At 43.6% G+C, this 230,686-nt stretch carries 172 protein-coding genes and 3 tRNA genes (2 of these 175 only partly in view); 64 read left to right on the top strand and 111 right to left on the bottom strand.

Annotated features, from left to right (window positions below; genetic code table 11):
* A protein-coding gene (locus GRFL_RS11425) for a porin (protein WP_083644743.1) crosses the window boundary here: on the top strand, positions 1-75 show its final stretch. Its footprint begins 1,020 nt before the window's first position; only the last 75 of its 1,095 coding nucleotides appear in the window; its start codon lies off the left edge, out of view; it ends in the stop codon at positions 73-75.
* An 8-nt stretch (positions 76-83) separates the two neighbouring features.
* On the opposite strand, the gene GRFL_RS11420 is transcribed toward GRFL_RS11425, so the two are convergent.
* Positions 84-701 (bottom strand): DUF1684 domain-containing protein, encoded by a 618-nt coding sequence (locus tag GRFL_RS11420; protein ID WP_083644742.1) that lies wholly within the window; start codon positions 699-701, stop codon positions 84-86.
* Between the two features lie 71 nt (positions 702-772).
* On the opposite strand from GRFL_RS11420, the gene GRFL_RS11415 reads away from it, so the two are divergent.
* The gene (locus GRFL_RS11415; RefSeq protein WP_083644741.1) at positions 773-1,987 is read left to right on the top strand and encodes an MFS transporter; all 1,215 of its coding nucleotides are present in this window, start codon (positions 773-775) and stop codon (positions 1,985-1,987) included.
* Here GRFL_RS11415 and GRFL_RS11410 read toward each other — a convergent pair.
* The 3 genes from GRFL_RS11410 to GRFL_RS11400 all read right to left on the bottom strand — a co-directional run bounded on the left by GRFL_RS11410 (position 1,974) and on the right by GRFL_RS11400 (position 4,378).
* A complete protein-coding gene (locus tag GRFL_RS11410) occupies positions 1,974-3,416 on the bottom strand; it encodes a hypothetical protein (RefSeq protein WP_083644740.1) in 1,443 nt (480 codons plus the stop codon). The genes GRFL_RS11415 and GRFL_RS11410 overlap by 14 nt on opposite strands.
* Positions 3,417-3,538: 122 nt before the next feature.
* Positions 3,539-3,739, bottom strand: a complete 201-nt coding sequence (locus tag GRFL_RS11405) for a DUF1328 domain-containing protein (RefSeq protein ID WP_083644739.1) — start codon at positions 3,737-3,739, stop codon at positions 3,539-3,541.
* Between the two features lie 195 nt (positions 3,740-3,934).
* The gene (locus tag GRFL_RS11400; RefSeq protein WP_083644738.1) at positions 3,935-4,378 is read right to left on the bottom strand and encodes an Lrp/AsnC family transcriptional regulator; all 444 of its coding nucleotides are present in this window, start codon (positions 4,376-4,378) and stop codon (positions 3,935-3,937) included.
* A 117-nt stretch (positions 4,379-4,495) separates the two neighbouring features.
* On the opposite strand from GRFL_RS11400, the gene GRFL_RS11395 reads away from it, so the two are divergent.
* The gene (locus GRFL_RS11395) at positions 4,496-4,894 is read left to right on the top strand and encodes a hypothetical protein (RefSeq protein ID WP_083644737.1); all 399 of its coding nucleotides are present in this window, start codon (positions 4,496-4,498) and stop codon (positions 4,892-4,894) included.
* A gap of 62 nt (positions 4,895-4,956) precedes the next feature.
* Here GRFL_RS11395 and GRFL_RS11390 read toward each other — a convergent pair whose 3' ends face one another.
* Entirely contained in the window at positions 4,957-8,412 is a 3,456-nt protein-coding gene (locus tag GRFL_RS11390) for a methylmalonyl-CoA mutase family protein (protein WP_083644736.1), read from the bottom strand.
* A gap of 202 nt (positions 8,413-8,614) precedes the next feature.
* On the opposite strand from GRFL_RS11390, the gene GRFL_RS11385 reads away from it, so the two are divergent.
* Positions 8,615-9,310, top strand: coding sequence for a DUF4197 domain-containing protein (locus tag GRFL_RS11385; RefSeq protein WP_083644735.1), 696 nt, complete (start codon positions 8,615-8,617; stop codon positions 9,308-9,310).
* Between the two features lie 143 nt (positions 9,311-9,453).
* The gene (locus tag GRFL_RS11380; protein ID WP_083644734.1) at positions 9,454-9,636 is read left to right on the top strand and encodes a Lacal_2735 family protein; all 183 of its coding nucleotides are present in this window, start codon (positions 9,454-9,456) and stop codon (positions 9,634-9,636) included.
* Here the strand turns inward: GRFL_RS11380 and GRFL_RS11375 are convergent.
* The 7 genes from GRFL_RS11375 to GRFL_RS11345 form a co-directional block, all read right to left on the bottom strand.
* The gene (locus GRFL_RS11375; RefSeq protein WP_083644733.1) at positions 9,633-10,406 is read right to left on the bottom strand and encodes an ABC transporter substrate-binding protein; all 774 of its coding nucleotides are present in this window, start codon (positions 10,404-10,406) and stop codon (positions 9,633-9,635) included. The two genes, GRFL_RS11380 and GRFL_RS11375, sit on opposite strands and share 4 nt — an antisense overlap.
* The gene (gene pyrF, locus GRFL_RS11370) at positions 10,406-11,230 is read right to left on the bottom strand and encodes an orotidine-5'-phosphate decarboxylase (protein WP_083644732.1); all 825 of its coding nucleotides are present in this window, start codon (positions 11,228-11,230) and stop codon (positions 10,406-10,408) included. Before pyrF ends, GRFL_RS11375 begins: the two co-directional genes overlap by 1 nt.
* A 12-nt stretch (positions 11,231-11,242) precedes the next feature.
* Positions 11,243-12,319, bottom strand: coding sequence for a peptide chain release factor 1 (gene prfA, locus GRFL_RS11365; RefSeq protein ID WP_083644731.1), 1,077 nt, complete (start codon positions 12,317-12,319; stop codon positions 11,243-11,245).
* 64 nt (positions 12,320-12,383) lie between these two features.
* A complete protein-coding gene (locus GRFL_RS11360) occupies positions 12,384-13,082 on the bottom strand; it encodes a hypothetical protein (RefSeq protein WP_139839236.1) in 699 nt (232 codons plus the stop codon).
* A gap of 225 nt (positions 13,083-13,307) precedes the next feature.
* The gene (locus GRFL_RS11355; protein WP_083644729.1) at positions 13,308-13,982 is read right to left on the bottom strand and encodes a hypothetical protein; all 675 of its coding nucleotides are present in this window, start codon (positions 13,980-13,982) and stop codon (positions 13,308-13,310) included.
* Between the two features lie 60 nt (positions 13,983-14,042).
* A complete protein-coding gene (locus tag GRFL_RS11350; protein WP_083644728.1) occupies positions 14,043-15,221 on the bottom strand; it encodes an AIR synthase related protein in 1,179 nt (392 codons plus the stop codon).
* 116 nt (positions 15,222-15,337) lie between these two features.
* Positions 15,338-17,524: a glutamine synthetase III family protein gene (locus tag GRFL_RS11345; RefSeq protein ID WP_083644727.1), complete on the bottom strand. Its 2,187-nt coding sequence runs from the start codon at positions 17,522-17,524 to the stop codon at positions 15,338-15,340.
* A 221-nt stretch (positions 17,525-17,745) separates the two neighbouring features.
* Here GRFL_RS11345 and GRFL_RS11340 point away from each other — a divergent pair, with 221 nt between their 5' ends.
* Complete coding sequence (locus GRFL_RS11340; RefSeq protein ID WP_083644726.1) at positions 17,746-18,771, top strand: glutamine synthetase beta-grasp domain-containing protein; 1,026 nt, start codon at positions 17,746-17,748, stop codon at positions 18,769-18,771.
* A 110-nt stretch (positions 18,772-18,881) separates the two neighbouring features.
* Positions 18,882-20,096, top strand: coding sequence for an MFS transporter (locus tag GRFL_RS11335; protein WP_083644725.1), 1,215 nt, complete (start codon positions 18,882-18,884; stop codon positions 20,094-20,096).
* Positions 20,097-20,098: 2 nt separating this feature from the next.
* Here the strand turns inward: GRFL_RS11335 and GRFL_RS11330 are convergent, their stop codons facing one another.
* Complete coding sequence (locus GRFL_RS11330; protein WP_083644724.1) at positions 20,099-21,046, bottom strand: calcium/sodium antiporter; 948 nt, start codon at positions 21,044-21,046, stop codon at positions 20,099-20,101.
* 92 nt (positions 21,047-21,138) lie between these two features.
* Between GRFL_RS11330 and GRFL_RS11325 the strand changes: the two genes are divergently transcribed.
* From GRFL_RS11325 to GRFL_RS11310, 4 genes are all read left to right on the top strand, one after another.
* Complete coding sequence (locus GRFL_RS11325; protein ID WP_083644723.1) at positions 21,139-22,134, top strand: carboxypeptidase-like regulatory domain-containing protein; 996 nt, start codon at positions 21,139-21,141, stop codon at positions 22,132-22,134.
* A gap of 72 nt (positions 22,135-22,206) precedes the next feature.
* Positions 22,207-22,569, top strand: coding sequence for a BlaI/MecI/CopY family transcriptional regulator (locus GRFL_RS11320; protein WP_083644722.1), 363 nt, complete (start codon positions 22,207-22,209; stop codon positions 22,567-22,569).
* Positions 22,569-24,890, top strand: a complete 2,322-nt coding sequence (locus tag GRFL_RS11315) for a M56 family metallopeptidase (RefSeq protein ID WP_083644721.1) — start codon at positions 22,569-22,571, stop codon at positions 24,888-24,890. The genes GRFL_RS11320 and GRFL_RS11315 overlap by 1 nt, the downstream gene beginning before the upstream one ends.
* A 105-nt stretch (positions 24,891-24,995) precedes the next feature.
* Positions 24,996-25,151 (top strand): SsrA-binding protein, encoded by a 156-nt coding sequence (locus GRFL_RS11310; protein ID WP_083644720.1) that lies wholly within the window; start codon positions 24,996-24,998, stop codon positions 25,149-25,151.
* Here GRFL_RS11310 and GRFL_RS11305 read toward each other — a convergent pair.
* Both GRFL_RS11305 and GRFL_RS11300 read right to left on the bottom strand, forming a co-directional pair.
* Entirely contained in the window at positions 25,145-25,657 is a 513-nt protein-coding gene (locus GRFL_RS11305) for an adenine phosphoribosyltransferase (protein WP_083644719.1), read from the bottom strand. The genes GRFL_RS11310 and GRFL_RS11305 overlap by 7 nt on opposite strands.
* Position 25,658: 1 nt before the next feature.
* The gene (locus GRFL_RS11300) at positions 25,659-26,312 is read right to left on the bottom strand and encodes a DUF2461 domain-containing protein (protein ID WP_083644718.1); all 654 of its coding nucleotides are present in this window, start codon (positions 26,310-26,312) and stop codon (positions 25,659-25,661) included.
* A gap of 174 nt (positions 26,313-26,486) precedes the next feature.
* Here GRFL_RS11300 and GRFL_RS11295 point away from each other — a divergent pair, with 174 nt between their 5' ends.
* On the top strand, positions 26,487-26,819 hold the full coding sequence (locus tag GRFL_RS11295) for a hypothetical protein (protein ID WP_083644717.1): 333 nt from the start codon (positions 26,487-26,489) through the stop codon (positions 26,817-26,819).
* 89 nt (positions 26,820-26,908) lie between these two features.
* Here GRFL_RS11295 and GRFL_RS11290 read toward each other — a convergent pair whose 3' ends face one another.
* Both GRFL_RS11290 and GRFL_RS18360 read right to left on the bottom strand, forming a co-directional pair.
* The gene (locus GRFL_RS11290) at positions 26,909-27,211 is read right to left on the bottom strand and encodes an STAS domain-containing protein (RefSeq protein WP_083644716.1); all 303 of its coding nucleotides are present in this window, start codon (positions 27,209-27,211) and stop codon (positions 26,909-26,911) included.
* A gap of 184 nt (positions 27,212-27,395) precedes the next feature.
* On the bottom strand, positions 27,396-27,620 hold the full coding sequence (locus GRFL_RS18360) for a LytR/AlgR family response regulator transcription factor (RefSeq protein ID WP_341475773.1): 225 nt from the start codon (positions 27,618-27,620) through the stop codon (positions 27,396-27,398).
* Between GRFL_RS18360 and GRFL_RS18355 the strand changes: the two genes are divergently transcribed.
* Positions 27,525-27,770: a hypothetical protein gene (locus tag GRFL_RS18355; protein WP_341475749.1), complete on the top strand. Its 246-nt coding sequence runs from the start codon at positions 27,525-27,527 to the stop codon at positions 27,768-27,770. The genes GRFL_RS18360 and GRFL_RS18355 overlap by 96 nt on opposite strands.
* A 24-nt stretch (positions 27,771-27,794) precedes the next feature.
* Here GRFL_RS18355 and GRFL_RS18350 read toward each other — a convergent pair whose 3' ends face one another.
* The 6 genes from GRFL_RS18350 to GRFL_RS11260 form a co-directional block, all read right to left on the bottom strand.
* Positions 27,795-28,118, bottom strand: coding sequence for a LytR/AlgR family response regulator transcription factor (locus tag GRFL_RS18350; RefSeq protein WP_341475748.1), 324 nt, complete (start codon positions 28,116-28,118; stop codon positions 27,795-27,797).
* Positions 28,119-28,276: 158 nt separating this feature from the next.
* A complete protein-coding gene (locus GRFL_RS11280; RefSeq protein ID WP_083644715.1) occupies positions 28,277-29,701 on the bottom strand; it encodes a glycosyltransferase family 2 protein in 1,425 nt (474 codons plus the stop codon).
* A gap of 34 nt (positions 29,702-29,735) precedes the next feature.
* On the bottom strand, positions 29,736-30,749 hold the full coding sequence (locus GRFL_RS11275) for a HEAT repeat domain-containing protein (protein ID WP_083644714.1): 1,014 nt from the start codon (positions 30,747-30,749) through the stop codon (positions 29,736-29,738).
* Positions 30,750-30,779: 30 nt separating this feature from the next.
* Positions 30,780-31,145 (bottom strand): response regulator transcription factor, encoded by a 366-nt coding sequence (locus GRFL_RS11270; protein ID WP_083644713.1) that lies wholly within the window; start codon positions 31,143-31,145, stop codon positions 30,780-30,782.
* Positions 31,146-31,151: 6 nt separating this feature from the next.
* Complete coding sequence (locus tag GRFL_RS11265) at positions 31,152-31,847, bottom strand: hypothetical protein (RefSeq protein ID WP_083644712.1); 696 nt, start codon at positions 31,845-31,847, stop codon at positions 31,152-31,154.
* A gap of 159 nt (positions 31,848-32,006) precedes the next feature.
* Positions 32,007-35,522 carry a PAS domain S-box protein gene (locus GRFL_RS11260; protein ID WP_083644711.1) on the bottom strand — a complete coding sequence of 1,172 codons (3,516 nt, stop codon included), beginning with the start codon at positions 35,520-35,522 and terminating at the stop codon, positions 32,007-32,009.
* A 194-nt stretch (positions 35,523-35,716) separates the two neighbouring features.
* Here GRFL_RS11260 and galB point away from each other — a divergent pair, with 194 nt between their 5' ends.
* Positions 35,717-38,461, top strand: coding sequence for a beta-galactosidase GalB (gene galB / locus GRFL_RS11255; RefSeq protein WP_083644710.1), 2,745 nt, complete (start codon positions 35,717-35,719; stop codon positions 38,459-38,461).
* A gap of 11 nt (positions 38,462-38,472) precedes the next feature.
* Positions 38,473-39,453 (top strand): aldo/keto reductase, encoded by a 981-nt coding sequence (locus tag GRFL_RS11250; RefSeq protein WP_083644709.1) that lies wholly within the window; start codon positions 38,473-38,475, stop codon positions 39,451-39,453.
* Between the two features lie 61 nt (positions 39,454-39,514).
* On the opposite strand, the gene GRFL_RS11245 is transcribed toward GRFL_RS11250, so the two are convergent.
* The 4 genes from GRFL_RS11245 to GRFL_RS11230 all read right to left on the bottom strand — a co-directional run bounded on the left by GRFL_RS11245 (position 39,515) and on the right by GRFL_RS11230 (position 44,783).
* Positions 39,515-41,959, bottom strand: coding sequence for a DUF4114 domain-containing protein (locus tag GRFL_RS11245; protein WP_083644708.1), 2,445 nt, complete (start codon positions 41,957-41,959; stop codon positions 39,515-39,517).
* 46 nt (positions 41,960-42,005) lie between these two features.
* Positions 42,006-43,085, bottom strand: a complete 1,080-nt coding sequence (locus GRFL_RS11240) for a mannose-1-phosphate guanylyltransferase (protein WP_083644707.1) — start codon at positions 43,083-43,085, stop codon at positions 42,006-42,008.
* Between the two features lie 126 nt (positions 43,086-43,211).
* The gene (locus tag GRFL_RS11235) at positions 43,212-43,547 is read right to left on the bottom strand and encodes an Hpt domain-containing protein (RefSeq protein WP_139839237.1); all 336 of its coding nucleotides are present in this window, start codon (positions 43,545-43,547) and stop codon (positions 43,212-43,214) included.
* Positions 43,548-43,559: 12 nt separating this feature from the next.
* Positions 43,560-44,783, bottom strand: a complete 1,224-nt coding sequence (locus GRFL_RS11230) for a response regulator (RefSeq protein WP_083646104.1) — start codon at positions 44,781-44,783, stop codon at positions 43,560-43,562.
* Between the two features lie 174 nt (positions 44,784-44,957).
* Between GRFL_RS11230 and GRFL_RS11225 the strand changes: the two genes are divergently transcribed.
* Genes GRFL_RS11225 through GRFL_RS11215 form a run of 3 tightly spaced genes read left to right on the top strand, consistent with a single transcriptional unit; the run spans position 44,958 to position 50,762 of the window.
* Positions 44,958-48,035: a hypothetical protein gene (locus GRFL_RS11225; RefSeq protein ID WP_083644705.1), complete on the top strand. Its 3,078-nt coding sequence runs from the start codon at positions 44,958-44,960 to the stop codon at positions 48,033-48,035.
* Positions 48,032-49,225, top strand: a complete 1,194-nt coding sequence (locus GRFL_RS11220) for an Ig-like domain-containing protein (protein ID WP_083644704.1) — start codon at positions 48,032-48,034, stop codon at positions 49,223-49,225. The genes GRFL_RS11225 and GRFL_RS11220 overlap by 4 nt, the downstream gene beginning before the upstream one ends.
* The gene (locus GRFL_RS11215; RefSeq protein ID WP_083644703.1) at positions 49,209-50,762 is read left to right on the top strand and encodes a glycoside hydrolase family 2 TIM barrel-domain containing protein; all 1,554 of its coding nucleotides are present in this window, start codon (positions 49,209-49,211) and stop codon (positions 50,760-50,762) included. The genes GRFL_RS11220 and GRFL_RS11215 overlap by 17 nt, the downstream gene beginning before the upstream one ends.
* Positions 50,763-50,796: 34 nt before the next feature.
* Here the strand turns inward: GRFL_RS11215 and GRFL_RS11210 are convergent, their stop codons facing one another.
* Positions 50,797-51,987, bottom strand: a complete 1,191-nt coding sequence (locus GRFL_RS11210) for a glycosyltransferase (RefSeq protein ID WP_083644702.1) — start codon at positions 51,985-51,987, stop codon at positions 50,797-50,799.
* Between the two features lie 89 nt (positions 51,988-52,076).
* Positions 52,077-53,309: an oligosaccharide flippase family protein gene (locus GRFL_RS11205; RefSeq protein WP_083644701.1), complete on the bottom strand. Its 1,233-nt coding sequence runs from the start codon at positions 53,307-53,309 to the stop codon at positions 52,077-52,079.
* Between the two features lie 168 nt (positions 53,310-53,477).
* On the opposite strand from GRFL_RS11205, the gene GRFL_RS11200 reads away from it, so the two are divergent.
* Positions 53,478-55,526, top strand: coding sequence for a tetratricopeptide repeat protein (locus GRFL_RS11200; RefSeq protein WP_139839238.1), 2,049 nt, complete (start codon positions 53,478-53,480; stop codon positions 55,524-55,526).
* A 13-nt stretch (positions 55,527-55,539) separates the two neighbouring features.
* On the opposite strand, the gene GRFL_RS18170 is transcribed toward GRFL_RS11200, so the two are convergent.
* From GRFL_RS18170 to GRFL_RS11115, 17 genes are all read right to left on the bottom strand, one after another.
* Entirely contained in the window at positions 55,540-57,411 is a 1,872-nt protein-coding gene (locus GRFL_RS18170; protein ID WP_083644699.1) for an NPCBM/NEW2 domain-containing protein, read from the bottom strand.
* Positions 57,412-57,426: 15 nt separating this feature from the next.
* The gene (gene fsa, locus GRFL_RS11190; protein WP_083644698.1) at positions 57,427-58,083 is read right to left on the bottom strand and encodes a fructose-6-phosphate aldolase; all 657 of its coding nucleotides are present in this window, start codon (positions 58,081-58,083) and stop codon (positions 57,427-57,429) included.
* Between the two features lies 1 nt (position 58,084).
* Entirely contained in the window at positions 58,085-59,704 is a 1,620-nt protein-coding gene (locus tag GRFL_RS11185; protein ID WP_083644697.1) for a sodium:solute symporter, read from the bottom strand.
* Position 59,705: 1 nt separating this feature from the next.
* Positions 59,706-60,908, bottom strand: a complete 1,203-nt coding sequence (locus GRFL_RS11180) for an aldose epimerase family protein (RefSeq protein WP_083644696.1) — start codon at positions 60,906-60,908, stop codon at positions 59,706-59,708.
* Positions 60,909-60,925: 17 nt separating this feature from the next.
* A complete protein-coding gene (gene araA, locus GRFL_RS11175) occupies positions 60,926-62,434 on the bottom strand; it encodes an L-arabinose isomerase (RefSeq protein WP_083644695.1) in 1,509 nt (502 codons plus the stop codon).
* A gap of 17 nt (positions 62,435-62,451) precedes the next feature.
* Positions 62,452-63,153, bottom strand: coding sequence for an L-ribulose-5-phosphate 4-epimerase (locus tag GRFL_RS11170; protein WP_083644694.1), 702 nt, complete (start codon positions 63,151-63,153; stop codon positions 62,452-62,454).
* Complete coding sequence (locus GRFL_RS11165; RefSeq protein WP_083646102.1) at positions 63,140-64,831, bottom strand: ribulokinase; 1,692 nt, start codon at positions 64,829-64,831, stop codon at positions 63,140-63,142. The genes GRFL_RS11170 and GRFL_RS11165 overlap by 14 nt, the downstream gene beginning before the upstream one ends.
* A 66-nt stretch (positions 64,832-64,897) precedes the next feature.
* The gene (locus GRFL_RS11160; protein WP_083644693.1) at positions 64,898-66,874 is read right to left on the bottom strand and encodes an alpha-L-arabinofuranosidase C-terminal domain-containing protein; all 1,977 of its coding nucleotides are present in this window, start codon (positions 66,872-66,874) and stop codon (positions 64,898-64,900) included.
* Complete coding sequence (locus tag GRFL_RS11155; RefSeq protein WP_083644692.1) at positions 66,871-68,859, bottom strand: glycoside hydrolase family 127 protein; 1,989 nt, start codon at positions 68,857-68,859, stop codon at positions 66,871-66,873. Before GRFL_RS11155 ends, GRFL_RS11160 begins: the two co-directional genes overlap by 4 nt.
* Before the next feature lie 8 nt (positions 68,860-68,867).
* Complete coding sequence (locus tag GRFL_RS11150; RefSeq protein WP_236995792.1) at positions 68,868-69,818, bottom strand: arabinan endo-1,5-alpha-L-arabinosidase; 951 nt, start codon at positions 69,816-69,818, stop codon at positions 68,868-68,870.
* Positions 69,819-69,862: 44 nt separating this feature from the next.
* Positions 69,863-70,816, bottom strand: a complete 954-nt coding sequence (locus GRFL_RS11145) for a glycoside hydrolase family 43 protein (protein ID WP_083644690.1) — start codon at positions 70,814-70,816, stop codon at positions 69,863-69,865.
* A gap of 2 nt (positions 70,817-70,818) precedes the next feature.
* Positions 70,819-73,200, bottom strand: coding sequence for a glycoside hydrolase family 127 protein (locus GRFL_RS11140; protein ID WP_083646100.1), 2,382 nt, complete (start codon positions 73,198-73,200; stop codon positions 70,819-70,821).
* Between the two features lie 51 nt (positions 73,201-73,251).
* Entirely contained in the window at positions 73,252-74,802 is a 1,551-nt protein-coding gene (locus tag GRFL_RS11135) for an alpha-N-arabinofuranosidase (protein WP_083644689.1), read from the bottom strand.
* A 65-nt stretch (positions 74,803-74,867) separates the two neighbouring features.
* Positions 74,868-75,233, bottom strand: a complete 366-nt coding sequence (locus tag GRFL_RS11130) for a RagB/SusD family nutrient uptake outer membrane protein (protein WP_083644688.1) — start codon at positions 75,231-75,233, stop codon at positions 74,868-74,870.
* A 20-nt stretch (positions 75,234-75,253) separates the two neighbouring features.
* The gene (locus tag GRFL_RS11125) at positions 75,254-78,655 is read right to left on the bottom strand and encodes a VCBS repeat-containing protein (RefSeq protein WP_083644687.1); all 3,402 of its coding nucleotides are present in this window, start codon (positions 78,653-78,655) and stop codon (positions 75,254-75,256) included.
* A gap of 115 nt (positions 78,656-78,770) precedes the next feature.
* Positions 78,771-80,417 carry a RagB/SusD family nutrient uptake outer membrane protein gene (locus GRFL_RS11120; protein ID WP_083644686.1) on the bottom strand — a complete coding sequence of 549 codons (1,647 nt, stop codon included), beginning with the start codon at positions 80,415-80,417 and terminating at the stop codon, positions 78,771-78,773.
* Between the two features lie 11 nt (positions 80,418-80,428).
* Positions 80,429-83,485: a SusC/RagA family TonB-linked outer membrane protein gene (locus GRFL_RS11115; protein WP_083644685.1), complete on the bottom strand. Its 3,057-nt coding sequence runs from the start codon at positions 83,483-83,485 to the stop codon at positions 80,429-80,431.
* A gap of 305 nt (positions 83,486-83,790) precedes the next feature.
* Here GRFL_RS11115 and GRFL_RS11110 point away from each other — a divergent pair, with 305 nt between their 5' ends.
* The 7 genes from GRFL_RS11110 (at position 83,791) to GRFL_RS11080 (ending at position 95,091) form a co-directional block, all read left to right on the top strand.
* Positions 83,791-85,308 (top strand): glycoside hydrolase, encoded by a 1,518-nt coding sequence (locus GRFL_RS11110; RefSeq protein ID WP_083644684.1) that lies wholly within the window; start codon positions 83,791-83,793, stop codon positions 85,306-85,308.
* A 121-nt stretch (positions 85,309-85,429) separates the two neighbouring features.
* Positions 85,430-88,534, top strand: coding sequence for a beta-galactosidase, LacZ type (lacZ, locus tag GRFL_RS11105; protein ID WP_083644683.1), 3,105 nt, complete (start codon positions 85,430-85,432; stop codon positions 88,532-88,534).
* Between the two features lie 4 nt (positions 88,535-88,538).
* Positions 88,539-89,531 (top strand): glycoside hydrolase family 43 protein, encoded by a 993-nt coding sequence (locus GRFL_RS11100; RefSeq protein ID WP_083644682.1) that lies wholly within the window; start codon positions 88,539-88,541, stop codon positions 89,529-89,531.
* Between the two features lie 23 nt (positions 89,532-89,554).
* Positions 89,555-90,844 (top strand): BNR repeat-containing protein, encoded by a 1,290-nt coding sequence (locus GRFL_RS11095; protein WP_083644681.1) that lies wholly within the window; start codon positions 89,555-89,557, stop codon positions 90,842-90,844.
* Positions 90,845-90,849: 5 nt separating this feature from the next.
* Entirely contained in the window at positions 90,850-92,688 is a 1,839-nt protein-coding gene (locus GRFL_RS11090) for a glycoside hydrolase family 2 protein (protein WP_169833974.1), read from the top strand.
* Complete coding sequence (locus GRFL_RS11085) at positions 92,681-93,907, top strand: DUF2264 domain-containing protein (RefSeq protein ID WP_083646099.1); 1,227 nt, start codon at positions 92,681-92,683, stop codon at positions 93,905-93,907. Before GRFL_RS11090 ends, GRFL_RS11085 begins: the two co-directional genes overlap by 8 nt.
* 5 nt (positions 93,908-93,912) lie before the next feature.
* Positions 93,913-95,091, top strand: a complete 1,179-nt coding sequence (locus GRFL_RS11080; protein WP_083644679.1) for a glycoside hydrolase family 88/105 protein — start codon at positions 93,913-93,915, stop codon at positions 95,089-95,091.
* Positions 95,092-95,101: 10 nt separating this feature from the next.
* On the opposite strand, the gene GRFL_RS11075 is transcribed toward GRFL_RS11080, so the two are convergent.
* From GRFL_RS11075 to GRFL_RS11045, 7 genes are all read right to left on the bottom strand, one after another.
* Complete coding sequence (locus GRFL_RS11075; protein WP_083644678.1) at positions 95,102-97,237, bottom strand: glycoside hydrolase family 43 protein; 2,136 nt, start codon at positions 97,235-97,237, stop codon at positions 95,102-95,104.
* A 119-nt stretch (positions 97,238-97,356) separates the two neighbouring features.
* A tRNA-Arg gene (locus GRFL_RS11070) sits at positions 97,357-97,430 on the bottom strand.
* Between the two features lie 89 nt (positions 97,431-97,519).
* Positions 97,520-97,795 (bottom strand): ATP-dependent Clp protease adaptor ClpS, encoded by a 276-nt coding sequence (locus GRFL_RS11065; protein WP_083644677.1) that lies wholly within the window; start codon positions 97,793-97,795, stop codon positions 97,520-97,522.
* 55 nt (positions 97,796-97,850) lie between these two features.
* A complete protein-coding gene (gene prmA, locus GRFL_RS11060) occupies positions 97,851-98,687 on the bottom strand; it encodes a 50S ribosomal protein L11 methyltransferase (RefSeq protein ID WP_083644676.1) in 837 nt (278 codons plus the stop codon).
* Complete coding sequence (gene tpiA, locus GRFL_RS11055) at positions 98,687-99,439, bottom strand: triose-phosphate isomerase (RefSeq protein WP_083644675.1); 753 nt, start codon at positions 99,437-99,439, stop codon at positions 98,687-98,689. The genes prmA and tpiA overlap by 1 nt, the downstream gene beginning before the upstream one ends.
* A 104-nt stretch (positions 99,440-99,543) precedes the next feature.
* On the bottom strand, positions 99,544-100,629 hold the full coding sequence (locus GRFL_RS11050; RefSeq protein ID WP_083644674.1) for a BT_3928 family protein: 1,086 nt from the start codon (positions 100,627-100,629) through the stop codon (positions 99,544-99,546).
* A 9-nt stretch (positions 100,630-100,638) separates the two neighbouring features.
* Positions 100,639-101,196: a DUF1599 domain-containing protein gene (locus tag GRFL_RS11045; protein ID WP_083644673.1), complete on the bottom strand. Its 558-nt coding sequence runs from the start codon at positions 101,194-101,196 to the stop codon at positions 100,639-100,641.
* 71 nt (positions 101,197-101,267) lie between these two features.
* Between GRFL_RS11045 and folP the strand changes: the two genes are divergently transcribed.
* Complete coding sequence (gene folP, locus GRFL_RS11040; RefSeq protein WP_083644672.1) at positions 101,268-102,092, top strand: dihydropteroate synthase; 825 nt, start codon at positions 101,268-101,270, stop codon at positions 102,090-102,092.
* 37 nt (positions 102,093-102,129) lie between these two features.
* Entirely contained in the window at positions 102,130-102,906 is a 777-nt protein-coding gene (cdaA, locus tag GRFL_RS11035; RefSeq protein ID WP_083644671.1) for a diadenylate cyclase CdaA, read from the top strand.
* A gap of 1 nt (position 102,907) precedes the next feature.
* Here the strand turns inward: cdaA and GRFL_RS11030 are convergent, their stop codons facing one another.
* Positions 102,908-104,674, bottom strand: coding sequence for an ABC transporter ATP-binding protein (locus GRFL_RS11030; RefSeq protein ID WP_083644670.1), 1,767 nt, complete (start codon positions 104,672-104,674; stop codon positions 102,908-102,910).
* Positions 104,675-105,421 carry a tRNA pseudouridine(38-40) synthase TruA gene (gene truA, locus GRFL_RS11025; protein WP_083644669.1) on the bottom strand — a complete coding sequence of 249 codons (747 nt, stop codon included), beginning with the start codon at positions 105,419-105,421 and terminating at the stop codon, positions 104,675-104,677.
* 106 nt (positions 105,422-105,527) lie between these two features.
* Between truA and GRFL_RS11020 the strand changes: the two genes are divergently transcribed.
* Positions 105,528-106,016, top strand: a complete 489-nt coding sequence (locus tag GRFL_RS11020) for a metallophosphoesterase family protein (RefSeq protein WP_083644668.1) — start codon at positions 105,528-105,530, stop codon at positions 106,014-106,016.
* Positions 106,017-106,075: 59 nt separating this feature from the next.
* Here GRFL_RS11020 and GRFL_RS11015 read toward each other — a convergent pair whose 3' ends face one another.
* Complete coding sequence (locus tag GRFL_RS11015) at positions 106,076-106,486, bottom strand: DUF4293 domain-containing protein (protein ID WP_083644667.1); 411 nt, start codon at positions 106,484-106,486, stop codon at positions 106,076-106,078.
* Between the two features lie 189 nt (positions 106,487-106,675).
* Between GRFL_RS11015 and rho the strand changes: the two genes are divergently transcribed.
* Positions 106,676-108,343: a transcription termination factor Rho gene (gene rho, locus GRFL_RS11010; RefSeq protein ID WP_083644666.1), complete on the top strand. Its 1,668-nt coding sequence runs from the start codon at positions 106,676-106,678 to the stop codon at positions 108,341-108,343.
* A 109-nt stretch (positions 108,344-108,452) separates the two neighbouring features.
* Here the strand turns inward: rho and GRFL_RS11005 are convergent.
* A tRNA-Gly gene (locus GRFL_RS11005) sits at positions 108,453-108,525 on the bottom strand.
* Between the two features lie 178 nt (positions 108,526-108,703).
* On the opposite strand from GRFL_RS11005, the gene GRFL_RS11000 reads away from it, so the two are divergent.
* Genes GRFL_RS11000 through GRFL_RS10990 form a run of 3 tightly spaced genes read left to right on the top strand, consistent with a single transcriptional unit; the run spans position 108,704 to position 111,200 of the window.
* Positions 108,704-109,264: a ClpP family protease gene (locus tag GRFL_RS11000; RefSeq protein ID WP_423738273.1), complete on the top strand. Its 561-nt coding sequence runs from the start codon at positions 108,704-108,706 to the stop codon at positions 109,262-109,264.
* Positions 109,265-109,266: 2 nt separating this feature from the next.
* Positions 109,267-109,548 (top strand): GNAT family N-acetyltransferase, encoded by a 282-nt coding sequence (locus GRFL_RS10995; protein WP_083644665.1) that lies wholly within the window; start codon positions 109,267-109,269, stop codon positions 109,546-109,548.
* 20 nt (positions 109,549-109,568) lie between these two features.
* The gene (locus tag GRFL_RS10990; protein ID WP_083644664.1) at positions 109,569-111,200 is read left to right on the top strand and encodes a L,D-transpeptidase family protein; all 1,632 of its coding nucleotides are present in this window, start codon (positions 109,569-109,571) and stop codon (positions 111,198-111,200) included.
* Here GRFL_RS10990 and GRFL_RS10985 read toward each other — a convergent pair.
* On the bottom strand, positions 111,175-111,909 hold the full coding sequence (locus GRFL_RS10985) for a murein L,D-transpeptidase catalytic domain family protein (protein WP_083644663.1): 735 nt from the start codon (positions 111,907-111,909) through the stop codon (positions 111,175-111,177). The two genes, GRFL_RS10990 and GRFL_RS10985, sit on opposite strands and share 26 nt — an antisense overlap.
* 442 nt (positions 111,910-112,351) lie before the next feature.
* On the opposite strand from GRFL_RS10985, the gene gpmI reads away from it, so the two are divergent.
* The 7 genes from gpmI to GRFL_RS10950 all read left to right on the top strand — a co-directional run bounded on the left by gpmI (position 112,352) and on the right by GRFL_RS10950 (position 117,594).
* Positions 112,352-113,866, top strand: a complete 1,515-nt coding sequence (gene gpmI / locus GRFL_RS10980) for a 2,3-bisphosphoglycerate-independent phosphoglycerate mutase (RefSeq protein WP_083644662.1) — start codon at positions 112,352-112,354, stop codon at positions 113,864-113,866.
* A gap of 6 nt (positions 113,867-113,872) precedes the next feature.
* Positions 113,873-114,421, top strand: a complete 549-nt coding sequence (locus tag GRFL_RS10975; protein ID WP_083644661.1) for a TlpA family protein disulfide reductase — start codon at positions 113,873-113,875, stop codon at positions 114,419-114,421.
* A 53-nt stretch (positions 114,422-114,474) separates the two neighbouring features.
* Complete coding sequence (locus GRFL_RS10970; RefSeq protein WP_083644660.1) at positions 114,475-114,879, top strand: BT0820 family HAD-type phosphatase; 405 nt, start codon at positions 114,475-114,477, stop codon at positions 114,877-114,879.
* Positions 114,880-114,884: 5 nt separating this feature from the next.
* Positions 114,885-115,700: a type I methionyl aminopeptidase gene (gene map / locus GRFL_RS10965; RefSeq protein WP_083644659.1), complete on the top strand. Its 816-nt coding sequence runs from the start codon at positions 114,885-114,887 to the stop codon at positions 115,698-115,700.
* On the top strand, positions 115,693-116,256 hold the full coding sequence (locus GRFL_RS10960; protein WP_083644658.1) for an HNH endonuclease signature motif containing protein: 564 nt from the start codon (positions 115,693-115,695) through the stop codon (positions 116,254-116,256). The genes map and GRFL_RS10960 overlap by 8 nt, the downstream gene beginning before the upstream one ends.
* A 9-nt stretch (positions 116,257-116,265) precedes the next feature.
* Positions 116,266-117,030, top strand: coding sequence for a class I SAM-dependent methyltransferase (locus GRFL_RS10955; RefSeq protein WP_083644657.1), 765 nt, complete (start codon positions 116,266-116,268; stop codon positions 117,028-117,030).
* A 63-nt stretch (positions 117,031-117,093) separates the two neighbouring features.
* On the top strand, positions 117,094-117,594 hold the full coding sequence (locus tag GRFL_RS10950) for a hypothetical protein (protein WP_083644656.1): 501 nt from the start codon (positions 117,094-117,096) through the stop codon (positions 117,592-117,594).
* A 12-nt stretch (positions 117,595-117,606) separates the two neighbouring features.
* Here GRFL_RS10950 and GRFL_RS10945 read toward each other — a convergent pair whose 3' ends face one another.
* The 8 genes from GRFL_RS10945 to GRFL_RS10910 are packed head-to-tail and all read right to left on the bottom strand — an operon-like array spanning position 117,607 to position 125,034.
* Positions 117,607-118,617, bottom strand: a complete 1,011-nt coding sequence (locus GRFL_RS10945; protein WP_086047700.1) for an FAD:protein FMN transferase — start codon at positions 118,615-118,617, stop codon at positions 117,607-117,609.
* Between the two features lie 2 nt (positions 118,618-118,619).
* Positions 118,620-118,976: a Na(+)-translocating NADH-quinone reductase subunit F gene (locus GRFL_RS10940; RefSeq protein ID WP_083644654.1), complete on the bottom strand. Its 357-nt coding sequence runs from the start codon at positions 118,974-118,976 to the stop codon at positions 118,620-118,622.
* A gap of 48 nt (positions 118,977-119,024) precedes the next feature.
* Entirely contained in the window at positions 119,025-120,311 is a 1,287-nt protein-coding gene (nqrF, locus tag GRFL_RS10935; RefSeq protein ID WP_083644653.1) for an NADH:ubiquinone reductase (Na(+)-transporting) subunit F, read from the bottom strand.
* A 16-nt stretch (positions 120,312-120,327) separates the two neighbouring features.
* The gene (nqrE, locus tag GRFL_RS10930; RefSeq protein ID WP_083644652.1) at positions 120,328-120,942 is read right to left on the bottom strand and encodes an NADH:ubiquinone reductase (Na(+)-transporting) subunit E; all 615 of its coding nucleotides are present in this window, start codon (positions 120,940-120,942) and stop codon (positions 120,328-120,330) included.
* Between the two features lie 27 nt (positions 120,943-120,969).
* Positions 120,970-121,716: an NADH:ubiquinone reductase (Na(+)-transporting) subunit D gene (locus tag GRFL_RS10925; protein ID WP_083644651.1), complete on the bottom strand. Its 747-nt coding sequence runs from the start codon at positions 121,714-121,716 to the stop codon at positions 120,970-120,972.
* Between the two features lie 2 nt (positions 121,717-121,718).
* Positions 121,719-122,492, bottom strand: a complete 774-nt coding sequence (locus tag GRFL_RS10920) for a Na(+)-translocating NADH-quinone reductase subunit C (protein WP_083644650.1) — start codon at positions 122,490-122,492, stop codon at positions 121,719-121,721.
* Positions 122,493-122,494: 2 nt separating this feature from the next.
* Positions 122,495-123,676, bottom strand: a complete 1,182-nt coding sequence (locus GRFL_RS10915; protein WP_083644649.1) for an NADH:ubiquinone reductase (Na(+)-transporting) subunit B — start codon at positions 123,674-123,676, stop codon at positions 122,495-122,497.
* A 14-nt stretch (positions 123,677-123,690) separates the two neighbouring features.
* Positions 123,691-125,034 (bottom strand): Na(+)-translocating NADH-quinone reductase subunit A, encoded by a 1,344-nt coding sequence (locus tag GRFL_RS10910; RefSeq protein ID WP_083644648.1) that lies wholly within the window; start codon positions 125,032-125,034, stop codon positions 123,691-123,693.
* A 161-nt stretch (positions 125,035-125,195) separates the two neighbouring features.
* Between GRFL_RS10910 and GRFL_RS10905 the strand changes: the two genes are divergently transcribed.
* Genes GRFL_RS10905 through apaG form a run of 3 tightly spaced genes read left to right on the top strand, consistent with a single transcriptional unit; the run spans position 125,196 to position 127,936 of the window.
* Entirely contained in the window at positions 125,196-126,449 is a 1,254-nt protein-coding gene (locus GRFL_RS10905) for a type IX secretion system plug protein (protein WP_083644647.1), read from the top strand.
* Between the two features lies 1 nt (position 126,450).
* A complete protein-coding gene (locus tag GRFL_RS10900; RefSeq protein ID WP_083644646.1) occupies positions 126,451-127,548 on the top strand; it encodes a DUF3667 domain-containing protein in 1,098 nt (365 codons plus the stop codon).
* Between the two features lies 1 nt (position 127,549).
* Positions 127,550-127,936, top strand: a complete 387-nt coding sequence (apaG, locus tag GRFL_RS10895; protein ID WP_083644645.1) for a Co2+/Mg2+ efflux protein ApaG — start codon at positions 127,550-127,552, stop codon at positions 127,934-127,936.
* Here apaG and GRFL_RS10890 read toward each other — a convergent pair.
* Complete coding sequence (locus tag GRFL_RS10890) at positions 127,921-128,643, bottom strand: NRDE family protein (RefSeq protein WP_083646097.1); 723 nt, start codon at positions 128,641-128,643, stop codon at positions 127,921-127,923. The two genes, apaG and GRFL_RS10890, sit on opposite strands and share 16 nt — an antisense overlap.
* A gap of 136 nt (positions 128,644-128,779) precedes the next feature.
* Between GRFL_RS10890 and pruA the strand changes: the two genes are divergently transcribed.
* The 3 genes from pruA to GRFL_RS10875 all read left to right on the top strand — a co-directional run bounded on the left by pruA (position 128,780) and on the right by GRFL_RS10875 (position 147,551).
* Positions 128,780-130,408, top strand: coding sequence for an L-glutamate gamma-semialdehyde dehydrogenase (gene pruA / locus GRFL_RS10885; RefSeq protein WP_083644644.1), 1,629 nt, complete (start codon positions 128,780-128,782; stop codon positions 130,406-130,408).
* A 272-nt stretch (positions 130,409-130,680) separates the two neighbouring features.
* Positions 130,681-140,610 (top strand): Ig-like domain-containing protein, encoded by a 9,930-nt coding sequence (locus GRFL_RS10880; protein WP_139839239.1) that lies wholly within the window; start codon positions 130,681-130,683, stop codon positions 140,608-140,610.
* Between the two features lie 137 nt (positions 140,611-140,747).
* The gene (locus tag GRFL_RS10875; protein WP_083644642.1) at positions 140,748-147,551 is read left to right on the top strand and encodes a LamG-like jellyroll fold domain-containing protein; all 6,804 of its coding nucleotides are present in this window, start codon (positions 140,748-140,750) and stop codon (positions 147,549-147,551) included.
* A 1-nt stretch (position 147,552) separates the two neighbouring features.
* Here GRFL_RS10875 and rsmG read toward each other — a convergent pair whose 3' ends face one another.
* Entirely contained in the window at positions 147,553-148,185 is a 633-nt protein-coding gene (rsmG, locus tag GRFL_RS10870; protein WP_083646095.1) for a 16S rRNA (guanine(527)-N(7))-methyltransferase RsmG, read from the bottom strand.
* 142 nt (positions 148,186-148,327) lie between these two features.
* Here rsmG and GRFL_RS10865 point away from each other — a divergent pair, with 142 nt between their 5' ends.
* Positions 148,328-149,515 carry a pyridoxal phosphate-dependent aminotransferase gene (locus GRFL_RS10865; protein WP_083646094.1) on the top strand — a complete coding sequence of 396 codons (1,188 nt, stop codon included), beginning with the start codon at positions 148,328-148,330 and terminating at the stop codon, positions 149,513-149,515.
* A gap of 47 nt (positions 149,516-149,562) precedes the next feature.
* Here GRFL_RS10865 and GRFL_RS18295 read toward each other — a convergent pair whose 3' ends face one another.
* Positions 149,563-149,685 carry a hypothetical protein gene (locus tag GRFL_RS18295; protein WP_257787355.1) on the bottom strand — a complete coding sequence of 41 codons (123 nt, stop codon included), beginning with the start codon at positions 149,683-149,685 and terminating at the stop codon, positions 149,563-149,565.
* 172 nt (positions 149,686-149,857) lie between these two features.
* On the opposite strand from GRFL_RS18295, the gene GRFL_RS10860 reads away from it, so the two are divergent.
* A complete protein-coding gene (locus GRFL_RS10860) occupies positions 149,858-150,250 on the top strand; it encodes a DUF1801 domain-containing protein (protein ID WP_083644641.1) in 393 nt (130 codons plus the stop codon).
* 464 nt (positions 150,251-150,714) lie between these two features.
* Here the strand turns inward: GRFL_RS10860 and GRFL_RS10850 are convergent, their stop codons facing one another.
* Positions 150,715-152,211 carry a TrkH family potassium uptake protein gene (locus tag GRFL_RS10850; RefSeq protein WP_083644639.1) on the bottom strand — a complete coding sequence of 499 codons (1,497 nt, stop codon included), beginning with the start codon at positions 152,209-152,211 and terminating at the stop codon, positions 150,715-150,717.
* The gene (trkA, locus tag GRFL_RS10845) at positions 152,211-153,560 is read right to left on the bottom strand and encodes a Trk system potassium transporter TrkA (protein ID WP_083644638.1); all 1,350 of its coding nucleotides are present in this window, start codon (positions 153,558-153,560) and stop codon (positions 152,211-152,213) included. Before trkA ends, GRFL_RS10850 begins: the two co-directional genes overlap by 1 nt.
* A gap of 135 nt (positions 153,561-153,695) precedes the next feature.
* On the opposite strand from trkA, the gene ubiE reads away from it, so the two are divergent.
* Positions 153,696-154,427: a bifunctional demethylmenaquinone methyltransferase/2-methoxy-6-polyprenyl-1,4-benzoquinol methylase UbiE gene (ubiE, locus tag GRFL_RS10840; protein ID WP_083644637.1), complete on the top strand. Its 732-nt coding sequence runs from the start codon at positions 153,696-153,698 to the stop codon at positions 154,425-154,427.
* A gap of 4 nt (positions 154,428-154,431) precedes the next feature.
* On the top strand, positions 154,432-155,139 hold the full coding sequence (gene porT, locus GRFL_RS10835; protein ID WP_083646092.1) for a type IX secretion/gliding motility protein PorT/SprT: 708 nt from the start codon (positions 154,432-154,434) through the stop codon (positions 155,137-155,139).
* Here the strand turns inward: porT and GRFL_RS10830 are convergent.
* Positions 155,120-155,857: a TrmH family RNA methyltransferase gene (locus tag GRFL_RS10830; protein ID WP_083644636.1), complete on the bottom strand. Its 738-nt coding sequence runs from the start codon at positions 155,855-155,857 to the stop codon at positions 155,120-155,122. The two genes, porT and GRFL_RS10830, sit on opposite strands and share 20 nt — an antisense overlap.
* Before the next feature lie 30 nt (positions 155,858-155,887).
* Between GRFL_RS10830 and tamL the strand changes: the two genes are divergently transcribed.
* The 9 genes from tamL to GRFL_RS10785 all read left to right on the top strand — a co-directional run bounded on the left by tamL (position 155,888) and on the right by GRFL_RS10785 (position 166,722).
* Positions 155,888-158,449, top strand: a complete 2,562-nt coding sequence (gene tamL, locus GRFL_RS10825) for a translocation and assembly module lipoprotein TamL (RefSeq protein WP_479873608.1) — start codon at positions 155,888-155,890, stop codon at positions 158,447-158,449.
* Positions 158,450-158,494: 45 nt separating this feature from the next.
* Positions 158,495-159,562 carry a class II fructose-bisphosphate aldolase gene (gene fbaA / locus GRFL_RS10820; RefSeq protein ID WP_083644634.1) on the top strand — a complete coding sequence of 356 codons (1,068 nt, stop codon included), beginning with the start codon at positions 158,495-158,497 and terminating at the stop codon, positions 159,560-159,562.
* A gap of 68 nt (positions 159,563-159,630) precedes the next feature.
* Entirely contained in the window at positions 159,631-160,488 is an 858-nt protein-coding gene (accD, locus tag GRFL_RS10815; protein WP_083646090.1) for an acetyl-CoA carboxylase, carboxyltransferase subunit beta, read from the top strand.
* A gap of 110 nt (positions 160,489-160,598) precedes the next feature.
* The gene (rpsO, locus tag GRFL_RS10810) at positions 160,599-160,868 is read left to right on the top strand and encodes a 30S ribosomal protein S15 (RefSeq protein ID WP_083644633.1); all 270 of its coding nucleotides are present in this window, start codon (positions 160,599-160,601) and stop codon (positions 160,866-160,868) included.
* Positions 160,869-161,072: 204 nt separating this feature from the next.
* Complete coding sequence (locus GRFL_RS10805; protein WP_083644632.1) at positions 161,073-163,322, top strand: polyribonucleotide nucleotidyltransferase; 2,250 nt, start codon at positions 161,073-161,075, stop codon at positions 163,320-163,322.
* Between the two features lie 223 nt (positions 163,323-163,545).
* Complete coding sequence (locus tag GRFL_RS10800; protein WP_072552879.1) at positions 163,546-164,409, top strand: sigma-70 family RNA polymerase sigma factor; 864 nt, start codon at positions 163,546-163,548, stop codon at positions 164,407-164,409.
* A gap of 193 nt (positions 164,410-164,602) precedes the next feature.
* On the top strand, positions 164,603-165,004 hold the full coding sequence (locus GRFL_RS10795) for a BLUF domain-containing protein (protein WP_083644631.1): 402 nt from the start codon (positions 164,603-164,605) through the stop codon (positions 165,002-165,004).
* 61 nt (positions 165,005-165,065) lie between these two features.
* Positions 165,066-165,728, top strand: a complete 663-nt coding sequence (gene rpe / locus GRFL_RS10790) for a ribulose-phosphate 3-epimerase (RefSeq protein ID WP_083644630.1) — start codon at positions 165,066-165,068, stop codon at positions 165,726-165,728.
* Positions 165,729-165,738: 10 nt separating this feature from the next.
* Positions 165,739-166,722 carry a YpdA family putative bacillithiol disulfide reductase gene (locus tag GRFL_RS10785; RefSeq protein WP_236995791.1) on the top strand — a complete coding sequence of 328 codons (984 nt, stop codon included), beginning with the start codon at positions 165,739-165,741 and terminating at the stop codon, positions 166,720-166,722.
* 20 nt (positions 166,723-166,742) lie between these two features.
* On the opposite strand, the gene GRFL_RS10780 is transcribed toward GRFL_RS10785, so the two are convergent.
* The 4 genes from GRFL_RS10780 to GRFL_RS10765 all read right to left on the bottom strand — a co-directional run bounded on the left by GRFL_RS10780 (position 166,743) and on the right by GRFL_RS10765 (position 173,983).
* Positions 166,743-168,206, bottom strand: coding sequence for an aldehyde dehydrogenase family protein (locus GRFL_RS10780; protein WP_083644628.1), 1,464 nt, complete (start codon positions 168,204-168,206; stop codon positions 166,743-166,745).
* 72 nt (positions 168,207-168,278) lie between these two features.
* A complete protein-coding gene (locus tag GRFL_RS10775; RefSeq protein ID WP_083644627.1) occupies positions 168,279-168,911 on the bottom strand; it encodes a porin family protein in 633 nt (210 codons plus the stop codon).
* Positions 168,912-169,079: 168 nt separating this feature from the next.
* Positions 169,080-169,442, bottom strand: coding sequence for a hypothetical protein (locus tag GRFL_RS10770; RefSeq protein WP_083644626.1), 363 nt, complete (start codon positions 169,440-169,442; stop codon positions 169,080-169,082).
* A 188-nt stretch (positions 169,443-169,630) separates the two neighbouring features.
* The gene (locus GRFL_RS10765; protein ID WP_083644625.1) at positions 169,631-173,983 is read right to left on the bottom strand and encodes an MBG domain-containing protein; all 4,353 of its coding nucleotides are present in this window, start codon (positions 173,981-173,983) and stop codon (positions 169,631-169,633) included.
* A gap of 309 nt (positions 173,984-174,292) precedes the next feature.
* Between GRFL_RS10765 and GRFL_RS10760 the strand changes: the two genes are divergently transcribed.
* Both GRFL_RS10760 and GRFL_RS10755 read left to right on the top strand, forming a co-directional pair.
* Positions 174,293-175,615: a sugar porter family MFS transporter gene (locus tag GRFL_RS10760; protein ID WP_083644624.1), complete on the top strand. Its 1,323-nt coding sequence runs from the start codon at positions 174,293-174,295 to the stop codon at positions 175,613-175,615.
* A gap of 2 nt (positions 175,616-175,617) precedes the next feature.
* Entirely contained in the window at positions 175,618-177,213 is a 1,596-nt protein-coding gene (locus tag GRFL_RS10755) for a glycoside hydrolase family 32 protein (protein ID WP_083644623.1), read from the top strand.
* Between the two features lie 354 nt (positions 177,214-177,567).
* Here GRFL_RS10755 and pelA read toward each other — a convergent pair whose 3' ends face one another.
* The 9 genes from pelA to GRFL_RS10710 are packed head-to-tail and all read right to left on the bottom strand — an operon-like array spanning position 177,568 to position 190,306.
* Positions 177,568-178,650, bottom strand: a complete 1,083-nt coding sequence (pelA, locus tag GRFL_RS10750) for a pectate lyase (protein WP_083644622.1) — start codon at positions 178,648-178,650, stop codon at positions 177,568-177,570.
* Between the two features lie 13 nt (positions 178,651-178,663).
* Complete coding sequence (locus GRFL_RS10745) at positions 178,664-179,464, bottom strand: rhamnogalacturonan acetylesterase (protein WP_236995790.1); 801 nt, start codon at positions 179,462-179,464, stop codon at positions 178,664-178,666.
* A complete protein-coding gene (locus GRFL_RS10740; RefSeq protein ID WP_083644621.1) occupies positions 179,457-181,373 on the bottom strand; it encodes a pectinesterase family protein in 1,917 nt (638 codons plus the stop codon). Before GRFL_RS10740 ends, GRFL_RS10745 begins: the two co-directional genes overlap by 8 nt.
* Before the next feature lie 2 nt (positions 181,374-181,375).
* Positions 181,376-182,176 (bottom strand): rhamnogalacturonan acetylesterase, encoded by an 801-nt coding sequence (locus GRFL_RS10735; protein ID WP_083644620.1) that lies wholly within the window; start codon positions 182,174-182,176, stop codon positions 181,376-181,378.
* Positions 182,177-184,975, bottom strand: a complete 2,799-nt coding sequence (locus GRFL_RS10730) for a glycosyl hydrolase family 28 protein (RefSeq protein ID WP_083644619.1) — start codon at positions 184,973-184,975, stop codon at positions 182,177-182,179.
* Positions 184,976-184,977: 2 nt separating this feature from the next.
* Complete coding sequence (locus tag GRFL_RS10725) at positions 184,978-186,609, bottom strand: glycoside hydrolase family 43 protein (RefSeq protein WP_083644618.1); 1,632 nt, start codon at positions 186,607-186,609, stop codon at positions 184,978-184,980.
* Positions 186,610-186,621: 12 nt separating this feature from the next.
* The gene (locus GRFL_RS10720) at positions 186,622-187,869 is read right to left on the bottom strand and encodes a glycoside hydrolase family 88/105 protein (RefSeq protein ID WP_083644617.1); all 1,248 of its coding nucleotides are present in this window, start codon (positions 187,867-187,869) and stop codon (positions 186,622-186,624) included.
* 1 nt (position 187,870) lies between these two features.
* Positions 187,871-188,878, bottom strand: a complete 1,008-nt coding sequence (locus GRFL_RS10715; RefSeq protein WP_083644616.1) for a DUF4861 family protein — start codon at positions 188,876-188,878, stop codon at positions 187,871-187,873.
* A 24-nt stretch (positions 188,879-188,902) separates the two neighbouring features.
* The gene (locus GRFL_RS10710) at positions 188,903-190,306 is read right to left on the bottom strand and encodes a glycoside hydrolase family 28 protein (RefSeq protein WP_083646085.1); all 1,404 of its coding nucleotides are present in this window, start codon (positions 190,304-190,306) and stop codon (positions 188,903-188,905) included.
* 329 nt (positions 190,307-190,635) lie between these two features.
* Here GRFL_RS10710 and GRFL_RS10705 point away from each other — a divergent pair, with 329 nt between their 5' ends.
* The gene (locus GRFL_RS10705) at positions 190,636-191,688 is read left to right on the top strand and encodes a LacI family DNA-binding transcriptional regulator (RefSeq protein ID WP_083644615.1); all 1,053 of its coding nucleotides are present in this window, start codon (positions 190,636-190,638) and stop codon (positions 191,686-191,688) included.
* Between the two features lies 1 nt (position 191,689).
* Here the strand turns inward: GRFL_RS10705 and GRFL_RS10700 are convergent, their stop codons facing one another.
* The 18 genes from GRFL_RS10700 to GRFL_RS10615 all read right to left on the bottom strand — a co-directional run bounded on the left by GRFL_RS10700 (position 191,690) and on the right by GRFL_RS10615 (position 219,639).
* Positions 191,690-192,868 carry a Gfo/Idh/MocA family protein gene (locus GRFL_RS10700; RefSeq protein ID WP_083644614.1) on the bottom strand — a complete coding sequence of 393 codons (1,179 nt, stop codon included), beginning with the start codon at positions 192,866-192,868 and terminating at the stop codon, positions 191,690-191,692.
* An 8-nt stretch (positions 192,869-192,876) separates the two neighbouring features.
* Positions 192,877-194,490: a UxaA family hydrolase gene (locus GRFL_RS10695; RefSeq protein ID WP_083644613.1), complete on the bottom strand. Its 1,614-nt coding sequence runs from the start codon at positions 194,488-194,490 to the stop codon at positions 192,877-192,879.
* A 12-nt stretch (positions 194,491-194,502) separates the two neighbouring features.
* Positions 194,503-195,966, bottom strand: coding sequence for a tagaturonate reductase (locus GRFL_RS10690; RefSeq protein WP_083644612.1), 1,464 nt, complete (start codon positions 195,964-195,966; stop codon positions 194,503-194,505).
* A 16-nt stretch (positions 195,967-195,982) separates the two neighbouring features.
* Positions 195,983-197,272, bottom strand: coding sequence for a TRAP transporter large permease (locus tag GRFL_RS10685; protein WP_083644611.1), 1,290 nt, complete (start codon positions 197,270-197,272; stop codon positions 195,983-195,985).
* Positions 197,269-197,736, bottom strand: a complete 468-nt coding sequence (locus tag GRFL_RS10680) for a TRAP transporter small permease (protein ID WP_083644610.1) — start codon at positions 197,734-197,736, stop codon at positions 197,269-197,271. The genes GRFL_RS10685 and GRFL_RS10680 overlap by 4 nt, the downstream gene beginning before the upstream one ends.
* A 4-nt stretch (positions 197,737-197,740) precedes the next feature.
* Positions 197,741-198,679 carry a TRAP transporter substrate-binding protein gene (locus GRFL_RS10675; RefSeq protein ID WP_083644609.1) on the bottom strand — a complete coding sequence of 313 codons (939 nt, stop codon included), beginning with the start codon at positions 198,677-198,679 and terminating at the stop codon, positions 197,741-197,743.
* Between the two features lie 37 nt (positions 198,680-198,716).
* Positions 198,717-199,391, bottom strand: a complete 675-nt coding sequence (locus tag GRFL_RS10670) for a bifunctional 4-hydroxy-2-oxoglutarate aldolase/2-dehydro-3-deoxy-phosphogluconate aldolase (RefSeq protein WP_083646083.1) — start codon at positions 199,389-199,391, stop codon at positions 198,717-198,719.
* 10 nt (positions 199,392-199,401) lie between these two features.
* On the bottom strand, positions 199,402-200,421 hold the full coding sequence (locus GRFL_RS10665; protein WP_083644608.1) for a sugar kinase: 1,020 nt from the start codon (positions 200,419-200,421) through the stop codon (positions 199,402-199,404).
* Entirely contained in the window at positions 200,421-201,824 is a 1,404-nt protein-coding gene (gene uxaC, locus GRFL_RS10660; RefSeq protein WP_083644607.1) for a glucuronate isomerase, read from the bottom strand. Before uxaC ends, GRFL_RS10665 begins: the two co-directional genes overlap by 1 nt.
* 20 nt (positions 201,825-201,844) lie before the next feature.
* The gene (locus GRFL_RS10655) at positions 201,845-202,612 is read right to left on the bottom strand and encodes an SDR family NAD(P)-dependent oxidoreductase (RefSeq protein WP_083644606.1); all 768 of its coding nucleotides are present in this window, start codon (positions 202,610-202,612) and stop codon (positions 201,845-201,847) included.
* Between the two features lies 1 nt (position 202,613).
* A complete protein-coding gene (gene kduI, locus GRFL_RS10650) occupies positions 202,614-203,447 on the bottom strand; it encodes a 5-dehydro-4-deoxy-D-glucuronate isomerase (RefSeq protein WP_083644605.1) in 834 nt (277 codons plus the stop codon).
* Between the two features lie 100 nt (positions 203,448-203,547).
* Positions 203,548-204,552, bottom strand: a complete 1,005-nt coding sequence (gene fbp, locus GRFL_RS10645; protein ID WP_083644604.1) for a class 1 fructose-bisphosphatase — start codon at positions 204,550-204,552, stop codon at positions 203,548-203,550.
* A gap of 11 nt (positions 204,553-204,563) precedes the next feature.
* Positions 204,564-205,370 carry an SDR family oxidoreductase gene (locus GRFL_RS10640; RefSeq protein ID WP_083644603.1) on the bottom strand — a complete coding sequence of 269 codons (807 nt, stop codon included), beginning with the start codon at positions 205,368-205,370 and terminating at the stop codon, positions 204,564-204,566.
* Between the two features lie 119 nt (positions 205,371-205,489).
* The gene (locus GRFL_RS10635; protein WP_083644602.1) at positions 205,490-207,340 is read right to left on the bottom strand and encodes a right-handed parallel beta-helix repeat-containing protein; all 1,851 of its coding nucleotides are present in this window, start codon (positions 207,338-207,340) and stop codon (positions 205,490-205,492) included.
* Complete coding sequence (locus GRFL_RS10630; RefSeq protein ID WP_083644601.1) at positions 207,337-212,802, bottom strand: pectinesterase family protein; 5,466 nt, start codon at positions 212,800-212,802, stop codon at positions 207,337-207,339. Before GRFL_RS10630 ends, GRFL_RS10635 begins: the two co-directional genes overlap by 4 nt.
* 215 nt (positions 212,803-213,017) lie before the next feature.
* Positions 213,018-214,574 (bottom strand): DUF4957 domain-containing protein, encoded by a 1,557-nt coding sequence (locus tag GRFL_RS10625; protein ID WP_083644600.1) that lies wholly within the window; start codon positions 214,572-214,574, stop codon positions 213,018-213,020.
* Between the two features lie 28 nt (positions 214,575-214,602).
* Complete coding sequence (locus GRFL_RS10620) at positions 214,603-216,399, bottom strand: RagB/SusD family nutrient uptake outer membrane protein (protein WP_083644599.1); 1,797 nt, start codon at positions 216,397-216,399, stop codon at positions 214,603-214,605.
* 12 nt (positions 216,400-216,411) lie between these two features.
* On the bottom strand, positions 216,412-219,639 hold the full coding sequence (locus GRFL_RS10615; protein ID WP_083644598.1) for a SusC/RagA family TonB-linked outer membrane protein: 3,228 nt from the start codon (positions 219,637-219,639) through the stop codon (positions 216,412-216,414).
* A gap of 607 nt (positions 219,640-220,246) precedes the next feature.
* Between GRFL_RS10615 and GRFL_RS10610 the strand changes: the two genes are divergently transcribed.
* A complete protein-coding gene (locus GRFL_RS10610; RefSeq protein WP_158091617.1) occupies positions 220,247-221,095 on the top strand; it encodes a universal stress protein in 849 nt (282 codons plus the stop codon).
* Positions 221,096-221,191: 96 nt separating this feature from the next.
* Here GRFL_RS10610 and GRFL_RS10605 read toward each other — a convergent pair.
* Positions 221,192-221,265: transfer RNA gene (locus tag GRFL_RS10605), tRNA-Arg, on the bottom strand.
* A gap of 6 nt (positions 221,266-221,271) precedes the next feature.
* Complete coding sequence (locus GRFL_RS10600) at positions 221,272-221,724, bottom strand: GatB/YqeY domain-containing protein (RefSeq protein WP_083644596.1); 453 nt, start codon at positions 221,722-221,724, stop codon at positions 221,272-221,274.
* A 99-nt stretch (positions 221,725-221,823) separates the two neighbouring features.
* Here GRFL_RS10600 and GRFL_RS10595 point away from each other — a divergent pair, with 99 nt between their 5' ends.
* Positions 221,824-222,726: an alpha/beta hydrolase gene (locus GRFL_RS10595; protein ID WP_083644595.1), complete on the top strand. Its 903-nt coding sequence runs from the start codon at positions 221,824-221,826 to the stop codon at positions 222,724-222,726.
* Between the two features lie 84 nt (positions 222,727-222,810).
* Here the strand turns inward: GRFL_RS10595 and GRFL_RS10590 are convergent, their stop codons facing one another.
* The 6 genes in view from GRFL_RS10590 to GRFL_RS10570 are tightly spaced (at most 40 nt apart) and all read right to left on the bottom strand, a layout consistent with a single transcriptional unit that may run on beyond the window.
* Positions 222,811-224,802 (bottom strand): DUF4886 domain-containing protein, encoded by a 1,992-nt coding sequence (locus GRFL_RS10590; RefSeq protein WP_206601056.1) that lies wholly within the window; start codon positions 224,800-224,802, stop codon positions 222,811-222,813.
* 40 nt (positions 224,803-224,842) lie between these two features.
* Positions 224,843-227,107: a beta-glucosidase BglX gene (gene bglX, locus GRFL_RS10585; RefSeq protein WP_083646079.1), complete on the bottom strand. Its 2,265-nt coding sequence runs from the start codon at positions 227,105-227,107 to the stop codon at positions 224,843-224,845.
* Between the two features lie 22 nt (positions 227,108-227,129).
* Complete coding sequence (locus GRFL_RS10580) at positions 227,130-228,929, bottom strand: family 43 glycosylhydrolase (protein WP_236995789.1); 1,800 nt, start codon at positions 228,927-228,929, stop codon at positions 227,130-227,132.
* A 22-nt stretch (positions 228,930-228,951) separates the two neighbouring features.
* Complete coding sequence (locus GRFL_RS18345) at positions 228,952-229,110, bottom strand: hypothetical protein (RefSeq protein WP_341475745.1); 159 nt, start codon at positions 229,108-229,110, stop codon at positions 228,952-228,954.
* Positions 229,111-229,143: 33 nt separating this feature from the next.
* Positions 229,144-229,770 (bottom strand): carboxylesterase family protein, encoded by a 627-nt coding sequence (locus tag GRFL_RS10575; protein WP_341475744.1) that lies wholly within the window; start codon positions 229,768-229,770, stop codon positions 229,144-229,146.
* Positions 229,757-230,686 carry the 3' portion of a glucoamylase family protein gene (locus GRFL_RS10570; protein ID WP_083644593.1) on the bottom strand. 459 nt of this gene lie beyond the right edge of the window, so 930 of the gene's 1,389 nt are visible here — the last part of the coding sequence; its start codon lies off the right edge, out of view — the gene reads right to left on this strand; its stop codon occupies positions 229,757-229,759. Before GRFL_RS10570 ends, GRFL_RS10575 begins: the two co-directional genes overlap by 14 nt.

The raw sequence follows: 230,686 nt of genomic DNA, 5'->3' as shown, positions 1-230,686 counted from the left end.
GTTTTCCTTACAGATAACCTGGATATGACCGATAATCTGGCATCATTTGTTCTGGCCGCGGTCTATGCTTTCTAAAGTTTAGTTTAGTGTTTATCATATGCTTGTACGCCAGCAAGTATTTCTGTATCCAGATCATTCTCCGCCGGAGGAATTGGGCAGGAATACTTGCTGCTATAAGCACAATAAGGGTTGTAGGCCTTGTTGAAATCCAGCTCGATCGAATCAGATTCCGGAATTCTTAAATCCAGATATCGCCCATTTCCATAAGTGGTTCTCCCATTGGTCAGATCAGTAAAAGGCAAAAACAGGTAATCGTAATAATCAGGATCTTTTTGCAATTCCAGGCCCTGGTAAACATTCAACTGATATTCTTTCCCTTTCAGCGTAAAATAAACTTCTCCATATTTCACATAAACCGGTTCCCTATCAGTACTGGTTTTCATGGTAAACGGTGATTCCATCGGGGTTCGAACAAAAGATGCCTGCACCACATAATCAGGATCTATTTCGTAAAATTCCAATTCTTTAAAATCCTTCAGGTCTTCCTTGTCCAGCGGAGAAGTCTCCGGATTAGCATATCCTTCATTCAGCTCTTTCTGAAATTCTTCGGAAGAAATTGGTTTGCCTTCATTTTGAGCCTGAACGGCAAAAATGGAGACAAAACTGAAAACGATTGTTACGAAATGAAACCTTTTGAACATACACTGAATTGATTAAGAATTGCTATTTGTCGACCTGAAATTTAATGTAATTTTAGGGCTGAAACTAACCAATGCAAAAATTTTTCAGATCATACCTGGATTCATTCGGCGGTTTACGAAAGGAAGTCTGGCTACTAAGCCTCATCACCCTGATCAACCGTGCCGGTACGATGGTGATCCCGTTCCTTTCGCTATACCTAACCAAAAGTCAGGGTTTCAGCCTGGACCAGGTAGGATGGATCCTCACATTTTTTGGACTTGGCTCCGTGACCGGCTCCTGGCTGGGCGGGAAATTAACCGATAAGTTTGGCCATTATCGCACGATGGCCGGCAGTCTTATCGTTTCTTCGCTTCTGTTCGTATTATTACAGTTTCCGGTAACATTCTGGGGATTTGCGATTGGCATCTACCTGGTCATGGCAGTAGCCGACGTTTTCAGGCCGGCGGTTTTCGTGGCGATCAGTGCCTATAGCAAACCGGAAAACCGAACCCGCTCCGTTACCCTCATCAGGCTGGCGATCAATCTTGGTTTTTCAGCTGGTCCGGCAATTGGAGGGCTGATCATTGCAACTACCGGGTATTCCGGGTTGTTCTGGGTAGATGGCCTCACCTGCCTGATGGCAGGTATTCTGCTGCTTATCCTCCTGCATCCTAAACGAGCCCTGGAAGAAGCACAGGATTTGGTTATTTCCGCAGCAAGCGCCTTCAAAGACAAATTATACCTGGTTTTTATTGCCGCCATGATCATGTTCGGGTTCATTTTCCTGCAATACTTTTCAACAATGCCCTTATTTTACGCCAATTACCATCAGCTAAATGAATTTGAAATTGGCTTGTTACTGGGATTAAACGGACTCACCATTTTCCTCTTGGAGATGCCGCTCATCAAGTACATGGAATCCCGAAAACATTCGGTTATCTCCTATATAAACCTAGGAATGTTGCTAACGGGTTTCAGTTTCCTGGTGATCAATTTAACCGATTGGGTTGGGGTTCTCATCGTAGGAATGTTACTGGTAACCATTGGGGAAATGATCGCATTTCCGTTTTCTAACCGGTTTGCCCTGGACCGTTCAGACGGAAAAAAACGCGGTTCCTACATGGCCCTTTATAGCATTGCATTTTCCGTGAGTCATATTTTCAGTCACAACTCCGGAATGCACCTGGTGGGAAGCATTGGTTTTCAATGGACGTGGTATATCATGCTGGCGCTGGCCATCCTGGGAGTACTACTATTGATCATTCTGAAAAAATTACTTCAACAGGAAGGATCTAGTGCTCTATAGAAATCTCTTTTTCTTCCGAAGCATCTTCGTTGAAGTACCGCGCAGTACCAAGATATTTTTTGATCAACTGGTTATAATCCCGAGTTAATTTCAAGTCCAAAGTCCCCGGAATTTCATATAAAGCATCCATATCAGAATACCCCGTTTTCAGCAGATCTTCCAGGTATAAAAGGGCGGTGTCGTAATTGTAATCACTTCCCGCCAGACTAATAATATTTAGGTAAGCCTCCGGCTCTTCTTTTTGAATAGCGGTTCGAAGTACATTAATGAACACCTTCAAATCTATTTCCGCAGAAGAATTCATCACGGCCTTTTGCTCCCGCTTCGTTATAAAATCAATGTAACTGTGTAGCCTGTAAGCCATATTCGAGCGGGCCTCGTTATCGCTATCTTTCAGCTTGTTCAGTTCATCGACCTGATATGCCCACCAACCGATATTTTTAAAATTTTTGCTTATGATATCTACCCGCAGCAGGTATTCAAACTCATCCTGCTTCTGTCTTTCATAAATTACTGCGCGGTTAAAATTGCGTTTTTGGGTCTTATATCCTTCCGCGGTTTTGATCTCCTTCATTTTACTTTCAATCGCCTCTTCTTTACCGAAATCTTCATAGGTTTTTTCCATTTGCTCAAGCTTCTGATAAGCATATAAAAATTCCCGTTTTCGGCGAAGGCTTTCTACATAGTCCATCTCCTTCTGAAAAATACTGTCTACCAAACCTTCGGAATTCTCACGATTCCCATCCCTGATAGATTGCAGGGTAAAACTGCCCACTGCGTTATAGATTATACTCGATGGCGGCCACTGCCCTTCTTTTCCGTCGTAATAGTCCGCTTCCGTAGGAAAATCATTTTTATCGAAATATTTCAGGTAATTTTCCATCACGTAGATCATGTAATCCCGGCGGCCCGCCATTCCAATAAAAAGGTAAGGATTATCTTTATCGAGTCCCTTCGGAATAACAAATGAATTACCAATGGAAAGCACTCCGGCCATTTGCGGGTAGAAAATGGATATTGCTGAAGCGATCTGCCCGCCTTCATCAATCCCGGCGGAAAACACCTGTTTTTGATCGATCGGGAATGAGTTGAAGAGCGTGCGCATCATCAGTAAAGCTTTACTGGAAAGACTGTCTATTGGCTCAGATTTCAAGCTGAAATTAGCAGAAGCCACAATGTATCCGCGATCTTCAGCAGCATAACGGAATAAATTAGCAGCGGCAGCTCCCCTGCCCTGCGGATCAAAAACAAAGATCAGTGGCCATTTTTCTTCTGGTGAATAATTGGACGGAAGATAGATCGCAAAGCTCTCCTCAATGTCTCCCGGGAATTGTAAAGAATCTGTCACCGCTCCTTTCTTAATTCGGAATTCCTGTGAAAAGCTAAAAAAAGGGGCCACTAGCAGGCAGAGTACCAGTATTTTTTTCATAATGATTCGCGTCAATGATGTATAAAAATACATCATTAATTATTCCATAAAAAAACCCGCGTTAAAAAACGCGGGCCTATCCAAACATTCAATTAGTGAGTAATCTTTCTTTTCAGTATATTTTAGTCTCTTTCAACCGGCTGATAGGCAACTTTTGGTTTCTCAGGAAAAAATAGTTTCGCAAAGAGAGAAACTATCAGTAAGTCGGCGAAAATCAAAAACATCACTCTAATCACTTCGATCCCGGAAAAAGATAATCCCGTGAATCCCACCAATCCTGTAATCACTGCAAGAGCTAAAAATAGTAATGACTTCCTTTTCATAATTTAATTTTTCTGTTTGATACAAATTTACGGCAGGAAGACTACTGATTTTGCTAAGAAAAATACAATTAGAGTGTATTTAACCAAAACAAAACCAACTGATAATCAAACGTTAATAGAAACCGTTTTCGGAAGAAGATTTTAACAAAATCTTGCAGACTGTTGATTGACAGTTATTAGCATTATTTGGGAATCCTAATAGACTATTCGTTTTTTGACCGGTGAATTCTTAATAACTTCAGAAAGAACAATATGCGTACGTGTTTCGCCATAAGTAATTAAGCGGTCGATCAATTTTTCGAGATGTTCCTGGTCATGAAGTACGACTTCCATGATAATATTTTCGTTCCCGGTAATACGATAACAATTTTTGATCTCTTCAAAAGTTTTTACCGTTTCCAGAAACGCCTTCAGTCTCCCTGTAAATGCTCGAAGCGTAATAATGGCCTTTAAATGATAACCGGTTTTTTGATGATTGATGCTGGTGTAATAGCCATTGATAATCCCTGTATCTTCCATCTTTTTCACCCGTTCGGCTACGGCAGGAGAAGTGAGGCCTACTTTTCGACCAATTTCAGCAAATGGAATACGCGCATTCTTCTGTAATTCCTGTAAAATACCCCAATTGATCTGGTCCATAATTTTAAAGTTTTAAAAGCAATTAAATTTAAAATTTAAAGCAAATATACTCAAAAGCCTTAAATCCTAAATTCGTTTAGTATTTTTCTGAAGTAACTTAGAGGTAAAATTACTGCTGTGAGTTATCTCTATGGATATGGTGCCGGGCGCTCTTCCAAAATCTACCGGAAGGCTGAAGAAATACGGAAAATTTCCCGTCGAATTTCAGATTATTTAATGCCTGAAATGGCTTCGCTGAACGAAAGCGGACTGGAAGATAAATATATTTATCAAACCGGTGACATCATTAGGTATTCTAATTCTCTAGTTGCTCATATTTCCAAAGCAGAAACGGAAGCCTTACAGGATTCCCGCATGCGCTACGCCGCTTTGGTATCGAGGATCACCGATAGAATCTACCTTTATTCAGAATCTTTGGAAAAGGTCAACAGCAACGGAAAAGACTTTTTAAAAATGTTACAGAAGGAATTACGAAAATTTCAACGACTTCAGGCCAGCTGGAGACTTGGATTATAATTTATACTGAACAAAAAAAGCCCGGCTAAAACCGGGCTTTTTTTGTTATTAGCAACATCAAATTACATATTTCTTCGATACTGACCACCAACTTCGAATAAAGCGGTGGTGATCTGTCCTAAGGAACAGACTTTCGTAGCGTTCATCAAAACTTCAAATAAATTCTCATTATACACAGCTGCCGATTTGATCTCGTTCAAGGCTGCATCTGCTTTTGATTCCTTCGCTTTATGCAAAGTCTCCAAAGTTTTGATCTGGTGCTCCTTCTCATCTTTGGTCGCACGAATAACTTCTCCTGGAGTTACCGTTGGTGAACCTTCCGAAGAAAGGAACGTGTTTACCCCAATGATCGGATAATCACCATTATGCTTCAAAGTTTCATAATACAGGCTTTCCTCCTGGATCTTTCCACGCTGGTACATCGTTTCCATGGCACCAAGAACTCCACCTCTTTCAGTGATTCTATCAAATTCGGTAAGTACTGCTTCCTCCACAAGATCGGTCAGCTCTTCGATAATAAATGAACCCTGGATAGGATTTTCATTTTTCGCCAGACCTAGCTCTTTGTTGATGATCAACTGAATTGCCATGGCTCTTCTCACAGAAGCTTCGGTAGGCGTTGTGATCGCCTCGTCATAAGCGTTTGTATGAAGAGAATTACAGTTATCATAAATCGCATACAGTGCCTGAAGTGTCGTTCTGATATCATTGAAGTCAATCTCCTGGGCGTGCAACGAACGACCGGACGTCTGAATATGATATTTCAGCATTTGAGCCCTGGGATTCGCACCATATTTATGTTTTAAAGCCTTGGACCAGATCCTTCTCGCTACACGGCCAATCACCGCATACTCCGGGTCGACTCCATTTGAGAAGAAGAAAGAAAGGTTTGGACCGAACTTATTGATATCCATTCCACGGCTCAGGTAATATTCCACGTAAGTAAAACCATTGGCAAGCGTGAATGCCAACTGAGTAATTGGATTTGCTCCAGCTTCAGCAATATGATATCCGGATATTGAAACCGAATAAAAGTTTCTGACCTTTTCCTCGATGAAATATTCCTGCACATCACCCATGAGTCTTAAGGCAAATTCAGTAGAAAAAATACAGGTATTTTGTGCCTGGTCTTCCTTCAGAATATCAGCCTGCACAGTACCGCGAACCACGCTGATGGTTTCCGCTTTGATTCTTTCATAAACATCATTTGGCAAGATCTGATCACCGGTAACTCCAAGCAGCATGAGGCCAAGACCATCATTTCCTTCCGGAAGCTCCCCGTTATATTTAGGTCTGTCTATATCCTGATCATCATATAGTTCTTTCAGTTTGGCTTCCACCTCATCTTCCAGACCGTTTTCCTTGATATATTTCTCGCAATTCTGATCGATCGCCGCGTTCATAAAGAAACCAAGCAACATTGGTGCAGGACCGTTGATGGTCATACTAACCGAAGTCATGGCATTCGCAAGATCAAAACCTGAATACAATTTTTTCGCATCATCCAGACAGCAAATGGAAACTCCGGAATTACCAATTTTCCCATAGATATCAGGACGATAATCTGGATCATGACCATAAAGTGTCACCGAATCGAATGCTGTGGAAAGTCTCTTCGCCGGCAAGCCTTTACTTACGTAATGAAAACGACGATTCGTCCTTTCCGGTCCACCTTCACCCGCAAACATCCTCGTTGGATCTTCTCCGGTTCTTTTGAATGGATACAACCCGGCAGTATATGGGAATTCTCCCGGCACATTTTCCTGTAAGCACCAGGCAAGAATATCTCCCCAGGCCTTATATTTTGGTAAAGCAACCTTCGGAATTTGTGTGTGAGAAAGTGACTCGGTATGCGTTTCAATTTTGATTTCCTTATCACGCACTTTGAAACTATAGATCGGCTCGGAATACTTATTCACTTTTTCTTCCCAGCTCATGATCATTTCCCAGTTATATGGGTCGAGATCCATCTTCGCACGGTCAAATTCTGCAAAAAGCAATTTTAAAAAATCATGCTGATCGGCACTTGAATATTCTTTTATTTCATCCTGAAGCAGCCCATTCTTATCTAAATACTTTGTCTGATCTTTACCGAAAGTAGTTTTGATCCCGGCAACCGATTCGATCGTTTTATAGATTCCATATAATTTCTGAGCAACTTCTGTCTGAGTCTTTGCTTTTTCATCATATCCCCTGTTATTCTCCGAAATTTCTGAAAGATAACGGGTACGTTTCGGCGGAATTACAAAGATCTTTTCGCTCATTTCCGCAGAAATCTCGAAAGTAGAATCAAGGGAACTTTCCGTTTTTTCCTTTACCTTATCCATGATCTGGCGATAAAGTGTGTTCATTCCCGGATCATTGAATTGAGATGCAATGGTTCCAAAAACTGGAAGTTTTTCAGCATCTTCATGCCATAACTGGTGATTACGCTGGTATTGCTTTTTCACATCACGGAGCGCGTCCTGCGCCCCTCTTTTATCAAATTTATTAATGGCTACGATATCGGCAAAATCAAGCATATCGATCTTTTCCAACTGTGTTGCCGCACCGAACTCCGGTGTCATCACGTATAGCGAAACATCTGAATGATCCATAATTTCTGTATCGCTCTGACCAATTCCAGAAGTTTCCAGAATGATCAGGTCATATTCCGCAGCTTTTAAAACATCAACCGCTTCAGCAACATATTTGGAAAGCGCCAGGTTGGCCTGACGTGTCGCTAAGGAGCGCATATAAACACGCGGGTGATTGATGCTATTCATCCTGATCCTGTCACCAAGCAGCGCTCCACCGGTTTTCTTTTTTGATGGATCTACGGAAACGATACCGATATGTTTTTCGGGAAAATCGGCTAAAAACCGACGTACCAGTTCGTCAACCAAACTGGATTTTCCAGAGCCGCCGGTACCGGTAATTCCCAGAACCGGAGTTTTCTTGGTATCAAAATCCTTTTGAAGGAAGATCTTCTTGAACTCATCATGCTTATTTTCAGCTAAAGAAATAAGACGCGAGATGGTGTTGACATTTTTCGATTTGAGGTTATCATCTACCTTAGATGTATCTTCCATGGACGGAATTTCATGATCAACCTGCTCGATCATGTCATTGATCATTCCCTGCAGTCCCATTTCACGACCGTCATCCGGAGCGTAGATTCTGGTGATCCCATAATCCATCAATTCCTTGATCTCTTCCGGAAGGATCACTCCGCCTCCTCCACCAAAGATTTTGATATTTCTTGCTCCTTTTTCCTGAAGCAGATCATACATATATTTAAAATATTCAATATGTCCACCCTGGTAAGAGGTCATCGCAATAGCATGCGCATCTTCCTGAATGGCGCAATTAACCACTTCTTCCACGCTACGGTCATGACCAAGATGGATCACTTCCACTCCGGTAGCCTGGATGATCCGGCGCATGATGTTGATCGCCGCATCGTGACCATCAAAAAGAGAAGCCGCGGTTACAATTCTTATTTTATTTTTAGGTTTATAGGGACTTTGTTGTTCCATTTATAATGATATCTGAAAATTGGAGCTGCAATTTACGAAAATCGCAATGAAAAAGATATTTTTATGAGCTGTCTTTCAACCATTGAAAAAATCACTGAAAGATTGAGATATTCTTCAAAATTGAAAGATTCCAACTGGAATTTCCAGCATTCCAAATTTTAGTATCTTTCAGAATAAAAATTCAAAAATTTAATCCCTGCTTATGAAAAAGATCATTGTCCTTGCCAGTTTATTGATATTTAGTTCCTGTGCTGAGTTGCAGCAAATCGCCGAACAAAGCGGTTATGGTGTCACCAATGCTGAAATTAGCTCAGGTCTCAAACAGGCTCTCGAATTTGGGATCGATAAAGAAGTGACCAAACTCGCGGAAGAAAATGGCTTTTTCAGAAATGAGCTCGTGAGAATAGGCTTACCCCCAGAATTGCAAAAAGTAGATAAAACGCTTCGGGATGTAGGCCTGGACGCCCTGGCAGATGAAGGCTTAAAAGTCTTGAATCGCGCTGCAGAAGATGCTGTTTCCGAGGCTATTCCCGTATTTACCTCGGCCGTAACACAAATGACCATTACCGATGCCAGGAATATTCTTTTGGGAGCCGATGATGCTGCCACACAATATTTACAAACTAAAACCACTGCCGAATTATATACGAGATTTAATCCCATTATTGCCAACTCCCTTGAAAAAGTCGGCGCCACGAAAGTCTGGGCAAATATCATTCAACGCTATAATGCGATCCCGCTAACTTCTAAAGTTAACCCAGATCTGCCAGATTATGTAACTAATGAAGCTCTTGACGGTGTTTTTATCATGATCGCTCAGGAGGAAAAAGACATCAGGAATACGGTTGCAGCCCGTACCACCAGCCTTCTGAAACGCGTTTTTGCGCTTCAGGACTGATCTGAATTCTCCTACAAGCATTAAAATTTTAACAGTTCTCCGTATTCTGACAGCCGTTTTACGAGAATCTTAACGCTATCTTATTAAAAACTAATATTTTAGGTTAGTAGTTTTGTAGGGTGATGAAAAGATAACCGTGGAGTATGTTTAGAATTTTTGAAAGCAAAACGAAAGAAGAACGCCTATGCGATAAATACTCGCAATTAATGCAGCGGTCTTATAAATTGGCATTAATCGATAAAGAACGAAGTGACCAATTAAATGATCGTGCGCGAAAAATCCTGGCTGAACTTCGCAGAATGAACTGTGAATTTATTGATAATTAGAGCTTCAACTCTTTAAAATAATCGAGACTTTTTAATAATCTTGATCCATACCAACTGAAAGCTTCCCCATCTACCACCACGACCTTTCCCGAAAATCTTTCAAATTCCTCCATGTCTTTTTCAGTAAAAGGATAAGGTTCTGAAGAAAGTAACATCAGTTCTGGATCCATTTGCTCTATTTCAGCTAAACTTAATTCCGGGTAGCGATTTTGCCCCACCACATTTTCCAGGTGATTCAGCTGGAGCATTTTATTGATAAACGTATCATTCCCAGCCACCATGTAGGGCTCTTTCCAAATGAAATAAAGTACCTGCTTGTATGGTCGATCTGCTACAAAATTTTCAAATTCCTGTAATTCCCTGGATAATTTCCGGATCAGGTTCTGAGCCTCAGAAACCACATTAAAGATTTTCCCATAATCGCGAATAAGCTGCAAAGTTTCTGGAATACCGGAAATATCACTCACATGAACCGGGGCAATCTGCTCCAATTCCGCGACCATTTCAGGCGTATTTTCCTCCTTATTACAAAGTATAATATCTGGCTGGAGTTCTTTCACCTTCTTTAGACTTATTCTTTTGGTTCCACCCACGCGCTGCTTTCCCTTCCGAAGATGTGCGGGATGCACACAAAAGCGAGTGATTCCCACGAGAGAAGATTCAAGCCCGAGGTCGCAGAGAAGCTCGGTCTGGCTGGGCACCAAGGAAATGATTCGTTGGGGTATATGTTCAAGCTGAAATTCCCGGCCAATATGATCCCGGAAAAGCATCAGGATGACAGTTTTGTGAGCTCATCTGCCATTTGTACCTGCAAGGATTCGGCACGAGCGGCAGCAATTTCAGCAAAATTTGAAGAATCTGATGCGTAAATGATTTTTCTGGAAGAGTTTACAAGTAGCCCTACATTTTTTGTTATTCCGTATTGACAAACCTCCTCCAGGCTTCCGCCCTGTGCTCCCACGCCAGGTACCAGTAAAAAGCTCTCCGGAACGATCTTCCGAATCTCCTGAAGAAATTCGGCCTTGGTTGCTCCAACCACATACATCAGGTTTTCTGCATTCTTGTAAGTGAGTGAAGTCTTGATCACTTCTTTATAAAGCTCTTCGTTTTCGAGGTTTTTCGTTTGGAAATCAAAAGCCCCTTGATTGGAAGTCAGTGCCAGAAGAATCGTATGTTTATTGGTAAACTCCAGGAAAGGCTCTACTGAATCCCTGCCCATATAAGGGGCTACGGTAATAGAATCGAATCCAAGGTCTTCCAGGTACGCCTTGGCATACATCCGGGAAGTGTTGCCTATATCACCGCGCTTGGCATCTGCGATGGTATAAATTTCAGGATACTCAGAATGCAGGTATTCGATGGTCTTTTTCAAAGCTTTGAAACCGTCTACCCCTATCGCCTCGTAAAAAGCCAAATTAGGTTTGTACGCCACACAATACTGGTGCGTCGCATCTATGATCGCCTTATTAAAGCTGAAGACAGGATCTTTTTCGGAAAGCAAATACGTTGGGATCTTTTCCAGATCGGTATCCAATCCCACACATAAAAAAGACTTTTTCTTAAAGATCTGTTCGGTCAGCTCGGCTGCTGTCATAAATTAAATGGTTTATAGAATATCTGAATTTTCTTTCAGTTTTTCCGTATTTTCCGCTAATTGCAATTCGTCGATAATCTTCTGAACATCACCATTGATGATGTTGGAAAGGTCGTAAAGCGTCAGGTTGATACGGTGATCGGTCACACGCCCCTGCGGGTAGTTGTAGGTTCGGATCTTCGCACTACGGTCCCCGCTGGAAACCATGGAATTTCTCTTGGCCGCATCGGCTTCCTGTTTCTTCGCCAGTTCCATTTCATATAAACGGCTACGAAGTACCCGGAAGGCCTTTTCTTTGTTCTTGTGCTGTGATTTCTGGTCCTGGCACTGCGCAACCAGTCCGGTTGGCTCGTGTGTTAGTCGAACTGCGGAATACGTGGTGTTTACCGACTGTCCTCCTGGTCCCGAAGAACAGAAATAATCAATTCGCACATCTTTCGGGTCGATCTCCACATCAAATTCTTCGGCTTCTGGAAGTACCATTACCGTTGCTGCGGAAGTATGCACTCGTCCCTGGGTTTCAGTTTGAGGAACACGCTGCACACGGTGTACACCGGCTTCAAATTTCATGGTTCCGTAGACTTCTTCACCAGAAACTTCAAAAATCATTTCTTTAAACCCGCCACTGGTACCTTCGCTAAAATCCACAATATTATGCTTCCAGCCTTTGCTTTCCACATATTTCGTATACATTCGGTACAGGTCTCCCGCGAAAATACTGGCTTCATCCCCACCGGTACCGGCACGAATTTCCATCACCACGTTCTTGGCGTCTTCCGGATCTTTCGGGATCAGCATCATCCTGATCTTCTCTTCCAGTTCGGGAAGTTGCTCTTTCGCCTCTTCGAGTTGCATTTTGGCCATTTCGGTCATTTCAGCATCGCTCCCGTCTTGAATGATCTCTTCTGCTTCGGAAATGTTCTGGGTAAGTGCTACGTATTTTTCGCGCTCGTCCATGAGCGCCTTCAGGTCTTTGTATTCTTTATTTAATTCGATATATCGCTTCTGATCGGCAATTACATCCGGCTGTATGATCAAATCGTTCACCTCATCAAACCGCTGCTTTACGATATTCAGTTTCTCTAACATAGATTGTTCCTCAAATTTCGATAGCAAATTTACGATAATTCTTCAGAAATTAGAGAAAGCTTTTTCAGAGACTCTCCAATTGCGGAACCGCTTTATGGCTGCGGCTGAAGGAAGCAAAACGCACCAGACCGGCGATACCGAGCAGGTAGAAAATGCGATCTGGAACATAGAAAGCATCAAATTCTAGGTAATAACCAATAAAAGAGCTCACATCGGCAAAAACCAGGCATAACAGCGCCCCGGTATAATAGAAAGAGATTTTATTGGCGTAACGATTACTGTAACTCACCGCAGCGATGACCATCCCGATCATCACTGACCCGTACGCGTAAAAAAGGTAATCGAGTCCCGTATACAGGAATTTATCAGGCACCATATCCATTAAGACCACCAGCATGCTTCCATTGAGCACGAGCACAAAAACAAAGACGAGCTTCTGAAAAAGATTGGTGCGCAAATTCCGTAATTCCGGGACTACAGCAAGAATCAGCAGGCTGTATGCCACAGTTCTGGAAAGAAAGGTTAGCATGTTTACCAGCGGATATTCATAGTAAAACAATAAGATGTCTGACAGTACTAACAGTAAAAATGCCGAAACCATTTTCTTGCTATATGAATTCTGCCAAAGCAATAGGAAAAAAATTACAGAAGTTGAGGCGAGCCTGGCTCCCCTGCTGTACTCCTGATCCATTTTGAGGATCACGAAGCAATTAAAGATCAATAATAAGGCTACCACTACAGATAGCGTAATTTTTTGTAACATCCTGATTGAAGGTTGGTTGTTATTACTTACGATAAATTTCAGTAGGGGTTACTGATTTTTGAGCTTACGGAGCAAGGGGGTTCTCCGGTGAAGTACATATTTCAGGCGACATATTTCAAAAATCCTCCCAAAAATAGGAATCAAAATTTGATTTTGCAAGAAAAAACTTTCCTTTCAGAATGCTATCTGCTTAATTTTTAATTATTTATAGATATCTGTAATAAGTTATTCGAGTTGAATTTCTTTCCGGGCACCGGCAAATGCTACTAAAAATGAAATAGCGAGAATATTTGCCACCCGATCCAGGTAATAGAAGACATCAAAACCAAGATAAAAAGCGATGTAAAAAAACACATCTGATAGGATGAGGCCAAAACTAGAGACCACCAGGTAAAATGAAGCGGGCGTGCCATAGCGATTATGATAGGAAATAGCGACCGCAACCAAGGCCAGCAAGGAAATCCCAAAAGCATAAAATATCGGATAAAAATAGTCTGCACGGGCATTTTCAGGAGTAGATTTTCCCATGAGGCTAATAAGATAAATGTTCAGAAGCAGAGCAAAGCCAGCGACTGCTCCGGTAAATAAATTGACCTTTAGCTTCCGCAAAGAGGGCCAGATCAATAAGATAATGAGCACATACGCGAATAAGCGGGTGACGAAAGTGAGCAGTTTATAACTGTCGTTTTCGTAATTGATCAGCATATAATCGCAGACCAGGAAAAGAAAAAAAATCGCGAAGAGGTGTGGATTAGAAAAATAGCGGAAGACATAAATTAGGAAAAACAGCAGCATGCTTCCAAAGCGGAACCACCTGCCAGCAGGTTCCCCGAACATATAGATCGCAAGGAGATTGACCAGGAGGACAACCGGCACTAAAACTTTGAACCAGCGTTCCATACAGAGATGATTAGGCTTTTAAAGTTACGCTAATTCGAATTGGAAAATTGTAAGATTATGCTAATATTCAAACTTTCCGTGGGAGCTTTGAATAGTCAGTTTTTTGGTTTTATTGGCTTCCACTCTCCCAATAATCTTGGCATCTACGTTAAAAGATCTGGAAATTTCGATGATCTCTTCTGCAACTGAAGGATCTACATACAGTTCCATTCGGTGCCCCATATTGAAGACCTGATACATCTCTTTCCAGTCGGTTTTACTTTCCGACTGAATTAGACGAAACAAGGGTGGGGTTTCGAAAAGATCATCTTTGATAATATGATGCTGCTCGATAAAATGGAGAATTTTGGTTTGTGCACCTCCGCTACAATGCACCATCCCATTAATCTGATCCTTTCCAATTTCAGAAAGAACCTTCTTGATGATCGGGGCGTATGTTCTTGTTGGAGAAAGCACCAGTTTACCTGCATTAATAGGACTACCTTCAACCGAATCTGTAAGCTTTTTAGTTCCGGAATAAATCAATTCTTCAGGAATGGAACTGTCGAAACTTTCCGGATATTTTTCAGCTAAAATCTTTGAAAAAACATCGTGACGTGCGGAAGTAAGTCCGTTACTGCCCATTCCGCCGTTATATTCCTTTTCATAAGAAGCCTGCCCGAACGACGCAAGGCCTACGATCACATTTCCAGGCTTGATATTAGCATTATCGATCACCTCATCCCTGCGCATACGCGCTGTCACCGTAGAATCCACAATGATCGTGCGCACAAGGTCTCCTACATCTGCCGTTTCTCCGCCTGTAGAATGGATCTCGACCCCAAACTCTTTTAGATCGGCCAGCAGTTCTTCGGTTCCATTAATAATAGCCGAAATCACTTCGCCAGGAATCAGATTCTTATTTCTTCCGATTGTTGACGAAAGCAGAATATTATTGGTGGCCCCAACACAAAGTAGGTCATCTATGTTCATAATCAGCGCATCCTGAGCAATACCTTTCCAGACTGAAAGATCGCCGGTTTCTTTCCAGTACATATAAGCCAGTGAACTTTTAGTCCCTGCACCATCAGCATGCATTATGAGGCAATGCTCCTCGCTTCCTGTTAACTGGTCTGGAATGATCTTACAGAAGGCCTTCGGAAAAAGCCCTTTATCTACATTCTTGATAGCGTTGTGAACGTCTTCTTTTCCGGCAGAAACTCCGCGGCCGGCATATCGTTTACTAACTTCTTTGCTCATGGAAGGAAAATTTCAGGTTCAAAGATAACCAGTTTAAAATGTTTAAAGAATTGAATTTTGGGAAAAATAAAAGCCGCGCTGTAAACAGCGCGGCTTCATTCAGTTCAGAAGAATTATTATTTCGTAAATAGTAATTCTCTGTATTTGGTCAATGGCCAAAGCTCATCGTCTACCAACAGCTCTAATTTATCGCAGTGGTAGCGTATTTCATCAAAATACGATTTCACATCATTGCAGTATGCGAATGCTTTTTCCTCGGCATCTTCCATTTTATTTGCAACCTTTCTGGCTTCAATCATCGCATTCACCTGGGAATTGATCGTGGCGATATGTGCTGAAATACTCTCGATGATCTCCAGCTGCTCTTTCGCGTGTCTCGCGAAGTCCTCCCCGTAGATCTCTTTTAAACCGCGCACGTTCTTGATCAGGATATTCTGATACTTGATCGCGGTAGGAATTACATGATTTCTGGCAATGTCTCCAAGTACTCGTCCTTCAATCTGGATTCTCATGGTATATTCTTCGAGTTCGATCTCGTGACGAGCTTCGACCTCTGTCTTGTTCATTACCTCAAGTTCTTTGAAAAGATCAATGGTTTTTTTGCTAACCTGAGCTTTCAGGGCTTCCGGAGTGGTTTTATTATTGCTCAAACCGCGTTTTACGGCTTCTTTTTCCCAGGCTTCTCCATAACCATCACCTTCAAAACGGATTTTTTTCGACTTCTTGATATACTCACGAAGTACATTGAAGATCGCATCGTCTTTCTTCATTTTCTTATCCTTTACAAGCTTATCGACTTCTTTTTTGAATTCGCGAAGCTGCTTGGCCACGATACTGTTCAATACGGTCATCGCACCGGCACAGTTGGCAAAAGATCCTACCGCTCTAAATTCAAACTTATTACCGGTAAAGGCAAATGGAGAAGTACGGTTACGATCTGTATTATCCAAAAGAATTTCAGGAATCTTTCCTACCACGTTTAGTTTAAGATCGGTCTTTTCCTGTGGAGATAATTTTCCGTCGGTCACTTTTTCCAGTTCATCCAGAACCTGGGTAAGCTGTGAACCAATGAATACCGAAATGATCGCCGGCGGTGCTTCGTTCGCCCCTAAACGGTGGTCGTTGGATGCGCTGGCAATAGAAGCTCTCAACAATTCTTCATAATCATACACCGCTTTGATGGTATTGATGAAAAAAGTCAAAAACTGAAGGTTCTTCATTGGTGTGGAACCCGGAGATAAAAGATTTACTCCAGTATCAGTTGCTAGAGACCAGTTATTATGTTTTCCGGAACCGTTGATCCCTGCGAAAGGTTTCTCATGCATCAGCACAGCAAGATGGTGCCGTTCTCCAACCTTTTTCATCACATCCATGATCAGGGAGTTATGATCTACGGCGAGGTTGGCTTCTTCAAATATCGGAGCCAGCTCGAACTGGTTCGGTGCTACCTCGTTATGTCTTGTCTTTACCGGGATTCCCAGCTTCATACATTCTATTTCCAGGTCACGCATGAAAGCGATCGCACGGGAAGGAATGGAACCAAAATAGTGGTCATCCAATTGCTGCCCTTTAGCCGGTGAGTGTCCCAAAAGGGTTCTTCCGGTTAAGGTAATATCAGGACGTGAAGCAACAAGGGCTGAGTCGATCAGGAAATATTCCTGTTCCCATCCCAAAGTAGCATTCACTTTCTTCACATTCTTGTCAAAATATTTACAAACCGAGGTTGCAGCCTGGTCAACTGCCTGCAAAGCTCGAAGTAACGGAGTTTTATTATCGAGCGCTTCACCGGTATAAGAAACAAAAATAGTAGGGATACAAAGCGTGGTTCCCCAGATGAAAGCTGGAGATGTTGGATCCCAAGCGGTATACCCGCGAGCTTCAAACGTATTTCTGATCCCTCCGTTCGGGAAACTGGATGCATCCGGTTCCTGCTGGACTAAAGATCCACCACCAAATTTTTCCACAGCCATTCCTTCACCAAGAGGTTCAAAGAATGAATCATGCTTTTCGGCAGTTGCGCCGGTTAGAGGCTGAAACCAATGCGTATAATGGGTAACTCCTTTAGAAATAGCCCATTCTTTCATCCCGGTGGAAATATGATCGGCTACGTTACGATCTATTTTTTTTCCGGTACGTATGGCTTCAATTACATTTTCATAAGCTTCTTTCGTTAGAAACTGGCGCATCACTCCTTCGTTGAACACATTAGAAGAAAATATTTCCGATCTTCTTCCGGGTTCTTCAATGATTACCGGCTTGCGATTCAGGGTTTCTCCTATTGCTTTAAATCTCAATGTTGGCATTATAAGTTTTTTGGTTAATAAAATAAGACACTCAAATTTATCGATTTAATATTACACAGGTCTTAAATATTCGCAAATATTGATACCTCGTAATTATCAGGGGTCAAATTTATTAAAATAATAATTCTTACCCAATTACCCCTGAAATTTTAGGGGTGTACACCTAAAAAACTTATTTTTGTTCAGTATTCAGAAGTTCAATTATTTAAATTTTATTAATCATGAGCAAATCTAAACTGGAGTATATCTGGCTGGATGGAAGTAAGCCAACTCAAAAACTTCGTAGTAAAACGAAAATCGTTAGTAATTTTTCAGGAAAGACAGAAGACTGCGAAATCTGGTCTTTTGATGGGTCTTCTACAGGCCAGGCCGAAGGAAATTCTTCAGACTGCTTGCTAAAACCCGTTTTTGTCTGTCCCGATCCTCAAAGACGTAACGGTTACCTGGTAATGTGCGAAGTCTTGAATGCTGATAGCACTCCTCACGTCACCAACGGCCGCGCGACTATCGATGATGAAGATGATGATTTCTGGTTTGGATTTGAACAGGAATACTTCTTAATTGACCTGGATACCAACAAACCTTTAGGATTTCCGGTAAATGGTTATCCAAGACCGCAGGGTCCTTATTACTGTTCTGTTGGTGCTGCCAATGCCTACGGAAGAGATATCGTGGAAGAGCACCTTGACGCCTGTCTTGACGCAGGACTGAACGTTGAAGGGATCAATGGCGAAGTAGCTGCAGGCCAATGGGAATACCAGATTTTCGCCAAAGGAGCCGCAGCTGCGGGAGACCAAATCTGGATCGCAAGATACTTGCTGGAAAGAATTGGTGAAAAATATGGAGTTGGCGTAGACCTTCATCCAAAACCACTTGGAGATCTTGACTGGAATGGTAGCGGTATGCACGCGAACTTCTCCAATTCCCTGTTGAGAGAATGTGGCGACAGAAAAATATATGAAGAAGTGTGTGAAAGCTTCCGTCCTGTTGTAAAAGAGCATATTGATGTATATGGAGCTGACAACCATTTGAGATTGACCGGTAAGCATGAAACTGCATCGATCAACGATTTCAGCTACGGAATCTCAGATCGTGGTGCATCCATCAGGATCCCGATCGCCACTGTGGAAAGAGGCTGGAAAGGATGGCTGGAAGATCGTAGACCCGCTTCTAACGGAGATCCATACAAGATCGCAAGCCGAATCATCAAAACTGTTAAGCACGCTGAAAAGAAGGTTGAAGCTTAATCATAACACCTTTTTAATACATGAAAAGGAGCGGTTGTTTGAGCCGCTCCTTTTTTATTTCTTTCTTTGTACTTCACTGAAATCGATCACCTGATTAAAAGCTATTCAGTTTGAAAGATTACTTCATTTTTTTTAAGAACAATTCACCTGAAATTAGGTTCGGCTGGACACTTACATTTTTATCCAGTTTTGGGCAGACCTTCCTCATTTCACTATACGTTCCCACTTTACTGGAACAATTCCATATTTCCGAAGGATTCTTCGGCGGGATCTATGCCATCTCAACGGTTATTGCTTCCATTTTACTCATCAGTATCGGGCATACCGTAGATCACAAACCCATTAGAAAGGTGAGTTTTTACACCATTTTAGCATTAGCCGCTTCCACGGTTCTACTAGGACTCTCACGCTATCACATTGCTATTCTTTTCGTGGCTCTTATCGGTTTGCGCCTGAATGGCCAGGCATTATTAAGCCACATCAGTCAAACAATCCTGTCCAAGCGTTTTCAAGTGGACCGCGGAAAAGCCCTGAGTATCGCCTCCTCCGGTTTTCCAATGGGAGAAGCGGTCTTCCCGGTCATTCTCACAAGTTTACTTATTTGGAAGGGCATTCTCGTTACCACGCTATCCAGTGCCGCATTTTTATTGTTATACCTCGGAAGACTATTGATCTTTGAAGTGAAAAGTTTTGACGAAGATCTGGACCCTTCCCGAAACACTTCCGGAAAACTGATAGTTGGAGAATTCCAGGAACTGCTGAAGGAAAAAAAATTCTGGATTATCGCTCCTGCCAGTATGTCGCTGAGCTTTGTAACAACCGCATATTTTTTCTATCAATATGTTTTTGCAGAAGACCTCAACTGGTCGGTTACGCTGTACGCCAGTTTCTTTACCGTCTACGCAGTTTGCAGGTTCGTAATGGCATTTGTGGGAGGGCTGCTGGTAGATCGCTATTCCGCACGAAAGGTGTTCCGATTTTACCTACTGCCGATAACGATTGGGATGATTCCACTTATTTTCACGCAACACATTTTTGCGGCTTTGTTTTTCCTGGCTATGGCCGGGATTTCACAGGGAACGGCCGGAACAGTGAAAACTGCCGTTGTTGCTGAAACTTTCGGAACGGCAAAACTCGGCGCCATCAGAAGTTTTTTCAATATGTTCATGATTTTCAGCACCGCTTTGGGACCGCTGGTGATCGGGATGATGATGGACCAGGATTTTCCGTTTTATTCTTTGATCCTCAGCCTGGCGCTACTATTATTCCTGGCGCTGCTAAATTCCCAGCGCCTTTCGGCTAAAAAATTTCCGAAGATCGCCTGAGATCATTCCAGAAAAGCCAGGGCTACAAAAATGCAATAGCCGGCAAATAAAATGAAACCTTTATATTTTCCCATTCTGAAGCGCTTCGGAAGAAACGCCAGCGGAGTGAGAATGAAACCAATCCCGATCATCCAGAACATATCACTGGTCAGGATTTTGCTTGATTGCACCACGATGGGCTGAATAAGTGCCGTAATCCCTAAAACTGAAGCGATATTAAAGATATTCGAGCCGATCAAATTCCCCAGTGAAATGGCTTTTTCCTGCTTGAATGCCGCGATAAGTGAAGCTGCAAGTTCAGGAACACTCGTTCCCACGGCGATCATCGTAACCGAGATCACCCGTTCGCTCACCCCTAATTGCGTGGCGAGGTCAACTGCACCTTTTACCAATAGTTCTGATCCTCCCCACAAAGCTAAAATCCCGATAAGCAACCAGATCACAATCTTAAAACTGCTAACGGTTTTCAGTTTTTCGTCTACTTCTTCAGCCACCACATTGTCTTTTTTTCGGGATCGTCGTATCAGGAAAAACAAGTAAACAGCCAGTCCTGCCAGCAGGGCGATTCCTTCTACTCGAGACAGCATTTTATTGCTGGAAAGGAAAAAATACAACACGATCGAAAACGCCATCATAACCGGCCAGTTGATTCGGTAGAAATCCCGGTCTATGGTTAACGGACTGATCATCGCGGTTATTCCCAGCACCAGCCCGATGTTCGCTATATTGGAACCAATGATGTTTCCCAGGGAAATATCAGAAAAACCGGTAAGTGCGGCCTGTAAACTTACCAGCAACTCCGGAGCTGAGGTCGCAAATGATACCACGGTCAAACCAATCACCATTCTGGAAATATTCATTCGGAAAGAGAGTGCCACCGATGAACGGACTAAAAATTCGCCTCCAATTACCAGGAGAACAAAGCCAATAAGGAGGAAAACAATGCTCATAGACAATTTTTGAGCAAGATACCATTATTGTATGAGCTTTAAAATTGGTTTATACATTCCGAATAACTATAATTGTAGTTATAAATCCGGATATGAGGTCAAATTGGTATTTTTCGGTAGTCTGCCTCCTGCTATTCTTCAGTGGAATTCAGGCACAAACTTCCATAACGGGAAGAATATTTTCAGCCAAAGATTCCAGTTTTGTACAGGGAGCCTCGATCTATTTTGACGGAACCAGTATTGGAACTTCCTCTGGTCCTAATGGCCATTTCGCGTTAAACCTGAAAGATCACATCACTTCCGATATCATCATCAGTTCCGTGGGTTACAAAAGTATCGCACTTCAGGTAGACAGCCAGCATAAAGCAGTTCGTTTCAGCGTGTATCTGAAGGAAAGTGAAGAAAGTTTGCCAACCGTTTTCCTGGAAGATGATCCCTGGTCCAGGAAAAAAAAGCTGGCTTATTTCAAACAGGAATTCCTGGGTGCTGGTAGCGCTGCCAAATCCTGCAAGATCTTAAACGAAGACCAGCTGGAGCTTACGTACAGTCCCAGTTCTAAAAAACTACGGGTCTACAGCAATGAACCCCTGATTGTTCAAAACGATTACCTTGCCTATAAATTACAGTACGATTTATTGGAATTTGAAGCAGTATACAGCGCGTCTGAAATAGCTGTGGAAGTCTATTACGCCGGTACCAGTTTTTTCCAGGACCAGGAAAAGCTTCGGAAAAAACATCTAAAAGCACGGGAAATGAGTTACGCCGGCTCCAGCCTGCATTTTATGAGAAGCCTGAAAAATGAGGAACTTTTACATAACCAATTTCAGCTGTATAGCGATGACCGCGAACTATTCATAAAGGATGTTTTTGAGTTAAAAGAGTTTCCAAATTACACACAGGTGCTGCCGCTGGTGAACAATATCCGTATTCGTTTTCGACAGCATTACTGGAGTTTCCTGAAACTGGAAAGTTCTTTTATCATAGATGATTACGGAAATTTTGCACCTCCCCGCGCACTCACGTTTGGTGGTGATATGAGCGCCAGAAGGGTTTCCACGATGTTGCCGCTGGATTATCCCTCGAATTAAAAACTACATTTATAGTTTACAAACTATTTTTTTCGTTATATTTGAAAACATCATTAATCCCTACAGTCCAAAATGGAAAAATTAACCAATAAAGAAGAAGAGATCCTAAGGGTGCTCTGGAAAATCGAAAAAGGTTTTGTGAAAGAGGTCCTGGCTGAGATCAAAGATCAAAAGCTGCATTATAACACCGTTTCTACCATCATCAGGAACCTCGAGGAGAAAAAATACGTGGGTCATAAAGCCTTCGGAAAAACCCACCAGTATTATCCGCTGGTTTCCAAGGAGCAATATCGCAAGCAGTTCATGAATATGGCCACCAAGCGATTTTTCGACAATAGTTTTAAAAGCGTGGTTTCCTATTTCGCAAAGGAAGAAAAAATAAGTGCCGAAGAACTCCGCGAAATTCTTGATATTATTGAAAAAGAGAGAAAATAATGGAAAACCTGCTCATTTATCTGCTGAAAAGCGCGGGAATTCTCGCCATTTTCTACCTATTGTATCAACTATTACTGCGGAAGGAAACCAGTTTTGAAACAAACAGATTTTTCCTGTTAGGCGGGATGATCGCAGCAGCTATCCTTCCCGGCATCTATTTCACCAAGACGGTCTTTATCCAAGCCTCGAAGCCCGTATTTACTAATTTTACTGAATTCCCCGTGGAAAATGTTCCACTGGAAGCCAGTTTTGACTGGTGGCAATTTGCCGGACAACTCTATTTAGGTATCACGGCAATCTTTTTAGTCCGCTTTTTGATCCAGCTGGCTTCAGTCTTAAAACTGATCTACGGTCAGCGTATTGAAAAACACGGTGATTACAGCTACATCCAGGTTTCCAAAAACAAGTTGCCGTTTTCCTTTTTTCGATACATTGTCTTTGACCCAAGCAATCACCCGGTTAGGGACCTTCAGCTAATTTTAGCCCATGAAGAGGCTCACGCCCGGCAATACCATTCCGCAGACATTCTAATCGCCAATATCCTGAAATGTGTCTTATGGTTCAATCCCTTCAGCTGGCTTTACCAAAAAGCGATCGAACAAAACCTGGAATACCTCGCAGATCGTGAAGCGGTAGCTTCCGAAGAGAACATCAAAGCCTACCAGCATGCGCTGGTAAAAGTCTCGGTTGCCAACTTGCAGCCGGCACTTACCAATCATTTTTATCAATCATTTATCAAAAAACGAATACTTATGCTCAACAAAAAATCATCAGATTCCAATCAGGGCTGGAAGATCAGCTTGGTAGCTCCCCTCCTGCTCGCTTTCATGCTTATTTTCAATGTGAAAACGGAAGCGAAGATCCTCAACCATGCAGAAAAAGCACCCGTTATTTCGGCAACTAGTACAGAAGTCACTATCACCAGCGCTACCACCAGGGATGAGCTCAAGGAAATTGAGCAAACCCTGAAAGAATATGATGTGGTAGTGCATTTTCAGGATCTTAATTTTGCTGACGGAAAACTTACTTCCCTGAGCGTAGAGTATAAAAACCTTAAAAACGGAGCCTCTGGCAATATGAAGTCTTTCGACAAGAATGGTATCAATCCGTTTGTGCTGTATATCTCGGAAAATGGCGAAATTGGGACGCGCCAGCTGAAAAGCCCCGCTCGAGTTCAGAAAATTGCAGTTCAGGAACCTAAAACAGAGACAAAACTTGGAGAAGATCCGCTTTATGTGGTTAATGGTAAAACTTTTACCGCCAAAAAGCTCAAAGGTAAATACATCGCTTTGCAATCAGCCTTTCAAATTCTAGATCCAGAAAAGGCTGTTTCCAGATATGGCAGGAAAGCGGCGAATGGTGCCGTAGTAGTTCGAAATGGTTCCATCATCAGGGACATGAATAAGGAAATGAAGAAGCTGCAGAATGAGGAAAGCTATAGTAGGAACTATATTTCTATTGATGATCAAGGCAAACCAAACCTGATGAACCTGGATAAAAATCATTCTGAGAATAGCCTGGCCATTTTTAATACCGACGAGAATACACCTGTTAACATCCAGGGAAAGGCAGGGAATGTACTCTTTGTGAGCAGTCAGTCTCAGGATGATCCACTTAAACCCATTACTGTCCAGGGGAAAGCGACTCCAGGAGATTCGGTTTATCTGAAAAGCAGTAAGACCGTTTATTGGAATAGTGATTCCGGTAAAAAAGGAACAAGGTACATCGTTCGAAATTCCAACGACACTGTAGCGCCGGTTTACCTCAGGATTTCACAAAACAATCAGAATGTTGTTGCCTACCAGACGGGAAACAGCACTTCCCAAGCTGTATCGGGAAATGTTCAAATTGGCCAGCATACCAATAACAAACCCTTGTATATCATAGACGGTGTGATCGTAAAAGATTCGGAGATCAACGAAATGGAACCTTCTGAAATTGCAGCGATCAATGTGCTGAAAGGCGAAAAAGCAACCACCAAATATGGCAAAAAAGCCGAAGATGGGGCTATTGAGATCCATACAAAAGGTTCCGGTTATCAGGTTAAAACCGGTGCCTCGAACGCGGTCGTATTCGGTTTGCAAAAAACTGATACCGATTCAAAACTCGAAGAACTGAAGATTTCCATCAATGAATCAACCGGCCTGGAAGTCTCTTTCAGCAACATTCAAAGAAATGCTGATGGTGAGATCACTGGTATTTCGGTTAGTGCCAAGAAGGATGATCAGAAGGCCAGCGCTTCTTATAGCAATAGTAACGGGATTCCGGATATTATGATTGGTTTTTCAGATAAAAAGGGGATCTTCATTCGCAATCGCTGATCAGATACAATTTGAAAAATTTAAAAAGCCGCTCCTTAGCGGCTTTTGTATTTCTCTAACAGCCTACAGCTGAATATTTTGATATATTTGAAGAAATGCGCTTCCATGAAGAAAAAGATCTTTCAGACACTTTCCAGGTTCAATAAAAAAGTTCTGCCCAGTTATTCCAAACAGCGACTGGATTTGCAGAAAGCTTCCAAGCTGCAGATGGCCATTATCGGCTGGAAACTCTGGGTCACCAAAAACGCGATCGATCAATAATGCATCAAAGAGTGAACCGTGCAGGCTTTCAATTGCTCCTGCCCTCTTAAGAAATCAAGTTCGATCAGGAAATTACAAAGCACGATCTCCCCACCACATTTTTCAATAAGTTTACAGGTTGCCGCCGCCGTTCCGCCAGTGGCCAGCACATCATCATGCAACAGCACCTTATCGCCGGGCTGGATCGCATCCTTATGAATTTCAAGGGTATCGCTCCCGTATTCCAGTTCATACTCCTGTGCATGGGTGGAAGCCGGCAGTTTCCCCGGTTTTCTTACAGGTATAAAGCCTGCATCCAGTCTTTGTGCAAGAAGAGTGGCGAAAAAGAAACCCCGGGATTCAATTCCCACGACCTTATCAATTGGCTGCTGCCCTATGTTTTCCAAAAACTGCTCCAGGGCCTGGTTCACCGCTTTTGGAGCCAGTAACAACGGGGTAATATCTTTATAGATTACTCCCTTCTTCGGAAAATCAGGAATATCCCTTACAAATTCTTTTAATTCCATTTTAAACGCTTACTGCATGATTTAAATACTGGCGAAAAGGTAAAATCTCCAGGTAATATTTCACAAGTTTTTGCTGAAAATCGGCCGAAAATATCTCTTTTTCGGTAAGATCCCTGGAAATCACAAAACTCCTTCGTCTTAGATAACGAATAAAGCGATGATCTGAAGCATATGCTTTTGGGCTTGTTTTCAACGGATCGATCTCCAGCATTTCCCCGAAAGTCTTTTGAAATGATGGTTTTTGCAAGATCTTTTCCAGTTCTTCCCCGTCATAATCTATCGCAGCCCGGATGCTATCCAAATATTCTTTCTTCGGTTTATAAAAGCCTCCGGCGATAAAGCTTTCATTGATACCCAGGTGAATGTAGAAGTCAGAAGCTCCCGGTTTTTTATCCAGTCCTGCGCCAAAATGATCTTTATAGATGGGCTTATTGGGATGAAAAAGCAGGTTATTATTGATTCGGTTCAGGGCTTTTTTAGCCCCCGTCGTGGTATAATCAGGATCAACCTGAGCGAATTTGATTTCCAGCTGTTCCAGCCAGTGCAGGTAATCGTCCCGCAAGGACTGGTATTCCTTACGGTGCTCGTCCATCCATTCTTTATTATTATGATTGTTTAGCCGGTGAAGAAAATCGAATAATTTCCTGAAATCCATGTTTTTGATTTCAAGGTACTAAAAATACTGTTTATGAGATTTTCAGAAAAACTCCTCAAAAACTATTAAATAATCTGAATTTCAAGCTTTTGCATCAGTAATATTTGAAAAACGTCAATATTACCAGAAAAAGAAAGCTATATTAGCCATTGCCTAATCATTAAATCACCAGTCATGAATTACATACAACTGGGCGATTTTATACATATTCCGGAAACGGAAACCGCGCCTCTTAAGGGAAAAACGGGTATAAAATTCAACTATTACCTATCCAGTCGTATCAACGGCCAACACGTTGATCTGGACATCACCACGAAATTATTCGATGGTGAACAGATGTATATTCGCAAGGCTTGTTATCGCGTGAAGCTGGGTGAGATTGAGAAATGCGTGAAATACAACCTAATCGATCATATGAGATATCTTGGGTTGGAGGAAAAAAGTTTACCAGCTTCATTGAATTCTACCAGTATCTCTAGTGGCGCATTACAAATTTCAGATTCCTGAGCTTATTAGTGATTGGGAAATTTTCTTTTTTGGTTTAACCCCGCTTGGCAGCGGGGTTATTTATAGAAAATCACCTTGCGCGGCTTGCTTCAAACTAATTTTAAGCTACCAAACAGAAAAGATAACTGGCTGCCTGCCGCGTGCTTCTTGATCATGTCATTCGTGGCCCACTCAATCTCCACTTTTTTACCGTGGAGCAGCGCCCGTTGCTGTACCACATACAGCATAAAGAACCCGCAGGTATCTATGCTGGAAATGTCATTAAGATCCAAACTTACCCCTTCGTAAGTATCTAAAAGATCATCAATTTGTTTTTCAACTTCAGAAACGTTCTCTGAGTTAATTTGACCATTCAATTTTACTTGATGCCCTTGAGTAAAAATCTCTATCATAATTCACATACTTGTCAGCTAAAAAAGTACGACAAGCTTGCGGTGTAGGGCGCCCCAACTTCAGAAGTATATTCTGAGTGTCGTACTTATCCCAAATTTAACTCGCAATTCAAGGTTTTTTTATGAAAATTATATGAGCGGTGGCGTTTAGATGATAAGCGGTAAAACCGGTAAGATAAACAGTCTAAAGACGGTTGAGTCGTTCCATTAGCTGTGGCTTGAACCGCCTGCTGATGGGAACAATTTCCTTTCCAATCAGGACACTGTTATCCTCGATATCCACGATCTTTTTGAAATTGATAAGATACGAACGATGTACCCTCATGAAGCTTTCCTGCGGAAGTTTGGATTCGATCTTTTTCAGGCTGGAGTAGGTAATGTGATTACCGTTCGTGGTTTTGATCAAAATGAAGTTGCCCTTGGCTTCGATGATTTTAATATCCTCAATATCAATTTTAATGAGCCTTTTCTCACTCTGAACGTAAAGCTGCTCATTTTCAGCGTTTTCAGCGCTTTCTTTCTGGTAAACTTCCCGGAGTTTTTTTTCCTTCCGCGCTAACTTTAAAGCCTTTTGAACAGCAATTTAAAATCGTTCTTTCTGGACTGGTTTAAGCAAATAATCCACCACGTTTTCATATTCAAAAGCCGTAATGGCATGTTCTTTATCTGCAGTTACCAGTATGACCGCGGGCATAGTTTTCAGGGTCTGAATAAAATCAAAGCCACTGAATCCCGGCATATTCACATCCAGAAAAATAAGCTGCACGTCCTCATTTTGATTCAGAAAACGAATAGCCTGAAGCGGACTGTTAAAAGTCCCTTCTAACTGAAGATCTGGTATGTTCTCTATAAGCTGACGCAGCACTACGCGTGGCAGTTCCTCATCATCTATCACGATACATTTCATTATATGCAACCGTAGTTTACATATCTGAAAGACAGGCAGATTAATCCCAATGATGCCCTACTCTCATTATATGGATTAATATTCTTACAATAATTCATCCCAAGTTATGAAAAATTGTAGGATATCTTTAAAAATTAACGCTTAAACCTGATAATTTTTTAAGTGGATTGTTCCTGCCGGTTGAGACCGGTTCGTTGCATGGTTCCCCACTTCTTTTTACCACGGAGAAGGTCAATATTTCCTTTTACGGCTGCAAACATCACAAAGGGATGGAAAAAAAGTGGTTCTACAATAATCGTCGCCAGCAGCTTGAGAATGTATTTCGGTTTTTTGTACTGCTGAAAGGAATATTCCTCAAAGAATAAGGCTGTAATGGAAAATAAGACGGCAAATGAATAGACCGTTATGAAAAATATGAGGTATACTACCGGATCGATCCCACTGAAAAACAAAAGAAAAAACACGTAAAAAATCCCGAGGAATTCAATGAGTGGTGCCATCCATTCAAAAAATAACCAGTAAGGCACACTTAGCATTCCGAGTACCTTGTATTTCGGATTAAAAAGCATCTTGCGGTGAATGTAAAGGGTTTCCGCAGTACCACGGGTCCATCGGTTACGCTGGCGGTGCAGGATCTTCCAGCTTTGCGGCACTTCTGTCCAGCATAAAGGATCTGGTACAAAACCAACGCGATATTTCTGCTTTTGTTCACGCATCATCCGTCGCATGCGAACCAGCAATTCCATATCCTCGCCAACCGTACTGGCATCATAACCACCTGCTTCGATCACCGTTTCCTTATCAAACATCCCGAAAGCGCCGGAAATGAGCAATAATCCGTCTAAATGGGACCATGCCATTCTCCCCATCAGGAAAGCACGGAAATATTCAATGATCTGCGCCCTCGCCAGGAAGGTGTCCGGAAGTTTGATATCTACCAGCCGGCCATCCTCAATAATGCAATTATTCGCCACACGAATTATTCCACCCGAAGCGATCACTTTTTCTTCACTATCCAGGAAGGGTTTGATCAGCTTCAGCAAAGCATCCTGCTGTAACACGCAATCTACATCTATACAGCAAATGATCTCATGGTCAGCACAATTGATCCCGGCGTTCAGGGCGTCTGCCTTTCCGCCGTTTTCCTTATCAATAACCTTGAGATTCTTAAAAGATTTGTTTTTTGAGCGATACACGCCCCTGACCTCTTTAGTGGGAACGAACTGGTGGTAATAAAATTTATCGGGTTCCAAATCGTATTTTTTGATCAGTTTTTCGAGGGTGCGGTCCTTGCTCCCATCATTGATGATGACGATCTCAAAATTAGGATAATTCAAATTGAGCAGCGAACGCACATTTTCGGTCACGTTCGTTTCTTCGTTAAAGGCGGGTGCTAAAATAGAAACTGAAGGCAGGTCTGAACTTTGCAACAACGGGGTTTCCGTTTGGAAACGAATTCTTCTTTTATAATCGCGAATTTCCAGGAAGGAGAAAATGGCCGCAAGTGTATACCCCAGACAAATGACGATTCCAAAAATTAAAAATAGCCAGTTGGCTATTTCTACTATTTGATATAATTCCAATACAGCAATGTTTGTGCCCCCGTTCGTTCAAAAACTAAATATATAATTTTTTAGATTCTTTCCGCAGGCTATTGGCCAAATTGAAGTGTAAAACCCGGTTTTTATAGTCGGTTTCCGGAATTAACCCCACCAGATTCTGAAAATCTCCCAAACTGTATTTTCTTTTCAGGTTTCTGAGAATGTGGCTTCGAACCGAGGCTTTTTCCAAAGGCAGTTTTTGTTCAATACGTTCACTCAGTTCCGGGTATTCCAGTTTTGAAAGGCTTTCAATAGCAGCGATGCGCAGTTCTTCACGCTCGCTCTCCAAAAAAGGAAGAATTTCCCCAATGCTTTCGAACTGGTTATACTCCGCAATCATTTTTAAAGCAAAAATCTGTACACTTTCCAGTGGATGCTCGAGGTATTCCCCAAATTCCGGGATGACGCCCGTATACTGAGTATCCATACAGTCTTTGATATAGATCTGCTCAAATACGCTCAATGGCTTATCTACCTGATGAAGAAAGGATAATGGGTTTTCCTGCGCCATATTAATGAGGTAAAAGATCGCCTGCTGCCTGATATCTTTCCTGGTTGAATTGGTGTGTTTCACTACGTGCTCGCGCATTTCCTCCAGTTTCAATTCGGAAGAAATGTAGATCGATTGTGCCACATCGTACCACAATTTACTTTGCAATTTATGCTGAACGTATTTCTGAAGTCGCCAGGCGTAAAAGAGTTTTCTCAGTAATTCCAGGCTTTCACCCTTGAAATTATCCACGAACTCCATGATCACCTGCACGGCGGTTCGCAGCTGCAGGTTGTTTTGTGGCTGGTGAGCTTCTATTGCCTGTTCATCATTAGGATTTTCAAAAAGATACCGCATCATAAAATCTGACAGGATCTCCCGCCGCTTCTGAATTTTACGGTTTTCTCTCAGCTTCTGATACCGCATGTAAAGGATCGTTCCCACCAGCAATAATGCTACAAGGGAAAAGAACACTGAGAAAAATAAATTCACGTGCAGGATCAGTTCGCCGTTGGAAACGGTGTTAATATAGTCATTCAAAAGCAGGTTATTTTTAGTTTGGGGCTAACCTTAATCTGCGTTTCTTAAAGATCTTTTTACTCTCAAAGAAAGTTCATTTGGGTTAAAGGGCTTCGTTATAAAATCTTCCACTCCCAGATTAAAGGCATCCATGATAATATTCTCCTGTTTCGAAGTGGATAGCACGATAATGGGAAGGTCAGGGTCTTTTTGCTTTGCCTGTTCGATCAGCTGTAAGCCATTTACGAACGGCAACATCAAATCTGTAAGCAACAAATCTATCTCGTTATTCTCCATCAATTCCACTCCCTGGCGGCCATCCTGTGCTACCAGCACTTCATAGCCTTCCTGCCGAAGCTTGAATTCAAGAGATTTCACGATCATCGGGTTGTCTTCTACCACCAATATTCTTTTCATAGTTTTTCATAAATGACTCCCTAATTGGGAGGTGATGGTTTCATAGATCCTCCTGAGTTCTGAAAGTTGAAAAGGGATATTTTCCTGCTGTCGATGGTAAGTCAACGCATCACAGATCGCCGGAGCTTCCTGATTTTCCAGCATTTCGTAGGAAGGTTTTATCGCATGCGCGATTCCACCTACTTTTTCAAAATCTCCACTTTCAAACGCCTTTTCTGCCTCGTCGAGGTTCTTTTTCACCGAGTCTACAAAGATCTGTAAAGACTGCAATATAAACTCCTGGTTATTATCTGAAACCTTTTTAAGATAATTTAAAGAATAATCTTTTGGTTGGCTGGTTTGCTGTAATTGTTTGAGCAGCTCCTGAAAATCGGTATTTTGAAGATCATCGTCGAGCAGGGTAAAACTTCCCTGTTGCTCTGGCAACCGATCTTCGTCCCCCGTAAACCGATACAGATACAAAGGCACACCAAGGCTTAATTCCTGGTGGATAAAAGAAACGGTATCCTCTGTACTTACAGGTGCCACCGGATGTTCGATAAGAATAGCGGAAACCTCGTTCATTTGCAGGAACTGGATTGCTTCTACACTATTGGAAAGCTGTAAATACTGCACGTTATCTTTTTGCAGTTTATCGACTAATTCATTGTTTTCGTCAGCCGAGCTTATATACAGCAATGAAACTGGTAATTCGTTATTCATAGATCATTAAACAAACAGTATGAACCATAAAAATAAGCAATTTCCTCACCGAACCGGAAATTCTTCCAGGTTTTTCCGTGTGGAAATCAGCTACAAATAAATAAAATCCAAATAGAAATCAGCTGAAAAACCCTGATTTTCAATAGGAATTATTGCTTCTTACGGCTTTTCCTTAATTAAAAATTTAAATATTACCTCTTTAACATCCTCAAGAACGACGGGCTTTGTAAGGTAATCGTCCATCCCGCGGGCTAGATATTTCTCGCGCTCATTCTTCAGGGCGCGTGCGGTAAGAGCAATGATCGGAGTGTGAGAATTTTCTTTCTCAATTTTACGAATTTCTTCCGTAGCCTCCAGTCCACTCAGAACGGGCATCTGTATATCCATAAAGATCAGGTCCAGTTTATTTTCCCGAAATTTCTCGATGGCCTCCTCCCCGTCTTCCGCAGAAATGATCAACGCGTTCGGCACTACTTTTTGAATGATGGTATTGGCCAGGAAACGGTTTACCGGGTTATCTTCCACGATCATGATCCTGAATTCTTCAGCGGTATTCTTAAATTCCTCTTCCGGAATCACCGCTTTGACATTTAAAGGCTCTTCAATATTTTCAATCAGTTCATATAACTGCGCGATCTGGATAGGTTTGGTCACATTAAAAGCCACATCCAGCTCCTTGCAGGATTTCTGGATCATCTCATCTTCCGTAGAACTATGTAAGAGGATCACGGGAAGCTTATCGGCATCCAGCTGATAGTTGTTCCTGATTTGTTCAATCAGGCCAATTCCGGTGAGATACGGCATATTGAAATCGATGATGGCCAGATCAAAATCCTCGTGATCCTTCAGTTTGTTCAGCGCATCAATTCCATTTGGGCTCAAAACGGTCTCAATCTTATTCACTGCGAGCATTTGCTTCAGAATTTCCCTATTATTATCATTGTCATCCACAATCAATACTTTGCGAATGTCTTTAATAGGTCGGGTCTCAAAGTTGATCTCCTGTTCGGTCCTGAGTTTCACATGGAAATAAAAAGTACTGCCCTGGCCCAGGACGCTGGACACATTCAGTTTGCTGTCCATCAAATTCAGGAGTCGGTTACTAATGGTCAGGCCAAGGCCACTTCCACCATATTTCCTGGTTGTTGAAGCATCTTCCTGGTCAAAGGCGTTGAAGATCTTGTCCAGGTTTTTCCGGGCAATTCCAATTCCCGTGTCCCGAATTTCAAATTTAAAGACCACTTCATCCTCATCATGATCGAGATTGGTAGACAGTACACTTAGCGAAACTTCTCCCTCGTGGGTAAATTTCACCGCATTTCCGAGCAAATTGATCAGGATCTGCCGCAAGCGAACGGCGTCTACATACACATATCGCCTGATGTTTGGCGAAATCTGCAACAACACCTCCAGGCCTTTCTGGTGCGCCTGGTGCTTGATCATATCTACGGTTTGCCCGCAAAGCTGGATCAGATCGGTTCGTTCCTCGCTCAGCTCCAGTTTTCCGGCTTCGATCTTGGAGAAATCCAGGACATCATTGATCAAATCCATCAAGGTATTTGCGGAATTATTGATCGTTTGCATGTATTTTTCCTGGGAAGTGTCCAGGCTGGTTTGCATGAGAAGGTCTGTAAAACCAACGATCCCATTGAGCGGCGTCCGGATTTCGTGACTCATATTCGCCAGGAATTCAGATTTTGCCTGGTTCGCGGCTTCCGCTTTTTTGCGCGCTTCTCGCAGGGAATATTCCATTTCCTTTAAATTGGAAATATCAATGGCCACTCCTAAGAATCCGGTGATGGTATCTTTATGATTTTTGATGGGCGTAATGGCCAGTTTTACCGGGAAAGTGGAGCCATCCTTCCTCTTATAGGTCCACTCTGCATCGTAAAATTTTTCCCGATGCTCATCGCGTTCCTTGATCTCTTCATCGGTATGAATGGCGAGAACATTCATTTTTCCTACGACCTCTTCCGCAGTGTAACCTAAAAGATTTTCTGCCCCCTTGTTGAACTTCTGAATCACGCCGTCCAGATCGGTTTCCATGATCGACACTTTGGTGGTGGCATCCATCAACCCCTGGAATTCATCCAGACTCTTCTGAAGCGCCCTTTCCGAAAGGATCCTTTTGGTAAGATCGGCAATTTGACCGATAAGGTACAAAGGTTTACCCTCGTCATCCACGATCACCGAAACATACAGCATGCCGTAGATGATCCTTCCCGACTGATGAATAAAACGCTTTTCTACACTGTAAGTCTCAATCTCAAGATTGATCAACGCCTGCAACTGCTCGGAATCTTTTTTCAGGTCTTTAGGATGCGTTAGTTCGCTGGAACGTTTATTCACGAACTCTTCCTTCGTGTAGCCAAACATGTTGGCCAGGTTCTGGTTCACCATCAGCCATTCGCCCTCCATGCTTACCACGCCCATCCCGTTTGGCGAGTATTCAAAAGCGCTCATGAAGCGTTTGGCATTTTCATTGGCCTTCATCTGCAACTGCATGCGCTCGGTAATATCTTCTACCTGGCTAATGATCAGGTCTTCCATCCCGGCTTCTCCTCTTACGATGGAGGTCGTTAGCCTGCACCAGATCTCCTCACCGGTTATTTTGAAGAATCTGGCTTCCATCTGGTAATTTTCGATCTCCCCATTCACCAGTTTTTGGCGATATCTCACCGCTTCCTTAAGGTAATTAGGATGGATCAGGTCTTTAAAGGTGAGGTTCAAAGCATCATTCAGCTCTGCTTCTTTGAAACCGAATATTTTCAAACTCGCCGGATTTGCCAGGATCAAATGACCTTCTATATGCACCAGGATAATTCCCAGTGAGGAATTCTGAAAGATCTTTTCAAACCGTTCCCGGGTGGTCTTATACTGAAGTTCAGCTATTTTCTGGCGATTGATATCCTGGAAAGCACCATACAAACGCACGCATTTTCCTTCCTGAAATTCGGGTTTTCCCATGGCACGCACCCAGATCTCCTTCCCTTTAGCCGTTACCAGAAGCAATTCAGCATCCCAGGATTTCCCGTTTTCAATAGCTTCCTGTACCAGCCCGGAAATCTTGTCCCGGCTCCAGCCCTCTTTGTAGAAATAGATGCCCTTTTCCAGATCGGGCACAAAATCGGCCGGAACCTCGTGGATCTCCTTGGTCATCCGGGTCCAGGATAGCTTCCCGCTCACCAGGTCCAGTTCCCAGCCCCCCACTCGGGCCAGCTCATTGGTTTCATTGAAAATCTTGATCAGGTCCTGAAAAGATTCTTGTTTATCACCCGGGTTCAGTTTTGCTTCGTATCGCTGAAAACGGTATAAAATGCCGGTTCCCTGGTGAAATGCCACTTTTTGGACCATGACCCGCACCAATAATCCGTTTCCGTCACCCGATGGAAAACGTTTCTTGAACTGGAATTCTTCTTTGTGAATATTTGCCCTCACATCTTCTAAAACTGAAAGCGCTTCAGCTTCCAGACTTTCTCTTCGGCTATGTTCGTCTTTATTTCCGTAGCCCATGAAATTCCAGAAGGAATCACTGATCCACAGGGAATTTTCCTGAAGCTCAGGTTGCAACCAGATGCCACAAACAGGCATGGAGGTAAGCTTGTTCAGCAGCGACGGATTTTCAGAAATAATCTTTTCGCCCTGCGAAAGAGGTAGTAGCTGAAGTAGTGGCATTCTTTCAAGTTATGTTTACCGAAAATAAGGTTTTTCGTATAGCGTTCCCAAAATTTTTATTTAAGAATGCCTGTTTACAGGATGAGCGGAAACTTTTCGGCTGGTCATTAAATCCCCGAATCGTATGCAATCGATTGTTTAAAACGTTTGGATTTTTGTAATTTGATCTCCAAATCTTCGAATTACGATCGCTCATGAGTTCCAAATTTCCTTTCGATACATTCCGCCTTTCTGGTCTCGTTATACTTTGCATTTTCAGCTTTTTGATTGCTGAAAAAGGAACTGCGCAGAATAAACAGGCCGATGCAGTACGGCAGCGAATTTCGCTCAATAAAGACTGGAAATTCTTTAAATATGAAACGAACGAGCAGACTGATAAGCTTATTTATGAGGCAAGACCGGCAGTTGAGGATGTTCGGGATGATAAACCGGCCGATTCCAAACCTACGGAGGCTGTTACAACCCAGGCTTCTGAACATCAGCTGAAGGCCTGGATTCTTCCCAGCGGAAACGATTTTCTGAAAGATTCCGAAGGAAAGTTCAAACGCCCCGAAGGAAATCCGGGTGTCGATTTCCCGTTCGTGCAGCCTGGATTCCAGGATGAAAACTGGGAAAAAGTGAATGTACCTCATGACTGGGCGATCCAAGGCCCCTTCATGGAAGGCTGGGATGCTGAAGTGGGCGGCGGTATGGGAAGATTGCCCAGTCCCGGTGTGGCCTGGTACCGAAAAAAGATCAACTTGACCCAAACCGATTTGAAAGGCTCCATTTTCCTGGACATTGACGGTGCCATGTCATACGCCATGGTCTGGCTGAACGGCAAACTGGTTGGCGGCTGGCCCTACGGCTATTCCTCCTGGCGCCTCGATCTTAGCCCCTACGCCCGGGAAGGTGAAAACCAGATTGCGATCAGGCTGGACAACCCGAATTACTCCTCGCGCTGGTATCCTGGTGGCGGAATTTACCGAAACGTCTGGCTGGTCAAAACCAATAAAATTCATGTAGCGCATTGGGGAAGTTTTGTTCGAACGGAAGAAGTCACCAGTAATTCCGCGAAACTGAAGCTGGATATCCAGATAGAAAATGATTCCGAACACGCCGAAAATATCCAGGTAAGCACCCAGATTTTTGAATGGAATGACGGGGTAGCCGAAGCAGATCCGGTAGCTGAAATACCTGTTGTTTCCAGAAAGATCGAAGCGCATTCCACACAAGAATTTTCAGAAACCATCACTATTACCAAGCCCAAATTATGGGGTCCACTTCCGCAGCAGCGCCCAAACCGCTACCTCGCCCGCACGATCGTTAGAAAGAATTCTGAAAAAGTAGACGTATATGAAACAAATTTCGGCATCCGTTCCGTAGAATTTGATGCCACAAATGGTTTGCTGGTGAACGGCGAAAAGATCTACATTCAGGGAGTGAATCAGCATCACGATCTTGGTGCCCTTGGCGCGGCTTTCAATAAAAGTGCAGCCCGCAGGCAATTGCTGAAATTACGGGAAATGGGGGTGAATGCCATTCGTATGGCGCACAACCCGCCAGCTCCGGAATTGCTCCAACTTACTGATGAAATGGGATTTCTCGTGGTAGATGAAATTTTCGATGGCTGGCAACGGAAGAAAAATCCGCATGATTTTCATCTCATTTTCAACGACTGGTACCGGCAGGATATTCGCTCATGGATTCGGCGCGACCGCAATCATCCTTCGATCATCCTCTGGAGCATTGGGAATGAAGTTGGGGAACAGTATACAGGCGAGGAAGGCGCCCAGCTGGCTCACAAATTGAGAGCGCTGGCATATGAGGAAGATCCCACTCGGCCTACCAGTGCCTCGATGAACTATGCTAAACCTGATATGCCATTTTCTGCGGAAATGGAGGTCCTGAACCTGAATTACCAGGGAGAAGGCATCAGGAATGCGCCGGCTTATGCACATTTTGATGGAATCAAAACCCCACCGCTTTACCCCGATTTTCAGCAGAAGTTTCCGAAAAAAGCCATTATCAGCAGTGAAAATGCCGCAGCCCTTAGCAGCAGAGGCACATATATCTTTCCTGTTTCTGAAGGAATCAGTGCTCCGGTAAGCGATACTACGGGTGGTGACCCCATTCACCGCTATGTGAGTTCTTATGAATTATACACCGCGCCTTTCGGCTCTTCGGCTGATAAGGTTTTCAAATCGCTGGACCAGCATCCTTTCGTTGCAGGTGGTTTTGTATGGAGCGGTTGGGACTACCTTGGCGAACCCACTCCCTATTACCTTTCCCGCAGTTCTTATTACGGCATCATAGACCTGGCAGGTTTTAAAAAAGATCGCTTTTACCTTTACCAGGCCCGGTGGCGTCCTGATTTTCCAATGGCACACATTCTTCCGCACTGGAACTTTCCGGAGAGAAAAGGAGAGTTGACACCGGTGCACATTTTCACGTCGGGTGATGAAGCGGAACTGTTCTTAAACGGAAAATCATTAGGCAAGAAGAAAAAAGCGGAATACGAATATCGTCTGCGCTGGGACTCGGTGCGTTATGAGCCCGGTGAACTGACGGTCATCGCTTACAAAAATGGGCGGAAATGGGCGGAAGATACCGTGCGTACCGCAGGAAAAGCTGTAAAATTGATCATCAAACCGGAAAAGGAGTCTGTTCAGTTTGAGGAAGAAGAACTGGGATTTTTGGCGGTCAAGGTACTCGATGCGAAGGGAAATCCTGTTCCTACAGCTGCAAATCTTATCACTTTCAGCGTGGAAGGCCCGGCAGAGATCGTCGCTACTGATAATGGTGATCCTACTGATATGACGGCGTTCCCTTCAAAAAGCCGGAAGGCATTCAGCGGAAAAGCGCTGGTGATCATCAGGCCTACAGGAAAAGGAAAGATCAGCATTTCGGCAACTTCCGAAGGCCTGGAAACAACAACGACACAAATTCTATCTCAATAAATTTTAAATCTATGAACTATCGAAAATTAGGAAATAGCGGTTTCAAAGTGAGCGAAATTGGTCTTGGCTGCTGGCAGCTGGGAGCCGACTGGGGCCAGCAGGTTGCTGAGGAACAAGCCCAGGAAATCCTGAAAACCGCAGGCACAAACGAGATCAGCTTTTATGACACGGCAGATGTCTACGGAAATGGCCGCAGTGAAAAAATCCTGGGGACATTTTTCGGCGGCAGTGACCAGGTCAAGATCGCCACCAAATTTGGCCGTGGCGGCGATGTGTTCCCGGATTCTTATTCCGAAGCGGCTTTGCGAAAAGCGGTGGCTGCTTCCTGCGAACGGCTTCAGGTAGACCAACTCGATCTGCTTCAGCTACACTGTATTCCTGAAGAAGAATTGCGAAAAGGCTCGATTTTCGACTGGCTTCGAAGCCTGAAAGAAGAAGGTAAAATCGCCAATTTTGGTGCGAGTGTGGAAAGCGAGCAAGAAGGACTTTTATGCCTGGAGCAGGAAGGCATCACTTCGCTGCAGATCATTTTCAATATTTTCAGGCAAAAAATGGAAGAAAAACTGCTGCCTGCCGCGGCGGAGAAAGGAGTAGGAATTATTGTAAGGCTCCCACTTGCCAGCGGGTTGCTGACCGGTAAATTTGATCAATCTACCAAATTTGCTTCCGATGACCACCGCAACTTTAACCGGAACGGCGAGCAGTTCAACGTAGGAGAAACCTTTGCAGGTCTGCCTTTTGAAAAAGGTGTGGAACTCGCTGAAAAACTTAAAGCCCTCTGCCCACCGGAAATCAGTCTTACCGAACTTTCCCTACGATGGATCCTCGATCACCCGGAAGTGAGCAGCATTATCCCAGGAGCCAGCTCTGCAAGGCACATTGCGGCCAACGCCGAAGCTTCTGAAATCGAACCACTTTCGCAGGAGCTGAAAGACCAGATTTCCAGATTCTACCAGGAAGAGGTTCACGAGCATATTCGCGGAAAATATTAATAATCAAATCCCGCCCGGCCAAAGTGTGCCGGGCGGGATTTTCATCATGAAAACACAAACTCTATAATTTTCGCAGCAGGCTCAGGCCATAGCGATGCTGCTCGTCCAGGATCAAAATTGCCTTATAATGTCCAGGTTTCAGCATTGAAAGATCTATTGGGAACTCAATACTAGTCTTTGTGTCTACCAAGTACTGCTTTTTATACAATAACCTTCCCGAGAGGTCATAGACCTGCATAGCTACTTTTTCAGCTTCGTATGGCAGGACCAAAGTGGTGGTTCCTGAGAACGGATTCGGGTAGTTGTAAGCTTTTCGATCTTTCAGGATCAAACCACCTCCCTGCGATTCCAATTCCGGTGCTTCGCGGAAACTGGTAAAAACGAGTTGCTGTACCTGCAGGCTGAATTCTTCAAAATTCTGATAATTTCCCTGTATGGAAAAAACGATCGATTTCAGTCTTTCTCCCTGGTAATATTGATTCCCGTTGTTAAAATCTGTTAGTTTCAGATTGCTCTCCTCGAAATCTTCAGTGGGTTCCAACTGGTATCGATATCGCTGATCCCAGTTCTCCAGACCTTCCGTCACCAAAATCACTTCTACCGCGGAAGAACTCTTTAACTGGAAACCGAGCGCTTCATAATCTTTGATACTGAAATACTGATCGCCTGGCAGGATGCTTCGGAAAAGGTTCATGGTACCGTAAACTTCCCCGGAAATGCTCACATTTCGTTCCAGGCGATAATCTCCATTTTCAGCACCGGCATGGGCTTCCACAAGGAAATCAGCGATTCTGGTTTCGGTGTCTATATAATCGATTCCCCAAGGGCCATCGGCTAAATAGAGTACATCGGCTTTCGGAGAAGTATCGGCTTTTAATTGCAGTCCCACATCAAATAATTTTCCTGTAGAAACTTCCAGTTCCTGTTCGTAAGCTTCGGTCAATCCCAGTTTTTGCTGAAAATGCTGTTCTGTATCCATTTCCGTAGTGCGAAGATTTCCGCTTACAGCGATTTCCGAAGCCTTTGTTTTGTTTTTCACGATAAGATGTAGCCGGCCATCTTCATAAAAACCATGTTTTACGAAAACGGTAGGGTACGTGCCGGCTATCTTATCGCTTGTTAGCGAAGCAAAAGCTTCAAATTTTTCTAAAATATGTCCTGCAATGCTGCTCACCTGCCCCATATTGCTGCCCCAAACCTGGAAATTCATATAGTTCCCGGCGGGATAATCGCCAATATTCCAGAGCGAATACAACTGGTACGGTGCTTCCGAAGTGATCGAGAAGCTCACGGCATACTCTATTTCCCCGGACGCGCGAATCATTTTGATCATCAAAAGTTCATGTCCCTTTAGGTTAAAACTCCTGATATCTTCCAGGCTGGAAGAATTCAACCGGTCGCAAATCACCTTGGAATGATCGTAGATCCCACCGCTGGTTTGCGTGACCAGCGCAGCGGCGACGCGTTTGTTTCCTTGGTAATAATCTGCTGAAAACACCTGGTTGGCATTGGTAATTCCCATCAAATCCTCAGGGCTGGAAATCGTTGCCTGTTCGTTGCCAAACATCCCGGTATCAGGCAAAATCGAAACCAGGTCGATCCCTGCTGCACTCTTGACCAGGCTTGTACTGGAACTGAACTTCTGTTGCTCAGAGCGAAGGTGTTTGGAGTAATTGGTTTTTAATCGGTTGAAATTTCTTTCGGAAATGAGGTGAGCTAATTTTCCGTTGCTTTCGAGTCCGCCTTTGTTTGCAGATGTCACATCGGTCGCGCTCTCGATATCAGCCAGGTTTTCTGTGCGTATTGCTCCATCAGGATCGGTGGTCACATAGAAAACCGCGTCGTTAAAGTCGTTATCGCAGGAAAGATTATCGCGGCGAATATCTTCTACTCCCAGGTAGATGCGATCTTGGGCCTGGTCTTTCAGCAGGACCATATGATGGCGCAATTCGGGAAGCGGTTCTGGGTTAAAATCGGGGTTGGAAAATACCTGCCAGAGCCCATCGGTAACTTTTGTTCCATCCCAGGCATTAGCCAGCAGTACCCAGCCAATTCCAGTACCGGCCGGGAAATCACCAATTTTGACCTTGTTTCCCATATTCAGGCCCCCGCCAGAATTATCTGCCGAGACATTGGGAAAAACAATGGTTATATCCTGTGGTTGAGGACGGGTTAACGGAGGATTGGCAAGATCATAGGTGTAAAAGCCAAGTACATTCCGGTAACCCGCACCCTCCTTCACAAAAGTCACATATACGCTAGCATCGAGATCCAGGATCACATCCGTATCGTAACCGGCGGTAATATAATGCGGGTTGAATTCGGGGACCGGGAAACCTTCCGGTAGCGCGCTATCGATCATATCCAGACTTTCCGCAGTGATCACATCATCCACCGGTTCCAGGTAATAAGGATCACCCTGCCAGTCGTAACCGCCCAGGTATTGATACTGTGCAGCCATTGGAAAGCTGATAAGCAAAAAGAACAAGAAGTAAAAATGTTTCATATTCGGGCGTTTTATACTGATTTTTTATTTTTCTAACAATTTGATCTCAGCCGAGCTGCGTACCGTATTGCTGCATGACCTGTTGCCGGATGAGCTTGATCTCCTGTTCTTTTTTCTTCGGAACAATCAGTAACACTCCTTCATCTTCCAGAACCATATAATCTTTCAGACCTTCCATGAACACGATCTTTTCCGCAGTGGTTCTTACAATATTTCCTTCAGAATTCCGGGCGATGAACCGCGAGTTCACCACGGTGTTGCCAGCGGTATCCTGGGGCAGTTCTCCCTGGATACTTCCCCAGGTGCCCAGATCGTTCCAGCTGAAACTCGCCGGGATCACATAGACTTCCGCAGCTTTTTCAATAATCCCGTAATCGATGGAAATATTCTCTGCTTTTTCAAATTCTGAATTCACGAAATCCTGTTCCTTTTCGGTATTATAAAATTCCTCTCCCTGGCTGAAAAGCAGGTACATCACGGGGAGGTATACCCGGAATTGTTGTAAAATGACCGAAGCTTTCCAGACGAAAATCCCGGAATTCCAGAGATAGTTACCCGTAAGCAAAAAGGCCACGGCAGTTTGAAAATCTGGTTTTTCAATAAAACGGTCTACCTTATAAATTTCTTCTTCGGAAGATGGCTGGTACTGTATATATCCAAAACCGGTACTGGGCATGCTGGGTTTGATCCCGAATGTGACCAGTTTGTCACTTTCTCCAGCCATTTGAAAAGCCAGTTCCATATCGGCCTGAAATTCTTCCATATTCTGTATCCAGTGGTCGCTGGGAGCTACCAGCATTCGTGCTTCCGAGTCTATTTTAAAAATTTTCATCGCCGCCAGTAAGATACAGGGCGCGGTGTTGCGCATGGCCGGTTCCAGGACCAGCTGCTGTTCATCGATTTCTGGCAACTGCTTCAAAACGGTCTCTTTATAGGCAGCATTGGTTAGAATGTAGATCTGATTAAAGGGGACGATCCTTTTCAATCGCCGGAACGTACTTTGAATCAAAGTTTCACCGCAGCCCAGGATATCCTGAAATTGTTTTGGGTTTTGCTGGGTGCTTACCGGCCAGAAGCGGCTTCCCACTCCCCCGGCCATAATAACGGCAAAATTGTGATTTTTCATGTTCGTTTGTTTCATTAGGTGGTAAATTATGGGTTCAATTTAGATCGACTTTAATCTGAAAATCAGATTATTCGATGGGTATTTCCCTTGAAAAGTTGAATACCAAAAAACTGTAGACGAATGGTTTTAGCTTCCACAATAATAGCCTGCTACAAACATTTGCAGAATATTGATAAGCCTTCGAAATTCATCTTCATGCCTATTGATTCCCACCCGCAATTCTTCCTCGTAGGCTTCAGCGAAATAATAATATTCGGCTACACCCAGGAGCATGACCTTATGCTTTATTTTATGGACATCCATCGCGGCTTTTTCAAAGTTTTTAGTCTGGATCTCGCGGTTAAAAGCGGTTACTTCCTGGGGTAATTCTTTCCGAACCACTTCAAATAGCTGTTTTTCCAGGTCCCTGTCACCACCTGAAAGCTGGTGCACATAAGACATATTTGGCTGGTCTGTTTTCATAATCGTCATTTTTTAGTTGAGGGGTACTTCATCCCGGACTTCCATCACGCGAGCCCAGGAAAAGCTTTTACTGAAGCTAGTTTGCGTAAAAAAGGGTTTGAGGCGGTAATTCCAATAGATCTTGATTAGCTGGAAGCCGATCTTAAGCGAATCGCTGTACGACAATTTGGAACCATCTTCATGAACCCATCGCTTCAGCGGTTGTTCACAGATAATTTTTTGGGCTTCCTCTTTTCCGAAGTGCTGGCGCATCCGCATAAAAATTTCGACATCAAACAACCATTTGGTCAGGAATTTCTGCTGGAAAGCGATCGGCACCAGTTCTTTTCTCATGATCTTGGCACCGCACTGGGTATCCCGAAAAGACATCCCCAAAATGCTACTGATAAGGAAATTGATGACCTTACTTATGAGCTTCCTCGCGCTTTCTTTACTGATATTGGCACCCATCCTGCTGATGCGAGAACCGTTAACGATCTGAAAACCGGAAGTCTCAATGGTCTTGACCAGGTCGTCAAAGTCTGCAAAATCAGTAGAAAGATCGGCATCGAGAAAGCCCACGTAGTCCAGGTCTTCGAAGGAAGCCATGTAGGTTAGCCCCTGCCGAACAGCTTCCGCTTTCCCGCCATTCTGCTCACAATTATAGATACTGATGTAATTCTCGCGTCCCTTCCGAAGATTTTGCAGCACTTCCAAAGTACCATCGGTGCTTCCATCATTCACAAAACACACGTGATAACCCGTATTTTGATGCAGAAATTTCAAAAATTCTGCTGATTTAAGTCTTTTTTCCTCATTATAACACGGAATCACCACACCTACGCAGCGATGTTGCAGGATAACTTCCCGTTCTTCCACTAATTTTTGGGGCTGCTCGGGAAGGCCAATCAAACTTTTCACTCTCGCAGATACCTCGTCCAGGCTCAATGGTTTTTTCATAAAATCCCGTACTCCGAGTTCAAAGGCTTGGACGATCAGGTTTTTATCGGTATTCCCCGAAAGCACCATAATAGGCTTGGGCTCATTGTAATTACTTTTGATTTGTTTGATGACCTCGATACCAGAAGTTTTCGGCATATTGATATCCACGATCAGTAGATCTGGCTTAAAGGTGGCGTATAGCAATAAGGCTTCCTCCGGATTGCTGGAGGTAAACACATTGTAGCCAATATCTTTCAAGCGTTTTGCAAGTGGCATCAATACTAATTGCTGATCGTCAATAGCTAATATTTTCATATTCTCAGAGAGCTTGTTTCCTTCAAAAGTATTGGCAGAAAGCTTTCTTTTATAGGCATTTAGATCGGAATGCAGCTTTTTGTCGGTGAATGGCAAGTTGGTGTCGGTCAATGAATTTGTGGTACCTGCTGTCTGTTCTATTTTTACTTCAGTACGAAACAGAACTATGAGAACATGAGGGAAACCTCCAATAAATACCTGATTGCTGCCCTGCTGATAGGAGTGATTTTCCATTCGGCTACGATCATCTTTACCCTGGAACAAACCTACGATGCACTCATCCACCTGTTCTTTGCCGAACATTATGCCAGTAACTGGTTCGAGCCATGGAATTATAAATGGTATACCGGCTTCACGGTCATGGGATATCCTCCACTGGTGCACCAGTGCATTGCCCTGCTGTCTTATATAGGCGGACTCAAATTCGGATTATTCACGGTGGCTGTCCTGGCAGTGATACTTTTTATTTCCGGAGTCTATCGCTTTTCCCTGCTATTCAGCGGAAACCGAAAAGTTGCCGGTTACGCCTCCCTGTTGGCGGTATTCTCATCTTCTTTTATTGAAACCCTACATATTTTTGGTCAGTTACCAAGTATTGTGGGAATTTCGTTGCTCCTGCATGCGCTTCCGGAGATATACCTTTATATTAAAAATGGCCGAAAAATAGTGCTCTTTCGGGCCATCTCACTGATCGCTGTTACCGTAACTTCCCATCACGTAACGCCCATCTTCGGGATGATCTTTTTCATTTTCCCTTTAATAGGAATGGTCATTATGGACCGGGCAAAAGAAGTAACCGGAACTTACAAATTCATTAGCCTAAGATTATTTCTGAACGTCTTCCGAAAGCTATTCGCACGTATTGTACTCTTCGGAATGAGCGCGCTTGGAACCATTATTTTCTGTATTCTTCCTTACTGGATCAACACCCGAAACAACCCGATCACACAGGTTCCTATTCCTCATGGGAGCAGGGACAACTTTCTGGAAGTCACCTCATCTGGCCTGGTTTTCTTTTTAATCCCGTGGGGATTACTGTTATTGTTCATCCCCTATTTCTTTTACCGGTTTTATTCGAGGCGTTACCTTTTCTTCGGATTATCATTTACAATGCTCTTGGTGCTTGGAACCGGGGGAACCACGCCCCTGCCCAGGATCCTGCTGGGAGAAAATGCATTTAATATCCTAACCTTAGATCGCTTTACACTTTGGGCATCGATCATGGCTTTGCCTTTGTTCGGGGAATTCGCCTACAGATTCAGCGAGGCTGACCTTAAAACCTTCATACAACAGCGATTTGGCAGCGTTTACCACCGTGTGTTGGGAGCATTGCTGGTAGGAAGTTTTTTGAGCATTAGTGTGTTCAGTATCAGTCTGGGGCATTTCAGGCCTATGCAGCCGCAGGCAATCAAAATGTTGCCCATCATCAATTTCCTGAACCAGGATCAGCATGATCACTGGCGTTTCTTAACCCTGGGGTTTGGAGACCAGATGGCCTGGCTTTCGGCACAGACCACCGCCGTTTCAGTAGACGGAAATTACCATTCGGCCAGAAGGCTTCCGGAGCTTACCTCGCGGGCAGTAGAACGGCTCGAAAATTCCAAATATCGTGGAGTAGAAGGTCTTGGCTCACTTCAGCAATTCGTCACAGTTCCTGAAAAATACCATTTGAAGTATATATTTTCCAATGACAAATTTTACGACCCGCTACTCTATTTCAGCGGATGGCAACGACTGCAGCAACTGGAAAATGGCATTATGGTCTGGGAACGAATGAATGTCCCGCCCATGCCTAAAATTTTGACTCGCGAAGATCTTCCCGTGATCCTGAAGCTTATGTGGGGAATCACCCCGGTCTTTACCATCCTGCTCGCCTTTTTCCTAAACCTGCAATTATTATGGTATCACAGCCTGAAAACAGGAAATCCACGACGTCCAGATTTCCTGAACTTCGGAAGGATTTACCCGAAATTCAACGGGAAATTATTTCGAATGGTCCAGCTATGGTGGGGCCTAATGTTATTTCTGGTCCTGTTAATGGGTTATTTTGTTTACGTTCACAACACTGCCCAACTTTCCGCAGAAAATGTGACCAAAGCTTATTATGATGCCATTGATTTCAAGGAATTTGAAAGGGCTCACTCGTATATTAATCCGGAAGATCATAAATCACTAGCGCAGTTCATGCTGGAGGTTTCAGTGACCGACGGATTGCTGAGTTCTTACGCCAAACTGGACAGCCTGGCGGTTCGCATTCGTCCTGTTTCTGAAAATGAAGCGGTGGCCAGCGTCTATAGTTCCTGGATCACTCCCCTGAAGAAGATCGAAAAACACCGTGAGCATCATTTGGTGAAAATTGGTCGAAGCTGGTTTATTTCAGCAGATGAACTCGATCCTGATCTTCCGCCAGACCAGTTATTTTCACAAAATCAAACAGCTTATTATAACCACGGGCGAAGAAAGATCAGCACCCAGCAAACCTATCACGAAGATGTACTGAAACAGCCTTTGCTCCAGGTACTTTCAGCCAGATTAGTGAAAAAAGGCACTCATTTTTCCATCGTTGGAGAAATCCAGAATATCGACCAGGTCCCTGCCGATGTGACCATTCAGGCCAGCCTTTATGACGAGCAACACCTGGAACTCGCGAGTTACAATGCCGGGAAAGTCATGAAACATAAACTGATGCCCAAAGAAGTGACCAGTTTCAGAGTCGATTTTGAACGCATTGCATGGGTAAGAAAAGACGAAAATCTTCCCGAAACTTTTAATCCTGATGAGTTTGCAGAAATAACATTTAACAGGAACCCGGTCTCTTTTCAATTGCGCTGTTCCGGAAATGTAGCCACCAAAGATTTGTATAAAAGTGTAGTCCTGCAGAAACTGGAACAGGATCGCCAAACGCTCAGTGGCGAACTTTTTAATTATGGAATTCAGGAAGTGACCATCCCGCAGCTACTGCTTTCCTATTACGATGCGCAACAAAATTTGCTTTGGGTCGAGGAAAAATTCGTGGATGATGGCGTCCGGGTACAGCGAAAACAAGGCTTTCAGCTGGAACTTCCAAAATTGCAGGAAATAAAACTGGTCACCAATTCTATGCAGCAGGTGTATGTGAACGGGCTACCGAATACCGAAATCGCCAAACGCTACTCCCATTTTCAAAACCTGGCTCAGCTTCCGCTTCAGGAGCTGGAAAACGGGATTTTTTTAAAGATTGAACTGAATAATTATATAGGAAATACGCCATGAGAAAAAGACATTTCAGCCTCCTGTTAATCAGCCTTTGCTTCCTCTCGTTCCTGCAGCAACCACCAGCTGCCCGGAGCACAAAGGAACACATCCCTTCAAGCTCGGTCGCAGGCCAGGCTTTACAATTGCATTTCAGCGGAATTTCCGTAGAATCCAGGTTGCTTCTTCAGAATTCCTATGGCAGTACCATCCTGAAACCGCAAATAACAGCAGGGACATATCATTTCCAGGTGCCGGAATTCATGAGTAGAAAAATGGGCATTTTAAGCTGGAAATTACGGAACGCGCACTCTGAAAGATCCGGAAACATCCTTATTCAAGCAGCGGAAAATACTCGGCTGATCGAAAGTTACTTTGGTCCGCGAAGCCTGGAAGCAGGAACCGGTGATCACGCCATGCTCGTCGCCCTGCCTACTGATGATTTTGATAATATCCAGGTGCAGGTGCCGCTTTCTTCCGAAGAATTTTTTAAAGACCAATCGGAAGAAAACAGTCTAAAACAGCAAAACCAATTACAATGGAAACTGGTGACCGCCCGAAAAAAAACCGGGAAGGTTTACCTGGCGGCAAAAAACGAATCAGTTCAGACCGGGGAACTGGTTGCTGAAATTTACCCGGCCAGACCGGTGGATTTTTCTGTTGAAATCCTTCCACCTCATCCATACGCTGATGGCAATTCGGTAAGCCGTCTCAGAACTTCCATTTTAAAAGACGCCTTCGGAAATAAGGTCAGCGACGGGACGGCTGTAACTTTCATCATGCGCGAACCTACTGGTGCAATGCTGAAAACCACAGGAAATTCTGTTGACGGTTACGCTACCGCTGAAATTTTGCATCCCGAGATTCCCGGAAAATATCAGATCCAGGCGTTTGTGGAAGAAATGGCCAAAAGCGGAGTGATAGATTTTGAATTTCGTCCTGTCTTAAAAGGTTTTAGTGTTCAAAAACTGGAAAAAAGACAATTTCAGGCTGGACCATTGCGCAGTTTCCTGGGGCAATTGGTCAGTGACGGGGTGACCGTGGAGGTTCGAGATAGCCATAGCCAGTTCATTTTAAAGGCCCAAACTAAAGATGGTTTTGCTACATTCGAGTTACCGCCGGCGCATGCCAGCCAATCGAAAACGATCAAAATTTCAGTTTTGGGAAAAACCCAGATTCAGCAGAATCCATATTATGAAAAAACCAAGTAAAAATATGTACAGAGGAATTTTGATCTTCAGTTTTCTGGCGGTCAACGCCATGATCATTTTCGGGCTCAGTTCGGTGCTGGGTTTCCTGAATAGCGGTGCCGATAAAAGCAGCATCTTCCACTCCGGCAAGCGGAATGAGACATCTTACCGGCCTAAAATAGCCTGGGATACGAGCAATTATGAAGGCCGAAAAATGGAATCGCCCAACCTTCAGAAGATCGAAAGGGATTACCTGCATTCCTGGCAGGTGCGAAACTTCGCCCTGAATCACCTATCGCAGGATGGCATCGCTGATTATTTTACGGACAGTGCACGCGTGAACCTGCTGAAAAATGTGGAATTCAACAAAAAGACCGGGGTGGTGATCAAATCTACCAGCCTCTACCATCAACCCAAACTGAATTTTTATAGCACAGACGGGCAGTTGGTGAGTTTTACCGATGAAAATGTGGTCACTTACCAGGAAAGTTTTCTCAATGAGGAACTGATCGCTACCAGCATGGATACTTCCCGTTACGAGGTGTTGATGTTACTGGAAGACGGCTACTGGCGCGTGAGACATATGGTCAGGGAAGAAGCCCAGCAAACCCCAGCCCCGAGAAAACCGGCTATCAGTACCTGGAAAATTCGCGATGGCAAGCTTTACTGGTGGAAGGAAGAATTTAAGCTGAAAGGCGTTAATTACTACCCGAAAGACGGCGCCTGGGATACTTTCGGGCTACATTTCAGCCAAGAGGAGATCGATCAGGACCTTCAGATTATTTCGCAACTGGGTTTGAACACGATTCGGATTTTTCTTCAATATGAAGACTTCGGAAAAGAACATGTACTGCCCGAAAAACTGGAAAAACTGGCAACTCTGTTAGACCTGGCAGATAAACACTCCCTGAAAGTGATCGTGACCCTTTTCGATTTTTACGGAGATTACTCGGTAACAGACTGGAATTTCACCTATGCCCACGCGAGGCAAATTACCCGGCATTTTAAAGATCATACCGCGATACTCGCCTGGGACCTGAAAAATGAACCGGACCTGGATTTTGATTCCCGCGGAAAGATCCGCATCTTAAACTGGCTGAAGCATCTGAGTCGCGAGGTGAAGCAGGCCGATCCCAATCACCTGGTTACCATTGGCTGGGGAAAGCCTCAAAATGCCAGCCTGCTTCAGGAAAATATGGACCTTTTGAGTTTTCATTATTATGGGAAACCTGAAGCACTTTCCGGAGAACTCAAGAATCTTCGGAAGAAAGTGCAAAAACCTCTCATACTGGAGGAGTTTGGTTTGTCGAGTTATAAAGGATTCTGGGATCCCTTCGGCAACACCGAAGAAGATCAGCAGGAGTATTATGCAGCCATGAACGAAGTCTTAGAAGAAGAGCAACTTTACAGCCTGTTCTGGACACTGTATGATTTTAAAGAAATCCCTAATTCAGTAGTTGGAAAGCAAGTATGGCGAAAAGCCAAGCAAAAACATTTTGGCGTTATCGATGCGCAGGGAACCCCTAAAGCGAGCTTCTGCGTAATTCATAAGCAATAAAAAAGTCCGCATTCGAGCGGACTTTTTGGTTTCCTTAAACATATTTTATCTTGAGTTTCTGTTTCCGTAATGATTTAAATTCTTCGAGATACATTTGGGCGATCGTTTCCATCGGTAAACTACAGGCGGCCGCATAATTCTTTTCTCCCAGGCTTCTGCGATATTCTTCATTTTTCAGGATATTTTCCAGCGACCTGGCTAAAGAAGCAACATTTCCAGGTTCGAAAAATTCTCCTGCATAGCCCTCTTCTTCCACCAGCAGCGCGAGATCGCCCAAATTAGGCATTACCACTGCTTTCCCATAGCTTCCTGCCTGGTGCAAAACCCCGGAACTGCCGGTTGTTGCCGTATAGGGAAAAACAACCACAGCACTTTCAGTAAAAACTTTCGGCACCTCTTCTTCTGCTACATATCCGGTAAACTCGATATTTTGGACCATCGCGTACTTTTCTTTCATCTCCTGAAGATAACCCGGCGTATTGGGGCTATCAGTTCCGGCAATGACAATCTCCAGATCCAGGTTCGTTCGCTGCCGCAATTCTTCCACGGCTTCAATCATCAGTTCCACTCTCTTATACGTGCCGAATTTGCCAAAACACATTACCTTTTTGGGGCCTTCAGGAATATCAAAATCTGGAGCTGGCGGGGTTTCAAAAGAGCCGTGAGACATTAGAATCACATTTTTTGCCTGATATTTTGCGGAAATGATTTCTACATACTTCCCGATGGTCAGCGCCACTCTATCCGACTGCAAAATAAGGCGCGTCAGGAAAGTCCCAATCTGGTTAAAAAGGAATTTCAGAATTCGGTTTTCCGTAAAACCAGCTTGTCCAAGATCCACCTGCTCCAGAATATTATGCAGCAAAGTAATGCTCGGAATACCCTGGAACCTGCACATCATGGGAAGCATCAGTCCCAGCGCAGCGGGAACCTTTTTATCCCCAAATTTCATGAATTGCAGGTTGAACAGCACCGCATCAGCACCCGACTTGCGGATGGCTTTTGAAACTGAAAAAAGGGTGTTATAACTGTTGAACTTCCAGGCTTCGATGAGCGTTACCTTGCCAGTATCAAAATCAAAATGCCTTGGTTCCCGGACCTTATCGGTGATGAGGATCAGTTCTTCGATTTCCTCCTTTTGAGCGAAATGTTTGGCGAGGTGGAAACCATATTCATTCAGCGTGACCTTACTGGGTGGTAAAGCCGTAACAATAGCGAGTTTCATACAATTGAATTTTGTTCAGTAAATATCTATTTATCAAGGTATTCCGAATAAAAACTTCGACCGAAGGCAGGAAAGCTTCGGTTAGGAACTTACTTATTTCGGTAGAAGAAAAACCACACCTGCAGCAATAACAGTACACCCATCAGCAGTAGTTGAATATGCACTACCGCAGCCAGGCTGCCATGCCAGTAACTGATGGCCAGTAACTGCACTAATCCCATGATCCCCGATAACAGAACGGGAACGTAACGGTCCAGGGATAAAAAGTAATACACAAAAATATTGGCGAGCGCGAAAAGCAAACTGGCCAGCGCATATTTCCAGAGAATGTCTGCGGCTTCCAGATAGGCATCCCCAAACAGCATCGAAATGACGAGTTCCGGAAAAATATAGGTAACCAACACAATAGCGGCACCCAGTAAACTGATGTTAAAAAGGTGTTTGAACAGAACGTCATTGGTATTCTTTCCCTGTCTTTGTAATCGCACAACTTCCGGCAGGAGCAGCATCACAAACATCCAGGCCACGAAATAAACGCCACGACCAATAAGTGCGACAGAGGCATAAAGGCCGGCAGTTTCCGCTTCAAAAAAATGTTTTACGAGTAACAGGTCCCCATTATTGATGAGGATCTGGGTGAGTTCATAAAAAGCGGTTACCAGCAGGAATTTCTTCAGGTGCGCCACTTCTGAAATATTCATCTTGGGAAGCGCTGAGAGTTTTAATTTTTTATAAGGCAATAAACCCGGAATAAACGAGCAGAAAATTCCCAAGGCGACCAGTTCTGAGCTTCCAAAAGGTAAAACCGCCAGAAACAGCAAACTCAGTAGCAGCCTGCTGAACATTTCTGCCTGATAGGTAAAAGAGAGTTTCAGGAATTCCTGCTCACCCTGAAAATTACCGCGGTTCACGCTCATCAGGAAATAAATGGGAATTCCGAGCGCGAAAATCCGGAACATCCACGCAGAGCCTGTCTGGAACCAACCGGCCAGCGACTCGGCCAGTACAAAAACCAGCACGCCGATCACAAACCCGGTCCATAATGACCATTTTCGGGCAAGCGACAAAAAAGTATCTTTTCTGCCATCTTCAAAACTACCGGTAAATTTTGCTACCGTTAATTGCAACGTCATGGCCACAAAGGATAAGACCAGTAAGAAAGTTACCAGAATAGCGGCGTCAGCAAACCTGGCCGGGCCCAGTATTCGGCTAAGCAGTAAGTTATAAAGGTAATTCCCGGCGTTCACCAGCATGGCGCTGACCATAAAAACTCGTGCAGGAACAAATAAAGATCTGATTCTCAATCTATTTAAAGCGATCATGGTATTGGTTTTTTAATTTCCCGAGCACTTTACCACTCGAATCTGGCAGCAATATCTTCCGAATTCCAATGAAATATCAAAACCTTTCGACGGGTGACCATTTTCTGTAGATGAAATATCAGCCTTCCGGTTTTAACTTGCCAATAGTCAAAACCAACAACAGCAACCATGTGTATACGACGCTTATTATACCTCACTTTACTGGTACTTTTGCCGCAGTTTATTTGGGCCCAGGAAATGACCGAGGGTTTTGAAAAAATGGAGGCGGGAGATTTCGCGGGCGCGAAGAGCTTTTTTGCAGAAATCCTTCGGAAAAACCCTGAAAATAAGACCGCCACGATCTGCTACGGAAGATCGGTGGGATTAGATTCCAGTCCTTCCGAAGCGAAAGAGATCTTCCTTAAATTGCTTCAAAACCATCCTGAAGATCGGGAAGTACAGTTGAATTATGCCGAATCGCTGATCTGGAACAAAGATTATGAAGCCGCTGAGCATTATTATGCCGAAATGATCCAGGAAAATGAACCAGATTTTAAGCTAATGCTGGGCTATGCGAACAGCCTTAGCAATCTTAAAAAATACGGCCCGGCCCAGGAATGGATCCAAAAGGCGCTCCAGCTACAAACTGATGATCCGGGCGCACTCAACAGCCTGAAATATATCAGGCTGGGAAAAGCCTATTCCCTGAGTCAGGAAAAACTGTATATCAATGCACTGAAAATTTTACAGGAGAACCTTGCGCAATTTCCAGGCGACCAGGAGAGTTTACTGAGCCAGGCCAATATTTACCTGTTGCAGAAGGAAACTTCTTCAGCGATCCATTCATTCAAGGAAATGGCCGTGACGCGCAAAGACAGCATCCTGGCGCACCTGGGTATCGCACTCTGTTATCATGAAGAAAAGAAGGAAAATAAAGCGCTCGATCATGCCGAAAATGCCTTTCTGAAATCCAAAACTGAAAAAGATGGCACTTTGGTATGGCGGGCGCAGGAGCGTCTTGTCCAGGCGCTATTGTGGAATGCGCGCTATCAAAAAGCGCAAAAAATGATTGGCCAGCTTCAGGAAAACTACGGAAATACCAATCAGGTTCTGGCGCTGCATGCCGCATACGGGATGTACACCGGGGATTTCCGCAGCAGCATTGCTGATTACCGGGAAATTTTAAGAACCGAGACTTCCTCTTTTGATGCGAACCTGGGGCTGGCCAATGCCTATTTTGCCAATGGCAATATTGCCGCGGCCAAAAATGCCGGTATTGCGACCCTGAAATTATTTCCCGGCCAGAGCGACGCCCAAAAACTAATGGAAAAGATCGAGGAGCTTTATCAACCCGAAATTTCAGAAACCAGCCGTTACAGTTTTGACAATGGCCACAATGAGTCGGTTAGTTTGAATACAACTGTAAAGTGGCCTTTAAATTCCAGATTTTCCATCGGCGGAAATTATACTTATCGGAATACCCAAAATAATGCTCTTCCAAATTCAGCTGAATCGAACCAGCTGAGCATAGCTGCTGAATATCGACTGCCTATTCCTGTTTCCTTTCAGCTGAAAGGCGGCTTGATGCAGGCACAAACCGAAGATCCTTACACCGCCATGATCGGGGAAATCTCCACCCAAATTGCTTATTTCCGAAGGAATCATTTGAGCCTGGGTTACCGGCGCGACGTGCAGGATTTCAATGCCGACCTGCTACAGCAAAGATTGGTTGGTAACCACTTTTTTATCAGCGATCATTACCGAAGTCTTTTGGGATTAGGCTGGTATTTCCAGTTCCAGACCAGTTCTTTGAGCGATGAGAACCAGCGCAACCTCCTCTATTCCTCACTTTATTACCAGTTATTGAAAAAACTTAAATTGGGAATCAATTATCAGTACATCAGCTTTCAGGAGCAGCGACCCAAGCTGTATTTCAGTCCCGGTCAATACCAGTCGGCAGAAATTTTCCTGAATCTGGTTCAGTCAGATAACGAGCAGCGTTTCCAGTACGACCTGACCGCCGCTTTGGGATATCAGTTCATCGAGGAACAGGCCCGGCAGGGAACCTATCGTTTCCAGGCTAATTTTTTGTATGATTTCAGCAAAAGCTGGCGCGGCGGACTTTTCGGAAATCACAGCAGCATGGCCTCAGCCACCGCACTCGGTTTTTCTTTTACCGAATTTGGCCTTTCCCTGAGATACAGGTTGCAGCGAAACCAGCAGTTTCCGTATAAATAAAGTTTCGGAAGTTTTACTCTTCGGAAGCGGAAACAGGTGAAATTCGGTATAAACCGGCACCATGATAATTAACCTCCGGAGCGAATTCTTCAGCTGAAAATTTTCCCAGATCCTTATGATTCCATAGATCGCGGATTTCGCAAGCGCCTTCAAATCCAAGCTCACGAAGGTTCACCGGGATTTTAGCAGACTGCTCCTGCCCAGGTGTAGGATCTTCCGCAGCAATCATAAATTCTACTGTAGAGCCATCCTTGACAGAAGTTCCGCCAATATCCAGACCGGCAAAAGTCCTGAATCGTGTGGCTCCTTCCGGTAATGCATACTGAATGATCGATTGGGAATGCGTCCCGATCCCATTACTGAAAACGGTGCCTTTCACATTCAGTTCTCCACCGGAAATACTTTTATTTACCGAGACCTCACCCCAGCCAGCAGTGGCTTTTTCCCATTCCATATCGGTCAACCTGATGGAATCCCCATTTTGGAAATAGATTGTGGGATTGATCCAGTTGGCATGATCATAATTGTAATTATCACCGCCATCGCTCACAATCAGGTAAAGATCCCTGCTATTTTCGGGAAGTTTGATATCGATCTCTTTTCCGAAGCCATCGGTCAATGTGGAAATCGTTCCACTTCGATAAAGAAGTTTTTCAGTACCTACAAAACCATCACCGGCGCTGTTGAAAACCGCTACAAATTTATCATCGCTTTCGGGATCATCAGCAGTCCAGGCTATCAGTTCATTTTTATTGAACCATTCTTTATTGTTGATCGATTTTGCGTGTACTTCCAGCACTTCCCGATTGGTGATCAGGGAATCTGTAAAAGGCTTATTATCCGGAAGGTTCCCACCGAACATCAACGGCGATTTGAACATTGTCCAGAGGGTCATCAAGGTATATTGTTCCTCCCTTGTAAACTTTGTATACCTGTTTGTGGCCCTTTCTCCACGGATGAATTTACCGAGCGGTAACATATCGGCATCAGGCCAGGCTCCTTGCCGAATATATGGTGCCCATTCCGCACATTTCTCAAAAGAATAGCTGAGCTGGGCCCAGTTATCCCAAAAATCATCTATTGTTCGCCACATATTGGCATGATTGGCCGCGTGCTCGTGCATGTCTACAGGTGTAGCTCCCGGGGACATACTCAGCACGATCTTTCTTCCTGTTTGATCAATAGCCTTGCGAATCATTTCAATTTCATCGGCATGATAGGGCCTGGAAAGATCATCTACTTTCACGAAGTCCACGCCCCAGGAAGCATACAGATCGAAAATGGAATTATAGTATTCCTGTGCGCCCGGCTTTCCCTTTACGATGGTGTAATTATCCTGAAGCCAGGTACATTCTGATTCGGTTGAGTAAATATCAGCCGCGGTTCGATCACTTCCTTTAATGGGTAATTTATTGAAAACTGCTTCCTTCGGAACGCCACGCATGATGTGAATTCCGAATTTCAGCCCCCGGTCATGCATATAATCTGCCAGGGATTTAAAGCCTTTTCCGTTTGCCGCGGAAGGAAAACGCCTGGGAGAAGGCTGGTACCTTCCGTATTCATCCAAAATAAAATCTGATTTCTTGTAGGCGTTGTAATGCCCGGTGGTTTGATTATCTACATACCAGCGAATATCCACCACCACGTACTCCCACCCAAAATCCCTGAGGTTTTCAGCCATATAATTGGCGTTTGCCTTGACCTCCTCTTCCACTACCGAAGGACCGAAACAATCCCAGCTGTTCCAGCCCATTGGCGGAGTGGCCGCCCAGGAACGAAATTCCGGCTGTTCTTCCTGGGCAAAAATATCGTTACATTGGAACAATATAAAGCCCAATAACAGCCAGACAAGCGGTAATTTCGATCTTCGGAAGTGTTTACTCAAAACGTTTATTTTGAATTACAGGTTAAAAGATTTCGCATCGCTGAGGAATTTTTCCAGGCCGGAATCGGTCAACGGATGCTTCAGCAGCCCATCTATGGAAGACAGTGGACCGGTCATGACATCAGCTCCCAGTTTGGCACAATTTACCACATGCATGGTGTGCCTGATCGAGGCGGCAAGGATCTCGGTTCCGAAATCATAATTGTCATAAATCAGCCTGATATCGGCGATTAGCTGTAAGCCATCTGTTGAAATGTCGTCGAGTCTGCCCAAAAACGGGGAAACGTAGGCCGCACCGGCTTTAGCCGCAAGCAGTGCCTGTCCAGCCGAAAAAACCAGAGTGCAATTGGTGCGAATCCCGTTATCAGAAAAATATTTGATCGCCTTAACCCCATCTTTGATCATAGGGATTTTCACCACGATCTGGTCGTGAAGTTTCGCGAGCTCTTCCCCTTCTTCGACCATTTTGTCAAATTCAGTAGCGACCACTTCCGCAGAAACATCCCCGTCCACGATCTCGCAAATCTTTTTGTAATGTTCTAAAATATTGGCTTTCCCGGTGATACCTTCCTTCGCCATTAGCGACGGGTTGGTGGTCACGCCATCTAAAACTCCTAAATCCTGAGCCTCCTGGATCTGGTCTAGGTTGGCTGTATCAATAAAAAACTTCATATTATGCTCCGTTAAAAAATATCATTACTCCGGCTACAATTACGACGATCACCACAGAAACTGCGATATCCACCCAACTGTAACTCACTTTATTATTTCTTTTTTCCTCTTCAGAAATAGTCTGATAGGTCAAATTCTCGATCTTTTCGCTGGATGGCGCAGGTGATAATAAGCTCACTGCCACGATCAAAAGCACGCAGAACAGGAAGAACCAGGAAGCGAAACTCAGGAAGTTCAGGTTCCCGATAAAGAACAGGATGCCGTCTGGATCCAGCGATGATTTGACCAGTTCAAGGATGATCCTGATTGCCGCTACGATCAACCCAGTGATAAGCGTTACGAATGCTCCTTTGGCGTTGATCCTTTTGGAAAATATCCCTAACAAGAATACCGCGGTGATCGGCGGTGCGATATACGACTGTACACTCTGCAGGTATTCATACAGAACGCCTGAAATGTTAGCCATGATTGGGATCCACACAATACCGATGATCACGATGATCACTGTCGCGATCTGGCCGGTTCTAACCAGCTTCTTTTCGGGGGTATGTGGACGCAATTTTTTATAAATATCGACTGTAAACAAAGTGGAACAGGAATTGAAAACTGAAGCCAGCGAGCTCATCAATGCAGCCAGTAAACCGGCAGCTACAAGTCCGCGTAATCCTGATGGCAACAGGTTGCTCATCAATACAGGAAAGGCTTCATCTGGGCTGTCCCATTCCAGCTCTCCGCGCATCTTGAGCGTCAACGCAATAATCCCCGGAACCAGGAATAAGAAAACCGGAAGCAGTTTTAAAAGTGCCCCGAAAATGGTTCCACGGCGACCTTCTTTAATATTTCGGGCTGTCAGCGCTCGTTGCACAATGTACTGATCGGTACACCAGTACCAGATACCCGTGATGGTACTCGCGATCAACAACGGCAGCCATGGAAAGTTAGGATCACTCATCGGCCTCCACATATTCAGGTATTCCGGGCCAATAGTATCGGTCATACTTTCCCAGCCTCCAACTCGATCCAGACCAATGATCGTAAGAGCCGCGGCTCCAATGACCAAAATGATCGCCTGTAAAGTTTCAGTATACACCACGGCACGCATTCCGCCAAGAACTGTATAGAGGCCGGTCAGCACAACTGTTCCGAGAGCTCCGGTCCAGAAATCAATTCCTAATAAGGCTGCTACCACAATTCCTCCGGCATAAATGGTTACCGAAATTTTAGTAAGTACATACGCGATGATCGAAAAGATGGAAAGCACCCATCTGGAGCGAGCATCGAAGCGTTTCTCCAGGAATTCCGGCATGGTAAACACCCCGCTTCTTGCATAGAATGGCAGGAATACCCAGCCAAGAATGAGCACCACCCAGGCCTGAATTTCATAGATGAGCATGGGAAGTTTGTCGCCTGCTCCTGCTCCGGCCAGACCAACAACATGCTCGGAACCAATATTGGAGGCAAAGATGGAGGCTCCTACTACGAACCAGCCCACGTTCCTACCTGCCAAAAAGTAATCTTCGGTATTCGTGTTCTTCTTTTTGATCACCCAGATGGCGATTCCTACCAGTATGGCGAAATAGATCGAAATGGTGATCCAGTCAAAAGTATCGAGTGTTTGCATCTTATTTTACTGAAAATTTATAAGCAGTTTCTGAAGTATAAGTATCTCCAGGTTCCAGCACTACGGAAGGGAATTGCTCCTGGTTTGGAGAATCTGGATAATGCTGGGTTTCCATGCAGAAACCGGTACGTTTTTCATAATTCCCACCACCTTTGGCCGGCAGACTGCCATCTAGAAAATTCCCGATATAGAACTGTAAAGCCGGTTCGGTAGTGTAAACTTCCATCAATCTTCCGCTTGTTGGCTCATAAGCCGAAGCCGCCAGACGCATCCCGTTGTCCTGATCATTCAATACCCAGCAGTGATCAAACCCTGGACCTCGTTTTAGTTGTTCATTAGATTCTTCCTGCTTCATTCCCTCTGAAATAGGAGTTGGCTCCCTAAAATCGAATGGAGTTCCTTCTACCGGCTCCAGTTTCCCGGTTGGGATCAGGGTTTTATCAACCGGTAAATATTCATCTGCATCAATCTGTACCACATGGTCCAGAATGGTCTTGCTGAAATCTCCGGAAAGGTTAAAATAGGAATGCTGGGTGAGGTTTACCACGGTCTTTTGATCTGTTGTCGCCTCATACTTAATATCCAGCTCGTTATTAGAATTGATAGTGTAGGTTACTGTAGTTTCCAGATTTCCTGGATAACCTCCTTCTCCATCTTTACTGGTATAAGTGAGCTTCAGAGAAGCTTCATCTTCGCCGGCGCTGGGTTCCACATTCCAGATCACCTTGTCAAAACCTTTATTTCCGCCGTGCAAACTATTCGGACCATCATTGGCTTCCAGCTGATATTTTTTTCCGTCCAATTCAAAAGAGGCATTCGCGATGCGATTTCCGAAGCGACCGATGATCGCCCCAAAGTAGGTTCCGGCAGTTTCATATTGCGAAACCGAATCCAGCCCCAGTACCACATCCTGGTATTCCCCATTTTTATTCGGAACTTTTAAGGAAGTAATGATCCCGCCATAGTTGATCACGCTCATTTCCAGGCCTGCGGAATTCGTGATCGTATATTTTGTTACCGCCTCCCCTTCGGAAGTTTTACCAAACTCAGATTCACTGATCTGCATTCCACGGTCATCGCGGGTGCCTTCGGCCTGCTCATTTTCAGCAGCGGAGCCTTCATTTTTATCAGTATTCTTACACTGAATGAAAAGCAGCGAGCTCAACAGAAAAATGGCCGGCAAGGTTTTGAATATTTTTTTCATAATGCTTGTTTTAGTGGTTACATTCCGTGCTGGAACAAATGGTAATAGGCTTCGTTGGCATTGATCTTGTCTTTGAAATCGCGCACTTTGGTCTGCTCGTCGATCACCAGCAGTTCGATCCCGGCGATATCGGCGAAATCTTCCAGAAATTCCGTAGAAAGTGCCTGGGTATACACGGTATGGTGCGCACCACCGGCAAGTATCCAGGAGGTTACAGCCACATCCATATTTGGTTTGGGTTCCCAGAGCACACGGGCTACGGGAAGATTCGGAAGATCGGCTTCCGGTGCCACTGCCTCCACTTCGTTCACGATCAAACGGAAACGGTTGCCCATATCGACCAGCGAGGCATTCAAAGCGGCTCCCTTAGGGGAATTAAAAACCAGTCTTACCGGGTCTTCTTTTCCGCCAATTCCCAGCGGATGCACTTCACAGGAGGGTTTTCCTTCAGCAATCGAAGGGCAGATCTCCAGCATGTGAGAGCCCAGGACATAATCGGTATTTTCCGTAAAATGATTCGTGTAATCTTCCATAAAGGAAGTCCCGCCTTCCAGTCCCTGTGCCATTACTTTCATGGCTCTTAACAAGGCCGCAGTTTTCCAGTCACCTTCAGCTCCAAAACCATAGCCATCGGCCATCAGCCTTTGTACGGCAAGACCCGGAAGTTGTTTCAATTCTCCTAAATTCTCAAAAGTATCTGTAAAAGCCTTGAAGCCTCCTTTATCCAAAAAGGCACGTAAGCCGAGTTCAATTTTTGCCGCCTCCACAAGGGAATCCCGCTGATCTCCACCTTCCTTTAATGCTTCGGAAAGCTCGTAATCGTTTTCGTAAGTTTTCAGCAAATCCTGCACCTGCTCGCTGGTTACCTGGCGTATTTCGGCCACAACATCTGAAGAGTCATAGGCATTCACTTCCATCCCAAATTTCATCTGCGCGGCTACCTTGTCACCTTCGGTTACCGCAACCTGGCGCATATTATCGCCTATTCTGGCCACCTTCAAATGCTGTAATTCATCCCAACCAAGTGCCACACGTTGCCAGTTGCCCAGTTTGCGCTGGGTGCTATCGGTTTTCCAGTGACCAACGATCACCTTGCGTTTTTTACGCATTCTGGTCATCATAAAACCGAATTCACGATCTCCGTGAGCCGACTGGTTCAAATTCATGAAATCCATATCGATCTTGTTCCACGGAATCTCCGCATTGAACTGGGTATGCAGATGGCAGATCGGTTTTTTCAGCAGTCCCAGGCCTTTGATCCACATTTTGGCGGGTGAAAAAGTATGCATCCAGGTCACCACCCCAATACATTCCCGGCGGTTATTGGCCTCCAGCATCACCTTAGTGATCTCATCTGGCGTAGTCACAGTATCTTTGTGTACCAGTTTTACGGGTACCAGTTTGGAATCATTAAATCCCTGAACAATTTCTTTGGAATTGGCGGCGACCTGTTTGAGAGTTTCTTCGCCGTATAAATGCTGACTTCCGGTGATAAACCAGACTTCTTTTTGGGTAAAATCTGTCATTTCCTTTTTATATAATATTAATTCTGACCGTAATAGGCATCTTTTCCATGCTTACGCTCGTAGTGTTTTTTAATCAATGAATCTTTTAATCGCGGTGCCTTCGGATTGATCTGAAGGGTGAGATAGGCCATTTCCGCGACGGCTTCCAGCACTTTGCTGTGGTACACCGCTTTAGCCGCGGTCTTGCCCCAGGTAAAAGGTCCATGATTTCCTAAAAGGACCATGGGTACTTCTTCATAGGAAATGTTCTTTTCCTTAAAACATTCCAAAATCTGGATGCCGGTATTGTGCTCGTAATTGCCTTCGATCAAATCGTCCCGCATAGGCGCTGCACAGGGAATATCTTCCGTAAGATGATCGGCATGCGTCGTGCCGAAAATAGGAATATCCAGCTGACTTTGCGCCCAGGCAACCGAATAAGTCGCGTGGGTATGGGCGATCCCACCGATATTCTTCCAGTTCTTGTACAAATAGGCGTGGGTCTTGGTATCAGAAGAAGGTCGCATCTTTCCTTCAACCACATTATTGTCGAAATCGAGGATCACGATATCTTCCGGTTTCAGGTCTTCATAAGGTACGCCGCTCGGCTTGATGGCAAAAACACCATTTTCCCGGTCTACAGCGCTAACATTTCCGAAGGTATAGATCACCAGACCCAGCTCATTCAGCTGCATATTGGCCTCGTAACATTCCTGTTTTAAGTCTTTATACAAGCTCATTTTGTTTGATTTTATTACTGATCGTTTGTTCGACGAACCCGGCCAGGATTTTATATTCGGTCATAAAACTCTTGATTTCTTCCACTTTTTCAGGCTGCGGAAGGTATTCTGCTTCAAATGCACTTCCCAGTTTTTTACTGGCCTCGAGCACATTTGGGTACAAACCTGCTGCTACCGCGGCATAGATGGCCGCGCCCAATGCCGGAGCCTCATCAGAAGAAGCTACTTTAATTGGCATATTCAGCGTATTGGCAAGGGTTTGCATAATATATGGCGATTTCCTGGCCACGCCGCCAATCCCGATCACCGTATCGATCTTCACACCTTCTTCCACAAACCGGTCTACGATCATCTTGGAACCAAAACAGATCGAATTGATCAAAGCCTTAAAAATATGCGGCGCTTTGGTACCGAGAGAAAGGTTCGTAAAGGCACTTTTAAGTTCCTGGTTCGCATCGGGCGTTCTCCGGCCATTGATCCAATCTAAAGCTATTGGAATACTTTCGGAAAGTTCCAGGGCTTCCGCCTGTTTTGACAATTCCGGTATGAATTTTTTAGAAATTTCTTCTTTCAGGGCGGTTTTTTGCTCTTCGGAAAGAATTTCAGAAGTATAAACCAGGTTTTCCAGTGGCCATTCCAGCACGCTCCTGAACCAGGCCAGCACATCGCCAAAAGCCGATTGTCCCGCTTCCAGGCCGATCATCCCCGGAATCACCGAGCCGTCTACCTGTCCGCAAATTCCCCTGACCGTCGTATCACCAATTTCAGCATTTTCAGAAACGATGATGTCACAGGTCGAGGTTCCCATTACCCTGACGAGCGCATTTTTATCGATCTGGGCGCCCACCGCTCCCGAATGGGCATCAAAGGTTCCAACAGCCACCACACAATCGGTGCTCAAGCCTAATTTATCAGCCCACTGCTGGTTCAAATTCCCCGCAATTTCATCTGAAGTATAGGTTTCAGCATACAAACGTCCGCGCAAAGCGGCAAGGTAAGGATGCAACTGACCCAAAAATTCTTCGGAAGGAAGACCATCCCACGACTCGTGCCACATGGCCTTATGTCCCGCCGCACAGCGACTGCGTTTGAAGTTTTCCAGATCAGAATCAATGAGCATAAAGGTCATCAAATCACAATGTTCCATCCAGGAGTAGGCAGCATTCCGCACTTTTTCGTCTTCCCTGGCAATATGTAATATTTTGGCCCAGAACCATTCTGAAGAATAGATACCTCCTTCAAACCTGGTATAATCCGGGCCACCCCAATTTCTTGCTAAATCGTTGATTTCATTAGCCTCTTCTATGGCGGTATGATCTTTCCACAAAACCATCATGGCGTTGGGATTATCCTGAAATTCGGTTTCCAGGGCCAGCGCTTTTCCTTCTGAGGTCACAGGGACCGGAGAAGAACCGGTGGTGTCTATACAGATTCCTTTCACCGCCTTGCCATCGATACCGGTTTCCTGCAGAACCGATTTGATCGTGTTTTCCAGCCCCTCGATATGATCCAGCGGGTACTGGCGAAATCGATTGACTTCCGGTTTACAGAAAGCTCCTTTTTTCCAACGCTCGTAAAAGTGCGTCGAAGATGCCTCTTCTTTCCCGGTTTCCGCATTCACCAAAACCGCTCGAACCGAATCTGTCCCGTAGTCCAGGCCTATAACATACTTATTCATCCTCAAATCATTTATTTCAAATATATCATTTTTCATTTAATAAGCGTAAATAAAACACTTATTAATTTAACTCATCTTTAACTTCAGGACATTGAGCGAATAAGGCTTTAAAGAAACTTCCAGTTGCTGCGATCCAGTTTTGATAGTTTCCTCTACCGGCTGAATGTTCGTGGGGTTCTCAAAAGAATTTTCAGCAGATAAATCCTGTTTCTGCAGAACCATCATTTTCCCGGAGGAACCTAGCCTTGTGCCTTTTACATCCAATTTAACTGATTTTTCTTCGGAAGAAGTATTTACCAGCTTGATGATCAATTCCCCTGAATTTGAATCGGTAACCGCCGAAGCGTAGAGTTCCTCCTGCCCAATCAGTTCTTTCCCATCTTCCGTAATCTTCAACAGGTTTGTCCCGCTATTGGTTCCAAATAGTTTCTGAACATAATAATTTGGTGTTCCGTATGATTGCAGGTTGTCGAACCAGATCATATCAGGAGTCCATTGCCAACCTTCTTTATGAGCCATCAGGGGTGCGTAAGAAGTGAGCGTCACTACATCAGCATTTCTTTCCAGGCCGGTCATAAATGCTGCTTCAGATAAGGCAGTTTCCCAGTTATTCTTATTTTCGGGACTGGCAATGGCTACACTTTGAGCAGCATATTCACCGGCAAAAACCTTTGGTCCACTTCGGTCATAATGGTCATACCTGTTGGCATTCTCGCGAAACCACTCCGGACTTCTGTAATAATGTTCATCTACGATCGCCGCTCCCATCTCTTTTAACTGTTCCCAACCATATTCAAAATATTCTCCATCGGGAAAAGGACCGCTTCCCGAAACAATGATGATTTTAGGATATTTAGCCCGAATGGCCTTTTCGAATTCCTTATATCTTTTAATGTATTCCGGTCCCCATTGCTCATTTCCAATTCCGATATATTTCATTTGGAACGGCTCCGGGTGTCCCATTTCCGCTCTCACTTTTCCCCAGTTGGTTTCGGGACCCCCGTTTGCAAATTCAATCAAGTCAAGCGCATCCTGAATGTACGGATCAAGATCCTGCATGGGCACCAGCTCACCAGTATTGAACTGGCAGGCAATTCCGCAGCTTAAGATGGGTAAGGGCTCTGCACCCAGATCTTCTGAAAGCTGGAAGTATTCATAAAAACCAAGCCCGAAACTTTGAAAATAATCAGGTGTTAACCGATGGGAAAATTCTTCATTCCAGCGATTGACCAGGGTTTCCCGCTCTTCAACAGGGCCAACGGTCTTTTTCCACTGATATCTTTGCGCCAGTGTTCTCCCTTCCACAATACAGCCACCCGGGAACCTTAAAAAGCCGGGGTTCATAGCTGCCAGTAATTGTACCAGGTCTTTACGAAGTCCGTTCTTTCTTCCTTTCCAGGTATTCTTCGGGAAAATCGAGATCATATCCATCCAGATATCCCCGGTTCCTTCAAAAGTCATTCTAAGTTTGGCTTTTTCCACGGTTTCCGAAGGAATTATTTCGGTTTCATAAGATTTCCAATTTATAGAATTAACCGGGACTGTAGTGGAACTCACCAAATTATCTTCCTCATCTAACAATTCAAATTTTACCGCCGAAATTGCCCCTTTATTCGCTGCATCAAAAGAAACGCGGTACTGCTCACCTTTTTTAATTCCCATTCCCCGGTAACCTTGATTTATCAACTCATATCCCTCTGGATCATTCACCGTTACCAGCACATAATTGTGGTTATTTGTGCTATCGCTATATTTTACGAGTTGGGCCTTTCCACTATTTTGATTGAAAGAGTGCCGGTCGCTGTTTGGTTCTTCCCAACCCATCAAGCCTAATTCAAATTCAAAGCTTCGGTTCTTTACCAGTTCCGGGTACAATCCGCCATCTGCGGCAAAATTGATGTCTTCGAAAAAGATCCCATACATGGTGGGCTGAATTTCTGCAAAAGATTTGCTGGCATCCACGCTTAGGTTGTGATCCTGGGCTTTCAGTTTCGTACTTCCAACGATGATCAATACGATCAATATGCTGTATAATTTTCTCATGTTCTATCCTTCGAATTATTTTTTAACCATACTTTCATTTTACCAATCCCCCGATTCGACCAGGAATAGTAAGGGATTGCCTTAAAATCATCAAATTTCAAGGTGTTGACGCCCTGTAGCAGATCTTTCTCGAATTGTACGCTGAAATTCGTTTGAGGAGTGATTTGCAACTGTTCAAAATTGTCTTTATTATCAACTTCTTCCACGGCATAAACAATTGGCCCGTATTCTAGGGATACTTTCCCTCGATCATCCTCCACTTTATCATCTGCCAGTACTTCCCGAACCTGCATTGGAAAATCCAGTACAATCGTAGTGGATTCCTCCCATTTTCGATCCATTACCAGATAACCATCAACAATTTCAGCGGTCATTTTTTTACCATTTACCATCACTTCTGGCATTTCTTCCATTTTGCTGGAATACTGATACAGGTTGCCTGGCAACACTTCATTCCGAGCCCATCCAGGCACTCTCAATTTTAATTCAAATTCAGCAGGTTTTTGAGGTTCTACAGCTATTTCTACCATTCCGTTCCAGGGGTAAGCAGTTTTTTGTGAGATTTGTATTACCTGATCCTGAAATTCGATATCTGCGGTATTGGAAGCATACAGATCAACATAAATCGCGCTTTCAGATTTTGAATAAATTAAGCCCGGGATGGATGGAATAAATCGAATGACATTCGTTGGGCAACAGGAGCAATCAAACCAGTCTTTCCTCGTACAGGCGCCCTGGTTGAATTCATAGGTCCCATCTGATTCGAGCGCATTGGGATAGAAAAATTTCTGTCCATCCAGTGACAGCCCGGAAATAAGCCCATTATAGAGCGTGCGCTCGATCACATCAAAATACTTTACCTCACCGGTAATATTATGTAACCGATGATTCCAGTAAACGTCGCCAATGGCCGCACAGGTTTCATTATAAGCCGTAAGATTCGGCAACTCATAATTTTCCCCGAATGCCTCTCCTTCATGCTTCGCCCCTATTCCGCCGGTGATATACATCTTCTTATTGACCATGTTCTCCCAGAGACTGGTGACGGCTTTATAATAAGCTGAATCCTGCTGAAGCGCAGCAATATCAGTCATTCCTGCATACATATACACGGCGCGTACAGCATGACCAACCACCTCATCCTGTTGGGTAACCGGCTCATGATCCTGGGAATATTCCCCAAACAGTTCATGATGATCTGGATTCCCGCGGTTATCCAGAAAGTACCTGGCAAGTTTAAGATAGTCCTTGTTTTCAGTGATACTGTATAATTTGATCAAACCTGTTTCAATAATCTGATGCCCTGGCACTGCATGAATTTGCCCTTCCTGGTCCCCAAAGGTTTTGACCATAAGGTCTGCATTTTTTAGAGCAATATTCAAAAAATTCTCTTTTCCGGTTGCCCTGTAATGAGCGGCAGCAGCCTCATATAAATGACCGGCATTGTAGAGTTCATGGCTCATTGCCAGGTATTCCCAACGTTTCCCTTCATTAACCTTTACCCAGGAAGCCGGTGGTTTAGCTGGATCAATCGTTCTCCAGGTCGTAAGATATCCATCTTTTTCCTGCCCGGTCTGAATAATGCTGATAAGGGAATCCAGGGCTGTTGATAAGGTGTCATTTGGAGCACTGATCAAAGAATACGATGCACCTTCAATGATCTTATAAACATCTGTATCATCAAAAGGCATGGCCCCTTTCACATCTCCTTCCATCTGCCCTCCGGCGATCAAAAAATTATCGAGACGCCCTTCTTCTTCCACTTTGTTCAAAGCGTAATCTATCGTCTTCTGCTGAACTCTTTCAATGATGGGAAGCCAAAAAGAATCGGTTAATTTCACATGCCTGATATCCACCGGCTCTAAATGATACGCCAGAACATCAGTATCGTTTTCTTTGATCTCTTTCCGTTCTTCTTTACAGGAAAACAGCAAGAAAACAGCTATTACTAATCCCGCTAAGGAAACCATCTTTTTTTTCATCATCTTGATTCTTATTTAAAGTCTTTTAAAGTCGGCCACCCGTCGATCCAATCGATCTTCCGGATGCCCAATTTTGGTGCGCCATTATCATTTGCGTCATACGCATGGAAGAACATCAAATCTTCCCCTTCAAAATGGTAGACGCTATTATGACCACGGCCGTACCAGTCTTCATTTCCTTCTAAAACAATACTTCCGCCACCCTGATTCAGGGGGATCCCATTCTTATCGAAAAACGGACCTGTTGCTTTTTCAGATCTGCCAACTACTACTTTATAAGTACTCTCTTTTCCCCGGCAACACAGGTCCCAGGATAAAAACAGGTAATACCAGTCTCCTTTTTTAAAAATAAACGGTGCTTCTAAAGCTGCGTCTCCAGGATCCTTATTATCCAGCTTAAAGGAACGTTGTCTCCTGGCAATGGTTCGCCAGGCTTCCGGTTGGGCTATTTTTGTAAGATCCTCATTCAGTTTGACCATTTTTAAACCGTTCCAGAACGATCCAAAAGCCATCCAGGCATTTTCATTTTCATCAAAAATGATGTTGGGATCGATCGCATTCCACATATCCCTATCGGGAATGGATCGTACCACTATTCCATGATCAATCCACTGAAAATTTGCATCTGAAGGATCCAGGGTTTTATTGGTTGCTACCCCTATCGCTGAAGTGTTTTTGGCGAAAGCTGATACAGAATAGAATAAATACCAGGTATCCCCTTTTTTAATAATATCTGGCGCCCAGATATGGTTTTCAAAATCTGGAACTACGGAATCTGTCCACGCAGGTTTTTCAGGAAACACCGGCGGCATTTTTTCCCAGTTCTCAAGATCTGTTGAGGCATACACTCCGATGCCCTTGCCAGTATTAAAAAGATAATACTTTCCATTTTCTTTGGCCACCACAGGATCATGCACGCGTATATTAGCCGTTTTCTGAGCGCTACTGACTGTAAAAGTCAAAAGAAGAACTAGGATTATAAACTGGCTGATTCTCATCTCATTTTTTATTTCTGAATTCCTTCCGAAGTCATCTGAATTCTTTTCAGTGTTCCATCAGCATTATAAAAAAGCTGGTCTATGCAAACCGATCTTCGGAAACTACCTCCCTTTGTGGGGATGCTTCCGTTGTGATAAATGAAGTAATCGATCCCCTTAAATTCAATAATTGCCTGATGATTGGTATTGCTATTTCCCGCGACTTCATTCAGAATACCTTTATATTCCCAGGGTCCTTCCATAGACCGGCTCATCGCATAAGCTGTTTTTTCAGGAAAATCATAGGCGTACGATAAATAGTACCAGTCTCCTTTTTTATGAATGTAAGGCGCTTCTGTATAATGTGGCAGGCTGGTAATGGCGTGGATTTCTCCATCCAGTTCGATCATGTTGTCTTTTAATTTTGCCCAGTAACAAACGGTATTTCCCCAGTATAAATAAGCCTGCCCATTATCGTCTATGAACACAGTAGGATCAATATCATCCCAACTGATATCGGTAAATTCCGTAGTCATATCATTAGTGATCAAGGCTTTGCCTATGGCATCTTTAAAAGGCCCTATCGGACTATCAGCCGCGGCTACACCAATGGCCTTTCCCGGGTGCGTATCATCGTGATGGACCGTTACGTACCAGTAAAATTTGCCATTTTTCTCAATCACTTCGGCAGCCCAGGCATCTTCCTTCGCCCATTTAAAATCAGAAGCTTTAAGCGGAACGGGATGCTCTTTCCAATGAATCATATCTTCAGAAGAATAAACCAGCCACTCGTTGAGATCGTAAAAATTATAATCATCAGCCGGTTCATCGTGACCTGCATAGAGATACACTTTCCCATCGTGAACTATCGCAGCGGGATCTGCCGTGTATTTATCGGTCACTATGGGATTATTAAAATGTTCCTGCTGCGCCATAGCCAGAAAAGTAGTGCCGAGCAGCATACAAAAAACCAGGTTCCTCATAATTATTTCATTAGTCTAACTTCGTAGATCCCAGCAGTCCTGGAACCTTCTAATGCTTCAAATTTTATTTTTAGATCGGTTTGGTCTTTTTCGGTTAATTCCTTCGGAAGCTCGTACGTTTCTGTAAAGAACCTGTAGCCTTTATCGCCGTTCAGGTGCTCTTCAGCCACCAGCTGGTCATTGATCAAGATTTTGAAATGACGATCACGGTCCAATCCAAAATAGGTGATCTGAACCTGCCTGGCCTGTTTTTTATCATCCTTCAGAACATAGCTAAAATAACCTGAAGCATCGCGCCAATGCCTGTCCTGGTTCACACCAATATTGGAGTCTTCAGTTTCGATGAAGTGATCTGATTCTGGTTGCTGTTCTCCTGGGGAGACCTTATCGATCGTGAGGGCTTCCAGTTCTCTTTCCTGAATTTCCTGTTGCTTTCTTTTTTCCTCGATCGCAGCCAGCCCTTCCGGAGTTTCTACCGGGAGGTAAATCACATATCGCGAATCATGGATATTATAGAAAGGAATGAATTCCAAATCCTTAAATTTTTGCGGATACAGTAGTTCTTTCATCGAAAAACTCAGATCAGAATTGCTGTTTTTTTCTACTGCTTCTGAAATATTTTCCGGAGTTTCTGATACTAAAACCGGAGTTTCTGATAAGGGGATTTTTCTGCCCGCCGGAATATGGCCGCCTCTACTGGCATCGGCATACAGGCCCTTCAAATCTTCCTCACCAGTCTTTGCTCCGAGAACGATTGGTCCATATTCAAAAGCCTGGTAATTCGATCCATCAGGCAAAGCTTCCGTAGAAATGTGCATGGGTAATTCCACGCTCACCTCATCGCCATCTTTCCACTTCCTGTTCACTGAAATATAATTGCCTGAAACCTGGTCTATATTCCAGTTATTACCATTCACCTTTATTTGAAATCCTTCCTTATCGGTCCATTCAGGAAACCTTATCAACAGGTTCAATTTTTGGGATTTCCTGGTATGAATGGTAAAGGAAGTAGCGTCTTCCTGAGGAAATTGGGTTTTCTGAGTGAGCTTTAGACCTTTTTCTTTCCAATTTAAAACTGAAGGAATGAAAAGGTTTACATACAGGTCATTTGCTGTATGGGCGTAAATAAATTCGTTGTACTTTCCGTGGTTTTCAATTCCTGAACCCACGCAACACCAAAAACTGGTTTCCGGTTGGGAATAAACGCGGTAGTGCTCCGGCCGCATTGGCGTGAAATAAACAAAGCCACCGGTATCAGGATGTTGTGAAGACAGGATATGATTATACAGGGCCTTTTCATAATAGGCTGCATACTTCTCCTCTGGCTTACTTTGGAATAACTTTTCAGTTAATTTAAGCATATTGTAGGTGTTGCAGGTCTCTGGTCCCTGAACGTCATTGATCATTGATGTAAAATCATCAGCCGGATTGAAATGCTCCCGCACGCTATTCCCTCCTAGGGCCACGGTTCGTTCGTTCACCACATTCTCCCAAAAATATTCCGCAGCAGTGTGGTAATCTTCATTGGCATCCAGGTGATAAATCGTTTCATAGCCTATAACTTTTGGAATCTGCGTATTTGCATGCATCCCGTTCAGGATATCCTCCTGTTTTTCCAAAGGCTTCAGCACTGCTTCCTGTGTAAATTTATAAGCCAGATCCAGATACTTCTGGTCGCCGGTTATTTCCGCAACGTCGGCAAAAACTTCATTTAATCCGCCGTGTTCCGATCGCAACATATCCTGAATCTGGTCTTTGGAAAGCTCCCTTGTGGTATTCCACATCCAGTCAGTAAATTGTATCAGCATTTCTTTTGCGGATTCCTGACCGGCAATCAGATATGCATCCCTTAAACCGGAATAGGTTTTATGGATGTTGTATAGAGGCACCCAGCGGTCGTTCAGGCTGAAACTCCCGGCTTTTATTTCTCCACTAGCAATTTCGTCCCAAAGTTTTTTACTGCCTGGAACCCCACCAATATACCCATTCCCATTGGCCTTTTGAACGCGCTCCAATTCCTGAAGCATATACTCCAAGCGTTCCAGCGCAGCCTCATCACCCGCAGAAGCATACATTTGGGAAAGCGCTGTGAGATAATGGCCCGCAATATGGCCATCCAGCCCTGTGTTTTCCCAGTTCGGGTAATTCTCAGCCTTCGGTTCCAAACCTGCTTCTTTCAGAAATGGAGCCAGCAACCTGTCTGCATCCAGTTCCATGATATAATCCAGGTCTGTCATCATTGCATCGCGAAAAGGCCCGGATGTTAATTGAACATCCTGAAGTTTAAACAGCTGTATCTTTTCCTGCTGGCTATGAGCTACTCCCAAACTTAAGCCCATGGTCATCAATAATACACTGAGATTTCTATATATTTTCTTCTTCATAGTCTGCATTTTAAATCCTCGCCTTCTAAGGCGAAATTTCACTGAGAGTTCTTATTTTTCTCCAAATACGATCACGGAAAAGGGTGGTACTTCCACATCCAGTTTTCCCTTTTTCATTTTAAAATCTTTGAATGGCACTGGCTTGATACTTTCCGGATCTTCAAAGGAGTTATAATCCTGTACATTTTTTGAAGTCAGTATCCTGGCTGATAAATCAGATAAAGTCATTTCCGAAAGGTCTATACTAACTTCATGTGCATTTTCAGAGTCGATATTGACCAGGGAAATATGCACTTTCCCATCTTTTGCTTTGGATGCTGATGCTGAAATAGCAGGCAATTCTTCTCCATCCATTACATAGTTTTCACCCTCCAGATTTAGTGGAATCAAAGTGGCATCCTGGTGCACTTTATACATTTGCATTACCCAGTAGGTTGGAGTGAGAAGCATCTTTTCCCCATCAGTAAGAATTACAGCCTGTAATACGTTTACTGCCTGCGCCAGGTTGGCCATTTTGACCCTACGGGCGTGATTGTTAAAAATATTCAGCGTAGTTCCTGCAATCATGGCATCTCTCATGGTATTCTGCTGATAAAGAAAACCTGGATTAGTGCCTTCTTCTACATCATACCATCCTCCCCATTCATCTACAATCAATGCTACTTTATTTTCTGGATCATATTTATCCATGATCGCTGAATGCCTGGTAACAAGTTCTTCCATATGCAATGCCCGTTGCATGGTCTGGAAATACTGTTTTTTGGTAAATCCGGTTGCGGAGCCTTTGTTGCTCCAGTCAATAACCGAATAGGAATGTAGGGCAACGCCTTCCAAAAGGTTTGTTGGGATGTCTCTCATCAAGACTTCAGTCCAGTGATAATCACCAGCATTTGCTCCGGAGGCAATTCTGTATAAACCTGTACCATTATTCCAATCGGTCATAAAAGTTGCGTATTTTTTATACACATTGGCATAGTATTCTGCCGTCATATGACCGCCACAACCCCAAGCTTCATTACCTACACCCCAATAGGTTACTTTCCAGGGTTCTTTTCTGCCGTTTTCCTGCCGTAATTTTGACATTGGGCTTACCCCGGCATGGTTCACATATTGCACCCAATCTGCCAGTTCTTTCACCGTTCCACTACCTACATTTGCTGCCAGGTAAGGCTCTGTTTCCAATTCTTCGCACAGATCGAGGAAATTATGCGTTCCAAAACTATTATCTTCGGTAACACCGCCCCACCACTGGTTTACAATTGTAGGCCTATCTTCTTTAGGGCCAATTCCATCTTTCCAATGATAGGTATCAGCGAAACAGCCTCCAGGCCAACGAAGAACCGGGATATCCAGGTCTTTCAAAGCCTTGATAATATCATTACGAACACCTTTGGTGTTGGGAATGGAACTGTCTTCTCCCACATACAATCCATCATAGATCAGTCTTCCCAAATGCTCGGCGAAATGACCATATATATTCTTATTGATAATGGGAGCACTATCTGTGGGTTTCAAAGTAATTGTGGAAACTTCCTGGGCCATTAACCCGTTTCCCGCAATACATGCAGTGGCAACTAAAAAATTGAGTAAAATCTTCTTCATCCTTATTTTTATTAAATCCTGATGGCCTTTCGGCCATCAGGATAATCAGCTAAAACAATTATATATTAATAACCCGGGTTCTGCGTAAGATTAGGGTTGTTGTTCAATGCCTGTTGTGGGATTGGATACAAGGCCCTGAAATCACCATCCGGAGAATGGGAAAACCAGGATTTTTCAGTAAAGATCCCAAAACGGATCATGTCCTGGCGCCTATGCCCTTCCTGATTAAATTCCCAGGCTAATTCATCTAAAAACCTACCGTACATGATGTCATCTCCTCCTTCTTCTGTAGTAGCATCTTCATTGCGAAGACCATAGTCATAAACGCTACCAGACTCCAGTTCACTCCCTGTCACTGTTGCTTTTTCGGGGTTCGATTTAAAAGCTCTATCACGTACTTCTGTAACAATAGTAGAATTAAAAGGACACATTAATATATTTCTTATAGTTATTAAAATTCATTAATTCTTAATAACTGGAGATTATCGTTATTTTTCGATACTACTATAATTTTTTGATCACCCACAGTCACTATTTCAGCATCTCTAATATCTCCTTCTATGAATACTCCTAATTCCGCGTGATCCAGTACGGTATATCCTCCATGACTATCTCCTAAGAGAATAGTACCTTTTCCGGAATCACTGGGCCCATATTCCACTTTCATAGGATAAAAATTACCCGTTAGTAATACATCTGAAATTCCATCTTGATTAAAATCATATTGATTGATACCCTGTATAGCCGAAAATTGAGCCGCCTCCGGAAGATTTTTAATAACGTATTTGCCACCAATATTGTCCAAATACGCACTATTTAAATTGGTAACCTTTAAATGTTTTGCTTTGTTTAATTTTTCCACATCGAAAACTTCTTCCAATGTAGCTTTGGCATATTGGTCATATTTCAAAAATTTCTTTTTGATATAAGGGAATGCATCATGTAATTCATCCAAAGTCGCAATAGGGTATCTTTTCCCCTGAATATAGCTGCTCAATACGGGGGATTCTACTCCATCTCCTCTGAAATCCCCTATGAATGCCTCAAGTGGTTCATCTTTATTAACCTGAAACGGAAAATTATTTCCCACATTTCCGACCATTAGGTCCAAATCGCCATCATTATCGCGATCATAAGCGATAATCTTTTGCCACAAACCAAAACTTTCTGATAAACCATATTCGGCTGTCCTTTCTACCAATTTGGTATTTACATTGATGAAAATTCTAATTGGCATCCATTCTCCACAAAGCACCAGATCAAGCTGGTTATCTTTATTAATATCTATCCATAAAGCATCGGTAACCAGTCCCGGATTTCGCAATTCATCGTTAACTTCTTTTGTGACAATTTTAAACCTTGCTTGTCCGTTTATACTCTCATTTTGCAATATCCCTCCCAGTTCTGATCCAGGATATGTTGCAGCGTTACTACCTCCACCTACGAAAAGATCCTGGTCTCCATCTCCATCATAGTCCCCGGCGATTACTAAACTACCATTCGCATAAGCTTCCGGTAAAGCTTCTTGGGTAACATCTGAAAAATTTCCATGTCCATCATTTATATAGATTCGATCTCTTAGGAGAGAAATGTCTTCCTGAGCCTGACTCCCTCCACTAACCACATATAAGTCCATATCCCCATCTCCATCTGCATCAAAAAAAGTTGATCCTGTTGATTCATATTTTTTTGTTTTTTCCCAAAAACTCCTATTTACTTCTTCAAACCTTCCTTCTTTTGTACCTAGAAATAAAGCATCCGCCTGGCCAAAAGCGCCACCTATAAAAACGTCATCCAAACCATCATTATTGGCATCGCCAACCGAAATCTTTGGCCCAGATTTAGAGGTTTCTTTAAGTGCCAAACGGTTTACCTTAAAATCAATATATCTATTTTCCTCATGTTTATATGGAAAATATCCCTTATCAATTTCAGTTAAAAGCTTTTTATCACCACTTTCACTTTTTTCAGGTTCATTATTCTTTGCCTCCTGCACGTTCAACTCTAATAATTGATTTGGTTTAATCCCCTTTAAAATAGTTAGCTTGTTGTTTGGCCATACAACTTTCACATTTATATTATTAGCGGAATGTCCCAGGCCAAAAAATAAAATCGGATCTACAGAAGATTGATATCCTCGAACATTATAATTTTCTTGATACTGCTCTAATGAATCTGTTGTAACCCAAACTTTCGCTCCAATAGCCTGGGTATTCTTATGACTACCTTTTAATCTGATTTTAAGATAATCAGTTTCTTTCCCGCTGTTATTCCGATAAATACCAGCTAATTCATTCGTATTAGACACCACTAAATCTAAATCTCCATCACCATCCAGATCAGCATAGGCTGCACCTGTAGATACAGTTGGATTATCAAGTCCCCAATCTTCACTCACATTTTCGAACTTAAGACCATTTGTATTTCTGTACATATAATTCGAGATTTTTGTAGATGGCATTTTTCTTACGAGGTCATAAATCACGTCTGCATACTTTTCCTTTCCCTTTTTTCCAAATAACTCACCTCCTTTTTTCCTAACTTTTGCTATGGCTTCATTTACCTCAAATTTCATAAAGTCTTTATTCGTATAATCTCTTAAGTATCCATTTGTGATATAGACATCTTTTAGACCATCTCCGTCAAAATCCGCAATTAAGGGTGCCCAACTCCAATCTGTATTAGATATGCCAGCAAGCTGCCCCACTTCACTAAACTTTGGGATCGAGTTTTTGTCCATACCCATGTTTAATTGAAACATATTTCGCATCTGCTGCTTATGATACCCACTGTCTATTGCCAGATGATAGCGATCATACTCATCAGATCCTTTTAAAATTTTTTGCCGATAATTATCTTCTGGCAACATATCCAAAGTGAGGATATCTATATGCCCATCATTATTAATATCTGCGGCATTATTTCCCATTGAAAATTGCGAAATATGACCGAACGAACTTTTCGAGACCTCATTAAAAGTTTTATCTCCATTATTCAAATAGAAAAAATCCTGTTCTACATAGTCATTCGATACATAAATATCTGGTAACCCATCTTCATTTATATCACTAATGATGACCCCTAACCCAAAGTTAAGACCACTGCCATGAATTCCCGCCTTGACACTCACATCCTGAAATTTACCATCCTTATTTTCGTAAAGCCTATTTCCGTATAAAGGATGTCTTGAATTCCTTAGCTTGGTACTATTATAAAAAGGGGAATAATAATCTTTCGAGTGATTAAGTAAAAACATATCTAAATCCCCATCTAAATCATAATCAAGAAAGACCGATTGTGTACTGTAGCTTCCCTCGGCCTCCAGTCCAAATTCTTTTGCTTTATTCTTAAAAGTTGGAATACCATCCGCACCATTTCCTTGATTGATATAGAGTTCATTGGAACGTTCTATATTATTACCTAAACCGGAATAGCAAACATAAATATCCAAAAGACCATCACCATTTACATCTGCGACAGCCACTCCTGTTTTCCAGCCGTGCTTGCCTGCGGTATGTGATACCGATGTAATGTCCTGAAAATGAAAATTGCCTTTATTGAGATATAGTTTGTTATCCTTAATATTAGCAGAGAAATAAATATCTTGAAGTCCGTCGCCATTGAAATCTCCAATGCCAACCCCCCCCCCATTATACATATATTCATACTGCATCACATTTAGCTCCTTTGTCTCCTCTATTTCATTCATAAAATTGACCCCAGTTTCACTTGCATCTAGCAATTCAAATAATTTGGGTTCATGCATTTTATCGGCTTCATGTTTTTTATTACATGCAACCAAACTGAATAGCGAAATCACGATGATCAAAACTCTTTTAAAGAAGAAATCCATTGCCTAAAAAGTAAAGTAGTTTCCGTTGTATGGGAAAAAGTTTATTAAAAAAGGGTTGTGGCATTTTTGCAAATCCTACAACCCTTTTAATTTCAAACTAATATAGAAATTAGAATTACCATCCTAAAATCTGTGTTGCAGCAGGATTTTTATCAATTTCATCCTGAGGTATTGGTAACACATACATTTTCTCTGGGAAAGGCCTCTCTTCAACTTCAATACGATTATACTCAAAAGTCCCATCTCCATTAGGAGTCAGTTGGATACCATATACAGGTCCATTTAGAACATTTGGAGCAATCTCCCATCTTCTAATATCGAAGAACCTGTGCTCTTCAAATGCCAACTCAATTCTTCTTTCATTTCTAATCTTTTCTCTCATCTGGTCTTGTGAAAGTCCAGACTGAAGTTCTGGCATACCTGCCCTACCACGAATTTGATTAATTGCGCTATACACAGTGGCATCTGGTCCCACTGCTTCATTTTGAGCTTCCGCATAATTAAGAAGCACTTCAGCATACCTCATAAAAATCCAATCCTGATCACTGGATTGCGAATAGATTACAAGGTCTTCATTATGAAATTTTCTCAGGAAATATCCTGTATTAATAAATTGAATATCCCTGCCTCCTACAAATAGTTCAACCTCACGACCTCTGAACATTGCACCATTATGAACAACTGTTGCCTCGAAACGAGGATCTAGATTATCCCAAGGTTTTTCTGAGTCATACAGAGGAGATTCATCCTGTGGCAACCCGTCTACCATGTCATATGAGTCCACAAAATTTTGAGTTGGAAGATTTCCTCCCCAGCCGCCGTCACTTACACCTCTATACGATGGAGGCGTATTATAAACATCCCAACCAGCATTCTGGGTTCCTCCTGCGTTAGTTTGATGATGTTTGTCTGGGTATAAAAATTTCTTGGCAAAGATTATCTCTTCGTTGTTCTTTGTTAGAAACAAGGTTTTGTAATCTGGAAATAGTGAATAATTAGCATTAGTGATAATCTGATTAGAAGCACTAGCAGATTCCGCCCACTTTTCCGCGTACATCAAAACTCTGCCTTTAAAGGCTATTGCGGCACCAGAAGTTGCCCTGCCTTCTTCTATTCCTCCTTTAGCGGGTAATAAACTTGCTGCGGTATCCAAATCACTTATAATCTGGCTTACCACCTCGGAATAGGTCGCTCGAGGAATAGCCAAATCATCATCCAGGCTTAAACTTGTAGTTACCAACGGAACTCCAGTTGCTTCACCTCCAGATGAACGATAACCAAACAACCTTAAAAGCTTGTGGTACATAAAACCTCTTAAAAAGTAAACTTCTCCTTTCAGTCTTGTTCTTAGCTCTTCATCCTCAAGCCTATCCAAATTCTCTAAAGCGACATTCGCCTTTCGTATCAAATTATAATAGTTACTCCACATATTTCCCCATGGAACATAGGTTGGCAAAAATTCTGCGTTTTGAAGTAAGGTTGAATGCGTCCATCCCATTGATACATCACCATCATCTGATGCTCCATCAAACAAATACAGGCCTTTGGCCCAGCCATCATACCATCGATCGAAACCAGATGGCATTTCACCATAAATTGCATTCACAAATTGAGTTGCACCTTGTGGATCGGACCAAACGGTTTCTTCCGTTAGGGAATCTTTGGGAACCTGATCCAGAAAATCTTTCTGACAACTCAGCAAAGTAAGCACGCAAAACACTGTGCCAAATATTTTCCTAAGACTAGAAATTCTATTATTCATATTTCAGTATTTTAAAAAGTTAAATTTACTCCAACATTCCAAAGCCTCAATTGAGGGTACCCCCAGCCTCGGCCATCACCGTTTTCTGGGTCATAACCTTCAATTCCTGTCCAGGTATAAATGTTGTTACCATTAACATATATTCTTGCCGACTGTAAAAAATTATCTCCAATTTTATCAACCGGCAGATTATAAGCTAACTCTAAATTTTTAAGTCGAACATAGGAAGCGTCCTGAAGCCAAAAATCTGAACCAGCCTGATTGCTATTGGAATCTATAAGTACACGAGGTTCACTGGCATCAGGATTGTCTGGCGTCCACCTGTCTAGATTATGTTCAAATGCCGGGCTTGTTCCTAAGAAGAATGGCCAATAAGCCTCTCCCCCGTAATATTGATTCACGTTAGTCGCACCTTGAAAAAGATACGAAAGTTGAAAGTTTTTATAAGTAAAATTCCCGTTGAGACCAAAAATAATTTCTGGAGTGTTAGAAGTCCCAATAAAAGTTCTATCTAGATCGTCAATAACACCATCATTGTTCAAATCGGCATATCGTATATCTCCGGGCGCTATATTGCCGGTTTGTGTAGCAGCATTATCAATTTCTTCCTGAGTTTGGAAAAGCCCTAAAGACACATATCCATATTGACCATATAAAGGACGGCCGGTTTGTCTAATTCTTGGATTCGACGTTTCAGGTTCATCAATAAATACAATCTCATTTCTAGCGTAGGTGAAATTGGCGTTCACCGTATATTTAAAGTCGTCATTAATTCTGTTTTGATGTCCAAGGACTGCTTCAAATCCTTTATTATCAATTCTGGAAAGATTTTCAACCGGAAGACCTACTCCTAACAAACTTGGAACAGTTAAATTCCTGCTTCCTAAAATATCAGTACGTTTGTCATAGAAGTAATCAAGACTTACCGATAGCATTCTATTCCAGAAATTTGCATCTACTCCAACATTAAACTTTTTCACAGTTTCCCAGGTGACATTTGGATTCGCCAAATTCCCTTCTACTATGGCTGGTTGAACATCCCCATTTCCGAAGACAGCATTACCAGACTGATTGAATGATTGAAGGTATAGGAACCTGGCCCCTCCAATACGGTCATTTCCTAAAACACCATAAGATGCTCTTAATTTTAGGAAATCAATCACTTCTGAATCCTCCAAAAAGGATTCTTTTGAGATAACATACCCTGCAGATCCCGAAGGGAAAAAGCCCCAACGCTGACCCGGTGCAAATTGCTCAGAAGCATCTGCGCGAAAACTTCCTTCCAAGATATATTTGTCATCAAAGGTATAGTTTAATCTTCCTACAACACCTCTTCTGGCACTCCTGCCAGAATAACCACTGTTAGTTCTGTTTGCAGCACCTCCAAAATTCAATTCATCAATGGCAAGGGTAAATTGATCTCTGTAAGCCGACATAAATTTCCATTTCTCTTCGGTTTGAGTGTAAAGCACAAGTGCTGAGATATCTGATTTACCAAATTCTTTATCGAAATTCAAGTGCGTTTCCAATGTAATTGACTGATAATCATTATGATCCTGATATAATTCTGTTTTTCCTATTGGTCCTTCGGTAAAAGTTCCATCGCTATTTCGACTATAGTTCGGAATTTGCGGGAATAGGAAATTCTTTTGATCCTGAAATGTTTTGTCATATGAGGCGATAGCCTTCAGCGTTAAACCATCTACAGGAAGCTGTTGAAGAAGTTGCATTCTACTTTTAAATGCCATGATTGCCCTATTTCTATAACCATTCTCTGGTAATGCTAGATATGCCGGACCACCGGAATAGGTGCCATTTGACCATATAGCGGGAATCTTATTGGGTCTTTCACTGGACAACCAACGAAAAAGTTCTGGAGCTGCTACGTTATTGGTTCTGTCGTCTCGACCAGAAAGATCAAAAGAGAGTTTTGTGGTCTTCGTTACGTTGGCATCAATATTAGATCTGAAATTGTACCGCTTAAAATTATTGGAAGGAACAATACCATCTTGATTTAAGAAACTTAGGGAAGTGGCATACTGAACTTTTTCTGAACCTCCATTGGCAGAAATACTATATTCCTGCATAGCTGCAGTACTTTTCAAAAAGTCGAACCAATTTACATCAGGGTGCGTATCAGGACTTGATCCAGACAGATATTTATCTAAATCTTCCTGTGTATAAAAGGGTTCATCTCCCTGGTTTACTAAAGCTTCATTGTATAATTTTGCATATTCATAAGATCCCAAATATTTAGGTTCATTGGTTCTTTCCTGAATTCCCAAATTAGTTGTAAAGCTAATTTGCATTCTTCCTTCCTTACCCCGTTTAGTTGTTACCAGTATCACGCCGTTTCCTCCACGAACTCCAAATACTGCTGCACTAGCTGCGTCTTTCAACACTGAAACTGATTCTACTTCGTTCGCATTAAGTTGCTCAAAATCACGATATCCTCTAATTATACCGTCTATCACAAATATTGGAGAGGCATTTCCAGTGGTTCCGATACCTCTAATATAAATATTAGAGTAGTCGTCACCTGGTGAACCAGACCTTTGAGTTGCAATAATTCCTGAAGTTTGACCAACCAATGCACTGGTCATGTTTGGAGCCGGGTTTTTCTCCATTTCTGTAGCTTCAATCTGCGATACAGCCCCAGGAATATTACTTCGTTTTTGTTCACCATACCCCACCACGACAACTTCATCGAGCTGGCCCATATCTTCTTCCATTGTGGCGTTTACAGAATTTTGCCCATCAATGGCAATTTCCTGTGACTTAAATCCAACAAATGAAAAAACTAAAATAGCATCGTTCTCAGAGACGGTAAGTTCATAATTTCCATCAAAATCGGTAACTGTACCATTCTGAGTACCTTTTACCATTACGGTTACTCCAGGAAGTGGCATTTGATCATTTTCGGAAACCACAGTTCCAGTAATGGTCTGCTGAATATCCTTCAATGAAGAATTTGGCTTGGCGGAAATGGGAAACCATGAAAGTGCGATAATTAAAAAAGGTAGAATGGTTTTCCTCTTTTTTAATTTAGTAAGAATAAATCCCCCCATAAATTTGGTTTTAGTTAGTAGTTAGTTTTTAAAAATTTAAAAATATTTAACACTTGATCGCTTATCTCATGATTAAACTCTCCACTATTTTAAACTTGAAAATAGAGTGAACAGGAATCAATTTTGATAATTATTATAAGTGTTAATCAAACAATTAAAAATCGAATATATAAAAAATTCTTAATTCTAACAGATTATTTTGGGCTTTTACAGGTTTTTTTATTTAAAATTTTCAAAATGACAATTCAATTACTAAATTAAAAACAATTATTTAAATGTATAATTCACATTAATAATTACCTCAAATGAGAAAACTTTACAGCTATTGGAAATACCTTCTAACTTTAAATGTTATAATATTCTTAAATCTAAAATTGCGAGCTCAAAGCAATCTTATCTCGGAAATAGAAATTAACGATTCCGTGATTTACCAAACTATTGATAATTTTGGTGCTTCAGATGCATGGTCTATTCAGTATGTTGGACTATGGCCTAATGCCAAAAAACAACAAATTGCAAAATTGCTTTTTAGCAAAGATTTTGATGATACTGGCAAAGCGCTTGGGATAGGTTTATCTCTATGGCGCATAAATTTAGGGGGAGGAAGTTTTGAACAAGGTGACAATAGTCATATCCAAGATGAATGGCATCGTGGTAGATCCTTTTTAAAATTAGATGGCACTCACGACTGGAGTGCTCTGAGAGGGCAGATCTGGATGGCCAGTGCTGCTAAAAGTTTCCACGTGAAAGATTTACTTCTTTTCACAAATTCCCCTCATGTAAATTTTACCCGGAATGGTATTGCACACGCTTCAAAACCGAATAGGTCGAATCTGTCAGAAACCCACTATCAAAATTTTGCACAATATCTGGCCGATGCTATTCAAGGTTTCAAATCACTTGGCTTGCAAATAACTTATCTTAGTCCATTCAATGAACCTCAATGGGACTGGATTGATTCCAAACAGGAAGGAACATCCTACAAAAACCAGGAAATTGCAAAGATTACGAGAAAAATTAATGACGAATTTGAAGATCGTAATATATCAACGCTTATTGACATTCCGGAAGCGGCTCAGCTAAATTTTCTCTACCAGAGCTCACAAAAAAAACCAGCTAATCAAATTTTTAGTTTTTTTAATGAGAACTCTGACTACTATTTAGGCGATCTTGAAAATATCAGCCACAAGGTTTCTGGTCATAGTTATTTTACAACTTCTCCTGCTATCAAACTTTTGGGAACGCGCCAAAATTTAAAGGATACTCTTGATAACTATCCCGATTTAAAGTTTTGGATGTCTGAGTATTGTATTTTGGGAGATAATTATGGTGAAATAATTGGTAACGGCCGAGATCTGGGCATCGAACCAGCGCTATATATGGCAAAGGTTATTCATAACGACCTTACCGTTGCGAATGCTTCAGCATGGCATTGGTGGCTCGCTGTATCGCCTTATGATTATAAAGATGGTCTTATTTATATTGATAAAAATAAAACAGACGGTAAATTTTACGAGAGTAAATTACTATGGACACTGGGAAATTTTAGTAGGTTTATACGACCGGGATATTATAGAATTCAGGTAAAAAGCAATGATGAAAACTTATTAGTATCAGGTTATTCTAACGGCGCAGAAAAGGTTATCGTAGTAATAAATTCAGAAAGCCAAACCCAAAAATTACGATTTTTAAATATGTCGCCCAATTTTCAACCTAAGACATATATTACTTCTACTTCTAGCAACCTTAGCTTGCATGATATACAAGAAAAAGACTATTTCATTCTACCTGAAAGATCAATCACCACATTCTTAATTCAATAAGACTACAGTAGTTTTAAAACTAATTTTCATATATCTGTATTTAAATGTATTTTACACACCTATTAAATTCAAATATCCTAATTTTTATGTCTTTCGGATATGATTTTATAAATATCACAAAATGAAAAAAACACTTTTAGTAGTCCTCAGCTTTTTAGGATCCCTAGCCCTTAAAGCGCAGCAATCGCCAAACGAATGGGAAGATCCATCGGTGGTGGATAGAAATAAAGAAGCGGCCCATGCCCAGTTCGTACTTTATCAAAATGCGGAAACTGCTAAAAACGGAAACAAAAAGTCCTCTTCCTATTATAAAGATTTGAATGGAACCTGGAAATTCAATATTGTAAAAAAACCTTCAGAAAGACCGGAAGATTTTTACAAAACCGATCTGGATGACAGTAATTGGAGCGACATTAAGGTGCCTTCAAACTGGGAAACAGAAGGTTTCGACATACCAATTTATACGAATGTCACCTACCCTTTTGAAAAAAATCCTCCTTTTATCCAGGAAGGTTACAACCCGGTTGGGAGCTATCGCAGAACTTTTAGTGTTCCTGAAAACTGGGACGACAAAGAAATTATCCTTCACTTTGGTTCGATTTCCGGATACGCGAGAATCTTTGTAAACGGAAAGGAAGCAGGTATGACAAAAGCTTCCAAAACTCAGGCAGAATTTGACATTACTTCCCTACTCCAAAAGGGTGAAAATCTGCTGGCAGTCCAGGTTTTTAGATGGCATGATGGAAGTTATTTAGAAGATCAAGATTTCTGGAGATTAAGCGGGATTGAGCGCGATGTGTACCTCCAGGCGATGCCAAAAACAACAATTTGGGATTATTTCATCAAAAGCGGACTGACCAATAATTATCAGGATGGTGACCTGAACTTATCAGTAGATCTTAGAAAGTTTGAAGATTCAAAGATCAAGAAACCTTCAGTAAAAGTAGAATTGTTCTCACCTAGTGGTGAAAGCATTTATTCCGAAGAAAAAGAAAAAATTGATCCTTCGCAGTCAATCAAATTTCAGAAGCAGCTGGCAGGGATCAAAAGATGGAGCTCAGAAGATCCGAATCTCTATTCTTATACCATAACTATTTCTGATAAGAAAGGAAACGAACTTGCCGCGCTTTCTGGCAAAACAGGCTTTAGAGATGTACTTATCGAAAATTCACAGTTAAAGGTGAATGGTAAGCCTGTAACGGTACACGGGGTAAACCTACACGAACACCACGGCACCAAAGGGCATGTACCAGATCGTGAGACGATGATCAAGGATATCCAGATCATGAAACAGAATAATATCAATGCGATAAGAATGAGTCATTATCCACACGGAATCGAGCTTTACGAGCTTGCCGATAAATATGGAATGTATGTGGTGGATGAAGCGAATATCGAAACGCACGCTATGGGCGCGGAATTACAAGGTAATTTTGACAAATCCAAACATCCTGCTTACCTGAAAGAATGGGCCCCTGCTCATCGAGATCGCATAAAAAGAATGCTGGAAAGGGACAAAAACCATACTTCAATCATTCTTTGGTCAATGGGTAATGAGTGCGGAAATGGACCCGTTTTTCACGAGATGTACGACTGGATCAAAGAACGTGATACCACTCGCTACGTTAGCTTTGAACAGGCGGGACAGGATATCGATACGGATATTGTAGCGCCAATGTATCCTCCTATCTCTTATATGAAGGAATACGCAAATGATGATTCTCAAAAACGCCCTTTTATAATGTGTGAATATTCACATGCCATGGGGAACAGTAGTGGTAATTTCCAGGAATACTGGGATATCATTCACAACAGCGACCACATGCAGGGTGGATTCATTTGGGACTGGGTAGACCAGGGATTAAAAGCGGAAACCAAAGACGGTAAAATGTTTTGGGCTTATGGAGGAGATCTTGGAGGAGAAAATCTTCAAAATGACCAGAATTTCAACGCGAACGGACTTGTTGATGCGGCCAGAAAACCTCATCCAGCTCTTTACGAAGTGAAAAAAGTATATCAGAATATCGATTTTAAACTTAAGGATTCGAAATTGACAATTAAGAATCGTTTTAATTTCACCGATCTGGACAAATATCAATTCAAATGGTTGTTGTTTGCTGACGGAAAAAAAGTAGATGAGCAAGATTTTAAAGTTTCAGTAGCGCCTAAAGAAGAAAAATCCATTCAGCTAGAATTACCAGAAATGCAAAATGCCGAATACTTTCTGAATGTTTACGCACTTACAAAAACTGCTTCTGATCTAGTTCCTGCCAATCATGAGATCGCGAGAGAACAGTTTCATATTGGAGACCTGGACTTTTTTGCAATTTCGGAAGATGTGGAAGGCCAACTTCAGTTTAAAAATACCAAAGACAGTATTACTTTCTCAGCTGCCAATGTGGAAGGTGTCTTTAACCTGAAAACGGGAACCCTTACCTCCTATCACTTAAAAGGAAAAGAAAACGTGGTTGCTCATTATCCGGAACCCTACTTCTGGAGAGCTCCCACAGATAATGATTTTGGTAACCACATGCCTCGGGATCTGGCATTCTGGAAAGATGCTACTAAGAATAAAAGGGCAGAAAAAGTAACAGTTGGTAAAGAAACTGCGGAAGGTCTTCCGATAACTGTTTCTTACAAATTATCTGATACTATAGCAGTGCCTTATGAAGTTGAATACCTTATCCAGCCAAACGGAAAGATCAAAATTTCTGCAAACATTGACATGACCGGAAAAGATCTCCCGGAATTGCCAAGATTTGGAATGCGCATGCAACTTCCAGAAGAGTTTGAAAACCTAAAATATTATGGCCGCGGACCATGGGAAAATTTTTCCGATAGAAAAAGTGCTTCTTTTATTGGAATTTATGAGGACAAGGTGGACAACCAATATACCTGGACGTACATTCGCCCCCAGGAATCCGGCTATAGAACTGATGTTCGCTGGTTCGAGCTTTCAAATGGCAATGAAACGATCCAGATAAAAGGTTCACAACCAATCGGTTTTAGCGCGATGAACATTTCCACGGAACAACTTGATCCTGGAATGAATAAAGCCCAAAGACACCCTACAGATTTGGAACCTCAGGATACCGTTTTTCTTCACATCGATCTAAAACAACGCGGTTTGGGTGGTGATAACAGCTGGGGAATGCTCCCACACGATCAGTATCGCCTGCTGGACGATCAGTATGAATATAATTATACGCTGTCATTAAAAGACTAATATCATGAAAACTGTAAAATGCTTTTTTATATTTCTGGTAATAGGTCCCACCCTTGCTTTTGCCCAAAAACAAGAAGTTCGGGATAGCATTTTACTGGATTCCATCAGGCTTAGCGATCCCTTTATCCTTGCAGACAAACCCTCCAAAACCTATTATATGACTGGGACCGGGGGAAAACTCTGGAAAAGTAAAGATCTGGCTTACTGGACCGGTCCTTTTAATATTGTGGAACATGACACCGCTTCCTGGATGGGAAAAGATCCTATGATCTGGGCTGCTGAAATACATCAGTATAAGGATCAATATTATTATTTTGCGACTTTCACGAATCAGGAAGTCTTTATTGATACTGTAAAAGGAAGACCCATCAATAGAAGAGCAAGCCATGTTCTGGTAAGTGACAAGCCAGATGGCCCCTATAAACCTATGGCCGACACGACTTATCTTCCTCCTGAAAAACCAACGCTGGACGGAACATTATGGGTGAGCAATGATCATACACCATATATGATCTACTGCCATGAATGGCTTCAGAATCTTGATGGTACAATGGAGAAAATCGAGCTGAAACCCGACCTCAGCGGATCGATTGGAGAAGGAGAGATTCTCTTCAGGGCAAGTGATTCACCGTGGAGCCGTGATAAGCGTGATGGCAAGATCATGCCCAATATGGTAACAGATGGTCCTTTCGTATTTCGAACTCAAACGGGAAAACTGGGGATGCTATGGACTAGCTGGATATACGGAGATTATACGCAGGGAATTGCCTATTCTGAAAGCGGTACGATCGACGGACCGTGGATTCAAGAAAAAGAACCGATCACACCTCCAAATTACGGCCACGGAATGTTATTTAAAACATTTGACGGACAGCTGCTAATGTCTCTGCACAGTCATCGCGTAGGAGCTAATGGAAATTATATTCGGCATCCAAAATTATTTAGAGTAGACGATTCAGGGGATAAGATTATTGTAGGTAAGCCTTTCAATCCATAAGTTGAATCACACAATCCTTTAAATTGAAAAAACAATTATTACTAATATTTTGCATCCTTATCTGTTCCTGCTCAGGGATTAAGATCAGGACTTCTGAGGTAGGACCAGGATGGGCAAAGAATTCCATCAATACGGTCATATTCCGGCAGAGTGCGATCACTTCCGATCAGCAATACCAGTTTACGGCTTATTACGATAATGATTCCTATCTCGTACTTGCCAGAAGAGAAGTTGGCAGTTCCAAATGGAAGATTCAGAAAACACAATATCAGGGAAATACCAAAGATGCGCATAATGCGATTAGTATTGCGCTTGATGGTGACGGCTTTTTACATGTTAGCTGGGATCATCACGATTCGAACTTAAAATATGCCGTAAGCAAACAACCCCTTAGTTTGAAATTGGGTGAAATGCAAAGCATGACCGGCAAACAGGAAAGCAAAGTTTCCTATCCGCAGTTTTATAATTTTTCAGATGGTGATCTGCTTTTCATGTACCGCTCAGGGCAGTCGGGAAAAGGAAGCCTGGTGCTCAATTATTTCAATAATGAAACGCGTAAATGGAAGCAAATTCAGAACAATTTGATAGATGGCGAAGGAGAGCGAAATGCTTACTGGCAGGCATCAGTTGATAAGAAAAATAGGATCCATCTTTCCTGGACCTGGCGTGAAACATGGGATGTTTCAACCAATCATGATATTGCCTACGCAGTATCTTCAGATAAAGGAAAAACCTGGAAAAAATCATCTGGTGAAACCTATACTCTTCCTATCAACCAGTCTTCCGCAGAAATAGCGTGGGAAATCCCGCAAAAACAAAACCTGATCAACCAAACCTCGATGACCGTGAATGATAAAGGTTTACCATTTATTAGCAGTTACTGGGAGGAAGGTGACCAGACCCAATTTCAGATCGTCTATTTTCAGGACGGAAAATGGAAAAAAGAAATAACTGATTTCAGGAATAGCACCTTTGACCTGGGAGGTGGCGGCACCAAAAGCATTCCCATTTCCAGGCCTGAAATACTGGTTACCGGTGGTATCATTTACCTGGTGTATCGCGATGCCGAAAGAAACAACAGGATCTCATTGGCTTATAAAAAATACGGAATGACGACCGATTGGAAGGTGAAAGACCTTACCTCCTATTCGGTTGGCCAATGGGAACCAAATTATGACCGCAGGGTATTTAAATCGAATAAGGAATTACACCTTTTCGTTCAGAATGTAAAACAGGAAGATGCCGAAGGACTTTCAGATACCGAACCCACCATGATCAAGATCGTTGAATTAACCAAACTGCCTAAAAAATAATGTATATGAGAATATTGCAATTATTCCTCTTCCTAGTTTTCCCTTTCAGCTTACTGGCACAGGATAACCTCATCATCAATACGGCTAACCGCCAAACTCAATCGCTCAACGGGAAATGGCATTACATTATCGATCCTTACGAAACAGGCTTTTATAATTACCGATTTAAAGAAAAAAACGCTGACGATCCGGAGGCCTACTGGAATAACCCGGTTATAAAAAATGCATCAGACCGAAAGGAGCACGGGTACAGCGATAACTATACGTTGAATGTACCCGGAGACTGGAATTCTCAGGCCGAAGTTTTTAAATATTACGAAGGCACTGTTTGGTACCAGCGGGAATTCGATGTTTCTAGTGTGGCTGCAAATAACAGGTATTTCCTGTATTTCGGAGCGGTCAATTATGAAGCACAGGTTTATCTCAACGGCGAAAAACTGGGAATGCACAAAGGTGGTTTTACACCCTTCAATTTTGAAATACCGAAGCAACTGCTCAAAGAAAAAGAAAATTTCCTCGTGGTGAAAGTAGACAATAAAAGACATCCTGATGAAATCCCCACAGTGAATACCGACTGGTGGAATTATGGTGGCATTACTCGGGATGTAAAATTAATTTCCACGCCTGAAACGTTTGTTCAACAATATGCTATTCAGCTGAAACAGGAACAGGACATTGAACAAGCTAAAAAGAAAAAAAGCTTTGAGATCTCGGGAAACCTGAAATTCAATCATTCTACCAGCGGTTCAGTAAATATCCAGATCCCGGAATTGAAAATCAATAAAAAACTAGCCATTGATGGCCGGGAAGTAAGCTTCAATCTTACTGCCAGAAAACTGCAATTATGGTCTCCTGAAAAGCCCAAACTATATGATGTACAAATCGTTTTTGAAGGAAATACACTTTCCGATAAGATCGGCTTCAGAAAGATCGAAGTTTCCGGAAAAGATATTTTACTGAATGGCGAAAAGCTGTTTTTAAGAGGAATCTGCCTTCATGAAGAAATTCCGCAAGAAGCCCGAAGAGCAAAAAATGAAACAGACGCAGCCCAATTATTTGGATGGGTGAAAGACCTGAATGCCAATATGGTTCGCCTGGCGCACTACCCGCATAACGAATACATGACCCGAATGGCCGATTCGCTAGGCGTTCTGGTATGGTCTGAAATTCCGGTTTACTGGACTATCAATTTTAAGAATGATTCCGTTTATCAAAAAGCCGAAAAACAGCTGGAAGAAATGATCATTAGGGACCGGAATAAGGCTTCGGTGATCATCTGGTCTGTGGGAAATGAAACCCCGGTGAGTGAAGCGCGGACCAATTTCATGCATAATCTTATAAAAAAGACCAAGGTGATGGATCAAACAAGACTCGTTTCGGCCGCTTTGGAGGTACACTACAATCGTGAAGAAAACTTTATTGACGATCCCCTTGGAGCATATACAGATGTGGTTTCCGTAAATGAATATTTAGGCTGGTATGGGGATCTGCCTGGAGCCAAAGCTCAGGCCAAATGGGGTGTAGCCTATGACAAGCCGCTTTTAATCAGTGAAACCGGCGCCGGGGCAAAAGGCGGATATCACGGAGAAAAGGAACAACGCTGGACGGAAGAATTCCAGGAATGGTATTATGAAGAAACCATCAAAATGATGCAGCAGATGCCGGAAAATTTTTCTGGTATGATGCCGTGGATCCTTGCAGATTTTCGATCTCCCAAAAGGAACAATCCGCAATTTCAGGATGGCTGGAACCGTAAAGGCCTAATCGACGATAAGGGGAACAAGAAAAAGGCCTTTTTCACTTTGAAAGAATATTATGAAAACATGGAAACTCAGTATGAGTAATAAACTGCTGATTTTACTATTCTTTGGAATGCCTTTCCTGGTTTGTGGCCAGAATCCCGAAAATCAAGAATTCCCTTCCCATTCCCGCGAATTTTATGTGGCTTCGCTGGTGAGGATCGCCGATCCTTTACTTTCTGCCATCAGCAAAGATCAACTAAAGTTGCAGATGCCGGTGGAACGTTCGCCCAGTGCCTGGGACGATCGAACTCATGTCACGTACCTGGAAGGCTTTGGACGCTTACTTTCCGGGATGGCTCCCTGGCTGGAATTGGGGCCTGATGATTCTTCAGAAGGAAAACTTCGGAAAAAATATCTTGAAATGGCCAGAAAAGGCATTACCAATGCCACCAATCCTGAAGCGGCCGATTATATGAACTTCACGGAAGATCGCCAGCCCCTGGTAGATGCCGCTTTTCTGGCGCAGGCATTATTACGCGCCCCAACCCAATTATGGGACCCGCTTCCTGCTGAAACCAAGCAGCAGGTGACCAAATCCCTGAAAGCTACGAGGAGTATTGAACCGTATTATAGCAACTGGTTATTGTTCAGTTCCATGATTGAAGCCGCATTATTAAAATTTGATGATTCGGCAGATGATTTCAGGTTGCAGCAACCCATTCGAAAGCATATGGAATGGTATTTAGGCGATGGAATGTATGGCGATGGTCCTGATTTTCACTGGGACTATTACAACAGTTTTGTCATTCAGCCGATGCTTCTGGACATTCTCAAAACAATGAATGAGGCAGGCCTGAAACACGAAGAGGAATATGAAGCTGTACTGAACCGGGCAAAACGCTATGCTGAGATCCAGGAAAGACTGATCTCTCCGGAAGGAACCTATCCGCCTATTGGCCGCTCACTGGCGTACAGGTTTGGTGCATTCCAGTTGCTTTCTCAAATTGCCCTTTGGGAAGAACTTCCAGAAGAACTGGAACCGTCACAGGTTCGGGGAGCACTTCAGAAAGTCATTTTTAATCAGCTGAATACTCCAGGGACTTTTGATGAAAATGGCTGGCTTCAAATTGGCTTTTTTGGCCACCAGCCTAGTATTGGAGAAGGTTATATCTCCACCGGTTCGCTGTACCTGTGTTCCGAAGCATTCTTAGTCCTCGGATTGCCCGAAAATAATCGATTCTGGACCGATGAAGCCAAACCATGGACTCAGAAAAAGATCTGGAACGGACAAAATATACCAATCGATAAAGCCGAAAAATAGAAAATATGTATCACCTTATTATCCGAAATAGCCTGCCGCTTGTAACTTTACTGCTTCTTTCCTGCAACTTCAGTAATAAGAAAATGAGTGAAACGCCAAACGATGAAAAACATTTTCCGCCAAAAGCCGACAGTGTTCTGAACATCATCAACCTGGTGAACGATCACTGGCAAAATTCGCATCCAGAACCAGACCGGGCTTTCTGGCATCCGGCTGCTTATCATACGGGAAATATCGAAGCTTATAAGGTTACCGGAAACGAACGATTTTTGGAATACTCAAAAAAATGGGCTGAGCATAATAACTGGAAAGGAGCCACTTCAGATGATCGTTCAAACTGGAAATATCATTATGGCGAAACTCCGGAACATGTGCTTTTTGGGGACTGGCAGATCGCTTTTCAGACTTATGCGGATATCTATACTTTAGAAGGTTCAGAAGATTCCACGAAGATCGCGCGTGCCCGTGAAGTAATGGAATACCAGATGAGCACTCCACAAGAAGATTATTGGTGGTGGGCAGACGGGCTGTATATGGTCATGCCGGTAATGACGAAACTTTATAAAATTACGGGTAATGAACATTACCTGGATAAACTTTACGAATACTTCCAATACGCTAATTCCATCATGTACGATGAGCAGGCAGGTCTCTATTATCGTGATGCCAAATACGTGTTCCCGCAGCATAAGAGCCTGAATGGCAAAAAGGATTTCTGGGCACGTGGTGACGGATGGGTTTTCGCGGGTCTGGCCAAGGTTTTGCAGGACCTTCCGGAGGATTATGAACACCGTGCCTTTTTTGAAGAAAGGTTTAAAGATATGGCTGAAGCCTTAAAGAATGCGCAACAAAATGCAGGTTACTGGACCCGGAGTATTCTCGACCCGGAGCACGCCCCCGGTCCTGAAACCAGCGGAACAGCCTTCTTCACCTATGGATTTCTTTGGGGAATGAACAACGGGGTTCTCAGTAAAGAAACCTACCAGCCTGTTGTTGAAAAATCCTGGCAGTATTTGAACAAGGTGGCCTTGCAGGAAAATGGTGAAATTGGTTATGTACAGCCAATTGGGGAAAAAGCGATTCCCGGGCAGATCGTAGACAAAAATTCTACGGCCGATTTTGGTGTTGGAGCCTACTTATTAGCAGCTTCGGAAATGTATCGGTTTGCTCAAAAACAGCAATAAATGGTAATTGCTACTGAATTCCTTCCAAAGTAGGGATTGTTTCCAGAATTTTACCAGAATCATCGAAATGCAGTTCGTCCATGCAGACTTCCCGATTGAAGCCTGCAGCATCTCCCATTTCAATTCCTTTTGGCCTGGTAAAACGGTGATATACGATGTACCACTCGTCTGTTCCGGTTTTATTAATTACTGAATTATGCCCGGTTCCATAGATCTGTTGCTGGTCATTCCTTTTAATCACAAGGTTATTCTCCGGGATTTCCAAAGGTCCCAGCGGAGAATTAGCAGTGGCATAACGCACCCGGTAATTTGGACTTCGGGTGTCATCTTCAGACCACAGGAAATAATATTTCCCATTTCGAAAAAACACTTCAGTTCCTTCTCTAAAAGTCTCATCTGGCGTGAGTACCTTGATGGTTTCCGGTTTGATATGTTGCATATCTGAAGTCAGTTCCGCAGCCGCCATATAACCATTACCCCAGTAGAGGTAGCTCTTACCTGAATTTGGATCGGTAAACACATCCGGGTCGATCTCCTGTCCGCCTTTCACCCCGGCAGGCTTAAAGTCGATCAATGGTTCACCACTATCTTTAAAAGGTCCCGTAGGATCGCTCGCCACAGCTACTCCAATTTTCTGGGCAGCTGTGAAATAGTAGAAATACTGGTATTCTCCATCGATTTTCTTTTCAGCCATTGCAGGAGCCCAGGCATTGCGATCGGCCCAGCTAACGTTGGTCTTCAGGTTCAGGATCGTATCTTCTTTTTTCCAGTTGATGAGATCTTCCGAAGAAAAGGTTCGGAAGTATGTTCCACTCCAACCGGTGAAACCGTCACTGGTAGGATACAGATAGTATTTACTGGTTTTATTAGAGTATAGAATTTCGGGATCGGCATAGTACCCATCTACGATCGGGTTGTTATTGACCGCCACATGAACTTCATAGGTTTTATCTGAATTAATAGTATATTTTACGGGGCCATTCGTAAAATCCTGAGGTCCGCCTGGTTCGATGCTTTTCGTTTGAGCCAGCCTAAAAGAAGGTTCAAAACTGGAAATATCGGTACCTGGCTTTACCGGAATGAAAACCGTCTTATTTTCTTCATCCACCACCATGTTGGGACAACGTACATTTTCGCCTTGTACGCCGATAATACCCGGAATATTTTTGGATGGAAAATTCTGAAGAAGGCGGCTGGTTTCTTCCTCAGTAATAGGAATGACGGTTCCGTGCCTTGGATGAAAATTCATGGAAATCTGTTCATCTACCACTTTAAAATTCTGAAGATCGTTACTCTCGGCAAATTGATATTCGCCATCGCGATACACGTCATACATGAGAATGTATTGATCAGAGCCAATGAGTTTAAAAACTCCCGATCCTTCAACGGCTTTATCAGTCTGGTCCACATTCCCAGGAAGCGCTTGATAACCAGAGGTAAGACTATTTGAAATGGCTACTTTAATCCCTTTATCATCGGTCCCTTCCGTCTTATAAAAAAGGTGATATTTCCCGTCTTTTAAAATGATATCTCCATCGATCGTCGCTTTCTCATTAGGACTGAAAAACAGCTGTTTCGGGGCTGTTTCCAGTGCCGTGAAATCCTGATTGGTATAAGCATAATAGATCTTATCGTAGCCGCCTGGCTGAAGCATGGAAAAATACACCATGAACTTACCTGAGTGCTCATCGTAAATCGTTTGTGGTGCCCAAACGCGGTTTACATCTGAAAATTCCTGAGGAAAACTGCGGGTAATGTCTATCACACTGGATTTCCAGTTTATTAGGTCATTAGACTTCAAAAGAATCATAGCCGTGTTATTCCATCCCATTTCCGAAGTTTTCAAATCGGTCAACACCATATAAAACTGATCATCTGGACCTCGCAGGATATGTGGATCGCGCACGCCTCCAGTACTGCTGATCGATCGATTATCCAGAATGGCTTTATCATCGTTCAATGCGTAGTAATTGTAACCATCTGAACTAATCGCATAATGCACGGCCTCTTCCCCATCGCCATTCCCGGTAAAATAGGCGAACAGATAATTGGAGAATTCAGGAGTTTCATTTTTGGTTCCCGCACATGACTGGAATAAAAAGGTAGTGAACACTAGCAAAAAGCCAATTCTAAACAAAGATTTCATATTTATGGAATTTGTAGGAAGATAAGACTTTTTATTAAACGTACTAAATACATTTAATAAAAATCACTGAGAGGTCAGCATAAAAAAACCCTAACAACTTTAGTTATTAGGGTTTTTTGTGACCTCGCCAGGATTCAAACCTGGAACCTTCTGAGCCGTAATCAGATGCGCTATTCAGTTGCGCCACGAGGCCAGTTTTTCAGTTGCTCTGTGTCTTACAAAGCGGGTGCAAATATATTGTTTATTTTAAAAACTGAAAAGTTTCCGGAAAAAAAATCTGAATTAAATTATTTCAGCGCTAAGTCCCGCGTCCAACAGCTTGGAACACCTCGGCTTCAAATCATCATAAGGCCCGGTTTTTACCGTACATTTTCCTTTATAATGAACTAATATGGAACATTGTTCTGCCTGTTCCGGAGTATGATCACAGGCATAGATCAGCGTCTCGATAACATGGTCAAAAGTATTGTAATCGTCATTATAGAGAACGATCTCATTCTCTCTTTCCTTTTGGGTCTTGAGATCAACTTCTTCAAGTAATTCTTCTTTCGTGCTCATCTTCAATTATTTTCTCATGTAATTCGCGGCAAAGATACAACTATTCATAAAAACCTCAGCGTGAAAACTTTGCAGCCACCCAGTTGCTACGTTCCAGATGTTCCACGAATTTCAGATCCAATTTTTCACAGGTTTTCTGGATCACCGGAAGGTCTTCAGAATAAAATCCGCTGAGGAAAATACTTCCGTTCTCATTCAGGCATTGAATGTATTCAGGAAGGTCCCTTAATAAAATATTCCTATTGATATTGGCCAGAATCATGTCGTAACTTCTACTCTCATTGAGTAATTCCGCACCACCTTCTTCCACCTGGATATGGTCACACTCATTTTTCGCCACATTCTCGAGGGTATTGAGATAACACCAGTTATCGATATCGATGGCGTCAATGCGCTTAGCGCCTTTCATAGCAGCTAATATTGCGAGCACACCGGTGCCACAACCCATATCTAAAACACGCTTTCCTTCCCAGTCATTTTTCAGAATATGCTGGATCACCATGTGCGTTGTCGCGTGGTGCCCGGTACCGAAAGACATTTTCGGCTCGATCACTATATCAAATTCCACTTCCGGCTTCGGATGGAATGGTGCACGCACGCTGCAAATATCATCAACCAGAATAGGAGTGAAATTCTTTTCCCACTCCTCGTTCCAGTTAATTCTTTCAATTTCCTTCTGTTCGTAGGTGATCTTGACTTCTTCAGATTGCAGAATGTGTACATTCGTGAGCAGGTCGTCTTCATATTCCTCTACCGGAATATAGGCCGTCACTCCGTCTTCGTTTTCTACAAAACTCTCAAAGCCCAGGTAACCCAATTCCGCGATCAGGATCTCGGAAGCTGGTTGCAAAGGCTCAATCTGAAAGTCAAATTCCAGGTAATTCCCCGACATTAAAATGCGTTTACAATTTCCACAAAATCTACCGCCTTGAGGCTGGCACCACCAATAAGACCACCATCTACATCTTCCTTGGCAAAGATCTCCTGTGCATTGCCAGGCTTCACACTTCCGCCGTAAAGAATCGATGTTTTATCTGCCGTTTCCTTGCCCACGTTTTTCTCGATCAGCGTACGGATGTGCTTGTGCATTTCCTGCGCCTGCTCCGGGCTTGCTGTTTCACCAGTCCCAATTGCCCAAACCGGTTCATAGGCAAGAATGAGCTTTTCCCAGGCACTTTTTGGCAAGTTGAACAAGCTTTCTTTTAACTGCGTTTCCACCAGCTCAAAATGTTTTTCACTTTTACGATCTTCCAGTTCTTCACCGAAACAGAAAATGACGGTCATGTCCTGCTCGATGGCTGATTTTACCTTCTTTTCCAGCAATTCGTTCGTTTCCGCGTAGTAAGCTCGTCGCTCACTGTGCCCAAGAATTACCGTTTTTACCCCAACGCTCTTCAGCATTTTAGCCGAAATTTCGCCGGTATAGGCCCCGCTTTCATGCTCGCTCATGTTCTGGGCAGCCACAACCACGGGAGTGTCTTTCAATGCTTTAAATACAGGATATAAATTCGTAAACGGAGGCGCTACCATCACGGTCGCTTCCGGTTCCTTCACCATCTGAAGCTTCAGTTTGGTAACCAGTTCTTCGGCTTCCGCAAGATCCATGTTCATTTTCCAGTTTCCTGCTACAATTTTTTCTCTCATAATTTTTGGTTTCAGTAGTTGATTTTATTCCTGTGCTACAAATATAAAAAATGGCCCGCAGCTATTTCCTAAAGCCGAGCCAAAGAATAGCGATTTATCTGATTTTACAATTCTATTTCCGAAGAATCTGACCAGTGTTTTTTCTGGCTGATCGTCCCATTGTTCAGTATCAAAATACCGGGATTTGCCCGAACTATGGTCTTAAGCGCTGTTTCGTCTACCTGGTAAAAATCGAGGTCTACACCTGTTTCCTTTTTCAAAGTTTGCTGAAGTCGTTCCCCGGAAGCCGTAAGCCCCACGATCATATAATCTTTGGTCTTTGCCTCACTAATCAGGTTTTTGATGCCTGCGTAGCCTTCCAGTTCGGTGGATCGGATGTTATAAGCCACGATCAGCAGCACTTTTTCAGCGTTCAGCACCTCCTCAGTAATATCTCCATCAGGACCTTCGATCACAAAATCGTGGATAGGCGCAATCATCTCTGCTCCTTCCTGGGAGGTTTCGACGCCTATGAATTCCCCATCAACCTGCGGATAGGCACCGGTATTTTCGATAACCTGCTCTTCCCCATCAATCTTGAATTTCCAGCGATAGGTCACTTCCGCAGTTTCCGGTAATTGCATTTGCTCCGGAATGTTATTCCCAATCTTATACGCCCGAAAATCGATAAGTGGCAAGTGCATTAAAACATAATAACAAAACGCAAAACACGCGAAAAAAGAAGCAAATATGATCCAGCGATGGGAAGCCGGTGCGAATAACGGACTAATATATTTCCTATTAAAAAAGAGGATCAGGATCAACACCAGCAGAATCACATCTTTATAAAAAGACTGCCAGGGAGTTAGCGGGATGGCATCCCCAAAACAACCACAATCTGTCACCTTATTGAAATAAGCTGAATAAAAGGTGAGAAACGTGAAGAACACGATCATGATGAGCAAACTCCAGGTTGTGAATTTGGGAGAATAACCAATGAGAAGCATAATTCCCAGCACCAGTTCATAGATCACAATCACAATCGCAATTATGAGCGCGAACGGAATTAAAACCGGAATGTCCAGCACCTGTTCGCTGAAGTATTCCTGAAGTTTATACGAAAAACCCAGCGGATCATTCAGTTTTACAAATCCTGAAAAAATAAAAAGTATTCCAACCAGCACCCTGGCTATTCCGGTAATTGCCTTCATCTTAATTTTTTAAACGGTTTTGGCTTCTTCAGCTTCCTGGATATGGATCATCGCGAAAACCGAATAATTGATCATGTCCTGGTAATTGGCATCGATCCCCTCACTTACCAGGGTTTTGCCTTTATTGTCTTCTATTTGCTTCACCCGCAATAATTTCTGAATAATCAGATCGGTAAGGGAACTTACGCGCATATCCCGCCAGGCCTCGCCATAATCATGGTTTTTATCCATCATTAATTGCTTGGTTTCCGCAATTTTATCGTTGTACAGTTGCGTAGCTTCATCTGCGGAAAGGTCTGGCTGCTCGGCTATTCCCTTCTCCAACTGGATCAGCGCCATGATCGAATAATTAATGATGCCGATAAATTCTGATTTTTCGTCCTCATCAACTTTTCGCACCTCATTTTCCTGAAGCCTTCTTATTCTCTGGGCTTTGATGAAAATCTGGTCAGTAAGCGACGGCAGGCGTAAAATTCGCCAAGCACAGCCGTAATCCTTCATTTTATTGGTAAAAAGCGAGCGGCACACTTCAATGACCGCATCGTATTGTTTGGAAGTATCCTGCATGAATAGCACTAATTTCCGTAAATTTCGGGCAAATATTTCAGATAGTCAAAGTTATTTAAAGCCGCTATTTCATGTACATCAATTGCAAGGGCGAGTTAATCGATCTTTCCACTCCCAGGGTTATGGGAATCATCAATATCACCCCCGATTCTTTTTTCAGCGGAAGCCGGGCTCAGACCAATTCCGATATTTTGAAAAAAGCCGAACGAATGCTGAAGGAGGGTGCGACCTTCCTGGATCTCGGCGCCTACAGCAGCCGTCCCGGGGCCACTGATATTTCCGAAGAAGAGGAAATCAACCGACTCCTTCCCGCAATTGAAGTTATTCTGAAAGAATTTCCGGAAGCTTTACTTTCCCTGGACACTTTTCGATCAAAAGTGGCAAGAAAGGGAATTGAAGCCGGCGGCGCGATCATTAATGACATTTCCGGCGGAAAACTGGATGTTCATATGCTCCAAACGGTAGCAGAACTGCAGGTGCCGTATATTTTGATGCACATGAAAGGAACGCCACAGAACATGAAAGACCAAAACCAGTATGACGATCTCCTGAAAGACATCTTATTTTATTTTTCTGAACGAGTAAACGCTGCGAGACAACTGGGAATTAATGATATTATTGTGGATCCGGGCTTCGGATTTGCGAAAAACATTCGGCAGAATTTTGAATTGCTTTCCAAAGCCGAACTCTTGCAAATGCTGGAATTGCCAATATTGATCGGTCTTTCCCGTAAAAGCATGATCTGGAAAACGCTGGAGATCGAAGCTGCTCAAGCCTTGAACGGGACCAGCGTTTTAAACACCGTCGCGCTTCAGAAAGGAGTTCATATTTTGCGCGTTCACGATGTCAAAGAAGCGATGGAATGCATCAAATTAACTTCTGAAATTATAAACTAATCATAGTTTTTCTATTTTTACATAAAACCCCAGCAATTTGGACATCATAGATATTCGAATTCTCGATATCCTCGATATAGTTTTTGTCGCGCTTCTCCTCTATTACGTGTATAAACTGGTAAGAGGCACCGCCGCAGTCAATATCTTTATCGGGATCGTGGTGATCTACCTGGTGTGGCTGCTCACGCGTTTGCTCCAGATGGAATTGCTGAGCAGTGTGCTTGGAGAGTTCATTGGAGTGGGAGTTTTCGCGTTGATCGTGGTTTTTCAGCAGGAGATCAGGAAATTTCTGTTAATGATCGGTTCGACGAATTTTACGCATAATGGCCGCTTCTTCCGAAATCTTCGCTTTAGCAGGGATGAAACCGAATCCAGAACCAATATCGATGCTATTGTCAACGCCTGCCAGTCGATGGGCGAATCGCTAACTGGCGCGCTCATGGTGATCCAGCGAAATAACAAGCTCGATTTTGTTAAAACCACCGGGGATAAGATGAAAATAGAACTTAACCAACCCATTATCGAGTCGGTTTTTTTTAAAAACAGTACACTGCACGATGGCGCGATGATCATCGAAGAGAACAAGATCACGGCAACCCGGGTCATTTTACCCGTATCGAACGATCGTTCCATCCCGCTGCGCTTCGGTTTAAGACACCGCGCGGCTGTTGGGATCACTGAAAAGACTGATGCGTTAGCGTTAGTTGTTTCCGAAGAAACCGGCCAGACTTCTTTTATCAAAGACGGGCAGTTCGTGATGTTCGAAACGATGGAGGAACTTCGTGAAAAACTGAAGGAAGACCTGAGCAGGTAATTTAAACCGTTTCTTCTTCCTTGAACTGCACCTCGTACAGTTTGCGATAGTAACCGTCTTCCTTTTTAAGCAATTCCTGATGGCTACCGGTTTCAACGATCTCTCCCTGGTCCATCACAATGATCTTATCAGCCTGTTTGATCGTCGCCAGCCTGTGCGCAATCACAATAGACGTTCTGCCTTTGGTAATACGTTCGGTAGCTTCCTGGATGAGCTGTTCGCTGTAACTGTCTACGGAAGAGGTCGCTTCATCCAGCACCAGGATTCCCGGATCGCTCACAAAAGCCCGAAGAAACGAGATCAACTGGCGTTGTCCCGAAGAAAGCATCGCTCCACGTTCTTTTACGTTATAATGGTAAGCATTCGGCAAGGCATTGATAAATTCGTGGATCCCGATCTCTTTGGCCGCATTGATCACATCTTCTTCTGAAATCCCTTCTTTGTCCAGATGAATGTTGTTCATGATCGTATCCGCAAACAGGAAAACGTTCTGCAGCACAACGGCGATCTGAGAGCGCAGGCTCTTCAGGCTAATATCGCGCACGTTGGTCCCGTCTACCAGGATTTCCCCACTGTCGATCTCGTAAAATCGGCCGAGCAGGTTGATAATGGTTGATTTCCCGGCGCCGGTTGCCCCAACGATCGCCACGGTTTCACCCGGGTTCACTTTAAAGGAAATCCCTTTCAACACTTCTTCGTCTTCCACGTAGCTGAAACGTACATTGCGAAATTCAATTTCTCCCTTGATAGCTGAAATATCCAGTTTTCCGTTGTCTTCAATATGCGCTTCGGTATCGATGATATCAAACACGCGGTTGGCCGCAACCATTCCCATTTGCAGGGTATTGAACTTATCAGCAATCTGTCTTAACGGCCTGAAAAGCATTTGGGACAGTTCTATAAAAAGAACGATAATACCCAGAGACATATCGTCGCCGGCAAAGACCCGCAAACCTCCGAACCACACGATCAAACCTATGGTAATGGATGTAGACATTTCCGCGATTGGGAAGAAAATAGAATTATACCATACGGTTTTCACCCAGGCATTCCGGTGTTTGTCATTGATATCTTTAAATCGTTCATATTCGGTCTTTTCACGGGTAAAAAGCTGAACGATCTTCATACCGGTAATTCGCTCCTGCACGAAGGTATTCAAATTGGCCACCTGGGTTCGCACCTCTTCAAAAGCCAGTTTCATCTTTTTCTGAAAAACACGAGTAGCATAAACGATGAACGGCAGCACCGTCAAAACCAGCAAGCTGAGTTCCCAGCTTTTATAGAACATCACACCAATGACGATCAGCATTTTCAGCAGGTCACTGATGATCATGAACAAGCCCTGGGAAAAGATACTGGCGATGGTCTCAATATCACTCACTGCCCGGGTAACCAGTCTTCCTACCGCCGATTTGTCGTAATATTTCATTCGGAAACCCAGCATATGCTTGAAGAGTTTCACCCTGATATCCCGTACAACCTCCTGCCCCAGCCAGTTCGCGTAATAGATAAAACAGAACTGGAAGACCACCTCCAGAATGAGAATTCCAACCATGATGCTCACGAAGAGGACCAGGTTTTCATAATCTGAAGTCATCAGCGCATTATCGATCGTATATTGCAGGATCATTGGGCGCACCACCCCGAACAGCGAAGTGAGTATCGCGGCAACGGCTACGAAATAGAAGATTCGTTTATAAGGATTGGTGTATTTAAGCAAGCGCTTAAACAAATCCATATCGAAAGCATTACCTGTCTTTGAAGCCATTTAATTAATTCTGATTGTTTCGGGATACTCGATCTTTGTCAAATATAAGCCATGAGCAGGAACTGAAGCACCCGCCTTCGCCCGATCTTTACTTTTTATGATTTCATGCATCGCTGCGACCGGCAGTTTTCGCTGCCCGATTTCCACCAGCGTTCCCACGATGGCGCGAACCATGTTTCGAAGAAATCTGTCGGCAGAAATATGAAAAACCAACTTATTTTTTTCCTTTTTCCACTCGGCATGGAAAATTTGGCAAATATACGTACGCACATCGGTCCTGCTTCGTGAAAAACATTGAAAATCTGAATACTCTTTTAGAATTGCAGCTGCAGAATTCATTTTTTCCAGATCCAGTTCCGGTTTAAAAAACCACGCCAGCTCGCGATTGAACACGTCTTTTTCCTGAATAATATGATATTCATAGCTCCGGGAAGTCGCGTCAAAACGAGCATGTGCTTCCTCCGTTACCGGAAAAATTTCGGCGATCGCGATATCATCTGGCAGCATACAGTTCAGCTTATAAGCCATTTCAGCAACATCAATTTCTTCCGTCAGGTCAAAATGAGCGAACAGTTGCTTCGCATGCACACCCGCATCAGTGCGGCCTGCGCCCACCACTTCAGAAAAACCAGGCAGGATTTTCCGCATCTGGTTTTGCAGTACTTCCTGAACGCTAACAGATTGTGGTTGAATCTGCCAGCCGTGATAGTGTTTTCCGTAATATGAAAGTTCAATAAAATACCGCAAGCGCGCCGTAATTTTTATATTAGCGAAACGCAAAGATAAGGCAAATCGCAGAAGGAGAAATACTATTGAATGGGCATTTCTGCGGAAGCTTTTAAAAGGAACTGCTGTGAAAAAAATATTGCTTTTAAGTGACACCCACGGGTATATGGACGATAGAATACTGCATTATGCCGAGCAGGCCGACGAGGTTTGGCATGCCGGTGATATTGGCGATCTTCATGTAACTGATCAACTGGCGGCCGTTAAACCTGTTAAAGCGGTCTACGGAAATATCGACAATGCCACTATCCGGAAGGAATTCCCGCTGAACAACCGGTTTATGTGCGAAGATGTAGATGTTTGGATCACCCACATAGGCGGATACCCGGGAAAATACGCTCCGGCAATCAGGGAGGAAATCAGAAAAAATCCGCCAAAATTGTTTATTTGCGGGCATTCCCATATCCTGAAGGTCATGAATGACAAGAATTTGAAATTGCTGCACATGAATCCTGGTGCGGCAGGCAAGCAGGGGTTTCATAAGAAACGGACGATGCTGCGGTTTAAAATTGACCAAAAAGAGATCTCAGACCTGGAAGTTATCGAACTCGCATAAAAAAACCCGGAATGACAATTCCGGGTTTTTCACGCACTAATACTACTAAGATGATAGGCTTATCGCAATCGGTCAACAGATTTTACGAGATCTTCGTCCCTTTTGATGGCCTTGTTGGCCAACACAAGAAAAACGATAGAAACAATGGGAAGGAACATCCCAATACCCTTCTCTGAAATATCCATTTCTCCAGGTAAACTTAGAGACCAATAAACAAACACTCCTAGTAAAAAAAAGTTCAATATGATGTTCAGTCGCCCAAGGACGAACTGTAGTTTACGATTTTTGAACATGAATATGCTAATTAACGACAATGCTCCGGAAATCAAAAACATTCCGAAAGAAATTAATTGTTCCTGTGCAAAAACAGGCTCTCCGGCCGCGTTTTCCCAAACTGGAAAAACAAAGATGAGCACGGCGCTCACCACGAAGGCAATTAGCAGGTAAACAGTTTGTATTCGTTGAATCATTTTCGGCTGTTTCGCGCACAAAAATAACAGATTCTTTTCAGAATTACTGCGTAAATATTTAAAATAAAGTTGTATAATTGCAAGTACATTTCGTAACCCATTCAATATTGGTTACTTAAGTCTCCAAACTTTTTTCTCTTCGAGAATTTTTAAAACAATCCAAAGAAATAAATTTATTTAAACGAATTCATGTTTGAAATTTCAGAACTAAAAGCTAAAAAGCTTCCTGAACTTAAGGAGATTGCTGAAGCCCTGAATGTTCCCAAGTACAAGACGATGAAAAAACTGGATTTGGTCTACCAAATCCTGGACTATCAGGCATCCAATCCTAAAAAAGTAAAAGACGCGCTTACCGATGACCAGGAAGACACTTCTGCTTCCGCTCCTCAAGAATCTACAAAGCCGAATCCACCCAGAAAAGGCAAAATTGGTAGCGACAGGAAACCTCGAAATTCGAAATCCAATCCAAAAGAATCAGCCCCAAAAGATCAGGAAACTGCAAAAGGGGACGATCAGAAATCTGGAAAATCGAACAAGCCTCATTCCAACAACCGGAAGGACCATCAAAGAGGCAAAAACGATAATCGTAACGATAACCGCACTCATAGCGACAACCGCAACGATAATCGCAATGATAACCGCAACGATAACCGCAGCGACAAGAAAAACAATCCTCATAATAACCGCGACACCAATGGCAACCGCGACAACCGCAACCGCTACCGCGAGCCAGATTATGAGTTCGATGCCATTATAGAGAGTGAAGGCGTGCTGGACATCATGCAGGATAACTACGGTTTCCTCAGATCTTCAGATTACAATTACCTCACTTCTCCTGATGATATTTATGTTTCCCAGTCACAAATCAGGCTTTTTGGTTTAAAAACCGGGGACACCGTACAAGGTCAAATTAGGCCGCCAAAAGAAGGTGAGAAATATTTCCCACTAATCAAGATCAATAAAATCAACGGGTTGGATCCACAGGTAGTGAGAGACCGTGTTTCTTTTGAACACCTTACTCCCCTATTCCCTAAAGAAAAATTCAATATCGCTGAAAAGCAAAGTACGATTTCCACCAGGGTAATGGATCTTTTTGCACCTATCGGAAAAGGACAGCGTGGTATGATCGTATCACAGCCGAAGACCGGTAAAACCATGTTGCTGAAGGATATCGCCAACGCGATTGCCGCGAACCATCCTGAAGTATACCAGATCATCCTTTTGATCGATGAACGCCCTGAAGAAGTTACAGATATGCAGCGTAACGTGAAAGGTGAAGTAGTTGCTTCAACTTTTGATAAAGAAGCGCACGAGCACGTAAGAGTTGCGAATATCGTATTAGATAAAGCAAAACGTCTGGTGGAATGCGGGCACGATGTAGTGATCCTTTTAGATTCTATTACCCGTTTGGCGAGAGCATACAACACCGTACAACCGGCCAGTGGTAAAGTACTTTCTGGTGGTGTCGATGCAAATGCATTACATAAACCGAAAAGATTCTTTGGTGCCGCCCGTAATATTGAAAATGGCGGATCGCTTTCGATCATTGCAACAGCTTTAACTGAAACCGGCTCAAAAATGGACGAAGTGATCTTTGAAGAATTCAAAGGTACCGGTAACATGGAACTTCAGTTAGACAGAAGAATTTCCAACAGAAGAATTTTCCCTGCTATCGATCTTGTATCTTCCAGCACCAGACGCGACGACCTGTTGCTTGATGAAGGTACCATCCAGAGAATGTGGGTACTCCGCAAGTATCTGGCCGATATGAATCCTGTGGAAGCCATGGAATTCATTAATGATAAGATTAAGGGAACCAGAAATAATGAAGAGTTTTTAATCTCCATGAACGGTTAAACACTGTTAAATAACCCTACTTGAAAAAGCCGGAACTTATTCCGGCTTTTTTAATTCTGAAAATGACTAAAATAAAAAAGTCCTATCGAATCGATAGGGCTTTTTAGTGAGCGGGAGACCGGGTTCGAACCGGCGACATTCAGCTTGGAAGGCTGACGCTCTACCAACTGAGCTACTCCCGCCTGCGGCTGCAAATATAATTTTAAATATTTCCAACTTCCAAAACTTTCCAGAACTTTTTTCATCTGCCGGGAATCCGATTCCTGCTTTCTATCAAAATCTTGTTAAATGCTCAAAGCGCCATTCTTTATTCTGATAAAATAGTTCTATTTTTAGGACTACTTCAAAAAAAATAAAACAATGTCATTAATAAAAAATAAAACTGATAAGATCCAGGATCTCATAGACAACAAACTTCTTGAAAAAAGAAAAATCTATATGTGGGGTGAGGTGAACGACGCCAGCGCCAAATATGTGATCGATCGCCTGGAGTATCTGGATCTGGAAGGTGACGGAGAAATTCAGTTATTCATCAATAGCCCCGGAGGATATGTGACCGATGGTTTTGCGATCTACGATACCATTATGTCATTGGATAGTCCCGTTTCTACCATCTGCACGGGTCTGGCCGCTTCCATGGGATCGATCCTTCTTTCCGCAGGAAAAAAAGGAAGAAGATTCATCCAGCCGCACGCCAAAGTAATGATTCACCAGCCCAGCGGAGGCGCACGCGGGCAGGCGTCCAATATCGAAATCGCTGCTGCGGAAATTCTCAAGACTAAACACCTGAGTGCAGAAATACTTGCTGAGAACTGCGGTCAAACGGTGGAAAAGGTACTGAAGGATTTTAATCGCGATTACTGGATGGACGCCAATGAATCCCTGGAATACGGAATTGTAGACGGAATATTTAAAAAATAAGCATGGAGATCAAGCACAAAGAAAATGACCAGCGCGGGCTTTTCTATATTGAAGATGACAAAGGAGTGATTGGTGAGTTGACCTACCGCCGAGACGGAGAAAATGTGCTGACAATCGATCATACCGAAGTGAAAAAGGAAATGGAAAACCAGGGAATTGGTACCTGGCTGGTGAAAGAAAGCGTGGAATATGCCCGTGAAAACGACCTGAAAATTGAACCGCTTTGCCCTTTTGCTGAAGTTCAGTTTGAGCTGCACAAAAGCTACGCAGATGTACGCGCCTGAATTTTCAAAATTTTCACCCCATGAAAATACGCCTGCTCCAGATCGCCGTATTTCTCCTAATCTTCAGCTCCTGTAAGAACGACCAAAAACCAGGAATTGAAGAGAAGAACGAGTTACCCGAGATCACGCGATTAACAAATCCTGACAATCTTCAGCAAAATTTGGATCAGTCTGGCCTCCCGTTGGAGGCCAGGGATTCTTTGCTGGCATTTTACCACCAAAACAATTTTCAACCGGTTTGGAATGAGCGGGAATTGCGGGAAGATTTGTACCGAGCTATTGAAAACAGCCAGTTTCAGGGTTTGTTTCGGGAAGATTATCATTTCGAACTTCTTCAGGAAAATTTATCAAAGCTCGACGAACTTTCTGAAACAGAGCTGGCACAACTGGAAATTCTACTTACCGATACTTTTTTAAGCTACGCCCAGGATCTTGGAAGCGGGAAACTGGATCCATATGATCTTTATGAAATTTGGGGCATACCAAGAAATCAAATTCCTTCCATACAACTTCTGAAAAAAGCTGTTTCTAACCAAAATATTTCAGAAACGCTACAGGAAATCGCTCCTCAGAACCCTGTTTACGAAGGTTTGCAGAAAGAACTGGCTGAAATTTTAAAAGATTCCACCACTTTTTCCGAAGAATCCCTTCCGAAGATCAGCACCGGAAAATTAATACACCCCAAAGAGTCTGACGATCGAATTCCACTGGTTTACGAAAGACTACAGGAACTCGGCTATTTTCCAGATTCCTTTGATTCTATTACGACAATTTACGATTCCAATTTACAGGAACCGCTTAAGAAATTTCAGGATGACCACGGACTTGAGAATGATGGGATCCTTGGAAATTCCACGATCCGGGAGCTCAATATGAGCAGGAAGGATCGCTACCATCAAATACTGGTGAACATGGAACGCTGGAGATGGTTTCCAAAGGATCTTGGCGAAAATTTTATCCTGATCAATATTGCCAATTATCACCTCGATGTGGTGGAAGACGGTGATACGCTGCGTTCTCACAAAACAATGGTAGGGACACTCGCCCGCAAAACGCCTGTATTTTCTGATCGGGTAAGGTATGTGGTTTTTAATCCTACCTGGACCATCCCTCCTACCATCAAAAAACACGATGTGATCCCGGGAGCCGCTAAAAGCCTCGATTATTTGTACAGCCGAAATTTAAAAGTCTATAATAGCAGCGGCAATGCGGTTGACCCTACCACGATCAACTGGAAAAATGGAGAGGCCAATCATTACGTTTTCAGGCAAAATCCCGGACCAGGCAATCCGCTGGGCCGCGTGAAGATCATTTACCCGAATCAATACATGATCTACCTGCACGACACTCCATCCCAATCACTGTTTCAAAAGAATAGTCGCGCCAGAAGTTCTGGCTGCGTTCGCGTGGAGGATGCACTGGCACTTGCCGAATTTTTACTGAATGACCAGAAGCAATACGATCATGAAAAGATCGAAGAGATCCTGGAATCTGGTAAAACAACAGAAGTTCCCGTTACCAGGAACTTCAAAGTGCATCATTTATACTGGACGGCGTATCCTGTTGGCAACACCGTTCGGTTTATAAACGACGTGTACAATTATGATCAGGACCTTTGGGAACGGCTTAAGCCTCGTAATTCAGAAAAGTAGAATTCTGAAGGTAGTTTGGATTCGATTTATGAATATATACTACTGATTGTCCCTTGATAGTATTAATCAGGTTTTTGGCAATTTTATTTGGAACAGCAGGACAGCCATAACTTCTGCCGAGTCTCCCCACACGCTGAATGAAAGAAGGTTCAGCATAATCAGCCCCATGAATGACGATATACCTTTTTCTGGCGTTGGAATTGAATTGTTTTTCCATTCCGTCCATGTATAGAGAAAGGCCATTTCCACCATAATACGTCGCGCCTGTCATGTAGAAACCTAATGAGCTTTGGTGGGAATTTTCGATGTTTGAAAAATTCTTGGCGAACTCCCCGCCAGTTCCCTGGCCATGTGCTACATACGTATTAAAGAGCACTGTGTGAGAATCCATATCCAGGATCCACATTCTCTTTTTGGTAGAGGAAAGATCAAAATCTACAATAGTGAGTAAATTGTTCTGCACTTTCCCTTCTTCCTTGAGTTTTGAATAACCTTTGAAGGCTCGCTCGAAAGCCAGCATATTGGGCATGGATGAGTTTTTCAGGGAAAAGCTGTCATAAAGGTCAGCCACACGGGCTTCAAATGTAGGCTCTGTTTCAGTAGCGACCGGGGCGGGCTTTATACTGGTTTTGGAATTAATGGCATCCGCGTTATGGAATGCAAAAGAAAAAACTAACACGCCTAAAACAGTCAGGACTCGGTACTTCATAAATCTTCTTTTTCTAATTTTTTGTTAATAAAAACCAAAAGCCTTGCCAACATACAAAATTTATTCAAAAATATGCTAAAGAGTTATTTTTTAACATTTTAAGCTGCTAAATCCACCAATTTTGAGGCTTAAGACCGATTCAAAAACGAGTCATTTTGAAGAATAGTATTGCGGATAAATTTTGAAGGTGTTAAAATTTAAGTTTTTGTTATACAGCAATTTTGTTAAGGAATTGTAACATTACCCATAACAACAAAAATTAGAAACGATAGAAAGGAATGCCCTAAATATTCCGGGGCATAAAAGCTAGTTGATACACAACAAGAAGACCCTACCCCCGTTAGAAAATAGTGTTGGAGACTTTTAATAAAACATTATAGAAACTTGCTCAGGTTGGGCAGTCAATTGTTTTTATCTTTAACGCCCAAATTAGAAAATCCCAATGAGTAAAAAGGTACTTTTAATGATATTGGATGGCTGGGGAATTACCCAGGATCCCAAGGTTTCTGCCGTAGCACAGGCAAACACTCCATTTATTGACTCTCTTCCCGAGAAATTTGCACATGCCACTCTTCGAACAGACGGCATGAATGTTGGCCTTCCGGAAGGGCAAATGGGAAATAGCGAGGTTGGGCACATGAATCTGGGTGCTGGCCGTGTGGTTTATCAGGATCTGGTAAAAATCAATATGGCGGTGGAAAAAGGCACATTGGTAGAAGAGCCGGTTTTGGAAGAGGCCTTCAACTATGCCAAGAAAAACAACAAGGCGGTTCATTTCATGGGCCTTGTTAGCGACGGTGGCGTGCATTCACATATCAACCATTTAAAAGGTCTTCTTACCGCTGCGGAAGAGCTGGGAATTGAGAACAAATATGTCCATGCTTTTACAGATGGTCGTGATGTTGACCCACATTCCGGGAAAGGATTTATCGAGGAACTGGAACAGCACCTGGACAAAACAAACGGAAAACTGGCATCTGTAATTGGCCGTTATTATTCCATGGATCGTGATAATCGCTGGGAACGGGTAAAAGAAGCCTACGATCTTATCGTAAAAGGAATAGGAAAGGAAACCACCAGCGCAACTGATGCCATTCAGGAAAGTTATGACGAAGGGGTAAGCGATGAATTCATTAAACCAATTGTCCTGACTGAAAACGGGGAGCCGGTTGCCAAACTTCAGGAGAAAGACGTGGTAATTTTCTTCAATTTTAGAACAGATCGTGGCCGCCAGCTTACACAGGCACTATCTCAAAGAGATTTTCCGGAGTATGACATGAAAAAACTTCCGCTCTACTACGTCACCATGACCAAGTATGATGATAATTTCACCAATGTTCACGTCATCTACAAAAAAGATAACATCAAGGCCACCCTGGGAGAAGTGCTGGAATACCAGGGCAAAAAACAGATCCGTATCGCGGAAACCGAAAAATATCCTCATGTGACCTTTTTCTTTTCCGGCGGAAGGGAGAAGCCTTTCAAAGGTGAAAACAGGATCATGCTAAATTCCCCAAAAGTGGCAACGTATGATCTTCAGCCGGAAATGAGCGCTGAAAAGATCAAGGACAAGATTGTACCGGAGATCAAAAAACATTCAGCAGACTTTATTTGTCTGAATTTTGCAAATCCCGATATGGTTGGCCACACAGGAGATTTTGATGCAGCGGTAAAGGCCTGTGAAACCGTCGACACCTGCGCCAAGGAAGTTGCCGAAACGGCTTTTGAAAATGATTATTCAGTAATTATCATCGCCGACCACGGAAACAGCGAAACGATGATCAATCCTGATGGCAGCCCGAACACCGCCCACACCACGAATCCAGTACCTTTAATCCTGATGGATAAGGATATTAAAAATATTAAAGACGGGAAATTAGGTAATATCGCTCCTACTATTTTGAAGCTGATGGGAATTGAAAAACCCGACCTGATGACCGAAGATGCCTTAATTTAAAATTTTATGATCAGAACAATTTTTCTATTTGCCGCGATCGCACTAAGCTGCGTGAACACTCAAAAAAGTAATCTTTCAAGTGAAAAGCCGAAGGAAGAAAGCTCGGTACAGAGTGATATCCTCATTGGTCCTTTTCATAAAGAAGATCTTCAGGCTAAGCCATACGCCGGCTGGTTCAATCCACGGTACGAGAAGTTCACTCCGGAAAACGAGGCATTGGAGACTATTAAAGAAAATATCAACGATTACCAGATCAAGCTATTTATGGGAACCTGGTGTGGCGACAGCAAAAGAGAAACTCCTAAAATGCTGAAGTTGCTCGATGAAGCCGGTTATAACTATAACAACCTCGAAATGTTCGCGGTAGATTATGACAAAACCACGCCCGATCAATTAGAGGAAAAATATGATATTCACCACGTTCCAACCATCATTTTCTATAAAGATGGGAAAGAAGTGAACCGCTTTGTGGAATATGCCCAGGGAGCGAGCCTGGAAGAAGATATTGCAAAAATCGTAAGCGGCGAGGAATATCACGATTCATACAGCGATTAGGAAATTAGCCGAATAAAGCTCGGTTTAAAAAATTATCAGTAATTTCGCAGTGTATGTCTAATTCTCTAACCATAGCAGTTGATTTTGACGGGACTATAGTGGAGAATCGCTATCCCGAAATTGGCAAACCTATTTTGTTTGCATTTGAATCTTTGAAAAAGCTGCAACAGGAAGGCCACCGGTTAATTCTCTGGACGTATCGTCACGGGGTCAAACTGGAAGAGGCGGTTGAATTTTGCCGGAAAAACGGAATAGAATTTTACTGCATCAACAAGAGCTATCCTGAAGAAGAATTCGATAACACCATAAGTCGGAAAATCCTGGCAGATATTTTTATTGACGACCGTAATATGGGCGGTTTAAAAGGCTGGGGAGAAATGTATCAGAAATTATCACTGGAGCAACCCGGCCAACTGAAAAAGAAAAAGAAGAAATCCCGTTTATTCGGAAGATTTTAGAATTTATGATCATACCTAAATCCAAGGAAGAAATTGAATTAGTAAGAGAAAGCGCTTTGATTGTGTCAAAAACGCTTGGCATGCTGGCTTCGGAAATTAAACCGGGGGTAACAACTCTGTATTTGGATAAACTGGCTGAAGATTTCATACGAGATCATGGAGCCGAACCCGGCTTCTTAGGGCTGTATGATTTTCCAAATACGCTATGCATGAGCCCGAATGCTCAGGTCGTGCACGGCGTTCCAAATGATACACCGCTTAAGGAAGGTGACATCATTTCCATAGATTGTGGAGCAAAGAAAAATGGTTTCTATGGAGACCATGCTTATACATTTGAAGTCGGTGAAGTAAGTCCCGAAGTCAAAAAGCTGCTTGAAGTGACCAAGGAGTCCCTATACCTTGGCATTGCAGAGTTCAAGAGCGGAAACCGCGTAGGAGACGTGGGTTACGCCATTCAGAAATACACCGAAAATCATGGTTATGGCGTGGTTCGGGAACTTGTTGGTCATGGTCTTGGTCGAACCATGCATGAAGATCCTGAAATGCCGAATTATGGAAAAAGGGGCCGCGGAAAGAAATTCGTGGAAGGAATGGTCGTTGCCATCGAACCTATGATCAACCTGGGAACCAAGCGCATTAAGCAGTTACCAGACGGTTGGACTATTCTTACTGCCGATGGAAAACCAAGTGCTCATTTTGAGCACAATGTAGCCCTGGTTGATGGAAAACCAGAGCTGCTATCAACATTTAAGTACATTTACGATTCGTTAAACATTAAAACCAAAGAAGAAGACCAATTTAGAGCTAAAGTTTATGATTAAAAGTTACAGACAGGAAATCTGGAAAACCCTACACAAAGATTCCTGGCAAGACCGCTTTGTCTATAAAGTCTCTAACTTCGGAAGAATGATCAGTTATCTGAAAAATCCGGAGGGAGAACTTATGAATGGCGGAAGAGTAGGTGGCTATTTAAATTTTGCAGTAAGACTGAAGAATGGTAAGCATAAGACTTACTACATTCATCGCATTGTTGCAGAATTATTTTTAGAAAAGAAAGAAGGCGATCAGTACGTGATTCACAAGAACTTCGTGAAGAACGACAATCGCGTGGAAAACCTTGCATGGGCTACAAAAGAAGAATGGGTCCAGCACCAGTATCACAGTCCGAAAGTGCAGGAAAACAAACGAAAACGAAAGTTGCGTAAGGTAACTTCCTATTCCAAGTTGACCTATGCGCAGGCTGTAATTCTCAAGAAAAAGTTGTTAGATCCCGAAAGAAAAACAAGGATCAAAGTACTCGCCAAACAATTTGGTGTGTCTGAAATGCAGCTGTATCGAATCAAATCTGGAGAAAACTGGGGAGATATCGAAGTTTAGAGGAATTCAATGGGTAAACTTTTTAAACTGGCCTTAAACAGTATTCCAAGGCCGTTTCTTATCAGAATCAGTTATTTGGTAAGGCCATTTTTAAAGGTTTACCTTAAAGGTTCCCGCTATACCGACCCGATTGACGGCAATAGTTTTCGTAAATTCCTTCCTTATGGATATGAGAACCAGAGAGAAAATGTGCTCTCTCCTTCTACCCTGTCCTTAGAAAGGCACAGGCTGCTATGGCTTTACCTCAAACAGGAAACTGACTTCTTTCAGAAGAAGTTGGAAGTATTGCATTTTGCACCGGAGCAGGCTTTCTACAAACGTTTCCGTAAGCTGAAAAATTTAAAATATACCACGACCGATCTCAATTCGCCTCTTGCAGATGTAAAGGCAGATATCTGTAATTTGCCTTTTAAGGAAAATTCATTCGACTTTATTCTCTGCAATCACGTGCTGGAGCATATTCCTGATGATACGAAAGCAATGCAGGAGCTTTATCGAATTCTAAGACCCGGCGGGACCGCCATTTTGCAAATTCCGCAGGAACTGGATCGGGAACAGACCTTCCAGGATGACAGTATTACCAATCCTTCTGAAAGAGCCCGCATTTTCGGGCAATATGACCATGTAAGAGTCTACGGAAGAGACTATTTTGACAAACTGCGAAGCATCGGTTTCCAGGTTCAGGAAGAGGATTACACCAAAAAACTGACTCCGGAAGAAATTGACCGTTTCCGGCTGGCAGAAGGCGAAATCATTCCCGTTTGTTATAAGTAAGCGTTATCCACAATTTAAGTTCACGCAACCTTTTCAAAGCTCATGCATCTACTACTAAAGAGTATGAGCAAAATATATTTATTCGTTCCCTTCATTTTCCTATTTTCAGCCTGTAGCCTGAAAGGCGATGCTTGTAACCCGGAGCAACTTAGCACCAGGTTCCAGGAAAACCAGAAAATCACGCTGACCGAAGACACCGAAGATGGCACATTTTCATTTACTATTTCTGAAGGAGACAAACAGGTCTTTAAATATGAATATGTAGGCGCGGAATGTCCTGAAGTAATCGATGATGAAACCGGCGAAAATTTTTATTTTGAAATAGGCTCAGACCTGGAATCTTTTGAATATACCGATGAAGAACTTGCTTCCATCCAGGCGATCTACCAGCCTAACGGCGCATGGATAGCACACCTGCCAAGTCGTATCACAGAAGGCAGCGTGAGCGGAGAAAGGATTTCCTCTTCCAAATGGGAGATTTCAGTAGATGTGGTGGTAGGTCCGTTTTTCGAGGGCGGCCAAACCAGGAATCTCACTTTTAAACAAATCTTTACGAAGATATGATCCTGTTGTGAATTATTCCAGCACTGTTTCCTGAAAACCAGGCGTAGCAAAAACCTGCAAATTTCCTGATTCGTCGGAATACATCAGGTAAGCCTCTACACCTTCTAATTTCTTTAATAGCTCCTGAGACCGTTCCAGCCCCATGGCCATGAAAGTAGTAGCATATCCATCGGCATACATGCAGGTTTTCGCCAATACCGAAGCGCTTAAGAGATTGCTTTTTTCAGCTTTTCCTGTTTTGGTGTTTATGGTATGCACATATTTCTGACCGGTTATGGAATCCTCACGATGTTTCCGGTAATTACCGGAAGTTGCCATTGCCCGGTCCTTTAATTCGATTGCCGCCTGGAGAACACGCTCGCCTTCCTGCTGAAATGGATCATCAATTCCTACCGCCCAGGATTTCTGCCTGTCAATATTTTCTCCTTTCGCGCGGAGCTCGCCCCCCAATTCCACCAGGTAGTTAGAAACCGATTTAGATTCGAGATATTCTGCAATCAGGTCAATAGTATAACCTTTCGCGATCGCATTGAAATCTAAATAAATATCCTGGTTCTCTTTCCTGATAGTATTATCGGCAGTAAGTCTTACTTTACTGAAACCAACTAATCGCTTCACAGAATCTAAATGAACACTGTCTAACTGCTTTAATTGTTTTCCGGGACCAAAGCCGTAGGCGTTAACCAAAGAGCCCACAGTGGGATCGAAAAAGCCATTACTTTTTTGGTAAATATCCTCGGAAGCTTTAAAAACATTTCTGAAATTCTGATCGACCACTACAGTAGAATCTCCTTGGTTGATTTTTGAAATATCAGAATTTGGCCGATAAGTGCTCATGGAAGCATTGACATCCTCAAAAATACTATCCAGCGCCTTTTCCACATCAAATTCATTTTCAGCATAAAACTGAATGGAATAAGTTGTTCCTAAGGCTTCGCCAACCGTATCATATTTTTGAATTGAATTGTTTTTCTCGCAGGAAAGCAGGCTCATAAAAAGAAAGCTAAAAAGTAAATTTTTCATAATCAGAATTCCTTCCATCCCTGATAATTGACCACGTAATCATCATCGCTGGAAATTGGTTTATCATAATCGGTTGAATTGGCCAGCCCTACACCGGCATAGAAAGTCTTCGCATTGAATTTCTCTGCGTGCTCTTTGATATCTTTCATAAAAGCAGGATCGAATGCTGCAGGATCATCTGGATACAGAATGGCTCGAACGATCACAAAATGGAGTTTTTTGTCCTTTAAAGCCACGAATTGCGGATTCCTTTTCAGCTTGGAATTAACTCCTAGAAATTCGTATCCGTTATCCTCCAGATCTTTTCCCACAATATTCATGGCAAGATTATGCAGTTCCTGTTCACTAAGTTTAGGCATATTCAAAGATAAAAAAACCGGTGCGTTTGCACCGGCTTGTTTTTATGATTATCCTCCGAAATCATCGAAGCGGATATTCTCTGGCGGGATTCCGAAATCCTCTCCCATTTTCTGAACAGCTTTGTTCATCAATGGTGGCCCACAGAAGTATAGTTCAATTTCTTCCGGTTCGTCGTGTAAACTTAAATAGTTATCGATCACAACCTGGTGGATGAAGCCTACGAATCCGTCTCCTTCTCCATCTACACCATCCTTTACTTTCCAGTTATCTTCTTCCATTGGTTCAGAAAGCGCCAGGAAGAAACGGAAATTAGGGAAATCTCTCTCTAATGCTCGGAAATGTTCTGTGTAGAACAACTCACGTTTAGAACGACCACCATACCAGTAAGTAACTTTTCTACCGGTTTGTAATGTTCTGAACAAGTGGTAAAGGTGTGAACGCATTGGTGCCATTCCAGCTCCCCCACCAACGTACAGCATTTCAGCGTCTGATTCGTTTATGAAGAATTCACCATAAGGTCCTGAAATGGTACACTTGTCACCTTTTTTCAGATTGAAAATATAAGAAGAGGCCACACCAGGATTAACATCCATCCAGCCATTCTTAGCACGATCCCATGGCGGAGTCGCAATACGAACATTCAGCATGATCTCACGACCTTCCGCTGGATAAGAAGCCATGGAATAAGCTCTTTCCACAGTCTCTGGATTTTTCATCACCAAAGGCCAAAGATTGAATTTATCCCATTCCTGCTGAAACTTATCAGGAGTTTCATGTTCTTCAGGATGCGCAGTGATATCGATATCTTCAAATTTCACCTCACACTTAGGAACTTCAATCTGGATATAACCTCCAGCTTTGTAATCCATATCTTCAGGAATTTCCACAACGAATTCCTTAATGAACGATGCTACGTTATAATTTCTAACAACGGTAGCCTCCCATTTCTTAATTCCGAATACTTCTTCCGGAATCTGAATTTTCATATCCTGCTTCACCTTTACCTGGCAACCAAGACGCCAACCATCGGCGATCTCTTTCCTGGTAAAATGCGGCTCTTCAGTAGGCAGAATAGCTCCACCACCTTCGCTAACGATACATTTACACTGGATACATGTACCACCACCACCGCAGGCAGAAGGAAGAAATAGTTTATTATCTCCTAAAGTAGAAAGGAGTGTGCCCCCAGATCCTACTTCGATATCTTTCTCATTATTCACGTTAATGGTTACCGGCCCTGAAGGAACAAGCTTCGCTTTCGCTCCCAAAAGCACGGAGACCAATAACAGGATAAGAATTAAGAATACTACAATACTTGCTACAATAACTGTCATTATCTTCCCTTTTCGATTATAATTCGATTCCCATAAAACTCATGAACCCTAGAGCCATAAGTCCCGTTATAATAAATGTGATTCCAAGTCCCTTTAATGGAGCAGGAACATTTGAATAAGCGATCTTTTCGCGAATGGCCGCAATGGCCAGGATCGCAAGGAACCATCCAATTCCACTACCAAGACCGTAAGTGATCGCTTCAGAAACTCCTCCAAAATCTTTTTGCTGCATGAACAGTGAACCACCAAGGATTGCACAGTTTACTGCAATAAGTGGAAGGAAGATACCCAGCGCACCATACAAGGCCGGCGCAAATTTTTCTACCAACATCTCTACCAGCTGCACCATAGAAGCAATTACCGCGATGAACATGATGAAACTTAAGAAACTCAAGTCTACATCTGCAAGATCAGGGCTTAACCAGCTAAGTGCTCCCGGACGTAATAAGTATGTATCTAAAAGAAAGTTGATAGGAACGGTGATAGCGAGAACGAAGATTACCGCAGCACCTAAACCAACAGCTGTCTTTACAGTTTTTGATACCGCCAGGTAGGAACACATCCCAAGGAAGTAGGCGAATATCATATTTTCGATAAAAATACTTCTAACGAATAAATTAACTAATTCCATTTTTTAAGTTTTTAAGCTGTTGCGCTTTTAGTTTTCTTCAATCAGTTCTCTGTTTCTGGAACGTTGTACCCAGATGATGATTCCCACCACGATCAACGCCATTGGTGAAAGAAGCATCAAACCGTTATCCTGATATCCTAAAGCATATACTCCAGTTGAGTCTGCCATGGTAGCAGCTTTATGACCAAGAACCTCGAATCCGAATAATTTACCGGAACCAAGAAGTTCACGGAAGAATGCAACGATTACAAGTATCAATCCGTAACCCGCAGCGTTTCCGATACCATCAAGAAAAGATTTATAAACACCGTTCCCTAATGCGAACGCCTCAAGACGCCCCATTACGATACAGTTTGTAATAATCAGTCCAACAAATACCGAAAGCTGTTTACTCACGTCGTAAGCATAAGCTTTCAACACCTCGTTTACAAGAATTACCAAAGCCGCTACGATCACCAATTGAACGATGATCCTGATTCGGCTAGGAATCAGGTTTCGCAACATCGAAATAATCATGTTACTGAACGCCATTACAGCCATTACCGCCAATGCCATCACGATAGCCGGCTCTAATTGTACAGTAATTGCCAATGCTGAACAGATACCCAGAACCTGAACGGTTATCGGGTTATTATCATTCAGAGGATCCTTCAGAAGCTTCACATTCTGTTTTGAAAGAAAAGATTCTTTCTCTTCAGAATCTGACATAAAAAGGATCATCTCCTGCTTTTTCTCTTCCTCTTTTGCAGAGTTGAATTTTTTATCTTTAGCCATAATTACTTACTTGCTACTTTAATATCTCCTTGTTGCTTGAAGTAAGGCAGATAGTGCTTTAATCTTTCAGAAATCATATCTGAAACACCACGACCTGTAATAGTAGCTCCTGAAATTGCATCCACACGGTTATCGTCTTTATTGCCGTTTCCTAAACTACCTTTTGCTACTGAAACTCCAATTAAGTTCCCATTACCGTCAAATACCTTCTCATCCTGGAATCTTTGCTGAAACCAGTCTTTAGTGATCTCGGCTCCAAGACCCGGAGTCTCTCCCTTATGATCGAAAACCGCACCTTTCACGGTGTTGATATCGTCTTTCAGAGAAATATATCCCCAGATCGCGTCCCAAAGACCTTTTCCTCTTAAAGGCACGATATAATATTTGCTTCCCTCAATATCAGCAATATATAAAGGATAGATCTGGTCTGATACTGGTTTTTTCAGTTCTTTCGCCAGGTCCACTTCAAATGCATCTACTGAATCGTCTACAGAACCGTCTTCTTTCAAAGCAACTGATTCCGTAATGTATTTGTCGAAAAATTCATCGGCAAGATCACGTGTCAAAGGTACTTTTTGACCATCAACCTCTACTGAATCCACTCCAACGGTTGCCAGAATGTTTTGCTTCTTCTCCTGGCGAACATTCTTCTGCTGAATTGGCTGAAGAGAGGTCGCAGCAAAAGCCAGCAAAGCAGCCACTACCACCACGAGGATGATCGCGAACATAAAGGTATAACCGTTACTGTTTGTTTTGTTTACTGATTTTTCTTCCATAACTAAACTGCTGTTTCTACCTGAGTAGTAGCGTTTTTAAGTCGTTTATTTCTTCTTTTCACATTCGATTGAATCACGAAATGGTCGATAGTTGGAGCAAATACGTTCATCAAAAGAATTCCTAACATCACACCTTCCGGATAAGCCGGGTTAAAAACCCTGATCATGATCGAGAAGAATCCAACCAAGAATCCGTAGATCCATTTTCCTTTCATGGTTTGCGCCGCAGAAACCGGATCGGTAGCCATAAATACAATTCCGAAAGCAAGACCTCCAACCATCAGGTGAAGATACCAAGGGAAATTTGTAAGATCATTACCTGTTACTCCTAAAGAAGGAAGTGCGTTAAAGATCAATCCCATTACCGCGGCTCCAATGAATCCGCTCAAAATGATTCTCCAGCTTCCCACTTTTGTCAAAACCAACAGCAATGCACCTGCAAGAATGCAGATCACAGAGGTTTCTGAAATAGATCCAGGGATCATTCCCGAGAACATATCCATAGAAGAATAAGGCACGTCTACTCCGGAGGCCAGTTTACCAAGAATCGTTTCCCCAGAGATCGCATCTACATTCGACGCCTCGCTCACCCAAACGGTGTTACCAGACATGAACGTTGGATAGGCGAAGAATGCGAAAGCTCTCGCCGTAAGCGCCGGGTTCAGGATATTCATTCCTGTTCCCCCAAAAGCTTCTTTCCCGATCAATACTGCAAATACCACTGAAATTGCCACCATCCAAAGTGGAATATCAATTGGCATGATCATCGGGATCAATAACCCTGTTACCAGGTAACCTTCGTTTACCTCGTGACCTCTAAAGATCGCAAAGGCGAATTCGATACCAAGACCCACTGCATAAGAAACAACGATCATCGGTACGATTTTACTAGCCCCGTGCAAAATTGCATCAAGAAAAGTAAAAGATTCTCCTAATTGAGAATAGTGCTGGTATCCTCCGTTCCACATCCCGAAGATCAGGGCGGGGATCAAAGCGATAACCACGGTGATCATGGTACGCTTCAAATCTACGGCATCACGAATGTGAGCCCCTTTTTTCGTTACGTGATTAGGAGTATAAAGAAAAGTATCCAGGGCATTGATCGCCGGAGCATACTTTTCAAATTTCTCGCCCTTTTCAAAAGGCGCTCTGATTTTATCTAATCTTTGTCTAATCCATTCCATAATTCTTCAGCTTTTTAACCTACTTCGGTTATCATTAAATCCAGACCCAGACGGATCACCTCCTGAATTTCAATTTTGGAAGTATTCACATATTCTACCGCTGCAAAATCTTCCGGAGCCACCTCGTAGATCCCTAGATTTTCCATTTTTTCGATATCTCCCGCCATACAGGCTTTGATCAGCTGCATTGGGTAGATATCCATCGGCAACACCTCTTCCATTTCACCAGTTACTACCAAAGCACGCTCTTCCCCATTCAAATTGGTAGTAGGCGTATATTTTTTATTCGGAAATAACCACGAAAGTGACGTATGAGAATGTGAATGAATATTATTATAGGTAAATGGCAGCCAACCGAACAAACGATAGTTCTTACCTTCCGGAATCAGGCTCACTTCATTTTCAAAGAAACCAACGTACTGATTGTTGCTCAGCTGCGTTCCGGTTAGCACATCGCCGGAAATGATTCGAACCTCATCAGAAACCTGCCCGATAAGATCTGAAACATTGGCTCCGATCTTTGTTTTATAATATTTGCGATTGGTTGCTTCGCTCCCGGCAACCGCAATGGTTCTTTCCGCGTGATACTCTCCGGTAAGGAACAGCGTCCCAATGGTCGCTACATCCTCCACTCCAATCGTCCACACTCGTTCCCCACGGTTAATCGGGTCTATATTATGGATCTGCACACCAACGTTTCCGGCAGGGTGCGGCCCTTTTACATGATGTAGCTCCACTCCCTGAATGCTCTTCAGGTATTGAGCGGAATGATCATCTACGGAAACGTGAACGGCTCCAGGCGTTAATTTCTTCAGGGCGTTGACACCTTCCTGAAAGGCCGCGATCTTATCCTTGATGATAAAACCTTTATCACCCGCAAGAGGTGCCGTCGTCACTGCTGAAATAAAGATCGCTTTCGGCGTGTCTTTAGGATCAGCTACGATATCGTAAGGCCTCTGGTAGATAAATGCCCCGCAACCACTTTCCAAAATACGCTCTTTCACGTCTTTGGCTTCAGCTTTGGAAGCATCCATTTTTCCGAAGTCGCGGTAAACATCTTGAGGATCAGCTTCAATAATCACTTCAAGAACCTTTCTTTTAGCGCCGCGTTTAATTTCTTTTAGAACCCCGCTAACAGGTGAGGTAAAGCGAATTTCGTCTGTGTATTTCGAGTAGAAAATCTCATCACCGGCAAGAAGTTTAGCCCCTTCTTTAACAACCATTTTTGGTACAACCGAATGAAAATCTGGCGGCTTTATTGCGTAAGTCTTAGATCTTGGAGCCTCGACCAGCTCCTTTTCCGCCTCTCCTTCTAATTTCAGAGTCAATCCTCTTTTAATTCGAATGTCTTTTGACATAGGATGGAGTGTATGTTAAAATTTTTATTTTAAAGTCGTGCAAATTTATGAATTTTCAGACCACTTATCCCAACAAATGTCAGAATTTTACCGTTGTACCAATGTTAAAATAATGAGTGGCAGAATCGTATTTTCTTATAAATTTGTTCATTATTCGAATTATGAGGTTTTTTCTAACATTTCTAATAAGTCTTTCAGGTTTTTGCCAGTTTTACGGCCAGGCAGTTCAGGAAACGGCTTCGCCTAACTATATCCGCACCATCAGTTTTACCGGTGAAAACACGGAAAATCCCGGCAATCCTATCATCCTCCTCGGCGGTACCCTGCAATTGAGCTTTGATGATATTATTGGTGATGAAGCCGATTATTATTACACCGTGGAACATTATAATTTCGACTGGACGCCATCCCAACTTTCGAAAAATGAGTACATGGACGGTTTTGATGACCTTCGCATTACAAATTACACCAATGCCTACAATACGTTGCAGCCTTACACCCATTATGAGCTCAGCATTCCGAATAACCGAACAAAAGCATTAAAAGTCTCCGGAAATTACCTGCTGAAGATTTTCAATGCCAATCGCGAACTTGTCTTCTCCAGGAAATTTATGGTCTACGAAAATTTCGCACAGGTTTCGGCACAGGTGAAACGATCGCGTGACCTGGAATTCATCAACGAAAAACAGGTAGTGAATTTCAGCATCAATTCGCCAGATTTTATCCTGAAGAACCCTGAAAACAACGTAAGGGTATTGCTAATGCAGAATTACAATCTGAAATCTGCCATTCTTGACCTGAAACCGCAATATACCATTGCCAGCGAGTTGATCTATAAGTATGATGCCGAATCAGCTTTTTGGGGAGGCAACGAATTCCTTCAATTCGACGATAAGGATCTTCGCGCTACCACGGCAGATATCGCTTCCGTGGAACTGGACGAACTCTACCATCATTATCTGTATACCGATCGTACCCGGAATGGAAATCCCTATACCTATAATCCCGACCTCAACGGCGGATTTGTAGTTCGAAGCTATCCTGCTGAAAATTCTGATATCGAAGCCGAATATGTCTGGGTACATTTTCAGCTGAAGAATTATGACCCTATCGGTAAAAGCCAACTGCACCTATACGGAGGCTTCAATAATTTTCAGCTGGATGAAAGTACCCAACTGAGATATAATGAGGAGACCGGTTATTACGAATGCGCCAGGCTTTTCAAACAGGGTTATTACAATTACAAATACGTGCTGCTGGATGAAAACGGGCAGCTGGATGAAGGCTTCATCAGCGGTAATTTTGACGAGACTGAAAATACCTATACCATTTTAGCTTATTATCATGCTCCAGGAGCGCGTTACGATCGCCTTATCGGAGTAGGCTCTGCCAATTCCAAAAACATCACAAATTAATTTGAAAAGATCACTCCCAGGCCGGCAATCGGTTTTAAAATATCGTGGCGAAAAATGCCAGAATTGCCATATACCCCTGGAAAAAAGTGACCAGTTCTGCCCGAATTGCGGCCAGATCAACAGCACCAAAAAATTAACTTTTGATGATTTTTTCAATGAATTCTTTTCAGGCTTGCTGGCCTACGATTCCCGTTTCCAGCGAACGCTGCGCGTCATGCTTTTCAAACCCGGAAAGATTTCCAGGGATTACATAGACGGAAAACGGATGCGGTATGCCAATCCTTTCAGGTTCTACCTGAGTGCATCCATCATATTTTTCCTGCTCTTCAATTACTCGATCCATTCAGAAAACGATATGATTGGCCCCCGGGATCGCGACATGGTGGAACTTGCCGGGAAAACACCACCAATTCCGCCGGAGGCACTAGATTCAGTTAATGCGGCCCTGGCTAAAGAAAATCTTTCGCTGGACAAGCTCAAACTGGATACCGTTCAGAAAACCTATAAAGACTACTATATTTCCCAGAAAACAGTTGATACGATGAGCAATCTCTCGGCGCTGTTCAAAAAATTCAACCTGTATTACGAATTTCAGGATGAGACAGGGATCGCTACACCAGATCGCGCCCTGGATTCACTAAAACACGACCAGACCAATTACAATCACTGGCTCTACAAGAAGGCGGTAGACGCTAACGTTTTTAAGAACAATCCCGGCCTTTTTATAGATTATTTCATCAGTAAACTGCCATTCATCATCTTTTTCTACCTGCCGGTCTTTGCTCTTTTTATCTGGTTACTATATATGAGACGAAATTTTAATTATATGGAGCATCTTATCTTCGCCTTCCATGTGCAAACCACGCTGTTCGTCTTTTATATCGTAGGGCTCACTTTCGATCTCATCGCTTCTTTAAATGTGGGGATTACCATGGCCAATATCGTTTTTGCCGTTTACCTCTATAAATCCATGCGCAATTTTTACCGCCAGCGCCGTGTTAAAACGATTCTAAAGTTCATCATTTTAAACCTGATTTTCTTTACTTTAGCGACTATAGCAGTGTTTATTTCACTGCTTGCATCATTTTCAATCTACTGATATGGTTCAACAAATTACTCAGGGAATAAAAATTTCGGTTGAAACGCATTTTGAAGGGATGTTCTACAAAAACTACAAATTGCGTTATGCATTTGGCTACCGGGTTCACATCGAAAACCAGAGCAATGATACGGTGCAGCTCCAAACGCGCTTCTGGGAAATAAAAGATGCGCTGAACGATACCGAATTTGTTCAGGGCGAAGGGGTGATTGGAAAAAAACCCGTTTTACAGCCCGGCGAGCACCATACTTATCAAAGCGGCTGCTTACTAACCGGTCCATTCGGCGCCATGAAAGGTCATTATAATATGGTCAATCTGAATACTACCAAAAAATTCCAGGTTTCAATACCCTCCTTCAAACTGGCTGCAACTTACGCTTTAAACTGAAGCCGTTCCTCCTGCTCTTTTCCAGATTGTAAATCGCGGAACCAAAACCTGATTCCCTGATCCGAACTGATGATCTGGCTTACACTCTGCGTTTTCAGGAAACCACGATCGATAATTAAACCGAATTCCATATTGTCTTTTTCAGTATTCAAGTGGAAATCTCGAAGCATGTCTGCATGAAGCTCATGAGTCTCCCGGAATTGCTGAAACCATTGCCGCCTACTTTTTTTCATATTCTGGTCGTATAAAGGAGATGATGACCAGATATGTGGTTTTAAAGACAGTTTCTGAAGATGTTTTTTATTTTCATCCCACACGAGTTCGATAAACTGGAGTCCGTTACTCCAGTCGACCGCCACCAGCGTAAAAGCTTCAATTCCCTTCAGGTCATAATGCTCCAGAACTTCAGAAAGCTTCCCGGTTTCAGCCAGTATATCTTTGACCACAATGCCGCGGCTCTTCCGGTAGCCAGCCTTCCGAATATGAGGTTCAAAAGCGCCGTTCATCAAGCAAAGGCAACGCTGCAGGTCGCTCACTCCAATCCAGGTACCTCCTGCCTGGGCATCCTTCGGAAAATATAAATTTCTGGAATGATATTTTTCATATTCTGGCAGCAATGCATGCCTGGAGATCGCTTCATCGCGATTGGAAGTAAGTACAAAACCGTTGGGAGAATCCGGCTGAGGGGCCAGAGTGACCGTACACATGAAATTGGTAATTTTTAAGAAAAGTACGAAAAAAGTTAAGCTTTCGTGAAGGAGCAAGTGCCCTTCTTGTAAACCACTTAATTTTTTTACCTTTAACGGCAGTAAAAACAAATAGAAAAAAGCAAAAATTATATTTATGGGAAAAGGATTTTTTCACGTTCCTGTAGCCGTTAACGAACCAGTTAAGAGTTACGCTCCGGGAACCCCCGAAAGAGAAGAAGTACTACTCACTTACAAAGACCTTTACAATTCGAAAATGGAGGTGCCTTTATATATTGGCAGTGAGGAGATCAAAACCGGGGATACCGAAACCATGCATCCCCCGCACGACCACCAGCACAACCTGGGTGTATATCATAAAGCCAGCAAAAAAAACGTTGAAAAAGCGATCGAGACGGCTTTGGAAGCTCGTGATCAATGGGCCAACCTGGAATGGGAACAGCGTGCAGCGATTTTTCTTAAAGCTGCTGATCTGATCGCCGGGAAGTATCGTGCACGCATCAACGCGGCTACGATGATTGGCCAGTCTAAAAATATCTATCAGGCAGAAATTGATTCAGCTTGCGAATTATGTGATTTCTTACGTTTCAACGTGGAATATATGTCACAGATATACGATGAGCAGCCGGAATCATCTGAAGGAAACTGGAACCGTGTGGAATACCGCCCTTTAGAAGGTTTTGTGTATGCCATCACTCCTTTCAATTTTACCGCTATCGCCGGGAACCTTCCATCGAGTGCGGCTTTGATGGGGAATGTAGCGATCTGGAAACCTAGTGACAGCCAGGTATTTTCCGCACAAATCATCATGGAAGTATTCAAAGAAGCGGGAGTGCCAAACGGGGTGATCAATATGGTAATGGGCGATCCGGCCATGATCACAGATACACTGCTTGCCAGCCCTGATTTCGCCGGAATCCATTTCACCGGAAGCACCACCGTATTTAAAGACATCTGGCAGAAAATTGGAAATAACATCCATAACTACAAGACTTATCCTAGAATCGTTGGAGAAACGGGAGGTAAAGATTTTATTGTTGCTCACCCTTCTTCCAATGCGAAAAAAGTAGCAACCGCCATTTCCAGGGGAGCTTTTGAATTCCAGGGACAAAAATGTAGCGCCGCTTCTAGAGTATATCTTCCGAAGAGTTTATGGCCAGAGATTAAGGATTATGTGGTGGAAGATGTTCAATCCTTCAAAATGGGTTCACCAGAAGATATGAGCAATTTTATCACTGCAGTGATCCATGAAGGTTCCTTCGACAAACTGGCCAAATATATCGACCAGGCTAAGAAAAGTAAGAAAGCTGAAATCGTTGTGGGCGGAAATTACGACAAATCCAAAGGTTATTTCATAGAGCCTACCGTGATTGTGACCACCGATCCTCAATATGAAACCATGCATACCGAATTATTTGGTCCCGTGGTGACCATTTATGTTTATGAGGACAGCGAATGGGAAAAAACCCTGAAACTGGTTGATGAAACCAGCCCATACGGACTTACCGGGGCAGTTTTCTCTGGTGATCGATATGAGCTGGCAAAGGCCACGAAAGCACTTCAGAATGCAGCAGGAAACTTTTACCTCAATGACAAACCTACCGGAGCAGTTGTAGGTCAGCAGCCATTTGGTGGTGCACGTGCCAGTGGGACCAATGATAAGGCTGGTTCCAAATTGAATTTATTAAGATGGGTTTCACCAAGACTTATTAAAGAAACCTTTGATGCTCCTGAGGATTACCGTTATCCGTTTATGGGAGAATAATTGAATAAGATTAAATTTCATGAAGCCCGGTTTTAAAACCGGGCTTTTTCATTTATTAACATTTGCTAATCAGATATTTAGAAGTATTTTCTGACAATTTCATCGATTTTTATAACCGTTGAGCGAAATTTTAGTGTTTATTATTAAAATTGACTTAAATTTATTTGCTAATTCCCTACTCCCCAAATATTTAAAGGTTAGCCCGCCCCAGCAGCAGCCCCACATTTTTTTGACCCCTACCAGTATTGTTTATGCATTTAAACCATTTGACTATGGGGAAAAAACTACGATATTCCTTCTTACTAACTCTCCTGTTCCTCCCACTTTTCAGCTGGGGGCAATGTCCTACTGCAGTTAGCATATCGTCGAGCGAAGGCAATAACATTTGCCAGGGAACCGAGGTTACTTTTACCGCGAATGTCACAAACGGGACTTCGCCTTTCACATATCAGTGGCAGATTGACGGCTCTAATGTGGGAAGTGCCACAAACAGCAACACCTATACTTCCAGCAGTCTGTCAAACAACCAGAAAATTTCTGTTATTGTTACTGATGCAAATGGTTCAGCCTGTTCAGTTACCAGCAGCGCTTATACCATGACCGTGAATACCAACCGAACTCCAGGAGTAAGCCTAACTTCGAGTACCAATAGTGTATGTCCTGGTCAAAATGTGACGTTTACCGCCACTTCCAGCTACGGAGGGCCTAATCCGCAATATGACTGGTATATCAATTCCAGTTCCAGCCCGGCTCAATCTGGTAGTAGCAATACCTTTACAACAGCGGCCTTCAATTCCGGATCCAACACCGTGAAGGTTGTTTTAACCAGCAACTATTCCTGCGTTACCAACACTACCGCGGAAGCAACAAGTCCAACGATTACCGTAAGACCAGGAACGCCTTCACAACCAGGCAGTATCAGTGGTACGGTGGAAATTTGCCCAGGAACCACGCAGACCTACTCCATAGCTGCAGTCCCTGATGCCAGCAGTTACGTTTGGACCTTACCTTCAGGATGGAGTGGAAACAGCACCAATAACAGCATTAATATCACCGTGGGCTCCAGTTCCGGAACCATCAGTGTTGCAGCGAAAAATGACTGCGGAACAAGCACCACCAGAGATCTGGCAATTACCGTAAAACCAGGAACTCCCGCTCAACCAGGAACTATTACCGGTGAGGCATCGGTTTGCCCAGGGATTTCTCAAACTTACAGTATCAGTTCCGTAGTTAATGCCGCAGCATATAATTGGACAGTTCCATCTGGATGGACCATTACCGGATCTGATTCAGGAAATTCTATTGATGTAACCACGGGAACTTCCGGAGGAAGCATTTCCGTCAGCGCCTATAATGATTGCGGGACCAGTAATACCAAAACGCTTAATGTGAGCGTACAGCCCGGACCCCCCGCAACGCCGGGATCGATTTCCGGGGAAACCGAAGTATGTCCAGGAACTACGAACACCTATAGTATTTCTCCGGTGAATGGTGCTACAACTTATAACTGGACGCTGCCATCTGGTTGGAGCGGAAGCAGCACAACAAACAGCATCCAGCTTACCGCGGGTTCCAGTGGAGGGACTATTGAAGTGGAAGCCATCAATAACTGCGGAACCAGCAGTGCTCAAACCCTGAATATTACGGTTAAACCCGGTACTCCCGCTGTTCCCTCAACAATAAATGGAAATACAGCTGTGTGTCCCGGTACCACAGAAACCTATACTATTGCCGAGGTGCCAGACGCCACCAGCTACACCTGGACCATTCCAAATGGCTGGAGTGGCACCAGCACATCAAATTCCATAACACTTACAACCGGAAGCTCTGGGAACGGAACAATCAGTGTAAAAGCTGAAAATGACTGCGGAATCAGTACTGCTCAGACATTAGCAGTTTCGGTCAAAGCCCCGGCCCCGGTGGCCCCGGGTAGTATTACGGGTGATACGGAAGTTTGTTCATCGGCTACTGGCCTAACATATTCGGTCGCCAGTGTTACCGATGCCAGCTGGTATGAATGGATTCTTCCCGCAGGATGGAATATCACCTCTTCCAATCCTACTTCCAATACGATTACCGTATCAGCTTCGGCCAATTCCGGAAATATCCGTGTTTCAGCCCATAATGACTGCGGAGGCAGCAGCGAAGTAACACTGGCAGTAACTTCTGTTAATGGCGTTCCGAATAATCCCGGAACTATTACTACAAATTTACCCAATGACGGTATTTGCCCTCCGGCAACAGGTATAACTTTTACCGTAGCCAACGATGTAAATGCAAATGGATATGACTGGGTTCTTCCTAGCGGATGGGAAATCACGAATGGCCAAAATACCAGTTCTATAACTGTAAGAGTCAATGCTTCCAGTCCGGAAACCAATAATGCCTCAGTAAGTGTAAGCGCTAAAAACATCTGTGGATCAAGTACTGCTTCTACATATAGCGGTATCACCATTAAGAAACACGTTCAGGCATATATTGGTGAAGATATGACCTTATGCCAGTCTACAAATCCAATTACCATCAATGGTTCAATAGGTTTTAATGGAAAATTAAAGATAAGTCAGGTGACAACAACGGGAGGTGGTACTATTTCTAATGTTCCAAATGGAAAAGTTAATAATTTTAGCTTCATCTATACACCTAACTCAAGTGATTTCAACAGTTCACCGGTAAAAATCACTTTAATCACGGAAGCTCCGGGAGGTGGAGCATGCGGACCAGGTAGTGATGAGATGCTGATTTACTTTATACCCACTTCAACTATTACTTCGCCCGCTAATAAAGATCAACAGGTTTGTATCAATACCGCCTTGACAAATATGGCGTTTACTATTGGAGGCGGTGCGACAGGTGCGACTATCACCGGACTTCCATCGGATCTTAGTGGTAATTATAATGCGGGTACCTTTACGATCAGTGGAACACCTACACAAACCGGAAGTTTTACTTACACCATATCTACTACGGGTAATTGTTCCGGCCAGCAAACCAGTACCACCGGAACCATCACGGTAACTGATGATGACCTGATTACCGATGCGAACAATAAAGACCAGGAAATATGCATTAATACTGCCATTTCGCCAATGGTGTTTGGCACTAATAATCCTATTACTGCAATCAACACCAGTGGGTTACCTGCCGGGCTTTCAGGAAGCCTGAGCAATAACCAGTACACTATTTCCGGTACACCAACCGAAGCGGGCACCTTCTATTATACGCTTACCAGCGTGGGAAGCTGTAATAGCACTACTACTTCAGGTACTTTGGTGGTCAATCCGGATGTAACCATCACGTCTACTTCTGAAACTGATCAGGAAATCTGTATCAATACCGCTCTGGAAACTATCGAATTCTCTATCACTGAACCTGGTACGAATGCTATTATTAGCGGACTTCCAGATGGAATTACCACCTCTTTCAGCAATGGTGTTTTCAGTATTTCCGGGAATCCAACTGAGGCAGGAACATTTCCCTATACAGTTACCACGCAAGGAGATTGCCAACAGGCTACGGCAACAGGGACCATCACCGTAAAACCAGATCCTACTGCTGAACTATCTTATACCGGAGATTTCTGCGAATCTCAGTCGGGTACGGTTATGCCTGGTCTTACAGGCTCCGGAGAATATGAGAATGGAACGTACAGCTCCTCCCCTTCCGGTTTATCAATCAACACTTCTACCGGAGAAATCACACCTGGCGACAGCGATCCGGGCACATATACAGTTACCTACACAACTCCGGAAATCTGTGCGGTTGTGACTGCTGAAACTACTGTAGTCATTAATGCCACTCCTTACGCCGAGATCTCCTACACAGATCCATTATGTAATAACGATATTGCTGCCTACTTGCCTGTATTCGCAAATACTGAAGGAAATTACGAAGGCGGAAGTTTTTCTGCCCAACCTGCCGGTCTTAATATCAATGCATCCACCGGTGAAATTGCACCTAAAACCAGCGACCCAAATACCTATACGATTTCTTATACCATTCCGGCTTCCGGGGGATGTCAGGAAGTTATTCTGACCACTACTATTGAAATCACCCAAAATCCGCAGGTTAGCATTGAATATCCTGAAGCTGTCTGTACTTCAGAAACCGATCATATTCCTGTTACATTTACCAGCACGGCCGGCGAATATACCGGTGGAGCCTTTAGTGGTACTAGCGGACTCGATATTGACGCCAATGGAAACATCAATGCCGCTAATTCCACTCCTGGAGTCCATACAATCACTTATACCGTAACTGCTGCTGCCGGTTGTGACGAAGTTATTGCCACAACCGATGTTCAGATCAATGAAAAAGTCACCATTTTAACCGAGCCTCAAAATGTGGGAATTTGCTCCAGTGAACCGGCCCAATTTGAAGTGAGCGCTTCGGGTGATGGACTAAGCTATCAGTGGTACAGAATAGTGGAAGGAACTCCGCAGCTTTTAGCCGGTGAAGATGATGCCGTTTTCAGTCTTTCCAATGCGACCTCTATAGATGCCGGCGAATACTATGTAGTGGTATCAGGCGCTGATTCTTGCAGCGAAGCGACTTCAGAAACGGTTACTCTGAACGTGGATGAAAATATCATTATCGTCAAACCAACTGAAGATCTTACCATATGCGAAGAAGATTATACCGAAATTACTTTTGAATTCATCGCTCATGCCAACGGGGCTCCGCTGACCTTTCAGTGGATCAAGGATGGCAATCCTATAAACGATGACGGAGTAAATTACGATATGGAAGTTTCGGCCCCTCAAGGCACTAATGGTGAATACACCGGGACTTTGACCATTCTGGATATTGCCGAAGAAGATTCGGGAGTATATGCCGTGGAAATTGACGGGCCAGAGTACTTTACCTGTCCGCAGGCTACTTCGAAGAACTTTACTTTCCGGGTCAATCCTATTCCTGATAATCCTGAAACTACTGATCTGACTTTTTGTTTGAACGACACGGCCTCCAACCTTAGCGTTGACAATCCAGATAGCGATTACGAATACAGCTGGTATTCCTACGATTCCAGCGCCGATGAATTTACATATATAGGAGATAACTATACTCCTTCAACTTCATCCCCGGGAACTACCACTTATTATGTCACGCAAAAATTGGTGGAAACAGGTTGTGAAAGCGGAATGGAGCCTTTAGTGGTCACCGTGCTGGATAAACCTGAGCCGGTTGCTACGGAAACCATTCAATTGGATTACTGTTTTGAAGAAGTGGTAGAAACAGCTATTTCATTGACCCCTGCGGAAAATGCCAGCATTCACTGGTATGCTGCTGATGGAGAAACAGAGATCAGTGCGCCCACTCCAAATACGTCCAGCGCCGAATTGACCATTTATTATGTGAGCCAGATATTTGATACCGGTTGCGAAAGCGACCTCACGAAAGTGGAAGTCAATGTAAAATCACTTCCCGATTTAAGTGCCGGGATTGCTGAAGGTTCCAGTTCACCAACCTGCCTGGGAAGCACGATCAATCTTACCGCAAGCGGTGCCGAAACCTATGTCTGGACCCTCAATGGTGACGTGGTGGGAAATGAGGCCAACCTGCCGATCACTACAGATGAAACCGGTGATTTCACCTATATCGTAGAAGGAACTGCCAATGGTTGTTCCACCACTTACGAAGTACCGATTTCCGTAGATGCCGTAACCGTACCAGGAAGTATTTCGGGACCTGAAAGCGTTTGTATCAATAATGCCTCAGGAACACTGGAATTGACCGGTTATACTGGAAATATAACAGAATGGCAATGGAAAGCTTCATCTTCCGCAGCTGATGCCTGGACGAAAATTGATGATGCTGTCTTGGACACCAGAAATTTCAGCAATTTGACCGAAAGTACCGATTTCAGGGCAGTTGTGAAAAATGGAGCCTGTGAAGAAGCTTACGCTACATTTAATGTAAGGGTAGACCAGCTTCCGCAGGGCGGAAATCTGACTTGGCCCAATGGGGAGCGAATTTTCCTGACCTGTGAAGTGCAGTCGAACGATCTTCACGAAAAATTAACTCTCAATGATTTTGTAGGGCAGATCGTAGAATGGGAATATCGTACAGCCAGCAACATGACCTGGTCAACTTACGATAGTCAGGATCCTAGTCTTACAAATTCCGATTTTCAAAATATTCTTGGAAGCACGGTAGAAAGTACCGTTTTCAGGGTGAAAATAGCCAATGGGGCCTGTTCTGATGGAACGTATTCCCAAACGGCCATTTTGAGTGTGATCCCTTCTGACATTAAACCTTCTCCGGTACAGGTAACTCCGCAAGTACTGTGTTATGGAGCAGATATCAGTCTGAGTTCTGAAACCGGTTACGGTGCAGAATATGGTCAGTTTGATGGGGGTGCCTTTGATAATGCCGGAATTAAAAACCATGGATGGAATTTTACCAATCCTAGTGGAGGATCCAATGATTTTGATTCAGGTGCCAATAATGGGCGCGCCGATCACTGGCTGCGAATGAACCCTCATGGTAGCGATCCCGCGAATGAAAAAGTATACACGGCGAATCTTTATCCTATTTCAAGTCAAAGCCCCAGCAACGGTTCGATGGTCAATTTCAGGACTTTTTCATCAAATGCAGGAAATAAAGGTTTTGCTCTGGTGACCGGGAACAACGATTCCAACATGGAAACGCCGGTGTTCTCATTGGGAAGTCTTGATGAAGCGATCCTTACCTTCGATCAGGCATACAATCTAACGGAAGGAGCGAAAATCTACGTAGAAATTTCCACTAATGGCGGAAGTACTTATAATACGGTTTTATTCGAAATGACCGGTACGGCAACCAGTGGCAATTATAACAATTTCGGTGATGGAACACCACAATCCAGGCCTTTGAACAAAATGGTGATCGATCTTGGTGATTACCTGGGTCAGTCAAATTTACGCATCCGCTTTAGGTTTGACGGAACTATTGACGGGGATGTTTGGGCTGTTGACAATATTAAGGTACCGGAAGGTCCTCAGGACGTGTTATTACAATGGTTCTATGATGAAGACGCATCAGATCCTGATAACGCTTTGGAACAGATCGGGCAGGATAACCAGAACGTTGTGTCCTTTACTCCGCGGAAGATAGGCTGGAATGATTTTGAAGTAAAAACAGCCCTGTTATTAGATAGTAATGGTGATCCTTGTGAAACCATTAATAATTCAGAAACGGTGCGTGTTTTTGTTTTCGATCAATACACCACTACTGTGGTGGCCGAAACCGGGGAATGCGGAAATACAATCGTGCAGCTTTCCGCTACGATCACGGGTGATTTCCAGGGAGATGTCACTTCAGAATTTGCTACGGATGATCTTAAAACCTTGGATGGGTATACCGGCGCCTGGGTAATTACCGGCCCTAATACCGATTACACCCTTACCAATGCCGATCAAACCTCGACTTTAGAGCCGGTAAATAACCCTAATGCAATCTTCGAAGGCTCACAAATTGGAGATTACAGTTTCAGCTGGCAATTAACACCCACCGCGGTCGATGAGAACGATGTATTGATCGAAAATACTGGTTGTCCACCAGTTATCACTCCTGCTGAAGTGAGTCTTCCGGAATGTACTACGCTGGATTTTGATGGGGTAAATGATTTTGTATCTATTCAGGATGGTTTTGCTGATGCCAAAACAATTGAAATGTGGATCTATCCCGAAGATAGTGATGGAGTTATTCTTTCCGGCCCGGGTGTCGAAATTAGAATGAGCGATCTGCCTACAGGTGTTACTCCTAATTCCCGCTGGTATCATATCGCGCTCATTGGCACAAAATTATACGTAGATGGAATTGATAGCGGAACCAGTATCAATGGTACCGGCACTGCAGGGAAAACGATCATTGGTGCAAAATGGAATGCTTCCACTAAGGCAGCTGAAGATTTTTACTCCGGATGGATCGACGAGGTACGAATCTGGAAAGTCAATCTTTCCAAGAAGCAGCTGCATTTCATGATGAATCAGCGACTTGACCTGGCCTCAAAAGGATCTGGTCAAATCGTGGAGGGAGAAGCGGTCCCTAATCTTTATATCGATGCACCGAGCAGTTACCATTCTGATGGCACTCACAATCTGGATAAAGATGATGTACCTTTCTATAATGTATCATGGGATGACCTGATCGCCTATTACCGATTGATTTCCGAATTTCCTGATCCAGATCTGAATATCATTCCGAATACTTATAAACCGGTAGGCGGTTATACGCCAGATCTGGCTCTCACTGCCGTTGACGGAAGACTGCACAATATGACCACCCACCAGCAAAACACCTCTCCTACTCCATATTTTTCGGGAACTGATGGCGCTTGGGGTGATCGTACTACGTGGGCGCGTCCAACTGTTTGGGATGCTCCAGACAGTAACGGATTTGATGGAACGGAAATAGAATGGAACATCGCCAGGTTGAATCATAAGATCAATTCAGGCAACAGGAACATTATTATGCTCGGAGTCCTGTCAGAAAGCAATTTGCTAACCATCAACGCCGATAATGCACTTTCTATCAGCCATTATTTATTACTTAATGGAAATATTGATCTCGTAGGTGAGTCACAATTACTTCAGGATCACGGTAGTATTTTGGATGATTCCAGCGGTGGCTGGCTGCAAAGAGACCAGCAGGGCCGTATGAGTAGTTTCAATTATAATTATTGGACAAGCCCCGTAACCGATCAGGGCACGACAAATAATTCCGGGTTTACCCTGAACAAGGTGATGCTAGATGGTACCGACGAAGATAAACCTCAGGGAATAACCTGGAAAGGACAGTATTTCGCGGCTGATGGATCCCGTACCTCACCCATTACCATCAGTGACTACTGGATTTGGGATTTTAAAGGAGGGGAAGCCGATGTTTATGGTGACTGGCACCATTTAGGTAGCAGCTCAAAAGAAATCGCCGGGGCAGGATTTAGCATGAAGGGGACCGATGGTACCGTGGCTCCAAATACTCAAAAACAGAATTATACTTTCCAGGGAAAACCTCATAATGGTGATATTACGCTGAATATAGGTCAGAATCAGAATTATTTATTAGGAAATCCTTATGCATCGGCACTGGATGTCTATGAATTTTTGCTGGACAACCTGCCTTCCACGATCACTGCACCTGATGGAAGAAAAGGTCGAAATACCGGGCAACCTTTCAACGGCACATTGTATTACTGGAGTCACTTCGCCGGCTCCACCCACATTCTGGAGGAATATATAGGTGGTTATGCCTACTATTCATTTGCAGGCTCCACTCCGGCTTATTCCAGCGACTGGAGGATTGACAACTCCAACCCAAACGCTTCTGATTCTAAGATCGCCCAGCGATACATTCCGGTGGCACAGGGATTCTTTGTGAATAGTTCCGGCGGGAATTTTTCCGGAAATATTTATTTCAATAACAACCAGCGTCGATTCGCTAAGGAGAGCAGCGATCCTTCTATATTCTTACAACAGGAGGAGCGGGAAAAAGGACAACTAAGTTCCATTGAAGCCGATAAACGCGCAAAATTACGATTGAAATTCAAAAGTCCGGCAGGTTATCATCGCCAAATTCTCGTGACACGCGATGAAAATTCCAGTAGTGATTTTGATCTTGGTTATGACGCGCCCTTAATTGAAAACAACAAAGAAGACATGTACTGGATCGTAAATGACAGTCCGTATGTGATCCAGGCAGTACCAGATTTTGAACAGGAACGCGTCTTACCAATAGGTTTTAAAACCAAAGAAGGCGGAGAATTCAAAATTCAGATAGACAGTACCGAAAACTGGCCTTCAGAAATACCGATCTATTTAAAAGATAAGGTCGTGGATTCTATTCAGGAAATCAGCAAACAGCCATATACCGCCACTGCAGAAGCAGGTGAGATCAAAGATCGTTTTGAGATCGTCTTCTTCAAACCGGTTGCGGAAGATCCTGTGATTGATCCAGAAATTCCAGAGGTTCCCGTGGTCGATGGTTTGGTAGGCATTAGTTACAGTCATTTTAGCAGGCAGGTTAAGATCACTAATTTCGATCATCTGGATGTAGAAAAAGTCATGGTTTTTGACCTCGGCGGAAAGCTCATTGAAACCTACGACGAAATGCCGACTGATGAGGAGATTCTACTGAAATTACCACCGGTACAATCAGGAATTTACATTGTGAAGGTCTTCTGCAGTGATGCGATGTGCAATAAGAAGATCATCGTAAAATAGAAAATTGAAAATAATTTCTTACAATTTGAGCTACAAAACTGGCTAAAAGCAAGTTAAGCCATGTTTTTAGTGGAAATTTATGCACTTTATCGATTTTATATGTACTTTTACCGAAGTTACAATACTAATCGGTGCCTATGCATAAAATTACCTTTGGAAAAGTAAGGTTTGGTTTCGCCCTTTTTCTTGCTTTACAATTTAATTTATTCGCTACAAATACTTTCGCTCAACTATCGGTTTCCGGTACGGTGAGTGAGGCAAGCTGTAGTGATGCCTCAGATGCCGCGATCGATATCACGCCATCAGGAGGAACAGCCCCCTATTCCTATTCCTGGACTGGCCCTGGTTCTTACACCTCATCTAATGAAGATCTTACCGGGCTTTCCACCGGAAGTTATACCATTCAAATCACTGATTCGAACTCCAATACCACTTCCAGGACATTCAATGTAGGCTTTGATGACACACAAGACCCACAGGCCCGTGGACAGAATTTTGAGCTACTGTTAGACAGTAACGGAAATGCTACTTTAAGTACCAGTGATGTGGATAATGGCTCTACCGATAACTGCGGAATTGACAGTTTTAGCCTCAGCCAGACTGCATTTGATTGTTCTGATGTGGGCAACAATTCAGTACGTTTTACGGTTACTGATGTCAACGGGAATTCTGATTTTGTAGATGTTACCATTACCGTAAAAGATCAAACGGCACCAACAGTTTTAACTTCAGATTATACCCTTACACTGGATGCCAACGGTCAGGGCAGTATTGCTGTCAGTGACATCGACAATGGTTCCAGCGATAGTTGCGGGATTGCTTCCAGGACGTTGAGCAAAACCGATTTTGATTGTGCCGATATCGGAACCAGAACGGTAACTCTTACTGTTACTGATAATAACGGAAATGCCGCCTCGAAAAACGCTACCGTAACTGTAAACGACAATACGGCGCCACAAGTCATCACTCAAACCATAACCGTTCAGTTGGATGCCAGCGGAAACGCCACGATTGCCAATGATGCCGTAAACAATGGATCGACTGATGCCTGCGGAATTGCCAGCTATTCAACTGATATTACTTCATTTAGCTGTGCAAATGTGGGAAATAACAGCGTCACACTTACTGTGACCGATGTAAATGGTAATGCCGCGAGCGCATCGGCCACTGTGGTGGTAGAAGATAATATTGCTCCAACGGTACAAACTCAGAATATCACGATTTACCTGGATGCCAATGGCCAGGCTTCTATTACCGCATCAGATATCGATAATTCCTCATCTGATAACTGCGGAATTGCCTCTTACAGCCTGAGCCAGGAAAACTTTGACTGTTCAGATGTAGGCGCTAATACCATCAGTCTTACCGTAACCGATGAAAATGGCAACGCTGATACTGCAAATGCTACAGTAACTGTAGTAGATGATGAAATTCCGGTTATTAACGCCGTTTCAGATATTACAGAAAACAATGACCCCGGAGCCTGTAGCCGGGTATTGACGATTTCCAATCCGGGTGCAACCGATAATTGTTCCGTAAACAATCCAACAGGAACAAGAAGCGATGGTCTCTCCCTTACGCAGGCGTTTCCGCTAGGAACCACAACCATTACCTGGGAAACGACCGATGCCAATGGTAATGATGCAGCTCCCGTGATCCAGACCATTACTATTAATGATACCGAAAATCCTGTTGCTCCTACCCTGGACGATATAAGCTGGGGGTGCGAATATACCCTTGCCACTCCGGAAGCAACCGATAACTGCGATGTAACGATCGAAGGAGTTCCAGACAGGTCCACTACTTTTACTGAAACCGGAACGATCACCTGGACTTTTACCGATGCAGCCGGGAACACTACCACGGCCAGTCAGACCATCACCATCATTCCTCTGGAAGCTGAGGTAACGGTTAGCGACGCGCTGTGTAATGGCTTTTCCAACGGTATGGCAGAAGTAATTCCTTCCGGCGGTATACCTCCTTATGCTTACGATTGGGGCAGCTACGGAAATGAACCAGATGTCGAAGGCCTGGCTGCCGGAACGTATCCGGTAACAGTTTCTGATGTCAATGGCTGTTCTATTACTGTCAACGCCGTGATAGATGAGCCAGCCGAATTAAATATCGGAACCAGTACCGTAACTGATGCTACCTGTAATTCTGGTAATGACGGGCAGATCATTGCCGGTACAGTCACCGGTGGAACTCCAGATTCCAGTGGGAACTATCAGTATTCGATAGACAACACTGATTTTAACGACACTGGCGTATTCGAAAACCTCAGCGCAGGAAATTATACCATTTTCGTAAAGGATGAAAATGAGTGTTCCCTTCAAACATCAGTAACTGTTGGTGAACCGGCGATTCTTAGCGCCACACTTTCTAAAACTGATGTAAAGTGTTTTGGGGAAAGCACCGGCGTGATCAGTCTTACTAAACCAACCGGTGGTCACGGAAAATATGAATACAGTATCGACGGCACCAACTGGCAGTCTACCGCATCTTTCAATAATTTAGCAAGCGGAAATTACAGCGTTCAGATGAGAGATAAAGACTATCCATCCTGTGTGATCACCCTTAATGACACCTATACGATTAGTCAGCCAGCTGCTCCTTTGTCCGCTACAGTTACTTCCACCAGAACTACCACTTATGATACGGCTTCTGGAAGTGCTACGGCTAATGCCAGTGGTGGTACCCCGGGCTATACATATGCCTGGATGAGAGCCGGAACTGCCGCAGTAATTCAAAGCACCAAGACTGCAACCAACCTGCCTGCAGGTGATTATGATGTGACTGTCACTGATAAAAATGGCTGTACTTTTACTGAGACTGTGACTGTTTCAGAAACTATTTTTGCTGAGATCATTCCCACCTCCATTTGTGAGGAAAGCGATAGTGTGATCAGGACCTCCTATTTTGAAGTAGAGAACCTGACCGCCGTTGGAGGTGTAGGTCCTTATACCTACGAATGGGATTTTGACAATGGTGGGGACGTGAGTACAGCGACCGGGGCAGGGCCGCATCGCGTTCAGTACAATGCGGTTGGAGAAAAAACCATAACGCTGGTGGTAACAGATGCCGTTGGAGAATCCAAAACATTTACTTTCATTCAATATGTAGGTGAATGTTTCAGGGATAATTGTGGATCGAACGACCTTGCTTACGAATCATACTATATTGGTGATGCGAATGGAAACAGAATTACCTTTCTGAACTACGCCACAACTTCCGAAAGGTATCTTTACATTGTATTGCCAGATGGTCCGGAGCGTTATTCCTTTTACGTGGAGATCAATTATTCCATTACCAATCCAAGGACTGGAGAGACTACTTATTACAGGCCAGATCCTTCCTGTTTCTACCCGAAAGAACCGATCCCACGTACCGCAAGAACTTTTGAAATTGCAGAATGGGATTTTGGAGAATTCATTACGGTAGAAAGTATCTATTTCACCTTTTCGAACAACATCAAATGGGGCTGCGGTCAGGGTCCTAAACCTAAATGTTTTTCCACCAATGGTGGTGAAGTAGTAAACTCGCCCTTATATGCTGAGGCAGTTCCGAACGAATTGCTTTGTTATGATTCAAATCTCGGAAGAATAGACATTACTGCCAGCGGTGGGACGGCTCCTTATGATTATAGCATTACCAGTTCTACGGACGGGTACCAGATCGACGAAACATTCAAAAATTTGACTGCAGGCACCTACAGCGCATGGGTACGAGATTCCAATGGAGAAATATTCGAGATCGAAAATATTGAAATTAGCGGTCCTTCTTCTCCTATAACTTTAGAAACAACAGGAACCGATCCTGTATGTTTTGGAGAATATGGAACAGCTAGTGTCTCCGCTACCGGGGGAACTCCGTTTACTGATGGCTCCGGAAATTCCTATTACGAGTATTTATGGAATGATATTTCTGAACAGACCACTGCCACTGCGACCGACCTGGAAGCAGGCGAATACACTGTCACCGTAATTGATGCGAACGGATGCCAACAAATTGGCACCGTAACCATCACTGAACCAGACCAGCTAACCATAGCCGAAACCGGGGACGACCAGGTCCTGGGCTGCGGTTTCAGCAGTACCACATTAGACGGAAATACTCCGGAAATTGGTACCGGAACCTGGACAATAGAATCTGGTATTGGCGGAAGTCTTACTGATCCTACTGATCCGAACACTACTTTTACCGGGGAAGATGACACCTATACTTTACGCTGGACCATCGCAAACACCGATGGAACCTGTGCAACATATAGTGAAATGCAGGTAACTTTTTCGGCTGATTGTTCCACGCTGGATTTTGATGGTGTAGATGATCATATTTTACTTGCTGATAATTACCAGTTAACCAGCGGCGCCTTCTCCCTGGAGGTTTGGGTAAAACCGGAATCGGTTACCGGTATCAGGACGGTACTTTCCAGAAGGGATTACACGAATTTCAACAGCGGTGGTTATGACCTAATCATTAATAATGGCGCTCCTACCTTCAGGTGGGGCAGTAACTCGGTTTCCACTTCCAGTAAAGTAACTACGAACCGTTGGTACCACCTGGCCGTGATATTCAATGGCAGCAATGTTAAATTATACGTTGACGGTATTGAGGTAGGTAATAAGAGTATGAGCAATCCGGCTTCAGTTACCGCTCAAACAATGATCGGGGCCATGTACGACTCTGCCACTCCAAGCAATCCGAAGAATTATTTCGATGGCTGGATCGAAGAATTGAGGATCTGGAATACCACTCTTACCGTTGAACAACTTCATTACATGATGAACCAACGATTGAGCAATAACGGCGGACTTACAAAAGGAGAGGTGCTTCCGGCAGATGTTCCTGGCAACCTGAGCTGGTCTAAACTTCAGGGTTATTACAGGCTAATTGCTGATGATATTTCCAACGGGGAAACTCCAGATCGTTCTGCGACTCCTTCCGTAGGATTATTGAAAAACATTCAAACCAGCCAGTACAACACCGCGCCGCTACCCTATGTTTCCGAAGCTGCCAACGGCGAATGGAAAAGCAGGGGCACCTGGGACACCAATGTGGGAGGTGGCGCAGATCTGGACAATTACTGGACCTGGCCCAGCGATAAAGGTATCAATGGCGAAACGATTACCTGGAATATTGCGCGTACTAAACACGACATTGTTTCTACCGGCGAAAATATCTATATGTTGGGAATGATTTCTGAAACCGGCGAGGTCAAACTGAATGGTACGGTAGATATGAATACCGGGAAAGGATCTGGAAATGGCTTTTTTGTGACGCACTATCTGAAACTCGACGGAACCATGAATTTTGATGGGGAATCTCAGCTGGTACAAAGCGAAGGCAGCGTCCTGGATCCTGCCAGCAGCGGGTATATCGAGATCGATCAGCAGGGTACGGCGAACAGTTTTAACTATAATTATTGGACTTCTCCTGTAAGTCTTTCAGGTTCTGCAATCAATTCCGGATTCAAGATCGCCTCTGTTTTACACGATGGCAGTAATCCGGCAAACTTAAAAGACTTTAATTTCAATTACCAGTATCACTGGGCCGATTATTACGATTTCTCTTCCAATAAACGCATCAGCACCTATTGGTTACATACTTTTGGGGATGCTGCGGAAGATTTTAACGGAACAGCCGACGATTATTTTGAATGGCATCATATTTCAGAAAATGACCTGTTGCCTCCGGGAATTGGGTATTCTATGAAAGGTACTTCTGGTTCCGTTCCGCTGAGTAAAAGACAAAATTATACTTTTGAAGGTTTGCCAAATAACGGCGATGTGAGCCTGTATGTAAGCAGCGGGCAAAATAAACTGATAGGAAATCCGTATCCTTCGGCCATCGACGGGCAAAAGTTCATCAATGACAACCTAGGGAAGTTCAATGGTAGCATTTATTTATGGGATCACTTCGGAAAAGAGGATTCTCATTACCTGGAAGAATACGTGGGTGGATACGCGACCTTCAATCTTTCAGGAGGAGTTTCTTCAGCAACTTCCAGCGATGCACGAATAAACGATAATGGCGACCGGGGCTCCAAGGTTCCGGGAAGGTATATTCCGGTTGGACAGGCCTTCTTTATTAGCACTTCCACTGGAAGCGGTTCATCCTCCGGAGGGACTCTGAAATTCACCAATTCCATGCGAGCCTTTGTTCCGGAAAGTTCCGGAGATTCACAATTCCTGAAACCGATCTACCCTACCAAGGAAAAATCGCTTGAACTGGATTACGCAAAAGACAGCAGGTATAAGATCAGGCTTGGTTTTGATTCACCAAAAGGCTATCATCGCCAGATCCTGGTAACCGCAGATGCGCATACTTCAAACGACTTTGACCTGGGCTACGACGCTCCGCTCATCGAAAATAATGTGGAAGATATGTACTGGATGATCAACGATTCCGAATATGTGATTCAGGGGGTGCCAGATTTTAACCTGGACCGTGTGCTTCCAATAGGAATGCGTATTGGCCAGGAGGGTGAATTAACGATCAAGATCGATGAACTGGAAAACCTTCCGAAGGATTTTGATATATACCTCTACGATAAAGAAACTGCTTCTTACCACGACCTGATGGAAAGCGATTATAAAATTTCCATGGAGCCCGGTGACATCAATGATCGTTTTGAAGTGGTCTTCTTCAAACCTGAAGATGAGATCGAAGATCCTGAGGTCATCGAGGGAATAGACAACCTGGTAGTGGATTATGCCAGAGATCTTCGCGAGATCAGGCTGGTCAATCCAGACAGGATGACTATTGACCACGTAGAGCTTTTCAGTCTAAATGGTCAACGAATTGAAAGTTTTGATGAAATGGGTGATCTTCAAACCATTGATCTGCCAATCAATTCTCCGCTAAGCACTGCGGTATATATCGTGAGAGTATTTTCAGACGGGAAACAGTATTCCCGAAAGATCATTATTAAAGAATAGACTAAAGAGGTTTGTATTTCATAGGTAGATAGACGAGCTTTTTGGTTTCGAAGAAAGATTCTTCAAAATAATCAGAAAGCTCGTAAACCTCAGCGGTTCGATAAGCCTGCAATTCTTCCTCCAGGTCTCCCCCTTTCAGGTAAATAATGCCGTTTCTGCGCTCGTGTTTGTTCTCCTTAGCGATCTTTCCTTTGGTCCAGTGCACAAATGTTGGCATCGCGGCAACTGCCCTGCTCACGATAAAATCAAATTGCTCCTGGATTTCTTCCACGCGCTGGTTAAAAGTTCTCACATTCGTTAGCCCGAGGCCCTCACTCACCTCATTGACTACCTTGATCTTTTTTCCTATCGAATCTACCAACGTAAACTGCACTTCCGGAAAAAGAATCGCAAGCGGAATCCCGGGAAATCCACCGCCGGTGCCAACGTCCATGATCCTGGAACCGTCCTTAAATTGCTGAAGGCGGGCAATTCCAAGAGAATGCAACACATGCCTGATGTATAGCTCATCAATATCCTTTCTGGAAACTACGTTGATCTTCAGGTTCCAGTCTTTATATAAATCTTCAAGTTTTCCGAATTTTTCCAGCTGATCTGGTGTAAGATTTGGAAAATATTTTCTGATTAGTTCCAATTTCTGCTTTTTATGCAAAAGTAAAGATTTTCAACACTTTTTTTACCGAATTGCCCTGCCTAAAATCTTTAAAATTATAACTTTGAAGCTGCCTCTTCAGAAGGCAACGCGCAAAAAACAGATAAAAAGTAAAAATTACATTATGCAGGAATTTCTATCCAACCGAGTAACAAGTATGGCCACCTCACAAACCCTCGCCATGGCGGCCAAAGCGCGTGAATTAAAAGCCGAGGGAATTGATATTATTGGCCTGAGCCTGGGAGAACCCGATTTTAATACGCCAGATTTCATTAAAGAAGCGGCGATCCAGGCTATTAATGACAACTACAATTCATACACCCCGGTAGACGGGTATGTAGAATTGAAAGATGCTATTATCAATAAATTTAAAAGAGACAATAACCTTACTTATAACCGCTCGCAGATCGTAGTTTCAACCGGTGCCAAGCAATCTCTGGCAAATGTGGCTATGGTCATGCTTAACGATGGTGATGAAGTGATCCTTCCATGCCCTTATTGGGTTAGTTATGCTGAAATCGTAAAACTGGGCGGCGGCGTTCCTGTGGAGGTGCCTACCAGTGTGGAAACCGATTTTAAAATGACTCCGGAACAGCTGGAAGCAGCGATCACCCCGAAAACTAAGATGCTGTGGTACAGTTCTCCCTGCAACCCGAGTGGAATGGTATACAGCAAGGAAGAATTACGTGGCCTGGCCGATGTTCTGAAAAAACATCCTCAAATTGTGGTTGTAAGTGATGAGATCTACGAACACATCAATTTTGTAGGTGGTCATTTTTCGATGGCTGAATTTGAAGATATGTACGATCGCGTGGTGACCGTGAACGGGGTGTCTAAAGCATTCGCCATGACTGGCTGGAGAATTGGCTATATAGGCGCTCCTGAATATATTGCGCGTGCCTGTAACAAAATGCAGGGCCAGATCACCAGTGGCGCGAACTGTATCGCCCAAAGAGCAGTGATCACGGCTCTGGAAGCACCGGTTTCAGAGATCAGTTATATGGTAGATACTTTCAAAAGTCGAAGAAAACTGATCATTGAATTACTCAGCGAGATCGGCGGTTTTGTGACTACCGAACCGGAAGGTGCGTTTTATGTATTCCCGAACGTTTCGGCTTTCTTCGGAAAGAATATCAAAGGGCATCATATTGAAAATGCTACAGATTTCAGTTTGTTCCTGCTGGAAGAAGCGCATGTGGCTACCGTGACCGGCGATGCTTTCGGAAACCCGGAATGTATCAGGATTTCCTACGCAGCCAGCGAAGACCAGATCAAAGAAGCAATGAAACGAATCAAAAATGCTTTAAGCTAGATTTTTAATACTATATAGAAACCGGCTTTTAGCCGGTTTTTTTATTTCTAATCCTGAAAAGGTGCTCTTCGGAACAATATTTCCAGGATGGTCTTAACCGGAATCTCTTCAGAATTTGCTATCAGATCTTTAACAGTACAGCCAACATCCAGCTGTATTTTGCTATTCATTTTTAAAAAAACCTGCTTATTGATTTGGTTTTCAGTAAGCTTATTGATTAAAAATTAAATCAGCTGAACCATATTTTCGCTATATTCCTGTAAAAATGAAGGCATTAAGAACAGCAAGCTTGCTGTGATCAGCAAATCAACCAACGCCTTTTAGGCCAACATAGAGAATACCATGAACGAAGAGATACAATCTTATAATGAAAAGCTGGAATGGCCATTTCAAGAGATCGCAGATTCACTGGCTTCTATCATTGATAAACAATTGACCGATGCTGAAAATAAAATCTGGCATGCGCAGCCGGTATGGTTTTTAGATGGTAATCCCATCGTGGGCTACAGCAAACAAAAGAACGGACTAAAACTGATGTTTTGGAGTGGTGCCGATTTCAATGAAGAAAACCTGAACATCCTAGGTGGAAAATTTAAAGATGCTTCGATCATTTATAACGCCGTTGATGAAATTAACGAAGACCAATTGGTGAAATGGCTCAACAAATCGAGGGAAATACAATGGGATTATAAGAATATCGTGAAAAGAAAAGGAAAGTTAGAAAGGCTACACTAAAATCATTCTACTGCTGGCAAACTTTTATTCTCTTATCTCTTTCCAAAATTGAATGATTTCAGCAAAGTTTACCGGTATTGCAATTCCCAAAAAATGACAGGCAATTGATGAATAAGGCTTATTTTCTAAGCCCCCTCACAGCCAAAAACTTTCAGTGGAAAATGGACGATTTTCATTCATTTTCAGAAAAAACCGATTTTAAATTTTCGATAAACCGGGAATTAGACGTGCCAAGTTCTGTTCAATCACTAACAAAAAAACAGATGATAGCAAACGATAAATTCAGCAGCTTTTCCATATTAATTCTAACCATTGGATGTGTCTGACAAATAGGTGAAGGTCTTCCGAATAGAAAGGTTCATAATCTGAAATTCAGCTTTCTATTTTTCAGAAGAATAATAAAAACCTGATTTCAACATTCTGAAAAGTTTCAGCGCAATTTGAATCAGCCATTAAAAGCTTCCTTAGCGGTTCCGCCAGAAGAATGGTGTTAAAATGATCAATACGGTAAACAGTTCCAGTCTTCCTATAAGCATCAAAAAGGAACACCACCATTTTCCGAAAGGCGGCAACATATCGAAATTATTAACCGGGCTCAATCCCCCAAAGGCCGGCCCAATATTTCCCAGGGACGAAGCCGCTCCTCCAATAGCTGTTTCAAAATCCAGCCCGAGCGCTGCAAGTCCGATAGACCCAATGATAAAAGACAGCATATAGAGGATAAAGAAGCCCAGAATATTGAAAACGATCTCTTTTCGAATGGATTTTTTATTGAAACGCACCGGCAAAATTGCATTTGGGTGCAAGGTTCTTTTGAATTCTATGATCCCATTCCTGATCATGATAATATGACGCATGACTTTCACTCCTCCGGCCGTGGAACCGGCTGAACCACCCAGAAAAAACATTCCGAAATAGAAAATGGTTAAAAAAGGCGTCCACAGTGTAAAATCTGCTGAAACGAAACCGGTTGTAGTGATGACCGTCAAGACCTGGAACAGCGAATGGCGAAAAGCACCTTCGGCCTTCCCACTAACCAATGGATGATCGATAGAAGAAAGTCCGAAATCAGCATTATAATAAACCACCACGGCCGAAATTATCGTGAAAACGGCCACGAACATAAAGTACCATTTGAATTCGTCGTCTTCCAGCACCCGGCGAACTTTGCCTTTAAAAGCAAAGTAACTCAAGACGAAATTGCTTCCCGCCAAAAACATGAAAAGAATGACGATATACTGGATCATAGGGTTATCGTTCCAGAAGGCCATGCTCGCGTTCTTGGTCGAAAAACCACCGGTTGAGAGGGTACTGAAAGAGTGGTTGATCGCATCGAAAAAACTCATCCCTGCGGCCCAGAGAAGGATGGTCTCTGCCAGGGTATACGAAACATAGATGAGCCATAAACGCTTTGCCGTATCCCGAATTCGCGGTTTGAGCTTATCGGCACTAGGGCCGGGAGATTCTGCGCTGAACAGCTGCATCCCGCCAATTCCCAGTAACGGCAGGATAGCGATGGCGAGCACGATGATTCCCATTCCGCCTATCCAGTGTGTTAAACTTCTCCAGAAAAGAATTCCTTCCGGGATCACTTCAATATCATTCAGAATAGATGCACCGGTTGTGGTGTAGCCAGACATAGTCTCAAAAAAAGCATTCGTAAACCCGGGAATCGACTGACTGATCACGTAGGGCAAGGTTCCGCTAAGCGCCATAAAAATCCATCCGAAGGTTACAATAATATATCCTTCCCGAATTTTCACCTCCTTGCTATGTCCTCTGGTGGTAAACATGAAAAGGGTTCCGCAAAACAGGGTGATCAGCGCTGCCATGGAAATTTCAAGAGTGACGCCATCATTGTAAATCAAGCTCACTAGCGAAGATAGCAGCATGAAACCACCGTTACAAAGGAGCAAAAGCCCCATGACATGCAGTATGATCTTATAGTTCAGCCTTGGCATTAAAGGAAGAGTTTTTCTACTTTATTAATAGAACGTGGCAGGCAGCATACCACCACGCGATCGCCGGCCTGCACCAGGAAATCCCCCAATGCGATCAGGCCTTTGCCGTTGCGAACAATTCCGCCGATGATCGCTGATCTTGGAAAGTCCAGGTCTTTTATTCGTTTATTGGCCACCTGTGATTCTGGTTTTACGATAAACTCCAGCAATTCGGCATTCATATTATTGAGTTTGGTCATCGCGACCACCTCCCCTTTCCGTACATAACGGAAAATATTATTGGCTGCAAGTAGTTTTTTATTGATGAGCGTATCGATCCCTATGGAATGACTTAACTGAAAATAATCCATATTCTCGACCAGGGCAATGGTCTTTTTTACACCTTTGGATTTAGCCACCAGGCAGGACATGATATTGGTTTCTGAATTTCCCGTCACAGCAATAAAAGCATCCATATCATGGATATTTTCTTCTTCCAGCAGCTCCACGTTGCGGCCATCACCATTAATCACCAAGGTTCGCAGTAGTTCATCTGCCAGATCATAGGCCTTTTCCCGGTCTTTTTCCACCAGTTTTACACGAAAATTATTTTCGCAAAGCATCTGAGCGGTTTTTCGGCCAATCTTACTTCCGCCGAGAACCATTACATTTTTGATCTCCTGTTTAACCTTTCCAGTGAGTTTATACAATTCCTCCACCCCGTTCTTCAGCGTGGTAAAATAGACCTGGTCGCCCTCTTTGAACTGCGTATCTCCGCGAGGAATCAGGGTGTACTGAGTTCCAAATCGCTGAATGGCTATGGGAACAAAATTCAGTTCCGGGAAAATCTGCGCCGCTTCTTTCACGCTTTTGCCCACGAAGGTTGCTGTTCTGGAGAGACTTACACCTATCATCGTCAACGCTCCTTCTTCAAATTCATAAGAATCATTGAATGCCGACTGGTTCAAGAGTAACTCGATCTCTCGGCTGGCGAGGGCTTCCGGAGAAATAAGTTCATCTATTCCGAAGCGGGTAAACCCAACTTCACTTTGATTTTCGAGATATTCGGTATTGGAGATCCTTGCGATCGTTCTTTTAGCCCCAAGTTGCTTGGCCAGTACACAAACCGTGATATTCACGGCCTCACTTGAGGTGACACTAATCACCATATCACAGTATTTCACCTGCGCATCTTTCAGAATTTTGATCGAGGAGGCATCGCCTTTGATGGTTCTGATGTCGAGGTGAGTATCGGCGTAACTAAGATTGTCTTTATTGGGATCAATCAATGTAATATCCTGCGATTCAAAAGAGAGCAGTTTTGCCAAATGAAATCCTACTTCACCAGCACCGGCGATAATTATCTTCATAAACTTGGAACAGGTTTCTGTGAAACAAAGTTACGTTATTTCAAAATAAGTAAAAATTAAGGCGTTACTCCCAAAAAATGGGAGAAAAATGAGCAAATTCGGCTTTATCGGTTATCTTTGAAGCAAATTTTTTATATGGGTAAAAAGGTAACCCCTTATAAGGATTCTGAGCTTACCAAGAAGAAGCAGGTAGAACAGATGTTCGATAATATTTCGGGAAATTACGATGGTTTGAACCGTGTTATTTCCCTGGGAACAGATGTTTCATGGAGAAAGAAGGTGGTGCAGGCAGTGGCAGCTACCAAACCCGAAACCATTCTGGATATCGCGACAGGTACTGGTGACCTTGCCATTCAAATGGCTGAAGAGACCAATGCACCAAAGATCATTGGTCTGGATCTTTCCGAAGGGATGCTTCGGGAAGGAAGGAAAAAGATTGACCGAAAAGACCTCGATAGTCGTATAGAAATGGTTCAGGGAGATTCGGAAGCTTTGCCATTCGAAAATGATTCTTTTGATGCCATCACTGTGGCTTTTGGCGTTAGAAATTTTGAAGATCTTGAAAAAGGTCTTTCTGAGATTCAGCGCGTTCTGAAGCCAGGTGGAATTTTCGTGGTTCTGGAGACCTCCGTTCCTACTAAATTTCCGTTCAAACAGGGTTACCAGGTCTATTCCGGGGCGATCCTGCCATTAATCGGAAAACTATTTTCAAAAGATAAAGATGCCTATTCGTATCTTAGTGAAAGTGCCGCAAATTTTCCCTACGGTGAGGCCTTCAACAATATTTTACAGAAAACCGGGTTTATAGATATAAAAGATTTGCCCCAAACATTTGGCGTATCAACCATATATATTGCTTCAAAGTAATACTATGAAAAAAATCTTAACCATCTTCCTGCTTCTGGCGGGACTCAACGCCATGCATGCCCAGCTATTTTCTGGGGAAAGCATTATGAACCAGCAAAACTTCGATCAGCAACGCTGGTCATGGGGGTATTTCCTGGGGTTGAACACCTACGATTTCAATTTTGATTACAAAGAGTATAACTCGGATTATGTGACCGGTCAGGATTTCCGGGTAGAAAAACGAATCGGTTTTAATGTGGGTCTGGTAGGAAATCTGAAGCTCAGTCATAATTTTGACCTGAGACTCGAGCCGGGAGTGAGCTTCAACACCCGCGGCTACCAGGCTGTCAAAGCTGATGCCAATACCTACCGGGAGATCAATTCAACTTATGTGCACATTCCCCTACTGGTAAAATTCAACGCGAACAGGCTGAATAATTTCAGGCCATTCCTGGTTGGTGGTGTTTCTACATCCATCAACCTCAGCAGTAACGAGAATAACCCCGACGATAATAGCGCAGGCCAGTTTCGCATGACCACCAATTCCTATTACTATGAGATCGGCTTCGGAATTGACCTTTACCTGTATTACTTCAAATTAAGCCCTTCCCTTCGCGGCGTTTTCGCGATCAACGATGAACTCATCAGGGATGCTGACCCTAATAGTATCTATACAGGTAACGTAGACAAAATGATGTCTCGAGGCGTTTTTCTTAATTTTGTTTTCCAGTAAACCGTCCTCTTCGGAATTCGCTTAATAGAATAGCAGTCGCCGTAGCTACATTGAGACTTTCGGTTTCCTGATCTACACCGAATTGCGGAATATGAATTTTTTTATCCATGATTTCTGCAATTTCAGGACTAATCCCCTTTCCTTCATTTCCCATTACCAGAACTGCTTTTTCTGAAAGGCCTGTTTGATACACATTTTCTCCCTCCAGCAAGGCTCCATAAGAAACCGCCTGTTGTTCTTGCAGAAAATATTTAAGATCGGTATACACCACCTCAACCCTCGCCAGCGACCCCATACTGGATTGAACCACTTTCGGGTTGAAACAATCGGCAGTATCTCGAGAGCAAACCAGAAATTCAATACCGAACCAGTCACACAACCGGATGATCGTACCCAGGTTACCGGGATCCTGAATTCCATCCAGCACCAACGTAAGCTCTTTTTGTTCAAATGCTAATGTTTCAGGGATTTCAAATACCGCCAGACTTCCGGAAGGGTTTTTCAGAAAAGAGATTTTCCGCAGTTCCCGTTCATCGGTTACAATATGTTCCGGCCAGGCCTCGTTGTGATGAGTAGCGAATAACAGCCGGGGCTTAAAACCCGCTTTTAGAAATTCGCTGATGCTTTTGGTCCCTTCCACCACGAACAATTTATTCTGGTCGCGGTTTTTTTTACGAGAAAGGCTTTTTATTAACTTGATCTGGTTTTTGGTAACCATGCAAAAAATGTATTTTTGAGGCTTTAATATTTGTGTTTGAAACGGCTACCCGCAAAAATATTACTTTTTTCCCTTCTTTTTCTGCTCTTTGGATGCAACGCCGTCAAACGTTTGGAGCCAAACCAGAATCTTTTAACTGAAAACGAGCTGATCACCAACGGGGAGCGCATTCGCGAAGAACGTATTCTGAACCAGATTTACCAGGAACCAAACACGAGATTTCTTGGAATTCCCTTGAGATTGCATTTTTACAACCTGGCCCGGCCAAAAATAGATAGTATTCTTTATCAAAAATATATTGTAGACAGTACCAAACAGCGGTTCATGATTGGGCTGCTTTCCAAGAAACAGTACGAGCGCTTCCTGCATTCTAAATTGGAGTTCAACCAATGGATCAAAAGAACCGGCGAGGAACCCGTGATCGTAAGCCGCGAAGACACCGAAAAATCTCTGGAACGACTGAAGTCCTGGTATTGGAATAATGGCTGGTTCAACGTGGAAGGTGATTATAAGATCATTCCTGCCGAAAAACCCAAAAGAGCCCTCGTGGAATACACGATCACCACGCACAAACCTTACGTGATAGACAGCTTGGAAACACTCATTTCTTCACCCGCACTTGATTCATTGTACCAGTTACACGAAGCGGAAAGCCTGATCAAAGAAGGCGTGCAATACAACACGCTGGATTTTAATGATGAAAGAGACCGGTTGACGGAGATTTTCCGAAACAATGGAGTTTATGATTTCGATCAGGAATTCATTTCCTTCGATGCCGACACTATAAACACTAATCATCGCATTGGCACCACTCTCATCATCAAGAACCGGAGAAACGGTGTGAACGACAGCGTCACTGAGCCCTTCAAGATTCACAAAATAAGCAAGGTCAACATTTTTACAGATTACACGTATGCCAACCGGGACAAACCCATCGCCGATTCGGTAAATGTGAACGGATATTCCATCTATTCTTTCGATGCCATGGAATACAAACCTGAGGCAGTCACAGATGCCGTTTTCATTAAACCCGGCTCGGTGTACAGCGATCTCGACAGAACCCGAACCTATAACCGTATCAATTCCCTGAGGAATTTTAAATATCCTAATATCCAGTTCATTCCAGACCCGGCCGATTCCAGCGGGACCGACCTGGTGAGTAACATTTTCCTGTCTCCGCAGCCCAAATATTCCCTCGGTTTTGACCTGGATGTCTATCAAAGTAATATTCAGAAATTCGGAATTGGTTTCGGGGGCTCATTTCTGATTCGGAATCTATTCGGAAGGGCTGAAAACTTTGAAATTTCCGGAACCGGAAGTATTGGTTCTTCCGCAGATGCGGCAAAAAGCGCTAATCAAAACCAGTTTTTCGATATAACTGAAGTTGGAGCCGATGCAAAATTGTCTTTCCCGAGGATCTTTCTCCCATTCAATACGGAAAAATTTATTCCGAAGCACTTCAACCCCTTTACCAACATGAGTCTGGGAATCAGTTCCCAGCGGAATATCGGGTTGGACAAACAAACATTTTCAGGAATTCTGAATTATGAGTGGACGCCAAACAAGAAACTCACTAACAGCCTGGACCTGCTGAATATACAGTACGTACGAAACCTGAATATTGGCAATTATTTCAACGTTTACCGAAATTCCTTTGATGAACTGAACAATCTGGCCAGGAACAGCAGTTTTCAGTTTAATGATACTTCCGCAGAACCGGTTTTGGAAATCCCTGATGAAGCCGATGAGTTCATTCAGGTAGTCCAGAATGGCCAACCTGGCGTTTTAGGTCTTTCCGAAGAAGAATATTTCAATGTGGTGGACATTGCACAGCGAAAATTCCGCCTTACGCAAAACAACCTGATCTTTGCCACGAATTACACGTACTTATGGAACACCAAGGAAAGTTTGTACGACCAGGAATTCACGCGCTTCCGCTTTAAGATTGAAACGGCCGGGAATATTCTTTCTGCCGTGTCTGACCTGGCAAATTTTCAGAAGAACGAACAGGGACAGTCAGAAGTTATGGGTGTGGCTTTTTCGCAGTATGTCAAGACTGAGATCGACCTGATCAAACACTGGGACCTGGGGCACGAAAATGTGATCGCCGTTAGAGGTTTTGGCGGAATTGCCATTCCGTATGGAAATTCTAACAGTATCCCGATCTCGAAGACTTTTTTCGCCGGAGGACCCAATGACAACCGTGCCTGGCAGGCCTATGATTTGGGCCCGGGAAGTAGCGGCAGCAGGCTGGAGTTCAATGAAGCCAATATGAAACTGGCCTTCAACGGGGAATATCGGTTTGGATTATACGAAGCTTTTAAGGGAGCACTATTTGTTGATGTAGGAAATATCTGGAATGTGCTTGACAATACTCGATACAGCGATTATACTTTTGACGGGATTAAAGACCTCACCGAACTCGCCGTAGGTTCTGGTTTCGGGATACGCTACGACTTTGATTTCTTCGTATTGCGCTTTGATGTGGGCTTCAAAACCTACAATCCGGCCCTGCCAGCCGGAGATCGCTGGTTCAGAGATTACAACTTCAACAACGCGGTATATAATGTAGGGATCAATTATCCTTTTTAAGCCAGTTTATTTTCCTATTTTTGTAAACCTAATTCAACTTAAACTATGAGTCACAACATTAAACCTGGTGTAGCCACGGGAAAAGAAGTACAGGAAATATTCAATTATGCCAAAGAAAAGGGTTTTGCGATTCCGGCAGTTAACGTAATTGGTTCAAGTAGCATCAACGCGGTTCTGGAAACAGCCGCAGAACTTAATTCGCCGGTTATCATCCAGTTTTCTAATGGTGGCGCTCAGTTCAACGCTGGGAAAGGGCTTTCTAATGAAAATGAAAAAGCAGCTATTTTGGGTGCTGTTGCCGGAGCGAAACACGTGCATGAAATGGCAAAAGCTTATGGTGCAACAGTGATCATGCATACCGATCACTGCGCAAAAAAATTGCTTCCATGGATCGATGGTTTACTGGATGCCAGTGAAAAACATTTTGAACTCCACGGGAAACCACTTTACAGCTCTCACATGATCGATCTTTCTGAAGAATCTATCGAAGAGAATATGGAGATTTGCAAAAAATACCTGGAAAGAATGTCTAAAATGGGCATGACTCTGGAAATCGAATTAGGAATTACCGGAGGTGAAGAAGATGGTGTGGACAATACAGATGTAGATTCTTCCAAACTCTATACACAACCTGAAGAAGTGGCGTATGCCTACGAAGAATTGAGTAAAGTAAGCGACCAGTTCACCATTGCCGCGGCATTCGGGAACGTGCATGGTGTATACAAACCTGGAAACGTAAAGCTCACTCCAAAAATCCTGAAAAATTCTCAGGAATATATTACTGAAAAATATAAGGTTGAAGAAAACCATATCGATTTCGTTTTCCACGGCGGAAGTGGTTCTACCGTTGAAGAAATTCGCGAGGCGATTGGATACGGTGTGATTAAAATGAATATCGACACCGATCTTCAATATGCATATCTTGAAGGAATCAGGGACTACATGGGTAGCAAAAAAGATTATTTGGCGGCTCAGATTGGAAACCCTGATGGAGAAGATGTACCGAATAAAAAATATTATGACCCACGTAAATGGGTACGTGAAGGAGAACTGACTTTCAAAGCTCGTTTAAAAAAGGCTTTTGAAGATCTCAACAACGTAAATACTTTATAAAATCATTGTAAAAACAGTCTTTCTTACCAAATAGAAAGACTGTTTTTTATTGAAAACAAATGAAGGAAATGGCTTGGTTTAAAAGAACACAAAAAGGGATTCAAACCCCAACTGAAGAAAAAAAGGATGTACCAAAAGGTTTATGGTATAAATCGCCAACCGGGAAGATTGTAGATGCCGAACAGTTGGAAAGTAACTTTTATGTAAGTCCGGAAGATGGTTACCACGTGCGCATTGGCAGCAACGAATACTTCCAGATCTTATTTGATGACAACAAGTTCAAGGAACTGGACAAAGGCATGACCGCCAAAGATCCGTTAAAGTTCGAGGACACCAAAAAATACACCGATCGTTTGAAGGCTGCGCAGGAAAAAACCGGTCTTAAAGACGCGGTTCGTTGTGCCGTTGGAAAATCCAAAGGAAAGGATGTTGTGATCGCCTGTATGGATTTCAAATTCGTTGGAGGAAGTATGGGATCTGTCGTTGGTGAGAAAATTGCCCGCGCTGCAGATTATGCCATTAAACACAAACTACCATTGATCATCATTTCCAAATCTGGTGGCGCAAGGATGCAGGAAGCCGCACTATCTTTGATGCAGCTGGCAAAAACTTCTGTAAAACTGGCACAGCTGGCAGAAGCGAAACTACCTTATATCTCGCTTTGTACAGATCCTACAACCGGTGGAACCACAGCCTCTTTCGCCATGCTGGGAGACATCAATATTTCTGAACCTGGAGCTTTGATCGGGTTTGCAGGGCCTCGTGTAGTGAAGGACACCACAGGAAAAGATCTTCCGAAGGATTTCCAGACTTCAGAATTCCTACTGGAAAAAGGCTTCCTGGATTTCATCGTTAAACGATCAGAATTGAAAAATAAAGTCAATCTTTACATAGACCTTATTCAGAATCAACCGGTTAGAGCTTAGGCATTTCCGAATAATTCTTTCCAAAAGATAGGTTATTCTGAAATTAGTAGTATCTTTGCCGACTGAAAGAAAAACTTTCAATACATAAAAATCATTTAAATAATATTGGCATGTATCTAGCTAAAGAAAAAAAAGAAGAGATCTTCGCAAAACACGGAAAAAGTAAAACCGATACCGGTTCTGCAGAAGGTCAGATTGCATTGTTCACTTACAGAATTGCACACCTGTCTGAGCATTTAAAGAGCAACAGAAAAGATTTTAACTCCGAGCGTTCACTGGTAAGACTTGTTGGTAAAAGAAGAAGTCTTTTGGATTACCTGATGAAAAAAGACATCATGAGGTATCGAGCCATCGTAAAAGAGCTTGGACTAAGAAAATAAATTTCAGGGGGCTTTGTGCCCCCTTTTTTTATATATTGTTTCAACCTATTTTAGGTTTCAAAAATTGTCGCCCAAAGGGTAGTTTTTCATTGGTCTGGCACAACTACACACAACACAACAACCCGGCCGTCCGGTTAAGACGGAGACCTTTGTATAACAAAAATGATCTGGTGAAGTTATTCAGATCGAACATTCAAAATTATTATGATTCCAAAAACTTTTAGTGAGGTTATCGATTTAGGAGATGGTAGAACCATTTCTCTCGAAACCGGAAAATTAGCAAAACAGGCCCATGGGTCGGTTGTTGTTAGAATGGGAGACGCCATGCTGCTTTGTACAGTAGTATCGTCATACACCCCAACCACGATGGATTTCTTTCCGTTAACACTCGATTATCGTGAAAAATTTGCCGCAGCAGGAAGATTCCCGGGCGGTTACTTCAAAAGAGAAGCCAGACCGAGCAGCGAGGAGATCCTTGTAATGCGTTTGGTAGACCGTGTATTAAGACCATTATTCCCTAAAGATTACAAATTTGAGACACAGGTGATGATCCAACTGATGTCTCATGATGATAATGTGATGCCTGATGCGCTTGCCGGACTTGCTGCTTCAGCCGCTATCCAGCTTTCAGACATTCCTTTCGAAACTCCGATTTCAGAAGTTCGCGTAGCTCGAATCAATGGGGAATTTGTCATCAACCCAAGCGCGGAGCAACTGGAAGAATCAGACATCGATATGATGGTTGGTGCTTCGGCTGACTCGGTAATGATGGTAGAAGGAGAAATGGACGAGGTTTCAGAAGAGGAAATGGCTGAAGCGATCAAATTCGCCCATGAAGCCATTAAAGTTCAGTGTGCCGCTCAGGTAAAACTGGCTGAAGCTTTCGGTAAAAAAGAAACCAGAGAATATGAAGTAGCTGATACTGATGAGGATATCGAAAAGAAAGTTTTTGATGCCACTTACCAGAAAGCTTATGATATCGCCAAAGGAGGAACCAGCAAAAAAGAAAGAAGCGAAGCCTTTTCTCAGTTAAAAGAAGAAGTTCTTGCTATGTTCACTGAAGAGGAGCTGGAAGAAAAAGGTAAAATGATCTCCGGATATTTTGCCGCAGCGCATAAAAAAGCGGTTCGTGACCTTACGTTGAATGAAGGCATCCGTCTGGATGGCCGTAAAACTACAGACATCAGAGATATCTGGTGTGAAGTAGGTTACCTACCTTCTCCACATGGTTCATCAGTTTTTACCAGAGGAGAAACTCAGGCGCTTGCTACCGTAACTCTTGGTACTTCAAGAGAAGCGAACCAAATCGATCTTCCAACGCAACAGGGAGAAGAAAAATTCTATTTACACTATAACTTCCCTCCATTCTCAACCGGTGAGGCTTACCCAATTAGAGGTACTTCCAGACGTGAGATTGGTCACGGAAACCTGGCTCAGCGAGCATTAAAAGGAATGATCCCGGCAGATTGCCCATACACTGTACGTGTTGTTTCTGAAGTTTTAGAATCTAACGGTTCTTCTTCTATGGCAACTGTTTGTGCCGGTACGATGGCATTGATGGATTCTGGAGTACAGCTGAAAAAGCCAGTTTCTGGTATCGCAATGGGATTGATTTCTGAAGGAGATAACTACGCGGTACTTTCAGATATTCTGGGGGATGAGGATCACCTGGGAGATATGGACTTTAAAGTTACCGGTACGGAAGAAGGTATTACCGCCTGCCAAATGGACATCAAGATCAAGGGACTTTCTTACGAAATTCTTGTAAACGCTCTTAAACAGGCTCGTGACGGTAGATTGCACATTTTAGGCAAACTAACTGAAACGATCGCTGAACCAAGAGAAAACGTGAAAGCTCATGCTCCAAAGATCATTACCAGAAGAATTCCTGGAGATTACATTGGTGCACTTATTGGTCCTGGAGGAAAAGTAATTCAGGAACTACAGAAAGAGACCAAAACGGAGATCGTGATCAACGAAGATCCTGAAACGGAAGAAGGAATTGTTGAAATTCTTGGAACCAGCCAGGAAGGAATTGATAAAGTTTTGGCCAAGATCGATGCCATTACCTTCAAACCTGAAAAAGGTAGCGTTTATGAAGTAAAAGTGATCAAAGTCCTAGACTTCGGTGCCGTTGTGGAATATGTTGAAGCTCCTGGAAACGAGGTATTGCTTCACATTTCTGAACTGGCCTGGGAACGTACCAACGATGTGACCGATGTGGTAAATATTGGTGATGTGCTGGATGTAAAGTACTTCGGAATTGATCCTAAGACCAGAAAAGATAAGGTTTCAAGAAAAGCGCTTCTTCCACGCCCTGAGCGTAAAGAAGGTGATCGCGACAGGAACCGCGATAACAATCGCGGGGATCGTGACAACCGTGGTGATCGCAGAGATAACCGAGGTGGTCGTGACAATCGTGGTGATAGAAAACCTCGAAGAGATAATGAATAATTCTTTTCGCAACTTTATAAAAAGCCCGGATAAACCGGGCTTTTTTTATTTCAGTTTGTATGGTTTTCAAATATGCCCGACTAATTAGCAGCGGAAACCGATATATGTGTCTGATTTTCAGAATAAAGTAAATTTTATCAACTTTTTTGTAACATTTTTCGGAATCCCTACGTATAAATAAGTGTAAGAGCTATTCACCATTAAAAATCCAAGGAGAAGATAGATGAGACAACTGAAAATTACGAAGCAGGTAACTAATCGTGAAACTGCTTCGCTGGACAAGTATTTGCAAGAAATTGGAAAAGTAGATTTAATTACTGCTGATGAGGAAGTAGAATTAGCACAAAGAATTAAAGCCGGTGATAACCGCGCTTTGGAAAAGCTTACAAAAGCAAACCTTCGTTTCGTGGTATCTGTAGCGAAACAATATCAAAATCAAGGGCTTACCCTTCCCGATCTTATTAACGAGGGTAACTTAGGACTTATTAAGGCTGCCAAACGTTTCGATGAAACTCGTGGTTTCAAATTCATTTCATACGCTGTTTGGTGGATCCGTCAGTCAATCCTTCAGGCGCTTGCCGAACAGTCGCGTATCGTTCGTCTACCGCTGAACAAGATTGGTTCGATCAACAAAATCAACAAAACATTTGCATTTTTAGAGCAATCTCACGAGCGCCCACCAAGTGCGGAAGAGATCGCAAAAGAGTTAGATATGACCATCAATGACGTGAAGGAATCTATGAAGAACTCCGGCCGTCACGTATCGATGGATGCTCCTTTAGTGGAAGGTGAGGATTCTAACCTTTATGACGTATTGCGTTCTGGTGAATCTCCGAACCCTGATAAAGAGTTACTACACGAATCATTGAGAACAGAGATCGAGAGAGCTTTAGAAACTTTAACACCTCGTGAAGCAGACGTTATTCGCCTGTATTTCGGTCTTGGAGATCAACACCCAATGACTTTAGAAGAAATTGGCGAGACTTTTGATCTAACAAGGGAAAGAGTTAGACAAATTAAAGAAAAAGCCATTAGAAGATTAAAACATACTTCCCGAAGTAAAATTTTAAAAACGTATCTTGGCTAAAAATATTGAAGATGACAACAGTTTAGTGACGGAGTGATGACCCGTCATGAAAATAACTGTTCGTTTTTTGATTGATGAATGACCCCGGCCTGATGAACCGGGGTTTTTTCTTTTTTAAAATAATCTTATGATTTGGAAACCTTAACAGTTGTTCAGTTTTCATAAATTTATCCCGCCGAAAACCACATAGTTCATGCGATACGCTATCTCCTATGTAAGTACAGCCAGTAGAGAAATGTCTAAAGAAGACCTTGAAGGCTTATTACAGGAAACAAAAAAGAATAATAACGAACGAAACATTACCGGAATATTATTGTATTCCGATGGTAATTTCTTTCAGATACTGGAGGGAGAACAGGAGAAAATCGGCGATCTGTACGCCACTATTAAAAATGATCCGCGTCATTATGGTATTATTAAAATTTTTGAAAAACCCATAAAGTCTGCAGCTTACGAAACGTACAAGACCGAATTTATTTCCGAAACCGTGATTTACAACAGTGATCAATTTGATGAATACACCAAATTCCTCGAAATTCTGGATGAACAGTCTCAGCAAAGTGCCCGTAATATTCTGAAAGCCTTTATGAACTAAGCGCTGAAAGAATTTCAGAAACAGCGAATTCTGCGTACTTTTGTTGGAAAGATTTTCCATCATGTCACAAACCCTCATTGCTCCTTCCCTACTTGCTGCCGATTTCGGCAACCTTCAACGAGATATTGAAATGGTAAATAACAGTGATGCCGACTGGTTTCACATTGATATCATGGACGGAGTTTTTGTTCCGAATATTTCCTACGGGATGCCTGTTTTAAAGGCAATTTCAGCCCATACCAATAAACCTTTGGATGTGCATTTGATGATCGTTGATCCAGACCGCTACATTAAAGAGTTTGCTTCGCTGGGCGCCAACATTCTCACTGTGCATTACGAAGCCTGCACGCATTTACACCGTACGATTCAGGCCATTAAAGCCGAAGGCATGAAAGCCGGAGTGGCACTAAACCCGCATACATCCGTAGATTTACTGAAAGATATCCTGCCTGATCTCGACCTAGTACTTGTAATGAGTGTAAACCCTGGTTTTGGCGGACAAAGTTTTATTGAAAACACCTACAACAAGATCAAAAGCCTGAAGGAAATGGCCAGTGAGCTGAATCCTGAGCTGATCATCGAAGTAGACGGGGGTGTGACCAGTGAAAATGCCGCACAACTTTCGGCAGCCGGTGCTAATGCCCTGGTCGCGGGAAGCTTTGTGTTTAAATCAAACGACCAGCCCAAAACCATTAAAAACCTGAAAGAAGTTGCAAATTCCTGAAAAGAACCACTTGGACCTGATCATTGTTGGAGGAGGCCCCATTGGGATCGCCTGCGCCCTGGAAGCCGAAAAGAATGATCTTAATTACCTCATTCTTGAGAAAGGTTGTCTTGTAAATTCGCTTTACCACTACCCTACCAACATGCAGTTCTTTTCAACTTCGGAAAAACTGGAACTGGATAATATCCCGTTTATCAGTGATAAACCGAAGCCTCAAAAGCGGGAAGCTCTGGAATACTATCGTAGAATCGCGACCTCTAAAAACATCAACATTCACCTTTTTGAGGAGGTTTCAACTATTGTAACTGCTGAAAATGGCAAACATCGAATCACTTCTTCCAAAACCAACTACGAGGCCGATAATGTGATTATCGCCACAGGTTTCTATGATATCCCGAATTATATTCATATTCCAGGGGAAGAACTTCCGAAAGTTTCTCATTATTATAATGACCCTCATTTTTACGCCACACAGAAAACGATCGTGGTAGGCGCGAGTAACTCCGCTGTTGATGCCGCACTCGAAATCTTTCGAAAAGGCGGTGAGGTCACTATGGTCGTTCGCAGCCCAGAAATTGGGGAGCGTGTGAAATATTGGGTTCGGCCAGATATTGTGAATCGTATTAAAGAAGGCAGTATCAAAGCATATTTTAATTCCAGGCTGAAGGAAATCAAAGAGGATACGGTCACTCTTGAAACTCCGGAAGGAGAAGAAGTCCTGGAAAACGATTTTGTGTTGTTACTTACCGGTTACCGGCCAAATTTTGAATTCCTGAAAAATATTGGCATCCAGCTTTCTGAAGATGGCCGTAAAATTCCGCAATACGACGAAAAAACCATGGAAACCAACATTCCGGGTATTTACCTCGCTGGTGTGATCTGCGGAGGTGTGGAAACTCATAAGTGGTTTATAGAAAACTCGCGAGTACACGCAAAAATGATCTTAGATCATATTTCAGAAAAAGAAAAAGCCCTGCCAGGCAGGACTTCTTAAAATTCGGAGTTATATCTTCATCAGGAGAACGGAGCATAATCTCTAGGTTCATGCTGAACGGTGACCCATTGTAACCTGGTAAACTCTTCCAGGATAAAATCCCCATTGAATCTCCCAATACCCGAGCCTTTTTCCCCTCCAAAAGGAGCATTTGGTTCATCATTAACGGTCTGGTCGTTGATATGGATCATTCCTGTTTCAACCTTTCGGGCAAAAGCAACCGCTTTTTCAATATTTTCAGAAAATACTGCTCCGCTCAATCCATAATCCCTGGAATTGGCAATTTTGAGCGCCTCTTCCTCGCTAGAAAAACGGATTACCGGCGCCACAGGTCCAAAAATTTCATTTTTGGCTATTGGCATATCATCTTTTACATGGTCCAGAATTGTAGGGGCGAGTACATTCCCATCGTGATTTCCTCCACACACTTTTTTCGCACCGGCTTCCAGGCTCTTATTCAAATCTTCCAGAATACCTTCCAATTGATCGTGATTGATCAGCGGCCCGATGGTGACACCTTCTTCTGAAGGATCTCCATATTTCAAAGCTTCAGTCTTTTCAGTGAATTTCTTCACGAACTCATCGGCAATTGATTCGTGTACCACAAACCTGTTGGTAGACATGCAAATTTGACCCTGGTGCATGAACTTTCCGAACATGGCGGCGTTCACTGCCTTCTCTACATCAGCATCTTTCATCACCACGAAAACATTATTCCCACCGAGTTCGAGCGATGTCTTTTTCACAGCTTCCCCGGCCAGTTTCCCTATATTTCTTCCCACCGGTGTAGAGCCGGTAAACGAGATAAGCTTAGAAACCGGATGTTTCACAAAATAGTCCCCAATCTCAGATCCTTTTCCAATGACCACATTGAACACGCCTTTGGGAAGACCGGCTTCTTCAAATATTTTAGCGGCGATCGTGGCTCCCGTTACTGGTGTTTGAGAAGCTGGTTTGAGCACGATGGCATTTCCCAGCGCAATAGCTGGGGCGATGGAGCGCATGCTTAGGTTTAAAGGAAAATTCCACGGACTAATGATGCCGATAACCCCCAAAGGTTTGCGATAAGCGCAATTTTCTTTTCCCGGTGTTAGTGAATCAAAAATATAGCCGTGGGAGCGGGTTGGAAAAGAAGCTGATTCTTTCATGATTCCCATAGTGATCTGCACCTCTACTTCCGCTTTTACTCGAGTGCTTCCGGCTTCCTTGATCAGCCATTCTATGACTTCTTCCTTTCTACTTTCCAGTATTTGTACTGCCTTCTGAATAATTTCGGCTCGTTTTTGGGGCAATTCTTTTCCCCATGATTCTGCTGCTTTGGACGCGGCCTCATGAGCAGCATCTACATCTTCTTCCGAAGAAGCCTGAATTTCGTGAATGAGTGATTCATCGAAAGGATTCAGATTCTTAATTACAGAATCGCTGTTACCCTTTCCCCAAGTACCATCAATGAACTGAAGATTTAAATTTTCATAGCTTTTCATAGTGTTTTTATTTTCAAGTTACTTAAATGTAACGGGAACACTCGTTAAGCTAATGGTAAAACTGGGAACCGGTTAACGGCGGCGGAAACCTTTCATAGGATCCATAGTAAAAACAACCCCAATATTGAAGGCATTACGGGAATTGCGTACATCGTAAGGCAGGTTTTCAACAATATTCCAAATGCTTCCGAAGCCCTGGTAATCTAAGAAAAGTTGGGTTTTACGATCAATATAAAATTTATAGCCAATACCAAGAGTAACCCCAAGATCATATTCCTGAAATTTGGCACCGGTATCATCTGTGAGAACAATGATGTCTCCCTGGTCATTTTCAGCTCTACCATCCAGCAGCAAAGAAACTGCCGGCCCAAAGTTGAGATAGAAATTATTGCGATTCCCAAAATGCCAGTTGGCGTTGATAGGAACTGTTACATAGTCCAGTTTTTGAGTATATCCAAGGTTATCACGCACCCCCATCTGGTCATAAATAAAACCGCTACGCAGGCTCCAGACCCGGGTAAAATAATATTCGATAATGATTCCTCCAGTGCTGGCAATCCTGGGATCGAAACCAGATTTTGAAGTGAAATAAGTGGAAAGGCTTACACCTGCCTGGGGAGAGATGGTAACATCACCTGGAAATGACTGAGCATTAGTCTTGTAAGCGAAAATCAATAAGAAAATGAGTAACAGGACTCTTTTCATGGTCAGGAAGGAGTTTAGCTTTGTCAAAAATAGCTATTCCGGTTACTTATCCAAGGCCTAATCGGTTAAATCTAGGGAAAAGTTGGTAAAGTTGACTCTCAAAAGTCTCCAAACAAAAAAAGCCAGCACTTTGACAGCACCAGCTCTTTTCCGGGGTATATTGTTTTACTATTGCATCACTACTACGGAAGAAGACTGAATTCCCTTCTGCTTATTTAAAAGCTTGCCGTAAAATTCCAAATCTTCAGCATTTTGGCGAAAAGAATTACTGATCCTGATCTGCGCATCTGTAAGAGGAATTGTATATACTTCCAGTTCCGGGTATTCTGAACTATCTTCAGATACATCAATACCTACTTCGATGCTGTTATTATCGGGATTGTAAACTGCATATTCGGCAAGGAAATTATGCCTGATCAAATCTATACAATCCTGTGATAGTTCCTGACATTCTTCGCATTCATCGATATACTGCTTAATAAGGTTAGTCATTGCAGTTTTTAGCTCGTCGGTATTAAAATAGGCTGCCATAGTTTTTGAAATATTTTAGTTACGTCAACGAAAATATAGTTTAAGGCAGGTGGTAAAAATTAATTGTGTAAGATTTAACGCTATAGTTTAAAAAAAACAAAATTTTAAAGACGGAAGCGGTCTGTTATGTTGTGTTTTTTAAGAATTAAAAAAGCCCGTTCTAAACGGGCTTTTGTTTGCTGAAAATGTTATTTAATCACGATCTGTTTTTCCATGGTCTGCCCGTTTTCCGAATAGACTTTTAAGATATACATGCCGCTCATCAGGTTTCTTTTTTCAAAATTAATAATCTGCTCCATTCCCGCAGCGATCTTTCCGCTATAAATATCCCTTACCATTCTTCCGCTCAGGTCAAAAAGCTTGATCTTAACGAAAGCATCCTGTAGCATGGAAACCTTTATTTCAGCAAGATCATAAACCGGGTTCGGCGCTATTCCCAAATTATTGATCATACTTATTTCAATAGGCGTTTTAGTGACAGCAATTGGTTTGGACAGGCTTTCGCTTTCCTTATTACCTTTGGGCTTATGGATCACAATTGATCCGCCGCCAAGGAGACTGGCGTCGTCAGCAGCTTCGGAAGCCCCGCGCCTGTTATCGTAAACTACATTTGAAGGAACTCCTTTTTCCCAAATTTTAATCCGGAATTTATCAGCAGTGTTTCCAAGCAAGTCACCATCTATCGCAATCAAGCGGAATTCATAATTTCCAAGACCGTTAATTGTTCCTTCACCGGTATAGGTTGCCTTAGCACCCGAAATCACCAGAGACATTGCAGTATGACTGGAACTGGAGAAATTGAGATCACCGGCTTTGAACTGGAAATTCGTATTCCCATCAACTTCCGTAGTATTATTTTTTCCTGATTTATATTTTGCGTTCAATCCAAAATTGGCCTTTCCGGTAACCCCTGATTCCATGGCATTTGCTGGAGAATCGATCCAGCCACCGCCGGTAACAAAACCGCCGTTAGGATCGTAGACCGGCAAGTAAGCTTCTGACTGATCACAACCTGAACCAGCCACCGCTTTCACAATATAAACATCGGCAGGCAATCCCGCTACAGATAAGGCTGCCATCCCCTGTTCATTGGTTAAGGCTTCGCCCTTCCAATTCTCATTCAGGTAAAAGCTAACTCTCACTCCAGGTACAGCGGGCATCACATTGGCCTGTAAAACGGCATTGCTACCTAACTGAACCGGAGTACTACTGGAGCTGGCGTCAATAGAAATTGAATTTATCGTAAGCTCTCCATTTACATAATTGAAATCATAATTGTTATCTGATCCACCTGATACGGTGATAGGATATGACGAACCGGTGCTTCCCCAAGTAGCAGTTGTAGAAATAACAGGTTTTGAATCTAATACTGCTTCGCTTTCCTGGTTAACAAAACCTGAATATTCCATTATAAGCTTAGGGTTATCCTGCCCGCAATATTTGGAAAGATTCGTTGCCGATACAGTTAACGTAGCTTTATTAATTTTTAAGGTTCCAGAAATAAAATGAAGGTCGTAATTGACACTGGTTAATCCCTGAGGAATAATTTCATAAACTCCGAAGTCAACGGAACCATGGCTACTGCCTCCGAAAGAGAGTAGACCGTCAAGGACAAGTTCTGTTTCATTATTCACGAAACCAGCATAATTTACGCCATTCCCTCCTGCAAACGGAACTCCATCATAGGTTTTATCTTTATCTATTGCAGTGATCGTTAAAGGAGCTTTCTGAATGGCAATTTCAACTGAACCGGACGCGTCGTTGTAGTTTCCGGTAACATCCGAAAATGTCCAGTTAGCAATTCCGCCGGGTACGTTGATGAAAGATGCTCCCAAATCCAGCCCGGCAAGATCGTTACCTGAAAGATCCTTGGCTGATCCGCTGGCTCCGTGAGCCTGGGCATCATAAATTCCGGAGTAACCCACCACGGAAATTTCAGCATCGGCTTTCTGAATCGCAATTTCAACTGAACCAGAAGCATCGTTGTAGTTTCCGGTAACATCCGAAAATGTCCAGTGAGCAATTCCACCGGGTACGTTGGTGAAGGATATTCCCAAATCCAACCCGGCAAGGTCATTCCCTGAAAGATCCTTGGCTGATCCGCTGGCTCCATGAGCCTGGGCGTCATAAATTCCAGAGTAACCCACCACGGAAATCGTAGCATCGGCTTTTTCAATGGCAATTTCAACTGAACCGGAAGCGTCGTTGTAGTTTCCGGTAACATCCGAAAATGTCCAGTTAGCAATTCCGCCGGGTACGTTGGTGAAGGATATTCCCAAATCCAACCCGGCAAGGTCATTCCCTGAAAGATCCTTGGCTGATCCGCTGGCTCCATGAGCTTGGGCGTCATAAATTCCAGAGTAACCCACCACGGAAATCGTAGCATCTGCCTTTTCAATGGCAATTTCAACTGAACCGGACGCGTCGTTGTAGTTTCCGGTAACATCCGAAAATGTCCAGTTAGCAATTCCGCCGGGTACGTTGGTGAAGGATGCTCCCAAATCCAGCCCGGCAAGATCATTACCTGAAAGATCCTTGGCTGATCCGCTGGCTCCGTGAGCCTGGGCATCATAAATTCCGGAGTAACCCACCACGGAAATTACAGCATCGGCTTTCTGAATAGCAATTTCAACTGAACCGGACGCGTCGTTGTAGTTTCCGGTAACATCCGAAAATGTCCAGTTAGCAATTCCGCCGGGTACGTTGGTGAAGGATATTCCCAAATCCAGCCCAGCAAGGTCATTCCCTGAAAGATCTTTGGCTGATCCGCTGGCTCCATGAGCCTGGGCATCATAGATTCCGGTGTAACCCACTACAGAAATTACAGCATCGGCTTTCTGAATGGCAATTTCTACTGAACCGGAAGCGTCTTTGTAGTTTCCGGTGACATCCTTAAACGTCCAGTTAGCAGTTCCACCGGGTACGTTGGTGAAAGATGCTCCTAAATCCAGCCCGGCAAGGTCATTACCTGAAAGATCTTTGGCTGATCCGCTGGCTCCATGAGCTTGGGCGTCATAAATTCCGGAGTAACCCACTACGGAAATTACAGCATCGGCTTTACCAATATTAAAAGTTTTCGAATCACTACTCGGGAAGTGATTGTCATCACCATCGTAACTATAACTGGCTGTAGCAGTTCCCGCTGTGATGTTATCAGAATAGGTGGCTGTCGGACTCAAATTTAATCCTACTCCGGTAACAGTCACGGTTGCTGGTTCTATAGGTGCATTACTATAAGTAAAAGGTCCACCATTAATGGTAACTGTAGTAGTAGAAATTGCCTTGAAAATAGTGGCAGTTGCAGTACTTACCGATAGCAATTTATAATTTGCCGCGTGAGCTCCTGAAAGTTGCGCACCGGTCAGAAATACAGCTTTGTTTGTTTCAGCATTCGGATCAGAGAAATTGGCAGTGCCTCCCGAAATACTGACCTGGTCTTCAGGCAACACTCCTGTTAGAGAAATGCTGGTAATGCTAGCCAAAGTATTTGTATCATAGGTTTTATCAGAAACAGTGAAAATCCCAGTAATATCCTTTGCTTTTACTTGGAGACCAGCCGCAGCAGAATACACCGTCCCGCAGGAATTGCTAACAACCACGCGATACTGAGATTCGGTAAAAGAAACGGAAGGCTTAGTAATTTGCAAAGTGGCAGTGGAAGTGTTCGAGTAAAAAAGATTATCACTAAGGTTTTGAAACCCCGAACCAGTATCTACCTGCCACTGGTAAGCCAGCGCGTCTCCTGAAGCCACTACCGAAAATGAAACATTTTCACCGTAGGTTTTAGATTGCCATGAAGGCTCGGAAGAGATATTGGGAGAAGTACATTGTGATCCTATTACTTGCAAATTTTTTGAAAATTCCGATCCGGCGTAGGGATTTTTATTTGGATCTCCTTTGAACTCAGCCTTTATACCATTTACCCCATTATAATTACCAATCGGTAACTCGACTGTATAACTTATAGTAGCAGAACCTTCGGAATTAGTTTTAGCTTCACCTATATAAGTTCCATAAATGTAAAAAATGATATCTCTGCCAGATATCCCTTTGTTTTGACCAACACAGCCCTCGCAGCTCTGATTGCCTTTTTGAGTGAGCTGTGCAGAGATTGTTATGTTCGAAAACTTCTCAGCTATTTCAGGCGCAGAAATTTTAATATCGCTATTAGCATCTGTAAAATAGGCATTCGCGATTAATTTAGAATCACTTCCTAATGCTGTAAGTACGAAAGCAACACCAACATGATTCTCCTTAATCAGAAATTCATCGTAATAAATATCACCGGCACCGCTTGCATATGTAAAAAAATTGTGAGAATTGATACAGGTCTCGGGTTTCGGGTCCTCCTCAAAAGTAAAAACCACCTTTTCACCGGGTGTCCAGCCTGTGCCCGTTATGATCACATATTCTCCCGGCGCATAATCATCTTTATCTGTCGCCACGGTTTGAGCATAGCCAAAACCTGAAAAAATCAGAGTAAGTAAAAATGTGCAAAAGAACATTTTTACTGCTTCTGAAGAAAGTAGTATTTTCTTCATCGTAAAAAATAATAAGGTTGAACTAAATTGGCGAGACCGCCGAATCACTCACTCTGAAATTTAAACCAGGCAGGGCTAACTTTCTATTTTTCAGAATATTCAGTAAATAAAATTCATTTTTTATTTCTAAAATGTTTTCTAAATAACTTTTCGAAGAAATCAATAATTCTATCGCCAAAAAACGCAAACTGTCATTTTAGATGGAAGATTTCCATGTCATTTTCAGCAATCTATCATAAATTTTCACAAATATTTATATATTCATAAATCCTACGAATCATCACTGTTTCCTAATGAAGCATCACTCTTATGAATAAAATTTTACTCTGGTCTATCTGTGCAGCGCTTGCCGGATTTCTTTTTGGCTTTGATACCGTTGTTATTTCGGGAGCCGATCAACAATTGCAGGAGCTTTGGGGAACTTCAGATTTTGTGCATGGCACCATTGTCATGGCCATGGCACTTTGGGGAACGGTTGTGGGAGCCATTTTCGGGGGTATTCCTACCAATAAGCTCGGCAGAAAGAAAACGCTGATCATTATTGGGGTACTCTATTTCATCTCAGCACTGGGATCGGCACTGGTAGACGGCCCGTACATTTTTGCTTTTTTCAGGTTTATTGGCGGTTTGGGCGTTGGCGCTTCTACCATTGCCGCCCCGGCCTATGTTTCAGAAATTGCCCCGGGAAAAGATCGTGGCCGGCTGGTCGCGCTCTATCAGTTCAATATCGTACTTGGAATTCTTATTGCATTTCTTTCCAATTACCTGTTAAGAGATACCGGCGAAGAGCCGTGGAGATGGATGCTGGGTGTGGAAGCAATTCCGGCCTTCATCTATATCCTGTTTACTTTTACGATTCCGAAAAGTCCGCGTTGGCTGATTTCAGTAGGCCGAATCCGGGAGGCCGAAAAAACCTTGAAGATCATCGATCCCGATTTCGACGTAAATAAGAAAATTCAGGAAATCGAAAGTCAGATAGACGAACCCCAGAAAAAAGAAAACATTCTTGCAAGGAAATACCGATATCCATTGATTTTGGCCATCCTGATCGCCTTCTTCAACCAGTTTTCAGGGATCAATGCCTTTTTATACTACGCGCCAAGGATTTTCCAGGAAGCGGGACTGGGAGAGGAAACAGCATTTTTAAGCAGTATCGGGATTGGCGTGGTCAACCTGATATTTACTCTTTTTGGCGTATTCCTGATTGACCGCCTGGGAAGGAAAAAACTGATGTATATTGGCTCTATAGGTTATATCATTTCCCTATCCCTGGTTTCAGCCGCCTTTTTCCTGAACTGGTCCGGATTCTATGTACCATTATTCCTATTCCTATTTATCGCCTCTCACGCCATTGGCCAGGGCGCGGTGATCTGGGTATTTATTGCTGAAATTTTTCCGAACAGCGTTCGGGCTGCCGGCCAGTCATTCGGGGTTTCCACACACTGGCTGCTGGCCGCGATCATTCCTTCGCTCATGCCGTCCATGATCAGCGCAATAGGTGCCGGGAGTGTTTTTGCCGTCTTTGCGTTCATGATGGTACTACAGCTGCTGTTTGTGATATTTATGATGCCGGAAACCAAAGGAAAATCGCTCGAGGAGCTTTCCGAAGAATTATCCCTAAAAAAAGTTTAGCTATGAAGAAGTTTGCATTAGTATCGATAAGTCTGATGGCTTTTCTAACGTTTTCCTGTAAAAATGATCAAAAAAATTCATCGGAAAATGACCATTTACAGGCCACCAGTGATCCCGCTGAAATGTTCCGCCCCTCTTTCCATTTTACCCCGGAAGAGCACTGGATGAACGACCCAAACGGCATGTTCTACCTCGACGGAACTTATCATTTATACTATCAGTATTACCCGGAAGGCAACGTCTGGGGGCCTATGCATTGGGGCCATGCCACAACAAAAGACCTCATCAACTGGGAGCATCAGGATATTGCGCTGAAACCCGATGAAAAAGGATATATCTTCTCCGGAAGTGCGGTTGTGGACCTGGAAAATACTTCTGGTTTTGGCAATGATAGCATTCCGCCGGTAATCGCCATGTTTACATACCACGATCCGGAAGGTGAAAAGGCCGGGGACATCGATTACCAGTCCCAGGCGATCGCTTATAGCAACGACAGCGGTTACACCTGGACAAAATACCAGGACAATCCCGTAATTCCCAATCCCGGACTTAAAGATTTCAGGGATCCTAAAATGCTTCGGGATACGATAAACGACCAATGGCTGATGGTTCTTTCCGCAAACGATCGCAGCTTTTTCTATGCTTCGGAAAATCTTAAAGACTGGAAGAAAATTTCAGAATTTGGTCTGAATACAGGTGCGCATAACGGTGTTTGGGAATGTCCCGATTTCTTTCCAATGAAAGTGGAAGGAAGCGATGAGATCAAATGGGTTCTGATCCAAAGTTTGAATCCTGGCGGTTATAATGGCGGTTCGGGGACCCAGTATTTCGTGGGTGATTTTGACGGAAAACAATTCACCCCGGAAAAAAATATGCAGAATTTAGAGGAAAAACATCCTTTCTGGATCGACTTCGGAAGAGATAATTATGCCGGGGTTACCTGGTCCAATCTTCCGGGCAACCGGGTTTTATTTATGGGCTGGATGTCTAACTGGTTGTACGCACAGGAAGTTCCTACTGAAAAATGGCGCAGCAGCATGACCATTCCGCGGGATCTCATCCTGAAAAAAGAAGACAGCGTTTACCAGATCTATTCCGAACCTTTCAGAGAATTTAAGAATTACCGGAAACAGATCAGCGTTAAGAATTCGGGAGAAAGCAATTTTGTGGTCTCGACAGATACAGGTGATTTTCTTCAAAATCAGTTTACGTTCGAGCTTCCTCTGAAAGATAGGAAAAAAGTCAACTTTGCCCTGACCAGCAAGTCGGGTGATACCCTGCAGTTTGGATTGGACATTCCCAGCAAGCAATTTTTTGTGGATCGCAGCAAGTCTGGAATGGTAAATTTTAAAGACAATTTTTCGGGAGAAAGATCCACAGCCCCGCGACTGATAGATTCTGAAACGCTCAAAGTTAATTTTATTACTGATCGTACTTCGATAGAGATCTTTTACGATAATGGGAGAACGGTGATGACTGAAATTTTCTTTCCCGAAAAACCTTACGACAGTTTTGCAATCCTGGAGGAAGGCCTGAAACCCCAGAACCTGAAAGTGTATGATGTCAGGATGAAACTATCAAAAAAAGAGCCGCAATAAGCGGCTTTAAATTGCCAGAATAAACGCCAGGCGCGCTAATGTCGTAGTCATAGGCTATCAGATAAAGCGGCCCAACAGAATTCTGGTGTGTTTTTCAATATTCTCCCTGCCGCGAACCGGCATCTCAGGATTCAGCCTTTTTCAGAAACAGGTCTAATAGGATTTTGGCATCTTTTGCCGCCAGCTTTTTCGTAATTCCGAAGCTTAATTTCAACTCTGTAAGAAGTTTAGTAGGTTTGCAATTCCTAGGCGCTTAATCATTTGGATACGACCAGAAATAAGCAACAGGCAGCAATTGATGGATTTTCAGCATTAAGAAAAGTCTCTTTAGAAATACTGAAGTTTATCCAGGCATTAATACTTTGCTTCCCACTTGGGATATTCCACTTCCAGCAAATACTGAGCATAACTATCGATGTAATTGTAGCCAACTCGACGTTCCTGTTCGATCTCGTCCAAATGACTTTTAATAATTCCATCACGACCTACAAACATCGGCTTTCCGGTTTCTATATCATTAAACCGACCCCAGAGAGGTCCACCATTCGGATCTTTAACGATAATCCGGTCTTTACCTTCGGAATATGAAGGATCATCTATCCAAACCACTTTTTCTCCCATGATCTTATTCTCTTCATACCACTTTACAGCGCTTCTGATGGCACGCTGAACCTTGTCTCCGGGATTTTCAATATCCATCAAAAATTCAATCACACCAACGCTTTCCTGGCCGCTCAGCGAAATGAGCTCATAGGCCCTTGCCTTTGCAGGCAGTAGGGTTTCTTCATCGTGCTGGGCGCACCAGATCGTTAATTCGCCGTTTACCGGCACCTGCATCTTCAGCAATACGTCGACTCCTTTTTCTACTGCCCGGCGTGCTTTCCCCATTCGCTTCTTGTCTACAAAATCAACAGGTTCTTCAGCATTTGCAATAGATCGAAGCAATTTCATTACGCCTATCATCGCACCATCATTCAGTGTGATATGCTCATAATAACCATCGCGTAGCGGGTAAAATTGCGGCCATCCGCCATTCTCATACTGGGCTTCAAGTAAATAATCTATTCCTTTTAAAAATGCACTTTTATATCTTTTTTCGCCGGTAGCTTCAAAGACTTTAGCCAGAAACCACATTTGGGTATGAGTGGCTCCATTATCGATCGTGCTGGCCAGCAAATGGGAGCCTTCGATCTTGAGTTTGGCCATTCTTTCCAGGTCGGGTTCTTTGGCCATATCAAAATTTTTAGGCCAGCCACCATCTTCATTTTGATAGAACAGGATATGATCTGCAATCTCTCTGGCTTCCTTTTCGCCAAACCAGGCCTCCTTTTTCATATTTACCTTTCCCAGGATCTTATCATAAGATTGCGCGCTTAACTGAATGCTGAATAAACTCACGCAAAGCAACAGGCTTAGCCTGAAAATTATCGTTTTCATGTTGAATCGTTCTTTAATTTTTAAGTATTTCTGTTGAAATCACTTCCGGAAGAATATATTTTTCCAGAGCAGATTCCTGTTTGCCCAGTTCCTGGAGTGCCAGGCTCGCCACAAGCCTTGCCCCGAGTTCTGAAAGATGCGTATCATCATGCCTGCCTTCAGGTTCATAGGGATCGTCTCCCGGTTCGAGGTGCAAATGCAATAGTTTGGACCTTTCCGGGCCGTACTGAATTTCGAGTTTTTCAGTGATCCACTGCAGATCTATGAATGTCACATCCATTTTATCAGCCACCAGGCGGGTTACGAGCGGGTATTCCCCATGCGTATCTACGAGTACGCCCTCTTCATTAAAATTTCGACGCACAATCGAACTCGACAAAATAGGGGTAGCTCCTTTTTCACGGGTTTCCCGAACGTATTTCTCCAGGTTGTGCCAGTATTGCGTAAAAGGGTTGGTAAACCTTGTGGAATCCTTGATCTTTTCATCATTATGCCCAAACTGGATCCATACGATATCACCAGGCAGCAGCTTTCTTTTAACTGCTTCCCATTTCCCTTCTGAGATAAAACTTTTCGAACTTCGGCCGTTCACCGCATGATTGTCAATCTTAATACCAGCAGTCATCAATTCCGGAAGCATTTGCCCCCAGCCGTGCTCAGGGTTTTTATCAGGATCTTTTTTATCTGCCATCGTCGAATCTCCTATGAGAAACAAGGTGGGTGAATGATCCTGTGCCGATAAATTCATCACACATAAGATCAAAAGGCAAAACGTCCAATTCTTCGGAAACAACTGCAGCATATTCTCATTCATTATTTATTCTTTCAATTTCATTCTTCGGAAACCAGGAATCACCTGTCCTGAAAATATTCTCCAAACTGTATTCCTGAAGAGCATCATCGGTCAACTGATGGGACCATGAGACTCTTTGTTCAGGCGCGGCGCCCTTTCCGAAGCTGTGATATTCGGCGTAATAGGCGGTATCTTCTTTATTCGGAAACATTTCATCTCCTTCCCAGGCATTCCAACCTTCCGGAAGGATATGCGCGCCAAGTTCGGTATTGAGAAAGACGGTTTTGGCGTAAGGCCTCCAGGGTCGCCCGAGGTACACCTCCTCTACTTCATCAGACGCCGTTAATTGGCAATTCAGAAAAACATAACCAAAATCCTGATTTTTTGGCGTTGCGGCTGCCGTTACGTAGGAATTTTTTAAACTGTGAATCTCACAATTTTCAAAGACCGCAGTGGCTTCGCCGAAAATGAAATCGGTAGTTCCCTCGATATAACAATTGAAATAATATTGCCGGCTTCCTTCCGAAGCGGTATACAATGTGTCCTGGCAGCCAAGAATCGTACAATTTTCAGCAATAAACCGGTCGCTCTCCACGTGAAGTGCCACGGCCTGACCTTCGCCACAGGAAGTGTTTTGAATGCTCAGATTCTTAAAATGAATATCATTTCCTTTTATCGTAACGCTAGCCGATGTGAATGTGGACAATTTTCTACCGGTGAGCGAATCCAGCTTTCCGGAAAAATCGTTGTATGAAATCAGTGTTTTCTCCCGGTCTTCTCCTACCAGCGTTAACTGATGCTTCCAGGATGGAATTTCCAGTTTTTCGTGATATTCGCCATTTTTAAGGTGTATCACAACTTCCGAAGGACCAAGATCGCGAGTGGAATTCACCGCTTCCTGTATACTTTTAAAATCTGCGGAACCGTCCTGCGCCACCCAAATCTCCCGGTAGGGCTTATTTTCAGCAAATTTCAGGGTCTTATTAAGGAAATTCACGGTCGCTTTCAGCGTTTCCTCGAACCAGGGTTGCAATAGCCAAAAAGCATGCGGACTCCCACTGACGGTATGTACTTTCGAATAAATATCATTCTGCTGAAGGATCGCGATCATTTCCTCTCGGCCGGCGTGAAACCTTGGCTGTAAACTATTAATAAACAGTGTTGGAGGTGTATTTTGATCAACATATTCCAACGGAGAGGCTTCTTTCCATTTTTCGTAAGCGTCCTGTTGAGAGCCACCAAGCCAGGTGGCAGCCATCCAGCTTTCCTGGGCTTCAGGATGAATAAATGACAGAATTCCGTCAATATTTACGATGGCCTGTACTTCATCTGAAACCTCCTTTTTTCCGGTTTGATAACGATCATCATTCGCAGTCACGCCAACCAGAGAGGCCAACTGCCCCCCGGCAGAAGCTCCCAGGATCGCGATCTTATTTTCCGCAATATGATAGTGTTCCGCATTTTCCCGCATCCATTTTACTGCATCTTTAAGGTCCAGGACAGCTGCCGGATAGGCTGCTTCAGTGCCCAGACGGTAGGAGGCCGTGATCGCCACAAAACCGTTTTTAGCCAGGTGCTGTGCCATTATTTGAAGATTTTCCCGGGTGCCGGTGAGCCACCCGCCACCATGTGCGAGCAACACTGCCGGAAATTTTTCGTTTTTCTGAATTGTGGGAATAAAAATATCGGCTTTCAGAGAGACGCCGTTTACCTGCTTATAAACCACATCCTCTTCCGAAGTAAAGACTTTTTCTTCCAGCGGCTGAATGGGTTTTACAAACGGATAATCTTTTTTCAGTTTTTCATAAGTGGTCTGGATCGTATACGGTTTGATTTCTTTTTTCTGCGCATACGAACCACCTGCCATAATGATCAACAGGAACAAAACCATAAATTTATAAGGCGAATATTTTAAATAAATTAGTTTCATTATTAATTTACTTCCAGATTTTTCATGGCATTAAAGACCAGCTGAGCCACTGCTTTAGCTCCTTCCGGCTGAAAATGTGTATTGTCACTCAAGCCTTCCGGGTAGGCCGTATACTTTTCTGCGGGCAGATTCATAAAATAATTTGCGGTTACATAATCCCGGCCTTTTTCTGAAAAATAATCCATCGATAAACGATTTAGATCGATCATCAACACCTGCATTTCGGCAGCGACATCCCTGGCAGCCTGGTAATATTCCCCGTGTACATTTTCCAGGCGCGCATTTTCCCAGGGATAATTTCGAGCGACTGGGGTGAGGATCACGGGAATGGCATTTTTATCCCGAGTTTGCTGAACATATAGTCTCAAAAATTCTTTATAACCTTCAATATCCACATAGCGCTCGGGTTTATTTTCAGCGGCGTCATTATGACCGAACTGCATCAGGACTAGGTCTCCGGGTTTCAGATTTTCGTACACAGATCGCCACCGGCCTTCCTGGAAGAAAGTACGGGTACTCCGGCCACCTCGAGCCCGATTATCCACGAATATACTGTCAGTTTTTACCAGTTTCTCCAGCTGGGGCAAGCTATCACTTACCATAAATTGCTGGAATACCTGCCCCCAGCCGGTCAAGGGGTAACGCGTTTCCATATAATCTTTGCCTGGATCGTAATCGCCGGTATAATCGGCCATTGTAGAATCTCCGATCAGGTAAAGCCTCACAGGTTTTTCCTGTGACGAAAACGCAACACAACAGATGGTCACCAAAATGATTGCGGTTAAGTTTTTCCAGTTTCTCATTTAATTTTCTATAGGTTTTAAAGCTCCTAAATAAGTACAGCAACCGGAGGCTGAATTATCGAGAGGTTTTCCGGCAGTTGCTGCTTTGCTGCTTTGCTTAGGCCTGAAAAAGGAAATTTCAGGCAGGCTTCCATCTTTTTGTCGAGGGGCCGCAAGTTCCGCACTTTCCATCGAATCGAAGTCATTTTCTGAAATTGGGAAATCCAGTTGCCAGCTGTTATTTTCGACCTTTTCAATCTCTGCATTATATTTTCCAAATTCTCCTAAAACCAGGCTGTTCAGAATGGTAATTTTCCGGAGGCTATTCTTTTCCGCAAAAGCGAAATTTCGACCATTTCCGGTAGCCGAGCAGTTCAGAATGGAGATTTCTCCGCGATTGCTATTGTGATCAAATCCGTCGCTGGCATTATTCACCGCGATACACTGAAAGAACGTAGCATTATGGCTACGCTTTTTGAGATCACTCCCGCCGGTTTTGAAACCGTTTCCATCGCCCCTACTTTTTTTTCCATTCTTTAAAAAACCATTATTGAACGCCCAGCAATTCTCATAAGTGGTTTGAATATTATCGGCTTCCCGCAAATAGCCATCCCAGCCATCATCGAGGTTGTTCCAGGAGCGGCAGCCAATAAAACGGTTACCTGAACCCACATCCATCTTCACGGCAAAACCATCGGCATTTTCCAGTTTGGAATCGGCATTGAAATACGAATCGCAATTAAGAATGGTATTATTGGAAGCGCCGTCGTCCAGCTGCAAGCCGGTATCGGCACATTCTGAAAAACTGCAGAATTCAATCACATTATTATTCCCACGAACCTGCATTCCATTGTCACCCGCTTTGAAAACACGAAGACCCCTGATATGCCAGTTATCGGCTTTGAGCACGATTCCCTGGTGCGAGGAATCTTCGTTGAGGGCTGAAAAATCCAGCAATGGTCTTTCAGAAACGGAATCGGCAACCAGGTAGATCTTTCGGTCCTTATCGCCGGAGTCGTTGATGTACAAACGCTGTTCGATTTGGTAACTCCCAGGTCTTAGCACAATGGAATCTCCAGGTTTCGGTTCATCCAGTGCAGCTATCAATTCTTCGGAATTGGTCACTTCGATCAGTTTCGATCTCGATTTTTCGGTTCTACTGATTTTTTTTCCATACCGAATCTGCTCCTCGGAAACACCGCTTTTGGAAAGATCGATATTGTTGGTTTTTCCCAAAACCTGAATAGCTTCCGAAGCATTTGTCTCGTTGGTTTCCAGTTTTTCTACGGAAATATCACTGCTGTTATAAATCACCAGCGAGGGACCATTTTCCGGAAGTATTTTTACATTTTTCAAGCGCACTTGCTGCGCGTCGATGAGCGTAAAACCTTCTTCTGCTTCAAAAACAGCGTTTTCCAGCTCGGCATTTTCCAGCTTCATTTCGGGCAGTCCAACCATTATCCCTGCTTTTTTGGAGCCGGTAGAGGTAATATTTTTCAAGAAAATGTTTCTGAAAATGGGTGTTTTTTCGCTCACTTCCACCAGCTTCTCGTCCCGCTCTTCATTTTTCGCATCTTCGTCTGGATCCAGGACCGGCGAATTTCCGTTGTAAAACATATTGAAACGCACCGCCTCTGAACCAATATCAATCATATCGATGTTGGATATGAAGATATTCTCTACCAGTCCGCCGCGTCCTCGGGTACTTTTGAATCTCACACCAGAATCAGTACCGATAAACGTACAATTAGAAACATGAATATTGTTCACGCCGCCAGACATCTCGCTTCCCACCACGAAGCCACCGTGCGCGTGATAAACCGTATTGTTGGAGATCACTACGTTTTCCGTAGGCATTCCACGTTCCCGGCCTGCCTCGTTTTTACCAGATTTCAGGCAAATCGCGTCATCCCCCACATCAAAACTATTATTGTAAATCAATACATTTCGGCAGGATTCCAGGTCCAGGCCGTCTCCATTTTGCGAATACCAGGGATTGCGCACCGTGAGGTTCCTGATGACGATATTTTCGCTCATCAGCGGGTGCAGGTTCCAGGCCGGTGAATTTTGAAAAGTTGGACCGTCTAGCAACACGTTTTTACAATTCCTGATGCTCACCATCACGGGACGTAAAAAGTCTTTTACCGATTGCAGTTCTTCGGAATCGATAAGGTCTGGGACATTAAAATTGGAACTGCTCGTATAGCCTTTGAGGGAACTTTCTGATGGAAACCACATTTCCCCATCTTCGGAAAGCACTCCGCCAGATTTTACCAGTTTTTTCCAGTTGGCCGGAGCCATTTTGCCCTTTTTGACGGGTCGCCAGGCATTGCCGCTTCCATCGATGACGCCTTTACCGGTGATCGCGATATTCTCGGCATTCAAAGCACTGATCGGTGATTGATTCCGAAGCGTATTAAGGCCTTCAAAACTGGTTTCTACCAGTTCGTAATCCTCAAAATTCGCACTGAAAATGACCAGCGCACCTTCCTGAAGATGCAGGTTCACATTGCTTTTGAGTTCGATTGGCCCGGTAAACCAGATGCCACGAGGCACTTCAACTTTTCCGCCGCCGGCTTCCGTCACCTTATTGATAGCTTTTGAAAAAGCCTCGGAGTTATCAAAAATCCCATCGGCCTTTCCTCCTACATCCGGTAAATTCACTGTGAAATCAGGAAACTGTGGGACTTCAACCTTTGGCATATCGAATTCGAGGTTTTGGTACAATGCGGCATCAACAGGTGCAAGTTTCTGGGCGATGCCGTGCTGACTGAAACCAGCCAACAAACTCGCAAGAAGTATGTACAATATTTTTTTCATGCTTATTTTTTGCTAATTCGAAACCAGTCAACATCGGCATAACCTCCACGTTTGACTTCCGGGGAACTGATGCTGAAAAGGCCTATTTTGGCTCCGACCCATTTTCCTGGTTTTGCCGTAAAAGGCTTCCCGATTTTCTTAAAATTCTGCCCGTCTTCACTGTAGCTGAATTGGCAGGTCGCTTCTGGAGCGCTTACCTCAACCCGGAAAATAGCAGTTTTGGAGGATAGCCTTTGCGTTTCCAGCACTTCCTCTTTTCCGCCTTCATTCGCCTTTAATGCCCGAGTTTGTTGAATAAAATAACCGTTCCTGTCATGAGAAATATTTAAGGTAGCGTAATCCATTCCCATCACAATGAGGCCGGCGGTCTTCCCACTTTCAGCTTCTTCGGGGAACAGTTGTATTTTGGTGGTCACCCTGAAATCTGGGCCTGGAAATTTCTGCAAAAGCAAATTAGGAACAAGCCATAAGTTTTCGGCTTCCTTCGGAGTTTTGATGGAAAATAATCGAAGGTGATCGGTTCCAGGGAGCCGTGCGTGCCATACCACTTCGGGGTTTGCATTCCATTGCCATTGGAGGCCAAGGCTGTCCTGGTCAAATTCAGTTGATTCTGGAGGTGTCAGGATATCATAATCCTTATCGGTCTTCGGTTTTCTGTAGGTTTGAACAGGTTCGCCTACACCGTTCCCGTCAAAATCTTTACCCATCAGCGGCCAGTCATTTTCCCACTTTACGGGCTGGAGATGCACCACCCTTCCGTAGGCTTCCAGGTCCTGAAAATGAAAAAACCAGTCTTCGCCCTGCGGTGTCTGCAACCAGGCGCCCTGATGGGGACCATTTATTTTGGTGCTTCCCTGTTCGAGGACTTTTTTTTCTTCGTATGGCCCGTAAATATTCTTGGAACGCAGGGCCAGCTGCCACCCCGTAGGGACACCACCGGCGGGAGCAAAAATGTAATAATAAGCATTTCTTTTGTAGAATTTAGGGCCTTCAATGGTTGGGTTTTGGTCGTGACCATCAAAAACATGCCTGCCGGCGTCCAGTACCCTGGTTCCATCTTCATTCATTTTATTCACAGAAATAAGACTTTTCACTCCCGCCCGGCTTCCGGCATAAGCGTGAACGAGATAGGCTTTTCCGTCATCATCCCACAGCGGGGAGGGATCGATCAGTCCCTTGCCTTCCATCACCAGAACTGGTTTTTCCCATTTTCCGAAGGGGTCACTGGTCTTGGTCATGAAAATTCCCTGATCGGGATCACCCCAGTAAATGTAAAGCTGGTCATTATGGGACCGGATACTGGGCGCCCAAACGCCATTTCCATGCTGAGGAACCTGGAATAATTCTTCAGGAAACTGCTTCGGAAGGGCATAATTCACCAGTTCCCAGTTCACCAGATCTTTGGAATGTAAAATTGGCAATCCCGGAGCGGCATTAAAACTGGAGGCTGTCATAAAATAATCGTCTCCGAACCGGGTCACATCAGGATCGGAATAATCGGCGTACAAAATGGGGTTCTGGTAGGTTCCATCTCCCATATCGGCCACCCAAACCTCAGATAGTTCTTTGTTCTCCTGCGGAAAACTAAGCATAGCCAGTAATCCAAAGAACAGCACTGAGGTAAATTTTTTCATGATTTCCAGTAATTATCGATCCAGCTGAAGACTGGCCAGTATAAAGGGCCCGGTTCCTTTTGGGTCGTTGCTCCTTATTTCTTCATTCACATAGTACTCGAACGAGGCATCGCGGTAGGGTTCGCCACCGAGACCGGCGACCGCGCAGACCTCATTCAGATTTACTATTCCGTTTTCTTCCACACTTATCAGGTTGTCCAGAATTCCCTGGTATCCCTTTTCAGCAATTGTTTGATAATCTTGGGAAATGTATCCTTTGCTGACCGCTTTGGCGAATGTATACACGAACATCGACGAACCGGAAGCCTCCAGATAATTGCCTTCCCGATCACCCTGGTCCAGTACCTGGTACCAGAGTCCGCTTTTTTCATCCTGAACCGCGACTACCGCTTCTGAAAACTGTTTCAGGTAATTGATCAGTTTTTCGCGGCCGGGGTGATCTTCTGGAAGATAATCGAGCACATCCACAAGTGCCATCCCGTACCAGCCCATCGCACGAGACCAGAAATGTGGGGAAGTTCCTGTTTCCTTATTGGTCCATTTTTGCTCCCTGCTTTCATCCCAACCGTGGTATAGCAAGCCAGTTTCCTGATCCAGCGAATGTTCCTGGATAAGGTCGAACTGGTGTACAATATCATCATAAGCTTTTTTCGCTGTCTCGCCGTCACTGAACATCTGGGTGTAGTGGGCGTAAAAAGGTTCAGCCATATACAGGCCATCCAGCCACATCTGGTGCGTGTAGCGCTTTTTATGCCAGAAACCACCGTCTGAAGTTCGTGGCTGTGTATCAATCTGACTTCTCAAGGTCTTAAGGGCTTCCAGAAATCGTTCTTCTTTCGTTTTGGGGTAGAGATATAAGAGCACATTTCCGGAATTGAGCATATCCAGGTTCTGGTCGCTCAATTTATAAGTCCTGATCGCTCCCTGATCGGTGATCATCGTATCGGCGTAGGCGTAGAGGTAGTCGTAATACTGTTGTTTTCCGGTCTTTTCGTAAACTTCCTTGGCGGCTTTCAAAACCAGGCCATTGGTATAGCTCCATTTCGGCTTATCCCGAAAATCCAGTTTGGAGGCTTCCGGAAAACGTTCCATTTCTGAAAGCATCATTCTTTCTGACCATTTCAGGCTATCGGAAACCACTTTTGTTTCTGTTTCAGCCATAGCCTGATCTTTTTCAGTTTCCGAATTCTTACAACTTACAGAAACCGAAATAAAAAATATTCCGAATAAAACAGGTATCAAACGATTCAAATAGGTCATTTTAAGGATTTAGTTTTCCATCATTCAGTTTAGTCACCAGCTCGTTCAGTGAAGACACGAAATCTTCCCTGCTGGTAATTCCTTCTTTTTCACCATCCCAGGCACCCAGCAAATAGTAGGTTTTAGGTTCGGCCGTATTTTGGAAGATGACGAGGTGATCGTATGGACCATCCTGTATTTTTTCAACTTCTGATTTTTTATAAAGAATCGCCATTCCCAGCTTATCAGTATCGTTCACCAGGGTTTGCGTACCGTAAGAAGCGATGTACGCCCAGTCACCGGAAATGCTGTCGTTTTGAATCAAGGCTACGTCTTCGAATTTCACAATTCCGGTAGTAAGCCCTTCAACTGCTTCAGATGGAGATAAGGTCACTTTGGTATAGCGATCTTCCGGGTAAATGGCCAGTTCCGCATCCAGATCGATGGTTTTATCCCCTGTTTTCCAGCCTGAATAGACAATATTTACTGTTGAACCTTCCTCTTCATTAGCCACTTCGGCAAAAGTTTTTTCCACACTTCTGAAATGTGCGACGCTGTCTCCAACAAATCGACCATAACCTCCAATACCCAATGATTTCCCGGCTTTCAAAATATCCTGACCCCATGGAGCCGATTCATGGTAGGAGTCAAAATTGTCCTGTCCCACGTCCTGAAGCACCATGGTGTCTACCTTTTTTCCGAAGATATCGATCGCGTTTCTCCAGTCCAGGTACAGGCGATAGCCAATATTCTTATTTTCCCAGCCCGGACCTTCGTACCTTATGAAATAGGAATGATCTGTATGGCTCGCCGGAAGCGTAAGCGTATCTACATTTTTGAATTCACCGCCTTCATACTTGCGGCCATTCCAGGCACCGCCTTCTTTGATCGAAAGCTCCGCATAGGTTTGAGCGGTTACCGAATTCTTCTCGGAAAGATTCTGATCTTCAGCTTCAACGTCGTTCTTCTTGTGATCGTTACAGGCCATTAAAACGGAAAGGCCCAGGAGGTAGATAAATTTCGATTTCATTGGTTATATTTTGTTAGGTTGTGTTTAATATTTTTTCCCGTTGATGGTCGTATTGATGAATTGCACAGGCTCACAGTTTTCGATCTCAAGCGGGGTTTCAGTATTTTTGATCGTGACATTTTTCAGAACGATGTTGCTTACCGGCTCACTTTCCCGGCCTTTGATCAGCAACCCATATTTCCCGCCATTTTCAACGCTGATGTTTTCCAGCTGAATATTGCTGATCTTCGGGATAAAATTCCCCTCCTGCTTTCCGTAGATACCATAATAGGTATTTACGCGTAACACCGCCTCTTTCACCTGTCCCACCTCGACATCTTTCACATATACATTTTCCACAAAACCGCCACGCAGCGTGTTGGTCTTGATACGGATGGCGCGATCTAAATTCGGACTGTCCATTTTACAATTTCTGACAAAAACATTTCGAACACCTGCCGAGATTTCGCTACCCATCACCACACCACCATGGCCATCTTTCATCTCACAGCCTTCCACAATGATGTTTTCGCTGGGAATTCCCACGCGGCGGCCGTCATTATTTCGGCCAGATTTGATGGCGATACAGTCGTCACCGGTATCAAAAAGACAGTTTTTGATCAGGACATTTTTGGAATATTCCGGATCACAACCGTCGTTGTTCGGGCCGTGACTAATCACGCTCACGCCGTTTATGGTCACGTTTTCTGACTTCAACGGGTGCATGATCCAGAAAGGTGCATTTTTAAAGGTCACGCCTTCCACCAGCACATTTTCGCATTCAAAAGGTTCAAAGAAAGTAGGTCGAATGTAAAATCCTTCCCCGAATTTCCTTTCGGTTACCGGAACATTGTTTTCTGCCATTTCCCTTAAAGCCGGCAAATTCCCTTCTGAATTCTGATTGGCGTCACCTTCCTGGTAACCATACACATCCTTTCCGGCCCAGGGCCACCAATTATCGTTTCCGGCCTGCCCGTTCAGAATGCCTTTCCCGGTTACCGCTATATTTTTTTGGCCCTTAGCATAAATGAGCGGTGAATAATTCATCAATTCCACTCCCTCATAAGAGGTATGCACCAAAGGCAAATAATCGGCCTTATTGGTAGAAAAGAGAATCTCTGCTCCCTCCTGAAGGTGAAGGTTCACATTGCTTTTTAAATGAATGGGACCGGTTAGATATTTTCCTTCGGAAACCAGCACCGTACCACCTCCCGCCGAATTACAGGCTGCGATCGCTTTTTGAAATGCTTCGGAATTACTCGTGGTACCATCTCCAAGTCCACCGAAATCCTCCAGCTTAAAAGTCCTGTCAGGAAATTCGGGTACGGTTATGGACCTGATGATCGCATCTGCCTGTTCCCAGGCCTTATCAGAATTTTGAGACATTCCGGTTTTACAGGAAGTAAAAATGAAACTGACGGCAAGTATTAAAAGACTAATCTTTTTCATATTTTTGTAATCGATTGCACTAAAATATAAAAGCTTTACGAAATTCCATAATATTTTTTTCAATATTTGAGGAATCGGCAATAATTCAAAAACAATTTAAAATTTTGGCAATAAAAGCGTCAAAATTCCGAATCTATCTGCATTTGATTTTAAGAAAGTGTATTTTTACAGCATTAAATTGCAATCGATTGTTATAATTTATTTATTTATAAAAATTTATGTGTATTTTTAAAAATACTGGAATTTAAACCCTTGTAAATTAACAATATTTAGGCAATCCTGAGGTCAACTTCTACAATTATAAAGAGCCCCTTCTTAAACCTAGCTTTATGAAAAAAAGAGAGAAAGTCACGATTTATGATATCTCCAAAAAGCTGAATATTAGTGCAGCCACGGTTTCCAGAGCTTTGAATGACAATCCAAAGATCAGTAAAAAGACCAAGGAACTGGTGGCTAAGACAGCTGCCGAGATGAACTATAAACAGAACCGGCTTGCTCTGGCGCTCAAAAAAGGCAGAACCAACAATGTGGGAATCATTGTGCCGTATATTGATCGAAGTTTTTTCTCTTCTGTCATCCGCGGGATTGAAGAAGAGCTCACGCCTCACGGCTATCACGTGATCATCGCACAATCGCATGAAGAGGTCGCCAACGAAATGGAACAGATCAATGCGCTTCTCAATACCCAGATTGACGGTATATTCATGTCGGTTTCCAAAACCACACAATCTGCAGATCATATTCAGAAGGTGCTGGACGAAAAAGTTCCGCTGGTATTCTTTGACCGTAAAATTGAAGTTAAAGGAGTAAGTTCTGTGGTACTAGACGATTTCAAGGGTGGTTTTATGGCCACTTCTCACCTGATCCGGGAAGGCTGCAAGCGTATTGCACACCTTTCCGGGGATGTCAATCTTGAAATTTACCGAAACAGGTATGAAGGTTATAAAGCCGCGCTGAAAGAACATAAAATTCCGTTTAATCCTTCATACGTACTTCAAACCAGCAGTAAAATTGAATCGGGTGCGCAGGCAGTTGAAGATCTCTGGCAACTGGAAGAAAAACCAGATGCTATTTTTGCCGCCGGTGATTATGCCGCATTGGGAGCGATCCAGGAACTGAAGAACCGGAAGATCAACATTCCGCAGGAAGTTTCAGTAGTAGGATTTAGTAACGAACCATTTACAAAATATCTGGAATCGCCAATGACTTCAGTAGACCAGACGCCGCATTTGATGGGAAAAATCGCCGCCCAGGTATTTCTGGAACAAGTGAATGAAAGTCAGAATTACAGCATTGAGAAAAAGGTGGTTTTGGATCCTGAATTATTCGTGAGAGATTCTTCCAACCGCACTACTCTGAACCTGCAAAACGCCGCAATTTAATTCAGATTTTAGGAATTTCTACTTCGCGGCCATTCTGTTCCGCAGAAATATAGGCCGCATAGATCGTTGCGATCACATCGGCCGCCAGTTGGGAATCGCTGTCGGGTTTCTCACCTGAAGCCATTCCTGTATAAAACGCCTGCATCTCATGCTGGTAGCCATTGAACCAGGCTTCATCTGGAGAGATATTAGACCAACCCTGCTTCGTCCCCGTTTTCTCCACCACATAAATATCATCGAAATTGCTATGAACCGGGTTGTAGGTCTGCATGGCATTATTAGGTGTAAGATTGCAAATGGTGCGGTGATTGTTCGCATGCACTTCGAGGTAATTCTTTACGCCACCATGCAGTAGTTCACTCGCAGTAATATCAGCAATCATGTTATCTTCAAAAACCACGTGAAGGCTTGCATAATCTTCCACATCAGTATAAGAATCCTTCAGATGGAGTTCATTTTCAAAATTGGGCAACCTGGTGATCTTATGAACCCTGCAACTGACCGATTTCGGCCGGATGGGCTGATGATTTCGGGTCTTTCCCTCCACATATTTCAGAAAAATAGCTCCGGAAAGCGGGTGGCAGCCTTTTCCCATCAGGGAACCGCCGCCTGAAAGTCGCCATTTTCCGTAGGCCAGAGAATGGGAACCGGAATGTGATTGTTGCGCCTGAATCCACAATACCTGGGATTTGGTCTTTTCGATCACTTCTTTTTCCTTCTGAATGGCCGGTGCATAAATCCAGTTTTCAGCATAAAAAATTTGACCGTCACTCTCCTTTTCAGCCTTCAGAATATTTTGCAGGCTTTGAACAGCTTTTTCAAAACCTTTCTCTCGTGGAAACGTATCCCCTGAAAAATCATCAGCTTCTTCCCCGAAGTAACCGGTAAGTGGTTTTTCAACGATCACCTGCCTATGTTGCTTCAAAGCCTGGATGCATAGTGATTCGTGAGTGGAAGGCGGCGTACAGATATGCACCACGTCTACCCTACTGATCAACTCTTCCGCAGAGCTAAAAGCTTCGAGAGCTTGTTTTGTACAAAATTCTTCAAGATTGCTTTTGGTTGGGGAATAGGCGCCCACCACCTGAATTTTCACATCGTAAACTTTACGAAGTGCCGCCAGGTGAAATTCCGCTGCAAAACCGGATCCTATAAAACCAACATCAAAAGACTTTTTCATTCGTTAAGTTATAGGGAAACTCCGCGTTTCCAAGGGATAAAATCATCCTGGTTGTTCTGATCGGCCTTCGAAGTGATTTCTCCACTGGCCACTTTTACAATATAATCGAACAAAACTTCTCCCATTTCCTGAATGGTTTTTTCCCCGCGAATCACATCCCCGGCGTCAAGATCGATAATATCTGGCATTCTGCGGGCCATTTCGGTATTAGACGAAAGCTTGATAACCGGCGCAATAGGATTCCCGGTAGGCGTACCCAGGCCGGTAGTAAAAACCACAATATTAGCTCCCGAACCCACCATTGCCGTGGTGCTTTCCACATCGTTCCCGGGCGTGCACAGCAGGTTAAGACCAGGTTTAGTCACATATTCCCCGTAGTCCAGAATATCCTGGATGGGTGATGTTCCTCCTTTTTTAGCAGCACCGGCCGACTTCATGGCATCGGTGATCAGGCCGTCTTTTATATTTCCCGGCGACGGATTCATATCGAATCCAGATCCTGCAGCTTCAGCCGCATCTTCGTAAGCACGCATCAACTGTAAGAAACGCTCTGCTTTTTCATCATCCACGCACCGGTTCACCAGTTCCTGCTCGACCCCGCACAACTCCGGAAATTCGGATAAGATCGGGGAACCTCCAAGTGCCGAAAGCATATCTGAAGCGTATCCCAGGGCAGGATTGGCAGAAATACCGGAAAAACCGTCTGACCCCCCACATTCCAGACCCAATTTCAGTTTGGAAAGCGGTGCAGGTTCCCGGCGAATAGTATTGGCTTTTTTGATCTCTTCAAAAGACTCTATAATAATCTTATTGAGCATTTCATCAATCGTTCCCATTTGCTGTTGCTCATAGATCAGCACCGGTTTGTCCAGGTTTGGGTTGATATCGTTCATGGCTTTCTTAAAAATATCGATCTGCAGGTTCTGGCAACCCAGACTCAGCACCGTCGCCCCAGCAACATTAGGATTGTTCACGTAACCGGCCAAAAGCTTGGAAAGACTTACAGAATCCTGCCGAATTCCGCCGCAACCACCCTGGTGCGTGATAAATTTCACTTCGATATTTTCAAAAATCTCTTTTTCTTCTTCCTCTTTTTCGGAAATTTCGATATCATTTCCGCGGATAAGATTGCGCAATAACTGGCGCTGCCTGGTTGATTTATGGAAAGACAATTCTTTTTCAAAAACATCCTTCAGCAATTCCACATTTCGGTTCTCACAGAAAACCAGTGGAAAAAATAACCAGATATTGGCAGTTCCCACCTGCCCGTCCTTCCGGTGATACCCCATGAAGTGCTTATCTTTCCAGCTGGAAACATCGGGCGCCGTCCAGCTCACCGTTTCGGTTTTTGCAGTGGTGGTACTGGCTTCGTGCTTTACATTGGTAGTGGCCAGCTTGCCACCTTTTTCAATTTCTGAAGTAGCTTTGCCCACCAAAACGCCGTACATATAGATCTTATCACTGGCATTTAATTTGGTCAGTGCGATTTTATGCTTTGCCTGTACATCGGCCAGGATTATGAGCTGTTCTCCTTCAAATTCTATCTTATCACCCTGCCACAGATCCACGAGCGCCACGGCCACGTTATCATCAGGATGAACTTTTATCAACTTATTATTCATAGTCCTTAATCTTTAATTAGTTTGCTTTTCAAACTCCTGAAAAGCTTCCTGAACACCTTTTTCATCGATCAGCTTCAAGGCGCTTGCCACCGCTTCCTGAAGATCTGGAACCTCTGTGAGATCCTGTTCCCAGAAACCGGTATGGCCCAGTACTTTTTCTGAAACTGCTTGGTAATCTTTCGTTTTCCAGATCGCCTGCATTTGGGAAACCACCGCCTCATCATCATTCACCGGCAGCTTCGAACCTTTCCAGGAATCACCGTAAAACCTGATGAGACAGGCCAGTGCAAATACCAGATGCTGTGGCAGGCTGTTTTGATCTTTTGCGTAAGCCAGTAAACTTGGTAACACGCGTACCTTAAATTTCGAGATCGAATTCAGCGCGATACTGGATAACTGGTGTTTGATGAATGGGTTTCTGAAACGATCCAGCACATCACTGGCAAACGATTCCAGCTCTTCTTTCGGAAGGTCCAGCGTGGGAATGATCTCTTCAAAAATGGCCTTTTTAACGAATTTCCCGGTGAAGTCATCATCCAGGGTTTCCTTGACGGTCTCGTTTCCATACATGATCGAAAACGGAACCATCGTCGTATGCGCACCATTCAGGATACGTACTTTACGGGTTCGGTATGGTTGCATATCCTGTACCACCCGGATGTTTTCATCGATCTTATCAAATGGGATCTTGGATTTCAGTTTGGCGTCACCTTCGATCACCCATAGCAGGAATACTTCTGCTGATACGATCAAATTGTCTTTATATTCCAATTCTTTCTGGTACCCGTCAATATCCGCAGCAGGGTAACCGGGCACAATGCGATCAACAAGGGTATTATGAAAACCGGTCTCTTCTTCTATCCACTTCTGAAAATCGGGTCCCAGATCCCATAATTGGGCATATTTCAGAATAATTTCTTTTAAAGTATCGGCGTTGTAATTGATCAGTTCACATGGAATGATCGTCAAAGCCTTCGCGGCAGCACCATCAAAATGCTGAAAACGGCGATACAGCAAAGCGGTTAATTTGGCAGGAAAACTATTGTGCGGCGCACCTTCCAGCGTATCATTCTCGTCAAAAGCAATTCCGGCTTCCGTCGTGTTGGAAATCACGAATTCCAGGCTTTCTTCTTCCGCCAGTTTCAAATAAGCTTCATAATCGTCATAAGGATTGAGAGATTTCTGAATGCAGGATACCGTCTCTTTCTGCTGAATTTCCTTTCCTTTTTTCACGCCTTTCATAAACAGGTTATAAAGCCCGTCCTGGTCGTTCAGCATATGGATCATTCCCTTCGGAAGCGGTTGCACCACGGCTACTCCGGCATTAAAATCGGCCTGTTTATTCAGTTTGTCAATAATGTAATCCACGAAAGCGCGAAGAAAATTTCCTTCTCCAAACTGCACTACTTTGATCGGTAACTTTTCCTGAAGTCCGGTATTTTCTCTATTCAGCTGTTTATTTAAAGTTTTTTCCATTTTCTAGTTGATTAGGTTATTCGAATAGACTCGGCAACCAGAGGCTGATCGCCGGAATAAAGGTGACCATCAGCAGTACAATGGCCATGACGACATATAAGGGCAGTAAAGGTTTCATGACCTTCTGAATAGTGGTTTTTGCCACGCTCACGCCAATGAAGAGCACGCTGCCCACCGGTGGCGTACACAGTCCCACACAAAGGTTCATTACCATCAAAATTCCGAAGTGCACAGGATCTACTCCCAGGTTTTGCAATACCGGCAGAAAAATGGGCGTAAAAATCAATACCGCCGGAGTCATATCCATGAAAGTCCCCACAAATAGCAGTAGCAAGTTGATAATTAGCAGAATAACATATTTATTATCGCTCAGCGTGAGTAAGGCTTCACTAACTGATTGCGGAATGCTTTCATAAGACATCACCCAGGACATGCTCATAGATGTAGCAATGAGCAACATGACGATCGCGGTGGTCCCGATGGAATTCAGGAAAATATCATACAATACCTTGCGGTTGAGCTCACCATAGATCAGGGCCAGAATAAAGGTGTACAGCACGGCAATTCCTGAAGCTTCGGTAGCGGTAAAGATCCCGGAAACAATTCCGCCGATCACCACCACCAGTAATAACAAACTTGGAAGGGCTCTTAAAAATGTGGAAAATATGCGACCGATACTGGTAGAATTCCCAGCAGGATATTTTTTCTTTTTGATCCAGAATGACGCGGTAAGCATGAGTGCCAGTCCCATCAGAATTCCGGGAAGGTAACCTGCCAGGAACAAAGATGCGATCGAAACACCGCCACTTGCCAAAGAATAGACGATGAGCACGTTGGAAGGCGGGATGATCAAACCCGTGGTTGAAGAAGTCACATTGATCGCGGCTCCAAATTCCCTGGAATAGTTCTCTTCTTCCATGTGCGGCCCAAGAATTCCACCGATCGCTGAAGCTGCAGCTGCTGCAGAACCTGCGATAGCTCCAAAAAGCATGGCCGCAACAACATTTACGTAGATGAGACCACCCGGGAGCGAACCAATTAGCGCTTTGGCAAAATCAATAAGCCTATTGGCAATACCGCCCTGGTTCATGATCTGCCCCGCGAGTATGAAAAACGGGATCGCGAGCAGGGAAAAACTGTCCAGTCCCGTTGCCATTCGCTGTGCGATAGTTGTAAAAGACGCCAGGGAATCTATGGTAAAAAGCATGGTGAAAAGACACGAAAGCCCGATTGACCAGGCCACCGGAACACCGATTGCCAAAAGGATCACAAACGATACTACTAAGATCAGAATTTCGGGAATCATACCAGGTATTTTTCAGAATAAACGATTTCATTGATTTTGTACACCGTAACCACGAGACCGCTGAGCGGGATGACCAGGTATACGACATATAAAGGAACTTTTAGCGCTGCGGAACTCTGTCCCAGCTCCATATTTAAAAGTACCAGCTGACCGCCACCCACAATCAGAACGCATACAGCGAAGAAAATGATGAGGATATTGATAAAAATTCGCAGTCGTTTCCTATTGTTTTCAGCCAGTTTAGGCCCCAGGAGATTGATGGAAAGATGCGCCTGCTGCCCGGAAGCATAGGCTGCTCCCAGGATCCCGATCCAGATCAATAAATATCTTGCAAGTTCTTCTGTTATTGAACTCGGTGATTTCATCACATATCTCGAGAACACCTGCCATAACACAGCGAATACCATGATTGCGAGAAGCATCACGAGAAATCCGCCTAAAACTTTATCTAATTTGCGCTTCATATTATTATTTTACTGACTGTATTTGCTGAATGATCTCTTTCATCTCCGGGTTCTCTTCAAAACTTTCATACATGGGTTCCACCAGATTCCTGAACTCTTCCTTATCAGCCTCGCGAACAGTCACGCCGGCTTTTTTCACTTCTTCCAGAGCGTGCAATTCTGCTTCGTGCCAGATTTTTTTCTGATATTCGGCAGATTCCTGTGCCGCTTCCGTAAGCCATTGTTTTTCCTGATCATTGAGTTTATTCCAGGTTGGCGTACCAATCAGCAGCTCATCTGGCAAAGCCGTATGCTCGTCCAGAATGAAATATTTACAAACTTCATAGTGTCTGGAAAGGTAAAAACTCGGAAGGTTGTTTTCGGCACCATCTACGATACCCTGTTGCAGAGCGGTGTAAAGTTCCCCCCAGGCGATCGGCGTGGGACTTCCGCCTAAATACTTCACCATATCAATGGCCGACTGGCTTTCCATGACCCGCAGTTTCAGCCCCTTGAGACCGGCCGGGTTAGAAACCTCCGTTTTCGTGTAAAAACTGCGGCTACCTGCATCGTAAAAAGTGAGGCCTTTTAGTTTCTTCGGAATACTCGCATTCAGCAGGTCCTGCCCAATTTCTCCTTCCAGCACACGAAAGCGTTGTTCGCGATCTTTAAATAGAAATGGAAGTCCGAAAACCCGAAGTTCCGGAGCAAAATTCTCCAGTACGCCGGTCGAAACCTTGGTCATACCCAGGCTTCCAATCTGTAATAATTCCAGGCACTCACGCTCGGAACCCAACTGCTGATTGGGATAGATATCGATCAGTAATTTACCACCCGATTTTTCCTTAACCCGGTCTGCCATGAATACCATGGCCTTATGAACAGGATGGGAAACATCCAGCCCGTGCCCGAGTTTGATGGTTTTGGCCTTTTCCTCGTTTTTACACGAGAATAAAACCAGCATCAAGCATAGAACCAGTGATAATTTGGTGTGTAAAAATTTATTTTTCAAGTTTTAGTTCCTTTATAATTTGAAGCGAGTCTTCTATTTTCTTCTGAATTGCTGAAAAATCGTAGGCACCATCTTTCTTTATAAATAATTTGGAGCCTATACCCACGCAATGCGCGCCGGCACCGAACCATTCCTGAAGGTTTTCCTTATTCGGAGACACGCCGCCAGTAGGCATGATACTCGTCCAGGGCATAGGTCCTTTCACTGCCTTGATAAAAGAAGGTCCGCCCACTTCAGAAGCAGGGAAGATCTTGACCACTTCAGCACCACATTCCTGTGCCTCGCTGATCTCGGTAAGCGTTCCGCACCCGGGCATCCAGGCTACTTTTCTTCGGTTGCAGATCCTGGCCATTTCCGGATTCATAATGGGAGACACGATAAAATTTGCTCCGAGTTGTAGATACATGGCCGTGGTAGCTGGATCGATCACAGAGCCTATACCAAGCATTAATCCGGGACATTCTTTTTCCGCGTAGCGCACGAGAGCTGCGAAAATATCCTGTGCGAAATCACCGCGGTTGGTAAATTCAAACACCCTGATCCCGGCGTCATAGCTGGATCGAACAATATTCTTACAGGTTTCCAGGTCACTGTGATAAAACACGGGAACCAGCCCGGTTTTTTCCATTTCCTGTACAACCCCAATTCTTGAAAATTTTGCCATATTTTTTATGTTATCTTTTGATCCTTCCGCCGGTATTCCCGCCAATAAGGTCCAGAATATCCTGTTTTCCACTTAAATTCGCATCGCCATAAATGGAATGCTTCAGCACGCAGGCTGCATTCCCAAACTGCAGGGTCTTCTCATCATCAAAATGCCCAAGCCCATAGATCACTCCGGCAGCAAAAGCATCTCCGGTTCCTATGCGATCCACGATATGCGTGATCTCGAATTCCGAAGTGGTGATGAGCGATTCTCCATTCCAGGCACGCCCGTAGATCTTTTGCCAGCTTGCGTTAAGGCTGGTACGAACTTTATCAAATACTTTTTTAATCGAAGCACACTGCTCTATTAAGGTTTTGGATGCTTCGGAAAAATCATCGTCCGAATAGCCAAAATCGGTTCCCAGAATTTCATTGATCTCATTCACACCGCCAATGAAAATATGGGATAGTTGCACCAGCTCTTTCAGAACTGATCTTCCTTCGCGGCCGTACTTCCAAAGATTGCTGCGATAAGCCGGATCAGCAGTAATGGTCACCCCCAACTCGTTGGCGACTTCCAGCCCCTTCTTTAGCGCCTGGTAGGCATTTTCAGAAATTGCCGGCGTAATCCCCGTCCAGTGGAAAAAATCGGCATCTTTAAGAATCTCTTTCCACGCGATGGCATTTGCATCGATATTGGCAAAAGCCGCATTCAGCCTGTTGTAACTAATCCTACTGGGACGCACATCGGCACCCACTTCGAGAAAATAGAGACCGTTTGGATGCTGATTTCGCTGAACATGACCGGTCTGTATTCCGAATTTATTGATAAACTGAACGGCGGCTTCACCGATAAAATCATCTGAAACCGCAGAAACCTGCTGTACATTTTCGCCCAGAACTGCCAGGGAAACCCCTACGTTTAGTTCGGTTCCGCCGAAAAAATAATCCATTTGGCCGGTTTGCTGCACCAGCTTATGCCCTTCTGGAGATAAGCGCATGATAACTTCCCCGAAACAAACGATCTTTTTAGCTGCCTGATCTTTCATTAAAAGTCAAAATAATTTTCCGCATTATGATAACTGATGTCCGCAATGGTCTTGCCTACCAGTTCCATGTCGTCTGGCAATTCGCCGCGCTGCATTTCCTGCCCGAAAAGATTAGATAAAACCCTTCGGAAGTATTCGTGTCTTGGAAAGGAAAGGAAACTACGGGAATCTGTAAGCATCCCGATGAAGCAGCTTATTAAGCCCATATTGGAAAGGGCATTCAGCTGTTCGATGATGCCGTCTTTCTGGTCCAGGAACCACCATCCCGATCCAAACTGGATCTTGCCTTTTACTGAACCATCGTTGAAATTCCCGATCATGGTGGCGAAAGCCGCATTATCGGCCGGATTGAGGTTATAAATGATGGTTTTTGCCAGTTTATCCTTTCCGTCCAGTTCGTTCAGGAAATTGGATAAACTTTGAGTTTGTGAAAAATCACCGATGGAATCCCAACCGGTATCTGGCCCGAGCCTGCTCAACATTCGTTTGTTGTTATTCCGAAGCGCGCCCAGATGAAATTGCTGAACCCAGCCTTTCTCATGATAGGTTTCACAGAGGAATAACAGGATCGCCGTTTTGAACTTTTCAACCTCCAGGGCAGATAGGTTTTCACCGTTTCGCTTTTTGGAAAATATTTGCTCGATCTCCTGATCTGAAAATGTTTCAAAAGACATCGAATTCAGGCCATGGTCACAAAGCCTGCATCCCATTTTATGGAAATAATCGATCCGCTTTTTCAGGGCTTCCTTTAACTGGCCATAATTGCCAATTTCCAAACCTGCCGCCTCTCTCAGTTCGTCCAGGTAGGCTGTGTAATTTTCAGAATCGATCAAAACTGCTTTATCCGGTCGAAAAGCGGTACTCACCTTGATCTCGCAATCACTGTTGTGCAATTGCTGGTGATAGGGAAGCTGATCTGTAGGATCTTCCGTAGTACATAATTTCACTACGTTCATCTGTTTCAGCAGTCCACGACAGGAATTTTCCGACTCTTGTAATTGGCGGTTCACTTCCTGATAGATCTCGGTTCCATTGCTTTCATTCAGCAATTCATCCACACCAAAATATCGTTTTAATTCCAGGTGCGTCCAATGATACAAAGGGTTTCGAAGCGTTGCAGGCACCGTTCTGGCCCAGGCTTCAAACTTCTCCTGATCGCTGGCATTGCCGGTAATGTATTTTTCATCCACTCCCAGCGTTCTCATCGCACGCCATTTGTAATGGTCGCCGTTAAGCCACACGCGGGAAATATTTTCAAAAGTTCGATCTTCCGCGATCTCTTTCGGCGGAAGGTGATTATGGTAATCGATAATGGGCTGTTTGGCCGCATAATCGTGGTAGAGTGCTTCCGCGTAAGAATTCTCCAGTAAAAAATTATCGTTTATAAAGCTTTTTTTAGCCATTTTGCTTGGTTCTTTTTTGGTTAGCGTCCCATCCAGCCGCCATCGACGGTTAAGATAGACCCGCTCATGTAATTACTTGCCTGAGAAGCGAGAAAGATCACGGGACCTTTGAAATCTTCCGGCTGACCCCAGCGTCCAGCAGGAATTCGCGACAGAATCGCTTCGCTTCTCTCCTCATTATCGCGGAGCGCCTGGGTATTATCGGTCGCGATGTATCCAGGAGCGATCGCATTCACCTGTACACCTTTAGCAGCCCATTCGTTAGAGAATGCCATGGTCAACTGCCCAATAGCTCCCTTGGAAGCTGCATAACCGGGAACGGTGATCCCGCCCTGGAAGGTTAACAAAGACGCGGTAAAGATCACTTTCCCGCTGCCTCTTTCCAGCATTTCCTTTCCGAATTCACGGGTTAAAATAAATTGAGAATTCAAATTAACTTCAATGACCTTGTCCCAGTACTCATCTGGATGCTCCGCAGCAGGTTTCCGAAGGATGGTCCCCGCATTGTTCACGAGAATATCCACATCCTTGTTCTCTGCTTTGACCTTCGATACAAATTCGTATAAAGCTTTGCGATCTGAAAAGTCACACTGATAGGCTTTAAAATTACGACCAATTTCGGTAATTCTCTTAGCTATTGCGGAACCTTCGGTTTCCAGACTGGCAGATACCCCGATAATATCGGCCCCGGCTTCTGCCAAAGCTTCAGCCATTGCGAAACCAATGCCGCGCTTGCAGCCGGTGACCAGTGCTGTTTTTCCGTCTAAATTGAAATATCCTGTATCCATCTTATTTTAATTCATCTGGTGAAACCTTATCCATATCGCTGTAATCCAGGTTTTCCCCGGCCATTCCCCAAATGAAGGTATAATTCGAAGTTCCCGCACCGGCATGGATAGACCATTCCGGAGAAATCACGGCCTGGTGATTTTTCATAAAAATATGACGGGTCTCATGAGGTTGCCCCATAAAATGACTGATGCTCTGCCCTACTTCCAGGTCAAAATAAAAATACACTTCCATCCTGCGTTCGTGGGTATGCGGCGGCATGGTGTTCCATACATTGCCATCCTGCAGCTCGGTCATTCCCATTTGCAGCTGGCAGGTCTCGATCACGCTGTTCACGAGTAGCTTATTAATGATCCGTTTATTCGAATACTTGGAATCTCCCAGTTCCACGATTTCAGCTTCGTTCTTCGTCACTTTTTTCGTTGGATACGACTGGTGAGCTGGAGCTGAATTGATGTAGAAATAAGGCTGCTCTCCATTTTTATCGAAAATAACTTCTTTGGCGCCTTTTCCTACATACAGTGCCTCTTTATGCCCAATTTCATAAACGGTTCCATCTACGGTAATTTTTCCTTTGCCACCTACATTAATCACTCCCAATTCCCGGCGATCCAGGAAGTTCTCTGCTTTTAATTCGTTGATAGCCTCCAGTTTCAGCGGTTTGGAAACGGGAAAAGCACCACCTGCGATATAGCGATCGTACATGGTATAGGTAAGTCGAATTTCATCTTTGACAAATAATTCCGGAATTAGAAAGTGCTCTCGTAGTTCTTCTGTGGTATATCTTTTCACATCGTTTGGATGATGCGCATATCTAAATTCTGATTTTGTCATAATTATAAATTTACTGTCCTTAAAATATCAAATTTGCAATAATGCAATCGATTACGCAAGTTTTAAACCTGTTTTTTGATCTCTAAAAACCATTCAATTTTCAGCATGGCTCCATAAATTTTTCAGCCTTCTCTACCAGGTAGCTATTCCCGCAAATAAATGGCGCCCTTTCATGCAGTTCCCGGGGTACGATCTCCATGATCCTTTGGTTACCATCAGAACATTTACCACCCGCCTGTTCGGTAATAAAAGCTATTGGATTGCATTCATACAACAGCCGTAATTTGCCGTTTGGGGCAGTTGTGCCCTGCGGATAGAGATAAATACCACCCATCAACATATTCCGGTGGATATCTGCCACCAGTGACCCCGTATACCGAGAAGTAAATGGGCGATCATCATTTTCATCAAATTCCTGCGTCCATTTTATAAATTTCTTCACTCCTTCCGGGAAATGTATATAATTGCCTTCATTCACCGAATAGATCCTGCCCTTTTCCGGAAACCTGATCTGTGGGTGAGAAAGGAAAAAAGAACCTACTCCGGGATCAAAAGTGAACCCGTTCACACCATTTCCGGTTGTATACACTAAGATAGTGGAAGTTCCGTATATAAGGTATCCTGCTGCGACCTGCTTAATCCCCGGCTGAAGAAAATCTTCTTTAACAGGAGGCTCTCCAATTTTGGAAACCCGCCGATAGATACTGAAAATAGTTCCCACCGTAATGTCCACATCGATGTTCGAGGAACCATCCAACGGATCTATCAGTATCACGTATTTGGCGTTTCGATGGATCTCCTCGTCAAAAGCGACATATTCCTCCAGTTCTTCCGAAGCGAGCGCGCAAATCTCTCCGCGGTTCTTCAGCGTGGAAATAAAAATATCATTCGCTATAATATCCAGCCTGGCCTGGGTTTCTCCCTGCACATTCTGGCTGTCCATTTTTCCGAGGATCGCTGCCAGCCCGGCTTTATTGATCTTTTCATTGACCATTTTACCCGCCAGCTTTATAGAGCTCAGCAATGCCGTAAGCTCCCCTTTCGCGTACTGGAAATCCTTCTGGTTCTCTACAATAAATTCTCCTAAGGTAATAGGTCTTTGCATTTTAATTCTGATTATAAGCCCCCAAAAGCGGAAAAGCCACCGTCTACCGGAACTACAATTCCTGTTACAAAAGAAGACTCGTCCCCCGCCAGCCAATTGGCCACTCCCTGTAATTCCTCGGGTTTTCCGAATCTTTTCATGGGAGTATGTTCCAGTATCGCCTGCCCCCTGCTGGTGAGGCTTCCATCGCCATTCAGCAGCAGATCGCGATTTTGCTCTCCCACAAAAAAGCCGGGAGCAATGGCATTCACCCTGATATTTTCTCCAAATTTGGAATTGATTTCCGTAGCCAGCCATTTCGTAAAATGATCTACGGAAGCTTTTGCTGCGGAATATCCCATCACACGCGTAATTGGTTTCTGGGCAGTCATGGACGAAATATTGATGATACTGCCCCTGTCATGCTTAACCATCGATTTACCGAAAACGAGTGTTGGTAAGACACTGCCTTTGAAGTTTAGCTGTGTGACCTTATTGAAATCGGCCATATCAAGATCAAAAATAGTTTGTTCCGGAGTGATCGTTGCACCTTTGACATTTCCGCCAGCCGCATTGACCAGCACGCTTACAGGACCATATTCCGCTTCCAGTTCTTCCCTGACGCGTTCCAGCGCCTGCTCATCGAGAACATCAGCAACCATAGGAGAAGCACTCCCTCCCATTTGCCGAATTTCCTCTACTCTTTTATTGACTGTTTGTTCATTCCTGCCGAGAATCCCCACATGCATGCCTTTTTTGGCAAATCCCATGGCGATCGCTCCCCCGAGCACACCATTTCCACCGGTGACCACGGCTACTTTTGTCTTCATTTCTGTCATTTCGGTTATTTAGCATCAAAAGATATGAAAAGTTGAAGAATCCTTTTTTAGATAACACCACCAACCGAAGCTCGATTGGTGGTGTTTTGTTGTGAATCTAATCCAAATTCAACTTTCACCTAATATTCAAATGGTCCAAGATCTGGAGCTGCTCCATTGTATGGTAAACCAACGTCTACGCCTTTATCGATCAAGTCACTATCGGCCTTCAAATGAAAGAAATCAACATCGGGAAGGCTTCCGTCTTCCTGTCGTGGCGCCAGCAATTCAGAATAATCAATACTTTCAAAATCTTCGTGGCTGGTCACAATACCATCCATCCAGCTATTATTGGTCACATCCAGAGTGGTTGCGTTGATGCTTCCGGTTTCACCCAAAGCCACACTATTCTTGATAGTGAGCAACTCCAACGGGTTGGTATTGCTGAAACCATAATTCCTGCCGTTATCATAGGCGGCGCTGTTGTAAATGGTCACCTCCCCACGATTGCTGTTATGATCAAACCCATCGGTCTTGTTACCAAAAGCGATACATTGCAGATAAATGGCATTATGCTTCAGGTCTTTGTTATCACTTCCGCCGGTCTTGAAACCATTGCCGTCTCCGGCACCTAGACTTCCGTCTTTCAGGTAACCATTCATGATGGCCCAGCAGTTCTCATAAGTTGTGGTGACATTATCCGCTCCTCTCAAATAGCCGTCCCAGCCATCGTCCAGGTTCTGCCAGGCTCGGCAGCCCACGAACTTGTTCCCGGAACCAACGTCCAGCTTACTCGCAAACCCGTCGGCATTTTCCAGGGAGGAATCGGCATTGAAATACGAATCACAATTCAGGATGGTATTACTGGCAGCGCCACTTCCCAGTTGCAACCCGGTATCAGCACATTCCGAAAAAGTACAGAATTCCACGAGGTTGTTACTTCCTGTGATCAACATCCCGTTATCACCCGCCTTGAACACGTCAATTCCCATGATATGCCAGTAACTGCCTTCCAGTTCCATCCCTCTGTTGGAAGAACTTTCAGACATTGCTGAAAAATCAAATTTCGGCCTGGTATCATCTGCCGGGTGCGCCAGCAGGGAAATCATATTACCGGCAGTACCGCTCTTTTTGATCTCTATAGTGTTGCTGAAACTGTAATCACCGCCTCTCACATAGATATTTTCCCCCGGAACGGCTGCTTCGATTGCGTCGAGCAGTTCCTGGACAGTGGTCACGATCTTCCCGTCTATCGAAGAGGTGTTTTCTCCTGCTTTAAATGAATAGGTATTGCTGATCGCCACGTTTTTGCCATCGCTGGTTTCCACATGCCAGTAGTAAACTTCACCAGATTCTACGTTGATCTCCAGGGATGTTTCGGTCAAGCCCGTCCAGGCATCGTCAGGTTCCTGGTTTCCATCTACCGTATCAGCAAAAACTGTAAACGTAAGTGCATCACCATCAGAATCGGTCATTTCTGAATCCCATTCCAAAGTCACTTTTCCGTCTACCGGATTGATCGTTGCTCCAGATTCCGGAGAGACCAGAATCGCCGGAAAAGGCACATTATTACTGCCTGCTTCCCCAGCTACATAAAATTTATAGGAATCAGACACCGTGGTTTCTTCACCGGCATTCTTGGCGGTAATATTCCAGGAATACGGATATCCTCTTTCCAGTCTCACGACCAGTTGCGTATCCATCAAATTGGGACGCAGGGTGACTTCCTGTGTTACCAGGTTAGTCACCGTCAGGTCATAACGCTCGGCATTGGTCGCTTCTGTCCATTCAAAAGCCACTTCGGCCATATTGGCGACCACGTCCCCCACTTCACATTCAGTGTTGTTCTGAGGCAGCACCAGGTCTGCCTGGCCCGGTGCTTCGACCACCATCATTTCTGAATCATCACTTTTCGAGCAGGAAGCCACTAAAAGGCTCACCACAAAAATCACGACGGCTTTAAAAGGAAGTCTATTGATCAAATTTTTCATGATTTTATAATTTTAAGTGATTTACTAACCGTTTCTGAGTTCAGCATCAGGAAATAGACACCATTTCGGTAATCTGTAAGATCTAAATCGATCACCCGATCTTCCGGAACATCCATTTTCCTGGAAATTTTCACATTCCCGTTGATGTCCATCAGTTTCAGGTCAATCCTGCTGTCTTCGCCGTTTATGTAAACCTTGAGGTCACCACGGGTAGGGTTCGGGAACAGCACCACTTCTTCTGAAAGCAATACTTCCTTGAAAATCTCACCCTGGCAATCAGAGTCTGTATGAATTCGAATACTGTTTCGGCCTTTCTGAAGATCCAGCGTTACCTGCGATTGTTGCGTGGTACTGATCTTGCCGTTGTGTTCAATGGTATAATTGCTGGAGCCCGTAAGGTTAAAGGTTACGGTATTTGCCCCATAATCTACGGAAGAATAGGCCGAAATTGGCGTTGGACCGTCAATACTTACACGGAAGCACTGCTCATAAGTGTCGTTCGAATCTACCGTGATGCATACTTCATAATTTCCAGCTGAAAGATTTTCCACATTAGCTGAAAAAGCATTGGCTTCAGAAAGTGTTGCGGAACCGTTTCCGTCACCGCTTACCGCTACGTTATAAGTATAATTGGTATCCATCGCTGTAATGCTGATGTAAGCGTCACTATTTCCGTTACAGCTCACATCGTGCACGGTAATGGTATAATTATCAGCCGCAAGGTCAAAAACCTCGCATCCAAAAACGTCCACGATGGCTCCTTCCGGAGAATTAGGACAGCTGTCTTCTGCATCTACCAGCCCATCGCCGTCACTATCATCGCATACATCACCTATTCCGTCGCCGTCCATATCGGCCTGGTCTGGGTTCGGTGTGGAAACGCAGTTATCATCTACGTCCAGAATTCCGTCATGGTCGGTATCATCTGTCGATTCCATTTGTGGCAGGGGGTCCCAGCCGTCGTTTCCTTTGGTAAAGTTGAACGTCGTGATCTCGGTATCATCTTTCAGCACCGGAGTTTCCAGTACGGTAGCCCAAGCCACACGATCTGCGGAATGATCTACTCCAGAAAGTTCGATGGTTCCATACTCATACATCTTTTCACTTTCTCCTCCCAAAGTACTTCTCCAGCCTTCCGGATCAATAAGTGATTTACCTTCAAATCCAGGATAGGAAGAAGTGTCGATGGTCGTCTGGAAGAACACTACTTCACTGGTATTGGCCTGCCATGGTCTTCCGAAGAAGCCTGGCTTGGCGCCGTAAGTGGAAGCGGTATTCACCCCGGGTTCCGTAGAGATGATATTACACTCATACATCAGGAATCCGCGGCCTTCACTTTGCTGAGCAGCCGTAAGATATGCCGCATCGCTACTCACGTCGCTGGTATTCATTACCAGATCAGTTTTATAAAATACGGCCGTCATTCCGCCGAAAATATAATCTACCGCACCCATCATGGCTCCTTTGTACACCACCACTCGAGTATCAGATCCTCCATAGAAAGAATCCTGTCTTCCCACGATTCGGCACTTATCCAGGATCACTTTGTCTGAACCGCTTGCGATACCAATGGCCGCTGCTCGTTCCACAAAACTTCTGTCCTGTACGCTGGTGTTGCCATAATCTGTTGGGCGTTCACCTTTATTTCCGCTAACCAGTACGAGAACGTCTTCCGATTCCTTTTTAGAAATATACTGGTTGAAAGAGTTTTCAATTATCAAATCTTCGGCAATAAAACCATCTGCCGAAACCACCACGGTTGCGTTCCAGTAGGAAGCGTTGGTCGTTCCGGAAACGTTATTGTATGGCTGACTTCCGTTGGCCTTGTTTACCGCCAAAATATCGGCATTCCACTTATTATCGGTTCCCTGGCTGTAGTAATTGTAACCGTAACCATAATAGGAAGTCACCCGAACCGCATTCGAAGCAATGTCTACTCCCTGGTTGGTGAGCTCGATACTTGGAATTAGCGCAGCATTTTTCAGCGTTACGTTATCCTGGTTAATCACCAGCATTTCTTCATAGTTACCTGGATCGATCAGTACTGTTACACGTTCCGAATTTGGCCGATCCATACGGGAAATCGCGTCCAGCGCCCCGTTGATCGTTTGGTAATCTTTGTCTTCACCCACGGTAATTTCCGCAGCATAAGCCACCACATCAATAATCTCGATATTGGTGATGTAAGAAGTAGCGTTGATCGTGATCACCGCTGTTCCTGCTTCAGTTCCAGGATATTCGTAAGTGGTGGTTTCCAGCTGAGAGGTACTTCCGCTGCTGGTCGTGATCGCATCACCACCGTCTATGGAAAAATCTGCCGCATAATAATAAGTCACAACCATTTTCTGTCCGGGCTGCATCGGCACACTGATGGTTCCTCCGCTACCGGCAGCCAGATGGCCCTTAGCTTTCTCATTTTTGATATTTCCGGTAAACATCAGTCCTTTATAATATTCGGTATCTGTAGTGATATCCATATCATCAAAGCTCCAGTTCATCACCTGCTCAAAATCCAGGCTTTTGAAAACCGCTACTCCGTCTAATACCAAATTGGAAGTCGGTGCCAATTGAAGCGGGTATTGATCCAGGCCGCTCAGGCTTATCTCATACACACCGTCTCTTAGAGCGATCGTGTTAATATCAGAAAATGTATAAGTATAATCCGGTTCATTCAAATTGGTAAAAGTGAGTACCAGATCGCTTTTTTGAGCATCAGTTAAACCATTGGCCACAATGCTGACATCCTGTAAGGGTTTTTTCTCAAATTCGATATCCCTGCTGGTATTAGCAGTAATTTCCACGGTGTTTTCAGGAATAAAGTAGTCATTCACCCCTTCCCCTTCAATGGTATAGGCCATATTTGCCTCCAGTTGTACCGAATAGGTGCCTGCATCCAGATCAACCATGGGCTCGGGAACATAAATACTGTTAGCTTCAGGATCTGGAACGAAATCCAGACTTGCAAGTTCACTTAAAGCATCACCAAGACCGGTGATCGCCCCGCTAACTTCGTATAATTCCACTTTCTGAATAGCAATATCGTAACTGGTGGTGCCTGCATTCACTTCCAGGCTGCTGCCATTGGAAATAATGTAGCCGTTAGCATTTTCCAGGGAAAGTTCATAGGTATATCCTGCCGGTAATTGCACCGAATAGTTCTCCCCATCAGCGGTCCAGCTCCAGCTTTTGCCAGCTTCATTGGTGAAAACGATCTGGTAATCGGCTGGAATTCCTGTTGCCCCCGCAAGGTCAACCGCGCCGGTAAGGGTCACATAACTGGCGGCTTTCCTGATAAACCTGAAATAACTCGGTTTATCGGTATCGTCATAGATCCGGTATGTTCCGGCGGCTTTGGCCACCACATGTACTTCGGTGATCTCGGCACCCACCGCAATCACATCATTCTGCATCTCAGGATCAGCTGCATATTCAAAATGCAGTTTTCCATTCCCATTCTGGCTTAAAGCCCAAAAAGTAACTTCATCATCTTCCTCCAATTCCAGGCTAAAGAACCTTCCGGTGGCTCCGGAAGAGTTGATGTAGATCCTTCCTTTGAAATCTTCATAATCTGAAATATTCTCATCGTAGCGGGTCAGGGCCGTATTCGAAGTTCTTAGACGATCATTTCCGCCGCCGGTCCAGGTAAGGTCGCCAGCCGCAAAATCGGGTAAATTTATACCTGTTGTTCCAGGGGCAATCGAAGAATCATACCAGGCATTGATGGCATCAACATCCAGCTGGTTATTATATTCTGAAGCGTCTAATTGTGTGGCTCCAAAATCCCAAACGTCGGCAAGTCCGCTGGAAGAAGCTCCGCCGTCCTTCTGAATAGTCACGTCGAAACTGGTCGAACTTTCCGTAATTTCCAGGCTGGTCGCACTGGTAATACTGTAACCTTCGGCTCCTTCCAAAGAAAGCTGGTACTGCTCGCCAATTGGCAAATTCAAACTATAGGTTCCCCCGGAAACGCTGGCAGACCAAGTTTTTCCGGCTTCGTTGGTGAAATTCAGACTATATCCATCAGGAATTCCTGAAGCGGCCGTGAGGTCCACACTACCCGAAACTGCCGAATATTCCGCAGCTTTTCGAATGATCCGGAAATAACTTGGCTTATCGGTATCATCATAAATACGGTATGTCCCGGCGGCTTTGGCCACGAAAATCAATTCGGTAAGCTCCTTGGTTACGGGAATTACATCATTTTGCATCTCAGGATCAGCAGCATATTCAAAATGCAGCTGGCCGGTTCCGTTCTGGGTGGTTGCCCAAAGGGTCACCTCATCATCTTCCTGCAGCTCCAGGCTGAAGAACCTTCCGGTGGCTCCGGAAGAGTTGATGTAGATCCTTCCTTTGAAATCTTCATAATCTGAAATATTCTCATCGTAGCGGGTCAGGGCCGTGTTGGAAGTTCTTAGACGATCATTTCCGCCGCCGGTCCAGGTAAGGTCGCCAGCCACAAAATCGGGTAAATTTATACCTGTTGTTCCAGGGGCAATTGAAGAATCATACCAGGCGTTGATGGCATCAACATCCAGCTGGTTATTATATTCTGAAGCGTCTAATTGTGTGGCTCCAAAATCCCAAACGTCGGCAAGTCCGCTGGAAGAAGCTCCACCGTCCTTCTGAATAGTCACGTCGAAACTGGTCGAACTTTCAGTGACTTCCAGGCTGGTCGCACTGGTAATACTGTATCCTTCGGCTCCTTCCAATGAAAGCTGGTACTGCTCGCCAATTAGCAAATTCAGGCTATAGGTTCCTCCGGAAACGCTGGCAGACCAGGTTTTTCCGGCTTCGTTGGTGAAATTCAGACTATATCCATCAGGAATTCCTGAAGCGCCCGTGAGGTCCACACTACCCGAAACTGCCGAATATTCCGCAGCTTTTCGAATGATCCGGAAATAACTTGGCTTATCGGTATCGTCATAAATACGGTACGTTCCGGCGGTTTTGGCCACGAAATTCAATTCGGTAAGCTCCTTGGTTACGGGAATCACGTCATTTTGCATCTCAGGATCAGCAGCATATTCAAAATGCAGTTGGCCGGTTCCGTTCTGGGTGGTCGCCCAAAGTGTCACCTCATCATCTTCCTGCAGCTCCAGGCTGAAGAACCTTCCGGTGGCTCCGGAAGAGTTGATGTAGATCCTTCCTTTGAAATCTTCATAATCTGAAATATTCTCATCGTAGCGGGTCAGGGCCGTATTGGAAGTTCTTAGACGATCATTTCCGCCGCCGGTCCAGGTAAGGTCGCCAGCCACAAAATCGGGTAAATTTATACCTGTTGTTCCAGGGGCAATCGAAGAATCGTACCAGGCGTTGATGGCATCAACATCCAGCTGGTTATCGTAGGATGAGGCATCGAGCTGGGTGGCGCCGAAATCCCAGACATCTGGTAAATTTTGTGAATGACCCTGCCAAATTCCCAAAAAGAGCAGAAGGGCCAGAAATTGTAATTGTTTCATCATTCCATAAAGATTTAGTTTGAATTGAATAGCTTGATAATGGTTATTTCAGTCAACTTTCAAAGGGTAAATCCATGGGGCTTGTCAAGCTTTCCGAAATCGTTTTCGGATTTCGATACACTTAATTTGAACAACCTGTTTTGAAAATATCATGTAAAAAAGGGTATGCATGAATTTCACACGCATACCCTTCCTATTATTTAAAATTAAAATTCATCTTATCTCCAGCGAGGATCACCCACCATGTTATCTATCAAAGTTTGATTAGTAACGGTAAAATCACCGGTTGAAGGGTCTACAAATCCAGGATCCAGGGTGGTATAACTGCTGTCATCATAGATGTACTGAGCGGTATCATAGAAACCTGGCGCGTTGAAGTAATTGTTATTGCTGAAAGTAGGAGATTCATCTATTCCCTCTCTATCAGCATAACCTTCAGATTCTGTTTCGGCGATCAGGGTATTAGTCACCGTCACGTCATTAGATACAAACCGAACATACAACAATCTTCGGCTATCAGAATCGGCACTGGCATAAATGGTACAGCTGTCTATCACGATATTGGAAGTCTGGCCTGTATCATTGGTCGTTCCTGCAGCATCCATCCTGATGAAATCACGACCCGGAGCACAATTATAGAACGTACTGTTTTGCAGCAATACATTGAGCACATCAGAATTTCTGAAATCGATGAAGTCTCCTCCAGAAGTGAAAATATCGTGTATGATACTGTTTTCAACTGTTAAAGATTGCAGGATCGCATCGGTCTCATTTCCGGCGATGAACGAACGCGCGTAATCATGGATATTACAGCCGCTGATCAACAGGGTATTGAAATTACCCGGGCCGGTATAACGTACCGCGTCTGATAATGTGGAAGAACCATCGCCATCACCCTGAAGGTCAAGATCGATCAACGAGACATCTTCTGCACCGGTGGTAATTTCAAAGTTCACGCGCAGCAGGGGCTTATCATAACTTCTGAGACCGCGAATGGTCAGGGATTTATCCAGTGTAATGGTTCCGGTTTGCTCGGTATAATCACCTTCCTGTAATACCAGTATATCACCGGCCACAGCATCTGTGATCATTTGAAGCAGGTCGTCTTCCGGAGTTACCAGTTTTCCGGTACCAATATCGATTCCCGTAGTGAAGACCTTCAGGCCACGAACTTTGCTTCCATTCAGTAAAGTTGCAGTATACTCGGTTTCTGAGGTAAGACCGGTTATTGTCGCCACTCCGGCTGCTTTTTCTTCTTCGGAAAGGGTATAAACGATGTCACCAGGACTGAGACGAATTTCGGTTACATCACTGCCGGCAACCCATCTTAGGGTAGCTTCCAGAGCTTTAATATCGCTTGGATCTCCTTCCAGGAACAATTGTTCGGTCAGCGTTTGCGCCGTGGTCGTTGCCCAGGAAGAGTCGTCCAGCCCGCGAGAGCTGATGGCTTTCACCCTGATAGAATACAGTGTTTCTCCTTCCAGCGGCACCAAGACGGGTAATTCATCTGGTGTCACTTCCAGCGTTTTAGTAATGTTACCAAAACTGGGATCGTTAGCGCTGAATTCCACAATATAACTGTTCACGTTCTCATTTACGGTCCAGTTCAGCTCCACGTTCACCTGATTTCGCACAAAAGCTTTCAGGGCTACCGGAGCAAACTCCCTTTCCACCGGAAGTTCCTCTATCAGTTCTGTATCATAATCGCATCCAGTAACTGTGCCCAGAAGGACCAGGGCTACCAGTACACTTTTAAAGATGTGTTTAAAATTCATAGTCTTAAAAATTAAATCTGTTAAAGGTCTAGTAACCATAATCATTCGTTAGTTTACCGTTACTCGCATCCAAAAAGACTTGCCAGATTGGCCAGAATTGTCTTTGATCTGGATCTACTCCAGGCTTATAAATGGTATTGATCATTTCATCTAAAGGCTGATCCCAGTTGAATGCAGAGTATTCTGGACCAGGGTTTCCGGTTTCTCCTCTGTTCAGCCCATAAATATCCAGCGTATAACCATCTTCTTCATATTTATAATAAAGCGTGGTTGGAACATTTGCATATTCTCCGCTTCGGGTATTCAGGTCGCTAAGTTTGGCTTTTTCCTCGTCCAGTTTTGTTCCCAGAAGATTCCAGCGAATAAGATCCATTTTACGGTCCATCTCACCGGTATATTCATATTTGTATTCTTCCACGATTGCATCGAACATGGCTTCCTTACTGGAAAGTGCATCTACGTAGGCATCCACCATTTCAGCCTGTTGGGCTGATGGGAAGGCTCTTCTTCTCAATTCTTTCAGGTATGGTGCCGCAGCTCCCGGACCTTCAAGTTCATTGGCAGCTTCCGCAGCAGTTAGTAAAACTTCTGCATAACGCATATAGATAAAATTCACCCCGTCATCGTTGGTGGAAGTCACGTAGCGATCCATCCACTCGTAGCGATATTTTCCGAAGTACCAGGTATCAATTCCCACCAGTTGCTGCTGGGCGATACCCTCTACTGCTGCACCCCACTCGTAAGGCACACAGGTCACATCCCGACGAAGGTCATTTTCATTATAATCGTAATAAACTGTTGGAGTTGGGCCGGCAGTTCCACCACGTGGCTGACCGGTAAACTGGTCTACGCTACGGTGACGCACGGCAAAAGAGAACAACACTCTACCTCTACCGCTTGAAAATGGGATTTCCCACAGGGATTCTCCGCCGGCATTGATATTTTCCTGGTTGTATTTTCTCCAGAACCCTTCAAATGTTGGTTCCAGCGAAGCCTTCCCACTGTTGATCACTGCACGACACTCGTCCAGCGCTAACTGATACATTTTCTGAACGGAAAGATCTGGATCATTACTTCTCCTAATTCCGTCAGGATATTGCTGGTACCCACTGGCCACCATGGCCAGACGGGCACGGAAGCCTTTAACGAAGGCTTTATTGATTCGCTCTACCGTCGTGGTCGCAGCGGTTTCATTTGGCCAGGCTACCAGCGTGGAAGCTTCTCCAAGATCTGCGATCAGTCTTTTATAAATGGTATCTCTACTGGTCTTTCCCAGGTAAATGGTTTCCGTTGTAATAGGTTCAAAACGGGCGGGTACGTCGCCCCAAGCTTTCATCAAATCAGCATAATAGATCGCGCGATACGTTAGGGCTGCCCCCAAAAGCTGACCAAATTCGGTTCCCGGTTCGGGGTTTCCGTAGTTTCTCAATCCACGGATTACGATATTGGCTCTTTCGATCCCCTGGTACATCATGGCCCAGGCGTTGTTTTCAGAATTCATTCGGGAGTTGTTCGGCTTGGCATCATAGGCTACCAGGTCAGCATCTGCACTTCCTTCGTCATCTGAACTGTAATTATATTCCACATCGGTATTGAAACCATAGTAAGGGATGAATCTACCGCGGTAAGAGTTGGTCTGCCCCACTGGTTCCAAAATTCCGTCTACGGCGCCTTTAGCAAGATCAACCGTTGAAAAAATGATCGACTCATCCAACGTAGATTTTGCAGGTGCTTCCAAGAAGTCATTTTCAAAATCTTCCTCCTCACATGATATCAACAGACCTGTTAGCAGTAATACTGTACAGATTTTTATTAAGTTTTTCATTTTCTTCTAATTTTAAAAATTAAGGTTTAATCCAAACACTACCTGCCTGCTTCTTGGGAACGGTGAGTAATCTACTCCCGGAGTAAGCGGCGTTTTACGTCTGGTAGAAACTTCAGGATCCAGGCCTGAATAATCTGTAAGGATAAATACATTATTTCCGGTTACATAGAATCGCAGTTTGGAAATACCGGCTTTAGACATTAAAGAATCCGGAAGCGTGTATCCCAAAGTGATCGTATTCAGTCTTAGGAAAGAACCGTCTTCCACGGCCCAGTCGCTGAACACGTAATTCTGCATGTAAGGCGACCACATAGTGGTATTGGCGTTGGCCGCAGCAAGCTGGTCTGGATCGGTGATCAGCATGCCTGTCTCAGGATCAAGATTCGTCCACCGCTGCCCGTCTGCCATGATCGTGCTCAGGTTACGATACTGGCCATTTTGATTAGCCGTTGTGAATTCGATCTTATTCGCATTGTACACATCGTTTCCAACACTGTAATTGAAAGCTGCTGAAAAATCGAAACCGTAAGCGTATGCATTGATGACCATACCACCGGTATAATCTGGATTGGCATTTCCAATAATGGTATTGTCATTTACATCTACCACTCCGTCATTGTTCAGATCTTGCAGCTTCAGCGTACCTGGTCGTACAGTTCCAACGATTGCGCTGTTATCTACCACGCCGGGTTTTAGAGTATAGGTATTAGTGGTCGCATCAAAATCAAAATCTGAAACCTCGTAACGCCCGTCATTTCTGAAGCCATACATCATCCCGATTGGCTCGCCAACACGCACCACGTAATCGTTCCCGATCTGCGTGGAGGCCCAGTTGGTATTCTGCCCAAAATCTTCCAGTTCTCCAAGAGAATTGATCTTATTCCTGTTAGCTGAAATGTTGAAAGCAAAGCTCAAACCGTAATCCAGTTTATTGATGGCATTGATATTCAGGGAACCTTCGATACCTGTATTCTGGATTTCCCCAAGGTTTCGATACTGGCTCTGGTAACCTGTTCCAGGAACCGGGAAATTCACCAAAAGATCGGTCGTAAGGTTTTTATACACTTCCACGCTACCGCTCAAAATTCCTCTGAACATTTCAAAATCCAGACCGGCATTCTGAGTTACCGTAGTTTCCCATTTCAGGTCCGGGTTGGCCAGCGTTCTGGAGGCCGACCAGTAAGTTGGAATATCATTCAGGTAAGTCGTGGTATTAGACTGGAAACTCTGAACTGTCTGTCCCGAAGGAATATTGTTATTCCCCGCCTCACCATAACTCAGCCTGATCTTCAAGGCGCTTAGCCATTCCGCATCTTTCAGGAAGTTTTCTTCTTTGATCTTCCAGGCAACAGCGGCGGAAGGAAAATACCCCCATCGGTTATCACCCAAAAATTTACTGGAACCATCGGCACGATAGGTCGCAGTTACCAAATATTTATTCTGAAACTCATAGTTCACCCTTCCGAAGAAAGATAACAACTTATCATCAGGGCTGTAAAAGTTATCTACTGATTGTGGTGTTCCCTGAGTGGTTAATTTTCTAGTGGTCTCAAAATCGAAATCTTTTGGAAAACCTTGTATTTCTGAAGTTTCTTCGTTGTTCTTCGTGATGATCATCTCTTCCCCAAGCAATAACTTCAGGGCATGATCCTCGCCCAGCCACTCATTGAAATCATAATTAATGGTATTGGCATTTCTGAAGCTTTCTCTTTTCTGATCGCTGTAGACCAGTGATGGTAAGCCCTGGTTATCTGCTGAAGGTCGGTTATTAGAATAATAAGTAGAACGACCGTAATATCTAAAATCCTGATCGGTTCGGTTGTCCAAACCAAAATCTGACTGGAATCTCAAGTCCTGAAGGATGTCCCATCCAAAACTTCCAAGCATATTGAAGTTCTTACGAAGCTGTTGACGCTGATTATCTGCCACTGCCACGAAAGGATTCACGAGGTAACTGGCAATCGCTTCATCAGTAGCCGTGGTGGTCAAACCGGAAATTGGTATTGGAGAATATCCTACACTATGCTTCAGCCTGGAATCAGCCGAAGAAATTTCGTTTTGCTCGTTAGTTCCTCCACCGTTGATCTCGGTATCAGAATAACGAAGCGTAAAAGACAGGTCTACTTTATCACCAGCCTGGCTCTTCAGGGCCAGTGCGAGGTTATCACGCGTGTAAGCCGAACCGGCCATGATGGTATTTACATCGTAACGCGCATAGTTGAAGTTGAAGTTCATCTTGTCTGTCCCGCCACGAACGGCCAGGTCATGACTTTGAACGCGCCCCATATTTCCGTAGATCTGTTTTTGCCAGTTGTTACCTTCCTGGCCAATATACTGGTCGTAATCCTGCCATAATCCAAAATACTTCTCGTAAGAATCAATATTTTCAGCATCTTCTAAAAGTGCGTATTCGTATTGCCACTTCACGAAATCTTCCGGCTGCAAGACATCAATAGTATTGGCAATTTTCTGCAAACCATAGAACGTATTGAAGTTCACACTCACTTTTCCGCTTTTACCGTCTTTCGTAGTAATAATGATTACCCCGTTCGCTCCACGAGATCCATAGATCGCTGTAGATGAAGCATCCTTTAATACGGAAATGCTTTCAATATCTGTTGGGCTAATGTCGCTCATGCTGTTCACCGGGAAACCATCCACGATGATCAATGGCGAGCTGTCCTGCGTTAAAGACCCGCTACCGCGAATCCTGATATTGATCTCGGCATCTGGAGAACCTTCTGTGGAAAGCACCTGTACTCCGGGGAGTCTACCGGTAAGCGTTTCAGCCACACTCGATTTGGCCTGTTCTGTAAGATCATTCCCCGAAATGGAAACAACCGATCCTGTAAGGTCTGATTTCTTGGTGGTACCATATCCCACCACCACTACTTCATCCAGTGCGTTGGAATCTACCTGCAACGCCGCATCCAGCACAGTTTGACCGTTAAGTGAAACTTCCGTGGTCTGATACCCCACATAACTAAACACCAAAACGGCGTTATGACCTGAAACATCCAGGGAGTAGTTTCCGTCAAAATCGGTCATGGTACCATTAGATGTTCCCTTTTCAACAACATTCACACCTAGCAGCGGAACCTGATCATCTGCACCGGTTACTGTTCCGGTAACCGTTACGGAATCCTGCGCCAGGACCATACCCGGAGCGCAAAATAAAATAAGCAACAGAAACCTCCAGATAAATACTGACCCTTTGCCTAGTAATGATTTATCATTCATAGTTCAATTAATAGTTAGTTAAAAATTTGAAATTAATTTATCCCGAAAAGGAAACAGCTTCCGCTCCGGGCATCCGGCCAACTACAGGTCAAAAACTAGAGGTACAAAATCGCGTGGTTACTATTAAGGATAAGGTACGTTAGGCTTTTGAAATTTTTATTGGCGTAATCGATTACACAATTATACTAATTTAATGTTAATTTAAAAATTTTAATCTCAATAAATTGAATTTTTAACAATTTGAAACCCTCTTAATTATGATATAGACAATCAAATGCCAAGGCTTTCAAACATTCGCAATTGCACAAAAATGTTTAGGCAATCGGTTACATTGTTAAGCAGTAGAAATATTCTTACTCCAATTATTTCTGCAGGCCCATAAAAATTCGGAATACCTCATTCCTAAACTTCGTTCAGGACACTTTAAAATTCCCTGTGGAAAATTCAGAAAATATCCGCCGAAAGTTCCTGAAATATTCTGAAAAGTCGCAGAACCGAATCTGTCAAAAGATGATTTCCATCATAGCATAAGCTCCCTGCCCACCGTAATTTTAGATTGTGAAAACCGATGAAACAGCTTTTCACATGGCCAATTTATACTGATATTATGAAAAATATTCTTGTTTGTACCGACTTTTCAAAAAATGCCTATTGCGCACTGCACTATGCCACCCGGCTGTTCAGGGATGAGATCTGCAACTTTGTGATCCTCCATTCCTATAACGACCGGCTTACCAATTCCAGTTATTTACTAATCAATGAAATGGAACGCGAAAACAACCTGAAAGTAAGGGAGGAGGCGATGGAAAAGAATATGGAACTAATGCATTCCATCAAACGCGATTCCACGGGGAATAATCAATTTAAGACCGTCACGACTGAATTGCCTCTCGTCCAGGCAATAAAAGAACAGATCGAAAAACAGCACATTGATCTGGTAGTGATGGGAACCGAAGGAAAATCGGGTTTATCGCAACGCTTCTTCGGAAGAAAAACCCTTTCGGTGATCCAGCACCTCTCTACCACACCTATTCTTATCATCCCTAGGGAAACCGATTTTTCCGAACCGCTGAGCATTGATTTTGCAACCGATTTCAAAATGGAGCCGGAAATTGCCAATTTTCCGATCTTAAAAGCGATCGTAGAAACCTACCATTCGTCGATACGGTTCGTCCACTCCGGAAATGAAGAAGATATGGAAACCAGCCAATGGAAAAATTACAGGCTGCTGAAAGAGACGCTGGAAAACCCGAATGCAGCGATTGAATATTTGCCTACGCACCTGGAAGTTTCCCGGGCCATTGCAGAACACATGAAGGAAAACCACGTAGACCTCTTGTGTATGGTAAAATTCAAGCACCAAAACTGGCAGTTCTTCCGGGAGCCCGTGATCAAGGAACTGGATCTTCACCTGCGATTTCCATTTCTGATCTTACAGTCTGAAAAACTGAAATGATCAACGACAGGCTATTTTTGAAGAGCAGGAATTCCGGAACATATTCCAACAAAAAACCACGCGATCAGGCGTGGTTTTTACTACTTCGGCATTTTGTGACCCCGGAAGGATTCGAACCCTCAACCCTCAGAGCCGAAATCTGATATTCTATCCAGTTGAACTACGGGGCCAGTATTTTAATTGCTCAGTTTTTGCTTTACGATCGTCGAAATGGTACGCCCATCCGCTCTACCGGCGAGCTCTTTTGTCACCATTCCCATCACTTTTCCCATGTCCTGCATACCGCTGGCACCGGTTTTCGCGATCACTTCTTCTACTTTAGCCTCCACTTCTTCTTCCGATAATTGCTCCGGAAGAAAAGCTTCGATCACCAAAGCCTGTTCCAGTTCAGGTGCCGCAAGATCTTCCCGCCCCTGCTCCTGATAGATCTGGGCGCTTTCCTTGCGTTGCTTGACCAGCTTTTGAAGCAATTTCAGTTCCTCTTCCTCAGAAAGGCCGTCTTTAGAATCACTTTCAGTATTTGCCAGTAAAATGGCGCTTTTCACAGCTCTTAAAGCCTCCAGTTTAGCGCTGTCTTTGGCTTTCATCGCGGCTTTCATTTCAGCCATTACCTTATCCTGTAAACTCATCGTGCTTTAATTTCCCTGCGAAGATAAAATTTTCTCTTAAAAATCACATTTAATTATCCTTCCAAATTTAAGTAACTTACCCGGCTTAAATGCGCTACCATGAAAAAATGCCTGCTTTTCTTCCTCATTCTTTTCAGTCTCAACCAGTCCTTTTCACAGGAAGTATTGATAGACAGCCTGTTCCGGGTTCAACCAGTCACTACGGAAGTATATGCGGAAAAAGATTCGACTCAACTTATAGTGGATCTGTATCAACCGGAAACCTCTTCTAAAGAAGCAAAACCGCTGATCGTTTTCATGCATGGTGGCGGATTTGCCGGTGGAAGTCCTCGTAATCCTGCTGAAGTTCGCTTCGCCAAAATAGCAGCTGCCAAAGGTTATGTCGTAGGCCTTATCTCTTACCGCCTTGTTCGAAAAGGCAAATCATTTAGCTGTGATTTTGATGCCGATGGAAAAATGGAAGTTTTCAAGCTCGCTGCGGAAGATTTTCTGGATGCCGTTAGTTTCCTGAAAAAAAATGCTGAAAAATACCAGATAGATCCTGAAAATATCATCGTTGGCGGAAGCAGTGCCGGGGCCGAAGCCGTTTTAGATGCCGTATATAATCGTGACCTCGTCCTGGAGCAGAAAAATGCCTACCCGGATATTCAGTTTAAAGCAGTAATTTCCCTGGCTGGCGCCATTGTAGATGTTCGCTATTTAACGGAAAAAAATGCTATTCCGGGAATATTCTTCCACGGTACAGATGACAACCTGGTTCCTTACGCCACAGCCCCGCACCATTATTGCGATCCTGAATCTCCGGGCTATCTTATCCTGGATGGTTCCAAAACGATCGTAGAAAAACTGAAAGAATTCAACAGTTCTTATCTTTTCTACACGTTTGAAGGAGCTAAACATGAAATTTCCGGGATGCCGTTTGATGATCTGCCAGCGATTTTTCAATTTATAAAATCGGTGGTATTCCATAAAGAACAGGTCCAGACCACCGTGTACCACTAAATATTGAAAATAAAAAAGCCCCGGTGCCCAAAGGCAACCGGAGCCACAACAAACTAAAAAACTAGTCTTCTGTAAAACTTTAATTTATTCTTCCGGAGAAATTCTCATCGCATTGATGTAGAAGAACCCGTTCCCATTATCATTATTATCACCCGAGGTCACTTCGATCATGATCTCTCCATTAGCATCCGCTTTGATGCCCTGAACACAGGCGATCTCATCCGTATTACTGGCAGCATTCAGACTAGCCGAACCGGTGGTTGCTCCAATTACGGTATACTTGGTTTCGCGATTATCGGTCGCCGTTCTGGAACCGAAGAAACAGAATTCATAAGAAGAATCGTTCGTAAATCCGCTTAATTTGATCACGCCTTTTTCTACCAGGATTCCTGCCCAGACCCCTTTTGAATTTCCGTAGAAAGAATTTCCGGAAACCTCAGCTGGCATATTGAAATCTGTATTCGTCTCTGTTTCCCCGTTGGTGTTCTGGCCGTTGAACCTGCTGGTGATCATCATTTCGATACCGGTAAACTCGTTATCCTGATATTTCAAATTCGGAATAGTCGCATCTTCCAGGAAGCTGGTCATTCCATTCCAACCAGTTGAGTTGGATGAAGTCGCAAAATCGATATACACATCCTTCTCGATCACTCCGGAACCTCCCGCATTCTGGTACGCTGTGAGTTCCGTCACCGCATCAGGTTGCAGAACTGCTTCATGAGCGGCATTTTGAGCAATTTCCGCGTCAACATCCACGAACCCATCAGGCACATAAGAATTGCCAACCACGCTTTCACCGAATAAGATCTCAAACCAGGTGCTGGCAGCAGTGTAACGCCCAATTTCATTTAAGTGATAACCGTCTCTATTGAAGTTATCTCCTAAGTAACTTGTTCTGGCATTTTGAATGGCCGTACCTGAAGGAACGATCTTATAAGTTGGGATCAACGCTTCTGCCTGGTTATAGGCACTGACGATCGCCTCATACATCTTCATCTGATCATTGTCGTAGTTCACAAAACCGGAATGCGTTGAATTTTGTGCATAAGCCCAGGTTTGATGTAACAGGTATCTCGTATATTCATTACCATTCTGCTGGGAAACATACTCGTATAACGCCGGAAGTGTTTCAGTGAATGTATCATACAATCCGGAATTCTGACTCACCTGCTGGAAACTGATATAATCCCAGTTCTCATCTGCCACAGCAGTTGCGATGGAAACATTCTCGGTAGTTGTTTTTGTTCCAGATTTATTGATCTTTCTGTAGCTATATACTTCCGCATTATTATTGGCATTTTCTACATGCAAGGCCAGTTCAGCTCCTCCTATATACAGGTTACCAATGACTATATCTTTTCCGGCTGCTTTTGCCAAACCGTACAGATAGTATTCGATCGCATCTTCAGAAAAACTATTTCCGATCGCCAGTACCTTCAGCACGCCGTCGTTTTCATCTTCCACGGTCACACTGGTCGTTCCGGAAATCTGCCCGTCTTCTGAAGTAATTGTCAAATTCGTCGTTCCAACCTGAAGTCCCTGGATGGTAACCTCGTAAGTTCCGGGATCTACTTCAAGTGAAACAATATCTGCAGGCTCTGCCGTCCAGGTATATTCCTGAGTAGGCACCTCTACCAAATTGAATTCCGGCGTAATCGTCACTGTAGATTGGGTATAGGCAGTAATACTTGCCGGCACACTCACTTCGGTTTCCCGAATCATGGTCGTGGTGATAGTGGAACTGGCCATTTCGCTGCCATCCATAGACTCAATGGTAGCAGTGGCAGTTCCTTCTCCCACCGCTTTGATCACTGCGGAATAATCTTTTCCTACAGATTCAATTTCGATCACTGTAGAATCTGAAACAGACCAGCTGTACTTTGTAGAAGCCTGCTGAAATAGTGGTTTCAGCGTCAATTCTTTCCCTACTACCATACTGGCAGTGGTTAGATTGACGGCCAGGTCGTTCTTAGGTTCGATCTGTTCCGGATCATCGCAGGAGGCAAGCGTGAAAAATGCTGCAAAAAAGACCATCATCAGAAACCTGATTCGGCCCAAGTACTTTTTTGTTTTCATAATTTAGATTTTGTGGTTACTAATTATAGTGGTTACTGATTTATTCCAAAGTGAAGGATCCGGCCATTTCAGCATCAGATGATCCTCCAACTGCAAACTCAAATTCACCCGGTTCAGCTACAAAATCCAGCTGTGAATTGTAAAATTTCAAATCTTCAGCAGTAATTTCAAAAGTCACCTCCTTAGATTCTCCTTTTTTAAGGCTTATTTTCTGAAATCCTTTAAGTTCCTTCATTGGCGGCGTAATGCTTCTCACTTTATCATGCAGGTAAAGCTGAACCACTTCTTCTCCGTCATAATTCCCGGTATTGGTGACCGTTGTTTTGATAGTGATGCTTCCGTTTTCAGTCATCGAATCAGCGCTGGCAGTTACTTTTCCGTATTCGAAAGTGGTATAACTCAATCCATACCCAAATGGTAATAACGGACTGTTAGGCATGTCCAGGTATCGTGATTTGAATTTTTCGAATTCCTTCTGACTCGAAGGACGACCGGTATTTTTCATACTGTAGTAAACAGGGATCTGCCCAACACTTCTTGGCCAGGAAACGGTTAATTTTCCGGAAGGATTGTAATCCCCAAAAAGCACATCAGCGATCGCGTTCCCGGCTTCAACACCCGGGTGCCATACCTGTAGAATGCTAATTGGCATATCCATTTCTTCGGAAATATTCAAAGGTCTTCCGCTCATCAAAACAGCTACAACAGGCTTCCCTGTTTTCACCAATTCTCTAAGCATCTTTTTCTGACTTTCATCAATCTTCAAAGTTGTACGACTGGCTGCCTCTCCCGTCATTTCAGTTGCTTCTCCAATAACCGCTACAACAACATCTGCAGCATTTGCGGCATTCAAAGCACTTTTGAGCAAGGCATCTGGTGAATCCTTTGAGATACTAACTCTTTCTCCAAAAACATTCACATTCTTGGCAAGGATCGTATCGTTGGTGATGTTAGCGCCTTTCGAATAAGTTACCTGTGCATCTGGCGCTACATTTTTGAAACCTTCTTTTATGGTCACTGCCAGGGAAACATCTCCCGTTGGCGCCCAGGTTCCAAGCATATTTTCGCGACTATCGGCCAAAGGTCCGACCAGCGCGATCTTTGCGTTTTTCTTCAGCGGAAGCACATTATTGTGCTTTTTCAGCAGGACAAACGAATGTTTGGCAACTTCTCTTGCAAAAGCCCTGTTCTCTTCACTTAAAATATCTGCATCAGGCCTTTTGTTATCAAGGTATTTATAAGGATCATCAAAAAGTCCCAGTTTGTACTTTGCCTCCAGAATTCTACGGCATGCGATAGTGATGGTTTCTTCGGAAACTGTTCCTTCCTCAACCGATTTTTTCAATGTTGTCAAAAATCCTTCTCCTACCATATCCATATCCAGACCGGCATTGATAGACAATGCCGAAACTTCCTGAAGATCACCCAAACCATGTGCGATCATTTCATTTACTGAAGTATAGTCAGAAACCACAAAGCCGTCGAAATTCCAGCGATCCCTTAATAGATCTGTCAGCAACCATTTATTTCCTGAAGCAGGAACGCCATCTACATCATTGAATGAACTCATCACGCTGGCAACTCCGGCATCTACCGCTGCTTTATACGGAGGTAAATATTCATTGAACATTTTCACGCGGCTCATGTCCACGCTATTATAATCCCTCCCGCCTTCTGCAGCTCCGTATAATGCAAAGTGCTTAACGGTTGCTAACATGGTCTGAGGCTGAGTGAGGTCGGTTCCCTGGTAACCTTTTACATAAGCTTCAGCAATTCGGGATCCCAAATAAGGATCTTCACCGGCACCTTCAGCAATACGACCCCAACGAGGATCGCGAGCAATATCAACCATCGGTGAAAAATTCCAGTTTATTCCATCAGCCGTTGCTTCTTTTGCGGCAATTTGAGCCGATTTCTCTAACATATCCATATCCCAACTGGCAGCAGAGCCAAGCGGAATCGGGAAAGTCGTTTTATAACCATGGATCACATCAGACCCGATCAAAAGCGGGATTCCCAGCCTGGTATCGTTTACGGCATATTCCTGAGCAATCCTGATCTTATCTGGTCCTGAAACTCCAAATAAGCCTCCAACATTTCCGGCTTTGATCTTATCTTCTACATTCTTGCTCACAACGGCTCCGGTAGCGACACCTCCACCCGGAGTAAGGAGGTTTAACTGACCGATCTTTTCTTCAAGTGTCATCTTCCCTAACAATTCTTCTACCTTCGGGATGCGCTCCTGCGCTTTTGCTAATAAGCAAAAAGCTAGAAAAAAGCTGATCGATAATAATGTCTTCTTCATTTTAGTTTGTATATGCAATTTGTTATTTGACTTCTTTGATTTCGGTTTTTTCTGATATCCCATTTTCGTTAAATGCCTCGATACTGAAATAATACCTGGTATCACGATCGAGGTTACGCATGTAAAGCTCATTTTTGTCATAAACGAGCCAGCTTTGGTATAATTTATCCGGAGCAATTCCCCAGCGAATATTGTATCCTTGCGCTTCTTTTACAGGTTCCCATTCGAAGGAAGCATTTCTGCGATCTTCCTCCCTTTTGATATCAAAACCACGAACTTTTGACGGTTTTTTACCTAGCCCTTTTCCAAAAACCCGAATTTCAGATAAGGCAAGATTTTTCCCGGGAACTTTTACGTTATTATACCGAACGTACTTTGCCTTGACCGGCTTGTTTAAAGGAATGTATGCATTGGGTGCATCCTCAAAGCTTTTGCTTCGGTCAACTACTGTTTGCCAGCTTTGACCATCTTCGGAAACCTCAATTGTAAACCGGTGCTTTAAACCTTCAGTTCTGGTATAAATTCCAGATTCTTCATCATGAAAATTCAGCTGAAAAGCATAAATATTTCCCGGTTCCAGCATCTCGATCTGTACCCACTGAGCTTCATCATTCGCTTCAGCAACCCAGAAAGATTTCGGACTTTCATCAGTCAGCACTTTCGAGATGATTTCGCCTGAATTATTTTTTTCCAAAGGCATTTCAGTAATATCATAATCCCCATCATTTGCGGTACTCTTTTTTACCTGCTTCATCGATGAGGATACCGTGGCTTTACCTTTGTAGGATAAGAGCATCCAACCGGTATGCTGGCCGGCTTTGGTTGGATGATTTGGCGCATAAAGCGGATAATCTCCATAACTCGTGTTGGCATGCATCAGCCCGTCTTCATCAAAATAGGTAGGGAACATACACAGCCTTCGCTCCCAGTGAGAATTAGAAGCTAAAGCCATAGTTGCAAAATGCCAGTATTGACCGTTGGTTTGCTTCACGGTAATCCCGTGTCCTGCACCATTGGTAAAACCGCCTGGCTTGAAACTCATCGGGTTGCTTTTCATATATTCAAAAGGACCCAACGGCGAATCCCCAATATAAACTCCGTCTGCGTAGACATTGAACTGTGTTCCGGGAGCGGCATACTGCAGGTAATATTTTCCGTCGTGTTTGGTCATGGAAGCACCTTCCATATAACCTTCTTTAAGAGTAGGGTGAAAATTATTTTCCCCGAAACGTTCCCAGCCGTGCTCTTCTTCATTCAGATTGATCAACTCTTTCTGAACGCCGGTCTCTAAAAAGCGATCATCTTTATCCAGCATTTTGACCTTGACAGGGTACACATTTGAAGAACCCCAGTATAAATATGCTTTCCCGTCATCGTCAATGAATAATTCAGAATCCTGAATGTTGTTTGAAATAGAGGCAGTGGGCGTCCATTTGCCACTTTTGGGATCATCGGTATAAAGAATACTGCCATAACCTGCAGGATCACCGGCAAAATACACCAATGAATCTTTGTAATTGAATGCTGTAGGGGCATTGGAACCTTCAAAAAACCATTGTTGTGGTTTGATAAATTCCCAATCGACCAGGTCTTTGGAATGCCAGTAACCAAAAGAACGCGTAACGAACATGAAATACTCGCCACGAAACTCGATCACTGCGGGATCTGCACCCGAACGATAAGAAATATTCTTACTGGAATTATAGACCATGTAGGTGTAGTCTATATCCAGCGGATTGATATAGGTTTCCGGAATCGCCTCCTGCGCATTCAGGCTAATTCCGAAGAAAATAAGTAGTACTGTTTGTATGTTTTTAAACATTTGCATTCTAAAATTCTCTCAGTTATTCTGAATCATTTTCTTTTTCCTGACCCATTTGATGTGAAAACAACCACGATAGCAAGTTTGGCTCAGCAAAAGCTGAATCCCAGCTGTTATGGTTCGCATCTTTATAAAGGGTCAAATTGGCATTCCCGCCAGCTTCATTAATAGCGCCAGCCATTTCTTTACCATAATGCGGTGCCACTACATTATCCTATAAGCCGTGAAAGACCCAGATAAAAAAGCCTTCGCGATATTTTTCAGCTATGGACGTATCTGCCGCGCCACAAATGGCAAAAGCAGCAGCGAATGTTTCCGGTTTACGAGAGATCATCTCGAATGTTCCCATTCCGCCCATGGAGAGTCCGCCTACATAAAGACGGGTCGTATCGATATATTTTTCTGAAGTATATTGATCTAAAAGGTCCATCGTCAAACGCATAGAAGTAGTTGGTTCATCGGTATTGTGAAAATCGAATTTCAGCGGAAAGCTTTCTCGATCAACATCAACATTTGCCCAGTAATCATCTTTTGGAACCTGCGGAAAGATCACCACAGCAGGAAAATTTTTTCGGTTTTCTTCCTTCAGAAAAAGATCTGCGCCATGAACCAGTTGTGATTCATTATCACTGCCTCGCTCACCAGCTCCATGTAGGAAAAGGACCAAGGGATAGATACTATCTTGTGAAAAGCCTTCCGGATACAGAATTCGATATTGAAGGGTATCACTTCCTTTCACGAATTGCTCCTTCTTAAAAATTGATTTATCCTGTGCCTTTACTGAAAAAGTCACAATCAACAGTGCAATGGCAACCAGTACTATTTTATTATTCTTTATCATATGTAAATCCTAATTTATCAAGTCCGTTTTGTATTTCGGGTGCTCCCATAAAAAGATCCCATATCAAGCCCGAACGATAGTTTTCGATCATCACGATCATTGGTCCCTGGTCTATGGCCAGGTATTTTTTCGCTGCCCACTTTTCACCGTTATCAAGGCTGTATGCATCATAAAATCCTGCAGGTCCCCAAACCAGGTCATGCAAATCTGTATAGAAATAACGCATGGCATCCAGGGATTTTTCAGGGGTATATGGAATAGAGCTTACGGCCGCAGTTGGAGATACCACTCCGCGATCGCTGTCTGGAGAATGAGCCGCATATCCTACACTTCCATCATCATTCTTGGTATAACTTGCCGTAAGTCCCCATGATCTTTCAGAATAGGTATCATGATTCGCAGGGTTCTCCTGGCAGTACTCGTAATTGATCAGGGAATGGTTTCGATTCAAATCCCAATAATTTGCATATTGATCACTTAAGCCTTTCGGATTAAGACCTAAATAAGAATAATGAGCCCAGAATAAAGGACCTCCTTTATCTCCACTCGTATTATGTTTCAGGATCAAAGGCATCCCATAGGCTTTCACATCGGTAGTAATATTTCCTCCACGCGCCCAGCCTTCATGATAGACTTCAGGTTTTATGGAATGATCTGGAGAAGAGGCTGCCATAACGTACGTGATCAGACACTCATTATAACCCTCGATCATAAAGTCCATTTCCCACTGGTAATCTGGAGACCAGTGCCAGTAAATGCCATTTTTATTATTGGTGTACCATTTCCATTCTATCCCTTTCCATAGGTCATCATATTTCTGAGCCAACTTTTTTTCTTCTTCGGAACCATTTTTAAAATATTCGCGAATAACAATAAAAGATTGTGCAAGGAAAGAGGTTTCCACTATATCTCCACC

The sequence above is a fragment of the Christiangramia flava JLT2011 genome (genome assembly GCF_001951155.1).
GTDB lineage: Bacteria > Bacteroidota > Bacteroidia > Flavobacteriales > Flavobacteriaceae > Christiangramia > Christiangramia flava.
Note: the sequence above shows the minus strand (reverse complement) of the source record. Positions and strands in the feature narration are given on the sequence as shown.

What these genes read in the sequence shown, in the direction of transcription:
- GRFL_RS10985 (WP_083644663.1), bottom strand. Translation starts at nt 111,909, where the DNA reads ATGAAGTACCGAGTCCTGACTGTTTTAGGCGTGTTAGTTTTTTCTTTT.
- GRFL_RS10945 (WP_086047700.1), bottom strand. Translation starts at nt 118,617, where the DNA reads ATGAAAAATTTACTTTTTAGCTTTCTTTTTATGAGCCTGCTTTCCTGC.
- GRFL_RS10595 (WP_083644595.1), top strand. Translation starts at nt 221,824, where the DNA reads ATGAAAAAATGCCTGCTTTTCTTCCTCATTCTTTTCAGTCTCAACCAG.
- GRFL_RS11225 (WP_083644705.1), top strand. Translation starts at nt 44,958, where the DNA reads ATGAGGGAAACCTCCAATAAATACCTGATTGCTGCCCTGCTGATAGGA.
- GRFL_RS11160 (WP_083644693.1), bottom strand. Translation starts at nt 66,874, where the DNA reads ATGAGAAAATTATACAGCATATTGATCGTATTGATCATCGTTGGAAGT.
- fsa (WP_083644698.1), bottom strand. Translation starts at nt 58,083, where the DNA reads ATGAAGTTTTTTATTGATACAGCCAACCTAGACCAGATCCAGGAGGCT.
- prfA (WP_083644731.1), bottom strand. Translation starts at nt 12,319, where the DNA reads ATGTTAGAGAAACTGAATATCGTAAAGCAGCGGTTTGATGAGGTGAAC.
- GRFL_RS11320 (WP_083644722.1), top strand. Translation starts at nt 22,207, where the DNA reads ATGGAAAAATTAACCAATAAAGAAGAAGAGATCCTAAGGGTGCTCTGG.
- GRFL_RS10995 (WP_083644665.1), top strand. Translation starts at nt 109,267, where the DNA reads ATGGAGATCAAGCACAAAGAAAATGACCAGCGCGGGCTTTTCTATATT.
- GRFL_RS10880 (WP_139839239.1), top strand. Translation starts at nt 130,681, where the DNA reads ATGGGGAAAAAACTACGATATTCCTTCTTACTAACTCTCCTGTTCCTC.
- GRFL_RS10830 (WP_083644636.1), bottom strand. Translation starts at nt 155,857, where the DNA reads ATGGTTACCAAAAACCAGATCAAGTTAATAAAAAGCCTTTCTCGTAAA.
- GRFL_RS11155 (WP_083644692.1), bottom strand. Translation starts at nt 68,859, where the DNA reads ATGATGAAAAAAAAGATGGTTTCCTTAGCGGGATTAGTAATAGCTGTT.
- porT (WP_083646092.1), top strand. Translation starts at nt 154,432, where the DNA reads ATGAAAAAAATCTTAACCATCTTCCTGCTTCTGGCGGGACTCAACGCC.
- GRFL_RS11165 (WP_083646102.1), bottom strand. Translation starts at nt 64,831, where the DNA reads ATGAATAAGTATGTTATAGGCCTGGACTACGGGACAGATTCGGTTCGA.
- GRFL_RS10720 (WP_083644617.1), bottom strand. Translation starts at nt 187,869, where the DNA reads ATGACCTATTTGAATCGTTTGATACCTGTTTTATTCGGAATATTTTTT.
- rpsO (WP_083644633.1), top strand. Translation starts at nt 160,599, where the DNA reads ATGTATCTAGCTAAAGAAAAAAAAGAAGAGATCTTCGCAAAACACGGA.
- GRFL_RS10920 (WP_083644650.1), bottom strand. Translation starts at nt 122,492, where the DNA reads ATGGAAGAAAAATCAGTAAACAAAACAAACAGTAACGGTTATACCTTT.
- GRFL_RS11385 (WP_083644735.1), top strand. Translation starts at nt 8,615, where the DNA reads ATGAAAAAGATCATTGTCCTTGCCAGTTTATTGATATTTAGTTCCTGT.
- GRFL_RS10700 (WP_083644614.1), bottom strand. Translation starts at nt 192,868, where the DNA reads ATGAAAAAGTCTTTTGATGTTGGTTTTATAGGATCCGGTTTTGCAGCG.
- GRFL_RS10685 (WP_083644611.1), bottom strand. Translation starts at nt 197,272, where the DNA reads ATGATTCCCGAAATTCTGATCTTAGTAGTATCGTTTGTGATCCTTTTG.
- GRFL_RS18295 (WP_257787355.1), bottom strand. Translation starts at nt 149,685, where the DNA reads ATGAATAGCAAAATACAGCTGGATGTTGGCTGTACTGTTAAAGATCTG.
- GRFL_RS10695 (WP_083644613.1), bottom strand. Translation starts at nt 194,490, where the DNA reads ATGAATAATAAGTTGATAAAAGTTCATCCTGATGATAACGTGGCCGTG.
- araA (WP_083644695.1), bottom strand. Translation starts at nt 62,434, where the DNA reads ATGACAGATTTTACCCAAAAAGAAGTCTGGTTTATCACCGGAAGTCAG.
- GRFL_RS10795 (WP_083644631.1), top strand. Translation starts at nt 164,603, where the DNA reads ATGCGATACGCTATCTCCTATGTAAGTACAGCCAGTAGAGAAATGTCT.
- GRFL_RS11205 (WP_083644701.1), bottom strand. Translation starts at nt 53,309, where the DNA reads ATGATCGCTTTAAATAGATTGAGAATCAGATCTTTATTTGTTCCTGCA.
- GRFL_RS11145 (WP_083644690.1), bottom strand. Translation starts at nt 70,816, where the DNA reads ATGAGGAACCTGGTTTTTTGTATGCTGCTCGGCACTACTTTTCTGGCT.
- GRFL_RS11230 (WP_083646104.1), bottom strand. Translation starts at nt 44,783, where the DNA reads ATGAAAATATTAGCTATTGACGATCAGCAATTAGTATTGATGCCACTT.
- GRFL_RS11360 (WP_139839236.1), bottom strand. Translation starts at nt 13,082, where the DNA reads ATGTTACAAAAAATTACGCTATCTGTAGTGGTAGCCTTATTATTGATC.
- GRFL_RS11295 (WP_083644717.1), top strand. Translation starts at nt 26,487, where the DNA reads ATGAATTACATACAACTGGGCGATTTTATACATATTCCGGAAACGGAA.
- GRFL_RS11045 (WP_083644673.1), bottom strand. Translation starts at nt 101,196, where the DNA reads ATGCAGGATACTTCCAAACAATACGATGCGGTCATTGAAGTGTGCCGC.
- tpiA (WP_083644675.1), bottom strand. Translation starts at nt 99,439, where the DNA reads ATGAGAGAAAAAATTGTAGCAGGAAACTGGAAAATGAACATGGATCTT.
- ubiE (WP_083644637.1), top strand. Translation starts at nt 153,696, where the DNA reads ATGGGTAAAAAGGTAACCCCTTATAAGGATTCTGAGCTTACCAAGAAG.
- GRFL_RS10915 (WP_083644649.1), bottom strand. Translation starts at nt 123,676, where the DNA reads ATGGAATGGATTAGACAAAGATTAGATAAAATCAGAGCGCCTTTTGAA.
- fbaA (WP_083644634.1), top strand. Translation starts at nt 158,495, where the DNA reads ATGAGTCACAACATTAAACCTGGTGTAGCCACGGGAAAAGAAGTACAG.
- GRFL_RS10710 (WP_083646085.1), bottom strand. Translation starts at nt 190,306, where the DNA reads ATGAAAAAGATTAGTCTTTTAATACTTGCCGTCAGTTTCATTTTTACT.
- apaG (WP_083644645.1), top strand. Translation starts at nt 127,550, where the DNA reads ATGGTTCAACAAATTACTCAGGGAATAAAAATTTCGGTTGAAACGCAT.
- GRFL_RS11100 (WP_083644682.1), top strand. Translation starts at nt 88,539, where the DNA reads ATGAAAACTGTAAAATGCTTTTTTATATTTCTGGTAATAGGTCCCACC.
- GRFL_RS10950 (WP_083644656.1), top strand. Translation starts at nt 117,094, where the DNA reads ATGAGCAAAATATATTTATTCGTTCCCTTCATTTTCCTATTTTCAGCC.
- GRFL_RS11135 (WP_083644689.1), bottom strand. Translation starts at nt 74,802, where the DNA reads ATGAAGAAGATTTTACTCAATTTTTTAGTTGCCACTGCATGTATTGCG.
- GRFL_RS10655 (WP_083644606.1), bottom strand. Translation starts at nt 202,612, where the DNA reads ATGGATACAGGATATTTCAATTTAGACGGAAAAACAGCACTGGTCACC.
- GRFL_RS11355 (WP_083644729.1), bottom strand. Translation starts at nt 13,982, where the DNA reads ATGGAACGCTGGTTCAAAGTTTTAGTGCCGGTTGTCCTCCTGGTCAAT.
- GRFL_RS10705 (WP_083644615.1), top strand. Translation starts at nt 190,636, where the DNA reads ATGAAAAAAAGAGAGAAAGTCACGATTTATGATATCTCCAAAAAGCTG.
- GRFL_RS11245 (WP_083644708.1), bottom strand. Translation starts at nt 41,959, where the DNA reads ATGAAACATTTTTACTTCTTGTTCTTTTTGCTTATCAGCTTTCCAATG.
- GRFL_RS11000 (WP_423738273.1), top strand. Translation starts at nt 108,704, where the DNA reads ATGTCATTAATAAAAAATAAAACTGATAAGATCCAGGATCTCATAGAC.
- GRFL_RS10630 (WP_083644601.1), bottom strand. Translation starts at nt 212,802, where the DNA reads ATGATGAAACAATTACAATTTCTGGCCCTTCTGCTCTTTTTGGGAATT.
- GRFL_RS10615 (WP_083644598.1), bottom strand. Translation starts at nt 219,639, where the DNA reads ATGAATGATAAATCATTACTAGGCAAAGGGTCAGTATTTATCTGGAGG.
- GRFL_RS10620 (WP_083644599.1), bottom strand. Translation starts at nt 216,399, where the DNA reads ATGAAAAACTTAATAAAAATCTGTACAGTATTACTGCTAACAGGTCTG.
- GRFL_RS11240 (WP_083644707.1), bottom strand. Translation starts at nt 43,085, where the DNA reads ATGAAAAATCACAATTTTGCCGTTATTATGGCCGGGGGAGTGGGAAGC.
- GRFL_RS11330 (WP_083644724.1), bottom strand. Translation starts at nt 21,046, where the DNA reads ATGAGCATTGTTTTCCTCCTTATTGGCTTTGTTCTCCTGGTAATTGGA.
- rpe (WP_083644630.1), top strand. Translation starts at nt 165,066, where the DNA reads ATGTCACAAACCCTCATTGCTCCTTCCCTACTTGCTGCCGATTTCGGC.
- GRFL_RS11290 (WP_083644716.1), bottom strand. Translation starts at nt 27,211, where the DNA reads ATGATAGAGATTTTTACTCAAGGGCATCAAGTAAAATTGAATGGTCAA.
- GRFL_RS11410 (WP_083644740.1), bottom strand. Translation starts at nt 3,416, where the DNA reads ATGAAAAAAATACTGGTACTCTGCCTGCTAGTGGCCCCTTTTTTTAGC.
- accD (WP_083646090.1), top strand. Translation starts at nt 159,631, where the DNA reads ATGGCTTGGTTTAAAAGAACACAAAAAGGGATTCAAACCCCAACTGAA.
- GRFL_RS11305 (WP_083644719.1), bottom strand. Translation starts at nt 25,657, where the DNA reads ATGGAATTAAAAGAATTTGTAAGGGATATTCCTGATTTTCCGAAGAAG.
- GRFL_RS11235 (WP_139839237.1), bottom strand. Translation starts at nt 43,547, where the DNA reads ATGAAAACAGACCAGCCAAATATGTCTTATGTGCACCAGCTTTCAGGT.
- GRFL_RS10865 (WP_083646094.1), top strand. Translation starts at nt 148,328, where the DNA reads ATGCAGGAATTTCTATCCAACCGAGTAACAAGTATGGCCACCTCACAA.
- uxaC (WP_083644607.1), bottom strand. Translation starts at nt 201,824, where the DNA reads ATGGCTAAAAAAAGCTTTATAAACGATAATTTTTTACTGGAGAATTCT.
- GRFL_RS11085 (WP_083646099.1), top strand. Translation starts at nt 92,681, where the DNA reads ATGAGTAATAAACTGCTGATTTTACTATTCTTTGGAATGCCTTTCCTG.
- GRFL_RS11380 (WP_083644734.1), top strand. Translation starts at nt 9,454, where the DNA reads ATGTTTAGAATTTTTGAAAGCAAAACGAAAGAAGAACGCCTATGCGAT.
- GRFL_RS11260 (WP_083644711.1), bottom strand. Translation starts at nt 35,522, where the DNA reads ATGCCACTACTTCAGCTACTACCTCTTTCGCAGGGCGAAAAGATTATT.
- GRFL_RS10990 (WP_083644664.1), top strand. Translation starts at nt 109,569, where the DNA reads ATGAAAATACGCCTGCTCCAGATCGCCGTATTTCTCCTAATCTTCAGC.
- GRFL_RS10805 (WP_083644632.1), top strand. Translation starts at nt 161,073, where the DNA reads ATGATTCCAAAAACTTTTAGTGAGGTTATCGATTTAGGAGATGGTAGA.
- GRFL_RS11075 (WP_083644678.1), bottom strand. Translation starts at nt 97,237, where the DNA reads ATGAAATCTTTGTTTAGAATTGGCTTTTTGCTAGTGTTCACTACCTTT.
- GRFL_RS11080 (WP_083644679.1), top strand. Translation starts at nt 93,913, where the DNA reads ATGTATCACCTTATTATCCGAAATAGCCTGCCGCTTGTAACTTTACTG.
- GRFL_RS10905 (WP_083644647.1), top strand. Translation starts at nt 125,196, where the DNA reads ATGAGGTTTTTTCTAACATTTCTAATAAGTCTTTCAGGTTTTTGCCAG.
- GRFL_RS10580 (WP_236995789.1), bottom strand. Translation starts at nt 228,929, where the DNA reads ATGTTTAAAAACATACAAACAGTACTACTTATTTTCTTCGGAATTAGC.
- GRFL_RS11170 (WP_083644694.1), bottom strand. Translation starts at nt 63,153, where the DNA reads ATGAGCTTGTATAAAGACTTAAAACAGGAATGTTACGAGGCCAATATG.
- GRFL_RS10955 (WP_083644657.1), top strand. Translation starts at nt 116,266, where the DNA reads ATGGGTAAACTTTTTAAACTGGCCTTAAACAGTATTCCAAGGCCGTTT.
- GRFL_RS10940 (WP_083644654.1), bottom strand. Translation starts at nt 118,976, where the DNA reads ATGCCTAAACTTAGTGAACAGGAACTGCATAATCTTGCCATGAATATT.
- GRFL_RS11270 (WP_083644713.1), bottom strand. Translation starts at nt 31,145, where the DNA reads ATGAAAAGAATATTGGTGGTAGAAGACAACCCGATGATCGTGAAATCT.
- GRFL_RS11115 (WP_083644685.1), bottom strand. Translation starts at nt 83,485, where the DNA reads ATGGGGGGATTTATTCTTACTAAATTAAAAAAGAGGAAAACCATTCTA.
- GRFL_RS11015 (WP_083644667.1), bottom strand. Translation starts at nt 106,486, where the DNA reads ATGATTCAACGAATACAAACTGTTTACCTGCTAATTGCCTTCGTGGTG.
- GRFL_RS10760 (WP_083644624.1), top strand. Translation starts at nt 174,293, where the DNA reads ATGAATAAAATTTTACTCTGGTCTATCTGTGCAGCGCTTGCCGGATTT.
- GRFL_RS10800 (WP_072552879.1), top strand. Translation starts at nt 163,546, where the DNA reads ATGAGACAACTGAAAATTACGAAGCAGGTAACTAATCGTGAAACTGCT.
- GRFL_RS11185 (WP_083644697.1), bottom strand. Translation starts at nt 59,704, where the DNA reads ATGCAAACACTCGATACTTTTGACTGGATCACCATTTCGATCTATTTC.
- GRFL_RS10715 (WP_083644616.1), bottom strand. Translation starts at nt 188,878, where the DNA reads ATGAAATCGAAATTTATCTACCTCCTGGGCCTTTCCGTTTTAATGGCC.
- GRFL_RS10680 (WP_083644610.1), bottom strand. Translation starts at nt 197,736, where the DNA reads ATGAAGCGCAAATTAGATAAAGTTTTAGGCGGATTTCTCGTGATGCTT.
- prmA (WP_083644676.1), bottom strand. Translation starts at nt 98,687, where the DNA reads ATGTCGGGGAATTACCTGGAATTTGACTTTCAGATTGAGCCTTTGCAA.
- GRFL_RS10875 (WP_083644642.1), top strand. Translation starts at nt 140,748, where the DNA reads ATGCATAAAATTACCTTTGGAAAAGTAAGGTTTGGTTTCGCCCTTTTT.
- GRFL_RS10665 (WP_083644608.1), bottom strand. Translation starts at nt 200,421, where the DNA reads ATGAAAGATCAGGCAGCTAAAAAGATCGTTTGTTTCGGGGAAGTTATC.
- GRFL_RS10735 (WP_083644620.1), bottom strand. Translation starts at nt 182,176, where the DNA reads ATGAGAAACTGGAAAAACTTAACCGCAATCATTTTGGTGACCATCTGT.
- GRFL_RS11140 (WP_083646100.1), bottom strand. Translation starts at nt 73,200, where the DNA reads ATGAAGAAGAAAATATATAGAAATCTCAGTGTATTATTGATGACCATG.
- GRFL_RS10775 (WP_083644627.1), bottom strand. Translation starts at nt 168,911, where the DNA reads ATGAAAAGAGTCCTGTTACTCATTTTCTTATTGATTTTCGCTTACAAG.
- GRFL_RS10635 (WP_083644602.1), bottom strand. Translation starts at nt 207,340, where the DNA reads ATGAAAAATTTGATCAATAGACTTCCTTTTAAAGCCGTCGTGATTTTT.
- map (WP_083644659.1), top strand. Translation starts at nt 114,885, where the DNA reads ATGATCATACCTAAATCCAAGGAAGAAATTGAATTAGTAAGAGAAAGC.
- GRFL_RS11390 (WP_083644736.1), bottom strand. Translation starts at nt 8,412, where the DNA reads ATGGAACAACAAAGTCCCTATAAACCTAAAAATAAAATAAGAATTGTA.
- GRFL_RS11030 (WP_083644670.1), bottom strand. Translation starts at nt 104,674, where the DNA reads ATGGCTTCAAAGACAGGTAATGCTTTCGATATGGATTTGTTTAAGCGC.
- nqrF (WP_083644653.1), bottom strand. Translation starts at nt 120,311, where the DNA reads ATGACAGTTATTGTAGCAAGTATTGTAGTATTCTTAATTCTTATCCTG.
- GRFL_RS18345 (WP_341475745.1), bottom strand. Translation starts at nt 229,110, where the DNA reads ATGGCTGGCGCTATTAATGAAGCTGGCGGGAATGCCAATTTGACCCTT.
- GRFL_RS10600 (WP_083644596.1), bottom strand. Translation starts at nt 221,724, where the DNA reads ATGAGTTTACAGGATAAGGTAATGGCTGAAATGAAAGCCGCGATGAAA.
- GRFL_RS10755 (WP_083644623.1), top strand. Translation starts at nt 175,618, where the DNA reads ATGAAGAAGTTTGCATTAGTATCGATAAGTCTGATGGCTTTTCTAACG.
- GRFL_RS11220 (WP_083644704.1), top strand. Translation starts at nt 48,032, where the DNA reads ATGAGAAAAAGACATTTCAGCCTCCTGTTAATCAGCCTTTGCTTCCTC.
- fbp (WP_083644604.1), bottom strand. Translation starts at nt 204,552, where the DNA reads ATGCAAAGACCTATTACCTTAGGAGAATTTATTGTAGAGAACCAGAAG.
- pruA (WP_083644644.1), top strand. Translation starts at nt 128,780, where the DNA reads ATGGGAAAAGGATTTTTTCACGTTCCTGTAGCCGTTAACGAACCAGTT.
- GRFL_RS18350 (WP_341475748.1), bottom strand. Translation starts at nt 28,118, where the DNA reads ATGAAATGTATCGTGATAGATGATGAGGAACTGCCACGCGTAGTGCTG.
- GRFL_RS10675 (WP_083644609.1), bottom strand. Translation starts at nt 198,679, where the DNA reads ATGCTGGTTTTATTCTCGTGTAAAAACGAGGAAAAGGCCAAAACCATC.
- GRFL_RS10640 (WP_083644603.1), bottom strand. Translation starts at nt 205,370, where the DNA reads ATGACAGAAATGAAGACAAAAGTAGCCGTGGTCACCGGTGGAAATGGT.
- GRFL_RS11400 (WP_083644738.1), bottom strand. Translation starts at nt 4,378, where the DNA reads ATGGACCAGATCAATTGGGGTATTTTACAGGAATTACAGAAGAATGCG.
- GRFL_RS11310 (WP_083644720.1), top strand. Translation starts at nt 24,996, where the DNA reads ATGAAGAAAAAGATCTTTCAGACACTTTCCAGGTTCAATAAAAAAGTT.
- GRFL_RS11300 (WP_083644718.1), bottom strand. Translation starts at nt 26,312, where the DNA reads ATGGATTTCAGGAAATTATTCGATTTTCTTCACCGGCTAAACAATCAT.
- GRFL_RS10575 (WP_341475744.1), bottom strand. Translation starts at nt 229,770, where the DNA reads ATGATAAAGAATAATAAAATAGTACTGGTTGCCATTGCACTGTTGATT.
- gpmI (WP_083644662.1), top strand. Translation starts at nt 112,352, where the DNA reads ATGAGTAAAAAGGTACTTTTAATGATATTGGATGGCTGGGGAATTACC.
- GRFL_RS11210 (WP_083644702.1), bottom strand. Translation starts at nt 51,987, where the DNA reads ATGAAACTCGCTATTGTTACGGCTTTACCACCCAGTAAGGTCACGCTG.
- GRFL_RS11200 (WP_139839238.1), top strand. Translation starts at nt 53,478, where the DNA reads ATGTGTATACGACGCTTATTATACCTCACTTTACTGGTACTTTTGCCG.
- pyrF (WP_083644732.1), bottom strand. Translation starts at nt 11,230, where the DNA reads ATGACAGCAGCCGAGCTGACCGAACAGATCTTTAAGAAAAAGTCTTTT.
- GRFL_RS10975 (WP_083644661.1), top strand. Translation starts at nt 113,873, where the DNA reads ATGATCAGAACAATTTTTCTATTTGCCGCGATCGCACTAAGCTGCGTG.
- GRFL_RS10910 (WP_083644648.1), bottom strand. Translation starts at nt 125,034, where the DNA reads ATGTCAAAAGACATTCGAATTAAAAGAGGATTGACTCTGAAATTAGAA.
- GRFL_RS11215 (WP_083644703.1), top strand. Translation starts at nt 49,209, where the DNA reads ATGAAAAAACCAAGTAAAAATATGTACAGAGGAATTTTGATCTTCAGT.
- GRFL_RS11420 (WP_083644742.1), bottom strand. Translation starts at nt 701, where the DNA reads ATGTTCAAAAGGTTTCATTTCGTAACAATCGTTTTCAGTTTTGTCTCC.
- GRFL_RS18355 (WP_341475749.1), top strand. Translation starts at nt 27,525, where the DNA reads ATGTACCCTCATGAAGCTTTCCTGCGGAAGTTTGGATTCGATCTTTTT.
- GRFL_RS11405 (WP_083644739.1), bottom strand. Translation starts at nt 3,739, where the DNA reads ATGAAAAGGAAGTCATTACTATTTTTAGCTCTTGCAGTGATTACAGGA.
- GRFL_RS11125 (WP_083644687.1), bottom strand. Translation starts at nt 78,655, where the DNA reads ATGGATTTCTTCTTTAAAAGAGTTTTGATCATCGTGATTTCGCTATTC.
- GRFL_RS11110 (WP_083644684.1), top strand. Translation starts at nt 83,791, where the DNA reads ATGAGAAAACTTTACAGCTATTGGAAATACCTTCTAACTTTAAATGTT.
- GRFL_RS10925 (WP_083644651.1), bottom strand. Translation starts at nt 121,716, where the DNA reads ATGGCTAAAGATAAAAAATTCAACTCTGCAAAAGAGGAAGAGAAAAAG.
- GRFL_RS10970 (WP_083644660.1), top strand. Translation starts at nt 114,475, where the DNA reads ATGTCTAATTCTCTAACCATAGCAGTTGATTTTGACGGGACTATAGTG.
- GRFL_RS10890 (WP_083646097.1), bottom strand. Translation starts at nt 128,643, where the DNA reads ATGTGTACGGTCACTCTGGCCCCTCAGCCGGATTCTCCCAACGGTTTT.
- GRFL_RS10670 (WP_083646083.1), bottom strand. Translation starts at nt 199,391, where the DNA reads ATGGCAAAATTTTCAAGAATTGGGGTTGTACAGGAAATGGAAAAAACC.
- kduI (WP_083644605.1), bottom strand. Translation starts at nt 203,447, where the DNA reads ATGACAAAATCAGAATTTAGATATGCGCATCATCCAAACGATGTGAAA.
- GRFL_RS11325 (WP_083644723.1), top strand. Translation starts at nt 21,139, where the DNA reads ATGAGGTCAAATTGGTATTTTTCGGTAGTCTGCCTCCTGCTATTCTTC.
- GRFL_RS11350 (WP_083644728.1), bottom strand. Translation starts at nt 15,221, where the DNA reads ATGAGCAAAGAAGTTAGTAAACGATATGCCGGCCGCGGAGTTTCTGCC.
- GRFL_RS10765 (WP_083644625.1), bottom strand. Translation starts at nt 173,983, where the DNA reads ATGAAGAAAATACTACTTTCTTCAGAAGCAGTAAAAATGTTCTTTTGC.
- GRFL_RS10850 (WP_083644639.1), bottom strand. Translation starts at nt 152,211, where the DNA reads ATGCCAAGGCTGAACTATAAGATCATACTGCATGTCATGGGGCTTTTG.
- GRFL_RS11250 (WP_083644709.1), top strand. Translation starts at nt 38,473, where the DNA reads ATGAACTATCGAAAATTAGGAAATAGCGGTTTCAAAGTGAGCGAAATT.
- GRFL_RS10770 (WP_083644626.1), bottom strand. Translation starts at nt 169,442, where the DNA reads ATGGCAGCCTATTTTAATACCGACGAGCTAAAAACTGCAATGACTAAC.
- GRFL_RS11375 (WP_083644733.1), bottom strand. Translation starts at nt 10,406, where the DNA reads ATGCTTTTCCGGGATCATATTGGCCGGGAATTTCAGCTTGAACATATA.
- GRFL_RS10625 (WP_083644600.1), bottom strand. Translation starts at nt 214,574, where the DNA reads ATGAATTTTAAACACATCTTTAAAAGTGTACTGGTAGCCCTGGTCCTT.
- folP (WP_083644672.1), top strand. Translation starts at nt 101,268, where the DNA reads ATGTACATCAATTGCAAGGGCGAGTTAATCGATCTTTCCACTCCCAGG.
- GRFL_RS11120 (WP_083644686.1), bottom strand. Translation starts at nt 80,417, where the DNA reads ATGAATAATAGAATTTCTAGTCTTAGGAAAATATTTGGCACAGTGTTT.
- GRFL_RS10690 (WP_083644612.1), bottom strand. Translation starts at nt 195,966, where the DNA reads ATGGAAAAAACTTTAAATAAACAGCTGAATAGAGAAAATACCGGACTT.
- trkA (WP_083644638.1), bottom strand. Translation starts at nt 153,560, where the DNA reads ATGAAGATAATTATCGCCGGTGCTGGTGAAGTAGGATTTCATTTGGCA.
- GRFL_RS11065 (WP_083644677.1), bottom strand. Translation starts at nt 97,795, where the DNA reads ATGAGCACGAAAGAAGAATTACTTGAAGAAGTTGATCTCAAGACCCAA.
- GRFL_RS11345 (WP_083644727.1), bottom strand. Translation starts at nt 17,524, where the DNA reads ATGCCAACATTGAGATTTAAAGCAATAGGAGAAACCCTGAATCGCAAG.
- GRFL_RS10860 (WP_083644641.1), top strand. Translation starts at nt 149,858, where the DNA reads ATGAACGAAGAGATACAATCTTATAATGAAAAGCTGGAATGGCCATTT.
- bglX (WP_083646079.1), bottom strand. Translation starts at nt 227,107, where the DNA reads ATGAAGAAGACATTATTATCGATCAGCTTTTTTCTAGCTTTTTGCTTA.
- GRFL_RS10590 (WP_206601056.1), bottom strand. Translation starts at nt 224,802, where the DNA reads ATGAAAACAAAAAAGTACTTGGGCCGAATCAGGTTTCTGATGATGGTC.
- GRFL_RS11315 (WP_083644721.1), top strand. Translation starts at nt 22,569, where the DNA reads ATGGAAAACCTGCTCATTTATCTGCTGAAAAGCGCGGGAATTCTCGCC.
- GRFL_RS10780 (WP_083644628.1), bottom strand. Translation starts at nt 168,206, where the DNA reads ATGAAAAGCTATGAAAATTTAAATCTTCAGTTCATTGATGGTACTTGG.
- rho (WP_083644666.1), top strand. Translation starts at nt 106,676, where the DNA reads ATGTTTGAAATTTCAGAACTAAAAGCTAAAAAGCTTCCTGAACTTAAG.
- GRFL_RS11180 (WP_083644696.1), bottom strand. Translation starts at nt 60,908, where the DNA reads ATGAAAAAAATATTCAAAACCTTGCCGGCCATTTTTCTGTTGAGCTCG.
- GRFL_RS10725 (WP_083644618.1), bottom strand. Translation starts at nt 186,609, where the DNA reads ATGAAAAAATTTACCTCAGTGCTGTTCTTTGGATTACTGGCTATGCTT.
- GRFL_RS11265 (WP_083644712.1), bottom strand. Translation starts at nt 31,847, where the DNA reads ATGAATAACGAATTACCAGTTTCATTGCTGTATATAAGCTCGGCTGAC.
- lacZ (WP_083644683.1), top strand. Translation starts at nt 85,430, where the DNA reads ATGAAAAAAACACTTTTAGTAGTCCTCAGCTTTTTAGGATCCCTAGCC.
- GRFL_RS10745 (WP_236995790.1), bottom strand. Translation starts at nt 179,464, where the DNA reads ATGAATGAGAATATGCTGCAGTTGTTTCCGAAGAATTGGACGTTTTGC.
- galB (WP_083644710.1), top strand. Translation starts at nt 35,717, where the DNA reads ATGAGTTCCAAATTTCCTTTCGATACATTCCGCCTTTCTGGTCTCGTT.
- GRFL_RS11090 (WP_169833974.1), top strand. Translation starts at nt 90,850, where the DNA reads ATGAGAATATTGCAATTATTCCTCTTCCTAGTTTTCCCTTTCAGCTTA.
- GRFL_RS11340 (WP_083644726.1), top strand. Translation starts at nt 17,746, where the DNA reads ATGAGCAAATCTAAACTGGAGTATATCTGGCTGGATGGAAGTAAGCCA.
- pelA (WP_083644622.1), bottom strand. Translation starts at nt 178,650, where the DNA reads ATGAAAACGATAATTTTCAGGCTAAGCCTGTTGCTTTGCGTGAGTTTA.
- GRFL_RS10610 (WP_158091617.1), top strand. Translation starts at nt 220,247, where the DNA reads ATGAAAAATATTCTTGTTTGTACCGACTTTTCAAAAAATGCCTATTGC.
- GRFL_RS10740 (WP_083644621.1), bottom strand. Translation starts at nt 181,373, where the DNA reads ATGAAACTAATTTATTTAAAATATTCGCCTTATAAATTTATGGTTTTG.
- GRFL_RS11130 (WP_083644688.1), bottom strand. Translation starts at nt 75,233, where the DNA reads ATGTGTCCTTTTAATTCTACTATTGTTACAGAAGTACGTGATAGAGCT.
- GRFL_RS11050 (WP_083644674.1), bottom strand. Translation starts at nt 100,629, where the DNA reads ATGAAGGCAATTACCGGAATAGCCAGGGTGCTGGTTGGAATACTTTTT.
- GRFL_RS10960 (WP_083644658.1), top strand. Translation starts at nt 115,693, where the DNA reads ATGATTAAAAGTTACAGACAGGAAATCTGGAAAACCCTACACAAAGAT.
- nqrE (WP_083644652.1), bottom strand. Translation starts at nt 120,942, where the DNA reads ATGGAATTAGTTAATTTATTCGTTAGAAGTATTTTTATCGAAAATATG.
- GRFL_RS10730 (WP_083644619.1), bottom strand. Translation starts at nt 184,975, where the DNA reads ATGAAAAAAATATTGTACATACTTCTTGCGAGTTTGTTGGCTGGTTTC.
- GRFL_RS11415 (WP_083644741.1), top strand. Translation starts at nt 773, where the DNA reads ATGCAAAAATTTTTCAGATCATACCTGGATTCATTCGGCGGTTTACGA.